The 213,213-nt window shown below is 50.9% G+C and carries 171 protein-coding genes, 3 tRNA genes and 2 pseudogenes; 84 read left to right on the top strand and 92 right to left on the bottom strand.

Features of this window, described 5'->3' with window-relative positions:
* Nucleotides 1-252: 252 nt before the first annotated feature.
* Entirely contained in the window at nucleotides 253-1,359 is a 1,107-nt protein-coding gene (locus H6F91_RS03745) for a glycosyltransferase (protein ID WP_190774385.1), read from the bottom strand.
* A gap of 627 nt (nucleotides 1,360-1,986) precedes the next feature.
* Nucleotides 1,987-2,289, bottom strand: a complete 303-nt coding sequence (locus H6F91_RS03740) for a hypothetical protein (RefSeq protein ID WP_190774386.1) — start codon at nucleotides 2,287-2,289, stop codon at nucleotides 1,987-1,989.
* Between the two features lie 263 nt (nucleotides 2,290-2,552).
* Between H6F91_RS03740 and trpS the strand changes: the two genes are divergently transcribed.
* The 5 genes and pseudogenes from trpS (at nucleotide 2,553) to H6F91_RS03720 (ending at nucleotide 7,358) form a co-directional block, all read left to right on the top strand.
* Complete coding sequence (gene trpS / locus H6F91_RS03735) at nucleotides 2,553-3,563, top strand: tryptophan--tRNA ligase (protein ID WP_190774387.1); 1,011 nt, start codon at nucleotides 2,553-2,555, stop codon at nucleotides 3,561-3,563.
* A gap of 230 nt (nucleotides 3,564-3,793) precedes the next feature.
* Nucleotides 3,794-4,765, top strand: coding sequence for a methylenetetrahydrofolate reductase (locus H6F91_RS03730; RefSeq protein WP_190774388.1), 972 nt, complete (start codon nucleotides 3,794-3,796; stop codon nucleotides 4,763-4,765).
* Nucleotides 4,766-4,953: 188 nt separating this feature from the next.
* Nucleotides 4,954-5,379 (top strand): annotated as a pseudogene (locus H6F91_RS28515) (peptidylprolyl isomerase); the annotation flags it as partial.
* A gap of 159 nt (nucleotides 5,380-5,538) precedes the next feature.
* Nucleotides 5,539-6,291: a calcium-binding protein gene (locus H6F91_RS28510; protein WP_347280007.1), complete on the top strand. Its 753-nt coding sequence runs from the start codon at nucleotides 5,539-5,541 to the stop codon at nucleotides 6,289-6,291.
* Nucleotides 6,292-6,371: 80 nt separating this feature from the next.
* Nucleotides 6,372-7,358: a M48 family metallopeptidase gene (locus H6F91_RS03720; protein ID WP_190774390.1), complete on the top strand. Its 987-nt coding sequence runs from the start codon at nucleotides 6,372-6,374 to the stop codon at nucleotides 7,356-7,358.
* A gap of 377 nt (nucleotides 7,359-7,735) precedes the next feature.
* On the opposite strand, the gene H6F91_RS03715 is transcribed toward H6F91_RS03720, so the two are convergent.
* From H6F91_RS03715 to H6F91_RS03700, 4 genes are all read right to left on the bottom strand, one after another.
* Entirely contained in the window at nucleotides 7,736-9,079 is a 1,344-nt protein-coding gene (locus tag H6F91_RS03715) for a glycosyltransferase family 2 protein (protein WP_206754895.1), read from the bottom strand.
* A gap of 1,053 nt (nucleotides 9,080-10,132) precedes the next feature.
* Nucleotides 10,133-11,179: a hemerythrin domain-containing protein gene (locus tag H6F91_RS03710; RefSeq protein WP_190774392.1), complete on the bottom strand. Its 1,047-nt coding sequence runs from the start codon at nucleotides 11,177-11,179 to the stop codon at nucleotides 10,133-10,135.
* A gap of 505 nt (nucleotides 11,180-11,684) precedes the next feature.
* Nucleotides 11,685-12,791 carry a phosphatase domain-containing protein gene (locus H6F91_RS03705; protein ID WP_190774393.1) on the bottom strand — a complete coding sequence of 369 codons (1,107 nt, stop codon included), beginning with the start codon at nucleotides 12,789-12,791 and terminating at the stop codon, nucleotides 11,685-11,687.
* A gap of 605 nt (nucleotides 12,792-13,396) precedes the next feature.
* The gene (locus H6F91_RS03700) at nucleotides 13,397-13,798 is read right to left on the bottom strand and encodes a PPC domain-containing protein (RefSeq protein ID WP_190774394.1); all 402 of its coding nucleotides are present in this window, start codon (nucleotides 13,796-13,798) and stop codon (nucleotides 13,397-13,399) included.
* 517 nt (nucleotides 13,799-14,315) lie between these two features.
* Between H6F91_RS03700 and H6F91_RS03695 the strand changes: the two genes are divergently transcribed.
* Both H6F91_RS03695 and H6F91_RS03690 read left to right on the top strand, forming a co-directional pair.
* Nucleotides 14,316-17,726 carry a GAF domain-containing protein gene (locus H6F91_RS03695; RefSeq protein ID WP_190789226.1) on the top strand — a complete coding sequence of 1,137 codons (3,411 nt, stop codon included), beginning with the start codon at nucleotides 14,316-14,318 and terminating at the stop codon, nucleotides 17,724-17,726.
* A gap of 11 nt (nucleotides 17,727-17,737) precedes the next feature.
* Nucleotides 17,738-18,895 carry an ATP-binding protein gene (locus tag H6F91_RS03690; RefSeq protein WP_190774396.1) on the top strand — a complete coding sequence of 386 codons (1,158 nt, stop codon included), beginning with the start codon at nucleotides 17,738-17,740 and terminating at the stop codon, nucleotides 18,893-18,895.
* A gap of 183 nt (nucleotides 18,896-19,078) precedes the next feature.
* Here H6F91_RS03690 and H6F91_RS03685 read toward each other — a convergent pair whose 3' ends face one another.
* Both H6F91_RS03685 and H6F91_RS03680 read right to left on the bottom strand, forming a co-directional pair.
* A complete protein-coding gene (locus H6F91_RS03685) occupies nucleotides 19,079-20,236 on the bottom strand; it encodes a PAS domain-containing protein (RefSeq protein WP_190774397.1) in 1,158 nt (385 codons plus the stop codon).
* A gap of 818 nt (nucleotides 20,237-21,054) precedes the next feature.
* Nucleotides 21,055-25,935 (bottom strand): PAS domain S-box protein, encoded by a 4,881-nt coding sequence (locus H6F91_RS03680; protein WP_190774398.1) that lies wholly within the window; start codon nucleotides 25,933-25,935, stop codon nucleotides 21,055-21,057.
* A gap of 1,484 nt (nucleotides 25,936-27,419) precedes the next feature.
* Between H6F91_RS03680 and H6F91_RS03675 the strand changes: the two genes are divergently transcribed.
* The 3 genes from H6F91_RS03675 (at nucleotide 27,420) to H6F91_RS03665 (ending at nucleotide 30,350) form a co-directional block, all read left to right on the top strand.
* Complete coding sequence (locus tag H6F91_RS03675; RefSeq protein WP_190774400.1) at nucleotides 27,420-27,779, top strand: hypothetical protein; 360 nt, start codon at nucleotides 27,420-27,422, stop codon at nucleotides 27,777-27,779.
* A gap of 462 nt (nucleotides 27,780-28,241) precedes the next feature.
* On the top strand, nucleotides 28,242-29,465 hold the full coding sequence (locus H6F91_RS03670) for a sulfite exporter TauE/SafE family protein (protein WP_190774401.1): 1,224 nt from the start codon (nucleotides 28,242-28,244) through the stop codon (nucleotides 29,463-29,465).
* Nucleotides 29,466-29,729: 264 nt separating this feature from the next.
* The gene (locus tag H6F91_RS03665) at nucleotides 29,730-30,350 is read left to right on the top strand and encodes a hypothetical protein (protein ID WP_190789225.1); all 621 of its coding nucleotides are present in this window, start codon (nucleotides 29,730-29,732) and stop codon (nucleotides 30,348-30,350) included.
* A gap of 109 nt (nucleotides 30,351-30,459) precedes the next feature.
* On the opposite strand, the gene H6F91_RS03660 is transcribed toward H6F91_RS03665, so the two are convergent.
* The gene (locus H6F91_RS03660) at nucleotides 30,460-31,617 is read right to left on the bottom strand and encodes a hypothetical protein (protein ID WP_190774403.1); all 1,158 of its coding nucleotides are present in this window, start codon (nucleotides 31,615-31,617) and stop codon (nucleotides 30,460-30,462) included.
* Between the two features lie 665 nt (nucleotides 31,618-32,282).
* Between H6F91_RS03660 and dprA the strand changes: the two genes are divergently transcribed.
* Nucleotides 32,283-33,392: a DNA-processing protein DprA gene (gene dprA, locus H6F91_RS03655; RefSeq protein ID WP_190774404.1), complete on the top strand. Its 1,110-nt coding sequence runs from the start codon at nucleotides 32,283-32,285 to the stop codon at nucleotides 33,390-33,392.
* 213 nt (nucleotides 33,393-33,605) lie between these two features.
* On the opposite strand, the gene H6F91_RS03650 is transcribed toward dprA, so the two are convergent.
* The gene (locus tag H6F91_RS03650) at nucleotides 33,606-34,874 is read right to left on the bottom strand and encodes a hypothetical protein (RefSeq protein WP_190774405.1); all 1,269 of its coding nucleotides are present in this window, start codon (nucleotides 34,872-34,874) and stop codon (nucleotides 33,606-33,608) included.
* Between the two features lie 71 nt (nucleotides 34,875-34,945).
* On the opposite strand from H6F91_RS03650, the gene H6F91_RS03645 reads away from it, so the two are divergent.
* Both H6F91_RS03645 and panB read left to right on the top strand, forming a co-directional pair.
* Nucleotides 34,946-36,124 carry a metallophosphoesterase gene (locus tag H6F91_RS03645; protein WP_242035612.1) on the top strand — a complete coding sequence of 393 codons (1,179 nt, stop codon included), beginning with the start codon at nucleotides 34,946-34,948 and terminating at the stop codon, nucleotides 36,122-36,124.
* 166 nt (nucleotides 36,125-36,290) lie between these two features.
* Nucleotides 36,291-37,067 carry a 3-methyl-2-oxobutanoate hydroxymethyltransferase gene (gene panB / locus H6F91_RS03640; RefSeq protein WP_190774406.1) on the top strand — a complete coding sequence of 259 codons (777 nt, stop codon included), beginning with the start codon at nucleotides 36,291-36,293 and terminating at the stop codon, nucleotides 37,065-37,067.
* A gap of 464 nt (nucleotides 37,068-37,531) precedes the next feature.
* Here panB and H6F91_RS03635 read toward each other — a convergent pair whose 3' ends face one another.
* Nucleotides 37,532-38,782, bottom strand: coding sequence for a TetR family transcriptional regulator (locus H6F91_RS03635; RefSeq protein ID WP_190774407.1), 1,251 nt, complete (start codon nucleotides 38,780-38,782; stop codon nucleotides 37,532-37,534).
* Between the two features lie 275 nt (nucleotides 38,783-39,057).
* Between H6F91_RS03635 and H6F91_RS03630 the strand changes: the two genes are divergently transcribed.
* Entirely contained in the window at nucleotides 39,058-39,915 is an 858-nt protein-coding gene (locus H6F91_RS03630; protein WP_190774408.1) for a fatty acid desaturase, read from the top strand.
* Between the two features lie 283 nt (nucleotides 39,916-40,198).
* Here H6F91_RS03630 and H6F91_RS03625 read toward each other — a convergent pair whose 3' ends face one another.
* Entirely contained in the window at nucleotides 40,199-41,125 is a 927-nt protein-coding gene (locus H6F91_RS03625) for a DNA adenine methylase (RefSeq protein WP_190774409.1), read from the bottom strand.
* A gap of 24 nt (nucleotides 41,126-41,149) precedes the next feature.
* Between H6F91_RS03625 and H6F91_RS03620 the strand changes: the two genes are divergently transcribed.
* The 4 genes from H6F91_RS03620 (at nucleotide 41,150) to H6F91_RS03605 (ending at nucleotide 44,340) form a co-directional block, all read left to right on the top strand.
* Nucleotides 41,150-41,353, top strand: a complete 204-nt coding sequence (locus H6F91_RS03620; protein ID WP_190774410.1) for a DUF751 family protein — start codon at nucleotides 41,150-41,152, stop codon at nucleotides 41,351-41,353.
* Nucleotides 41,354-41,446: 93 nt separating this feature from the next.
* Complete coding sequence (rbfA, locus tag H6F91_RS03615) at nucleotides 41,447-41,854, top strand: 30S ribosome-binding factor RbfA (RefSeq protein WP_190774411.1); 408 nt, start codon at nucleotides 41,447-41,449, stop codon at nucleotides 41,852-41,854.
* 135 nt (nucleotides 41,855-41,989) lie between these two features.
* Nucleotides 41,990-42,523, top strand: coding sequence for a pentapeptide repeat-containing protein (locus H6F91_RS03610; RefSeq protein ID WP_190774412.1), 534 nt, complete (start codon nucleotides 41,990-41,992; stop codon nucleotides 42,521-42,523).
* A gap of 137 nt (nucleotides 42,524-42,660) precedes the next feature.
* Nucleotides 42,661-44,340 carry a glycoside hydrolase family 3 N-terminal domain-containing protein gene (locus tag H6F91_RS03605; RefSeq protein WP_190774413.1) on the top strand — a complete coding sequence of 560 codons (1,680 nt, stop codon included), beginning with the start codon at nucleotides 42,661-42,663 and terminating at the stop codon, nucleotides 44,338-44,340.
* Here H6F91_RS03605 and H6F91_RS03600 read toward each other — a convergent pair.
* Nucleotides 44,274-44,927, bottom strand: coding sequence for a metalloregulator ArsR/SmtB family transcription factor (locus tag H6F91_RS03600; protein WP_242035611.1), 654 nt, complete (start codon nucleotides 44,925-44,927; stop codon nucleotides 44,274-44,276). The genes H6F91_RS03605 and H6F91_RS03600 overlap by 67 nt on opposite strands.
* Before the next feature lie 537 nt (nucleotides 44,928-45,464).
* On the opposite strand from H6F91_RS03600, the gene H6F91_RS03595 reads away from it, so the two are divergent.
* A complete protein-coding gene (locus H6F91_RS03595; protein WP_190774415.1) occupies nucleotides 45,465-46,142 on the top strand; it encodes an META domain-containing protein in 678 nt (225 codons plus the stop codon).
* Between the two features lie 249 nt (nucleotides 46,143-46,391).
* Here H6F91_RS03595 and H6F91_RS03590 read toward each other — a convergent pair whose 3' ends face one another.
* Together H6F91_RS03590 and clpB are read right to left on the bottom strand one after the other, a co-directional pair.
* On the bottom strand, nucleotides 46,392-46,676 hold the full coding sequence (locus H6F91_RS03590; RefSeq protein ID WP_206754894.1) for a hypothetical protein: 285 nt from the start codon (nucleotides 46,674-46,676) through the stop codon (nucleotides 46,392-46,394).
* Between the two features lie 325 nt (nucleotides 46,677-47,001).
* Entirely contained in the window at nucleotides 47,002-49,623 is a 2,622-nt protein-coding gene (clpB, locus tag H6F91_RS03585) for an ATP-dependent chaperone ClpB (RefSeq protein WP_190774417.1), read from the bottom strand.
* Nucleotides 49,624-50,014: 391 nt separating this feature from the next.
* Here clpB and H6F91_RS03580 point away from each other — a divergent pair, with 391 nt between their 5' ends.
* Together H6F91_RS03580 and H6F91_RS03575 are read left to right on the top strand one after the other, a co-directional pair.
* Nucleotides 50,015-50,617 (top strand): hypothetical protein, encoded by a 603-nt coding sequence (locus H6F91_RS03580; RefSeq protein WP_190774418.1) that lies wholly within the window; start codon nucleotides 50,015-50,017, stop codon nucleotides 50,615-50,617.
* Between the two features lie 5 nt (nucleotides 50,618-50,622).
* Nucleotides 50,623-50,796 carry a hypothetical protein gene (locus H6F91_RS03575; RefSeq protein WP_190774419.1) on the top strand — a complete coding sequence of 58 codons (174 nt, stop codon included), beginning with the start codon at nucleotides 50,623-50,625 and terminating at the stop codon, nucleotides 50,794-50,796.
* A 30-nt stretch (nucleotides 50,797-50,826) separates the two neighbouring features.
* On the opposite strand, the gene H6F91_RS03570 is transcribed toward H6F91_RS03575, so the two are convergent.
* Both H6F91_RS03570 and H6F91_RS03565 read right to left on the bottom strand, forming a co-directional pair.
* Complete coding sequence (locus H6F91_RS03570) at nucleotides 50,827-51,159, bottom strand: DUF5615 family PIN-like protein (RefSeq protein WP_190774420.1); 333 nt, start codon at nucleotides 51,157-51,159, stop codon at nucleotides 50,827-50,829.
* A complete protein-coding gene (locus H6F91_RS03565) occupies nucleotides 51,156-51,386 on the bottom strand; it encodes a DUF433 domain-containing protein (RefSeq protein ID WP_190774421.1) in 231 nt (76 codons plus the stop codon). Before H6F91_RS03565 ends, H6F91_RS03570 begins: the two co-directional genes overlap by 4 nt.
* Nucleotides 51,387-51,404: 18 nt before the next feature.
* Between H6F91_RS03565 and H6F91_RS03560 the strand changes: the two genes are divergently transcribed.
* From H6F91_RS03560 to H6F91_RS03550, 3 genes are read left to right on the top strand one after another with little or no spacing between them, the layout of a single operon-like run.
* Complete coding sequence (locus tag H6F91_RS03560) at nucleotides 51,405-51,566, top strand: hypothetical protein (protein ID WP_190774422.1); 162 nt, start codon at nucleotides 51,405-51,407, stop codon at nucleotides 51,564-51,566.
* 30 nt (nucleotides 51,567-51,596) lie between these two features.
* The gene (locus tag H6F91_RS03555; protein ID WP_190774423.1) at nucleotides 51,597-51,833 is read left to right on the top strand and encodes a DUF4160 domain-containing protein; all 237 of its coding nucleotides are present in this window, start codon (nucleotides 51,597-51,599) and stop codon (nucleotides 51,831-51,833) included.
* Nucleotides 51,814-52,122 carry a DUF2442 domain-containing protein gene (locus tag H6F91_RS03550; RefSeq protein WP_190774424.1) on the top strand — a complete coding sequence of 103 codons (309 nt, stop codon included), beginning with the start codon at nucleotides 51,814-51,816 and terminating at the stop codon, nucleotides 52,120-52,122. The genes H6F91_RS03555 and H6F91_RS03550 overlap by 20 nt, the downstream gene beginning before the upstream one ends.
* Before the next feature lie 286 nt (nucleotides 52,123-52,408).
* Here H6F91_RS03550 and H6F91_RS28505 read toward each other — a convergent pair whose 3' ends face one another.
* A complete protein-coding gene (locus H6F91_RS28505; RefSeq protein ID WP_206754893.1) occupies nucleotides 52,409-53,791 on the bottom strand; it encodes an ATP-binding protein in 1,383 nt (460 codons plus the stop codon).
* A gap of 727 nt (nucleotides 53,792-54,518) precedes the next feature.
* On the opposite strand from H6F91_RS28505, the gene H6F91_RS03540 reads away from it, so the two are divergent.
* Nucleotides 54,519-55,247, top strand: a complete 729-nt coding sequence (locus H6F91_RS03540) for a hypothetical protein (RefSeq protein ID WP_190774426.1) — start codon at nucleotides 54,519-54,521, stop codon at nucleotides 55,245-55,247.
* Between the two features lie 73 nt (nucleotides 55,248-55,320).
* Here H6F91_RS03540 and H6F91_RS03535 read toward each other — a convergent pair whose 3' ends face one another.
* The gene (locus tag H6F91_RS03535) at nucleotides 55,321-56,568 is read right to left on the bottom strand and encodes a URC4/urg3 family protein (RefSeq protein ID WP_190774427.1); all 1,248 of its coding nucleotides are present in this window, start codon (nucleotides 56,566-56,568) and stop codon (nucleotides 55,321-55,323) included.
* A 458-nt stretch (nucleotides 56,569-57,026) separates the two neighbouring features.
* Nucleotides 57,027-57,620, bottom strand: coding sequence for a 2OG-Fe(II) oxygenase (locus tag H6F91_RS03530; protein ID WP_190774428.1), 594 nt, complete (start codon nucleotides 57,618-57,620; stop codon nucleotides 57,027-57,029).
* A 326-nt stretch (nucleotides 57,621-57,946) separates the two neighbouring features.
* On the opposite strand from H6F91_RS03530, the gene H6F91_RS03520 reads away from it, so the two are divergent.
* The 4 genes from H6F91_RS03520 to H6F91_RS03505 all read left to right on the top strand — a co-directional run bounded on the left by H6F91_RS03520 (nucleotide 57,947) and on the right by H6F91_RS03505 (nucleotide 62,266).
* A complete protein-coding gene (locus H6F91_RS03520) occupies nucleotides 57,947-59,476 on the top strand; it encodes a hypothetical protein (RefSeq protein ID WP_190774430.1) in 1,530 nt (509 codons plus the stop codon).
* A gap of 157 nt (nucleotides 59,477-59,633) precedes the next feature.
* The gene (locus H6F91_RS03515; RefSeq protein ID WP_190774431.1) at nucleotides 59,634-60,557 is read left to right on the top strand and encodes a glycine betaine ABC transporter substrate-binding protein; all 924 of its coding nucleotides are present in this window, start codon (nucleotides 59,634-59,636) and stop codon (nucleotides 60,555-60,557) included.
* A 66-nt stretch (nucleotides 60,558-60,623) separates the two neighbouring features.
* Nucleotides 60,624-61,592, top strand: a complete 969-nt coding sequence (locus H6F91_RS03510; protein WP_190774432.1) for an ATP-binding cassette domain-containing protein — start codon at nucleotides 60,624-60,626, stop codon at nucleotides 61,590-61,592.
* Nucleotides 61,592-62,266 (top strand): ABC transporter permease, encoded by a 675-nt coding sequence (locus H6F91_RS03505; protein WP_190774433.1) that lies wholly within the window; start codon nucleotides 61,592-61,594, stop codon nucleotides 62,264-62,266. Before H6F91_RS03510 ends, H6F91_RS03505 begins: the two co-directional genes overlap by 1 nt.
* Before the next feature lie 269 nt (nucleotides 62,267-62,535).
* Here H6F91_RS03505 and H6F91_RS03500 read toward each other — a convergent pair whose 3' ends face one another.
* The 3 genes from H6F91_RS03500 to cbiB all read right to left on the bottom strand — a co-directional run bounded on the left by H6F91_RS03500 (nucleotide 62,536) and on the right by cbiB (nucleotide 64,195).
* On the bottom strand, nucleotides 62,536-62,715 hold the full coding sequence (locus H6F91_RS03500) for a DUF4278 domain-containing protein (protein WP_190774434.1): 180 nt from the start codon (nucleotides 62,713-62,715) through the stop codon (nucleotides 62,536-62,538).
* A 59-nt stretch (nucleotides 62,716-62,774) separates the two neighbouring features.
* Complete coding sequence (locus H6F91_RS03495) at nucleotides 62,775-62,951, bottom strand: DUF4278 domain-containing protein (RefSeq protein WP_190774435.1); 177 nt, start codon at nucleotides 62,949-62,951, stop codon at nucleotides 62,775-62,777.
* Nucleotides 62,952-63,208: 257 nt separating this feature from the next.
* Nucleotides 63,209-64,195, bottom strand: a complete 987-nt coding sequence (gene cbiB / locus H6F91_RS03490) for an adenosylcobinamide-phosphate synthase CbiB (RefSeq protein WP_190774445.1) — start codon at nucleotides 64,193-64,195, stop codon at nucleotides 63,209-63,211.
* A 718-nt stretch (nucleotides 64,196-64,913) separates the two neighbouring features.
* Here cbiB and bchL point away from each other — a divergent pair.
* The 3 genes from bchL to H6F91_RS03475 all read left to right on the top strand — a co-directional run bounded on the left by bchL (nucleotide 64,914) and on the right by H6F91_RS03475 (nucleotide 67,899).
* Entirely contained in the window at nucleotides 64,914-65,780 is an 867-nt protein-coding gene (bchL, locus tag H6F91_RS03485; RefSeq protein WP_190774436.1) for a ferredoxin:protochlorophyllide reductase (ATP-dependent) iron-sulfur ATP-binding protein, read from the top strand.
* A 172-nt stretch (nucleotides 65,781-65,952) separates the two neighbouring features.
* Nucleotides 65,953-66,396, top strand: a complete 444-nt coding sequence (locus tag H6F91_RS03480; protein ID WP_190774437.1) for a DUF5331 domain-containing protein — start codon at nucleotides 65,953-65,955, stop codon at nucleotides 66,394-66,396.
* Between the two features lie 96 nt (nucleotides 66,397-66,492).
* Entirely contained in the window at nucleotides 66,493-67,899 is a 1,407-nt protein-coding gene (locus H6F91_RS03475) for a ferredoxin:protochlorophyllide reductase (ATP-dependent) subunit N (protein WP_190774438.1), read from the top strand.
* A gap of 167 nt (nucleotides 67,900-68,066) precedes the next feature.
* Here the strand turns inward: H6F91_RS03475 and H6F91_RS03470 are convergent, their stop codons facing one another.
* The gene (locus H6F91_RS03470) at nucleotides 68,067-70,118 is read right to left on the bottom strand and encodes a hypothetical protein (RefSeq protein ID WP_190789224.1); all 2,052 of its coding nucleotides are present in this window, start codon (nucleotides 70,116-70,118) and stop codon (nucleotides 68,067-68,069) included.
* Nucleotides 70,119-70,326: 208 nt separating this feature from the next.
* On the opposite strand from H6F91_RS03470, the gene H6F91_RS03465 reads away from it, so the two are divergent.
* Nucleotides 70,327-70,875 carry a DUF2243 domain-containing protein gene (locus H6F91_RS03465; protein WP_190774440.1) on the top strand — a complete coding sequence of 183 codons (549 nt, stop codon included), beginning with the start codon at nucleotides 70,327-70,329 and terminating at the stop codon, nucleotides 70,873-70,875.
* 10 nt (nucleotides 70,876-70,885) lie between these two features.
* Nucleotides 70,886-71,107 carry a hypothetical protein gene (locus H6F91_RS03460; protein ID WP_190774441.1) on the top strand — a complete coding sequence of 74 codons (222 nt, stop codon included), beginning with the start codon at nucleotides 70,886-70,888 and terminating at the stop codon, nucleotides 71,105-71,107.
* A 242-nt stretch (nucleotides 71,108-71,349) separates the two neighbouring features.
* Here the strand turns inward: H6F91_RS03460 and H6F91_RS03455 are convergent, their stop codons facing one another.
* The gene (locus tag H6F91_RS03455; RefSeq protein WP_190774442.1) at nucleotides 71,350-71,490 is read right to left on the bottom strand and encodes a hypothetical protein; all 141 of its coding nucleotides are present in this window, start codon (nucleotides 71,488-71,490) and stop codon (nucleotides 71,350-71,352) included.
* Between the two features lie 58 nt (nucleotides 71,491-71,548).
* Here H6F91_RS03455 and H6F91_RS03450 point away from each other — a divergent pair, with 58 nt between their 5' ends.
* Entirely contained in the window at nucleotides 71,549-72,310 is a 762-nt protein-coding gene (locus tag H6F91_RS03450; protein ID WP_190774443.1) for a class II aldolase/adducin family protein, read from the top strand.
* 691 nt (nucleotides 72,311-73,001) lie between these two features.
* On the opposite strand, the gene H6F91_RS03445 is transcribed toward H6F91_RS03450, so the two are convergent.
* Nucleotides 73,002-74,348: a DEAD/DEAH box helicase gene (locus H6F91_RS03445; protein WP_190771035.1), complete on the bottom strand. Its 1,347-nt coding sequence runs from the start codon at nucleotides 74,346-74,348 to the stop codon at nucleotides 73,002-73,004.
* A 663-nt stretch (nucleotides 74,349-75,011) separates the two neighbouring features.
* Here H6F91_RS03445 and H6F91_RS03440 point away from each other — a divergent pair.
* Complete coding sequence (locus H6F91_RS03440) at nucleotides 75,012-75,167, top strand: hypothetical protein (protein ID WP_190771034.1); 156 nt, start codon at nucleotides 75,012-75,014, stop codon at nucleotides 75,165-75,167.
* 703 nt (nucleotides 75,168-75,870) lie between these two features.
* Here H6F91_RS03440 and H6F91_RS27780 read toward each other — a convergent pair.
* A pseudogene (locus tag H6F91_RS27780) lies at nucleotides 75,871-76,674 on the bottom strand (AAA family ATPase); the annotation flags it as partial.
* A 1,124-nt stretch (nucleotides 76,675-77,798) separates the two neighbouring features.
* Here H6F91_RS27780 and H6F91_RS03430 point away from each other — a divergent pair.
* The 4 genes from H6F91_RS03430 (at nucleotide 77,799) to H6F91_RS03415 (ending at nucleotide 82,965) form a co-directional block, all read left to right on the top strand.
* Nucleotides 77,799-78,053, top strand: coding sequence for a hypothetical protein (locus tag H6F91_RS03430; RefSeq protein WP_190771033.1), 255 nt, complete (start codon nucleotides 77,799-77,801; stop codon nucleotides 78,051-78,053).
* Nucleotides 78,054-78,233: 180 nt separating this feature from the next.
* A complete protein-coding gene (locus H6F91_RS03425) occupies nucleotides 78,234-79,520 on the top strand; it encodes an exonuclease SbcCD subunit D (RefSeq protein ID WP_190771032.1) in 1,287 nt (428 codons plus the stop codon).
* A 172-nt stretch (nucleotides 79,521-79,692) separates the two neighbouring features.
* Nucleotides 79,693-81,762 (top strand): FAD-dependent oxidoreductase, encoded by a 2,070-nt coding sequence (locus H6F91_RS03420; protein ID WP_190789223.1) that lies wholly within the window; start codon nucleotides 79,693-79,695, stop codon nucleotides 81,760-81,762.
* Nucleotides 81,763-82,128: 366 nt separating this feature from the next.
* A complete protein-coding gene (locus H6F91_RS03415) occupies nucleotides 82,129-82,965 on the top strand; it encodes a Tab2/Atab2 family RNA-binding protein (protein WP_190771030.1) in 837 nt (278 codons plus the stop codon).
* Nucleotides 82,966-83,153: 188 nt separating this feature from the next.
* On the opposite strand, the gene H6F91_RS03410 is transcribed toward H6F91_RS03415, so the two are convergent.
* The 5 genes from H6F91_RS03410 to H6F91_RS03390 all read right to left on the bottom strand — a co-directional run bounded on the left by H6F91_RS03410 (nucleotide 83,154) and on the right by H6F91_RS03390 (nucleotide 90,820).
* Entirely contained in the window at nucleotides 83,154-85,493 is a 2,340-nt protein-coding gene (locus H6F91_RS03410; protein ID WP_190771029.1) for a zinc metalloprotease HtpX, read from the bottom strand.
* A gap of 341 nt (nucleotides 85,494-85,834) precedes the next feature.
* Nucleotides 85,835-87,463, bottom strand: coding sequence for a peptide chain release factor 3 (gene prfC, locus H6F91_RS03405; RefSeq protein WP_190771028.1), 1,629 nt, complete (start codon nucleotides 87,461-87,463; stop codon nucleotides 85,835-85,837).
* Nucleotides 87,464-87,720: 257 nt separating this feature from the next.
* Entirely contained in the window at nucleotides 87,721-88,623 is a 903-nt protein-coding gene (locus H6F91_RS03400; RefSeq protein WP_190771027.1) for a sulfotransferase family 2 domain-containing protein, read from the bottom strand.
* A 343-nt stretch (nucleotides 88,624-88,966) separates the two neighbouring features.
* Entirely contained in the window at nucleotides 88,967-89,182 is a 216-nt protein-coding gene (locus H6F91_RS03395; protein WP_190771026.1) for a photosystem I reaction center subunit IV, read from the bottom strand.
* A gap of 207 nt (nucleotides 89,183-89,389) precedes the next feature.
* Complete coding sequence (locus H6F91_RS03390; protein ID WP_190771025.1) at nucleotides 89,390-90,820, bottom strand: 1-acyl-sn-glycerol-3-phosphate acyltransferase; 1,431 nt, start codon at nucleotides 90,818-90,820, stop codon at nucleotides 89,390-89,392.
* 458 nt (nucleotides 90,821-91,278) lie between these two features.
* Between H6F91_RS03390 and H6F91_RS03385 the strand changes: the two genes are divergently transcribed.
* Together H6F91_RS03385 and H6F91_RS03380 are read left to right on the top strand one after the other, a co-directional pair.
* A complete protein-coding gene (locus H6F91_RS03385; RefSeq protein ID WP_199330813.1) occupies nucleotides 91,279-92,529 on the top strand; it encodes an FkbM family methyltransferase in 1,251 nt (416 codons plus the stop codon).
* A 429-nt stretch (nucleotides 92,530-92,958) separates the two neighbouring features.
* Nucleotides 92,959-94,521, top strand: a complete 1,563-nt coding sequence (locus H6F91_RS03380) for a polysaccharide biosynthesis protein (protein WP_190771023.1) — start codon at nucleotides 92,959-92,961, stop codon at nucleotides 94,519-94,521.
* A gap of 178 nt (nucleotides 94,522-94,699) precedes the next feature.
* On the opposite strand, the gene H6F91_RS03375 is transcribed toward H6F91_RS03380, so the two are convergent.
* Together H6F91_RS03375 and topA are read right to left on the bottom strand one after the other, a co-directional pair.
* Entirely contained in the window at nucleotides 94,700-95,674 is a 975-nt protein-coding gene (locus tag H6F91_RS03375) for a cysteine synthase A (RefSeq protein WP_190771022.1), read from the bottom strand.
* A gap of 330 nt (nucleotides 95,675-96,004) precedes the next feature.
* On the bottom strand, nucleotides 96,005-98,719 hold the full coding sequence (gene topA / locus H6F91_RS03370; protein WP_190771021.1) for a type I DNA topoisomerase: 2,715 nt from the start codon (nucleotides 98,717-98,719) through the stop codon (nucleotides 96,005-96,007).
* A 445-nt stretch (nucleotides 98,720-99,164) separates the two neighbouring features.
* On the opposite strand from topA, the gene H6F91_RS03365 reads away from it, so the two are divergent.
* Nucleotides 99,165-100,733, top strand: a complete 1,569-nt coding sequence (locus tag H6F91_RS03365; protein ID WP_190771020.1) for an NAD(P)H-quinone oxidoreductase subunit N — start codon at nucleotides 99,165-99,167, stop codon at nucleotides 100,731-100,733.
* Between the two features lie 222 nt (nucleotides 100,734-100,955).
* Here the strand turns inward: H6F91_RS03365 and H6F91_RS03360 are convergent, their stop codons facing one another.
* Nucleotides 100,956-102,317 (bottom strand): aminopeptidase P family protein, encoded by a 1,362-nt coding sequence (locus tag H6F91_RS03360; protein WP_190771019.1) that lies wholly within the window; start codon nucleotides 102,315-102,317, stop codon nucleotides 100,956-100,958.
* Between the two features lie 553 nt (nucleotides 102,318-102,870).
* On the opposite strand from H6F91_RS03360, the gene H6F91_RS03355 reads away from it, so the two are divergent.
* Entirely contained in the window at nucleotides 102,871-103,440 is a 570-nt protein-coding gene (locus H6F91_RS03355; protein ID WP_190771018.1) for a GNAT family N-acetyltransferase, read from the top strand.
* Between the two features lie 360 nt (nucleotides 103,441-103,800).
* Here the strand turns inward: H6F91_RS03355 and H6F91_RS03350 are convergent, their stop codons facing one another.
* Complete coding sequence (locus H6F91_RS03350) at nucleotides 103,801-104,217, bottom strand: hypothetical protein (RefSeq protein WP_242035609.1); 417 nt, start codon at nucleotides 104,215-104,217, stop codon at nucleotides 103,801-103,803.
* 645 nt (nucleotides 104,218-104,862) lie between these two features.
* Here H6F91_RS03350 and H6F91_RS03345 point away from each other — a divergent pair.
* Nucleotides 104,863-105,519: an alpha/beta fold hydrolase gene (locus H6F91_RS03345; RefSeq protein ID WP_190789222.1), complete on the top strand. Its 657-nt coding sequence runs from the start codon at nucleotides 104,863-104,865 to the stop codon at nucleotides 105,517-105,519.
* A gap of 82 nt (nucleotides 105,520-105,601) precedes the next feature.
* Here H6F91_RS03345 and H6F91_RS03340 read toward each other — a convergent pair whose 3' ends face one another.
* A complete protein-coding gene (locus H6F91_RS03340) occupies nucleotides 105,602-106,039 on the bottom strand; it encodes a VOC family protein (protein WP_190771016.1) in 438 nt (145 codons plus the stop codon).
* A gap of 143 nt (nucleotides 106,040-106,182) precedes the next feature.
* Between H6F91_RS03340 and H6F91_RS03335 the strand changes: the two genes are divergently transcribed.
* The gene (locus H6F91_RS03335) at nucleotides 106,183-106,941 is read left to right on the top strand and encodes a TIGR00297 family protein (RefSeq protein WP_190771015.1); all 759 of its coding nucleotides are present in this window, start codon (nucleotides 106,183-106,185) and stop codon (nucleotides 106,939-106,941) included.
* Between the two features lie 244 nt (nucleotides 106,942-107,185).
* On the opposite strand, the gene prfA is transcribed toward H6F91_RS03335, so the two are convergent.
* From prfA to rplC, 31 genes are all read right to left on the bottom strand, one after another.
* Complete coding sequence (gene prfA / locus H6F91_RS03330) at nucleotides 107,186-108,289, bottom strand: peptide chain release factor 1 (protein ID WP_190771014.1); 1,104 nt, start codon at nucleotides 108,287-108,289, stop codon at nucleotides 107,186-107,188.
* A gap of 87 nt (nucleotides 108,290-108,376) precedes the next feature.
* Nucleotides 108,377-108,625 carry a 50S ribosomal protein L31 gene (gene rpmE / locus H6F91_RS03325; protein WP_190771013.1) on the bottom strand — a complete coding sequence of 83 codons (249 nt, stop codon included), beginning with the start codon at nucleotides 108,623-108,625 and terminating at the stop codon, nucleotides 108,377-108,379.
* 90 nt (nucleotides 108,626-108,715) lie between these two features.
* On the bottom strand, nucleotides 108,716-109,129 hold the full coding sequence (gene rpsI / locus H6F91_RS03320) for a 30S ribosomal protein S9 (RefSeq protein WP_190771012.1): 414 nt from the start codon (nucleotides 109,127-109,129) through the stop codon (nucleotides 108,716-108,718).
* Nucleotides 109,129-109,581: a 50S ribosomal protein L13 gene (gene rplM, locus H6F91_RS03315; protein WP_190771011.1), complete on the bottom strand. Its 453-nt coding sequence runs from the start codon at nucleotides 109,579-109,581 to the stop codon at nucleotides 109,129-109,131. Before rplM ends, rpsI begins: the two co-directional genes overlap by 1 nt.
* A gap of 44 nt (nucleotides 109,582-109,625) precedes the next feature.
* Nucleotides 109,626-110,537, bottom strand: a complete 912-nt coding sequence (gene truA / locus H6F91_RS03310) for a tRNA pseudouridine(38-40) synthase TruA (RefSeq protein ID WP_190771010.1) — start codon at nucleotides 110,535-110,537, stop codon at nucleotides 109,626-109,628.
* A gap of 20 nt (nucleotides 110,538-110,557) precedes the next feature.
* Nucleotides 110,558-110,908 carry a 50S ribosomal protein L17 gene (rplQ, locus tag H6F91_RS03305; protein WP_190771009.1) on the bottom strand — a complete coding sequence of 117 codons (351 nt, stop codon included), beginning with the start codon at nucleotides 110,906-110,908 and terminating at the stop codon, nucleotides 110,558-110,560.
* A 90-nt stretch (nucleotides 110,909-110,998) separates the two neighbouring features.
* Complete coding sequence (locus H6F91_RS03300) at nucleotides 110,999-111,949, bottom strand: DNA-directed RNA polymerase subunit alpha (protein WP_190771008.1); 951 nt, start codon at nucleotides 111,947-111,949, stop codon at nucleotides 110,999-111,001.
* 159 nt (nucleotides 111,950-112,108) lie between these two features.
* Nucleotides 112,109-112,504 (bottom strand): 30S ribosomal protein S11, encoded by a 396-nt coding sequence (gene rpsK, locus H6F91_RS03295; RefSeq protein WP_190771007.1) that lies wholly within the window; start codon nucleotides 112,502-112,504, stop codon nucleotides 112,109-112,111.
* 151 nt (nucleotides 112,505-112,655) lie between these two features.
* A complete protein-coding gene (gene rpsM / locus H6F91_RS03290) occupies nucleotides 112,656-113,039 on the bottom strand; it encodes a 30S ribosomal protein S13 (RefSeq protein WP_190771006.1) in 384 nt (127 codons plus the stop codon).
* An 88-nt stretch (nucleotides 113,040-113,127) separates the two neighbouring features.
* Nucleotides 113,128-113,241, bottom strand: a complete 114-nt coding sequence (gene rpmJ / locus H6F91_RS03285; RefSeq protein WP_190771005.1) for a 50S ribosomal protein L36 — start codon at nucleotides 113,239-113,241, stop codon at nucleotides 113,128-113,130.
* 112 nt (nucleotides 113,242-113,353) lie between these two features.
* Nucleotides 113,354-113,578, bottom strand: coding sequence for a translation initiation factor IF-1 (gene infA, locus H6F91_RS03280; protein WP_036002386.1), 225 nt, complete (start codon nucleotides 113,576-113,578; stop codon nucleotides 113,354-113,356).
* A gap of 187 nt (nucleotides 113,579-113,765) precedes the next feature.
* Nucleotides 113,766-114,320: an adenylate kinase gene (locus tag H6F91_RS03275; protein ID WP_190771004.1), complete on the bottom strand. Its 555-nt coding sequence runs from the start codon at nucleotides 114,318-114,320 to the stop codon at nucleotides 113,766-113,768.
* Nucleotides 114,320-115,624, bottom strand: a complete 1,305-nt coding sequence (secY, locus tag H6F91_RS03270) for a preprotein translocase subunit SecY (RefSeq protein ID WP_190771003.1) — start codon at nucleotides 115,622-115,624, stop codon at nucleotides 114,320-114,322. Before secY ends, H6F91_RS03275 begins: the two co-directional genes overlap by 1 nt.
* 98 nt (nucleotides 115,625-115,722) lie before the next feature.
* Nucleotides 115,723-116,169, bottom strand: coding sequence for a 50S ribosomal protein L15 (rplO, locus tag H6F91_RS03265; RefSeq protein ID WP_190771002.1), 447 nt, complete (start codon nucleotides 116,167-116,169; stop codon nucleotides 115,723-115,725).
* Nucleotides 116,170-116,236: 67 nt separating this feature from the next.
* Entirely contained in the window at nucleotides 116,237-116,752 is a 516-nt protein-coding gene (gene rpsE / locus H6F91_RS03260; protein ID WP_190771001.1) for a 30S ribosomal protein S5, read from the bottom strand.
* Between the two features lie 69 nt (nucleotides 116,753-116,821).
* A complete protein-coding gene (gene rplR / locus H6F91_RS03255) occupies nucleotides 116,822-117,184 on the bottom strand; it encodes a 50S ribosomal protein L18 (RefSeq protein ID WP_190771000.1) in 363 nt (120 codons plus the stop codon).
* A gap of 2 nt (nucleotides 117,185-117,186) precedes the next feature.
* Nucleotides 117,187-117,726 (bottom strand): 50S ribosomal protein L6, encoded by a 540-nt coding sequence (gene rplF, locus H6F91_RS03250; RefSeq protein WP_190770999.1) that lies wholly within the window; start codon nucleotides 117,724-117,726, stop codon nucleotides 117,187-117,189.
* An 85-nt stretch (nucleotides 117,727-117,811) separates the two neighbouring features.
* Nucleotides 117,812-118,213, bottom strand: a complete 402-nt coding sequence (rpsH, locus tag H6F91_RS03245) for a 30S ribosomal protein S8 (RefSeq protein ID WP_190770998.1) — start codon at nucleotides 118,211-118,213, stop codon at nucleotides 117,812-117,814.
* A gap of 23 nt (nucleotides 118,214-118,236) precedes the next feature.
* Nucleotides 118,237-118,779: a 50S ribosomal protein L5 gene (gene rplE, locus H6F91_RS03240; protein WP_190770997.1), complete on the bottom strand. Its 543-nt coding sequence runs from the start codon at nucleotides 118,777-118,779 to the stop codon at nucleotides 118,237-118,239.
* Nucleotides 118,780-118,825: 46 nt separating this feature from the next.
* Nucleotides 118,826-119,173, bottom strand: coding sequence for a 50S ribosomal protein L24 (gene rplX, locus H6F91_RS03235; protein ID WP_190770996.1), 348 nt, complete (start codon nucleotides 119,171-119,173; stop codon nucleotides 118,826-118,828).
* Nucleotides 119,173-119,538, bottom strand: a complete 366-nt coding sequence (rplN, locus tag H6F91_RS03230) for a 50S ribosomal protein L14 (protein ID WP_190770995.1) — start codon at nucleotides 119,536-119,538, stop codon at nucleotides 119,173-119,175. Before rplN ends, rplX begins: the two co-directional genes overlap by 1 nt.
* An 18-nt stretch (nucleotides 119,539-119,556) precedes the next feature.
* Nucleotides 119,557-119,808: a 30S ribosomal protein S17 gene (rpsQ, locus tag H6F91_RS03225; protein WP_190770994.1), complete on the bottom strand. Its 252-nt coding sequence runs from the start codon at nucleotides 119,806-119,808 to the stop codon at nucleotides 119,557-119,559.
* Nucleotides 119,809-119,814: 6 nt separating this feature from the next.
* Complete coding sequence (gene rpmC, locus H6F91_RS03220; protein ID WP_190770993.1) at nucleotides 119,815-120,042, bottom strand: 50S ribosomal protein L29; 228 nt, start codon at nucleotides 120,040-120,042, stop codon at nucleotides 119,815-119,817.
* 3 nt (nucleotides 120,043-120,045) lie between these two features.
* Nucleotides 120,046-120,465 (bottom strand): 50S ribosomal protein L16, encoded by a 420-nt coding sequence (gene rplP, locus H6F91_RS03215; RefSeq protein ID WP_190770992.1) that lies wholly within the window; start codon nucleotides 120,463-120,465, stop codon nucleotides 120,046-120,048.
* Nucleotides 120,466-120,511: 46 nt separating this feature from the next.
* Complete coding sequence (gene rpsC / locus H6F91_RS03210) at nucleotides 120,512-121,267, bottom strand: 30S ribosomal protein S3 (RefSeq protein ID WP_190770991.1); 756 nt, start codon at nucleotides 121,265-121,267, stop codon at nucleotides 120,512-120,514.
* 51 nt (nucleotides 121,268-121,318) lie between these two features.
* Entirely contained in the window at nucleotides 121,319-121,684 is a 366-nt protein-coding gene (gene rplV / locus H6F91_RS03205) for a 50S ribosomal protein L22 (RefSeq protein ID WP_190770990.1), read from the bottom strand.
* Between the two features lie 19 nt (nucleotides 121,685-121,703).
* Nucleotides 121,704-121,982, bottom strand: a complete 279-nt coding sequence (rpsS, locus tag H6F91_RS03200) for a 30S ribosomal protein S19 (protein WP_190770989.1) — start codon at nucleotides 121,980-121,982, stop codon at nucleotides 121,704-121,706.
* A 75-nt stretch (nucleotides 121,983-122,057) separates the two neighbouring features.
* Entirely contained in the window at nucleotides 122,058-122,921 is an 864-nt protein-coding gene (gene rplB / locus H6F91_RS03195; protein WP_190770988.1) for a 50S ribosomal protein L2, read from the bottom strand.
* A gap of 78 nt (nucleotides 122,922-122,999) precedes the next feature.
* Nucleotides 123,000-123,302 (bottom strand): 50S ribosomal protein L23, encoded by a 303-nt coding sequence (locus H6F91_RS03190; RefSeq protein WP_190770987.1) that lies wholly within the window; start codon nucleotides 123,300-123,302, stop codon nucleotides 123,000-123,002.
* A complete protein-coding gene (gene rplD / locus H6F91_RS03185) occupies nucleotides 123,289-123,927 on the bottom strand; it encodes a 50S ribosomal protein L4 (protein ID WP_190770986.1) in 639 nt (212 codons plus the stop codon). Before rplD ends, H6F91_RS03190 begins: the two co-directional genes overlap by 14 nt.
* A 71-nt stretch (nucleotides 123,928-123,998) precedes the next feature.
* The gene (gene rplC, locus H6F91_RS03180) at nucleotides 123,999-124,640 is read right to left on the bottom strand and encodes a 50S ribosomal protein L3 (RefSeq protein ID WP_190770985.1); all 642 of its coding nucleotides are present in this window, start codon (nucleotides 124,638-124,640) and stop codon (nucleotides 123,999-124,001) included.
* A 578-nt stretch (nucleotides 124,641-125,218) separates the two neighbouring features.
* Here rplC and H6F91_RS03175 point away from each other — a divergent pair.
* The 6 genes from H6F91_RS03175 (at nucleotide 125,219) to lptC (ending at nucleotide 133,201) form a co-directional block, all read left to right on the top strand.
* Nucleotides 125,219-125,695, top strand: a complete 477-nt coding sequence (locus tag H6F91_RS03175) for an NAD(P)H-quinone oxidoreductase subunit N (protein ID WP_190770984.1) — start codon at nucleotides 125,219-125,221, stop codon at nucleotides 125,693-125,695.
* Nucleotides 125,696-125,779: 84 nt separating this feature from the next.
* Nucleotides 125,780-127,144, top strand: coding sequence for an LdpA C-terminal domain-containing domain (locus H6F91_RS03170; RefSeq protein ID WP_190770983.1), 1,365 nt, complete (start codon nucleotides 125,780-125,782; stop codon nucleotides 127,142-127,144).
* 159 nt (nucleotides 127,145-127,303) lie between these two features.
* The gene (locus H6F91_RS03165; protein ID WP_190771039.1) at nucleotides 127,304-129,139 is read left to right on the top strand and encodes a R3H domain-containing nucleic acid-binding protein; all 1,836 of its coding nucleotides are present in this window, start codon (nucleotides 127,304-127,306) and stop codon (nucleotides 129,137-129,139) included.
* A gap of 307 nt (nucleotides 129,140-129,446) precedes the next feature.
* Nucleotides 129,447-131,045, top strand: coding sequence for a methionine--tRNA ligase (metG, locus tag H6F91_RS03160; protein WP_190770982.1), 1,599 nt, complete (start codon nucleotides 129,447-129,449; stop codon nucleotides 131,043-131,045).
* Between the two features lie 103 nt (nucleotides 131,046-131,148).
* Nucleotides 131,149-131,751: an NYN domain-containing protein gene (locus H6F91_RS03155; RefSeq protein ID WP_190770981.1), complete on the top strand. Its 603-nt coding sequence runs from the start codon at nucleotides 131,149-131,151 to the stop codon at nucleotides 131,749-131,751.
* A 340-nt stretch (nucleotides 131,752-132,091) separates the two neighbouring features.
* A complete protein-coding gene (gene lptC, locus H6F91_RS03150) occupies nucleotides 132,092-133,201 on the top strand; it encodes an LPS export ABC transporter periplasmic protein LptC (protein WP_206754892.1) in 1,110 nt (369 codons plus the stop codon).
* 118 nt (nucleotides 133,202-133,319) lie between these two features.
* Here the strand turns inward: lptC and H6F91_RS03145 are convergent, their stop codons facing one another.
* Nucleotides 133,320-134,633, bottom strand: coding sequence for a D-alanyl-D-alanine carboxypeptidase (locus tag H6F91_RS03145; RefSeq protein WP_190770979.1), 1,314 nt, complete (start codon nucleotides 134,631-134,633; stop codon nucleotides 133,320-133,322).
* 295 nt (nucleotides 134,634-134,928) lie between these two features.
* Here H6F91_RS03145 and H6F91_RS03140 point away from each other — a divergent pair, with 295 nt between their 5' ends.
* The 3 genes from H6F91_RS03140 (at nucleotide 134,929) to H6F91_RS03130 (ending at nucleotide 137,255) form a co-directional block, all read left to right on the top strand.
* Entirely contained in the window at nucleotides 134,929-135,606 is a 678-nt protein-coding gene (locus H6F91_RS03140) for a cofactor assembly of complex C subunit B (protein ID WP_190771038.1), read from the top strand.
* A gap of 83 nt (nucleotides 135,607-135,689) precedes the next feature.
* On the top strand, nucleotides 135,690-136,199 hold the full coding sequence (locus H6F91_RS03135; protein WP_190770978.1) for a DUF456 family protein: 510 nt from the start codon (nucleotides 135,690-135,692) through the stop codon (nucleotides 136,197-136,199).
* Between the two features lie 354 nt (nucleotides 136,200-136,553).
* Nucleotides 136,554-137,255, top strand: a complete 702-nt coding sequence (locus H6F91_RS03130) for an HAD family hydrolase (protein WP_190770977.1) — start codon at nucleotides 136,554-136,556, stop codon at nucleotides 137,253-137,255.
* 151 nt (nucleotides 137,256-137,406) lie between these two features.
* On the opposite strand, the gene H6F91_RS03125 is transcribed toward H6F91_RS03130, so the two are convergent.
* Nucleotides 137,407-138,012 (bottom strand): CPP1-like family protein, encoded by a 606-nt coding sequence (locus H6F91_RS03125; protein WP_190770976.1) that lies wholly within the window; start codon nucleotides 138,010-138,012, stop codon nucleotides 137,407-137,409.
* A gap of 388 nt (nucleotides 138,013-138,400) precedes the next feature.
* Here H6F91_RS03125 and H6F91_RS03120 point away from each other — a divergent pair, with 388 nt between their 5' ends.
* Nucleotides 138,401-139,120: a response regulator transcription factor gene (locus tag H6F91_RS03120; protein WP_190770975.1), complete on the top strand. Its 720-nt coding sequence runs from the start codon at nucleotides 138,401-138,403 to the stop codon at nucleotides 139,118-139,120.
* Nucleotides 139,121-139,844: 724 nt separating this feature from the next.
* Here H6F91_RS03120 and H6F91_RS03115 read toward each other — a convergent pair.
* From H6F91_RS03115 to H6F91_RS03095, 5 genes are all read right to left on the bottom strand, one after another.
* The gene (locus tag H6F91_RS03115; protein WP_190770974.1) at nucleotides 139,845-140,270 is read right to left on the bottom strand and encodes a hypothetical protein; all 426 of its coding nucleotides are present in this window, start codon (nucleotides 140,268-140,270) and stop codon (nucleotides 139,845-139,847) included.
* A 380-nt stretch (nucleotides 140,271-140,650) separates the two neighbouring features.
* On the bottom strand, nucleotides 140,651-141,934 hold the full coding sequence (locus H6F91_RS03110; RefSeq protein ID WP_190770973.1) for a hypothetical protein: 1,284 nt from the start codon (nucleotides 141,932-141,934) through the stop codon (nucleotides 140,651-140,653).
* Nucleotides 141,935-142,517: 583 nt separating this feature from the next.
* Entirely contained in the window at nucleotides 142,518-143,330 is an 813-nt protein-coding gene (locus tag H6F91_RS03105; protein ID WP_190770972.1) for a DUF2382 domain-containing protein, read from the bottom strand.
* A 355-nt stretch (nucleotides 143,331-143,685) separates the two neighbouring features.
* Entirely contained in the window at nucleotides 143,686-144,666 is a 981-nt protein-coding gene (locus H6F91_RS03100; protein WP_190770971.1) for a DUF2382 domain-containing protein, read from the bottom strand.
* A gap of 999 nt (nucleotides 144,667-145,665) precedes the next feature.
* Complete coding sequence (locus H6F91_RS03095) at nucleotides 145,666-148,422, bottom strand: CBS domain-containing protein (protein ID WP_190770970.1); 2,757 nt, start codon at nucleotides 148,420-148,422, stop codon at nucleotides 145,666-145,668.
* A gap of 892 nt (nucleotides 148,423-149,314) precedes the next feature.
* Here H6F91_RS03095 and psbZ point away from each other — a divergent pair.
* The 7 genes from psbZ to H6F91_RS03060 all read left to right on the top strand — a co-directional run bounded on the left by psbZ (nucleotide 149,315) and on the right by H6F91_RS03060 (nucleotide 152,568).
* Nucleotides 149,315-149,506, top strand: a complete 192-nt coding sequence (gene psbZ, locus H6F91_RS03090) for a photosystem II reaction center protein PsbZ (RefSeq protein ID WP_190770969.1) — start codon at nucleotides 149,315-149,317, stop codon at nucleotides 149,504-149,506.
* A 166-nt stretch (nucleotides 149,507-149,672) separates the two neighbouring features.
* Nucleotides 149,673-150,233, top strand: coding sequence for a 6,7-dimethyl-8-ribityllumazine synthase (gene ribH / locus H6F91_RS03085; RefSeq protein WP_190770968.1), 561 nt, complete (start codon nucleotides 149,673-149,675; stop codon nucleotides 150,231-150,233).
* Nucleotides 150,234-150,286: 53 nt separating this feature from the next.
* Nucleotides 150,287-150,358, top strand: a tRNA-Gly gene (locus H6F91_RS03080).
* 79 nt (nucleotides 150,359-150,437) lie between these two features.
* Nucleotides 150,438-150,509 (top strand) — tRNA-Gly (locus H6F91_RS03075).
* 79 nt (nucleotides 150,510-150,588) lie between these two features.
* Nucleotides 150,589-150,660 (top strand) — tRNA-Gly (locus H6F91_RS03070).
* A gap of 233 nt (nucleotides 150,661-150,893) precedes the next feature.
* Nucleotides 150,894-151,301, top strand: a complete 408-nt coding sequence (locus tag H6F91_RS03065; protein WP_190770967.1) for a hypothetical protein — start codon at nucleotides 150,894-150,896, stop codon at nucleotides 151,299-151,301.
* Between the two features lie 16 nt (nucleotides 151,302-151,317).
* Nucleotides 151,318-152,568, top strand: coding sequence for a glutamate-5-semialdehyde dehydrogenase (locus H6F91_RS03060; protein WP_199307607.1), 1,251 nt, complete (start codon nucleotides 151,318-151,320; stop codon nucleotides 152,566-152,568).
* A 368-nt stretch (nucleotides 152,569-152,936) separates the two neighbouring features.
* Here the strand turns inward: H6F91_RS03060 and H6F91_RS03055 are convergent, their stop codons facing one another.
* The 4 genes from H6F91_RS03055 to lepA all read right to left on the bottom strand — a co-directional run bounded on the left by H6F91_RS03055 (nucleotide 152,937) and on the right by lepA (nucleotide 161,578).
* Nucleotides 152,937-156,146 carry a PAS domain S-box protein gene (locus H6F91_RS03055; protein ID WP_277874357.1) on the bottom strand — a complete coding sequence of 1,070 codons (3,210 nt, stop codon included), beginning with the start codon at nucleotides 156,144-156,146 and terminating at the stop codon, nucleotides 152,937-152,939.
* Between the two features lie 645 nt (nucleotides 156,147-156,791).
* Nucleotides 156,792-158,174 (bottom strand): UDP-glucose/GDP-mannose dehydrogenase family protein, encoded by a 1,383-nt coding sequence (locus H6F91_RS03050; protein WP_190770965.1) that lies wholly within the window; start codon nucleotides 158,172-158,174, stop codon nucleotides 156,792-156,794.
* 83 nt (nucleotides 158,175-158,257) lie between these two features.
* Nucleotides 158,258-159,223 carry a UDP-glucuronic acid decarboxylase family protein gene (locus H6F91_RS03045; protein ID WP_190770964.1) on the bottom strand — a complete coding sequence of 322 codons (966 nt, stop codon included), beginning with the start codon at nucleotides 159,221-159,223 and terminating at the stop codon, nucleotides 158,258-158,260.
* Between the two features lie 549 nt (nucleotides 159,224-159,772).
* On the bottom strand, nucleotides 159,773-161,578 hold the full coding sequence (gene lepA / locus H6F91_RS03040; protein WP_190770963.1) for a translation elongation factor 4: 1,806 nt from the start codon (nucleotides 161,576-161,578) through the stop codon (nucleotides 159,773-159,775).
* Between the two features lie 385 nt (nucleotides 161,579-161,963).
* Between lepA and H6F91_RS03035 the strand changes: the two genes are divergently transcribed.
* The 8 genes from H6F91_RS03035 (at nucleotide 161,964) to H6F91_RS03000 (ending at nucleotide 172,517) form a co-directional block, all read left to right on the top strand.
* Nucleotides 161,964-162,212 (top strand): hypothetical protein, encoded by a 249-nt coding sequence (locus tag H6F91_RS03035; protein ID WP_190770962.1) that lies wholly within the window; start codon nucleotides 161,964-161,966, stop codon nucleotides 162,210-162,212.
* A gap of 225 nt (nucleotides 162,213-162,437) precedes the next feature.
* Nucleotides 162,438-164,327: an ATP-binding protein gene (locus tag H6F91_RS03030; protein WP_242035608.1), complete on the top strand. Its 1,890-nt coding sequence runs from the start codon at nucleotides 162,438-162,440 to the stop codon at nucleotides 164,325-164,327.
* A gap of 509 nt (nucleotides 164,328-164,836) precedes the next feature.
* The gene (locus tag H6F91_RS03025) at nucleotides 164,837-165,838 is read left to right on the top strand and encodes a hypothetical protein (RefSeq protein ID WP_190770961.1); all 1,002 of its coding nucleotides are present in this window, start codon (nucleotides 164,837-164,839) and stop codon (nucleotides 165,836-165,838) included.
* Nucleotides 165,839-165,899: 61 nt separating this feature from the next.
* Entirely contained in the window at nucleotides 165,900-166,292 is a 393-nt protein-coding gene (locus H6F91_RS03020) for a hypothetical protein (RefSeq protein WP_190770960.1), read from the top strand.
* Nucleotides 166,264-166,755 (top strand): hypothetical protein, encoded by a 492-nt coding sequence (locus H6F91_RS03015; RefSeq protein ID WP_206754891.1) that lies wholly within the window; start codon nucleotides 166,264-166,266, stop codon nucleotides 166,753-166,755. The genes H6F91_RS03020 and H6F91_RS03015 overlap by 29 nt, the downstream gene beginning before the upstream one ends.
* Nucleotides 166,756-166,912: 157 nt before the next feature.
* Nucleotides 166,913-168,004, top strand: coding sequence for a hypothetical protein (locus tag H6F91_RS03010; protein ID WP_190770958.1), 1,092 nt, complete (start codon nucleotides 166,913-166,915; stop codon nucleotides 168,002-168,004).
* Between the two features lie 395 nt (nucleotides 168,005-168,399).
* Nucleotides 168,400-170,397 carry a S8 family serine peptidase gene (locus H6F91_RS03005; RefSeq protein ID WP_190770957.1) on the top strand — a complete coding sequence of 666 codons (1,998 nt, stop codon included), beginning with the start codon at nucleotides 168,400-168,402 and terminating at the stop codon, nucleotides 170,395-170,397.
* 110 nt (nucleotides 170,398-170,507) lie between these two features.
* The gene (locus tag H6F91_RS03000; protein ID WP_190770956.1) at nucleotides 170,508-172,517 is read left to right on the top strand and encodes a S8 family serine peptidase; all 2,010 of its coding nucleotides are present in this window, start codon (nucleotides 170,508-170,510) and stop codon (nucleotides 172,515-172,517) included.
* Nucleotides 172,518-172,665: 148 nt separating this feature from the next.
* Here H6F91_RS03000 and H6F91_RS02995 read toward each other — a convergent pair whose 3' ends face one another.
* The 3 genes from H6F91_RS02995 to H6F91_RS02985 all read right to left on the bottom strand — a co-directional run bounded on the left by H6F91_RS02995 (nucleotide 172,666) and on the right by H6F91_RS02985 (nucleotide 175,583).
* A complete protein-coding gene (locus H6F91_RS02995; protein ID WP_190770955.1) occupies nucleotides 172,666-173,073 on the bottom strand; it encodes a peptide chain release factor 1 in 408 nt (135 codons plus the stop codon).
* A 24-nt stretch (nucleotides 173,074-173,097) separates the two neighbouring features.
* The gene (gene dxr / locus H6F91_RS02990; protein ID WP_190770954.1) at nucleotides 173,098-174,279 is read right to left on the bottom strand and encodes a 1-deoxy-D-xylulose-5-phosphate reductoisomerase; all 1,182 of its coding nucleotides are present in this window, start codon (nucleotides 174,277-174,279) and stop codon (nucleotides 173,098-173,100) included.
* Nucleotides 174,280-174,392: 113 nt separating this feature from the next.
* On the bottom strand, nucleotides 174,393-175,583 hold the full coding sequence (locus H6F91_RS02985; protein WP_190770953.1) for a DUF3095 domain-containing protein: 1,191 nt from the start codon (nucleotides 175,581-175,583) through the stop codon (nucleotides 174,393-174,395).
* Between the two features lie 675 nt (nucleotides 175,584-176,258).
* Between H6F91_RS02985 and pabB the strand changes: the two genes are divergently transcribed.
* A complete protein-coding gene (gene pabB / locus H6F91_RS02980; protein WP_190771479.1) occupies nucleotides 176,259-178,052 on the top strand; it encodes an aminodeoxychorismate synthase component I in 1,794 nt (597 codons plus the stop codon).
* A 152-nt stretch (nucleotides 178,053-178,204) separates the two neighbouring features.
* Here the strand turns inward: pabB and H6F91_RS02975 are convergent, their stop codons facing one another.
* From H6F91_RS02975 to H6F91_RS02960, 4 genes are all read right to left on the bottom strand, one after another.
* On the bottom strand, nucleotides 178,205-179,044 hold the full coding sequence (locus H6F91_RS02975; protein WP_190771480.1) for an alpha/beta hydrolase: 840 nt from the start codon (nucleotides 179,042-179,044) through the stop codon (nucleotides 178,205-178,207).
* 361 nt (nucleotides 179,045-179,405) lie between these two features.
* Nucleotides 179,406-180,608 carry a hypothetical protein gene (locus H6F91_RS02970; RefSeq protein WP_190771481.1) on the bottom strand — a complete coding sequence of 401 codons (1,203 nt, stop codon included), beginning with the start codon at nucleotides 180,606-180,608 and terminating at the stop codon, nucleotides 179,406-179,408.
* Between the two features lie 139 nt (nucleotides 180,609-180,747).
* Entirely contained in the window at nucleotides 180,748-182,016 is a 1,269-nt protein-coding gene (locus H6F91_RS02965; RefSeq protein WP_190771482.1) for a DNA double-strand break repair nuclease NurA, read from the bottom strand.
* A 426-nt stretch (nucleotides 182,017-182,442) separates the two neighbouring features.
* A complete protein-coding gene (locus H6F91_RS02960; RefSeq protein WP_190771483.1) occupies nucleotides 182,443-183,918 on the bottom strand; it encodes a carotenoid oxygenase family protein in 1,476 nt (491 codons plus the stop codon).
* Here H6F91_RS02960 and H6F91_RS28210 point away from each other — a divergent pair.
* Entirely contained in the window at nucleotides 183,917-184,042 is a 126-nt protein-coding gene (locus H6F91_RS28210; RefSeq protein WP_277874356.1) for a hypothetical protein, read from the top strand. The genes H6F91_RS02960 and H6F91_RS28210 overlap by 2 nt on opposite strands.
* Here the strand turns inward: H6F91_RS28210 and H6F91_RS02955 are convergent.
* The gene (locus H6F91_RS02955) at nucleotides 184,039-185,484 is read right to left on the bottom strand and encodes a folate/biopterin family MFS transporter (RefSeq protein ID WP_190771484.1); all 1,446 of its coding nucleotides are present in this window, start codon (nucleotides 185,482-185,484) and stop codon (nucleotides 184,039-184,041) included. The genes H6F91_RS28210 and H6F91_RS02955 overlap by 4 nt on opposite strands.
* A 243-nt stretch (nucleotides 185,485-185,727) precedes the next feature.
* On the opposite strand from H6F91_RS02955, the gene H6F91_RS02950 reads away from it, so the two are divergent.
* Nucleotides 185,728-186,429: a hypothetical protein gene (locus H6F91_RS02950; protein WP_199307606.1), complete on the top strand. Its 702-nt coding sequence runs from the start codon at nucleotides 185,728-185,730 to the stop codon at nucleotides 186,427-186,429.
* 134 nt (nucleotides 186,430-186,563) lie between these two features.
* On the opposite strand, the gene H6F91_RS02945 is transcribed toward H6F91_RS02950, so the two are convergent.
* Complete coding sequence (locus H6F91_RS02945; protein WP_206754890.1) at nucleotides 186,564-187,073, bottom strand: hypothetical protein; 510 nt, start codon at nucleotides 187,071-187,073, stop codon at nucleotides 186,564-186,566.
* A 757-nt stretch (nucleotides 187,074-187,830) separates the two neighbouring features.
* On the opposite strand from H6F91_RS02945, the gene H6F91_RS02940 reads away from it, so the two are divergent.
* The 3 genes from H6F91_RS02940 to H6F91_RS02930 all read left to right on the top strand — a co-directional run bounded on the left by H6F91_RS02940 (nucleotide 187,831) and on the right by H6F91_RS02930 (nucleotide 191,892).
* Nucleotides 187,831-188,346 carry a 2TM domain-containing protein gene (locus H6F91_RS02940; protein ID WP_190771486.1) on the top strand — a complete coding sequence of 172 codons (516 nt, stop codon included), beginning with the start codon at nucleotides 187,831-187,833 and terminating at the stop codon, nucleotides 188,344-188,346.
* 350 nt (nucleotides 188,347-188,696) lie between these two features.
* Complete coding sequence (locus H6F91_RS02935) at nucleotides 188,697-189,095, top strand: (2Fe-2S) ferredoxin domain-containing protein (RefSeq protein ID WP_242035607.1); 399 nt, start codon at nucleotides 188,697-188,699, stop codon at nucleotides 189,093-189,095.
* A gap of 31 nt (nucleotides 189,096-189,126) precedes the next feature.
* Nucleotides 189,127-191,892: an SMC family ATPase gene (locus tag H6F91_RS02930; protein ID WP_190771487.1), complete on the top strand. Its 2,766-nt coding sequence runs from the start codon at nucleotides 189,127-189,129 to the stop codon at nucleotides 191,890-191,892.
* 256 nt (nucleotides 191,893-192,148) lie between these two features.
* Here the strand turns inward: H6F91_RS02930 and H6F91_RS02925 are convergent, their stop codons facing one another.
* From H6F91_RS02925 to H6F91_RS02910, 4 genes are all read right to left on the bottom strand, one after another.
* On the bottom strand, nucleotides 192,149-192,994 hold the full coding sequence (locus H6F91_RS02925) for a hypothetical protein (RefSeq protein WP_242035606.1): 846 nt from the start codon (nucleotides 192,992-192,994) through the stop codon (nucleotides 192,149-192,151).
* 63 nt (nucleotides 192,995-193,057) lie between these two features.
* Nucleotides 193,058-193,645 (bottom strand): DUF1517 domain-containing protein, encoded by a 588-nt coding sequence (locus H6F91_RS02920; protein WP_190771499.1) that lies wholly within the window; start codon nucleotides 193,643-193,645, stop codon nucleotides 193,058-193,060.
* 187 nt (nucleotides 193,646-193,832) lie between these two features.
* Complete coding sequence (locus H6F91_RS02915) at nucleotides 193,833-195,413, bottom strand: ATP-binding protein (RefSeq protein WP_347280006.1); 1,581 nt, start codon at nucleotides 195,411-195,413, stop codon at nucleotides 193,833-193,835.
* Between the two features lie 543 nt (nucleotides 195,414-195,956).
* Complete coding sequence (locus tag H6F91_RS02910) at nucleotides 195,957-197,009, bottom strand: oxidoreductase (RefSeq protein WP_190771490.1); 1,053 nt, start codon at nucleotides 197,007-197,009, stop codon at nucleotides 195,957-195,959.
* Nucleotides 197,010-197,553: 544 nt separating this feature from the next.
* On the opposite strand from H6F91_RS02910, the gene H6F91_RS02905 reads away from it, so the two are divergent.
* The 7 genes from H6F91_RS02905 to H6F91_RS02875 form a co-directional block, all read left to right on the top strand.
* Nucleotides 197,554-200,337, top strand: a complete 2,784-nt coding sequence (locus H6F91_RS02905; RefSeq protein WP_190771491.1) for an S-layer homology domain-containing protein — start codon at nucleotides 197,554-197,556, stop codon at nucleotides 200,335-200,337.
* A 1,343-nt stretch (nucleotides 200,338-201,680) separates the two neighbouring features.
* Nucleotides 201,681-205,679, top strand: a complete 3,999-nt coding sequence (locus tag H6F91_RS02900) for an Ig-like domain-containing protein (protein WP_190771492.1) — start codon at nucleotides 201,681-201,683, stop codon at nucleotides 205,677-205,679.
* 177 nt (nucleotides 205,680-205,856) lie between these two features.
* The gene (locus H6F91_RS02895) at nucleotides 205,857-207,209 is read left to right on the top strand and encodes a P-loop NTPase fold protein (protein ID WP_190771493.1); all 1,353 of its coding nucleotides are present in this window, start codon (nucleotides 205,857-205,859) and stop codon (nucleotides 207,207-207,209) included.
* Complete coding sequence (locus H6F91_RS02890; protein ID WP_190771494.1) at nucleotides 207,206-210,274, top strand: tetratricopeptide repeat protein; 3,069 nt, start codon at nucleotides 207,206-207,208, stop codon at nucleotides 210,272-210,274. The genes H6F91_RS02895 and H6F91_RS02890 overlap by 4 nt, the downstream gene beginning before the upstream one ends.
* Nucleotides 210,275-210,545: 271 nt before the next feature.
* On the top strand, nucleotides 210,546-211,436 hold the full coding sequence (locus H6F91_RS02885) for an LD-carboxypeptidase (protein WP_190771495.1): 891 nt from the start codon (nucleotides 210,546-210,548) through the stop codon (nucleotides 211,434-211,436).
* A gap of 434 nt (nucleotides 211,437-211,870) precedes the next feature.
* Nucleotides 211,871-212,674, top strand: a complete 804-nt coding sequence (gene larB / locus H6F91_RS02880) for a nickel pincer cofactor biosynthesis protein LarB (RefSeq protein ID WP_190771496.1) — start codon at nucleotides 211,871-211,873, stop codon at nucleotides 212,672-212,674.
* Between the two features lie 80 nt (nucleotides 212,675-212,754).
* A partial coding sequence (locus H6F91_RS02875) for a helix-turn-helix domain-containing protein (protein ID WP_190789219.1) occupies nucleotides 212,755-213,213 on the top strand: 459 nt, incomplete at its 3' end.

Below are 213,213 nucleotides of genomic sequence, written 5' to 3'. Positions count from 1 at the left end.
AAAAAGAAAGTTCCAAAACCCGAACGGCAAAAAGACAAACCTCATGTCTCCACTGCTCGATTGCTGAGTGAATCGAAATCTAAAAAAGATAAAAAAGCACCTTGAAAGGGCTGGTACCAAATACCCGACACTGAAAATTGAAAGATTACTAGACTCGACGGGTCATGCTTGTCCATGTTTGAAAGTGGAGAGTGCATTCCCCACTTCTATGGATGATTTCCGTCGCTGGCTTCTTCTAACGATATGAGAAGCTCACACCACTTCCGATTGCCGAGGCTCTGCTCCCATGGATAAGGGTGTTTCCCTCGCTCCGACGGGTTGGGTAATCGCCTGTAATTGCGTAATATCCGCTGCAAGCTTCTCAGGAATGGGAAGATTGAACTGCTGAAATATAGACTGCAAACGATAACGCCAATCATGCCGCAAACGACACTCTAACGTGTTTCGCGCCGAAACTTTTGCCAATAAGCTGTCATTAGCAAGTAATTCTTCAAAAAACGGTATCCAGTCTTCTGGCGAATCTGGAATCTCAAACGTACTATCTGGCCAGTCGAGCAGTTGATCGGTTCCCTTACCAAACGGACGTTTACCCACGATCGCCGCTCCCGCGGCCCAACCCTCAAGCCAGCGATATACTAGAGGCGATTGGCCCTGAAAACGTGGCACATCACTCACTTCAAAACACAGGCTCACCTTTGAGCGGCTGAGTAATCGATTGTGTAATGTGATGTGTTCTTGCGGATCAGTAACCGTTCCGTGATCAAATGTGGAATGGAAATAGAGGCGATCGCTATAAGACTGATTAAAATGTTTCTGTAGACATTGGTGAACAGCCTTGTTGGTCCGACCATAACCCATAACATCGATAGAGCGCTGAGCTTGTTGCTCAAATCGGAAAGTGTTTACCCCTAAAGGCAGAAAAGAAGTATCAATGGAATGGATAGCTTGTACAGCATCAACCATCTCTGCCGAAACAACGAAAAGATGATTAATGTGGGATAAAGCTTGTGATCTTAATGCTTTCGGATCAAATCCATCCAGTAGATAGGCAATTCGCAAGTCAAATTGATCTAATAAAGAACCCAACGTGAATATAGATGATAGAAAGTGGGAGGAATGCCCAATCATCAATAGAACATTGGGTGCATTGCCTAATGTCGGTAGTCGATCTAAGGTATACCAGGTTTTGGAGATACGCTGCCAGAGTCGACGGAGCTTGTTACGGCGAATTCTATGAACTTGGGGATGGAGAAAATATGGATCGCACGTAGTTGCCAGCGTATCCTGAAAAGCGTAACAGACAGACCAGCCTATGTGGCGGTTCTGTGGGGGCAATTCTGTTAGAGCGTAGATGTTCATAGCTCACCTGTATCGTGTCACCAGGCATACAATTGCCACTGTAGTTCACCACCTCTACCATTTTTGTGCAATAGAAGGGGATGAAGCCCAAGTTGAAACCTTCTCGCACCTGAAAAATCTTTTATAGAATTGGCGAACAACAAGCTTATGAGCAAAAGTGTTGCACGGTTTTGCCTAACCTTTTATCGCACTAGATAAATGTGCTACGTAAATACTCGTATGGACTTTGTGAATCAAAAATACATTTCATCTAAAATTCATTCGTATTTTATATCCCGCCACAGATCAAATAGGCTTTATTAAGAGCACATAAAGCTAAGTTCCCCAGGATACAGAAAACATACGGTTTTCATTTCAAATTTTTTCCATTTCAAATTTATGGTCAGGATGCAGCTTTTCTATCGCCATCCTCGCTTCGGTACTGTGAGGAACACATAAAAATAAACCCCAGAACGTTGTGAGAGAAGCACAGCTCTGCCGTGCTTTCTACATCCAGTTCCAGGGTTTAATTTTACAAATCTATAGCCGTTTCAAAGCCAGTGAGGTGCGAGATGCATACGACACCACACACCCATTTCGCACCTCACTGGCTTTGAAAGAAGTGTGAGTTAACGAGCAACTACTCGTTTACTGTTCCTGCACCAGACGCAAGTAATTTTGCTGGAGTTGAATGTGGTCAGCAGCCAAGCGCTCGGTCATGGAACGCTCAACATTGCTCATCTCTTCCCAAAAGGCAGCAGAACGACGGGCGAGCAGAAGCTCCTTCCAAAGTCGCTCAACAACTTGCATCGCTTCAGGGGGAGCGCTCGTCAAGTCATGCTTAAATTCGGCAAATACGCGTTCTGCATCCAGGTGAGCCTTTGGATCCCTGGCTAACTCGAAACACTCGGCTAGAGGCTCGGAAGGCAAGCTCGCGGTAGGCTGAGACATAATGACGTCTTTCCATTTACATTTCTTAATTATGACAGAGCAATTCCCAGGTTGACAAGGGCAACATCTATTCATCATGGTTGAAACTTCTCAGTTTTTGTGACTGACCAAAGACCAGCCCCACTGAAAATTTGCTGTCTCTGCAAAAATCCTCCCGCCAGATGCCCTCGCCAGAGGCGATAATCAGGATAATTTCCGTAACTGTTTGTCACGGTTAATCTACGTGCCTTTTGTCAAAAGATTTATCAAGAGAGTTGGGTCACATGGGTAAGCAACGGGTTCTCTCTGGCATTCAGCCCACGGGCGATTTGCACCTGGGCAACTATCTGGGAGCCATCCGCAATTGGGTCGAAATGCAGCATGACTATGATAGCTATTTGTTCATGGCAGATTTGCATGCCATTACTGTGCCCCACGACCCTGCCACCCTGGCCAACAACACCCGCCAGGTAGCAGCGTTATACCTGGCAAGCGGCATTAGTCTGGAGCATGCCACCATCTTTGTGCAATCTCATGTTTCTGCCCATAGTGAACTTGCCTGGCTGTTTACTTGTATCACCCCTGTCAATTGGCTGGAAGACATGATCCAGTTCAAGGAGAAATCCATCAAGCAAGGGGAGAATGTAGGTGCAGGGTTGCTCACCTACCCGGCTCTGATGGCAGCCGACATCCTTCTGTATGAGCCCGACAAAGTACCCGTCGGAGAAGATCAGAAGCAACACCTAGAACTCACCCGTGACATTGCAGCCCGCCTCAATTATCAATTTGGGAGCGAGGAAAAGCCTATTTTGAAGCTGCCTGATCCACTCATCCGCCCTGAGGGGGCACGAGTTATGAGCCTGACAGATGGCACCCGAAAAATGTCCAAGTCTGACCCATCCGATCTCAGCCGCATTAATCTGCTGGATACGCCTGAGCAAATTCAGCATAAGATCAAACGCTGCAAAACTGATTCCACCCGCGGCCTCTGGTTTAATGACGCCGATCGCCCAGAATGTAACAACCTGTTAACCCTCTATATGGTGTTATCAGGTCAAACCAAAGAAGCAGTCGAAGCTGAGTGCCGAGAAATGGGTTGGGGTCAGTTCAAACCTCTGTTTACAGAAACTGTGATCACAGCTCTGAAACCCATTCAGGACAAGTACCAGGAGATTATGGAGGAGCCAGGGTATCTGGATTCTGTGCTTCGCCAGGGTGCAGAAAAGGCTACCGAAGTAGCGAGTCAAACCTTACTGAAGGTAAAACAGTCCCTCGGCTACTACTTACCTACGTAGACCTAAACGAGTTCAACTGGGCGTAAGTTCGCTTACGTCCCAGGATACTAGAGAAAGTATTTTTACCTCTCACAAACGAAAAAATCTATCCTTTTTGGAGGTTTACGAACATCCTCTGCTAGAGGGTTTGATATATCCACTACCAGGGTTCAAAATCCGAAAAAGACCAGGGGCTGGTATCCTATTGATTCCAAAGCTCCCAATGTTCATCACCCTTAGGTATAGCTTGCATGGATTTTTCATCCCCTTTCCCGTCCAGTTCTCTTTCCCGCTTCCGGGCTGCCGCTCAGGCCGGAGAGTTTCTGGTGACGGCGGAGGTGATGCCCCCCAAGGGCGGTGACCCGAGCCACATGCTGGAAATGGGCTGTTTGCTGAAGGACTGGGTACACGGGGTCAACGTAACCGACGGTAGCCGTGCTGTCATGCGCATGTCATCACTGGTAGCTTCCGCACTCCTACTGCAAAACGGGATTGAGCCAATCTTTCAGATTGCGTGTCGCGATCGCAACCGCATTGCCCTTCAGGCAGATCTCATAGGCGCTCAGGCTCTCGGTATCCGCAACGTCCTTGCCCTAACGGGCGACCCTGTGGCGGCTGGCGATCATCCTGAGGCCAAGCCTGTCTTTGATTTAGAGTCGGTTCGCTTAATTCGCCTGATCCATAGGTTAAATGCTGGCGAAGACTGTAACGGTAAGCCCTTAACGAACCAGGCCACTACGCTGTTTCCTGGAGCAGCCGTTGATCCCCAATGTAATAGTTTGTCGGGTTTACAACGGCGTTTTGAGCGGAAAGTAGAAGCTGGAGCCCAGTTTTTCCAGAGTCAGCTCATTTCAGACTTTGAACGGTTCGAAAAATTCATGGATAAGATTGCGGCCCCCTATAATGTACCGGTGCTCGCAGGAATTTTTCTGCTAAAGTCTGCTAAAAATGCACTCTTTATCAATAAGAATGTCCCTGGAGTCACTATCCCTGACCATATTATTGAGCGGTTAGAAAAAGCGCAGGATCCGCTGGCAGAGGGGGTGGCGATCGCCGCGGAGCAAGTTCAATCTGCCCGCGATCTCTGCCAGGGTGTACATCTCATGGCCGTTCGCCGAGAAGATTTAATTCCTGCCATTTTAGAAAAGGCAGGAATTAAACCTATAGCTGAGCCGTCCGCTACTAATGGTCACTCTGCTAAGGCAAGCCACGTTTACGAGTGAATTTAACTGTCCAGATATAAATCAATACTGTTATGGCAATTGCGGTCAATCCTATCGCTAACGTTGTAGATCGAGAAGCCGAAACCACAACGATCAATCTGTTCAATAACTTTGACGATACCCTGACAACCGGCTTGGTAGCCAGGTTTGAGCTCTACAATACGGCTTTGAATGGTGGGGTCACAAACGTTGTTTTGTTTGATCAGCCTGGGGCTGGAGCTCCACTGACCGTTCAAAACTTCCGAAATTACGTTAACAGCGGCGCTTACACCAACTCAATTATTCACCGCTCTGTACCGGGATTCGTAGTGCAGGGCGGTGGTTTTACTGTAAATGGATTAGACGCCGTACTGGAGGCAACCCCGAACAACGGTGCAGCAGCAGTTGGGGTTATTCCCGCTAATGCACCTGTTCAGAATGAGTTTAGTGCTGGACGGTCCAACCTGCGCGGTACGATCGCCATGGCTAAATTAGGGGGAGACCCCAACAGTGCAACCAACCAGTGGTTCTTTAACTTAGCCAACAACTCGGCCAACTTGGATGCCCAGAACGGCGGGTTTACAGTCTTTGGCCAGGTTTTACCCGCTGATCTGGATGTTATCGATGCGATCGCCACTGTTCCCCGCTTTAATGGCACAGGCTTCTTCGGCCAGGGAGCCTTTGATACCCTGCCTTTACAGATTGATCCCGCCAATCCATCCGTAACCGGAGACGAGGATCTGGTACGCTATCGCAGCATTACCGTTTCACAGTTGAGCGAGTTGCGGTTTAACGTGGTCCGAAACTCAAACTCTGCTCTGGTCAACGCCCGTATCCAGAACAATAACCTGGTGCTCAGTTATCGTCCTGCTCCCATTAAAACTGCCACCATCACCGTCCGTGCGACCAACCTGCTTGGGCAGTTTATCCAAGACACCTTCCTGGTAACAGTCCAGCAAAATCCCGCTACTGTAGGCAATGATGTTCTTTCCGGAACAAACGCTGATAATCGGATTGATGGCTTAAGGGGCAATGACCGTATTTTCGGTTTTGGCGGCAACGACCAGCTCATCGGGCGGTTGGGTCGCGATCGCATCAATGGCGGTGCCGAGAATGACAGACTCGATGGGGGCGCGGATGCTGATTCTCTTCTGGGGGCTGGGGGGCGCGATCGCCTCATCGGTGGGCTCGGTAGCGACACGTTAACGGGCGGAACCGAGGCAGATCAGTTTGTGTTTGATATAGGTCGTACCTTTCAAACATCCTCAATCGGTATTGATGTCGTCACTGATTTCCAGAGACCCGATAAACTGATTCTCGATCGCACGACATTTACAGCCCTCAGCAGCAATCAGGTTAGCTTTCAGGCCGTAGGTACGCTTGCTCAAGCTCAGTCTAGCAGGGCCCTCTTCACCTACATTCGAGCCACAGGGGCCTTGTATTACAATCAAAACCGTCAGGCTGCTGGGTTTGGGAGCGGTGGGCAATTTGCTGATTTCAGCAATGGTTTAAGTGTGGCCGCTTCAGACTTTTTGATTCAAGCGTAGGATCTTCTGAAGTGATGGACGTCAGCGATTCAAACATCAGCGATTAAACTAGATGCAGCCAATTCCTGCCCTCTTCCCTTATGCCCTCCTACCCTGGAATTTCAGCCGCAGCATTTCGCCATCCCCTGGATTCCCAGGCTGAGCAAGCCTTGCGCAGTGTGCCCGGTTTTGACCTTGTAGCTCGCCGCTTCGTCGAGTTCACGTTTGATCGGCCCCGCTTCGTGTACCTCATGGGGAACAGCATCGAAGTAGGCCCTCGCCAGTACTCCACCATTTATCAAATATTTCGAGAATGCCTCCGAGATCTAGATATCTCTCCCGAGCCAGTTCTCTTTGTGTCTCAATCTCCAATGGTAAACGCTTATGCCATTGGGCAAGAGCGCCCTTCCGTCGTCCTCAGTACAGGTCTGTTAGAGATTAGCGGCTCTCAGGAACTACGGGCTGTTATTGCTCATGAGTTGGGGCACCTGAAGTGTGGCCATAATACCCTGACCCAGATGGCAAGTTGGGCCATTACCGTTGCTTCGGGGCTGGCAGAGATGACCTTCGGCCTCAGCACCTTGGTTAGTACCGGGATGATTCTGGCATTTTATGAGTGGCTTCGCAAAGCAGAGTTGTCCGCTGATCGGGCCGCTCTGTTGGTCATGGATGACCTCAATCCTGTTTTACAAAACATGATGCATCTGGCGGGAGGCAGTAACCGCTATGCTAATGAACTGAATTTACAGGAGTTCATGCGCCAATCCCAACGCTATCAGGATCTAGATCAGGATGGCTTGAACCAGGTTTACAAATTCTTCCTCTACAACAATCTCTCCCAAAACGTTTTTCAAACCCATCCGTTTACAGTCGAGCGGGTTTCCTTTCTACAGGAATGGGCGAATTCGGAGGAATTCCGCCAGATTCGAGCTGGGAATTATCGTCGTGGCACCCAGGGAGCGGTGGATGTAGAACCGGCACCTCCTTCTACTTCTAACACCAGCGATGACGTAGAACGGTTACGCCGCGAGCTAGCTGACCTTCAGGCCGAGATCGACCGGATTAAGCGATCGCGCCCCAATAGCTGATAATAAATTCTCAAGCAGCCATTAAAGCTGTAGCTACAGCCGCCTGGTACAAGGAGAGCGTCGGGGTTAAACCCCAACGCTCTCCTTATCCGATTCATGATGATGTGTATTCGGCAGTTTTTTCTTTGAATTGAGGCTATCGATAGCTACAGCTAATCACTCTCTTGAAGGCGTTTATTAGAAGACCAAAACTTATTGGCCTAAAAACATCATTGTCGTCACCACGAGAACAAAAGGCATCTATAGCAGCCAAGAAATAACAGCGAGTCAGAGGAGGGCTCAACAAATGCTTCTGGAGTTTCCCCCCCTATTTCTAGCAGCCCTGATTAATGCAGAACTAATCCCTGATGAAGGGTCAAGTTCTGCATCGCTAAACCTTATCGACTGCGCACAGGATAGGGTTCTTCGGGTTGGGGATGGATCGTAAGACGAGCCGCTTTACGGCGAGTACGCCGGGTGACATGCCAGGTGCGACTTCCACAGATGTGATTGTAGAACGCGACCAGGGCTACCACACTACGGAACCAGAAGTAGAAAGGAGACAGCAAACAGTAGAGCGCTCCATGCCAGAGGGACAGGGGCGAATTCGAGAACTTTGGACGAATGGCAACTACCACCTGAGCCACAATACTCAGGGTTAGAATACCCATCATGCTCCAATTCCAGGTTTCCATCGCATCGGTCAAGTTATGGCCCGGATCAATCAGCGCCAAACTCAGAGAGATCGGAATGGCCTGCCAGATAATGGGATGGAAGTATTGACTATAGAGCAGGATAATGACCCAACCCACTTTTTGGAAGGGATCAAGATAGGGCGATCGCAATACCCCGCCCAGGTATTGCCGCGCCACCTCAATCCACCCCTGGCTCCAGCGCTGCCGCTGCAACCACAATGACTTCAGATTATCCGGTGCCAGCTCCGTTGTCAGAATAGCGGGGTCATGGACGATACGGTACCCCTGTAGCAAGGCCCGCAGTGTTGCGTCAATATCCTCTGTTAAACGAGCGGCACAAAAGCCAACAGAACGGATTGCGGAGGTACGCCAGTAACCATTAGACCCTCCAAATAATGCCGTATCTGTTAGCAGCGATCGCCCATAATGGCTGACCCCATAAATACACTCAAATTCTACGGCCACCAGCGTTGTTAACCAGTTGTCGTCGTAGTTCCGGATGATATTGCGGCCCTGAACACCGTCATAGTGACCGTTTTTCAGCCATGCCCAGCCACGCATTAAACAGTCTCGGGCAGGAAGGTGATCCGCGTCAAAGATACACGTCATCTCCCCTTTAACCCGTTGTAGCGCTGCATTCAGGTTCTCGGCTTTGGAGGTACTGCCATGCACCGGGAACAGGATTAATTCTGGAAACTGGCGAGCCAGTTGCTCTAATTGCGCCTCTACCGGAAGACGGGTTGGGGTGTTGTAGGCCAGCACCACTTCCCAGCCAACCGACGGAGTCTCAACCTGAGTGAGCCAGTGTTCCAGGGTTTCCAGAATAATGTCTTGCTCATTGGGCAGGTAGGCCACCACGATCACCGAGACAAACGGAAGCTGCTGGGGAGGAACAACCGTGACCATCGGTTCGACTACAGGAGCCGAACCCGGAAGGAACTTTTGGAGTAACCCCCTGACCCGCTCAAACGATTGCGATCGCCCTCGCTGAAGAACAGCAACGGTCTCGCTGTTGACGACCACCAAACCCAACAGGGAGATCGCCATTAATGCAATTTGCAGGGGTAGTAACGAGTGGCCACGATAAAGCCAAAGACTATACAGCCCAGTGGGGATGACTAGTGACCAAAAACCCAACCATAGTAAGCGTCTGATAAGTATCCAAATATTATTAGTAGACCAGCCCAGGCTAAGCTTCATACCCGTTGGACCCCTCCTTTTCATGTGTTGTGTTCGTTAGACCTGCGATTGAATAACCATAGGAGTGATGCTTTTTCCAGGGGATTAGATTCTTTTGGCAACTCATGAAAAAGAGACTGCTGAAGCAACGCGGCCCATACCAATACGGTAGAGGGCGATCGCACAGCAGCCACCAAAAAGTAAACTTTCTAGAGTCTGATTATTAAGCCAGAAGAGGCCAATCGAATAGGGTACCTGTGCTTCTTTTCGAGACTGTCTACTCAAATCTACTGGTACACATCCTTGCAACTCAATCGGGCAGCGTCAGTATCTTAGGGAGGAGTGGATGCCCAAGTGTAACCCGAATGGCTGGACAGCCTTCAAGGTCTATCTAAGGCAATAAAAGTCTAGCATTTTGTCGAAGCGGCCACGGAAAGGGGAAGTCTCCAGATTACAAAAAACTTTGCAACCACCATAGGAGCAGAGGAACCGCAACTTTGCAAGCCCTCCAGAATCAAGGCCAACCACCATCCCCAGAGAGCAGCCTCGACAAAACATAAAATAACCTTATAGAAGTCATTAGTTAATCGATACAGTTCGACCGTATTTCCAATCCGTTGCCATAGCAAGGAGCTGTAGGACACTCCATGGGCTGTAACTTAGACCTTAGAAAAAGAAATCCCCCACATCAGTTGTAAAAGCTATTGAAGCAAGCCCAACAAGCAAAGACAGGAGACACATAGGCCCCCTGTCTTACATAAAATCCTTTCCCTACCTCCAATAGCAATTTCCTGAATTTCCTTGAGCGGTATTTTTTGCAGAAGCAAAAGCCCACTTACCAGAACAAGAAGCTATGGGAAACGAGTGAAAGGCGAATTAGTCATGACTTACTCCACGCTAATCCTGAATTTCAAACAGCTACTAGGAAAGATTTGCAGCCATTCCCTGTTGAATCCGGCTCTTAGCCGCTTTGAATTCCGTAGCCATTTGTTCTTTCTGCTCGGTGCTGCAATGTTGGTCGATCGCCGCAAACATCGTGCTCTCTTCCTGGCGGATATGGTCACCTACCATGTCCATCAGCTGCTTCACCTTGTGGCGGAACTCATCAACCTGATTAGGATCAGTAGAACGGATGTCTTCCAGCATCGACTTCATCTGGGCCTGCTCATCGTAGAGTTCCTGGGTATCGCTATCACCATAGAAGCCACGAATGCGGGGATAGACTATCTCTTCCTCAGCCAGGGCATGAGCCGACAGATCCTTATAGAGTTGCCCGAAGTACTCCTGCAACTTCTGTGGGTCGCGGGTTGCCCCGATTTCCGTAAAGATGGTGTTGGTCTTGTTGTGATCCAGACGAATGAGAGTCTGGATGTTCATGTCCTGTTTGTTCGTATTCTGGGTGATGACGCTACCAGCCATACCGGAGAGGGCGGCGATCGCATCCTGAACCCGAGCCCACAGCCCCTGGTCAGCATCCTGACCAGTCATTTCGCGCACACCCACTTGTTCGAGCACGCCTTTCAGTTGCTCCTGGTGGGCACGACCTTCGAAGTTCACGGTATTGAGAGGGGCGATCGCCGTTTCAATATCTGCACCAACCTTCTGGGCAGCCTTGTGGATGACAATGCCGCTCATGGCCTGCCCATGCTTGAGCAATTCATGTTGAATTAGCTTTTGGTAAAAGGTCAGTTCACCATCCGACATCATTTCCCGGAATCGTTCGATGAACTTATGCGTTGCGGCATTGGGTTCTGCCGGAACACCATATTGCACAATTACTGTTTCGATGATGCCCAGATTCTTCTGGTCATCCTCAAGCATGTTCTGCAACCGCTCGCGAACATCATTATAAGAGCACGCTTCTAGCAGTTTTTGATCGTTGGAAATAATGAGGTTCTGGAATGCTTTCAAGTCGGCTAATCGCTCACCGATCATCATCCGCTTTGTATCATCCAATGTAGTAACCATGGCGGTTATTCTCCTACAAAAATAGTGTTCAATCGCTCAGTCACTTGTTGACCGTTTATCTCACTTAAAAACCCATACTTGGACAGGCCATTTGATAGGAATACTGCCTGTACAGGTTTTGAACCCGGTTATTCCCCTGGAATTCCTCAGTAGCCTCTACCGTTGACAGGGTTATTCGGTAACAGGCTCAGCTGCCTTCAAATTACGAGTATTGAAGGGAATACGCACCCCTACTTTGAGGTAAATTATCGTTAATTTGACCTAACCTTAGTTATATAGCGATGTGCAAGTGCGTTAAGTACAGCAACGGTGGTGTGGGGCACTTCGTGCCCCACACCACCGTACTTAATCAACGTGCACAGGGCTATATAGTTCTCACCAGAGAGGCTTAGCGAACTCAACAGTTCTAGGCAGGTCATTCATTTATGAGAAGGGCGTTCAGTACCCCTCTTACAAAATGAATTACACAGTTAAAATACGACCATGAAAGATATGAGCTGAACGACTACTTCACAAGAGTCTTCTCAGGTTCAAGCCAACCCTGCCGGGCAGCATGTTCGATCGCATCTTGAGTATTCTGAAAGACGAGAAATGAACAACTTAAATCACGAATTGTTTGTTCGATCGTCTTCAATATCTCATGCCGTGCTGTGTTATTAGGAGTAACATCTCGAAGGTAGACTCCAAGGATGCGATCGGGATAAGTTTGCACCAGGTTCTGATAGATTTCAGCATCCCGTTGGCCCGTATCCCCAATCAAAATAAATGGTAGGTGAGGAAATCGTTCAAAAATCGGTCGAATTTGTTCAATCTTATGAATCTCATGCTTGAATGACAGCAAATTTTCGAGCGATAATTCAATATCTCGTAGCAAGATTGGACCTGGAGGAATGCGTTTGATATCCATAAATTGTTCAAACACGTCATACATGTTCCAGGCACTGCTAGAAACATAAAAGATAGGGTTTCCTTCCTTTCCACTTACCCCCCGTTGCAACCCATGGTAAAACTCAGGAACCCCATCAAACGGCTTACGGGTTTGAGCGTTGCCCAGATAAGCAATGCGAATCATCTTTAACAAATCGGTTGCAGCAGTCTCTACGATGGTGTCATCGATATCACTAATAACGCCAAAACGAGCCTGTTCTCGCACAATGAGAACCTGCCCTCGATCGCGTACAGCTCCATACCGCTTCGAGAGCGGATGCAGCAATTCCAGATCAATTCGTTCCCAAAGACGATCGCTCTCCAAAGGGGACGAGGGACGTAACTCCGTCTCAAAAAATCCTTCTCGATCGGTTACAACTTCTTGATAAATATCTCCCAAAGAAACCCTTAATCGGGCTTTTGGCACTTCATCCGTGGCAAAGCGCCGATACATATTCACCACGTTTTCTAGGAGACGCGCCTTTGTCTCACGGATTTTAATCCCCTGGTCTTGCAAAACTCGCCCCTTCACAAACAGCCATTCTGGGGTGCCATAACCCCGATACGCCATAATTTGAATCGGGTCTTCAAGACGCAACAACCGAGTAATTTTTCCCTTAACCGCATCGTAGGCATCGTTAAGGGTAGCGGTGCCCTGGGAAATGGCGCGTATCCAATCTGTCATACATTACCCCCTGGCGATCGCTTTTACGAATACGGTTATAAATTTCATTATTGCGAACAGTTTTTCCATGAATGTTGACGTCACAACGACAACACCAACACTCCCGGAAAAATAGCTCAGGATCTTTAGCTTTATTCACTAAAATAAATCAATGCTTTCGTGTTGCCATGCCCCTCAAGATATACTCGCGTTGACCAACGTTAGAGATGAAGGTAGGCTAAAGCACCTATACACAGAGCTAGAGTCAGTTTTATAAAAGGTATTTTTCGTGCACCTGACGCACAAGAAATAGCCCTATCAGGTATCTTCAAAACACACTTTAAAGTTTTTCACTGAGTCGAACTGTTCTACAGTCTGGCTCAGTGAGGAGAACCCATCTTGCACTTATTTAAGACCACCTATTGGTAAATGGAGTTATGAAACGGGATGTTGAACAGCAGCCCCACATTCCTCATAGCTCCATTCGCAACATCAGAACTAGAACTCTGAATTCTGGTGAAAGCTCCTCTATATTTAGATATTGAAAGATGGGAGGTTGCGAAGCACCCCCCATCCCTCAATAAAGGCAAACTTAAGTTGTCGAATACTAGTTAGAAACGCAACGACTACTCAGCCTGCTCAGAAACTGTCAGCACATACTGCCCCACACTGGAGCTATCATATCCATTCACAATGAAGGTATACGTTCCCGATTCTGCCAGAGTCAGAGTAATGGATGAGTTAGTGCTGCCTTCAGCGTCGTCATTTTCAGCCAGCACTTCATCACTGGGACCCAACACAGCCAGATAGGTATCAAACTCACTGCTGGCCAGGTCGATTTTAATAGCTTGCCCCTCTTCCCCATCAAAGGTGTAGACATCGTACAGGCTATTGTCAGAGGACAACATCTCATCGCCCTGCTCGAGAGCACCGTTCTCTTCCATCAAAACTGATTGGGCCTGGGCAGGCAGTGCTAGAGCGCTGAGACAGGTGGTAGCAAGAGCGATCGCAAAAGGAAGAAGCTTCATAGCAGTCCTTAACACTAAAGTAAATCCGGGTATAGAAGAGTTGGCTCACCCGTGTTATTTCCTAGATTGCCCATAAGGCCAAAAAATCACGCGGGTTCTATCTTTTGTTACACGTCCTACCCGGGTGACTCCGCAAAACCGGAGTATTTTTTTTAACATGGCACGCCCAGTCCAACCCGGCGGAAATACGCCTACGTTAGCTGGTGCGGGGTACGAAGCACCTAAACCACCCAACATAGGCGTATTCCGCTGAGCACTGGGGGTTGGATTAGAAGCCATTTTTTGTCACTTCACACCTGAAGCCTCCTACGTGAATCGTTGTACAACGAGGCCATACAACGTACACCCTCAAGAACCGATTCAATACAGGAGGTTCCTGCAAACCACCCTTAACCCGAACCTAAGCCACGTAGGTGTAATAGAAAACCCGTATTGTTCTATGACAAAACTAGAATATCCAATCCTTCGACCTGTTATACAGAAATATGAGTTCCAGCATGGCATTGTGCAAATCTAGATGACTACCGGTGTTCCAACCCTACAACAAGCCATTGATCGACATCCCCTCCTCGTCGCCCCTAATACTCCCTTATTAGATGTATTGGCATGGCTGAAAGAGCACCCCGGCTCTCCTGAATGCGCATTGGTGGTCGACAATGAGCAGCTGGTAGGAGTGTTCACCGCTCAGGAGCTTATCTCTCTCACCGTAGCTCACCAGGATCTGGCTGCGATCGCCATCGGTGACGTCATGGCACCACCGCTATTGACCTTACAGGACAGCGATCTCCTGGAAGCCACTGAGCTTCTCGCTCTGATGCAACAGCATCAAATTCAGCAAATACCTGTCCTGAATCACTTGCGCCAGGTCATTGGAATTGTCACTCCTCTGAGCTTACTGCACGCTCTAAGTAGCCCTCCCTGCCCCAGCCCTGACAGCTTAGATGTAGCTCTCAATGAAGCCTCCGGCTGGCTAGAGGTACAACAGGCCGAAGCAGCACTACAGCAATCGCAGCAACGTTATCAAACCCTGGTTGGCTTTTTGAATGGCATTGTCTGGGAAGCAGACCCCAAATCCTTGCAATTTACGTTTGTCAGCCCTCAAGTCGAAGCGATTCTGGGCTACCCGGCAGAAGCCTGGTTACAGCCTAATTTTTGGGAAGAGCACCTGCATCCCGATGATCGCCTTCCCACCCTCAAAGCATGCCATCAGGCTAGAGCATTGCGGCAGATGCACAACGTGCATTACATGGAATACCGCATGGTGGCTGCGGACGGTCATGTCGTCTGGCTCTATGACACCGTTCGGCTCGTTCAGGCTCCTGATCAGTCGGTCAGGTTAGTCGGGTTCATGTTGGAAACGACCTATCAAAAACAGGTTCAGAGTCAGCTTCAAGAACAGGAGCAGGTCTATCGAGTGTTGGTGGAAAACTCTCCTGATATTATTGAGCGCTTTGATACCCAGCTCCGGCATCTCTACATCAGCCCAGCCTTAACAGCCATTACAGGTTTGCCTGCAGACGTATTTCTGGGCAAGACCTGTCGTGACTTGAATATGGCGGAGGAAATGGTTTGTGCTTGGGAAGCGGCTGCCGCCCGGCTGCTGGCAACGGGTGAGAAGCAAATCATTGAGTTTGAGACCGCAACCCTCATGGGGGTTCGCTCCTTTGAGATGGCGATCGCCCCCGAACTAACCCATGATCAGGTCATACAGTCTATTCTGTGCATTTCCCGAGATGTCACCGATCGCAAACGGACAGAAGCCGCTCTACGCCAGCAACAACACTACACCGAGCAGATTGCCGAATCGACCCTGGCGATCCTCTATATCTATGATCTGGAGGAAAATCGTAATGTTTATGTCAACCACCAGATTGAGGCAGTTCTTGGTTATTCCCCCGCAGAGATTCAGTCCCTGGGGAGCGGCTTATTTCCAACCTTATTACATCCCGAGGATAGACCTCGGATGGCCGGAAACTTTCAGCGTTGCTCCACTCTACAAGATGGGGATGTTTTGGAAATTGAGTATCGGATGCGCCACAAGGCAGGCGAATACCGCTGGCTCTTAGGTCGCGATCGCGTTCTCAACCGTACTGAGGATGGGTCGCCCCGGCAAATGTTGGGTGTCGCGACCGATATCACCATCCTTAAAGAAACCCAGGCAGCACTACAACAACAAGCCGAGCGTGAACGGCTGGTAGCAGCGATCGCCCAACGGGTCCGCCAATCCCTCAATTTGGAAACAATTCTGAGCACAACGGTAGCGGAGGTGCGGCAATTTCTCCAGAGCGATCGCGTCATCATTTACCGCTTTGAGCAGGACTGGAGTGGCATCGTGGTTGCCGAATCCGTTACGAAGCCCTGGCAATCCATTCTCAATATGGAAATTAGGGACAGCTATTTTGTTGAGACACGAGGCCAAACTTACCAGCAAGGTACCATTCGCGCCATTGCAGATGTTTTTAACGCGGGTTTTAGCCCCTGCCATATGGAGCTGATGGAGCAGCTCCAGGTAAGAGCCAAGTTGATTGTTCCCATCCTCCAGGGTGATCATCTGTGGGGCCTATTGGTTGCCAATCATTGTTCCAAACCCCGAACCTGGCAACCATGGGAGGGAGAACTCTTGTCCCAACTGGCAACTCAGGTCGGCATTGCGATCCAACAAGCCAATCTGTATGAGCAGGCTCAGCTGGAACTAGCCGAGCGTCAACGGGCCGAAACAGCCCTGCAACACCTCAATCGAGAGCTAGAACAACGAGTGCAGGAACGGACGGAAGCTTTGCTGCAGCAAGCGGAACAGGAACGGTTGCTACGGTTCGTCACCCAACACATCCACCAATCCTTCAACTTTGATACGATCCTGACTACGGTGCTCCTTGAAACCCGCCAGACCCTGAAAGCCGATCGCGTTGCCCTCTATCGATTTAATCCGGATTGGAGTGGTAGCTTTGTAGCCGAGTCTGTGGAAGAGGGTTGGGTACCCCTGGTGGGACCGAATATTCAGAAGGTTTGGGAAGACACTCACCTGCAAGTCAGCCAGGGTGGCCGTTATCAGAAGCATGAGACCTTTGCCTTATCGGATATCTACCAGGCCAACCTGAGCCATTGTCACCTGGAACTATTGGAGCAGTTTCAAGCCAAAGCTTTTGCGATCGCCCCAATTTTTGTCCACGACACCCTGTGGGGGTTGCTGGCCGCTTACCAGAACACTGGCCCCCGTACATGGCAAAGTTGGGAAATAGACCTGTTGCAACAAATCAGTTTACAAACGGCGATCGCCATTCAGCAATCAGAATTGTACAGCCAATTAAAGAATGAGCTACGCCAAAAGGAAGTGCTGATCAAGGAAGTGCATCATCGGGTAAAGAACAACTTACAGGTAGTTTCTAGCCTACTAAATTTACAATCTGCATCGATTGAAAATCCTGACATTCTACAACCTTTTATCGAAAGCCAACGCCGTATTAGCGTCATGGCAATGATTCATGAACGGCTCTACCGTTCGGGAAATTTAGCCCGCCTAAACTTTGCAGACTATATTCGTGATTTAGTAGACGATGTTTTTCAGTCTTACCTTCCCGTTGGGTTAATGGTGAACTGGTCTGTTGAAGTTGCCAACCTCGACCTTGAATTAGATCTAGCCATTCCCTGTGGTTTAATTGTTAACGAACTGGTGTCCAATGCCATCAAATATGCATTTTCTGATGATCTTGGAGGAGAAATTTTAATTCTTTTTGAGAATAATCTCTCTCAATATAATTTGATTATTCAGGATAATGGAATAGGTTTTCCAGAACATCTGGATTTTCGGCAAACTGAGTCTCTAGGTATGCAAATTGTGTGTGCCTTGACTCGGCAATTGGGGGGCACAATTGAATTAAGCCGTAGCTCAGGTACAACTTTCACTATTATTTTTGACGCTGCATCTTAGCAGCTCTCACTATGGGCTTTAGCATTTTAATTGTAGAAGATGAGCAATTAGTTGCCCTTGATATTCAGCGGCGATTGACCCAGTTAGGCCATCAGGTTGTTGCCATTTGCGATCGCGCAGAAACCGCTCTGGAGGCGGCTGAGAACTTCCACCCTGAGTTGATCCTGATGGACATTCACCTCAAGGGGGATACGGATGGGATTGCCATTGCAGCCCGAATCCGCGAGCGATACCAGTTGCCCATTATTTTTTTAACAGCCCATGCCGATGATGCTACCGTAGCCCAGGCCAAAGCCACCCATCCCTTCGGATATTTGATTAAGCCTGTTCAAACAAAACATCTCAATACTGCGCTCGAAATTGCAGTCTCATGGCATCAGGCTGAAATGATGATGCAAAAGGCCTTAGCTAAGGAGCGTGACCTCAGTGAGGCACTGCAACGAGCCTTAATTAAAGAAAAGCAATTAAATGAGCTAAAGTCGCAGTTTGTTTCGATTGTTTCCCATGAGTTTCGCAACCCATTAAGTTCTATCATGGCGACTCTCAGTCTCCTGGAGCGACAGGATTTACAGCTTACGGTAGAACAACGTTTAGCTTATTTGAAGCAGGCGAAAGGAACAACTGGCAGTTTGCTGGAACTCTTTGAAGATGTTTTAACCCTGAGCGACACGGAGACTTCTCAGTTTTACTGCCATCCAGTACCGATGGATGTTCTCTGGTTCTGTCGCGAATTAGTCCACGAATATCAAACTCAAGCTACAACCCATGCTCTTCATTTCGAGGTTGAGGGATGTGATAAAGCGAGCCCACTTTTTTACAATTTAGATCCAAAGTTACTGCGCCATATTCTCTGCAATTTATTATCCAATGCCATCAAATACTCCCCTGAAGGAGGCACAATTGATTTTCAACTAAACTGTGCCATGGAAACCTTAAATTTCTGCATTCAAGATCAGGGTATTGGCATTTTGCCCGAAGAACAAAGCCGTTTATTCGAGCCGTTCTGCCGAGGTTCCAATGTCAAAAAGATATCGGGTACAGGGCTGGGCTTATTTATTGTTAAAAAGTGCGTGGAAGCCCATGGAGGGGAAATTACCGTTCATAGTACCGTTGGCAGAGGTACAACATTTACCGTTACCTTACCCATCCATTGCTGCGCCAGTTCGTAGTGTGATATCAACTCGAGTGCATCCCACTTTTGTAAGTGAGGCGGGCTTCGCCCGCCTCACTTACAAAAGTGGGTTCCCAAATCTGCAAAAGTGGGATGCACCCTATCAACTCTGATTCACCTGGGTGTGAGATGTTCGCTATAGCGAACATCTCACACCCAGGTGAACCATTCCTTTATGCGTTCATGAGACGGCATCCGTTAGCTTCTGTCGTTCGCTGACGTCACGGGCAAAACTTTGATAAGCCAGGCGATCGCCATACTCAATCAACCGAATGCTGACTTCTACCGTAATCGTCGTTGCATCTTTACGGCGCAGCTGATGCACAAAAATATGGCTACCGGCTTTCTCCAATTGAGGAATTACATAGACTTGAAAATAGTCTGTGGCCTCTGTCGTTTCAATGTCTTCCAGTTTTAACTGGGTCAGCTCTTTGCGCGTATAACGAAGTCGGCGGGATGCTTTCTGATTGGCATCAATAATGCGATGAGTCTCGACATCAATGATGAAAATCATGTCATTTGCCAGTTCAAACAGATTCTTGTACTTTTCCAGAGATTCTTGCAGGGCTAACTCTGTTTCTTTGCGATGGGTAATGTCGCTAGCAATCCCAACGGTACCAATGATTTCTCCGGTTTCCGAACGAATTGGACTAAGCGTGTATTCAAAATAGCGAGGTCCCCCAGTTGTAAACACGCGCAGTTCGGCAAAGCTCTGCTTCCCAAAGGAGAGGGTGGTATCCATTTGGGAAAGGTAGAACTCTGTAAACTCAGAGGGCAGTTCGGCTTCGTAGCAAAGATGACCCAGCACTTGTGTACGGTCAAGCCCCCAGACACGCCCACCGATGGGGCTGACATACGTAAAGTGGCCAAAGCGATCGCAAATAAAGACTAGATCTGGAATGGCCGAAAAGATCTGATCGAAAATTTGCATTTGATATTCGACCTGGAGCGCAATCTGCTCTGCGCTATGGGCCATATCCATATCCAGTAATCGAATGGCTGCCGGGGGTTGATAGGGCTCCAACTGAGCCGTGTGAACTATGCTGAAATCAGGTTGCCCGTTATCGGGAAGCGGAGGTACCTGAAAAACTTGTAATACCTCTTGAATGGCTGACGTCACCTTGATAATTCCATCGCGCGCCAGGGTCTGCTGAGTGCCAGCATCTCCCGTAAGTTCGCTCATTTGTTGCCGCAATGCATCGAGTTGTTGCTGGATAGAATCCAGGCTTGTCTCGGAGTCAGGCACAGGCAAATCATAAACCTGTGCTAGCGCTTCTATCACCAAGTCTGTTTTTGTCTTTCCCAGCGCTTTGGCTTGCTTCTCAATAGCCTGAAGCATTTCCTCTGGGATCCTGAACGAAACTGTTTTACTTCCCATAAAGCCTTTTAAACTTCTTCGGCTCCTGTCCGGTAAAGCAGACCGGCATGATATAGCACCGATGAGATTCAGACACTACACGAAAGGAAACTGAATGTTAGAGAGGAAACGTTGAACACAATATCCCTCTTTCAAAGATATATCTTAACCGCTATATAGTGATGCTAGCCGTCAAGCTAGTTCAACTACTATGCCTTCATTTTTATAATTTATAAAGATTTTGATTCATTTCTTTACTAAAGCATCAAAATCTTTCACGACAAATCTCATCGATGCTCCAGAACCAGAAAAAAGCTTCTATTAAGAACCAAACTGGAGAGCAAATTGAAACAGAAACTCCCAATTTTTATACGCTTATTGATCCCTATATAGCAACGGACTAAAAATAGTGTCACTTTTCTTTATAGAAAAGCAACTCATTCATCTATACAGCGCTTTGCGCTTGAATAAAATGCAGTTATTTTTGTGAGAGCCTCGCGGAGCGAGGCTCTCACAAAAATAACTTGTACCTCATAGGCTTGAAAAGTGCTGTATGTAAGTTTGGTTACCGTATGAGAAAGATAAGAAGGTGAGCCTTAAAAACTCACATTTTCATCAGATAGCCATCATGATAACGGTTTGCAAGTCGGTCTGTTTTGACGTAGTGCACGACATCTTGCATATCGATACACTTGCTGTCTCAATCAGTTCTGAAGGCGTGAGGCATGGAGAGGCTTCGCCATGCAATGACTCATTGAGGAAGCAGAAAGCCCAGGGTTTGTTTTCAACTCATCAGGTTTTCAGCAGGCATCCGTCACGGGCGTATTGAGGGTCGTAATAATCCAGGCAGCTTGAGGGATGTCGTAACGTGCGATCGCCCTTCCCTCAATCCACATCAGACCGTCAATCCGACGGAAGCGGTACACTACAGAATCCGCCTGACCTTCTAACAGGCGAACCCACGCTGGCAGGATCGCTGCATCAATATCATCGGGCTCAATATACAAACTCCATAGAGTTGCGTCTTCCATTAAATCTTGGGGCAGAGAGCCAAAAATCTGCTCACATTTTCCGGAAGCAAGTTCTAGTCTAAAATCCTCTATACTGTGCCAACGAAATTGGGCGATCGCTCCCCCAAATTGCATCACAATGTCGTGGAGAATGTCTTGATATTGGGCGAGGGCTCTTTCCAGGAGCTTGCGTTCTGTAATATCAGAGCTAACGCATTGAAACTCCATGGGTTTTCCCTCGTCATCCAACAAAACCCGATCAGACCATCGATACCAGCGTAGGTCGCCAGAAGGCCCAATCACAGCATGCTCATATTCACCCGTAGGTTTGTCAGTACCTAGAGATGCCAGATAGTCTTGGAGGGCAGAACGAGACTCAGCAGGGACAAATTCTAACCAGTTTCTGCCGAGAAGTTCCTCAGCAGATTTTTTAAAGAAGGCACAATAGGCTTCGTTGACAAAGGTCAGCGTACCATCTGGACGAAAGCGGCAGACCAAGTTTGTCTGAAGTTCGACCATTGCCCGGTAAGAAGCTTCACTCTGCCGCAAGGCTTCGCCAAGCCGCTTGAATTCTGTAATATCGGCCCACGTACCAATCATCCGAACGGGTTGACCAGCCGCATTCCAGATCGCTTGAGCGCGATCGCGAATCCAGATATAGTGCCCCAATTGATGCCGCACTCGATATTCCGTATTGAAGGGTTCTCGGTGTTCGAGGTGCTGGCGGGTCACCAGTTCCACATGACAGCGATCCTCTGGGTGCAGCATTGCCAGAAAATCGGCTGTGGAATAGCTTTCTTGAGCGTTGACAGGGTAGCCCATCATGTCCCAAAACCGAGCGGACACATAGGTTCTGTCTTGAATAATATCCCAATCCCAAATAGCTTCACCGATACCTGTAATCGCTAGTTCGTAACGCTCTCGCATCTCCTGAAGCTGGCGTTCGGCGCGTTTGTGATCGCTAATGTCCCGTATCATCAACAAAGCGGTCTGGTCATCCCCCCGGCTCACACGAACTTCCTCATATTGGAGCTGGTTACCGAATGAGAGTTCTTGCTCGTAGTGTTGAGTAATGCCGGTGGCGATCGCCTCCTCAATAGCAGCTTGTTGACGGTTGCTGATAGTAGTCGGGAGTAACTCATCCATGTAGCGGCCCTGAACATTCTCACCTGCTGGCAGGAAATTTAGCATCCCATCTCGGCCAATCACTTCTAGATACATCCCGTCCCGACGTATCCAAAACAGCATGTCGGGAATCGCTTGTAGAATCGCTCGCTGTCGTGCCTCAGAGCGTTGCAGTGCCAGTTCGGACTGGAGCTGAGCCGCTTCGTTGAGTTTTCGGGTGGTAATATCCTCCACTAAACCAATCGCAAATCGAATTTGCTGATGACTATCCCGCACAATGGTGGACATCAAATTTACCCACACCACGTCACCATTCTTATGCACATAGCGCTTCTCTAGCTGGTAGCGATCAAGGCCACCCGCCAGACATGCTTCCACCAAGGCCGTCTCATGGGAAAGATCGTCTGGATAGGTCAGCTCAGCAAAGGTTATTTCGGCCAGTTCCTCGGCGCTGAAGCCAACCAGCGATTGGAATGCCGCATTACAAAACCGGAGGTCATAACTGGGAGGTTCGGCAACTACAATGCCAAAACCTGCGTTATTAAATATCGTACGGAATCGGGCCTCACTATCTTGTAGAGCCAATTCGGCCTGCTTGCGATCGCTCAAGTCATCGACGATGATGCAGTAACGTTCAAGGCTGTCCACCCCATCGGATGCCACAGAAATTGTACTTTTGCTCCATAGTAAGGACCCATCCTTCCGAATGCAGCGCTGCTCAATTGAGCAGTTAGGCACAATACCCTGCACGAGCTGATTAAATGCCGCCTCGAAAATCGGGAGATCGTCTGGGTCTGTGCAATCGCGGAAATTGAGCGATCGCAACTCCGCTTCGGTGTACCCTAACAGGGCACACAGTTTTTGGTTCACCTGCAGAATACGATAGTCGCGATCGGTCAGGACAATGCCGACCGCGGCGGTTTCAAATAGAGAGCGGAATAGGGCTTCACTCTGTCGCAACGCTAACTCAGCCTGCTTGCGCTCTGTAATATCGATCACGACTCCCATCAACCCATAGCGGCCATCAAAATCTGGAAAGGGACAGACAAGCCGTAAAAGATAGCGGTCTTCTCCATTCCAGACCTCGACGGTTTCATATTCCAGCACCCGATCGGGCTGACACAAGTCACAAAGCTGTTGATAAAGCGCAATCACTTCCGCTTCACAATCCAGTTCACCGGGCAGCGTTCCCAGCATGTTACCGAACCGCTGCATATCTACCGGATTCTGCAAAATCAACCGTTCTTCTGCATCCCTGGCCCAAATCCCAAAGGGAAGCGCATCAATCAGGGTTTGAAGACGTTCCTGGCTCGTGCGTGATTCTTCTTCAATGCGCTTTAATTCAGTAATATCTGTGATGGTGCTGACGAATCCAAGAATCTGACCACCTGTCCCTAATTCAGGATGTCCCTGAATAATGGCCCAAATACTGTCCCCCTTAGGCTTGATGAAACGGCATTCTACCCGGTAGGGCACCCCCCGTGCGAGGGCATCCATCCAGGTTTGGGACACCCACGCCTGATCTTCGGGGTAGAGGTAATGCTCCTGGATGTGCTGGAAAGAGGCGAGATGCGATCGCTCCAAAATTTCACAGCAACACTGGTTGTAATAAATGCAGCGTCCACTCGCATCGGTACGAAAAATCCCAACAGGAGCCAGCGCTGCCAGCGTTTCATAGCGTTGATTACTTTCCCGTAAGGCCACCTCCACCCGCAACCGTTCCGCTACCTCGTCGGCTAGTTCTACATTCGTCCGCCGTAGTTGCTCCGTCCGTTGTAAAACGCGCTGTTCCAGTTCTGCATTCAGCACTCGAATTTCTGCTTCAACCCGCCGCCGTTCCTGTAGCTCGACCTGCAGTTGTCGATAGAGTTCTGCCTGATAAATACCAATGCCTGCCTGGGTTGCAAGCTTCTGCAATAAATCGACCTCAAAATCCTGCCATTCCCGAATATCGGAGCAGTGATGCACCATCAAAATTCCCCAGAGCCTTACCACAGGGCTACCTGCAGGATCCTGATCCGTATCCCCCTCCTGTTGAACCATGATGGGCACGGTTAACATGGCCCGCACCTGGGCCTGGTGAAACAATAGGTCCGTGTAAGACTGTTGCAGATCTGAATGGTGAATGTCGGATGCAAAGAGTGCATTACCACTCAGAAAGCTATCAAGATCCGGGTGGGGCAACCTTACTCCCCAGTCGGCCACCGATAAGCTGGGATCACTTACGGCCTCCACAACAATTTCCCCCGTCCAATCGCTGTTGAACCGGAAGATCAGAACGCGGTCCGTCTGAAGATACTGGCGCACATCCTCAACAATCAGTTGTAGAGTGCTGTCCAGATTTAGCGATTGATGAATATGTTCGACCACCTGGCGTAACAGCCGCTCCTGGTCTAACTGTCGCTGGAGCGCAATTTGCGCTTCCTTCCGATCAGTGACATCAATAATCACCCCATCGGCGATCGTGTTACCGTCTTCGTCGCGGAAGAACCGGGCCACTTCACGCACCCAACGGGTCTGATTCCCCATAGGGCAAATGCGATACTCCTGGTCAAGCGATTGCAGAGTTTGACGGGAGTCTTGCAATTGTTCGATGAAAAGTGGGCGATCGCCCGGATGAATTGACTGCGGCAGAAGAGTTGGATCGGCCATCAATTGATCGGATGGATATCCACAGACATCCTGAATTCCTTCACTCACAAACGGCAAGGTTACCTGCCCAGACGAGGAGAGCACTTCTCGATAAATTGCACCGGGGAAGTTGGCGGCAATGCTGGCCAGTTGTTGCTGCTGTTGCCGCAAGGAATCTTCGGCCTGTTTTCGCTGACTAATATCACGCACGAAGCATTGAATTGCCAGTTGCTCTTCGTACTCGATTAGTTGCGCATTAATTTCGACGGGGATCTCAGCGCCATCTTTACGCCGATAGCGATGCTCATAAATAATGCTCCCTTCCGCCTCCAATTGTTCTAAAATTCCATCCTGAAGCTCCGGTTCTAGCGGTATGGCAATATCGTCAATGGTCAATTGCAGCAATTCTCGCCGAGAGTACCCTAGGCGGCGGGCGGCGCTCCAGTTCGCATTCAGAATATGGAAGGTGGCGCGATCCATGATAAAGATGGCGTCATTTGCCGACTCAAAAAGAAGCCGATACTTCTTTTCAGACTCTTGCAGGGCAATTTCGGCCTGTTTTCGCTGAGTAATATCTTTTCCAATAAAAACAGCCGCCTCGATCTGACCATTCTGCCCTAGCACAGGGCTGAAGGTATATTCGTAGTCCCTGAGCTGATCGGAATAAAACGCTGGAAAACGAACTTCCCCCGTCAGGGCCTGACCAGTCGTGAAAATAGCATGGTGATTAACCTGAAGCTGTTCAACAACAGCAGGAGGCAAATTCAACTCGGCAAGGATTCGCCCGACCAGGCGATCGCGGCTTGCACCAAACGCCCGGGCCGTCATCGAGCTAATGTAAACAAATCGCCCTTCTACATCTTGTGCAAATACAAGATCAAGAGAGGCCAATAAAGCCTGGTCAATACTAGCCAATCTAATGTCCTACTTCCCGACGTCAACTAAGAGTGCTCATAATATTCTTGAGCCAGAGTTTTAGATGCTAGCCTAGCCTGATACGAGCATTATCTTTCTTTAAGCTCATATAGCTATCCCAAAAACTACTGTTCTCTAGAGAGCTCAGGAAAGAAACCCAGCATTGAGTTTTATCTTTGAATAATTATATATCTACAGTAATACAGAGACATGTGTGCCTATATTACGGCGTTTACAAAATGTCAAATATTACAAGGCACTGCCTCCAACTCTGACCTATTGTTCACTGTAAGAGTTTTGATAGATTACCAATTTTGACAGGGTAGATGGGGCAGACAGAACTTGTTCCATCTACCCGTCAAAATCGGCGTGATGCAATATTTAGTTATTTCAATAGCTGCACAAAAGTGAGGCTAATCCTGATTAGGCCACTATGGTCTACTCAAGCGCCTTCATAAGCTTGTGTGCCTACGTTTGGGAAGATCACCGTATTGTTCTGTAATGGCTCTCCAACGCACGGGGTGCCACTTTGTAGATCAACCCAAACTCGATATCCCTGAGGTGACACCGTAATGAAAGTTTCTAAGCCTTTGTCACAAAGGTCGCAACCTAACCGAAAGGCTTGATCTCGATGAGCGCGCTGAAAATTGTCAACCATTTTGTAGAGCTTATTCCCAGCCCGCAAACCTTTGCAAAGCTTTCCGTTCCAATAAAAAACAAACACCTGAGCGAATGCCTCATCCAAAAGCATTGGAAGCATGGTGAACTCCTGGGGGGATTGCAATACGCGCAATACGGTCATTGTATGAGATTCGCCTCAAAAATGTATACGTTTGTGAAACTTATTTAGGTGCTCTCTACAGATTCAAGTAAATATACTGAGCTCAACCGTCGGTACTATCACGTGTTATCTACAGAAAGCTTAACATTTCTTAAGACAACTCGCTGTCTCAATGAAGATAAACCTATCAACCTCAATATCTGTATTTTGGGATACACCAGGCTGTATCTATCGGAGGAAGCATATTAAATATTTTTTTGGTAATAAAGTAACTACTTAAAAAGCTTCCGTAGAGTATTAAAGTATGTATAAAGTTTTTCCTTATATCCCGTATTGCAAGCATGAAAGGATAAAATCATATTTATCGCCATACCCGTAATACAACCGTTATTCAGATTGAAATACGGGAGGCGATTGTCACTTTCGCGCAAACTTTGGCTCCCTGCGGTTTTATTAGTGTCCTTGAAGCATTGCTGGGTCAGTTAATGACTGGGCTGTTTTATCGCTAAGCAGTTAAAGAGTGCTTCTAGACTCGTTAAATACCTCGTTTTTCAATTTTTTATTTCTTGGTCAGAGCAAGCCGTACACAGTAGTAGGTACGTCAGGTTCAGATATTAACGTACTTCAGGGTGTTGCCTCCCATCGGTGCTTCTATAAGCTGTACCGATGATGTCCATCTAGCTGACTTTATGGACTATCGCTGATGCAATCGTTCATCGTTGTCACTGAATCACCCATGTCGCTCTCCCCAACCACGAGTTACTACGTCCGGCAAATTCTCACCCGCAACCGTCCGTGTTTACGCTTTATCGTTGCACCGAAAGCAGCTCTAGAAGCAGACAGCATGGCTGATATTAATGCTGTCGTCCATAGTTTATACCCCGACGCGGATGAGGCTATGGCTGTAGTCAAGAAGCTTGAACGACTGATTTCAGTCCATCAAATTCTCAAGCTCCAGGGTGCAATGTATGTAGATAACTTGAAAGTTGTGGAGCAAGAAATTTGTTGGTTGTTAGGCTTTAAGCTAACCGACCCACAATCTCCTGCAAAAACGAAGTCTTGAATACGAGTTCAAACTCAGAGCCCCTTTTTTGCCGTGACATCCTCAGGACAAAAAAGGGGCTCTGAATTTGCTGTTTTAGACCCTAGATCGAATGTCCCTTGCTTCTACATCTCATCTCTTTCTATCGGCAGATTAATAACAAGTAAGGTTAAATGCACACAACAAAAAGCAAGGTGACGCTTTGCGTCACCTTGCTTTTTGTTGTGTGCATTTAACACGACATGATATAAGGATTCTTTCGAGGGGTGCACAAAGTATGTCTCTCAAAAAAATTCTTCTTGGGTGCGGTCTGCACACACCAAAATGAGTACTTGGCTCATGTCCAATTGAGGGTTAATTAACCCAACACGGGCTATAGAGGCTTAAAACATAACTTTCGTTACTTGACACAAAGCGACCATCCCGGCCGAGAATGGGAATCTGTGCAACAGAGGATTTCGTTGCTGGGAGCCGCTTCGGGAAATGGTGGATTTATGGTTAATAGCGGCATTGGGTTTTGTGGGCAGCTTTGGCCACTGTGCTGGAATGTGCGGGCCACTGGCGATCGCTTTCTCCCTCTCCCAAGCCGATAACACCGCTGAGAAGACACCCTCTCTTTGGTTTCATGTAGTACTCAATCTCGGCCGTATTATCAGCTATATCGCGGTTGGGGCTCTGTTGGGAGGGGTCGGCTCGCTCCTGGTAGCCGGTGGGCAATTTGCGGGTGTTGGTAGTGTCTTGCGTCAAGGCATTGCTATTTTCACGGGGTTGTTGCTGATCTGGTTAGGTGTGCGACATATCCAACCGGACTTTCTCCCCCCCCTGCCCTTCATCCATCCCCTCAGCCAGGGAGCAACCCATCAACGGTTTAGCTCTGCAATGGCACGGCTCTCCCTTCATAGCCGCTGGTGGACTCCCGCCCTGCTGGGCAGTCTGTGGGGATTCATTCCCTGTGGTTTTCTCTACACAGCCCAACTAAAGGCGGCAGAAGCTAGCAGCCCGTTCTTAGGTGCCGCAACCATGGCCATGTTCGGTCTGGGTACCCTGCCAACCATGCTGGGCGTTGGTGTGTTGATGGAGCGGATGGGGAGCGATCGCCGGAGCCAATTGTTTCGGATGGGCGGTTGGATCACGCTTACGATTGGAATTCTGACGCTGCTACGCAGCGATGCCATGATCGATTACACCGGTCATAGTTCCATTGCATTGCTCATGTTGGCGCTGGCCGCCCGCCCCTTAAGTGGCGTATGGCCGGGGCTACTGCGGTATCGCCGGGCGATCGGGGTTGGCTCTTTTCTGCTGGCTCTAGCCCATACCGGGTTTATGCTCGACCATAGTCTCAACTGGAATTTAGATGCCATCAGCTTTATGCTTCCGGCTCATCGGTTGGGGATCTGGGTGGGGATCATCGCACTATTGCTGATGGCTCCGGCAGCAGTCACCAGTTTCGATCGCGCTGTGCAGGCGTTGGGGAAGCGCTGGCGATCGCTCCATCTGCTCACAGTTCCCTCTCTCCTCCTGGCTACTCTACACACCCTCTGCTTGGGTTCAAATTACCTGGGAGCCTTGCAATGGAGTTATGGAAATTTTCTATGCGCTGGGCTGCTGGTCAGCCTGACCCTGTCCGTGTTGGCCCTTCGCCAAAAGGCCTTCTGGTTCCTGCTGTTCCTGGAGCGCTATTATATCCCTCCCAGCCGATCTCGCTGAGGCTGCTGAAACCATTTATTTCTCCTACCCGTTCCGGACAAAAAACAAATGGTTCAAAGGGCTCTTAAGATGTTGGATTGAATGGGAGTAGGACAAAGCTCTCCTCCTTCAATTTCTACTTCAATCATTTCTATTTCAATAGACCTCCTGCGTGAATCGTTGCGCAGCTGCGCAACGATTCACGCTCTCAGAAGCCGATTTATGCAGGAGGTCTAATATCGAGGAATTGAGGAATCAACACCCCTTCTTGGTTTAATGGTTGAAATGATTCAGTCTATTTCCCACCGCTCTCTATACGGGTTTGCCTGCCTGATGGTTCTCGGTTTACTGGCTTCAGCTCCGGCCCAAGCCCATAAAACCCTGGTCGATGGCGACATTGCAGGAACCTGGCACATAGACCCTGACCATAATCCCAAAGCTGGAGAACCTGCTACCGCCTGGGTTGCGCTAACCCGCAAGGGAGGTACATTACTGCCCCTCAATGAGGCAAATTGCCAAATGCAGGTGTACACCCTACCCCGTCAACCAGAGGCGATCCCCATCCTGGAGCCACCTGTAAAGGCGATCGCTGCCGAGCAGTATTCGGGCATCCCCGGTTCTGACATTGTGTTCCCTGCCGTGGGTCAGTACCAGTTGCAACTGAACTGCACGCCTATTCAAGAGAATGCTTTCGCACCCTTTCAGCTGCAATACGATGTTACCGTTGCTGCGGGAAACCCTACCCCTGCACCTTCTACGGTAACTGGCAGCCCTCTCCCGCCACCGCCAGGGGCAGAGGCACCCAGGGGATCATCGGGTGGTGTGAGCGCGGGGGGGGCGATCGCTCTCATCAGTGTGGCAGGCGTTGGTGGCTGGCTCTGGTTTACTCGCCGCAAACAAGGTTAGGTGATGTTTCAAAGCTGTGGATGGAATGCGGAGAGCTGGGAGCTCTCCGCATTCCATCCACAGCTCTAGAGCAGTAAGCCAAGGTTGGATACCAGGCTAACAACGGGGATCAAAGAGACTTTTCGTAAATCCGATAGGTCTTGTAAATCTTGCCCCCAGAGGCTTCAATCAGCTTACGAGAGGGCATATTGTCCTCAAATACCCAGGACAGCTCCGCCCGTTTGTACGGCTTACCCTTCTTCTTGCCCCCCTGCATCCCCAGGTGAATCAACCCCAGGGGCACCATTTTGCGGCGGTACTCGGGTAGAGAGCAGATCGCGATCACACGCCCCTGATCAATCTGACGGCGGTACCAGAGAAACTTGAGCGTTCCAATCAGATCCAGCTTGCCATTGATGTGCTTGAGCGCGATGTTGTAATCGGGCAATCCCATCCAGAAGCCCACCATCTTGCCATTGTGTTCGGCAATGGGAAACACATCAGGATCCACCAGTTGTTGCAGAGACTTCGCCTCTTCAATAAATTCTTCCTGGGTACGGGGAGTCGAACTCCAATTGGCCGAAAATGCCTCTGTGAAAAGGTTGTATAACCCAATACAATCCTGCTCAAAACCCTCGCCTTTGGTGTGAATAGGCCGGAAGGTGATGCCTGACTTTAGGGCAATGTCATAGCCCTTCTTGAACTGTTCACCCAGTTTCTCATCCAATTCCATCGTATAAGCATAGGCATCCTTAGCCTTATGCCAGCCATCCCGCTCCATAAACTCTAAGTAATAGGCGGGGTTGTAGGGCATCATGATCATCGGCGGCGAGTCAAACCCATCCGCCAGAAAAAGGCAGTTGTTGTGGGTCGCCAGGTCAATGGGGCCACGCACCATCGTCATTCCCTGTTGCCGCAGCCAGTCGGCCGCAGCGTTAAAGAGCCCCTGCGCCACTTCAAACTCGTTGATACACTCGAAAAAACCAAACAAGCCAACGGGTTGACCTTCTCGCTCAACCAGGCGATCGTTGACAGCCGCCACAACGCGCCCAACCGCTTCGGTGCCGCTCTGCCCCATTCGGGTAGCGATGAACTGCTGCAACCGTCCATATTGGAAAAAGGGATTTTCTGGCTTGAAGGATTTGGCAACGCTACTCCGCAGTGGCGGCACCCAATTAGGATCATTGGCATATACCAATTTGGGCACGTCCAGAAATAATTCCTGGTCACCGGGAGAAAGCACAGGACGAATCTGAACGTTACCGATCTGAACGGGGGCACTAATCATGGTTTTAACAAAATAGTTTTGAAGAAGGAAAACCTGTGGCTAGGCTAACAGGGATCGAAGACGTTTGAAACAATCTTTTGATTCTATAGCAGTGGGCAAGTGGGTTCAGTAGGCGTGTGCCGCTTCGCTTTAGACCCCCATTGAAGCAGGCAAAGCAAATAGCAGAGTTAGCCTATAAAGTAGACCGGGAATACTATTTAGTAGCTTCAAAGCAAATTTAGTTTTGTTCATATAAACCAAAAATGCATCAGCTCTGTGGGTGTTAACACTGTGGAGTTTTGGTGTTGCTGAATGGAGCTATGAAGCCGAATGGAAAACCGAGATTGACCATTCGGCTTCTAGTACTGCACGGCGGAAATCAACTTATGTTGGGTTGTGTGTGAGGTACTTACCCCACACACAACCCAACATAGGCAAACCTAAACCGCCAAGGACTAGGGCACGCTTTAAAGCTCCCCGGAGAGTTTGTTTTTTCGTGTGCCAAGCACACGAAAAAACAACCTTTAAAACAGCCCCTAGCTCTATTCAACAACGGGTTCTTCGCCTACTTGTGAAGGCCCATAGCCTCAGGTACTCACACCTCAGACGTGATGTATTGCAATTCCCTAATTGAGGGATAGCAGGCATTATGACCAATCAGCACGGGTGTCATCGGGGTTCAGGACGTGGTAGAGGAACAAGCATATTGGTTGGCATGGTCACAGGTGGCGGGGGCTGGGCCCAACCGCATAATTCGGCTCTATCAACATTTCGGTAGTCTAAAACTAGCCTGGGAGGCCAGTTTTAGTGGCCTCTGTGAAGTGGATGGATTAGGAGAACTGACTTCCGCAGCGTTTCAAACTGCCCGATCCCAGATTGATCCGATCGCCCTTTTTGAGCAACATACCCAGAAAAATCCACACTTCTGGACTCCTGCTGATGCCGACTATCCACGGCTGCTACTAGAAATCCCCGATCCACCTCCGATTTTGTATTACCGGGGCGAAGTGGACCGGCAGGAAAACCAGGGGCTGCGCTCGGCCATTGCGTTGGTGGGGACGCGATCGCCCACCAGCTATGGCAAACGCTGGACAGAGCGGCTCACTGAAGTTCTCGTGAAAGCGGGGTTCACGATTGTTTCAGGACTAGCCCAGGGTATCGATACCATCGCCCACCAAACTTGCCTGGAATTTGGAGGCCGCACCATCGGTGTTATGGGCACGGGCGTCAACAGGATCTATCCGTCGAGTAATCGTGATCTCGCTCGCCGTATCCTCGCGTCTGGATTGGTGCTGAGTGAATATCCGGCGGATACCCCGCCGAATCGCACCCACTTTCCGAGCCGCAATCGCATTATTGCGGGTCTCTGCCGAGCGACCCTGGTTCTAGAAGCCGGGGAGAAATCAGGAGCCCTGATTACCGCTCGCGTGGCTAACGATTATGGGCGCGATGTCTATGCCCTTCCAGGCTCGCTGGACTATCCCGAGAGCGCGGGTTGCCTCAATCTAATCAACCGAGGCGCACAGATTATCTTGAGTGAAAATCATTTGCTGGATTTGTTAGGCCAGCTTCCTCAAATGGATGAACCTGCTGCTCAACTGAGCTTACTGCCGCCGGAATTACCACCTGACCTGCAACACGTCTTTCAGGCAGTACCGCGAGAAGCATCCTCCCTCGACTGGCTGGTGGAGACGACAGGTATGGCCACCTCCAATGTACTCAGTGCCCTTGTCCAACTAGAGATTATGGGGTTGGTGACTCAAATACCGGGTATGCGCTACCAGCGGGCCTGCTAAACTTTCTCAGCTATAGGCCAGCGGTATTTACAGCGCTTTGCGCTTGAATCAGCCACAGTTGTTTTTGTGAGAGCCGCGCTCCATGCGGCTCTCACAAAAACAACCAGATTTTAGGCGCTTAAAAAGCGCTGTAAGTTGATCAAGGATCCCGCATAGCGTTGTAAGGTTGATGCCCTGTAGCCGAACGATCGCCCTCAACACACTCAAGGGGTTCTAAGGAACAAAATTTGCTTTCTCGCGGCGCAGAATCACCATGGCATCACCCACCACAGGGTTGCGGGCCAGGCGATAACCAATGCGATCGCCCAATTCCACCTTACTGAAGTCCAGGCGATTCGCTTGTTTTAGCAAATCTGCTGCCAGCTTGTCTTGCTGGGCATAAGGCAGGTCGTACCATGCATCGCTGAGGCGAATTGTTAGCGTGGTTTGGCGGAAATTGGCACGAACGCCAAGCACCAGGCCGTTGGTGTAGCGATCGCCCACCTCAGCCACCCGCTTTTCGATGGATGCCACCAGGCTTTGTTCAGGGGTTAGCACTGCTGGAGGCGAGGGTTGGGGGATGGGAGTCGCCGACGGAACTGGAGAAGGCGTTGGGGTAACCTCTGGTTCCGGTTCGACTTCGGGCTCGGGTTCAACTTCGGGTTCCGGTTCTAGCTCAGGCTCGGGTTCAACTGCGGGCTCGGTGTCAACGTCAGTCTCCGGTTCAACTTCGGGTTCTGGCTCTGGGGCTTCTGAGGTAGGCGACTCCTGCGGAGAGGGTTGGGGCACTGGATTCTCTTCAGCGGGCTGCTCGATGGTAGGTGGAGCTTCGCTAATTTGGGTTTCGGGCTGAGGGCCACGGGGAGCGAAGTTAGGCAGCACCACAAAAATAGCAATCAGAGCTCCAGCCAAAATTCCGGTCAGGGCGCGATCGGATAGGCTTTCGCTCAAACCGCGAGGCAGTATGGCTCGGATTTGCGGAATGACTCGGTTTGTCCATCCCTCCCAGGCCCCTTCGGCAACCGGTTGCCCATCGGCCGAGGCCCGCTGAAACAGACGGATGATGGGATTGGCCGATTCATCAGGCAGGGGATCTGTTTCCAGGACAACTGCCGTCCATTCCAGGCCACGACTGAGGGTTCGCAGCAGGCGCACGACCAGCCGCGTCAGGACAGACTTCTCCGCTAGTCGGGATGGTTGCTCGATGGCTGGAGAAGCGGTGGGGGAAGGTGTTGGGCGACGTCGCTGTCGCGGCTCGGGTAGGGGCGGTGGTGCTGGCTCGGGTTCAGGCTCAAGTTCCCAAATCTCTGCCCACTCATCTTCATCCTCATCCTCGCCAGCGTTGTCCGGTGGTGCATCCCCATCCGATGCGTCCATATCATCTACTGATTCGCCTGGTGGCTCTGCATCCCCACTCGGCTCCGATACAGAAGAGTCACCATCCGTATCGAGTGGTGTAGGCTCTGGTAAATCGGATTCGGGCGGTTCGGGGGGCTGGGTCATTGTATCGGTTACAATACCGCACCACCGGAAAACACGATAAGTCGGCGCTGCGGTAGAGTGATCAGGGAAGCATGCCACTTCAACCCCTCAATCTATCACTTCGCGATCGCATGAATCTGAACCGTCGGCAGTTCTTGCAACTGGGAGCGGGGGGCCTCCTGGGGAGCGCCCTGGCAATCACCGCTTCCCGCACCCTCGGCCAGCAGAATCGCTTCGCTCAAAGCCGCTCCTACGAGAACCGTACACCCCCATCTCCCTCACCCCAAACGACCCTACGGATCGCCGTCATCAGCGATCTGAACGAGGCTTATGGGGCGACACAGTACAGTGATGAGGTGAAGCAGGCGATCGCCCGCCTCCCCCAGTGGAATCCCGACCTGGTGTTATGTAGTGGGGACATGGTAGCCGGCCAGAATCGCTCCTTAAGCCGGGCTCAGATCCAGGCGATGTGGGCGGCGTTCGATCGCGACATCACCCAGCCCTTACGACAGGCCCGTCTGCCCTTTGGCTTTACCCTGGGTAATCACGATGCCTCACGGGCTACCCGTGGCACCACCTTCAGCTTTGCGGAGGAGCGCAACCTGGCGGCCGCCTACTGGAATGATCCGGCCCATGACCCTGGCCTAAATTTTGTTGATCGCTACAAATTTCCGTTCTATTACACCTTTCAACACAATCGGGTGTTTTTTCTGGTGTGGGATGCCTCTAGTGGTTCGCGTATGCCCGCTGACGATATTGCTTGGGTAGAGCGGAGCCTGGGCAGTGCGGCTGCTCAGCAAGCTGATATGCGGATTGTGATTGGGCATTTGCCGTTATATGGAGTGGCGGTGGGGCGCGATCGCCCCGGTGAAGTCCTCGACGATGCGGCTAGTCTGCACGCCCTACTGGAACGGTATAGCGTTCACACCTACATTAGCGGCCATCAGCATGCCTACTTTCCCGGCCATCTAGGAAATTTGGAAATGCTTCACACTGGAGCGATGGGTGCTGGCCCTCGACAGTTGATTGTGGGGAACCTGCCTCCCCGTAAAACCCTGACATTGGTGGATGTTAACTGGGCCAGCCAGGATACCACTTACACCACCTTTGAATTGCCAAGCCTGCGGCAGATTGACCAGGCTATGTTGCCCCGGGTCATCCCCAGTCACAATGGCAGCGTCATTCGCCGTGACCTTGACTGGGAGCAGCTAACAACGACCGAGCAGGCATCCTGTCGAGTTCACCTACCCTCATCTCTCTGCCATACCTAACGGCATGACATCCAGCTAACATCTTCGCTTATGCCACCTCATGACCCAGCGACCTCTACAATAGTTCTGCTGATCCCACCTTCACAAATAGGACAGAAACTTATCCTAGAGTAGGGATGAGGCCTTATCGTCATCTGTCCTCCCTCTACACCTGCACCTTCCCTCCATGCCCATCACCACCCATCAACTCATTCGCTTCAAAAAAGAGGGGCGGCCCATCATTGCCCTTACCGCATGGGATTATTTGATCGCGCAAACCCTTGATCAGGCAGGCGTCGATCTGTTGCTCGTAGGCGATTCCCTGGCGATGGTCGCGCTGGGTTATGAAACGACGCTACCCGTGACCCTGGATGAAATGTTGCACCATGCTCGGGCCGTACGCCGGGGTGTCAAACAAGCCCTCGTTGTCTTTGATCTACCGTTTCTGACCTATCAAGAAAGCCCGCAGCAGGCCATCCATTCTGCTGGGCGCGCGCTTAAAGAAGCCGGAGCTCAGGCGGTTAAGGTAGAAGGAGGCCATCCTGCCATGCTGGAAACAGTAGAACGGTTAGTACAGGTCGGTATTCCAGTTATGGCCCATGTAGGGCTGACACCACAATCAGTGCATCAGTTTGGCGGATTCCGTAAGCAGGGCAAAACCGCAGAAGATGCTGCGCGGATTATGCAGGAGGCGATCGCCCTCGAACAGGCAGGTGCCTTCTCCATCGTGTTAGAACACATTCCCAATGAACTTGCCGCCGAAATCACCCAGAAGCTCACTATCCCTACCATTGGGATTGGGGCTGGCCCTCACTGTGACGGGCAGGTGATGGTCACTGCCGATCTCCTCGGTCTGTCGGACTGGCAGCCGCCCTTTGCGAAGTCCTATGGGAACTTACGGGAGGCGATCGCCCAAGCCGTGGAGGCTTACAGCCAGGAAGTTCGAACTCATCAGTTCCCCTGAATCCGCAAATTTGTAGCGCTATAGCGATTCTGGCATCAAGCCCGAAAGCCGTTCGCCTGAAGCAGCGACTTTCGGACTTCAAAGCCGAGAGGTCGTGCCCGTGGGGCACGACCTCTCGGCTTTGAAGCTCACCATGAGAATTGCTGATAGCGCTACGTGTTTGGAATCACTTATGTTGTGTGTGATTTGCCTCACATACCACACACAACATAAAGGCTCTAAGTAACCTGAGTTTGGGTTAAGGGCGTTTTCGAGTGCCGCGCGTTGCGCGGCACTCGAAAACGCTCATTTTGGCGTGCGCTTTGCGCACGCCAAAATGAGTATTTCGGCTTATCCCGAACTGAGGTTAAGTATGGCTAGTTTGCTTAAACCTTCAGCGTGGTAGAGGCGAGTCCCATCCATATACAGCAGCACAGTGACTGCGTGACGGCTTCGCACCCCACACAGTCACTGCACTCGATAGATCAGACTGGATATTGCTGATCCAGATGAGCGGCCGTGTGCACGGCACGCCGTTGTTGAACACGTTGCACAAAAGGTTCCAGAACTGAGAGTTCTTTTCCTGTAAGCACCCGCAGATCTTCCAGGCTGAGGCCACGCATGAGCATGTCAACGCACCAGGTTGCCCAACACTGCTCGATCTGAGGAAGATATCCGAGGGGCGTCATTAAGCCAGTAACCCATTGATGCCACTGGCTGGTAATCGTCTCTGCCGTTGCTGCATGGCCATCTTCATCCAGGAAGAGGGCGGGAGAGCCATCAGTACGGCTTCTTAGCCATTGAGATAGTGGATTGTCAGGGTGAGAGCCATAGCGTTGCCCACAGATCCACTGGTTCAGAGGAACCTGGCGTCCGGGTTCTCGAGAGATTTGGAGCCAGTAGTGGCGTTCATCACTGTAGACGTGCGATCGCTCTAACCCCGCCACCTCTGCCGCACTCAATCCGGCACCCAGGAGCACATAGGCCAGAGCATAATCCTGCCCCCCCTGTTCCATTGCCCGAGCCAAGACTTGATGCACCAGACTGGTGGGCAGATCGATATAGCGAGACGATGCCGACAAAGTCGTCGGTCCTGACTCAAGGGTTAGAGACAGCTCATAGAGTGGATCCGCTGGAACCAGCGCTCCATACAGAAACAGCTGCACCAAACCATCCACAAAATTCTCGCGATCTTGCCAGACTTCGTGAAACTCGCTGCTAAATTCCAGCACCGCATAGCCCAGCAACAGGCTATTCAGCAGGCTGGCTAATTTTTCCGGAGGCATCCGGATCGCCAGCCCTTCGCGGGTCAGAACATTGGTCAGATACTGAGCCGTGTAACGATTCGCCTGAGCTACCCCTTGCCCCAGAGCCCGGCGGTTCTCGATGGAGTAATGACCCGATTCGCCAATGAGCGATCGCACAAACTCCTGAAGTTGCGCCAGGGCTTGCAAATGCACGTTGGCATAGCTTTTAATAGCCTGGGGAATATTACTGATTTGTCGTGTTTGTTGCCCCAGGGCCATGCCAAGTTGTGCTAGCACCTGCGGGTCTTCCATCATGGCGAGCAACAAGCCATGCTTACTGCCGAAATGGCGGAACAGCGTGACCTCGTTGACCTCTGCCGCGTCTGCAATTTGTCGCGTCGTTGTCTCTGCAATCCCCTGGGCAATGAAAAGTTGAGTTGCCGCCTGGATTAGCCGCTGACGCGTGGGAGTTCTTCGGTGAGGAGGCATACCAGAAATGCAAGTGAGACTTGCAACAAAAATCAAAGGACTGTTATGCTCAAGGTGTAAGTAACACTTGCATCACCTCTACTGTAGCGAGCTTTTTTGGGGAAGGCAGAAGAAAAACGTTCCTTAGGCGTCCCGCTCAAGGCGTTTTGAAGAGTTTTAAACTCCTTTGATGATTGTAGTTTTCAGACAAGCCGTTCTGCTCGACGCGGGGCCAATGTCTGTTTGCTCAGCAGAGGCATCCGGTCATGCAAGTTTTTTAGAGGAAAGTTTTTTCTATGTCTTTGAGTTCTGTTGAGCCTAAGCAGAAAGGTGAGGAAAAGCTCGCCATTAGCTGGTGGCATGTTGGCTTTTTTGGTGCCTATCATGCCCTGGCCCTACTGGCTCTCTTTTTCTTTTCCTGGTCTGCGTTGGGTGTCGCTATCTTTGGTCACTGGCTGACCGGTAGCATTGGCATCTGCCTAGCCTACCATCGGATGCTGACCCACCGTAGTTTCCAGGTTCCCAAATGGCTGGAGTATGTTCTCGCAACTGTTGGTGCTATGGCGCTTCAAGGCGGCCCCATCTTCTGGGTTGCCAGCCATCGTCAACACCATGCATTCACCGAGCACGTTGATAAAGACCCCTACTCTTCCACCCGTGGTTTCTGGTGGAGCCACATTCTGTGGATGGTTTATCCCCGCGCTGATTACTTTGAGCGCGACCTATATGTCCGCTATGCACCTGATTTGGCCCGCGATCCCTACTACCAGTGGTTAGATCGCTACTGCATCGCCCTGCAATTGCCCCTGGCTGTTGTGCTTTACTTCATTGGCGGTTGGTCCTTTGTACTCTGGGGCATTTTCGTCAGAACCCTGATGCTGTGGCACTCCACCTGGTTCATCAATTCTGCTACCCACATGTGGGGTTACCGCAACTTCGAGTCTGAAGATAACTCCCGCAACCTTTGGTGGGCCGCCATCCTGGCCTATGGCGAAGGCTGGCACAACAACCATCATACCTACCCCAACATGGCACCTGCTGGTCTCCGTTGGTGGGAATTTGACCCAACCTGGTTGGTAATTCGCGGTCTGCAAATTGTAGGTCTGGCGAAGAAGGTTGTGATGCCGCCACCTCAGGCGATCGCAAAGCTTTAATCATTCTCATTGAGTCATTGGCTCACATAGGCGCGAGGGTTCACACTGTGTTTCCCTCGCGTTTTTTAGGGCTTCATTGGGTGCATCCCCTTTTGGAGGTGAAGCGGGATCAAAAGCCTAGGGGCTGGTGTTTCTAGAAACACCAGCCCCTAGGCTTTTGGGCTTCCAATGATTTGCTTAAGGAACGCTATTAATAGAAAATTTTGAAGCGTTAGCCACCATCCATTTGAATGCTAGATTTCAAGATCTTTTAAGGTAGCGACCTAAAAAAATCCCCTGTTGATCAATACGACGTCACAAGCACTTCGGTAATCTTTCCACGTCGTTGAGTATTCGAATTAATCGCTCGAATGGCAGAGATTGTGTAAATCTTGAAACCATCGTATAGATCGCGTACAAACGGACAATCAGAGTTGGAAAGCATGACCAGCACCCCCCGCTCAGCCAGTTGCACAAAAACATCCCTCAGACGGATATGGTCTGCTTCTGAGAAACTATAGCGGTTGTAGCCCGTGAACTTGCTCGTTGCACTGATTGGGTAGTACGGCGGGTCAAAGTACACAAAATCTCGTGGCCCCATTGCCTTGTCTAGCACGGCATCAAAGGGTTGCTCGGCAAGGTAAGCAGATCTCAACTGCATCGATGCCACTCGCAACAGTTCGGGATGGCAAATTCTGGGATTCTTATAGCTACCCATCGGCACATTGAATTGTCCCCGACGGTTTTCCCGGTAGAGGCCATTAAAGCAGGTGCGATTCAGGTAGATAAATCGCGCAGCTCGTTCAGCGGGGCTACCTTCGGCTTGCGATCGCACAGCATAATAATGTTCTTTGTCATGCTTCGTCTCATGCTTCCGCAGCAAGGTAATCACCCGCTCTACCTGAGTCCGGATGCATTGGTACACATTCACCAACTCGGGGTTGATGTCCATCAAGTACGCGCGGGGGGGCTGGAGGTGAAAGTAGATGGCACCACCGCCCAAAAACGGCTCGTAATAGGTGTCATACAGACTGGGATCGGGTAGATACGGCTGATATTGGGAAATCAATTGCCCCTTTCCACCGGCCCACTTAAGGAAGGGACGCGGTGTAATGTCAGCTAGAACCGGGGCAAGGGCAAGGCTATGCAAAGCGTAATCTCGTACAATACCTAAGGGAACGGTGAACAATAAATAGCTTGTACTAAGGCCTGTACTAACGCCCGTAGTCATTAAGAATACGTCAGACTTTGCTTTATGGAAGACTTTTTTCAGAACGTTTCGCGCTATCCCCAGTATTTAATCAGTTTTAGCCTGGGGGTTCTCTATACCTTTGCCCAGCCTCTGATCCCGCTGTTCAAGAAACCGTCTACGGCGATCGCCACCAGCATCTTGCTCCTGGCGGGTTTTGCCTTCATTGCCTTCACCCTGCGCGCTATGCTGGGATTTAGTGGCGTCTAATTAGGACGAATTTGTTAAGGCTGCTAATCATCACCGTTTCAGCAGCCTTAACCTGCAACACCAACGGGTATCTGGTTACCCCGGAGATAAATTATGGCTACAGATCGGCGGGTTGCCCGTGTCTCGGAATTAATTAAGCGTGAAGTCAGTCAGATGCTTTTGAGTGGCATCAAAGACGATCGCGTGCAGGTCGGAATGGTCAGCGTGACTGACGTGGACGTGTCGGGTGACCTGCAACACGCCAAAATTTTTGTCAGCATCTACGGCACCGATGAAGCTCGTGCCGAAACAATGGCCGGGCTGAAGTCGGCCACGGGCTATGTTCGTAGCAACCTGGGGCGTCTGCGCCTGCGCCGCACCCCTGAGGTGGTGTTTTTAGAAGATCGTTCTATTGAGCGCGGCACCCGTGTTTTGTCACTCATCAACCAGCTCAATGCCAATCGTCCTGCTGAACCCATTCCACATTCTGAAGGCATTGAGGATGACGAGGACGAGGAGTAGTTTTGGTCTGACAACGCAGATCGGTGTTGCCTGGAGCTCGACTATCCATTAATCAACAGCTGAATGGCGAGTCTCATGTGAGGGGTGTATCTGCATAGCTGTCTGTAGCCAGCGATCGCCTGAAGGAATGACACCATGAAATACGTTGCACCCTTGTTGATCGTCCTGGCAGGGTTTGGCCTCGCCTCGCCTGCGATCGCCCAAATCGGCATTGGTATCGGCGTTTGGGGCGGAGACGATGACGGCTTCGATATCTTCAATACCCCTCGCCGCCAACTGATTGAAACCGGGCAATGTCCTCGTTGCCACCTCCGACACGTACAGTTACCTGAAGCCAATCTGCCCTACGCTGACCTGACTGCAGCTCGGCTGCAAGAGGCCAACTTGAGTGGCTCTAATCTGCGAAACGCGAGTTTTCGCCAGGCTCGCATGGAAAATATCAACCTGGAGAATGCTGACTTGCAGGGAGCCAGCTTCCGCAATGCAGATTTAGAGGATGCCAACCTGCAAGGGGCTAATATGCGATCGGTTTATCTGGCTGGCGCGAACCTTGCCGGAGCCAATCTCAGTGGAGCTGACTTGAGTCTGGTGAACCTGGAGACAGCATCTTTCTGCCAAACCACTATGCCTGATGATTCCATTCGTAATGACGATTGCGAGTCTGAATAGATTGAGGCAGTGCTTTAGGCTGACAACTTTCATCGGAGTAGTGGGCGAAGTACACTACTCCGATGAAAGTTGTCAGCCCTGATTTGATCGTTTGATGGCATGATGGGCTGTGGATCCTACTCGACCCAGGTGCCCGTATGGTACTGCTGCCTCCCGTTGATTCCTTAACCCTGGCCGAACAGGTAGCCCAGATGGTCGTCGTGCGAGCCTCTGGACATCTGTTTGATCATCAAATTCAATATCCAGCCTGGGAACCCCCTCTGGCGACCCTTCAGCATTGGATTAAGGATTTGGGAGTGGGCGGTGTCATTTTTCTGGGTGGCAGTGTAGCAGAACTGGCTTTACGAACTCAGCAATTACAGGATTGGGCAGCCGTTCCTCTGCTTATGGCGGCTGATGTGGAAGAAGGCGTCGGCCAACGGTTCTCAGGTGCGACCTGGTTCCCGCCACCCATGGCTTTGGGTGCGATCGCCCACACCAACCTTCCACTAGCCCAACAGTACGCAGCAGACATGGGAGCGGCGATCGCCCGCGAATCCCTCGCTGTGGGCTTAAACTGGGTGCTAGCTCCTGTCGTAGATGTCAACAACAATCCCAAAAATCCTGTCATCAATGTACGGGCCTTGGGTGAGAATCCAGAGGTTGTTGGAGCCCTCGCCAAAGCCTTCATCCAGGGTGCGCAGCCCTACCCCGTATTAACCTGCGCCAAGCATTTCCCCGGTCATGGTGATACGGCGACCGACTCCCATTTAGAGTTGCCGCTGATTCCTCATGGGCGCGATCGCCTCAACCGCCTGGAATGGCCTCCTTTTCGAGATGCGATCGCAGCACACGTAGACTCAGTGATGAGCGCACACTTGCTGCTGCCCACACTGGACGAGCATTACCCCGCCACCCTATCCCCCCGCATCCTGACGGGAGAATTGCGTCAGGGCATGGGGTTCGAGGGGCTGATTGTAACCGACGCCCTGGTAATGGGGGCCATTACCAACCGCTATGGTGCCAACGAAGCCCCGGTTCTCGCGGTGGAAGCGGGAGTCGATATTTTGCTGATGCCTGTTGACCCTGAAGGGGCCATTAACGCCGTTATCGAGGCGGTGGAATGTGGCCGCATTACGCCAGAGCGTATTCGCGAATCGGTTGAGCGCATCTGGCAGGCCAAGCACAAGATCGCTCAGACGCGAGTCAGTGGAGATGCAGGGCATGCATGGGAGAACCTGGCTCCTCCGGGGCTGGAAGCACAGGCCCTGACGGAGCAACTGTATCAACCCGAGGCGATCGCCACTGCCCAAAACATTTTGCACGCCTCGATGCAGGTTCACCAACCTCAATCAAGCTTCCAGATGGCTCCGGGCAGCCGTAACTTAATCGTGATGGACGATGCCCTGCGAGGTGACGGGCTGACGCACCAGAGCCCGGCGATCGCGCTGCCCCGGCAGTGGGGTTGTAGCTTGCAGATTTGCGATCGCTACAATGCCAACTCGCCCGGTAGCGACCATCCACCCACCCTTCTCCAACTCTTCATCCGTGGTAATCCATTTCGCGGCAGCGCAGGGCTCAGCGAGACGGCACAGACGTGGCTGGAGGCGTTACTCCAGGCGGAGCGACTCGAAGGCTTGATGATTTACGGCAGTCCCTACATCCTGCACGCATTTCGCGCTCGATTACCAGAATCGGTGCCCTACGTGTTTACCTTTGGGCAAACGGACGTAGCTCAGGCGATCGCCCTACAAGCCCTCACTGGGGACGCTCAGACCGATGCTTCATCCTGGGGAGTAACCGTAGAGGGGCAACTGGGGCGCTTCTCCACCCGGTAGGCACAACGGCGATCGCCCTGCAAAATATGCTCGACTCGTTCGACGGTAACCTCTGGCCCCAACAAGGTCTGGAATACCTCCAGTTCAGCGTGGCATAGGCTCTGGCAGCTTTGAGCAGCGACGCAGATAGGGCAGTGGTTTTCTATAAGCAGCAGGCTATCTTCGGTTTCGGGTAAGACTTCAGCCATGTAGCCTTCTTGGTGGCGGAAGCGGGCGATCGCCTCTGCTGTGGCTTTCCAGTCTTTCCCTACGCCAGATTCTGCCAACTGTTGCCGGTAGTTCTGCACCTGGCGTTCTTGGCGCTCAGCAATAATTCGGCTCACCCCTTCCTCACCAAACACTCGTTCGGTGCTGCGCAGTAAATCTAGCACCAGGTCACTATGGCTATCGGGAAACCGGCTCCGCGAATGATCCGTCAGGTGCCAAAGTTTGACTGGGCGACCCATGGGCCTGCGGTCTTCCCGGTAGCTCACCCAGGCCTCCGCCTTCAGCGATTGCAGGTGTTGCCGAATCGCCATCGGCGAGACTCCCAACTCTTCGGCTAAATCCGCAGCGGTCTGCGCTCCTCGCAGTTTTAAGAGCGTCATGATCTGGTCACGGACAGTCGGCCTGGACATTACTAAGGGGTAGAGCGTTTCCGAAAGGGTGATGTTTCCAGTCTAATCGTTCCCTCTAGTGGTCTGTCACCCTCAACGTTGTGTTTATGTGTGGTGAAGCATACGTTGTCTGTTCCACTCCACGGGAGCGACCCAGTCGTTAGATCTATAGCAATGTGCTAGTGCACTAAGTAACCTCAGTTCGGGATAAGCTGAAGTGCTCATTTTGGCGTGCGCTTCGCGCACGCCAAAATGAGCGTTTTCAAGTGCCGCGCGTTGCGCGGCACTTGAAAACGCCCTTAACCCGAACTCAGGTTAAGTACAGCAACGGTGGTGTGGGGCACTTCGTACTCCACACCACCGTACTTAATCGACGTACACAGCGCTATATAGGACTGACGCAGTCCTGATCAATTTATGAAACCGGACAAGGTAGCTCATAAGCCCTCTATATGATTGAGCTTAGCCATCAGAAATAAGCTGTAGAACAAACGATTAACCGTATTGAGGCATGAGCTGGAGAAAGCGATGACAAACAAATGGATGGTAGGACTACTCGGAATTGGTATGGGATTGGGCACCTTGGGGCCTGCCATTAGTGCCGTCCCTAAGGGATTCACGATCTCCCTTTCACCTTTCTATAACTGCTTCACCCGTGAAGTTTGGAGCCCCGAAAAGCAAGCCTGGTGTCAGCAGAATTCCCCTGTTTCAAACCCTGTAGCGACTGAGATGGAACCTGTGTTAGTTGCCGCTGATCCTGCTTTAGCAGATGAGTTACTAAATACAGAATGGTTGCTGGAAGACTTGAACGGGACAGGGGTAATCGATCGAGTTCAGACAACCCTTCGGTTTGAGGGGGATGGCGATCGCATCAACGGTTCTGGTGGTTGCAACCGCTACTTCTCTAACATTCTGTTCAATAGCGAGAACGCAACGGCAACCCGTCAAACTGTCGCGATAGGTGCCGTGGGTGCTACCGAGATGGCCTGCCCTCCAGCGGTCATGGATCAGGAAAGTCGTTTCCTCCAATCACTACAAACAGCCCAGCGAATTGAGTTGGATGGCCCTTACCTCTATGTCTACAGTGAAGACCAAGAGCAGCCCATGCGCTTTACTCAGACCAACGAACTCGTTGATCCAATGCCGATAAGCACCCCTGAACCCGTGCCGATGGATACGGTTGGGCCAATTCCAGGGTTGTGGTAGGCCGGGAGCGATCGCCCTGTAGAGTAGTCGCAAACGTAGAGCGTAGGGCTAAGCTGAGCAGCATCTTTCTACAGAAGTTTCAACAAAAAAGGTGAGCATTTGCCCACCTTTTCAACATACATCTCATATTGTTAGTGTCGCTTCAAAAAAGCCTATTTTGACATGTGCTCTGCGCACGCCAAAACGGGCACTTGGGCTTATCCCGAATTGAAATTAACTAACGCGACAAGAGCTATAAATAGCAACAGTTTAAGTTTCGACAGTCAGGGCAGTTGGTTTTAAGTAGAGTTTTGCCAAGTAGGCCTGCGTAGGCTTCGTGGGATTTACAAAGGCCGTGAGGCGATCGCCCACTTTCATACCATACAAATTCCAGCCGATCACAACATTCACCGATTCGTACAGACTGCCGTCGAAGACATATTGATACCGCACAATCCACTCACCTTTCTTCCATCGTTTGAAGGTGAGAACAGCATCGACAGGCGTACCATCCGCAATCACTTTACGTATCATTCCAACACGGCGAAATGTCAAAAAGAGCCCCAAAGGAACTGTTATCAAGCAAAACGGAATAAAAACAATGCTAGCCAGGGAGACACTAAACAGAATCGCGGACCAATAATCGCGAAAGATGACACTAAAGCGACCTGGTTTTGTACTCATAGTAAATGCGTGGGGGAAGGAATCTAGTTCTATAGTTCCCGTTCGAGAAAGCAAAATCACTATCAGCCTCAAAAGATTTAGGCAATCTTCTTGAGAAGATCTCAGCGAACCTCCTTATCGCAATGAATGAACTGGCGATCGCTATCTCAATTACCCAATAAAAAAGGTGGGCCGTAGCCCACCTTTTAAAGGAATGTTATTGAGTGGTCAACACCTCAGAAGGAAGGCGTTTGAACGCTAACCGCTCGTTCTCCACATCGACATAGATGGTGTCGCCATCGGTGAACTCGCCCCGCAGGATAGCCTTGGCGATCGCCGTTTCCAACTCCCGCTGAATCGCCCGCTTTAGTGGACGTGCCCCATATACGGGGTCGTAACCCACATCGGCAAGGAAGTCGAGAGCGCTATCGGAGATGCGGAGGGCCATCTTGCGATCGGTCAGCCGCTCCTCTAGCCGCTTCACTTGCAGCTTAACGATGTTGCGTAGCTCGGACTTCTTCAGGCTATGGAAGATGATGAATTCGTCCACCCGGTTGAGGAATTCTGGTCGGAAGTTGGCCCGCATCGCGTCAATCACACGGCTGCGCATTTCGTCGTAGCGATCGTCATCGCCAGCCAGGTCGAGGATGAACTGCGACCCGATGTTGCTGGTCATGATGATGATGGTGTTCTTAAAGTCCACCGTGCGCCCCTGAGAGTCGGTGATACGTCCGTCATCCAAAATTTGCAAGAAGACGTTAAACACGTCGGGGTGAGCTTTCTCGATTTCATCGAACAGCACCACGGCATAGGGCCGGCGACGAATCGCCTCCGTCAGTTGGCCCCCTTCCTCGTAACCCACATATCCCGGAGGTGCACCAATCAAGCGGGATACGGCGTGTTTCTCCATGTATTCCGACATATCGATCCGTACCATCGCATCCTCTGTGTCGAACAGGTAGGAGGCCAGAGCTTTCGCAAGCTCGGTCTTACCAACCCCCGTGGGGCCAAGGAAGATGAAGCTGGCGATCGGACGGTTGGGGTCAGAGAGACCTGCACGGGAACGCTGGATTGCATCCGAAACTGCCGTCACCGCTTCGTCCTGACCAATCACTCGATGGTGCAGCTCGTCCTCCAGGTGCAGGAGTTTTTGCATTTCCGATTCCACCAGCTTGCTGATGGGGATGCCCGTCCACTTGGAGATGATTTCCGCGATGTCGGACTCGGTGACTTCTTCCCGCAGCAGGGATTTACCGCTGGTCTGGGTCTGGTTCAGACGGGTTTCGGCTTCATCCAGTTGTTTCTGGAGCTGGGCCAGTTTGCCGTACTTTAACTCGGCGGCACGGTTCAGGTCATAGTCACGTTCGGCCTGCTCGATCTCGATGTTGACGTGGTCGATTTCTTCCTTCAGGTTTTTACGGACATCCAGGACATCCTTTTCTGCCTGCCACTGGGCGTTAAAGGCGGATTGAGTTTCCTTCAGGTCGGCCAGTTCTCGGTCGAGTTTTTCGAGGCGATCGCGCGACGCAGCATCCGTTTCTTTCTGAAGCGACAACCGCTCCATTTCCAGTTGCAGAATCTTACGATCCACTTCGTCCAGTTCCTCTGGCTTGGAAGTGACTTCCATCTTCAGCTTGGCGGCGGCTTCGTCCACCAGGTCAATGGCCTTGTCGGGGAGGAAGCGATCGCTAATGTAACGATTCGAAAGCACCGCCGCTGCCACCAGGGAGTTGTCAGCGATTTTGACGTTGTGGTGCGTCTCGTAGCGATCTTTCAGACCGCGCAGAATGGAGATGGTATCAGACACGGAGGGCTGATCCACATACACCTGCTGGAATCGCCGCTCCAGGGCTGCATCCTTTTCCAGATACTTGCGGTACTCATCCAGGGTGGTAGCACCAATACAGCGCAGCTCGCCTCGGGCCAGCATGGGCTTCAGCAGGTTCCCGGCATCCATCGCGCCCTGGGTCGCACCCGCGCCCACAACAGTATGGATCTCATCGATGAACAGAATGATCGTGCCGCTGGAGTCCATAACTTCCTTCAGCACCGCTTTCAAGCGCTCTTCGAATTCGCCACGATACTTAGCCCCGGCAATCAACGCACCCATATCGAGGGCAATCAGCTTGCGGTCCTTAAGGGATTCGGGTACGTCACCTTTGACGATACGTTGGGCTAAGCCTTCGGCGATCGCCGTTTTACCTACCCCAGGTTCCCCAATCAGCACCGGGTTGTTCTTCGTCCGGCGGGAGAGGATCTGGATGGTGCGCCGAATTTCATCGTCTCGACCAATCACCGGGTCGAGTTTACCCTGACGCGCCATTTCGGTGAGGTCGCGGCCAAATTTCTCCAGGGCTTCGTATTTGTTTTCAGGATTTTGATCGGTCACTTTTTGGCTGCCTCGTACTTGTTCGATAAACCGTCTGAGAGAGGCTTCGTCCAGCCGCAGCTCGCGGAATAAGGGTTTCCCAAAGCGATCGTCCTGGGCGTATCCCAACAAGATGTGCTCGACGGAAATGAAGTCGTCGCCGAAGGATTTGCGGTGGTTCTCGGCGCGATCGAGCAACGCATCGGCAGAACGGCCCCAGTATAAAGAGGAACCACTGCCGCTGACTTTGGGTTGCTTGGCAATAAAGCTATCGGTGTAGTCGCGCACGCGCTGCACGTTGGTACCTGCTTTGTTGAACACGCTAACGGCCAGCCCCTCTTGCTCTAACAGGGCTTTCATCAGGTGCTCAGTCTCAATCTGTTGCTGCTGGGCCTGCCGCGCCAGGTCTTGACTGGACACAAAGGCTTCCCAGACTTTCTCGGTGAATTTTTCCTGGCTCGTAGGTTGCATAGGACTCGGGATCCGTTTCAATAGGGACTTTCTCGGGGGCGATGCCGGATGGTGTCATTATCCACCTCACTACGCTCCGGCAAGGACTTTTCCGCCCTCTTTAACGATGTCTTTATTGTAAGGATCTCAACCCTACCCACAGGATCGGCTCTCCCTCCCCCCTCAGTAGCAGTTGCCGCCCAAACAGACCCTCTCATTTTGCTGAGCTAATATGTTTTTAATCATAATAATTCTTAGACCAGCCCTAAACTTGGCATCCCTTCAATGATTGAGCAAATTTTAAAGTTTATATCTTCTCTTAACTCCAAGAAGATTGCTGCTCAAGTGACTGTCGGATGTCTTATTGCACTTCTCATGATTTTCTTCCTATATCCAGAGCTAAAGCCAGTAATTGATACGAAAAAGTTATCCGAAGAAGCAGTTTTATCTTTTTTTAGTTCTTTTAGCTTTTAGTTCAGGCCTTCTGCTTACTGAATTATTGCTTTGGTTTTTGATAAATGTTTCAAGGCTTACAAAAATATTGACAGCACAATACAGACAAAATAAGGATCTTGAAAAGAAGAAAGAATATATACGCAATCTTCTTCCAGACCTGCCAGATGACCACATTGAGATTTTACAAATGGTGGGGAATCAGACACTAGAAATTAATAGACATCAACGACCTGTTAATTCCCTAGTTAAAATCGGTTTATTGAAGGAGATTCATAGAATTGATCAAATCCATAGCCTGTATCAAATTCCTGATTCAATGAAGTCTGTGTTTGACGACTACAAGAAATCTGTGGACCACCATTATTTCGAGGCGTTAAGCAAGGAATTGCAAGACAGTGAAGTAGAAATTTTGAAGCTATTTCTTGATCAACAGCTAGCCAATCCTTCTGATCCTCAACACCCTTGGCTTGAATGGAAGGTGTACTTGGCTGTTGATTCTCTAGTGCAGAAAGGGTTTCTGCTAGAGATGGAGAAAACAAAGCCAGATACTCAATTTTAGGGCGAATGCAAGAAGCCGATACACGGCATATTGAACTGGCTCCTAATACTATTCCTGTCCTAGAAGAGTTTTTCAAAGAAAAAATGAAACGCAATGCTGTGAAATTCAATCCTCATAATATTAGCGGCAATTCAATAGGAGGAGTTGGCCTATTTTATGGTGCTGAGAAAGAGGAATGAAACGCATTTAACTCGATATTTCTATTATTATTAATGCAACTCAAGACAGTGCAAATTAGAGTCATTTAATAGGGCTTGGATTGCCACAAAGCCAGAACGAATCAAGGCTTCAACCTGGCTTGTAGGTGTATTGCCACATCTGAGCCATACAACTTTTGGAGGCGAACCATATAAACGGCTTCGTTCAGGAAAGTCTGCATCTTGCGTCACAATACAAAAGTCGTTAACCTTGGCAAATTCCCATATTTCTGTATCCGTTTTCTGGTCTAGCCCCTGAAATTGAACATGACTAGATTCAGGAAAAACATCCGCCAATCGAGCTACTAATTTCCGGCTTAAATTCTGGTCAAATAGAAGCCTCAACTTGCACCTACCGAAGCGACTAACCGATGGTCACGATCTGCTGCGAATTCTAAACACGCGCGAATATCTTGCTCAGTTAATTCAGGAAAGTCATCCAGAATCTCAGCGTGAGACATTCCTGCTGCCAGCCAGCCTAGAACATCGTAAACCGTGATTCGCATCCGTCGAATACAAGGTTTTCCTCCCCGTTTGTCGGGTTCAATCGTGATGATTTCGCGGTAGCTCATGGGATTGTGGGCTGTTGGATGGGTTCTTTAAGTGTAGATGAGTGGATGAGTGGATGGGTAGATGAGTGGAGTGGAGGGGCGATCGCAACTGCAAACGGGAGGGGCGATCGCACTCCTTCTAATGGGGTGAGTGGGGGGCGATCGCCTCTATTCCTTAGCTGTCAAGTATTGGCAGGTTAAACTAAGGTCAGATCAGCGAACATCTAGCTCATGCCCACAGTTCTTCAGGTTGGCCCCTACAGCTTTATCTTCTTTAGTTCTGATAGGGCTGAACCTGCTCATATTCATGTAAAGCGTGACCGTCAACTTGCAAAATTTTGGCTCATCCCGATCGCCCTTGAAAAGAATCGAGGCTTCAAAGAGCATGAGTTAAACGATATTAAGAAAGTTGTGGAGGAGTACCATCAAACCTTACTGGAGGCATGGCATGACTACTTTGACGCTTGAAACAGAACCCCTTGCTGCTCAAGTCACCATAACGGATGAAAAACTCATCATTGATCTGGTTGATGGGCGGAGCCTAATTGTTCCTCTTTCCTGGTACCCCCGTTTATTGCATGGTTCTCTGGCAGAACGGCAGAACTGGCAATTGCTCGCTGATGGTTACGCTATTGAATGGGTTGATCTAGATGAACACATTGGTATTGAAGGCTTACTAGCAGGTCGTCAAAGCAGTGAAAGCCAGAAATCCTTAGAACGGTGGTTAGCAAGCCGCAATCCTATTACCAATTTTTAATTGGCTCAAACGTAAACGTTGATCTATTCGGGCTAAGGCGTGTTTTAAAACTCGCTGCAAAGTTGTTTTCCGTACCCTTCGTGTACGGAAAACAACCTTTAAAACAGCCCCTAAGACAGCTTGGAGAGATGGGGTAGCTGTATGGCGAATGTGATAGTTGATGAGCTTCAGCGTGCTCCTCTAAAGTACCTGCGATAGGTTGAGGCAGAGTAGCCTTTGCGATTATTGACACTGAGTTGAAAAGCCAGATTAGGCATGTGACGACTGCCCAAGTAGACTACTCAGATTATTTATAGGCTGGGGAACTATGGTGAATTGGAAGAAAGATTTCAAATTCTGTTCCTACACCTAATTCAGATTTCAGATTGAGTTGCCCCAGATGACGTTCTGTCACAATTTGATAGCTGATCGCTAAGCCTAAACCTGTCCCCTGACCTTCGGGTTTTGTTGTGAAAAACTCTTCGAAGATGTGTTGTTGAATTTTTTTGGGGATGCCTGTGCCATTGTCGGAAATGGCGATCGCCACTTCTTCATCGCCCTTCATCCAGGTTCGAATGGTAATAACAGGACGCCAAGGTTTAGATGACAGCTCAGAACCTTCACCATTCTGGTAAGAAGCAACTGAGGCACTCACCATTTTTTGATTGGCTCGTTCCAGTAGAGCATCAATACCATTACTGAGAATGTTCATAAAGACTTGAGACAGTTGATTGGGATAACAATCAATGGCTACCAAATCCCCGTAGTCTTTCTCAATTTCTACTGTATTTTTAGTACGGCTATTGAGGATGAGAAGTGCATGATCAATACACTGATGAACATCCGTTTTTTGAAGCTGACCATCATCCATCCGCGAAAATTTTCTGAGGCTTTCGGCAATACCCTTTAAGCGAACAGCACCAACCTTCAGGCTTTCGAGAATTTTACCAACATCTGATCGCACAAAATCAATTCCAATTTCATCCCGAGCTTTTAGCACTGGTGAGGGAGGATTTGGAAGGCTGACTTCATACAACTCCAATAGTTTTAATAAGTTCTCAACATAGCTTTTGAGATAGCCCAAGTTCCCTGAAATAAAGTTCACCGGGTTTAGAATTTCGTGGGCTACATTGGCAACTACACGCCCAAGGCTCACCATCTTTTCGGCCTGGATCATCTGGTTCCGGGATTGCTCTCGAATCACCTGCTGCGCCAATTCATGAATGGTTGATTGGGCTACGAGCAGTTGATGCACGTCCAGTAGCCGATGCTCTTTTTCGCTGAGCTGAACTACTACAGGATCGTAGAGGTAATCGAGCGATCGCTTTACTGACTGCTGAGCGGCATCGACAATGCGATCGCCCCCCGAAAATAAGAGAAATCGAGTATCCGTTGAGCTGCAAAATGATTGGAGCGATCGCTTCAAATAAAGTTCTAATGCATAGGGACGGCTCATCTTTGTAAGAAATCGCCGTCGGGATAGTAAGCCTACAGTTTTGCCTCGCTCCGTAACAAGAATACCGGGTAATTCAGGCCGTTGATCTAGCAACTGCACAACTTCAGATACCCTTTCAAAGGACTCAACCTGACACTCATAGAGTGTTAACTCTTGCAGGGTTGATTCCAGGGTCAAATTAGAGAAAGAAAACACAGTAGTTAAGGGAAAATCGGAGGCAGGGAGAATTGACACAACTTCAATCTACACACACAACATTAACAACTCCTTATGTGTAGATGCCACCGTAATAGCGAAAATAGATTGAAAGACTTCAGCCTAAGTATTCCTTAAACCATTCTTAACAAGAAGGTCTTTCACATGATTATGGTACCCCACCCTAGTACTAAACGGTTCACGTTTGCCTGTATTTGGAAATGAGAGGTGTGAAGCACCCCCATATCCAAATATGGGCTAATACTGACTAGTTAGTATTAGGGCGTTCTCTAAAGCTGACTAAAAGGCTCGCCTTTTATGCGATTTGCACACGAAAAATAACTTTCAAAATAGATTCTCGCTATTTTTATAAAAACTAATTCCACAAGAAGAATGACAGATTAGTAAATACAAGATCCTTAAAATTCGATCGCAACCATCGAATAGAAATAAGTTTAGAAACTGACATTAAAGGAACATTAAGCCTCGTCAAAACTATAAGCCCATTGCATCAGGCAAATTCATACCTCATATCTCTAAATCCAAGAACGTTATAAAACTCGATAAGTTACAATGATGCGCTGAAATCCCTGGCCCACAAGAGTTGCCTCGTATAGCCTGCAAATTCAATAAAAATGTTAGCAATAGCAGGATAGGGGAGGTTAGGGTATCCTGGAAACGTTTGTTTCGTTGAGTACCCCTAACTCAACGTTCACGTTTCGAAGCCTCGTCAGACAAATCGCCGTTTATTAAAGGAGACTTTCTGATGGCTACATTTAGCATCTCTGACTCAATCAATCTGGTTGCCCCCGATGGCTTTCAAGAAGATATCCAAGCGCTCATTGATGCCATTGAGAGCAGTATCGATATACCTCTATCGGATGTTGACTTATCCCCGTTAATTGATAGCGCTTTAACAGCTTTAGGAGATGGTGAGCTGAGTCAAGAAGAACTGACATCGCTCTCCACAACCGCAAGTGAGTTAGGTGAATCGCTTGGCATTACCGACGCTGAAGGGCTCACGATTCTTTCAGCGTTTGAGGATGTAATCGCTACCAACAACACCCTTATCACCGACGACAATCTCACGGGCACTGCCGCTAATGACATTGTTTATGGCGGCCAGGGCAACGATACCTTAACGGGAACTGCGGCTACAACGACTGGCGTGGGCGAGGTTGATGTGTTGATTGGCGGAAGTGGCAGCGACACGTTTGGGCTGGGAAATACAGCTTCGGCCTTCTACAACGATGGGGATGCCAGCACCGATGGAGCATTAGATTTTGCGGCGATCGCCGACTTCACCACCGGTAACGACGTTATCCAACTTCAGGGCCAGGCCAGTGATTATGTTCTGGCAGAACTTCCCGCATCCCTGGGTGTCACAGGAACCAGCATTTCCTACAGCCCAGAAGGGGCTACAACCCCAGAGTTGATTGGGGTCGTTTATGGCGTCAGTCTAACCAGTTTTGACACGAGTTTCGTGTTTGTTTAATGGATGTGCGCAGGTAGAACCTGCGCACATTTTTCCAATAAAACTCAGAGCCCTAATTTTGTCATAGCGATCGTTAAAACACGGTGCCATCACTCTCGATTTGAATGGGGGGACCACCGCCCATCCGCTTTTCAGCGGCAATTTGACGACCTGCGGCCCATGTTCCCCCCTCCAAGACCTTCACCAGGGGCAGGTCTATTTCGCTAAGGTTTAGCGATTGGCGAATCGCATCTGCAATTTTGTCGAGCAGAATCACGGTTACGGCACGCCATTCCACAATGATTTCCGAAGAAGGCAGGTGAGCCTCTTTCGTGACCGCTTCGTGCTTCGGTTCTAGCAGTCCTGTATCAATACATAGGCCACCATTACGGTACTCGGCCAGGCCGGTGAGCTGATCCAGCTGAGTAATCGTTATCCCTAGAGTTTGCAGGGGTTCAAGCAAAGAATAGGTGAGCCATTGGGAAAGCTTGTGAAAGGGAACCAGTCCTCCATCAGCCAGTTGATCACCCGTTAGCGCAGAATGTGACCAGACATCCCCCAGGTTAATTCCAGACAGTTGAATGCGACCCGGCCAGATATTACCCAGGCTTTGCAAGACAGCACTTAACACTTTAGGAGCCGGAAGTTGCTGATCGACAGACTGCTTTAAGAGGTAGTCAACCAGGTAACCTGGACGGGGATTTTCAGCACCAAAGTATTGGGGATGATCGCGCAAGACTTGCCCCAAACGACACATCAACTGGAGTCGTCCTTCCAGGCCCACCAGGGGGTTTGCGTCCGTTACTTGAAACCCGTCTCGTAAGGCAGAAGCATCCAGATTCAGCAGCGCCTCAGAATCTGTTTGCAGGGGAGCCGCTGGCACGCTGGAGAAAGCACCCGCGCAGAACATACGAAAGCTCGCGATCGCCAACCCCTCAGAGCGTTGAGACACCTGCCCCGTCTCAGCTTCCTGATAACGCCAGTTCGCGCCTGCGCCTGCATCCAGCAACACACTCGGAATGACGAGATCGAAACGGGCACGGGCCTGCTCCAGGGGATTGAGAGACGCTAGCCGTTGATCCAGCTCGGCGAGGCGATCGCTCCCTCCTGCATTAAAGTGTCGCCATCGGCTATGGAATGGCACTTGTAGGTCGGGATAATTTTGTCGCATAACCGCCAGCACATAATCAGCCGCAAAGGGCAGTTGGGACAGATTTAACCGAAAATGTGCCAGCTTATCCTTTCGTGCCAGTTCAAATAATTGGCCGCAGCGGTCGCGAACCGACTGAGGGGAGAGGAGATAGGCGATCGCCTGCCGTTCCGCTTCCGAAATAGTAGACATTACAAAGATCCCTCCCTGACGGCTTAATGTTCAGGAGCATACTCTCTCAAGGCTAATCCTGTAACCCTGATTATGCTCATCATTGAAAGATTTATAGGATTTTTCCGGGTGAGTCGTCGCTTAAAGGCAATGTTTTGTGCGTTGCCCGCCAAGACATTGCCTTCGGGTGTTCTAACCCCACATAGCCTTACGCGATCGGGTTTAGACAGTTTGTTTTTGACAAGCGTTACTGAGTGCAGCTTGTCAAAAAACTGCGTATTGAATTGGTATTAGAATCCATCCAAAAACCTAATTTGGGAAGGGTGGTATGCATACACACCCCCAACATTAGTTTTTTGGATAAACTCTTAATTCGGTCTCCAACAAAACCCATTCGTCAATAGACCTCCTGCATGAATCGGGTTTTGAGGGCGTGAGTCGTTGCGTAGCGAAGCCACGCAACGACTCACGCAGGAGGTCTAATGAAATAACCAGGTCGTGAACACGTACTGGGTACCTGTAGTCACAGGAAGGGATTGGTGGGGATGGGTGAAATAAGCCGGAAAAATTAGCACACTGCCAGCCTCCGGCCTAACTTTAATATCCTGGCGATCAAAATAGGTCTCTCCTCCCTGGAAGCCGTCATTCAGGTAACCCACCACACTGATGTCGCGGGTTGGGATGCCCCGTCGCACCTCCTGGAAGCGGTTTGCTAAAAGGATGTTGTCTACATGGCGTTGGTAAAACTGCCCTGTCTGGTACCGCAAAATTGAGAAGTTTTCCGCAACAGGAAATTTCATCCCGTAGTGTTCGTACAGCAAACGCTGCACCACAACCACCTGACTCATCAACAGCTTGTTCGTTGATTGCGCGAGTGGTGCCGGGTCTCCCAAACGCCATATATCACCGCCGCGCACTGTTAGATCGATGTCATCGCCTAACGTTCGAGACGCCTCAAATTGTTGAGAATCCGCGACCTGAATGACATGCTCGCAAACTGAAGGAGCCAGCAAGTTACGGACAAGATAGATTTCGTGGCCCAAATCCGTCAGCGTGTGAGAGAGGGTCGTCATAGTAATATCCACAACATTGATTCAGTTTTGCTAAGGCCAAAGGAGAGCCAGGGCTTTTCTTAGGCCGCAGCGAAACGGAACACGAGTACAAGCCGTATCAAAAAAATGTGTGGTAAACGCCCCTGCCCCGATTATGCCCACCTTTTTGGGGAAGCTGCTAGTCTTCCATCATCTTCAAAAGGCCGTCATCCGCTCCCTGAGAATTCACTATTTAGAGCATTCCGCCTCTGAAGAAATTAGACACCGCCTCTCTGTTACAGCCAATGGCCTGCTCTGCCCCTTACAATTTAATCTTCCTCACTCTTCCACCCTTGATCCGCTAAAGTATGACGTCTCGGCCCTCAAAACCTTCTAAGCGCTGGCAACCGATTGATCGCATTGCTCTCATACTCATCATGATTTTTAGCCTTTTGATCGGAGGTTTGTCCCTATCAGGGGATCACACCGCGCCACGGGTGCGGGATTTTAGTTGGGGCGATCGCCAAATCGGAGCCGAAGACCGTGCCTTTTTGCTCACCTTTAGCCGTCCTATGGATCATGAAAGCGTGGAGCGAAATCTCAAGATTGATCCTCCCCTGGCGGGCAAGATGAGCTGGGCCGGTCGCCGTATGGCTTACACTCTGGAAAACCCTGCCCCTTATGGCACCCAGTTCAAGCTGCAATTGCAGGGAGCGCGAGATCTCTACAGCAAAAACAGGGATGGCCGGGAAATGTTGCTGTACGAAAGCACGTTTCAGGGCCGCGATCGCGCTCTGGTTTACCTGGGGGTGGAAGGCGATCGCGCTGGACGTCTCATCCTTAATAACTTCACTCGCAAAGAAGAGATAATATTGACCCCGCCGGATCTGGTCGTGATGGACTATGAGCCCTATCCAGCAGGCGATCGCATCCTTTTCTCTGCCACACAACGCAACTCCAACGATCCCTTTGGGTTGGATCAGAAGGTTTACACCGTCACAACAGGCATCCACATCAGCGCGCCAACCATAGGGCCGGGTGTGGAGGGCGATCGCCCCAAACCCAAAAGCAGCCCTCAACCGGCCGGTGTGATTGAACTCGTGCTGGATAACCGCGAGTATCAGAACTTGAAGTTTGACCTGGCCCCCAGTGGAGAATTTGTCGTCGCTCAACGAGCCAACCGCCAGAACCCTTCCGAATTTGGCCTCTGGGTGATCTATCCCGGCAAGGAACCCGAACGGGTTGAAACGGAACCCGGTGGCGATTTCCTGGTTGCTCCTGACAGTACCTCTGTTGCCATGGCCCAGGGGGAAGGGATGGCAATTCTGCCACTCCAGTCTGGAGCAGACCCGCTGGACTTTTTGCCTAAATTTGGCATGGTGCTAAGCTTCTCCTCCGATGGCTCAGCCGCCACCATGGTGAAATTCAACCGTGACCCTGAGAACCCTACCGAGTCGCTATTCCTGGTCACCAGCCAGGGTACCGAGAAGGATTTGCTCACCACCGATGGTTCCATCCTGACGGCTCAGTTTGATCCCAGCAAAACCTGGCTTTACTGCCTGGTTACCAAGTTATTGCCAGGTGATCAGTTTATTGAACAGCCTATTCTGACCACGGTGAATACAAAGAGTGGTGAACGGATCGATCTGCTCAAGCTACCCCTTCAGCGAGATATTCAAATGAGCCTTGCCCCTGACGGCTTGGGCTTACTATTCGACCAGACTGTCACGGCGGATAGCCCCGACAACCAGGAGGCCCTGCGGGGTTCTGATGGCTCGGCGATCGCCACCAGCCGCCTCTGGTTCTTCCCCATCCTCAAAGACAAGGACGGAAAGCCTACCGCTGTTGAACCCCAGCAATTACCCCTGGTTGGATTACGCCCTCAGTGGTTGCCCTGAACCAGGCCTGTCCGTATGATGAATAAGACTTGAGGGTAGGAATACGTCTGTCCCCTGTTTTGCGTTTCCAGCGTAGAGGCGATCGCCCAAACTGTCCGTCGTTCTGATTCCTGACCCCATCTGTAATTCCCCCTTCCCATTGCTCCAGGAGTTCGATATGCGATTTTTTCGGCGCTTTTTGATCCTGCCTCTGCTGGCGCTTATGACCGCTACCTTCATCGTGGCCTGCACCGGAGGTAGTTCTAATACCAGCAATAATGCCGCCTCATCCGGGCCTATCCGCGTAGGGTCTAAAGACTTTACTGAACAGTTCATTATTGGCGAAATGTACGCCCTGGCACTGGAGAAAGCCGGGTTCCAGGTCGAACGTAAGCTAAATCTGGGCGGAACCCCAGTCGCTCAAGCGGGTTTAGTCAACGACGAAATTGATCTGTATCCTGAGTACACCGGAACGGGGTTACTCACCGTTCTAAAACGCCCTGCCAACAGCGATCAACAACAGGTCTTTGATACCGTCTCGAAAGCCTACAAAGAGCAGTTCAATTTGGTGTGGCTAGACCCTGCTCCAATGAACAACACCCAGGCATTGGCCATGACCCGCGAGAAAGCCGATGAGCTGGGCATCAAAACCATTTCCGATATGGCGGCCAAGGCGAGCTCCTTAACCCTTGTCGGCCCACCCGAATTTCAGGCTCGAGAGGATGGTCTTCCCGGCATCCAGAAAGCGTATGGCGATTTTCAACTGAAGGAATACAAGGCCGTTGATCCTGGGCTGCGCTATAAGGCGATCGTTGATGGCGAAGCGGATGTGGCAGTTGCTTTTGCCACCGATGGAGAAATTAGCGCCTTCAATCTGGTTCTCCTGGAAGACGACAAGAAGCTGTTCCCTCCTTACCAGGTTGCTCCCGTTGTTCGGCAGTCTGCCATTGATGCCAACCCTCAGCTGGCCGATACGCTGAACGCTCTCGCTCCTAAGCTCACCGATGAAGTGATGCAACGCCTTAACTACGAAGTAAGCGGCAACCAAAAAGAGCCTGCGGATGTCGCGAAAACGTTTTTAACAGAAGAGGGGTTGCTTTAGCGTTTGATTTTTCGCGCGCCAGTACGAAAAATCAAACTTGAGTACACACGTTGAGGTCAACCTACTGTGAGCGCAATTCAGTTTAATCAAGTCTCACTGCGGTTTCCGGGGGCATCTCGACTGGCCGTCAATGAAGTGACCTGCGAAATTGAAGCCGGCAAACTCGTCGTGTTGCTGGGGCCGAGTGGTTGCGGCAAAACCACTCTGCTCAAGATGGTGAACCGGCTCTATGAGCCCACCTCTGGCACGATTTACCTGGATGGGCAGGATATCCGGCGAATGAAAGCCACAAGCCTGCGGAAACAAATTGGTTACGTCATCCAGCAATCGGGTCTCTTCCCCCACATGACGGTGGCCCAAAATATTGCCGTGGTGCCCAAGTTATTGGGTTGGTCACGTCCCAAAATTCAAGAGCGGGTGGATGAGTTACTCACGCTCGTAGCATTGGATCCAGGGGATTTTCGCGATCGCTATCCCGCTCAACTCTCAGGTGGTCAGCAGCAGCGGGTGGGTGTGGCCCGTGCTCTGGCCGGTGATCCGCAGGTCATTTTGATGGACGAACCGTTTGGGGCGATCGATGCCATTACCCGCACCGCATTGCAGGATGAGATTTTGCGATTGCAACGACAACTCAAGAAGACGATTCTATTTGTCTCTCACGATGTTGAAGAAGCGTTGCGCCTGGCTGACAACATTCTGATTATGCGGACCGGGCAGGTCGTGCAATATGACACCCCGTTCCACATCCTGACGCAACCAGCAGATTACTTTGTCCACGAGCTGATGGGAGCTGATGACATGGTGCGGCAACTCAGCCTGCTGCGTGTGGAGACGGCCATGATGGATATGCCCCCCAACTACGCCCACACCGATGCCGAACCCACCATTACCCGCGACGACAGCCTGCGCCATGCGCTTTCCCTCATCCTCCGGACGGGGGCCCGTCGTTTGACTGTGCTAGAAGACGGCAATGCCGTTGGGTTCCTGACTCTGGAGCACATTCGCGATTCAGCCAGTGTCGGGGCAGGTGCTTGATGGGTTACATTCTCCAAAATCCCGCCGTGGTCTGGAAGTTGGTGCTGGAGCACCTGAGCATGACGCTGTTGACGTTGGCGATCGCCGTCCTCGTCGCCCTCCCCCTGGCCCTGCTCATCTACCGCTACCGCTGGCTCAATGTACCCGTTCTCGGCACCCTGGGCATCCTCTATACGGTTCCCAGCCTGGCCCTGATCATTCTGCTGGTGCCCTTTTTTGGGTTGAATGATCGCTCAGTGATTGCAGCGATGGTGATCTACACCCAGGTCATTCTGGTGCGAAATTTGGTGGTAGGCTTGCAGGCCATTTCCCCATCCGTCATTGAGGCAGCACGGGGGATGGGGATGAGTGTGTGGCAGCGCTGGTGGCAGGTGCAGGTACCGCTAATTCTGCCCATTTTCTTAGCAGGACTGCGGTTGTCGGCAGTGGTGGCGATCGCGATCGCCACCATCGGAGCCAAGTTTGGTGCGGGGGGGCTGGGCACGCTACTCTTCGATGGCATTGCTCAAGCCGGACGCTATGACAAGATCTGGGCAGGGGCGATCGCTGTCTCGGTTCTAGCCTTTGCCCTCAATGGCGCATTGCTCTCACTAGAATGGGCCACTAACCCAACCCGGAAGCTTTACAAAGGCTCCCGTCGCTCCCAACAACACCTCGCCTCCGCAACAGAATAAGAACGGAATTGTCATAGACCCGTGGATGGGATGTGGTGAGAGGAGCGCTTCGTATCCCTCTCACCACATCCCATCCACATAGCCATACACTACGAAGCGATCAAAAAAGAGCGCAGCTTTTCTCCTAATTGACCCAAGAAAAAAGCCTGAGATACCTCTCAGGCTCGTGTGTGTTCAGAGTAGGAGCAGTTGATTGTAGACGCACAGCGCACTTGCCTTAGCGGATGCCGATTGGATGGGGGTTCTTTGCATCAGCATCGCAGGCAATATCAGGTACTCGGTTCAACACCGCGATACTTCAGATTGGATACAACCCCAGTCCGTTGGGCAACCGTTGTTTGCTGGACCTTAAAGCGGTTACTCACGGAGAGAGCAGTCTGATCCGTTTCGGTGAGCTCAATGGCAGGGGTCGTGATTCTGTAGGAAATCGCTCGGTAGGAAAGGTGCATGGTGAGAACTCCGAGATTGAGGGGGGCAAAGCGGAAACTGGAGAACGCGGAGAATGGGGTTAGGCGTTGTAGTCGATACCACGATATTTGAGAGGAGCGGAATTTTGGTGCTGGACGACTCTGGCTTGTAAGACTTTGTAGGGGTTACCCAGGAAGCGGGCCGTTTGAGTCGTCTCACCCGGTTCGACTACAGGAGATTTAGATTGGTATGAAATGCCACGGTAGGAAAGGTTCATGAGGGCTTCTGGTGTTTGATGGGGGGTGTTTTAAGGCGTTGGGTTTAGCTGGCGGGGGTTGCCGTTCTCTGACCATGACGTTAGTTTGCCGCTTAAGCCCGGTTTGAACCACCGGCGTTTAGGAAGTTAAGCCAGAAGTTAAGAGAATTTTGAATACCTCAATTTGGGATAAGACCAAGAGCTCATTTTGTCGTGCGCTATGCGTACGACAAAATGTTTTTTTTGGGGCGCGCCTCGCGCGCCTCCCGAAAAAGCCCTTAACCCAAACTCAGATTGAATAAGGCGTTTCCGGAGATAAGGGCGATCGCCCCACTCAGCCATCCCAGAAATGCCCACCGTGTCAATCTCATTGCCTGATGAATAATCTGCGTTGTAATGGGCTGTGTGCCATCACCTAACAGTGGCTTCTGTTTAACGATCCCTCGATAGACATTCGTGCCACCCACCTGCACTCCCAACGCTGCGGCATAAGCACACTCACTCCAACCTGCATTGGGACTTGGATCTTGAGGTGCATCGCGGCGGCAAATGCGAAGTACATGCCCCGGTCGGCCAGAGAGTAGTGCAATGGTCAGAACCGCGAGACGACAGGGAATCCAGGTCAGTCCATCTTCAAAGCGGGCGCTACTCCACCCCAAATAGGTGTAGGGGGCTTCTCGGTACCCCACCATAGAATCGAGAGTACTGGCGGCTTTATAGGCCAAAGCTAAAGGTGCCGGGCCTGTGGGCAGGAAAAGCCCAGCGATCGCCCAAAATAACGGCCCCATCACTCCATCCGTTGCGTTTTCCGTCACGGTTTCCAGCACCGCCCGCCGCACTTCTGTTTCTGATAGCTGAGCGGTATCTCGGCCCACATAGCGGCTCAACGTCAACCGCGCTGTTTCCAAATCACCTGCATCAAGGGGCCGCAAAACGTCTTCTGCGGCTGCTCTTAAGCTGCGTCCAGCAAAGCAACTGGCGAGTAACACGCTTTGCACAGCCAGGCCAAAGAAGGGATGCAGTTGGTGAGCAGCGATGATGATCAGCCAGGCGATCGCGCCACTCCCCACCACCAGCAACAGGGTTAAACCGACACCAGCTATTCGTTGGGCTGCTGGATTATCGAAGGTTTTCAGCACCCATCGGCTGTATTGGCCAATTACCCAGCCCATCACCTGCACTGGATGCAACCATCCCCATGGGTCGCCAATCAGGTAATCCAACAAAGCGGCAATGCCCAAGGAAAAGACAGCGCCTTGTGCCAAATTACTCTGGGCAGGCTGTAGAAAAGCCTCTATTCCAGCAAAACCAGTCAAAATACTCAACGCGTCTCCTTCTCCAGACCCTGCATCTCAAAAAATTCATCATAATTTACAGGGAATTCTGAAATGCCCATTTTTCGTCGTTTTTAAGGACAGGTTGACCGACGATCCTCAGCAAAGTTAAGGATGATTTTTGCGGTTCATCCCTCTGGTTCGAAGCTATAGGGAAAGGGCTGTCTCCTTGAATAGGAAGGGATCCAGGGCGATCTGAAGTGGGGGGCGATCGCTTCATTCAAAGACTGGCTCAGCCGCTTGAAGCTCTTCGAGAGCATGGCAGCTAGGCTCTAGACGAAAATCAATCGTAATTCTAAAGATTTGAAGCTTTAATCTATTTGTCTATTGTTCCTCTTTCTACAAAAGGAAGACACAAAGAGATTCTGTTTATCGCTTAAGCTCTAATAAACTCTCTTGCACCTTTAATGAGCTTCAATGTACTTGATGCTGCTTTTTGCTTCCATTTGCTCGCATTTCCAAATTTCAGTACCCTTCCCACAGCCCATTCTTCCGTGAATAATGCAAAGTGTGACCGGAAGGTTAAAGGACTAAATGGTTTTTCCATTTACACCCGCAGGCTTTCCCGATTGCTTCCGGGAAAGTCTGCACTCTCTCCTCTCTCTAATCCCCTCAATCGCCCTCTACACGTACTACGGAGAACCCGCTCGTGAAACTAGCCGTCTATGGAAAAGGTGGAATCGGTAAATCCACGACCAGTTGCAATATCTCCGTTGCACTGGCACGGCGAGGCAAGAAGGTTCTACAAATCGGATGCGACCCGAAGCACGATAGCACCTTCACCCTGACAGGCTTTTTGATTCCCACCATCATCGACACCTTGCAGGAAAAGAATTTCCACTACGAAGATATTTGGCCCGAAGATGTGATCTACAAGGGCTATGGCGGTGTGGATTGTGTTGAGGCCGGTGGCCCTCCTGCTGGGGCTGGTTGTGGCGGTTATGTAGTCGGTGAGACAGTGAAGCTCCTGAAAGAGCTCAACGCCTTTGACGAGTACGATGTCATTCTGTTCGATGTGTTGGGTGACGTGGTGTGCGGTGGTTTTGCGGCACCTCTCAACTACGCTGACTACTGCATGATCGTGACTGATAATGGCTTTGATGCGCTATTTGCCGCCAACCGGATTGCAGCCTCTGTCCGAGAAAAAGCCCGCACGCATCCATTGCGTTTGGCCGGGTTGATCGGTAACCGTACTGCCAAGCGCGACCTGATCGACAAATACATCGAAACCGTTCCCATGCCAGTGCTGGAAGTGTTGCCGCTGATTGAAGACATTCGCGTATCGCGGGTCAAAGGCAAAACTTTGTTTGAAATGGCAGAATCTGATCCCTCGCTCAACTATGTCTGTGACTTCTATCTGAACATTGCAGACCAAATTTTGGCTTCCCCAGAAGGAGTTGTTCCTAACGATTCTCCCGATCGCGAGCTGTTCAGTTTGCTATCTGATTTCTATCTCAATCCAGAAAAGCACGCTCCAAAAAGCGAGAGTGAAGACATGGATTTGATGATGGTTTAATCCTTACGATTGGTTGCGGTTATGTTCAAGCCTGAAACCAATTCAATGCAAAATCTTAGAGGTGTTTGAGAAGCGATTTTTTTCGTACTTCCAGTGCATAAAAATCAATTCCTTACGGAACTTCTCAAACATAATCTTAGATAGTTCCTTTGCTTGTTAATGGTTCAGGTGCGTGAATATTCAATACTTGCGTCAATCTCTAAAACGTCGTTGGCTAAGCTACTACCAGGAAAATCGTGAATGGATTGATCAGCTGGGGGTTTGGGTCGATTGCGGAGGCCAACGCCGTCCCTCCTCCAGTTTCATTTTGGGAACTCTGGCATCCCTCGAACCCCAACTCACTCAACTCCTTCCCCTGGTCGTTAGCCTTAGCAATAATCCCGATCGCATCATCCTGGCCCTGGGTCTAAACTTCAACCCTAACGAGGAATTACAAACCCTCCAGGCCGTTGAGGAAGAAAACAAACCCGTTAAGATGCTTCCGTCCCAATCCCCTCCCGCCCTCGAACCTCTCGAATCTGCAAAATCCCAAAAGCTACCCTCTCTGATCGATGAATCTTGCGAAGGTGCCCGGTATAGCGGAGCAGCTCGCGATCGCGAATCCAGCAAAAAGTAGGGGACAGAAGGAGCAGGAGGCAAGGAAGCGAAAGGTAGAAGAAAAAGAATTTACTCATCCACGCATTGACTCATCCACCCCAAGGATTCCAACACTATGACCCTTGCTGACGCTCAACCCCAAGCTCTCAACTTTGACTGTGAAACCGGGAACTATCACACCTTCTGCCCGATTAGCTGTGTAGCGTGGCTTTACCAGAAGATTGAGGATAGCTTCTTCCTGGTAATTGGGACTAAAACCTGCGGCTACTTCCTGCAAAACGCGATGGGGGTGATGATTTTCGCAGAGCCTCGTTATGCAATGGCGGAGCTGGAAGAGGGTGATATTTCCGCACAGTTGAATGATTACGACGAGCTGAAGCGGTTGTGTGACCAGATTAAGCGCGATCGCAACCCCTCCGTTATCGTCTGGATCGGCACCTGCACCACCGAAATTATCAAGATGGATTTAGAAGGGCTGGCTCCCAAGCTGGAGGCAGAAATTGGCATCCCCATCGTGGTTGCCCGTGCCAATGGGTTGGATTACGCCTTCACCCAGGGCGAAGATACGGTGCTGGCTGCGATGGCGGCCCGTTGTCCCAGTCAGGCTCCCGCCTCTGAGGAAGAGAAGGAGGAACGGGGTGGTTTGCAAAAGCTGCTGAACTTTGGCCGCAAGAAAGAAGACGTCGCGGCTGAAGCCTCCGAATATGTGGATCATCCATCTCTGGTCTTGTTTGGCTCTCTGCCCGATCCCGTCGTCACCCAGTTGACGTTGGAATTGAAGCGGCAAGGTATCAAGGTTTCTGGTTGGCTCCCGGCCAAGCGCTACACAGAGCTACCGGTATTGGAAGAAGGCTCCTACGTGTGCGGCGTCAATCCCTTCCTGTCGCGCACAGCAACCACCCTCATGCGTCGCCGTAAGTGTAAGCTCATCGGTGCGCCGTTCCCCATCGGCCCGGATGGTACTCGCGCCTGGGTGGAGAAAATCTGCTCCGTGTTTGGGGTTGAACCGAAGGGCCTGGATGAGCGGGAAGCTCAGATTTGGGACAACCTGGAAGATTACCTGCAACTGATTCGCGGCAAATCCGTGTTCTTCATGGGCGATAATCTGCTAGAAATTTCTCTGGCCCGCTTCCTCATTCGCTGCGGTATGACGGTGCCCGAAATTGGCATTCCCTACATGGATAAGCGCTATCAGGCTGCGGAACTGGCTCTACTCGAGCAAACCTGCCGCGATATGGGCGTGCCCTTCCCCCGGATTGTGGAGAAGCCCGACAACTACAATCAGGTGCAACGCATCCATGACCTGAAGCCGGATCTCGTGATTACGGGCATGGCCCACGCCAACCCCCTGGAAGCCCGTGGTATCAATACCAAGTGGTCGGTAGAATTCACCTTCGCCCAAATTCATGGCTTCGGCAACGCCCGAGACATTCTGGAGTTGGTAACACGTCCCCTACGCCGTAACACCGCTCTCAAAGATTTGGGTTGGGACAAGCTGGTGAAAGAAGACGCAACCGTTTAATCGCATCCAAAATCTGAGAAGCCGTAGTTCTGTGAGAGCTGCGGCTTCTTTTTGTCGCCCCCTAGTACTCTGTCAAGAAGTTTTTGAGGGGTCTGCGACCCCTCAAAAAATCCTCAAGTTTCATGTTCAAGTGTGGGATAACCCCACACTTGAACATTGACAGACCACTAGCCTAAACGTTGCAATTGCTGGCGAATGCGCTGTTGCAGTGCAGGAACTTGTTGTTGCAGTTCGGCAATCTCGCGCAGGAGGCGATCGCACTCATCTTCCAATTCTTGAATTTTCGCCACAAACCGTCGCCGTAAATTGCCTTCCTCTCCATCACGGCCTAAGGGATTAAGTTTGTCAGCCGCTTCCTGTTGTTGTTGAGCGAAGCGTTCTTGCTGTTGAGTCCGATGTTTCACTTCTCGTTCAATTTGGCGTACTTGTTGGTAGAGATCGAGAATATCGTGCAGTCGCTCGTAGAAGTTTTTATCGATAAATTTTTCATCCAAATACCGTTGCAAAGTTTCATAGCTGAGATCGCTAACACGTTCCTGCCGGGCAATCTGTTGCCGTTCTTTTACAATGAACGTTTGTGAGCTGCGAGCTGGGACAGTCATGCGCCAGCGTTGAAATTCTGCCGTTATTTCAACAGGCTCAGGAGTATCAAATAATGTGTTCTGGGGATGAATCCGCTGTTCGATCACCAACTTGATGGGATAGGGATTGCGGTTTTCGATGGTGTAAGTGGTTTGCGTGATGCGATACCAATCGTGGATCAGGTAGTCATTCTGGCCGAAGGCGATCGCCGCTGTCTCTTCCTGGCTACTCACATCGGGCGTTATTTGGACCCCCAAATCCACTGCATAGGGCACAAAAAATTCTCCCTGATCTGACGTAAATGCCAGTACCGCTTCTCCTACATAATTATCGGCTTCCAAAACGGTGGCAGGGCCACGCTCCAGAATGAGCCCTGTCGTGTTGGTCGCAGAAATCGTGACAACCGGATGATCGGGCAGTTTTTCAGAGTTGAACAAATGCTGTTTCCGTCCTGCCAGTGTCGCCCCGAGGATCGGCACCATAGCGCTTTGACCTCGCTTGATGGTGACTGGAATGCCTACGTCGTACTGAAATAACTCGCCTCGGGCAACACCTGTTGCCTGCACTTGCGTAGCATTCTCCAAACTACGTCGCATGGGAGCTGCTGGCGCTGACGACGCCTTACCCATGAAAGAACGGCTCATCTCAAAGTCGATACTGGGTTCCTCAAAAGCATAAAAAGCATCAGGAGCATCAGGAGCCATTGATGCGGGAGCCATCAAAGCTTCCTGAAACATCACAGGACCAGGAACCGTACGCTCCTCGTCCTGTATTTGAGGGCGATCGATAAAGCGTGGTGTGTAGAGGTCGTAGACGAAGCTGATGGGTTGCCCAGCAATCAGTGTCAACGAGACGTTTTCCAAATCTTCGTCCAGCTGGTTATCAACAATGCCCCAACCTTGAATCAACAGTTGCCCCGTTTCGGCATTGCCTGCGCCACCTTCAGGAGCTTGATCAGGGGTATAGACCAGACGATAGCTAACGCGCCAGGTTGGCGTGGGAGCGACGTAGGTTACCAGCAGATTTTCATTGGGGCGATCGAGCAGCACCGTCACACTACGCTTGTCTTCACGGGCCTGGCTCAGTTCCAGCACATAGCGCAAGTCATTGCCGCTCTGGGGGTCGAGAATATCTAACCCTCGCACTTGGGACAAGGGGTAGGTGCGCAAGTTCGGGGTACTATCCGCTTCAGCACCCACCGTCATGATCGAAATTAGCGTGCTCTCCGGCTGCGCCTCCAGTTGGTCCACACCGACCAGGCAACCACTCACGACAAACTCGGAGCCTGGTGTTGTAAGGGATTGCGGGCGGCTCGCTTCATCGCCATTTTCCGCCAGGTGAAAGCGAACAGCACGACCTCGGAGCGATCGCACCAGATCCAGCAACGCCTCATTCTCACTCAATACAATTGGCGCTTTCGCCAAGGCTGCCTGCTTCTCCTCCGGCGTCTCATAAGACACATTCACCACGTGCCCTTCCCCCTGAGGAAACGCTGCCAGGCTTTTGAGGATGTCATTCATCTCCTCTTTCTTGAAGGTGAGCGTCACCGCCGCACTGCTCCCCACCGAGCCATAACGCTCAAAGAAACCCACCCCATGCTTGTAAAGCACCATCCGTTTCACAGGCAAGTTGGGCATCGTCGTCTCCTCTCCATCATTGGGTCGTTCTATCCACACTATCCAGCAGGATTAGGCATTGTCCATAACTTCTGTACGTTGAGGAGGGGCGCACTGTGCCCCTCCTCGGCCAAACGATATCTCCTACCATCGACAGTTCCAGCGATCGCCTCGCACCTCCTACCGTAAGCACAGACGGGAATTCTCCTATATACTTCAAATCTCCACCATGACTGTTCCCAACCCCATGGCTTCCGACTCTGAAGCAGTCAAAGAAACTGCTTTAGTCAAAGGCGATCGCCGTCCTCTGATCTTCGCTGGCATCCTGTTGGGAGCCAGCCATGCTGGCTTCTTTGATGGGATTGTGTTGCATCAACTGTTGCAATGGCATCACATGTTTTCTAACGTTGATGCCACCAACACCATTGCCGGAATGGATCTCAATACTTTAGGTGATGGCCTATTTCATCTGTGGAATTGGACGGTGGAGATCACAGGCCTGATTATCCTTTGGCAGGCCTTGAAGCAGCCGGATGCTAACCGATCCGGAGCGATTTTTTGGGGAGCTTTAATGCTGGGATTTGGGCTCTTTAACGTGACAGAAGGGATTATCGACCACCATCTCTTACAAATTCATCACGTTAAGTCAGGTCCCTATCAATCCCTGTATGACATCGGCTTCTTGTTGATTAACACGCTAATTGCTGGACTGGGGTGGATGCGGGTGCGGCCCAATTCCATTCCCGTAGGAGAATCTTCCGCTCGTACATCAAGTTGAGGACTGTATTATGCCCGGTGGACAAGCTAGCCATAAAGGCCATTCTGCAAAACCCAATGTAAACGCCCCCGGCGTTATTGGTGAAGCATCTGACATGTCGCAAGACCCCATGGATGAATTGCCCGAAGAGCTGACCAATAATGCAGCCCATCGCGCCGAAGTGGAAACTCTTCACTATCCCCCTGCGATGGAACGGCCCAAAACAGGCGATGAAAATACTCCATCTGAGTAATATCAAATCTGGTTGAAGAACCCAAATATAGAAGTGCGCGGGGCTTTGCCCCGCGCACTTCTATATTTGGGTTTTATAGTTGATACCGTTTTTATATAAAGCTGCCGGAAGGGTGTGATCTACTTCATGAGAATTGCTGGAGTCTTAACAGAAGATAGCCGAAGCTTGGGAAACCTCCTATCATCTGACAACATAATGGTCTCTTACATAGGTTCTGGTCGAATGGTGTCTACAACCAAAATTTAAGTTTGAGAACTGTCTGCAACCGCCGCCACGCTAACCCAGACTTTCATGCCCTTGCTGGGTAGCTCCAGGCTCTCTGGGGTTGATGGGATGGAGCGACCGCCGTCTGGAAACGTACCCAAAAACTTGACCCTAGGCATCCTCTAGCTCATAACTGCTTGAGCGCATTGCAAAAACTCGCCACCCCTTAATCTCACCATGATTCAACCCAATCTGCCCCAACCTCCCGTCTTCGGTTCGGTCCAGGAAGAACGCTTACATCGGCAACAGCGCTTGGCAGCAGCCTTTCGATTATTTGCCCGCTATGGCTTTGATGAAGGGGTAGCCGGTCACATTACAGCCCGCGACCCAGAGCTAATTGACCACTTCTGGGTAAACCCATTTGGAATGTATTTCGGGCACATCCGCGTATCCGATCTGCTACTGGTGAACCATAAGGGAGAAGTGGTGAAGGGCGATCGCCCCGTCAACGCCGCAGCCTTTGCCATTCACTCTCAGATCCACCAGGCCCGCCCAGATGTTGTCGCCGCTGCCCATGCCCACTCACTCTACGGCAAAACCTGGGCTTCCCTGGGGCGTTTACTCGATCCCATCACCCAGGACGCCTGCTCCTTCTACGAAGACCACGCCCTATTCGACGACTACACCGGAGTCGTGCTAGACACCTCCGAAGGGCAACGCATCGGCACCATCTTGGGCGAGCGCAAAGCCGCCATTCTCCGCAACCACGGCCTGCTAACAGTGGGCCACTCCGTTGACGAAGCCGCCTGGTGGTTCATCACCATGGATCGCTCCTGCCAAACCCAACTTGCTGCCGAGGCCGCCGGAAAACCCGTCGTCATTCCCCATGAAGTTGCACAACTCACCTTCAGCCAGGTAGGTTCCCACTACATGGGCTGGTTCTCTTTCCAATCCTTGTACGACAAAATCGTCCGAGAAGAACCCGATCTCCTGGAGTAAGGAGATTTCTGAGAAACAATATCCCCATTATTTGGAAAAAAGGCGCGGCTTCGCCGCGCCTTTTTTCCAAATAATGGGGAAGTTCTTATCTGGAAATCTCCTAAGTCTTTATAGAACTTAACAAGCCACTGTACTTGATGCATATTTGTTGTTGTGGTGTGCAAAGCACATCACAACAAACGAAAGCTCTGTTTTTGCGTGATGCAGTATGCAGTAGTGCGACGCGTTATGCGTCGCACTACTGCATACTAGGGTTCTTCAACCAGATTTGATAGAAGGATCCAGTTGCCCCTATAACTGCACAGGCCACCATCACCCCAGCCTGAATCCAACCCCCACAAATGCGAAGCGGCCTAACGCATCTCCTGCAAAATCCCTTTAACCGAAGGGGGACTGGGGGAACGGGCTGCCGTTTCCCCAGTCGGGGGGTTTGGGGGGCGACGCGCCCCCAAGCCAAACCTCATACTACAACCCAATTGATTCAGAGCTCAAGCAAATCCACAACACCTCAAGTATTCTTGTTAACCTCAGTTCGGGACAAGCTGAAGTGCTCATTTTGGCGTGCGTTTCGCGCACACCAAAATGAGCTTTTTCGAGTGCCGGGCAATGCCAGCACTCGAAAAAGCCCTTAACTTGAACTCCGATTTGTTACCTGTGGTGCACAAAATGCACCACCCACAACACCGTAGTTCTAATGAGCCTTCCGCCGCTCAGAAACAGAACGAGACGAGGGCACAGGCTTAGCATGAGCCTGCCCCGATCGCGCAGATTTCCGGGGAGATGAATCTTGAGAACGAAGCTTTGGCTTATGAGAGGATGACTGGTTGGGTTGCGATCGCCCCTGCCGTCCAGCATGACCAGACTGCCTACCTAAATTTGCTGCCACAGCAGAGGAATCCGGCTCAAATCCTTCAACCACCTCCTGAGGCACCGAGCGTTTCATCAGTTTCTCAATGTCTGACAAATACTTATATTCATCAGCACAAACCAGAGACAGCGCTTCTCCCTCAGACCCAGCGCGCCCCGTTCGCCCAATGCGGTGCACGTAGTCCTCCGGCACATTGGGTAACTCGTAGTTAATCACCATCGGCAGCTCCGTGATATCAATACCCCGAGCTGCAATATCTGTAGCCACCAGCACCTGTACATTACCGCCCTTAAATTGAGCCAGGCTGCGGGTCCGTGCGGCCTGGCTCTTATTTCCATGGATTGCCAGAGAGGTAATGCCTGCCTGAGCTAGCTTCTTAGAAAGGCGATCGGCACCGTGTTTAGTACGGGTAAAGACCAATACCTGATACCAGTTGTTTTGCTTAATCAGATGGGTGAGGAGGTCAGATTTGCGATCGCTCGCCACCCGATATACCTTCTGAGTAATCAACTCCGCTTTTGGATGCACGGGCGGCACCTCAATCAATACCGGCTCATGCAACAACGATTGAGCTAAAGATTTGATTTCCGGAGAGAAAGTAGCCGAGAACAGAAGATTTTGGCGCTGTTTTGGCAGAAGGTTGAGAACACGGCGAATATCGCGGATAAAGCCCATGTCTAACATGCGGTCAGCTTCATCTAGCACCAGGATCTCTACCTGAGACAAATCCACAGTGCCTTGCTGCACGTGATCTAGCAAGCGGCCCGGTGTCGCCACTAAAATATCAACCCGCCCTTTCAACTGGCGTACTTGGGGATTCATATTGACTCCACCAAATACCGTAATGGACTTCAGGCCGAGATGGACACCATAGGCTTTAACGCTCTCCTCTACCTGAGCAGCCAGTTCGCGAGTGGGAGTTAGAATCAGGGTTCGAATGGGAGGACGGCGATGCCCCAAGTTCGAGACAGGTTGAGTCGAAAGCCGTTGCAAAATTGGCAGAGTAAACCCAGCGGTTTTTCCCGTTCCTGTTTGAGCCCCAGCCAGCACATCGCGGCCCGACAAAATAGCTGGAATGGCCTGAGCCTGAATGGGTGTTGGCTCCGTGTAGCCCCGTGCAGTAACCGCACGGACAATCCCATCGGATAGACCGAGGTTAGAAAAGGTCATGAAACTCCAGAAGTAAAATCGGTCTGTCGCCGCAAACGGCACCAGTCTTAGGCAGACGGATAGGAACTTGAAACGCAATCGGTCGTAGTACGAAGACTGGTAGCGAACACCGACACTTTATTCTACCGCACTAGCCTTGGAGCTCGCGATATTCAGCCCAGTTCGCCAGTAATTCTCAGCTTTGAAGCCCGAAAATAGCCCGCCTTCGGCGGACTATTTTCGGCTAGATTCCAAAATGAGAATTGCTGCCAGTTCGCCAGCCAGATACTGTTCTAAGCGTATGGCTGGTTCAAGACTTAGGCATTCTTGTGGCGCGCAAAAGCACAAGAATGCTTAAGCTATATGTTACTGCGAAGGCATTTGCAACCCTTTCACCACACTCCATCCAAATGTTTAGAACACCACCCCAATGAGTTGCTTCTATCCTTCATTTCAAGATGAAACGGATAGTCTATCGACTGGAAGAGGAGCAAAAAGCCTCAAGGTAGCCCATTAGGGTGAACTTTCCTATTTTCATTTCTCATCTTAGCCATTAAAATAGCTGAAGTTATTGTGTAGCAAGGGCTACGAATTTTATTTATTTTTTGTATAGATGGTTACAGAAAAATCTAGAAAATGATAATCTGAGAAATGAAGACACTATATCGTTCATCCCCGCGTCCTATGTTGAGAAATCCCAAGCAATCCCGGAACGAAATCGCTCAGGCTCACCGCGAAAACCTGCGCCAAAATCTGCAACGCCGCATGGAAGCAGCTCAAGCACGGGGTGATGAAGATCTTCTGCGTCAACTGCAAGCCGAAGCTCAGTACATCGGCTAGAAACTTTCAGCTCCTAAAGAGGTGGGTGCGGTACTGAGTGCCGCACCCACCTCTTTAGGTAATCCTAACTAGCCCAAGTTTGGGTTAAGGGCTTTTTTGAGGGGTGCGCGAGGCGCACCCCTCAAAAAAGCCTATTTTTCCATACACTCTGCGTATGACTCAATAGGCTCTTGGGCTTATCCCGAATTATGGTTAATTAGCCCTAAACTAACATTGTTTAACCTCAGTTCGGGATAAGCTGAAGTGCTCATTTGGGGTGCGCTTTGCGCACCCCAAATGAGCGTTTTCGAGTGCTGCGCGTTACGCAGCACTCGAAAACGCCCTTAACCCGAACTCAGGTTATTTATAACGGAAAGTCAGTAGACCAGGTAGGCACATCATCCTGGAGCGATCGCCCATATACGACCACCTGCTGCATCCCATCCGGCAGCACCGTTGCCAGGTAAGGTTGTAGGGCTGCCATCACCGCATCGGACGCGGGAGTTTCCGGCGCACTCACCAGCACGCTGAGGGTCGATTCCCGTTGGCGTACCTGTACCTGAAGTTGGGAAGCATTGAGGGTTTCCTGAAGCCGGGTTGTGAGGGCTGCTTCCAGTTGAGCGATCGCCTTCTCACCATCATCCCCACTAACCGAACCCGACGATCCGGGACTAGAAGCCTGCGTTCGCCAATGCAACGTACCACTAGCCGATGCGGGTGCAGGAATATCGTCCTCGGTCAGGGTTGTCAGCTCCTCGTCAGTCAGATTCATGGGAGAGACCGCTAACCGATTGGCCTGCTTTTCCAGAGTTTTCTCAAACAGATTACGGACAAGGCGGCCGTTGCCAAAGGTGCGATCGCGCTCGTCATACAGCGCATTCAACACGGCCAGTAACCGCTGCCGGGCACCATCCGTCAGGTGGAAATGGCTCTTACTGGCCATCTTCTCGTAAATTTGCAATAACTCCTGGGGTTCGTAATCATTGAAGAAGTAGTAGCGATTAAAGCGCGACTTCAGGCCAGGGTTAGATTCGACAAAATTCTCCATCTCGTCGGTGTAGCCTGCAACGATCACGACGAGGCGATCGCGATAATCCTCCATCCGCTTCAGTAACGTATCTACCGCTTCCTGACCAAAATCTCGGCTACCGCTTGAATCACGAGGCACCAAGGCATAAGCTTCGTCAATGAACAGCACCCCATCCAAAGCCGTCTGTACCAGGTCATCAACCTTCTTTGCCGTTTGTCCGATGTACCCGGCCACCAGTCCGGAGCGATCGGTTTCGATCAGATGCCCCTTCTTCAAAAAGCCCAGTCCCTTGAAGATACGGCTTATCAGCCGAGCAACCGTCGTCTTCCCGGTTCCGGGTGGCCCTCCAAATACAGAATGCAAGGAAACAGGGGTTTGCGCTAATCCCCGTTCTGCCCGAATCTTTTGTACTTTGAGGAAGTTCGTCAGGGTTTTGACTTCCTCCTTAATGTTCTCCATACCCACCAGCTCGTTCAGTTCTGCCAGGGCTTTTTCGAGAATTTCCTCTGGCTTTTCATCAGTAGTGGGGGGGGCTGGAGAAGCCGCATTGGGGGGAGCTGATGTTGTGCCTGCCGTGGCAGCAGCGGGTTGTTTGGGGGCGATCGCCGTCATCAGCTCTGTCAGTTTCTTGTCGTAGCTCTCAATGGGCTGAAACTGGTGCAGTAGTTGCCAAATTTGCGACAGGGCCTCCATTTCCTGCATGGTGATAGTACCATCAGCTTTCACCAGCACCTGGGCAAACTTGTAAATGCCATTGACCGCAGCTTCCCGATAACGGCTGCCCGTCTCAGTATCCAACTTGTTGAGCAGTGTAGGCAGATTGAGCACGTCGCCGGGTTGCGTCTGGTTCAACTCCAGCAGGGTTTGCAGCGTCACTTTTTGGTACTTCAGTCGATCTGCTGCTGAAAACTCCCAGGTTTGCACAGCGTTGAGTTTGTCAGCATCCTGCTTAATCTGAGCATAGATGGTCAGGAAGGCCAGCAATTCTGTGGCGCTGATTTCCTTATTGCTGCGTCCACAAATCTGGACAATCTTGGCCAGATCGACCGTCATCAAGTCGGCATAGCGCGAATCCAACTTGAGGATGGGTTCCAGAGTTTTGTACAGCAGGTTTGCTTCATCTTTAACCTGCCGAAAGCCAACAATTTGTCGAAAATCCACGGGCTGCTCCTGAACGGTGGACGACGGGCCGCATCGTCATCATACCGAACCTCCCCCCATTGGATGTATCCCACTTTGGAGCATCCATCGGTCATTCCTTTAAAGTTTCTGGTTTTACGGGTATGTTGCAGGCGTAGAACCAGGACTTTCAGAAGAATAGATCTCCTGCATGAATCGACTTCTGAGGGTGTGAATCGCCACGTGGCTTCGTCGCGCAGCGATTTACGTAACCTCAGTTCGGGATAAGCTGAAGTGCTCATTTTGGCGTGCGCGAAACGCACGCCAAAATGAGCGTTTTCGAGTGCCGCGCGACGCGCGGCACTCGAAAACGCCCTTAACCCGAACTCAGGTTACGTAGAAGGTCTGAGGGCCTTGCTGGTGGAGGTCCATTCAGCAACGGAAATCATTGGGCTAGTTTTAAGGCAAAATCCAAGTAGAAACATAGTGCTGTGGGTGGAAGGATGAAAGATAAATTGCTCGGGTGGCTAAATGCTGCTCTGATGTGGAACTTGTTTTTTGTGTTTGTAGCCTTTGGTTGGTTTGCGATCGCCGTCCTTGGCCGCTACACCGATACACCCTTAGGGTTGGAACTCTGGTACAAGCTCTGGCAGCCCTTGTTTCAGCCAGCCATTGGCATTCTGATGCTGGGGTCGATCGTCAGTGGAGTTGCCAGCTGGGTAAATAAACGGCTGTCACAACGAGCCTCTAATTCATAAAAGGAACTCTTCGCGCTACACACTCATTAAACGTGAATTTAATAAAACCCCGTTTTTTTGGAAAGCTTGATGTAGTCGAGCTTTCCAAAAAAATCAGGGTTGTATTTTGGACGATACACCCTAGCAAAGGCCTGTGTTTCTGGACTACAATGCGTTCATTTGTTCGGGTGGATAACCACGATGGCTCGATTTCTCCATGTGGCGGACGTGCATTTGGGCTTTGACCGCTACGACAGCAAGGAGCGCACGCGAGACTTCTATGAGGCGTTTCAGGATGCCCTGTATCGCTATGCGATCGCTGATCCGGTAGACTTCGTCCTCATCGTCGGAGATCTGTTTGAGCATCGCACCATCCAACCCAATATCCTGAACCAGGCTCAGCTTTGCATTCAAGAACTAGAGGAAGCAGGCATTCCAGTTCTAGCCATTGAGGGCAACCATGATAATCGGCCCTATGGTACGCGTACGAGCTGGTTACGTTATCTGGCAGAGTGGGGCAATTTGATTTTATTGGAACCGGGAGACGTATCTGGGGGAGAACCCTTCTACGCACCCTGGGATCCTGAGGAGAAACGGGGCGGTTACATTGACCTACCCTGTGGTGTGCGGGTATTGGGTTCTCACTGGTACGGTGCGACAGCGTCTCAGGCGATCGTGCAAATTGCTGGAGCCATTCGGGAACTGCCTCCGGGCCCCCCAAATACTGTGATGATGTTCCACCATGGTCTTGAGGGGCAGATTGCACGGTATCAGGGAGCTTTACGTTACAACGAGTTACTGCCCCTAAAAGAAGCCGGGGTAGATTATCTGGCTCTGGGGCACATTCACAAGAGTTATAGCGAGGGCGGTTGGGTTTTTAACCCCGGCTCGATCGAGGCGAATAGCGTCGAGGAAACAAACTTCGATCGAGGAGTTTATCTGGTTGAGATTGATACTGAAGGTGTTCGAGCCGAGCTAAAGCAGGATTATCAGCAGCGACCGATTGTGCGGCTACGGCATCGAGTGACCGAGAAGGAGACGATGGAGGAGGTGGAGCAAGGGGCGATCGCCATCCTAGAACACGCCACCCACTCCGGCTACCTCCGCCCCGACACAGCTCCCATTGTGGAATTGCGAATTGAAGGAAACATCGGTTTTAACCGGCTAGATTTAGATGTTCGCCAACTCAAGTCCGACCTGCAAGAAAAGTCCAATGCTCTGATCTTCTTGCTGAAGTTTGAAGCGGAGCAAACGGAGTTTGAATCCTATGTGCCAGATGGAGCCGATCGCCAGCACATTGAACGAGAAGTATTTTTAGACTTCCTATCTGCCAGTGCTGCCTATAAAAAACGGGCTACAGAACTGGCTCAAGGTCTGATCCATTTGAAGGGGTACCAGTTAGATCAGCGGCCTGAATCAGAGCTTTATACCTTTGTGGAAAACCTACTCACATCGGAAGGAAGACAAGATCCGGATGGGGGGCGCTAAACTCTAAGCAACCAAATAGTTCGCACTTTCGTCGCCTGTATCCACGGGGGATCGTTTGTGTACGTTTGGTTTCAGAAAAAGATATCCGGCTGCCGCCCCCACAAGCCTGAATTAAGATTTCTGGTGGAATCGCTATCTACCGCTGCTTTCCCATAAGCCCCAGGTGAATTTCATGTTCAAGAAACGCTTTACATCGTCCCTTTCAGCCGTACTGGGATCGATACTGACTGCGTCCGGATTAAGTATTTGGCCTGTGGCGATCGCCCAGGCCCAGCCCCGTTCCACTACTACCACCGCTACCCCGGATCAAACCGTTGAGTGTGAAATCTTGATCGTCGGTGGTGGAATTTCTGGAGTGAGTGCAGCCATTGAATCTTTAAAGATGGGACGAACGGTCTGTATGACCGAACTGACCGACTGGGTTGGCGGGCAGTTGACCTCGCAGGGCACGTCAGCCCTGGACGAATCCCGGAAGCAGCGGGAGCTGCTGTATTTTCCGCAAGGATATCTGGAGTTTCGTCGCCGCATTGAGAAAAACTATGGGATTCGTAACCCGGGGGATTGCTGGGTGAGCCTGTCCTGCTTCTTGCCCCACGATGCCCAAGACATCCTGCGGGACATGTTAGAGGAAGCTGAGGATGAGGGGGATGGAGAACTCAAGTTATTTCCCTCAACCGTTATTAAAGAGCTGCAATATAACGCGGCAGGTAATCTCATTACGGCGGCAACGGCTATTCAGCACTCCCCTGCCCCTGGGACACCACCGCTGAACACAGAAACGTTGTCCTCTATGATTCAGGACGCGTATCGGTATGAGGATAGCGATCGCCTTTCCAAATCCGTTATTCGCTTCGTTCCCAAACCACCCGACGACGATGAGACAGCGCCTCAACCTGCGCCCTGGTACGTCATTGAAGCTACTGAGACTGGGGAACTGGTCGCTCTCACCGATGTACCCTATCGCGTTGGGATTGATCCACGCTCCTCAGTCAACCCATCTTCTCCAACAACGACTGCAGATCCCTACTGCACCCAGGGCTTTACCTACACCTTTGCCATGGAGCGTACGGAGGAGCCACAGCAGTACGAAGAGCCTAGCTTCTACCAGCGTTATCGCCCCTACTATGGTTTCGATCCAAACCCACGCTTAGCAGATGTGGATGTGATCTTCACCTATCGCCGTATCTGGAGCCCAGAGCCGCGCTCTACAGAGAAAGTGTTTGGGGTATCCCGGCCCAAACCCGGGGATATTTCTATGCAGAATTGGGTGTGGGGAAATGATTATCGCCCCGGTACTTCCGAAGATAACTTAATTCTGACCCACGATCAGCTTCAAGCCCAGGGCCAACTAGAACCGGGTGGTTGGCAGGGTGGATTACGGACAGAAACCTTGCGCTCTGGGGAAGAACTGGCCCTCGGCTTCTTTTATTGGATCGTGGCAGACAACACGGATTCTCAACTGGGAGACGGCGTGAAACAACCCGCTCCGAACCACCGCTTTCTGTCAGGCTTTGGCTCACCGATGGGGACGGCACATGGGTTATCCAAATATCCCTATATTCGAGAGTCGCGCCGCATCATTGGTCGTCCGTCCTATGGCTATGATCAGGGTTTTGCCATTAACGAGATCGACATTTCCTGGGCAAACTTTCAGGATGAGTACTACCGCAACACGCTATCGCCCCAGGAGTACCAGAGCCTATGGGTTGGATTAGCAGGGTTAGAGACGACCTCGGCTATTCTTAATCAAACTCCCCCAGAGCAAATTCAGCGACGCACTCGGGCTACTATTTATCCGGATTCTGTCGGCATTGCCCAATACGCGATCGACTTCCACCCCTGTATGGCCTATGGGCCGCCAGAAGCACCCGGCAACATTGAGCGGCCTGGTGTTCGGCAAGCGCATGGGGCATCGTATCCAGCTCAAATTCCATTGTCTGCACTGATTCCTCAAAAAATCGACAACATGTTGGTAGCCGGAAAGAACATTGCCACGAGCTACAGTGCAGCAGCGGCCTATCGCGTTCATTCTTTTGAGTGGTCGTCAGGCGTAGCAGCGGGAACAACGGCATCCTTTGCGCTTTCCGAAGGTATCTTGCCCTACGAATTGGTCGATAATTTGCCCCGCCCAGAGCCGAAGCTGGCCGAACTGCAAGCCATGTTGCAGCGGAATGGCAACCCGACAGCGTTCCCCAATACCTCCATCTTTAATCTGAATTGGGACGAATGGCGTCCCTGGTAGGTTGAGACGATGGGTGCATCCCACTTTTGTAAGTGAAGCGGGCTTCGCCCGCTTCACTTACAAAAGTGGGATGCACCCCAGACAATTGGTGATTCCAGAGCCGGTTCTACAACGTTGTTTTCAGACGCTTCGCGCTTAAAAACAACGCTTCACGCAACTAGCAAGCATGGCCTAGTAGACATCTAAATTCTTCTAAAACGGGAGGGTGAATCTTCATCCTCCCGTTCCCTTGAGATAATTTATCGGGTAATACCAATTAAAGTTAAATGTTTATGATGAAAAGTGGCGCGGCGCTTTGCGCCGCGCCATTTTTCATCATAAACATTTAACCCGACATGATATAAACTCCCCTGGATGGAAGCAGCTATGACCGTTTGGCAAGTGGATTTTTATCGACGACCGTTGCAGGATGAAGCTGGGCAATCTCTTTGGGAACTGGTAGTTTGCGAAGCGACAGGGGCGGATTTTGGAGGACTATCCCTATGCCCCCAACAAGAAGCAAATGCGGCCTGGATCGCCCAACAGTTGCAATATATGGCAGGGGGTAAACTGCCTGAAAAATTACAAGTATTTCGCCCCCAAGCATTGAGTTTGGTGACTGAAGCAGCTCAGCGCTTGGGTATTGAGGTTGAGGCGACTCGCCATGTACCCGTTCTAAAGCAGCTTCTACAAAGGCGAGCAGCAGATTATGTACAGATGCCAGGATATACAGGGCAGGCATATGATCCCTTAGCTCTTGAGATGCCGCCGCCAGTGCCGGTACCTGAAACCTTGTGGGGCGATCGCTGGCGTTTTGGGTCGATCGCTGCGGCCGATCTCGAACCCGCTTTTGCAGCCAAGCCCATTCCCATCTTCTCCATGCCAAAGGATTTGATGCCAGCCAATCTGGGTCTTGCTTCGACGCTGGCTATCCCTGGAGTCATTATTGATGGGGGACGGGTTTCAATGCGGTTGGCGCAATGGCTCGGTTCTATCAAACCAGCATTTTTGTCTTACATTCCTGGATCTCCAGATGGTCTGATTCTGGATGCTGGGTTAGCCGATCGCTGGGTCTTGGCCACGTTCGAGGATCCCGATGTACAAGCTGCTGCTAAAAGTTTTCAAGAGCGACAGACAAAAGCTCAAGGATTACACTTCTTACTGGTACAACCCGATGACTCGGGAGTAACCTATAGCGGTTTGTGGCTGTTGCAGAAGGTTTAGATATAGCGCTGTGCGCGTTGATTCAGTACAGTGATGTGGGGCACGAAGTGCCCCACATCACCATTTCTAGACTTAACGCATTCGCACATAGGTACTACAGAGCGGGTGAATCCCAGTTTTGTTAATATGGTGGACTTCGCTCGCCATATTAACAAAATTGGGTTTTCAGCCTGGGAGTAGGATTACCTCTACAGATCACCATGAACGATGGTGTAGCAGCTCCACAGGATAAGTAAACCGGCCAAAACAGTAGACCAGAGTGGGTGCCCGGCCCGAAGTGGCTTGCTGCTCTGGGACTGTAGGACATCCAGATCTAACCAGGGAGTAACACCCCGACGAAACCAGCCGGTTGCCATCACAGAGCAATGTAGAAAATCCTGCAACTGGCGCCAACCTGCCAGTGGGTTTTGCTTAGACGTAATAGCAGGCAAAAAGTGCAGCCGCAGTAAACCTGCATCAGTTTTTAGAATTAAATCCTGGCCTATAGCATTAGCAACGCCACGACGCCCCAGCAACGTTCCCTGAAAGCGCACAGCCTTAGCATTGGCTGGAAGGGCTCCAGGAGGAGAAAGCAGCTCAGGCAGATTGCCCAGTGGTACGTCGTTCGGACGTTTGATTTCAGGGAAAAAGGGATTAATTCGCAGGAATGTGGTGATGCCAAAGCCAATGCACAGGCTAACCATATGGATAAAATCACTGCGGAACCAGTCAAAGGAAAGCCAACCCATGCGGTCCGCCATCAAACCAAACCACCACAGCCCCTGTCCCACCATGAGCCCTATCAACAGACCCAACGCAGGCAGGGCTTGAAGTGCCATCGGTTGCCATTCTTGAGGGGTAGGCCGGGACGGACGTGTTAGTGGAGAAAACTCCACTTCAGCATCAATCCCCCAGCGCTGAGCATAGCGAGCCAAGATGTAGAGACGATCGCCCAAAGGTGGGTGGGAATCCCGCATTGCAAGCCAGCGACGGAAAGGATTGCTGCGATCCCACTCCAGGAGTGCAGCGCCTGGATAGGTTGGATACAGGCTCCCAAGGGTCAGGGCTGACTGAACACCAATGGGGGAAAGCAGATCAAATTGCTCTAGGAATGCCGGGGTTTGACCCTGATGTTCGACCTCCTTGGCAGTACCAATTGCCATTTTCAGCAGAGCCCGCGTGAGGGCATTGGGGTTACTTGTCATCTCAGAAGCAATGCGATCGCTATAGAACAACCGCATTCGAGATAGCCACAGGCCGGTCAAGCGAATGCTCCAAAAAATGCCATAGCTCACAACCGAAATGACAACAGCCAGCCCCTTCAAAATTACATTGCTACGTCGATTGCCCCATTGCGCCACTATCCAGTAAATACCAAAAGGAATCTGGGCCAGGGTAACCAGCGCTGACAACACGGCTGCATCTCGAAATCGCAAATGAGCCAGTTCCGCTGCCACTACAGCCGCAATTTCTTCCTCACTTAACTGCTCAAGTAGCCCCCGACTGAGCACTAACTGAGCTTTTTTCGACCAAAAGCCGCCATAGGTAAAACTAACGGGTACAGAATCCGTAAGATAGCCAAGAGTGGGAGTTAAAGACCGTCGTTGTCTGGCAAACGTCTGCAATACCTGGCCAGCTTCCGGGCTGTACTGCTTCAGCTCCTCGAACGTCAAAGGTTTGAGCCCCTTTGTTTGTCTCAACTGGAACCGGAGAGCCCAGAAGGACGAGAGGAGAGCGATCGCCACCAGGGGAAATACGACCCAGCGTGGATCGGTATCATTGACCCATCCTCGGAGGCTAAAGTCGCCAAAGGCCATACGGTTGATGATGCCGTTATAAATGCTCTGGAGGAAATGAACCAGCGCAATGAGCCAGACGACAAGCCCCACTAAAGTAACCGCTTCCAATACCCATAACTTTGCCTGGTCAATATTCCCTAAAGAACTCTTCTGCTGAGCGCGGCCTGCTTGCCGCCAGAAGGAATCGGATGATGTAGAGCCGGGATACCGAGGGGGGATGGTTGGGGTTGAGGTAGTGACACTTGCAACCTTGGCATGCACCGTCTTGGGCACCGAGGTTGGTACTCTGGTTTGTTGCACCGTCTTGGGCACCGAAGTCGGTATACCCGTTGGTTGCACAGTTTTAGGTGAGGAGGTTGAACGCCGTATTGTTAACCCTGCGGCCAAGTCGTCATCTAGTGCGGTATTGGAAGTAGTAGCAGTTCCCTTATCTCGTGCAGTACCCTGAAGTTGCCGGAGCATCTGGTTTGCCCACTGGTACACCGAGGGGTTGGGATGCGCCGTCAATTGTTCGCAAAGTGTAACGGCCTCCTGTGTACGCCCCAGACCGGCGTAGGCTTTCACTAAACCCACTTGTGCTTTGACCTGGCTGTCGGGGTCCCGTGCTCCCTGGGCGACCCCTTGCAGTAGAGCGATCGCTTCGCGGTATTCCTTCTTCTGAACAGCTACAAGCCCTGCTTTAAGAGCTGACGGTCGGCGATGTGGCCGAGAAGACCGACGTTTGGCAGATGAATCAGACGGATCGACCATATCCCCTAAGTGGCGTACCTCAAAAAGCCAGTATAGTTCAGCGATCGCCGATCGTCAGTACGCCCTAAGAATACTCCAGAGCGATAAAAAATCTATTTGTAGAGGCTGGTCAACGCATTCAAAAACAGCCAAGAGTTTGCATAGCAGGGTTTATCAAGCCCGCATCAAGAAGGGAGAGATGAGGCTTTGCTTTACCTCTCCCCTTTTGGCAAGTAGGTGGTTGTCGTTAAACATAGGTCTCAAAAGGTTGTGCCGTACGCTGCAAGCACTCAAAGCTCTGTTTTGACGTACGCCTCGCGTACATCAAAACAGGGCACTTCAGCGTTTGCAAGAAACCTGTCTCAAACTTGAACAGGTTCTTGTCCCGATACCACAGGCGCGACCCGTCGCAAGTCTAGGATTGGGTGCTCGCCTTCCACTTGTTGGCAGTTCCATTCATTTTTGAATAGAAGCACTGGGCGACCCCAGCTATCCTTCACCGTCGCGGTGTTGAATAGACGCCCTACTTTCTCCATAGCGGCCCAACCACCGCCGACCCAACGGGCCACACTGAAGGGCAACGGGTCAAGCAGTGTCTCGACGCCGTACTCATTTTGTAGACGAAACTGGACAACTTCAAATTGCAGTTGCCCAACGGCCGCAAGAATGGGTTCTCGTTTGGCCTCATCCGTAGAGTACATAATTTGAACCGCACCCTCTTCGCGCAGCTCTGTAACGCCCTTTTGGAATTGCTTGAATTTCGAGGGGTTGGGGTTACGCAGGTACGCAAAGAGTTCCGGGGAGAAAGAGGGAATACCTTCAAATTCCAGCTTGGAACCGACGTAAATGGTATCGCCAATAGCAAACATCCCTGGGTTGTTTAAACCAATTACATCACCGGGATAGGCTTCATCTAGAGATTGCCGCCCCTGGCCAAAGAGCTTTTGCGGGTGAGACAATCGTACGGTCTTGCCCGTACGAGCGTGTTTAACCACCATGTCTTTCTCAAACTTGCCAGAGCAGACTCGAATAAAGGCGATGCGATCGCGATGTTTCGGATCCATGTTGGCTTGCAACTTGAACACAAACCCCGAAAAGTCTGGCTCCGTGGGTTCGACATCTCCTCGGGTACTGCGCCGTGGCGCCGGTTTCAAAGCATAGTCCAGGAAGGATTCCAGGAATAGCTCTACCCCAAAGTTGGTCATGGCACTACCAAAGAAGATAGGAGTAAGTTCCCCAGCGTGAATCTTTTCTAGATCAAACTCAGTTCCGACCCCTTCCAGTAACTCCAATTCCTCTTTGAACTGGTGATAAAGCTCCTTCTCCAGCAGGTCCTCAATCCGGGGGTCGCCCAGATCAATAACCGTGTCAAGAGCTTCGCGGCTACCATGCGCGCTGCGTTCAAACAGGTGGATCTGACGTTTGCGGCGATCGAAGACGCCTTTGAAGCGATCGCCCATCCCAATCGGCCAGTTGACGGCGTAGGTCGCCAGCCCCAACTCCTGCTCAATCTCATCCATCAGCTCAAAGGGGTCACGCCCCGGACGGTCGAGCTTGTTGAAGAAGGTGAAGATGGGGATACCCCGCATACGACACACTTCAAACAGTTTGCGGGTTTGAGGTTCTAAACCTTTGGCGGCGTCTTCCAGCATCACCGCGTTATCGGCGGCGGCCAGGGTACGGTAAGTGTCTTCGCTAAAATCTTGGTGACCGGGAGTATCGAGCAGGTTAATGTTGTAACCGCCATACTCAAACTGCAACACGGTAGAGGTAATCGAAATACCCCGTTGCTGCTCCATCTCCATCCAGTCGGAAGTGGCATGACGTTGTGCCCGACGAGCTTTCACCGCTCCGGCTTCGTGAATGGCCCCTCCGTATAGCAGCAGTTTTTCCGTAAGGGTTGTTTTACCAGCGTCTGGGTGAGAGATGATGGCAAAATTCCGACGCTGCTCAACGGCGGAGGCAATCTCAGTCTGGAGTTCGGTGGTCATGGTAACGACAGTGAAAAAGTAAGGAGACGCTAAGACTCCACCCTACATTATAGGAAGTGGCTGAATTTGCTGACAGTTATGGACTTTATCTGCCATTAATTTATTAGACAGAGCCTCTTGCAGAAATTTTTCTACAAGAGGCTCTGTCACAAGCAATTAAGGCTAGTAGGCTGCGGCCTAAGTTCGCAACCTATGTTTTGCGTGGGGTGCGAAGCACCCCACGCAAAACATAGGTGATGGATTTCTGCCTCAGCGTACTAGTCTTCCCAAACGAGTTTGAAGAAATTGCGATCGAGTTTTTCCTGCCAGTCTTTTGGAAAGGAGCGACTGAACTTGAAGAATCGAGTATACAGCCAATTCAAGCTGCGAAACCAGGCGAGTTTGAGCTTGAAGAAAGGCACATGCTTAGCAATCAACTCATCCAACAACTCATCGACGTAGCGGTAAAGTTCCACATCCATGGAATTGTGCTTATAGATGGCCTCCGCCACATCCAGTGGCACATCTTCCCGTTTCATGCGGTTATGGCTGACGTTCCAGCTCATGTAGAGGGGCATCGACCATCCCATAATTTCTTTGGCAACAATGAGGGTTTCGTCAAACCGCTCAGAGGTACCCACCACAGCGAAGTGTTCTCGCAGGTTTTGCTTGGCCCGCTCTAAAAACTCAGGAGGGCATTGTCCAAAAGGCGTTGTATCGCCTTCCGGCCCAACCAGCATACGAGTTTGACCGTTGTCCATCTCCAGAGAAATGCCATTAACGACATACTCTTTGAGCCCGAGATTCTGGGACATGATCTGCTTGTGCAGGTAGTGATCCTTCCGCTTTCGCGCGTAATGATAATGCGACACGGCGCGGTCAAGAGGATCACGTAGTACGGTCACATAGATGGCAGGCTCACCAATGGTTTCATGCATGCCATAGCCAAAATGCCCCCGTACGACCCGGTACCGCAGGCGTTCCTCAGCAGGCATTTGCTTGAAATCTTCAGGGGTTTTCCCAACAACGCTAGGGTCCGGATGGCAGGCAAAGATATTTTTTCGACCATACTGCCGAACCATAATGGATCCGAGCGTAGTTCCGGCCGTTTTAGGAATGTGCACAAAAAAAATGATGGGTTCTGTGCGTTGGCCGGACGGCGGCGCTGAGGAATCGTGCATGAAAAACCGTGGAAAGCTATTAGATCACATGGATTAGCCAACTGGCCCCAATGTTCCCCAAACTATATCACACCGCCGTTAACCCTAATTCCAACCGTAGACTTCCCAGCAATTCTCATTATGAGCTTCAAAGCCAAGATTGCGCGCCTGTCGGGCGCGCAATCTTGGCTTTGAAGCCCGAAAACTGCTTGCCGAAGGCAAGCAGTTTTCGGGTCTGATTCCATACCGAGAATTGCTGGGTTCTAACGCTAGGATAAGCACATTTCAAAAACAAAGGGGCACAGAAGTGGTTAGCCCAGCTCTGTCCCCCTTGGTTAGTTGTATTGAAAAAACAACGAGCCGATTAGCTCTTGGCAGGAGCTTTCTTAGGTGCTTCCACTTCAACAACTTCACTGAGGGCAAAGTTGTTGGTGTTCACACCGGCATAATTGACTTTTTCAAAACGAACGATCACGGGGTACTTAATGCCGCTTTGGTCAATGGAGGCCACAACACCTGTGTCCTGGAACCAGTAGGATTCGGGACGCAGGATGCGTACTTTAGAACCACGTTGAACCATGAGTGCTCTTCCTTAATGTATGAATCTAAGGTTTCCAAAACCAGCGGAGCGATCGCCCTCTGCGAGGTCGCCGGGTTCCGGTGGACTATCTCAAAGAAGTAACCCCATTATGGGGGGAAAGGGCGCAGCCGAAAAGGATTCCAGCGTTTCCGGGTATTAAGTTTTATTGCCGAGTATGTCTAGAGAGATGGGTGCAAGCGGATGTTTCTATGCCTGAATCATGGCTTCTAGAGCAGTTTGAAGGTCTTGAGTGAGGGCTGCAACAGCTTGGCGACGGTTAGCGTGGTAGTCGGGCATGCGATCGCTCACCGACAAGGGCTCCCCAATACTAAGACGGGCCCGACGCTGCCCCAGCATAGGATAAGGAAAGGAGTGCTGTCCCTTTAAGCGGGACACCATATCCCAGAGGAGAGTTAGAGTTTCTCCGAAACGCTCGGCCGAGGGCTTTTCTCGCACATAGTTGCCTGTCACGCTGACAAAAGTTTCCACCAGTCGCATGTGCCAGATGTGAAAGTCAGATTCCTCGGCAATGCGATCAGCCAACCCGCGCTCAACAGCAGGTAAGGCATCCAGGTCCTTAATATCTTCACGAAAGATACGATCCCAAGCGGCCTGCTCAAGCCGACGGCAACGGTCTGCGAGTGACCCTTTGGGTTGTAATCCAAAAAACTGTTCAGCAACTCCCAAGGCGCTATTGAGTAGGGCTTGAAGCCGCTCGGCCAGAGCCTCGTTGGAAATATTTTCAGGAACTCTCAAGCGTGTGCCAGCCGAGGCTTGCAAGGTCGCTACCGGTTGTCGATAAAACCGGGAGTAATACTCTTCCATCAGGCCCAGCAAATAAACTCCCAGACGGAAAAGCCGTTGATAGAGTTGGGTTTGCTGTTCGGAAGTAGGCGTTACACCATCCTGCACAGCAGAAACCGAGAGGAAATCAGATTCTGGAACTAGACCACTATCCACCTCTAGCTGATGAAGAAGTTGGGCCATGCGGTGCCAGGGAGGACTGATGAAGTCATACTGCAATCCCACAGGCAAGATATAGACCAATTCAGAGCGATCGCCCTTCTTCAAATCCTCAGCGCACCAGAATCCAAATTGGGCAATTCCTGGTTCAATAGGGCTGACCAGCTCGTTATGTCCATTCGTCGCCCCTTCAGGAGCGGCGGCGATCGGAAAGCGGCCCTCTACAAACAACTGCCGAATCGTCCGTAACCCTGTGGTATCAACCTTTCCTCGTCGGATGGGAATTCCTCCTAGCCGTGAATAAAGCCAACCCACATACTGCCCGGCCCAGAGAGGAATGCCACGGTCGTAAATGAAGTGAAAATGGGTCGGATTCGATAAGGACACACCCTGTTGTCGAGCAGCAGCGGGTAATACGTAAGAGCTCAAGTGCAGCAGGCACTCAGGATCGCTCGTGCTGGGATGGCGAAAGGCCAGGAGAAAGCGTGCTTTGCCCTGTTCAAACTGGTGATACAGATCCACCAACCGCTCAATATGCTGAACCTGGACGTCGGCAATGTTATGGCTGTAGCGCAGGCGGTAGGGGAGGAGCGATCGCGCCCCCCACCAAACCCAGGTTTGAAAGTTGGGAGGAATGAACTCCAGCGGGGGCTGCACAGAAAGAGGCTTGGCCATAGAAAAAGGAGTGAATGATAGAAAATTGGCGGGCTGTCAGTAGAACTTGAACCGTAATTTCTGAATCGGCTACATACTTTTGCGGGAGCTGCTCCATTTCACCATTCAAGGCCGAAAACTACATTGTGAAGGAGCAAAATCTTAGTCCTGATTCGTCAAAAGAGCTTAAAAAGCTATTAGAAAAGGTTGATGTTTCCTATCTAAATAGTGTGGAGCATGAGCCTTTTCAATAGCTTTTCAAAGAGTTTTCAAAGAGCTTCTAAGTTGGTCTGAACCATTTGCAGTCAAATCTGATCTGTGTTTTCAGTCATAGCGTATCTAGCTCATGTTGTCAGGACAGCACCTGCAAACTTTCGTAGCATTACAAGCTATAAAACAGAGCGAATTTTTCGTTTTTTGGGCAACCTATTTTTGTTCAGTGATGCAGTCCTGCCAGCAGAGCCATGAATAACTCAACGATGTCAAGATCCAGAATATTCAGCGGATTGCTGCATCTTAAACAAAACAAAGGCTTTGAACCCAAAACGGTGATTGATGTTGGTGCAGCCCTGGGAACCTTTGAGCTATATGATGCTTTTCCCCGCGCCAGACATTTCATGATTGAGCCAGTCAGTGAAAACGAACCCTATCTGGCAACGCTCTGTTCCAAATTACCCAATGCAGAATATATTATTGCGGCCGCGGCAAGTCAGTCAGGCATAGCAGAATTGCACATCAGCCCCGAGCTTGCTCACTCCTCTGTTACCAACGTACATCAAACTCAAAGCCAAACTTCGCCTCCAGAACCTGTTGCTGATCCTTATCTTCGTAAGGTTCCAGCCATTACCGTGGATGAAATTTGCCAGCAGTATGAGTTAGAACCGCCCTACCTAATAAAGCTAGACGTAGATGGTAATGAACCCGATGTACTACTAGGAGCAACTCAAGCGCTAAAAGATACGGAGTATCTGATTATTGAGGTTAGCCTCTTTGGGCAAATTCATGACGTGATAGATGTGATGCGATCGCAAGGATTTGTTATCTATGACATTGTCGACTTAGTATACCGGCCTACTGATGGGGCCCTCTGGCAAGCTGACATGGCATTCGTTAAAGAAGAAGGACTGTTTAGGCAGAGTAAAAGCTTCGTCCCTGAGGCGCATCAAGAAAACTTGAATGTCCACCTTAGAGCGTGGCGCGACGAATACATTAAAGCCATTGAGGAACTTTCGCTCGACGAGTATTGCTCTCCATCTGGCTTAGAAACAGAAGCGTTTGAACAAATCAAATCTGATTGTGGAGAACTATTCAACTTAAGAGCAATTAATTTGCTGGTTCGGCCAAATTGGGAGATAGATGAAACCGTATTGAATCAAAAACTTATCCAGCTGTTAAAGACTGTGCTGACGCACCCTCAAAAGCACATGATGACCATGCTAATTACAGCAGAAGATGTAGAGTCTGAAGCTGCCAACCTACTCCTGGCAAGCCTCATGATGTCGGTTTTAGAGGAAACTGAGGTGGATGAATCGGAAGGCGAACCAGATTTTATCCTGCTCACCCCCGAGCAAATGTCACAACTAGAATCAATCACTCCTCGTATTACCGCCCAAGTTCTATTGGAGTGCGATCGCCCACTTCACGAAGGCGTTGAAGCTGTTCCGTTTACCTCCTTAAAGGATTTAGAGAATGCTCAATATCCCATTTCTTCGGAGCCCAGAGCTAATTGATAAAGAAAACCCAATGGTCTTCATTTAATCAGCTGGGATGGATACACTCACTCCATTCCTAAAAGCACTGCCCAAGCTGCTTAGAAATGGCCTAGTTTAACAGCGGGTTTTATAAGTTTTGTTAAGGATGTAATTCTCTTTACCGCCCCAAGAAGCTGAGTCTGCTGTTTATCAAGTCTTTAAAGTAGCAATGAATTTTTTAAAGAGATTGCACGGTTGAAGATTTACCCATAAGGGATTTTTTCGTGCTTCTGCTAAATTTCAAGTGGCTTAGGCAACTCCTGGAAACAGGCTTTATGAAGCCTTTACAATTCCTGGGGTTGGTTCAGTAAAAGAATCATGTATTTATTTTCATTCTCAAATCACAGTGAACTTTAAACGCACTTAGTAAGGCTTGAGATTTACTGTCCTTATAACTGGGAGCTGAGCATGTATAGTCCAGACCTTGACCGCTCTAGCACGGCATCTAATTTTCAGTCCTCCTCTTCAAATGGGCTAGCGGTTGGTGCTTCCGACCCAATAGAGCGGAAGGCGGATGTAATCGCCAAAATTCAGGCATTGGTTCCCATTGGGGCTCCCGAACCAACTGACCCCGATCTATTGCAACAATTACGAGATTTGACCCAACGGCTGATTCGTGCCTACAAGAATGAGGGGTGTCTTCAAGGCGATCCCTTCTACGATGCTTGGACACGTAACATTCACCTCTATGAAGACGATGCCCGTTTGGAACTGAAAGACAAGCGGGTACTAATTACGGGAGGAGAGGGATATGTTGGGCGTCATTTGTTGGAAGCCGTAGCCCGGTTGGGTGCTGCCCGCATTGTCTCCGTCGATAAAGAACGATGTAGTGATGCGACTACTGAGGTAAAACCTCTAGATGAAGGGGTCATGGGGGATACAGCGATCGCCCACTACGCCGTCGATATGCGTGACGCTACATCTCTCGAACAGGTGTTTGCGGCAGAAAAGCCCGAAGTGGTTTTTCATTTGGCAGCTCAACGCCTACCCGGGTTGGCCGAGGTACAGATCCACGAGACTGTTACCAGCAATATCTTTGGTACGCGCAATCTGATTCGCATGTGTGAGGCCTATGGCGTCAAGAAGTGCGTCTTCTCCTCCACGGGTAAAGCGTCTCGCTATTACACCGCAGAGGTTTATGCGGCATCCAAGAAGCTCTGTGAATGGCAGTTTGCCCACGCTTCTGAGCATGGTACCGTCACCTATGCCATGGTCCGCTTCACTCACATGCTGAACAACAGTTCCTTCTGTGAACAGTTCGACACTAAAATCTCTCAGAATCGGCCCATCAATGTCCATGCCCCGAATCGTTTTATTGTGGGCCAGAACATTGGGGAGGCCGTTCATCTGCTACTGAACGCTCTGGTCTTTGCCGAGCCGAAAAAACTGAAGTTTGTCCTGTGCCGCAACCTGGGATGGCCAACAGAAACCCTTGAAGTGGCCCTTCACAAGATTCTGGAGTCGGGCAAGGATCTATGCATTTACTTTCAGGGAATTTTGCCAGGTTATGAGGAACCCCTCTTCCGGGGACAAATCGACTGGGACAATCCCTCCGAACTCAACACCTTGATTAATGCTGCTGAGATCCTGTCTCGCCATTATGATCCGGTCGGTCACATGCTGGTCGCTGAGCTGACGCCCTTCTGCTACGACACGCTGTTCGATCAGTTGGCGCAGATTGAAGCGTCTACCCTGGATCCAGCACTGCCCCAAGCAGAAATTAAAAAGGTAACGGGAGAGGCTGTGTTGGCGATCGCCACCACTTCCTTTGCCAATGTTCCCCCTGAAGTCATTATCAAAATCCTCAAGTGGGGCATGAATCCCCAGTACTTCCAGGAGGAAAAGATTCCGCCTGACGTGCTGCAAAATATTGTTAATGCGATGATTCAGGGTCTCAATCAAGGATTGAACAACACGTTGAATCGTTGCGTTGACTTGGTGTCTCGTCACTACGCTCCCAAGGCAATCTAATAAACTTGAGTTCGGGTTGGGGCATTTTCGAGTGGTATGCGTTGCGCAGCACTCAAAAATGCCCCTTTTGGCATGCGCGAAGCGCGTGGCTATCATTGCTTGGCACTCTTCAAGAAAAAGAAGTAGAGACACACGGTCTCTACTTCTTTCTCTTGGAATGCTATTTCTCAAACGTTCGCTAAGCAGGTGTCAGCCCCTTCTCAGCAAGCCACTGGGAGTTATACAGGCGCGATTGGTAGCGAGTACCCCCATCGCATAGGACAGTCACGATGGTATGCCCCGGTCCCATTTGTTTTGCCAGGGCCACCGCCGCTCCCACATTAATTCCCACAGAGCCACCCATAAACAAGCCTTCCTTTCGGAGTAGTTGGTAAATGACGCGGATAGCCTCCGGGTCCTCTACCTGAATTGCATCGTCTACAGGCGCTCCCTCCAAATTAGCCGTAATGCGGCTACTGCCAATGCCTTCGGTAACAGAACTGCCCTGCACCTGAATTTCCCCAGTTTTGAAGTGGCTGTAGATACCACTCCCCATTGGATCGGCTACAACACAACGAATGTGTGGGTTCTTCTCTTTAAGGAACATGGCAACCCCGGCGTAGGTACCACCTGTACCTGTAGCTGTAACCCAAGCATCCACTTTGCCTTCCGTTTGAGCCCAAATTTCGGGGCCTGTTGTCTCATAGTGGGATCGCCGATTAGCCAGATTATCAAACTGGTTAGCCCAGATAGCGTTCTCCATTTCCCCGGCGATCCGGCCCGACAATCTCACGTAGTTGTTGGGATCCTTGTAGGGCACTGCAGGTACAGGACGTACTTCGGCTCCCAGAGTCCGCAGCAGATCCATCTTTTCCTGAGACTGGGTTTCCGGAATGACGATCAGACAACGGTAGCCCTTGGCATTACAAATGTGGGCCAACCCGATCCCAGTATTGCCCGCCGTACCCTCAACGACAGTACCCCCAGGCTTCAGCAGCCCCCTCTTTTCGGCATCTTCAATAATATAAAGGGCCGCACGATCCTTCACGGAACCGCCAGGATTGAGGAACTCGGCCTTGCCCAAAATTTCACAACCCGTTTCTTCACAAAAGCTTGTAAGCCGGATTAAAGGCGTATTTCCGACGGTGCTCACAAAGCCGTCTTTAATGTCCATGCTGCTTTCTCACGTTCTGCACTCTTGCCATTCTGACACGGCTGACTCAGACTACGACGGGCTAACGGGGGTCTACTAGCCTTTCGGATGGTTTAACGTGCGAAGTATACACACCACACAAACACTACAATTGACCAACCACGAGGGCTCCGTCAAGAAATTAAAAACATTTCCAATCTTTTCAGTTTCAGAATTCTATTTCAAAGCTATATAAGGTTGCTGCAGGGGCCAGGGTGACCTTTCTACAACAACCCTACACCGGTCTATTTCGCGTATCCCTTCACGCAAAGATAAACACCAAACAACAGCAGGCCCTTATAAAGTAAGCCACTATGTTGTCTGTTTACGGTTGCTGGTGCGGGTGCTTTTACCCGTACTTGTAGATTTCGCCGCTGCACGGGTGCTCTTCGTCGTGCTCTTCTTTGTGGTGGTTTTACCGGTACTACCTTTTGCTGTGGTGGTTTTACCAGCTGCGGCCCGAGATGTACGACCACTCGACTTCTTAGTGCCTGCTTTAGCGTTAATTAGCTCCAGTGCTTTCTCCATCGTGATAGATTCCACTGTTTCCCCTTCAGGTAAGGTCGCGTTAACCTTACCGTGTTTGACATAGATCCCGTAAGGTCCCTTGTACACGTTTACGGACTCTCCATCCGCCGGGTGCGGGCCTAATTCCCGTAGAGGTGTAGAAGAACGGCCACGGGTTCCTTTTGGCTCGGCTAATAATTCGAGTGCCCGATCTAGAGTTACAGTCAGGACATCATCCCCAGCTTTGAGGGAACGGTATTCTGGCTTGCCCTCCGCCCCTTTAGAATGCATAACGTAAGGGCCAAACCGCCCCAAGTTTGCCTGAATTTTGGCCCCGGTCTCAGGATGGGTACCCAGATTGCGTGGCAGCGAGAGGAGACCAACAGCCATCTCCAACGTCACGTTCTCAGGCTTGACCCCTTTCGGGAGAGACGTACGCTTCGGCTTGGGATTAGCCTCCGACTCATCCCCCAGCTGGACATAGGGGCCATAGGGACCAATGCGCATGTAAATCGGTTCGCCTGTTTCCGGATAGAGGCCAACTTTGTCTGGTCCTTCGGTTTTCTGCCGCAGGATCACCTCGACCTGTTGGGGATCCAAGTCCGCCGGGGTCAGGTCTTGGGGAATAGAAGCTTTGACGGCCTCTTCGCCATTCTCAGTTTCTAAATAGGCTCCGTAACGGCCAATTCGAACTCTGGCCTCCAGCCCTTCAAGATCAATAGTGCGAGCTTCGCTGGGGTCGATCTGGTTTTCCCGCTCTTTGACCAGAGTTTCTAATCCTGTTTGTCCCAGGTAGAATTCCCGCAGGTAGGGCAACCACTCAGCTTCCCCCGTAGAAATTTCATCAAGGGTGCGCTCCATACGAGCGGTGAAACTGGTATCCACCAGATCGGGGAAGTGCTGCTCCAGTAAGTTCGTCACCGCGAAGGCTGTGAATGTGGGGATCAGGCTATTGTTCACCATCTGGGCATAGCCCCGATCCTGAATGGTCCCAATAATGCTGGCGTAGGTACTGGGACGACCAATACCTTCACTTTCCAGGGTTTTCACCAAAGTTGCTTCAGTGTAGCGGGCAGGGGGTTGGGTTTCGTGGGCGATCGCCTCCAATTCCCGACACTCTGGGTGATCCCCCTGCCGCAGAGTCGGCAAAATGACCTCTTGACTCTCGATCGCTGCATCAGGATCATCTGATCCCTCCACATAGGCCCGGAAGAAGCCGGGGAAGTCAATCCGCTTACCAGAGGCGCGGAATCCAGCGTCTTCGACTTCAATCTGAACGGTAATATGCGTTTGACGCACTTCGGCCATCTGGGTTGCGACGGTACGCTTCCAGATCAGGTCGTAGAGTTGCAGGTCGCGGCCACTTAGCCCTGTTTGCTGGGGAGTACGGAAGGTGGTTCCAGCCGGACGGATGGCTTCGTGAGCTTCCTGAGCGCCTTTGCTCTTGGTGGTGTACTGACGCTCTTGGGGGCTGAGGTACTCAGCACCGTACATAGCTTCAACACAGGAACGGGCAGCAGCGATCGCCTGTTGCGATAGGTGTACCGAATCCGTACGCATATAGGTAATGTAGCCCTGCTCGTACAAGCTCTGAGCGGTACGCATCGTGTCCCGAGCAGAGAGCCGCAGCTTTCGGTTAGCCTCCTGTTGCAAAGTGGAGGTGGTAAAGGGAGGAGCGGGTTTACGGGTGGAGGGGCGTTCCTCCAGGTTTGTGACCGTCCAAGTGCTTGTTTGTAAGCGCTCCTGAAGGGCGTAGGCAGCAGCTTCATCTAATAAAAGGACGTTGCGGCCTTCAATGACGTGGCCGGTGGCTTCATCAAAGTCAGCACCGGTGGCAACCCGGGTCCCACCTACCGAAACGAGCTTCGCTTCAAAGGGAACTTTTTCCTGAGCCAGTAGAGCTTTTAAGTCCCAATAGCTACCTTTCCGGAAGGCACGCCGCTCCCGCTCCCGTTGTACCAGTAGGCGCACCGCGACGGACTGTACCCGGCCAGCGGACAGGCCCCAGGCAATCTTTTTCCAAAGCAGGGGCGACAGTGTGTAACCTACCAAGCGATCGAGAATTCGTCGGGTTTCCTGAGCCCGAACCAATTGCTCATCAACGTTGCGACAATTTTCTAGAGCGCCTTGAATGGCCTCTTCAGTAATCTCGTGGAAGACCATTCGCTTGATAGGCACCTTAGGCTGTAGCACCTGTAGCAGGTGCCAGCTAATGCTCTCTCCCTCGCGGTCTTCGTCAGTTGCCAGTACCAACTCATCCGCCTCTTTCAGGGCGTCTTTCAGGCTCTTAACAACCTTCTTTTTGTCTTGTGGAATGATATAGAGGGGGTCGAAATCATCCCCTACATTGACGCCAATCTTTGCCCACTCTTCGCCTTTGAGGTTGGTGGGAATGTCGCTTGCCGACTGGGGCAAGTCTCGTACGTGCCCCATAGAAGCTTCCACCCGGTACCCCGGCGGTAAGTAGTTGCGGATGGTTTTTGCTTTTGTGGGAGATTCAACAATAACGAGCTTAGACATGAGCTTGGATGCAGTTCAAAGATACGAGGCAGGGGTTAAGAAGCAGCGGGGCAGGGCCCGGGGGCTGGCTTTGGGTGAGGCAAGAAAGGTTAGGGATGAAGCGAGTGCCTTCTGAAGCCTAACCCAGGTTGCTTCCAACCTAGCCATGAATCGTGCCAGAGTGCAACAACACGGCGATTGTTTTTTCCATAATAGACATGTCCTTATGGAACGTATGTGAATAACAAAAGTTCATCACAATTCAAAACCCCTTTTCTACCGATATAGCAAGGTATGATGCACTTGTGACGGTATTGCCGTTGTGAGACGAGGGGACAAGGACACGGTGCCAGCTCGATTCTGACCTGATCTGTCGGAGTTCTGGTCTGGGTTCTCAGATAATACGTCTGATCCGTCTTCCTCAACTGCCTAATTCTGTGCTCACCCGTTTGATCCCGCAACCTGTATGGATTTCGCAAACCTTTCAGCCCAACTCAACGCAGGAGCTATCCTGCCCGAGGGCATCGTCATCATTACTCTGATGGTGACCCTTGTGGGTGATTTAATTGTTGGTCGCAGTTCGACGAAATGGACGCCCTATGTGGCGATCGCCGGCCTTTTGGCAGCGGTCGGTTCCCTCTACTATCAGTGGGATACCACCGCCCCCATCTCCTTCCTGGGCAGTTTCAACGGCGATGCTATCAGCGTAGTTTTCCGGGGAATCGTGGCGCTCTCTGCGGCAGTCACCATCCCCATGTCGATTCGTTACGTCGAACAATCTGGCACCTCCCTTGCGGAATTCATCACGATTCTGCTTACGGCCACTATCGGCGGCATGTTCCTCTCGGGAGCCGATGAGTTGGTGATGGTCTTCGTTTCACTGGAGACTCTCAGTATCTCCTCCTATTTACTGACGGGCTACATGAAGCGAGATCCCCGCTCGAATGAGGCAGCCCTGAAGTATTTGTTGATTGGTGCTGCCAGCTCGGCGATCTTCCTGTACGGTATCTCCTTGCTGTATGGCTTGTCTGGTGGTGAAACCCGTCTGAGCTCTATTACGGCCAGCATTGTTGAGAACGGCGTCCAAGATTCTCTGGGTCTAGTAGTCGCGCTAGTTTTTGTAATTGCTGGGATCGCCTTTAAAATCGCAGCAGTGCCTTTCCATCAGTGGACTCCTGACGTTTACGAAGGGTCTCCTACCCCAGTAGTAGCTTTCTTATCTGTAGGTTCTAAAGCGGCAGGTTTTGCTCTGGCGATCCGGCTGTTGGTAAACGCCTTCCCGCTGGTTGCGGAACAATGGCATTTTGTATTGACGGCGCTGGCTATCCTCAGCATGGTGTTGGGGAATGTGGTGGCACTGGCTCAAACCAGCATGAAACGTCTGTTGGCCTACTCCTCAATTGCCCAGGCCGGATTCGTAATGATTGGATTGGTGCTGGGAACCGAGGCTGGCTACTCCAGCATGGTGTTCTACCTGCTGGTGTACCTGTTCATGAACCTGGGCGGCTTTGCTTGTGTGATTCTGTTCAGTCTGCGAACTGGAACAGATGAAATTAATGAGTACAGCGGCCTTTATCAGAAAGACCCTCTGTTGACTTTGGCACTGAGCCTCTGTCTACTATCTCTGGGGGGTATTCCTCCCCTGGCTGGTTTCTTTGGAAAGCTGTACCTGTTCTGGGCGGGTTGGCAATCGGGTGCCTATGGTCTCGTCCTAGTGGGTCTAATTACCAGCGTGGTTTCTATCTACTACTACATCCGTGTGGTGAAGATGATGGTGGTGAAAGAACCGGATGAAATGTCCGAAGCCGTTAAGAACTACCCACCAATCCGCTGGAACTTGACAGGGATGCGGCCTTTGCAAATCACCATTGTGATTGCTCTGATTTTTACGTCTTTAGCAGGAATTCTATCCAATCCACTCTTTACCCTGGCAGATGGTTCCGTAGCAAAGACTCCGATGCTGAATGCATCAACTACATCAATTCCCGTTGTTAGCCGTCCGGTGGATGTTAATCCAACAGATATGGCGCTGTAATAACAGTAGACCGGTCTTGTTTGTAACCTCGAATATTATGTAGGGCTGGCAAATGCCAGCCCTTTTCGTTATGAGGCTTGTTCAGCACTTTTGATAACCTGAGTTCGGGTTAAGGGCGTTTTCGAGTGCCGCGCGTTGCGCAGCACTCGAAAACGCTCATTTTGGCGTGCGCAAAGCGCACGCCAAAATGAGCACTTCAGCTTATCCTGAACTGAGGTTATTTCAGGCTCCACTTTGCACCAGCGCTTCGATGGCGTGGGCATCGGTAGGCAAAGCATCGGTCAGTACATCGTGCCCTGTTTCTGTGACGAGAACATCGTCTTCAATACGGATGCCACGAACGTCCGAGAAGGTAGACAGGCGCTCCCAGTTCACGACCTCATGGTAGCGATCGCGCCGCTCAGGGTCCTCCAAAATAGCACTAACTTGGTAAAAGCCTGGTTCAATCGTAACGGCCATACCCTGCTGGAGGGGGCGGTTGAGGCGTAAGTAACCAAGGCCAAAGCGATCGCTCCGTTTGCGCCCAGGAGCATATCCTGCCAGATCTCCGAAGTCCTCCATGTCATGGACATCCAGACCCAACAAGTGCCCTAAACCATGAGGGAAGAAGAGAGCATGGGCATCCTGCTCCACCAGGCTGGAGGGATTGCCGCGTAAGATGCCAAGATCGACTAGGCCTTCGGCTATGGTTAGAGCACCCAGTAGATGTAGGTCTTGATACTCCACACCCGGGCGGATTTGGGCAATGCAGCGATCATGGGCAGCAAGCACCAGGTCGTATATGTCGCGCTGTGTAGGGGAAAAGTGGCCCGAGACGGGCCAGGTACGAGTTACATCAGAAGCCCATCCGGTGTTGGTCTCGGCCCCTGCATCAACAAGCATCAGGTCACCAGCCTGTAAAGGGTGGGGAGAGCGATCGTTGTGGAGTACCTCCCCATGCACAGAAACAATACTCGTGTAGGCTGGAACTGCTTCATGAGCAGTCATCACCGCCTCAATAGCAGCTCGCACCTGGGCTTCACGCTTGGCACAAGCGGTGCTGACCATACCTGCTTTGTGAGCTTCCACTGTGATCGCAGCCGCCCGACGCATTTCTGTTACAGCTAATTCGTCATGGCAGAGCCGTAGTTGAACCAGGGCTAAGGCCAGTTCCCGATCAACCCCTTGAGATTGATGAGCAGGAGTTAACTCCCGCTGTAAGAGATGGGTTTGTGTATGGCGGGTAGCAGCATCCTGCACAGCTACACTTGCTGCACCTGCGACATTGGAAGGGAGCTGCTCTAAAGGATAGGCCGCATCGGCTCCGATAGTCTCAGCAATTTGCGATCGCGTTGGCATCGGCCCATGCCACAAAATATCTGCTGGAGTCGGATTGTCCATGAACAACTCCAGACGTCCCTGTTCCATCCGAACAGCAGCATTAGCCAAAGGCATTCCTACAAAGTATAAGAAATGGCTACTGGCCCGGAAGGGATAGGTATTGGCCGGATAGTTACGGGATACACTTAGCCCTGACCACAGCACTACGGGGAACGCAACCCGTTCCGCCAGTTTCTGCCGTCGCTGTAACAGGATATCTTTCATAACTCGGCGTTTTTACAAAAGAGCCACTATTTCAACCATAAGGCATGAGGTTTATGCCGGCTGCTCCACCATAAAGGCTATTACAAAATCAAGCTTGAGTCCCTTCATCTACTGCTCTTACATTGCAGCAGCTCGGAGATTTGGATTGATGGAAGAAGTGGTAGCAAAACTCGTATCTAATTGAGCAGCATTGACCTTAATTTATCTTTCTCCAAATGGAGAAGTTACCGTTTCACTTTAACTCTTAAAAACCACTAAAAAGCTTATGCTCTGTACATTCCAGAACAATATGCCAAGCTCTTCAATACTCTTTCAAATAGTTTCTTAGACTCAAAACATAAAACTCATAGCTTCTATCGATACAAAGCCTAAAAAATGAGAGATCTTAAGGCACTCCCCATACTGCAGTAGCTATGCAAATAAGGTTTGTATAATGCTTTGGAAAGAATAGAGCAAGTTTATTTAGCACCAAGATAGTATTGTCATCTCTCTTTAGTGTGAAATAGTGCACAGAATTGGGCATGATAAGTAGGCTGTGAGAGAACACCTGATTATGGCACTCACCTACTGGATTGACCGCGCAACCCGACGTGATATCAGGAGTTTGATTGGCCAGGGGCTTCTGCTGAGCTCGGTCTTTCTGTTAATTCCAATCGTTGGAAATATGGTTGCGATCGCCTTCAGTGGCTTAAAGGATCTGCTATTACTGACCGTCGCCATGGTTCCATTTTGGCTCATTGGTATTGCCGGAACCACGTACAATCTGGGTCGCTTATGGGGTTTCTTTCCAAGTCAGCCCAGCGATATGCAAACTTGGGTTGCAAAGCGCCAAGGTAAAATTATTGCCCGAGCAGATATTCGTCAGAAGCGAGGCTATTCTCTTCTAGAAACGTTATACGTTGCTCCTGATTTTCGTAGACAGAAAATTGGCTCCTCCTTAGTTCGTAGGCTTTCCCGAGAAGAGCGAACCCCTATCTATGTGCAATCTCCTCGCAGAACTGTCGAATTTTATAGAAACCTGGACTTTATGATGGTTCCTATGGAAGATTTGCCCTCTGAGCTCAGAAGCCAAGCGAACCGAGGACCAAATCGTTATATGGTTCTGTTACAAGAGCAGAATTAAGAAGATATAGCGATCGCCAGCAGCTTCCATTAGAAGAGGGTAGGGAAACATCCCCACCCTCTTCTAATGGTGTAGGTCACGTCTCGACACAAACTTTGAATCCAAAAGACTTAGAACAGGTGCATTCTCCCTAAGAGAAATGTAGCGATCGTTGAATAGCCTATATAAAGGCTATAAGCAAGGCTCATACAAAAAAAGGAGAAAGGCAGTGCTCTACCACGCCACTCTCCTTCACCTTCAACGAAAATGCACTGAACTGAACTTGATGTGCGAGCTTCTATAAGAACTCAAATCATTAGGCTACGAGATGTTCCCATTTCCAGAAGGACACATTGCAGCTCAAATATCAGTTTGAGTTACTTATACAGCACTAAACCGAGGGTGTGTGCGGAGAATAGAGGGTTCAAAATCTAGAGACCAGGCCAGGAAACCCTCAGAGATTACTTGCAGTTCCTCCTTCCGCACCAGAAGGGCCATGTATCGAACCCGTTGCCGCACTACAACTGCTAGATAGTCTTGACCATGGATAACAGCGTGCCGAAACCCTTCTAAACGAAGGGAGGAAATGAGGAGCGATTGTAAGCCCAAAGCTTGAAAGATTGTCTGTACCCAACTCACATCACTACTTTCGCTCGTAGTGAAGTACTCCTTGGGTAAACCACTCAAATCAAAAATGGCAGCACCCACAATGGAATTGGAATAAGACACGCGAGCATCCTGTTCAGGTAGGGTTGCCATTACAGTGGGACTTGATTGAGAGTCTACAGGGGAAGGCATAGTGGCAGTAAATCCTGAGCGGTCGTGCCAAGGTAAGGTTACCCAAGTTCTGAATGGCATTACACCTGTTAAGGGTAGCGAGCAAGTGTACCGTCAGGAAGAGGGGTAAGGTACAGCATTGCATATCCTCATTCTCTTACGGGGGTGAGAGCAATAGATAGACCTAGCTTAGTAATCCGTGCTAGCAGGAACGACCGTGAATTTGCCTGTTCTCGTAGAACACTAACCTAGTATCTGATAAAAATGTGTATGGAAGAATCAGGGAAATTCCTGAGGATTTAAGAGTCTTATAGATAAGTAAAGATTTAATGGAAGATTGCTCAAACTTGTTTATTATTAAGCAACTTTTTTTAAAGCTTCATTCGAGAAAATTGTGTTCTATTCCTTCTTAACAGAAATGAGAAGCCAAATAAATTCTTGAGGAGTTCGGATTCACTAAAGTTTGCTAGAAATTTTTTATTTCGAATGCTTTTGACTTATAAAATCAAGCCTTTCAGGAGCAATGTTCTGTTCGCTTATTCCACTGTTCACTTACCTCAAGATATGGGATTTATAGCACTGGACATTTGATAAAGCGGCCCACGCTTAAGAGTAACTGGCAAACTCATCCAATATTTTAGGAAAAACTTCCCACAAATACTCTCTATGCAGACTCGAAATCCCGTCCTCCTGATCCATGGCATTGATGATACCGCTACTTTGTTTTCGACCATGGCTCCTTACCTTGAAGCACGAGGCTGGCAAACACACAGTCTTGACCTAATACCCAACGATGGAACCTATGGTCTTGAGGTACTGGCGCAACAGGTTGCAAACTATGTGAACTGTACCTTTACTCCTGATCAGCCGTTCGATTTAGTGGGGTTTAGCATGGGAGGCATTATCAGCCGTTACTATTTGCAACGGTTAGGAGGACATCAGCGAGTAGAGCGTTTTGTGACGATCGCCTCCCCCAATCAGGGAACCTGGACCGCTTACCTGCGTTGGAATCGTGGAGCCAGCCAGATGCGGCCTGACTCTGCGTTCCTCAACGATCTGAACCAAGATGTAGCTGAGACATTAGGTTGCATCAACGTCACTTCGATCTGGACACCATTAGATGCCATGATCCTGCCACCCCAAAGTTCTCAGCTGCCTGTTGGGAATGAAGTTGTAGTCAATGTAGCCGCGCATGCCTGGATGGTCACGGACCTGCGGGTGATGAATCAGGTGGCTATTGCCCTCAGTGACGCCGGTTTCAGTTCCAGACATACAGCAGCGACCGCTGGATCTGATCTGACTGCCATCCACTCAGCTCAATAGCTTATTTCCTCAAACAGTTTTGCATTGAAGCCATTGGATTCGGCGTTCGCTTCACCCATGCAATGAGTCGTTCCAGTAGAGCTTATGCGTGCGTGCGATCGCCCACTTGAGCAAACTCGGCCTCTCCAAAAATAGCGGCTGGGTAGCGGTAGAACTTGAATTCCAGCAAGTTGTGAAATGGGTCTTCCAGGAAAAAGGTTCGGTGCTCCAGGGGCGAGCCGACGAATCGTTCCTTAGAGGTTTCGTAAAAGGTTAGGTTCTGTTGCTGAGATCGCTCTAATAGTGCTTCCCAGTCTTCTTCAACAGTAAAAATTAGGCCAAAGTGGCGGGGATAAATTCCTCGTTGCGGGGTTAGAGGATCTTTGGTCATGTGGCCAACAATCTGATGCCCCCGGAGGTTGAGGATGATGGAGTGGGAGTTTTCACGTCCCACTTGGCATCCCAGGCCTAATACATAGAATTGTTTAGCTTTAGCAATGTTGTTAATCGGAAAAGCCAGATGAAAAATCGTAGGTTGCATAGTCAGAGCACATGAAGAGACGAAGAAAAAAGCGAGAGGTGTTAACGTAAAGGTCAGGTGAAGGCAAAATGATTAATCTGCTTTCTACCATAGGGCGTGTTACTCAGCCTGTGCGCTTTTGTACTTCATAGAGATTTTTCGGCATGGAAACGTTAATGCCCTGGTTGGTGGCAATTGCCCTCAATACGGTGCTGCTGGCGATCGCCTGGTTTTCTCCCAAAAAACTTCTTACACCGGCTGGACTAATCCATGCTTGGTTCCTGGGGGTGATCATTTGGGGTACTTTGGGCTGGAGGGGATACAGCGTTATGCTGTTCTACTTCCTGGTAGGAACATTGGTAACACGGCTGGGCATGGCTCGTAAGGAAGCAGCAGGGATCGCTGAAAAGCGCTCAGGTGTTCGTGGGCCGGAGAACGTGTGGGGCTCGGCCCTGACGGGAGCCCTCTGTGCTTTAGGAGCTTATCTCTTTAGCAGTCCCGGCATGGAGCCTCCCATTGCGCAGCTCTTAGTTTTGGGATATGTAGCAAGTCTCAGCACCAAGTTAGCAGACACGTCCGCCAGTGAAGTGGGTAAAGCTTATGGTAAGCGTACATTCCTCATCACAAACCTGAGTCCGGTGCCACCTGGAACGGAAGGGGCAGTCAGTTTGGAAGGAACGCTGGCAGGCTTGGTAGGTGGAGCAGCGATCGCCACAGTGGCCTGGGCCTTAGGCATCATTCCCCCTATCCATATTCTCACTTCTGTCATCGCAGCATTTATCGCCACTAACCTGGAAAGCCTTATTGGAGCTACTCTTCAATCCAGATATCGATGGTTAACGAATGAGATGGTCAATATTATCAACACGATGTTAGGGGCGATCGCAGCAATTTTAATTGCTGCGATTTTTATGCTCAAGTAACCAGATACAGTACTACCATATCCCTCTTACCCTACTAATCCGGTTACCTATAGCGCTGTGCACGTTGGTTAAGTACGGTGATGTGGGGCACTTCGTGCCCCACATCACCGTTGCTGCACTTAACGCACTTGCACATTGCTATATGCCTATATCTTTAAGGGCACTCTAAAAATTTTGCATAAAAATAAGCGTGCTGGACAATTCCTAGCACGCTTATTTTTATGCAAATTCAAGGGAGTCAATATTAAATCGAAACTGTAGTCGAAGCGGCCAGTTCCTCCAATCGCTCCTGCTGATCCTGAGTAATACAGGACTGAATCATGGTTTCAATATCCCCTTCCAAAGCAGGCGCTAGGGAGAAGTTCTGCCCCAGACGATGGTCCGTCACCCGATTGTCCTTGTAGTTGTAAGTGCGGATTTTCTCAGAACGTTCGCCGGAACCCACTTGCGATCGCCGCCTAGAAGATACTTCTTCCTGCTGCTCCCGCAACTTAATCTCATAAAGCTTCGCCCGCAAGATTTGCATAGCCCGCTCACGGTTCTGGAGCTGCGATCGCTCCTCTGTGCAGAACACACGAATCCCAGTAGGCTTGTGCAGCAAATCTACGGCCGTCTCCACCTTGTTTACGTTCTGACCACCAGCACCGCCAGATCGAGCTGTCTTTAGCTCAATATCTTTCGGGTCAATCTCAATTTCCACATCATCCACTTCGGGCATCACCGCCACTGTTGCAGTCGAAGTATGGACTCGGCCACCCGCCTCCGTAGCAGGCACCCGCTGGACTCGGTGGACCCCAGCTTCGTACTTCAGTTTGCTGTAGACCTGACCGCCCTGAATTTCTAAAATGGCTTCCTTAAAGCCTCCCATATCTGCCGGAGACTCACTCACCATCTTGACTCGCCACCCCTGCGTCTCTGCATAGCGCGAGTACATCCGCAACAAATCACCCGCCCAGATGCCGGCTTCATCACCACCAGCACCCGCCCGGATTTCCAACATGATGTTCTTATCATCGTTGGGGTCACGAGGCAGCAACAGAATCTTCAGCCGTTGCTCCAGTTCCTCAATACGGGTGTCCAGCTCCTCAATCTCCAGAGCAGCCATCTCCCGCAGCTCATCATCACCACCTGCCTCCTTAAGGACTTGGCGGGCTTCGGCTAAATCAGACTGCGCTTTTTTCCAATCTCCATAGGTTGCGACCGTCTCTTCTAGGGAGGAGCGAGCCTTCGCCACTCTCTGAAACTCACCCGGATCCTTCGCAATGTCAGGATCAGCCAAGCGTCGCGTCAGTTCATCAAAGGTCTGTTCAACGGACTTCAACTTATTAAGCAGGTAGGCTTCCGCCATGGAACTTTACCAGGTAAAAAACAAAAACGGACAGAGACAACACATCTGGCTACCCCAATGGGATAACCAGATGAATCACTCTATCCGCTAGTTGTCTGCTTTCCCAGAGTCGGCTGCACCCTGCCGCGTATCGGTCATACCGTACTTCCGCAAGAAGCGTTCCACACGACCTTCGGTATCAATAATCTTCTGAGTTCCAGTGTAGAAAGGGTGGTTACCAGACCACACGTCAACGTGTAGCTCAGGCTTTGTAGAGCCTACAATCGCTACAACTTCTCCGTTGCAATAGACCTTAGCTTCGGGATACCACTCCGGATGAATACCAGGCTTCGCCATAGGTTTGTCTCAACTGCAAAATGTCATTATTACTATTCTAGACAATTGGGATAAAAAGCCCATTGCCTAAATCAAGGTAGCAACCAAGAATTAACGCTTGGAGTACTGAGGTGCCTTACGAGCTTTATGCAAACCGTACTTCTTACGCTCTTTAGCGCGAGCATCCCGACGCAGATAACCTTCAACTTTAAGGGGCTTACGGTTCTCAGGATCCAGTTCGCACAACGCACGAGCCACACCCATACGGATGGAATCTGCTTGCCCAGTCAAACCACCACCGTGAGCATTAACCAGAATGTCATACTCATTTTCCAGGCCCAGAGCTTCTAAAGGAGCCTTAGCAGCTACAAGGTAGGAGGGGTTGAACTGAAGATACTCTTCTCCAGGCTTACCGTTGATCGTCAATTTGCCAGAACCTGGCACTAGACGAACTCGAGCAACGGCAGTCTTGCGGCGACCCGTTCCCCAATAAACTGCACGACCCGATTTCTCAGTAGCTTGCATTACTTACCTCCAGGAATGGTTTGAATAGTCAGAACTTCAGGTTGTTGAGCCTGATGGGGATGCTCAGTACCTGCGTATACCTTCAGCTTGGTAAACTGTTGGCGACCCAAAGAATTCTTGGGCAGCATACCTTTCACAGCAGTCTCAATGATCCGCTCAGGAATCCGAGCCTGTAGCTTGTCAAAGGTTTCTACCTTCATCCCACCGGGACGACCGGAGTGGCGACGGTAGAGCTTCTGAGTACGTTTGCGCCCCGTCACTTCAATCTTTTCGGCATTGATCACAATGACGAAATCTCCAGCATCCAGGTGAGGAGTAAAAATTGGCTTATTCTTGCCCCGCAGGATGGAAGCAACTTCGGAAGCCAAACGGCCCAGGCGTTGGCCTTCAGCATCAACCACATACCATTTGCGGTCAGCTGTTTCTTGCGTTGGGAGGTAGGTCTTAGTCATGACAGCGTTAATGGAAACAAAATTGTAAGGATAGGAAAAGAGCACTATCCCAAGACGGGAATGGCCTGAGAATCCACTGAACCGGAATCGAACATTGAAGGCAAAAGGAACTGAGGCTGGCTATCAAACCAGAGACTGCGGGAAAAGGGAAAATCGTCTTCATACCCAATCCGCAACAGGCACAACCCCTGGGGAGGAGCAGCGTATTGTACCTCATTACGCCGTTGCTCCTGCCAAAGGCGCGTAAAGTCGTCAGGCGATCGCACGCCTCGACCTACTTCCACCAGCATCCCGACCAATAACCGTACCATTCCATACAGAAAGCCACTGGCCTGAATCTCGATCTGAACAAAAGGCCCACGCTGAATGCATTCAGCCTCATGTACATCGACCCATGAATGAGCACGACGAGAACCAGCCCGATGGAATGCCGCCAAATGATGCCGCCCAACTAAGGGGGATAAGGCAGCCTGCATCCGTACTGTATCCAGGGGAGCATAGTAATAATGCCAGGAGAAGGGACGGACAAACAGATTCGGGCGAGGGTCTGTATACAGGGTGTAGCGGTAGCGCCGCCACAATGCCGAGAACCGGGCATGCCAACTGGAGGGCACTGCCGCCGAACCACGAATCACAATGCCGTCAGGAAGACGATGGTTAAGGATATCCGCCCAGCGATGGGGAGGAATACGAGTTACCACATCGAAGTGTGCTACCTGAGCCGCTGCGTGAACACCAGCATCCGTTCGGCCAGCTGCATGCACAACCACGGGATAACCCACCACATCCCGGATCACACTTTCTATCACTTCCTGAACACTGCGATGATTCGCCTGACGCTGCCAACCATGGTAGTCCGTGCCCAGATATTGAATCACCAGAACTACCCGCGTCGATGTTATCGATACGGGAGCCGCGTCAGAGGGATCAGATGAGCTGGGCACGATAACGGTCATGGTTAACAGGAGGAATCCGATCAGGTCAATTCGATAATGGCCATTTCGGCATTATCACCACGACGGCTTACCGTGCGTACCACACGGGTATAGCCACCATTACGATTGCCATAACGCTCTTGAGCCTGCTCAAACAGCGCATGAACCAGTTGCTTGTCGTAAATAAAACCCATCGCTTGACGACGGGCAGCCAGAGACCCATCCTTAGCCAGAGTAATCATCCGATCCGCTTCAGAACGAACCGCTTTGGCCCGTACTTTAGTGGTGGTGATGCGGCCATAGCGAATCAACTCTGTGGTTAACGCTCTGAGGAGAGCGCGCCGCTGATCCGCTGGCTTGCCTAATTGGGGGACACGACACCGATGACGCATAACTCTACTCTCTACGGTCAGGAATAAAACGACACTCAAGACATTGCAAGCGTGAGAGACTTGCTCGATAGACTCAAGACTGAAACAAACCTACGGGGTTGGCTTAGCAGACTTCTCACGAGGCAAGGTAATTCCCAAACGGGTTTGCAACGCTTCAATTACCTCTTCTGCAGACTTCTGCCCGAAATTCTTTATCTCAAGCAGATCTTCTTCGCTGAAGTCCAAGAGGTCAGCCACCGTATTGATCTGAGCGCGCTTCAAGCAGTTATAAGCACGAACAGACAGATTGAGTTCTTCAATCGGAATCTGGCTATGGGGATCTTCCTCTTCAGGGAAGATACTCTTCAGATCCTCAATGGTGATGTCCTTCAAGGGATTAAAGAGATCCACTAGGATTGCAGCAGCTTGGCTCAAGGCATCTTGAGGAGTCAAGCTACCATTTGTCCAGATCTCCATAATCAAGCGATCACGCTCTAGTGAACCACCTACCCGAGCATCCTCAATGGTGTAGTTCACCTTACGAACCGGCATGAAAATTGCATCAATCTGAAGAAAATCGAGAGCAGAGGTATCATCACGACCCCGCTCAATCGCCCGATAACCTACCCCTTTCTCAACCCGGAATTCCATCTCCAGGACAGAGCCTGCCGATACCGTAGCAATATAGTGGTCTTCATCAATTACGGCCACTTCCGAAGGTAAATCGAAGTCAGCGGCTGTAACGACTGCCGGACCTTCTACCCGCAACCGACCAATCTGAGGATGAGAGGTATAGCTCTTGAGAACCACTTCTTTCATGTTCAAGAGAATGTCCAAGACATCCTCCTTCACACCCGGCACGGTCATAAATTCGTGGGTTACCCCCGCGAGCCGTACAGCAGTTACAGCGGCTCCTTCCAGGTTCGACAGCAAAACCCGACGCAAGGCGTTACCAACGGTGATCCCTTGGCCCCGTTCTAAGGGTTCCAGAACAAAGCGACTATAGACGCCATGTTCATTTTCTGAATCTGTTTCAATGCACTCAACCTTGAACTGTGCCATACCAGCCTCCCTTCTCCTTGGCTTCAGATCATTCCAGCTCTCTGAGGCAATTCTCTAGAACTGGCAATTCGTCAGGAACAAAACCCATGCCTTGCCAAATGATTGTTTCTGCCTATCAACAATTTCCAATCTGGCTAGCAGGGCCAGAAATTGCCCAGACTAAACGCGACGACGCTTGGGAGGGCGGCAACCGTTGTGGGGAATGGGTGTAACGTCACGAATCAGAGTAATTTCCAGACCCGAAGCTTGAAGTGCCCGGATGGCAGTTTCCCGGCCAGAGCCAGGACCGCTTACCATAACTTCCAGTTGTCGCATGCCTTGATCCATTGCCCGACGCGCAGCATTATCTGCCGCCGTTTGAGCCGCATAAGGGGTTCCTTTTTTGGCACCTTTAAAGCCGCTTGAACCCGCTGAGGCCCAGGAAATCGCTTCACCATTTACATCAGTAATAGTGACGATGGTGTTATTGAAAGTTGACTGGATATGAGCAACCCCGCTGGGAACATTTTTCTTTTGCTTCTTCGGTCCAGTCTTTTTTCCAGTCTGCCGCGCCATGTTTAATAGTCCAACTTACTTTTGAGATCAACGATGTAGTGCTACGGATCCAGGGAAGGCGGGTTCTAATTTAAGAACGACTGACCTGGCTAGAAGTAAACGCCAAAAATCGAGGCCAGACGAGCCGTCACAACCTCGAATGGCGTACTCCCTACTTCTTACCAGGAGCCTTCTTCTTACCAGCAACGGTGCGACGAGCGCCTCGACGTGTCCGTGCATTAGTGCGGGTACGTTGCCCACGAACAGGGAGTCCCATCCGGTGGCGCCGACCACGGTAGGTGCCAATGTCCATCAAGCGCTTAATATTGAGCGCTTCAAGACGACGCAGATCCCCTTCAACTTCGAAATTCGTCTCAACAGCTTCACGCAGGGATGCCACATCCGAATCATTCAGATCTTTGACACGGATATCGGGATTGACACCCGTAGAGGCCAAGATTTGCTTGGACCGCGTCAAGCCAATTCCATAGATATAGGTCAGACCAATCTCAATCCGCTTATCGCGCGGTAGGTCCACTCCGGCAATTCGTGCCACGCTCTATGCTCCTAAATAACCCACTCTTCAACCTGATTTCGTTACCCAACCAACGTTCTGACGAGCAATCTCTCCAGAAACTTGGCAATTAACCCTGACGCTGCTTATGCTTGGGATTAGAACAAATCACCATTACTTTGCCATGACGGCGGATGACACTGCATTTATCGCAGATTTTCTTGACGGATGCCCGGACTTTCATCCTAAAATACCTAGCTATTACAAACTCAACATAGTATCAACTCAGAAGCGCCTTTGTCAAGGAATATCTAAAGCTTTCCTAAACATCGGCTCATCATCGCCCCGATACTGAATTACTTCTTACGCAGGCGATAGGTAATGCGTCCCTTTGTAAGGTCGTAGGGTGTTAGCTCCACTTTGACGCGATCGCCTGGCAAGATTTTGATGTAGTTCCGACGAATCTTCCCAGAGATGTGGGCTAGCACATTGAAGCCATTATCCAAATCAACTCGGAACATAGCGTTAGGAAGGGAATCGGTGACCGTTCCTTCCATCTCAATCAAGTCCTGCTTAGACAAACCAATATCCTCCTAAGGATGTTCAACAACAAAATAGTTAAGCGAAACTAGAAAATCCGGACACCTAAGAATGAAGCTATAAGTTTTTACAAATGCTCCATTCTTAAGCGTAGCAAATCTCTCATAGATCAGGTTGTGACATAAAAATCAAGCTTCCTGGCTGGGATTTGCAAATCCGAATCATCAATCACGCTGCCACAATTTGTTCTAAGGCTGCTGAAACATCATCAATCGGTTGATTGCCATCCACAGAAACCAGAAGCTGGCGTTCCCGATAAAAATCAATGAGGGGGGAAGTTTGTTCGCGGTATACCGACAAACGATGACGAATCACCTCTTCATTATCATCAGAACGCCCACGTTCTAGAAGGCGCGTAACGATGATGTCGTCAGGCACATCCAGATTAACCACACAGTCATACTGATGATTAATTTGTTCCAACAGGACATCCAGGAACTTAGCCTGAGATACGTTGCGGGGGAAACCATCCAAGATCCAGCCAGACTTTGCGTCATCGTTATCGAGACGGCTTCCTACGAGGTCAAGAATCAGGTCATCGGGAACAAGTTCCCCTCTGTCCATGAAGCCTTTTGCCTTCAGGCCTAATTCCGTCTCGGCGGAAACAGCTCCCCGCAAAATATCACCGGTTGAGATGTGGGGAACTGAACACCGATCAGCCAGAACTTTAGCCTGTGTGCCTTTGCCTGCACCAGGCGGCCCCAAGAAGATTAGACGTACCACTATTGCTTGACCATCCCTTCGTAACGTTGAGAAATAACGTAGGTCTGAATTTGCTTTGCCGTGTCAATTGCCACACCTACCAGAATCAGCAGTGACGTTGCACCTAATCCCTGGAAAGTACGCACCTGCGTCGCCCCTTCAACAGCAGTTGGAACAATCGCAACCAGGCCCAAGAAAATAGCACCCAGGAATGTTAGACGATTCAAAACCCGTTCAATGTAGTCGCTGGTGGCTTTACCTGGACGAATACCCGGAATACTAGCTCCCATTTTCTTCAGGTTCTGCGACATATCAACGGGGTTCACGATGATAGAAGCGTAGAAATAGCTGAAGAACAAAATGAGTAAGAAATAAACCAGAATATAAGACCAGGTACCCGGACGCAGATAGGTAGACACCGCAATCAAAACACCGTTACCCGGCAGCAAATTGCTCAGGAAAACTGGAAGCAGAAATACAGTCGAGGCAAAAATGATTGGCATTACCCCGCCTTGGTTCAGGCGGAGGGGTAAGTAACTACTCTTTTCCAGATAGAGCCGACGCCCAACCTGGCGACGAGCCGAAATAATAGGAATCCGGCGCTGACCTTCTTGAACGAAGACGATACCAACAATCATCACCAGGAAAACCAGAGTTAACATGATGACGCCAGCAACAAAGCTGCGATCGCCACTCTGAGCTTGTTGGATCGTCAGGTTTAAGTCCCGAGGAAGAACAGATACGATGCTAAGGAAAATTAACAACGATGCGCCGTTTCCTACACCACGCTCTGTAATCAGTTCACCAGCCCACATTACAAAAAGAGAACCAGCCGTTAGAGCTAAAGCTGTTTGAGCAATGAACCAAGGGCCAGGACTCAATGCATAGTTGTTAACCAGAATTGAGATACCTGTGCTCTGCAGCAAAGCCAAACCAAGGGTGACGTACCGCGTGATCTGAGCCAGCTTACGGCGGCCAACTTCGCCTTCATTTTTTTGAAGGTTTTCCAAGCTGGGCAGCGCAGCTGTAAGCAACTGGATAATAATGGACGCGTTAATATACGGCACGATGCCTAACGCAAAAATGCCCAGGGTTGATAAACCCCGACCTGTAAAGTAGTCCAGAAAACCAATTAGATTTGACAGTCCCGCGGAGGCAATCCCGGCCTGAAATGCGGCCCGGTCAATCCCCGGCACTGGAATGAAAATGCCCAGGCGCACCAGAATCAACATTCCTAAGGTGACCAGCAAGCGCTGCCGCAAACCAGCAGCCTGGGCCATTTGGATAAATGTTTCCTGGGCCGTTGGAGTCTTATCTCGAACCATTCAGAAAACCTCGCTGTCAGACCATCATGATTGCCCCAGCGATCGCCTCCCTGGGGCAAAAGAAACAAGAAGTGAAGGTTAAGTCACCCCTCTTCAGTTTAATCTAGCAGTTCACAGGTGCCGCCAGCAGCCTCGATTTTGGTACGGGCACCAGAGGTGAATGCAGCAGCCTTTACATTCAAAGCCACCGGCAATTCGCCATTACCCAGCACTTTCAAAGGACCATCATCTTGGGTCAGAATGCCTGCTTCCAACAAAGAAGCCAGAGTTACCTCAGAGTTAGCGGAAAGATCTTTCAGATCTTCTACATTAACAATGGTGTACTGAATCCGATTGACCAGTGGGAAGTGCTTTAACTTGGGTAATCGACGGTACAGGGGCATTTGGCCCCCTTCAAAACCAGGCCGGGTAGGACGGCCCGAACGGGACTTCTGACCCCGCATCCCGAAACCACCGCTCGCCCCTTGGCCAGCCGCGATACCCCGGCCGATACGGCGTTTGCGCTTTTTAGAGCCTTTTTTAGGGGCTACATCTTCAAGTCTCATAATGCTTTAGAGGTAATAGAGAACTCGTGGGAATAAACTCAATTCCAGAAGCAGAACTTACAAGGAATTAAGAATAAATACGCTCAAGGGGAACGCCACGCTCTTCCGCAACATCGGAAAAGGTCCGCAGAACAGACAGCGCTTCCGTTGCCGCACGCGCATTGTTCAAGGGGTTACCCGAGCCCAAACGCTTCGCCAGAATATTCTTAACTCCGGCCAGTTCCAGCACGGTTCGTACTGCACCCCCAGCAATTACCCCAGTACCAGGAGCCGCGGGACGCATGAACACCCGTGCACCGCCACTGTCACCCTGGGTGGGATGGGGGATCGAGTTCGCTTTGGTCAGAGGCACCTCGATCAGGTGCTTCTTGCCATCAGCAACGCCTTTTTTCACAGCGCCGATTACGTCGCTAGCTTTGCCAACACCAACGCCAACCTGCCCTCGCTCGTTACCCACAATAACGATCGCCCGGAAGCTCAGTTTTTTACCTCCCTTGACGACCTTGGTTACCCGGCGGATTTGTACAACCCGCTCTTTCCAATCGGTTTCTTTTTCTTTAACCCGACCGCCTTTTCTCGCCATGGTCCAGTCCTTGAGATGATCTCCTTTGAAATTATCGAAAGCGGTGACCCCACATGGAGGGCGTTCACCTTAGAATTCCAGACCCGCCTCCCGAGCGGCATCAGCCAGAGCCTGAACACGACCATGGTAGAGGTTACCACCGCGATCGAATACGACCTGTTGAATTCCTTGAGCGATCGAGCGCTGGGCAATTAACTTACCGACTTCCGTAGAAGCTTCACAGTTAGACCCAGTGCTCAGCTTTTCGCGAACTTCTGGCTCCAATGTAGAGGCAGAGACCAGCGTGCGATGCTGGGTATCGTCAATCAGCTGCACATAAATATGCTGATTGGAACGAAAAACACTGAGTCTGGGACGTTCGGAAGTTCCAAAAACCTGGCGGCGAATTCGCTTGTGGCGACGACGTACCGATTCCTTGCGCGAAAGTTTCATCGTTATTTCTTCCCTGCTTTACCAGCCTTGCGTCGTACAAACTCGCCAGAATACCGAATACCCTTACCTTTGTAAGGCTCAGGAGGACGGGTCGCCCGGATCTTGGCAGAAATGTTACCCACTTCTTCCTTATCGATGCCGCTGACGATGATGTTGGTGTTGTTCTCCACCGCAAATTGAATCCCTTTGGGCGCTGCAATTTGCACGGGGTTGCTATACCCGACGTTCAGAGTCAGGTTAGTACCTTGAGCCTGAGCCCGGTAACCAACTCCCTGAATTTCAAGGCGGCGCGTAAAGCCCTGAGAAACGCCTTCAACCATGTTGGCAACGAGGGTCCGGCAAAGACCGTGACGCTCACGGGCAGGGCGGGAATCATCCCGGCGCTTCACCAGGAGAGTTTCATCTTCCTGGACGATTTCAACCTCAGGCGGTAATGTGCGGGAGAGCTCACCCTTTGGTCCCTTTACCGTAATGTCCTGCCCGGAAATAGCGACAGTGACTTTCTGTGGCAGGCTAATGGGACGTTTACCAATCCGAGACATTGCTCATTGCTCCTACTGAAAAGACCGTTAAACGGTTCAAAGTAATGATTTATAGCCAACAGAACCCGAAGTCAGAGGCTCTGCACTACCAGACGTAACAAAGGACTTCGCCACCAATCTTCTGCTGCCGAGCATCGCGATCTGTCATGATGCCCTTCGAGGTGGAGAGGATGGCGATGCCAATGCCGCCCAGGACGCGGGGGAGTTCTCGAGAGTTCGAATAAACCCGCAGACCCGGCTTGCTGACACGCTGCAACTGATTGATGATCGGCTGGCGACCTTTGCCCTTGTACTTCAGCGAGAGAACCAGGGTCTTCTTGGGATCTTCGCCCGTTTCACTGATATCGCTAATGAAACCTTCCTCCAGAAGTACACGGGCAATACTCCGCGTCATCTTTGTGGAGGGAATCTCAGTTGTCTGATGGCGCGCCAAATTCGCGTTCCGAATGCGCGTCAGCATATCTGCAATTGTGTCATTTACCGCCATAGTTTCCTCTTTGTCGAAATGCCTCAGTTATCGCGGAAGGGCATCCCCAGTTCCTTGAGCAGCGCGCGACCTTCCTCATCGGTGGTTGCGGTGGTGATGATGGAAATATCCATGCCTCGAATCTGGTCAATGCTGTCGTACTCGATTTCCGGGAAGATGAGTTGTTCCCGCAGCCCCAGGGTGTAGTTACCACGACCATCAAAGCTCTTGGGGCTAATACCACGGAAATCTCGAATACGCGGCAGAACCAGATTCACCAGACGATCCAAGAATGCATACATGCGATCGGAACGCAGGGTGACCATGATACCAACAGGCATTCCCTGGCGAATTTTGAAACCGGCGATCGCCTTCTTTGCCCGAGTCACCACAGGGCGTTGACCCGTAATCACAGCTATCTCATTAAGAGAAGCTTCCAGCGCCTTCGCGTTCTGAGCCGCTTCTCCAAGACCCCGGTTTACGGTGATTTTGATAACCTTGGGGACCTGGTGAATATTGGTGTACTGAAACTGTTCCATCAGTTTCGGCACTACCGTCTCTTGATATGTTTCTTTCAGCTTTGCCATCTCTGTCTCCTGTTAGGGTTCTGGGCTTGGTCAGAACCACTGAAGTCTATTTATCGAGCACTTCGCCAGTCTTTTTCAGCATCCGTACTTTGCGACCTTCAGAGTTGAAGGTGTAACAAACCCGGCTGGCAACCTTCTGCTTGGTCGAGTACAGCATCACTTTGGAGCTGTGGATGGGCCCTTCAAAGGTTTGAATCTGACCTGACTCGCCTTCTTGCTGAGGCTTGACGTGGCGGGTTTTCACATTTACGCCCTGGACGACTACTTTGCTCGTTTCGGGATAAACCTTGGTAACTTCGCCGATTTTGCCTTTCTCTTTACCGGAGATGACCTGAACGGTGTCTCCCTTCTTGACATGCATTTTGAATTTCCGCTTGGGAGTCGCTAAGGACATCAGAGCACCTCCGGAGCCAGTGAAACGATCTTGGTAAAGTTCTTGTCACGCAGTTCCCGAGCAACTGGCCCGAATACGCGTGTGCCTTTGGGGTTACCGTCGGCATTGATGATAACGGCGGCGTTGTCATCGAAGCGAATGCTCATACCGCTATCTCGACGGAGCCCTTTGCGGGTGCGCACGACAACAGCACGAACCACATCAGACTTCTTCACACCCATGTTGGGCAGGGCATCTTTTACAACGGCGATGATGACATCACCGACCCCGGCGTAACGGCGGTTACCACCCAGAACCCGAATGCACATCAGCTTACGGGCACCGCTGTTATCAGCCACATTGAGGTAAGTTTCTTGTTGAATCACGGTTCACCTCGTGTTGCGTTAGGATTCTGCGGTTTGGGTCAAAATATCAACCACCGTCCAGCGCTTCGTGCGGCTCAGGGGACGGGTTTCACGAATACGGACGCGATCGCCCGATTTGCATTGATTTTCCTCGTCATGCACCTTATATCGCTTGGTTCGCACCATAATCTTGCGATATTTTGGGTGAGGAGCTCGGTTTTCGACCGCTACGACAACCGTCTTGTCCATTTTGTCGCTGACAACGACACCAACCCTCTCTTTTACTGCCATTGCACCTTACTCCTTGCCTGACTCAGTGGCCTGTGCTGCCAACTGGCGCTCCCGCTCAACCGTCATCAACTGGGCCAGACGATGGCGCGTTTGCTTGAACAGGTGGGGTTTCTCAAGGCGACGGGTCGCCTTTTGGAAGCGCAAGTCGAACAGTGTCTTTTTAGCTTCCAGAACCTGATCGCTCAGTTCCTGATCGCTCAAATCTCGAATATCTGCAATCTTAGGAAGAGGCATTGTTTAGGACTCCTCCGCTTCACGCGTAATGAACTTGGTCTTAATCGGCAGCTTGTAAGATGCTAAGCGCATCGCTTCCCGTGCAGTCGCTTCCGGTACCCCGCCGATCTCAAACAAGATTCGACCAGGTTTTACAACAGCAACCCAAAACTCAGGGTTACCTTTACCAGAACCCATCCGGGTTTCCGCAGGGCGCATAGTAACAGGCTTGTCAGGGAAAATACGAATCCAGATTTTTCCACCCCGACGAATGTAACGGGTCATCGCACGACGACTAGCTTCAATTTGTCGGGAGGTAATCCAGGAGGGTTCTAATGCTTGTAGTGCAAAATCACCGAAGTTCAGGTCACTACCACGGGTTGCCTGTCCCCGCATCCGGCCCCGATGTTGTTTGCGAAATTTTGTTCTTCTTGGACTTAACATCTCTCACTACCTTGACTTGGGATCGATATCCAATGGATTCAGGGCCTTAACCTTCGTTGGAACGGTCTTCAAACTGCTGACGACGGCGCTGTTGCTGACGGCGGCGGGGTTGAGTACTGGGAGCAGACTGAGTCGTGTCTTCCTGACCGGGGATAATTTCACCCTTGAAGACCCAAACTTTAATCCCCAGAATTCCGTAGATAGTTTGAGCGGTGCGATAGTGATAATCAATATCCGCGCGCAGGGTGTGGAGAGGTACTTTACCTTCGCGGGTGTACTCCGTCCGAGCAATTTCAGCACCGTTCAAACGACCGCTGACCTGAATCTTGATTCCCTGAACACCAGCACGCTGTGCCCGTTGAATTGCCTGACGAACCACACGACGGAAGGAAACCCGACGCTCCAGCTGCTGCTGCACATACTCGGCAATCAGAGCAGCGTCCGCGTCAACTTTCTGCACTTCGACCACGTTGACACGAATCTTACGCTCGCTGTTACCCAGGGATTTTTGAAGCCCTTCACGGAGCTTTTCAATCCCTTCACCACCACGGCCTACGACCACACCGGGACGGGCTGTATGAACTTCCAGATCCACTTGATCGGCTTTGCGCTCAATCCGAATCTGAGAGATGCTGGGGTTTTCCAGGCTCTTGAGTTTTAGAGGGTTGCTCTGGAAGAACTTGCGGATTTCATGGTCTTCCTGAAGCAGTTTTGAATAGGTATTGGAATCGGCAAACCAGCGAGAGCGGTGCTCTTGCGTGATGCCAAGGCGAAAGCCAACTGGATGTATCTTCTGTCCCACGGTGCGTCCCCTAGTTGATTGTCAGAGATAGCGAGTGATGAATGAGGCTCATTATTCGTCGTCAGCAGCAGGTGCAACAGCGATCGTAATGTGGCAAGTCGGCTTGCGGATTTGGTAAGCCCGACCTTGAGCACGAGGGCGGAAGCGCTTCAGCACCGGACCCATATCGGCATAAGCCTGAGTGATCACCAGATCTGCTGGGGTATAACCCTCGTTGTGCTCAGCATTGGCGACCGCAGAACGGAGCACTTTCAGAATGGGTTCGCACGCACGGTAGGGCATGAACTCCAGAATGATCAGTGCTTCCCGGTAGGAGCGACCGCGAATTTGATCCAGCACGCGCCGCACTTTGAACGGGGACATGCGGATGTAACGGGCGATCGCCTTAACATCTTTACCAGTGGTTGTGACAGCCATCGTTTTCTCCTAGATCCCCTTATCGGCGTGCTTTTTTATCGCTCTTGGCGTGTCCCCGGAAAGTACGGGTCGGGGCGAATTCGCCCAACTTGTGACCCACCATTTGTTCTGTCACATACACTGGCACATGCTGACGACCGTTATGAACAGCGATGGTGTGGCCAATCATTTGAGGCAGGATGGTAGAGGCCCGAGACCAGGTCTTGATTACCTGCTTTTCGTTCTTGGCATTCAGCACTTCGACTTTTTTCAGCAGGTGATCGGCAACAAATGGGCCTTTCTTGAGAGAGCGAGCCATAGGTCTAAACCTTGAAATTTTGAATTCTTGAGGGTCGTAGTCTTAAACGTGAGCGAACAATGAGAAGCCGAAGCCTTAGGCCTCCCGTCCACCCCGTCCCCGCTTCGATGCGCGACGACGGCGACGAACAATGAGGGAATTGGAAGCTTTTTTCTTCTTGCGGGTCTTCATACCCAGCGCTGGCTTACCCCAGGGAGTTACAGGGCCAGAGCGACCGATGGGTGCCCGTCCCTCACCACCACCATGGGGGTGATCCACAGGGTTCATTACGCTACCACGTACTTCTGGACGACGGCCCTTCCAACGGGTACGGCCCGCTTTACCCAGGCTGATGTTACGAGCATCAGCGTTGCCCACCTGACCGATTGTGGCGTAGCAATCCTTACGAATCATGCGAACTTCCGTAGAAGGCAGACGCAAGGTTACATAGTTACCCTCTTTCGCCACAATTTGAGCGGAAGTACCCGCCGCGCGCACAATTTGACCACCCCGACCGGGAACCAATTCAACATTATGAACCTGGGTACCCAGAGGCATGTTGCCCAAAGGCAGTGCATTACCGACTTCAAAGGGAGCATCAGGACCAGCGGTGACAATGGTGCCGATAGCCAAGTTGGCGGGGTGAAGGATATAACGCTTCTCACCATCCTGATAAAAGAGCAGGGCAATCCGGGCGTTACGGTTGGGGTCGTACTCAACTGCAACAACTTTGGCGGGGATGTTGCGCTTGTCGCGGCGGAAATCAATGATGCGATAGAGCCGCTTGTGGCCACCGCCCCGGTGACGGGTAGTAATTACCCCACGATTATTGCGACCCTTGACCCGGTGAATAGAAACAACCAGGGACTTCTCAGGCTCAGACTTCGTAATCTCCGCGAAGTCAGATACTGAGCGTTCGCGAGTTGCCGGTGTATATGGTCGGTAAGAACGAATACCCATGATTTACTCTCGGTTACGGTTCCAAACGGCGATCGCCATCAAATGTACAAATACTCAATCAACGCAAATCTCGAAGCCTTAAACCTCGGGGAAGAGACCGATGGAATTGCCCTCAGCCAAAGTAATGATGGCACGCTTATAGGTTGGCTTATGCCCCTGGAAGCGACCTACCCGCCGTTGCTTACGAGGAGGGTTTTGGGTATTGACATCGGTTACCTTCACATCAAAGAGTGCTTCAATCGCAGCTTTGATTTCAGGCTTGGTGGCTTTAGGAGCAACTTCAAAGATGTACTTGTTCTGCTCCAGTAGCATGGTGGCCTTTTCGTTGATGAGAGGACGGCGCACCAAATCAATCAGATCGCGGGTATCAAGCTTCGTCACCGTACACCTCCTTAACCATTTCGAGAGCGGAGGCCGTCACGACAACGCGGTCAGCCGCCAGCAAATCATAGACATTCAAGTTGTTGGCCGAGATCAGACGCAGGTTTTCGACGTTACGAGCGGAGAGATAAACGGTATCGCTCCGTTCTGAGACAATCAGCAACACCTTCTCGTCCTTTTCGACACCCCAGCGGGACAGAGCTGTCGTCAACTCTTTGGTCTTAGGACGAGACAGCTCAGAGGTGAAGTCCTGCACCACAATCATGTCTTCAGAGCGACCCTGAAACGCGGTACGGAGAGCCAGACGACGCTCCTTGCGGTTCATCTTGACGGAGTAATCCCGAGGCTTAGGGCCAAAGATGACACCGCCACCCCGCCACAGGGGAGAACGAATCGAACCGGCACGAGCACGACCCGTACCCTTTTGTCTCCAAGGCTTGCGGCCACCCCCACTGACTTCAGCACGGGTCTTGGTGCTGGCATTTCCCTGACGTGCATTGGCCAATTGGCGAACCATGGCGCGGTGCACGATGTGAGCAGCGTTTTCTTCTTTAGCAACTTTCAGGTCAAGGGTGGCGGTTCCAGACTCTTCACCCTGCCAGTTTTTGACTTTGCATTCAACCATGATCTTTATTCCTAACCCCTCCAAACCGGCGGCAACGGAGCGGCCACCTCAGGACTAATGCTCAACAACCCTTACTTCGACCGTCCAACCACTTTGGCGGGGACAATACTGACCAGAGCACCCGGCTTACCCGGCACTGCTCCTTTTACGAGCAACAGATTGCGCTCACTATCTACCCGCACAATGGTCAACTTGCGAACTGTGGTACGAGTACCGCCCAAACGACCTGCCATCCGCTTACCGGGATAAACACGTCCGGGGGTTGTCCCAGCGCCCGTCGAACCGGGGAGGCGGTGGTTCTTAGAACCGTGAGCCATCGGACCTCGCTTGAAGTTGTGGCGCTTTTGATAACCTGCAAAGCCCCGACCGATGCTGGTGCCAACGACATCCACCACCTGATTGGGAGAAAACATCTCAACATTAATCTCCTGACCCAGCGTGTAATCACCTGTAGCATCGAGGCGATACTCTTGCAGGTGCCGCACGGGCTCAGACTCGGACTTAGCCAAATGCCCCAGTTCGGGCTTGCTCAGAGCTTTTTGAGCTACAGCGCCAAAGCCCACCTGAATCGCAGAATAGCCATCTGTTTCCACGGTCTTGACCTGAGTCACCCGGCAGGGGCCAGCCTGCACAATCGTGACCGGAACCGCTTTTCCGGACTCATCAAAAATCTGGGTCATACCCAGCTTGGTGCCTAGTATTCCGACTGACACGGTGACACGTCTCCCTTAGTCAACACACCGAAAAAAGCTGAACCGACGATTCAGCTCATGAAATGCTAGCAGCACAATGTCTGCCAACAAACTCGAAACCAATCTATCCAACGAACCAGTGGACAAATGGACGCAGAGCAACTCTGCAAAACCTCAGGCAAACCGAGACAGAATCCTAACTCTGAGGACTCTGTAACAGCGGATGGTCGAACTCTGCCTGCTTTTCACCAGGACTTGAGCAGATCGCCCACTCAGTATCCTTACGGACTTATCACCCTTCTACCGAAGTCTCGGAGTCGTCCCGAGAAGTTCGGAAGTCCGTTTGGCGACAATATAACAGTGTAGCTGAACGGTAAGTGCTTGTCTACTAAAAATTTGTTTTTTGCTAGACAGCCGTTGATACGAGAATTGGATACGTCATGTACCCGTTTCTTACGATAGCAGCAATAAAGGACTTCTATATATAAAGTGGGTTGATGCAGCCGTCAGGAATGATAGGATGCGATCGCAAGTGCAAAGCGCAGAGAGCGCCACACTAGGCCCAGGTATTAAGGACGCAGCTTACTCGGGAGATCGCTATGGCTCTGATTGTGACGGGAAAAACGTTTATCCGAGACTTAGAACAGAACGGGGCTCTGGGAGTCTATGTTCCTCTGGAGGGTGGCTATGAAGGCCGCTACCAGCGTCGGGTTCGGGCCGCAGGTTATAAGGTTGAGACGCTATCATCTCGTGGATTAGGAGATTTAGCCTCGTATTTATTGCAAGTACACGGTGTACGTCCGCCCCATCTGGGTAAGAAGAATTTGGAGCGGGAAGGTGCTGTGGGTTATCGCTACTATGTTCCGCCCATTGCGACTTATCACATAGATACTCTACCGGCAAAATCGAAAGGGCTGGTATTGTGGCTGCTCGAGGGTAACATCTTATCTCAGCAAGAGTTGGAGTTTTTGACTTCGCTGCCTACTACCGATTCCCGGATTAAGGTGATTGTGGAGATGGGGGGCGATCGCCAAGTGAGTTGGAAGCCACTGAAAACTCTACTTGCTGCTGCCTGACCTGATCCCACGCCGGATTAGGGAGGAATGCGGTACACTAGCGGTAGATTACGATCCCACCCAGCTAATTAATTCCGTAACGGAGTGAGTCTACTCGACGCCAGGGTATCTGATTCTATTCACCCCCTCCGATCCCTAGATGAAGGGCATTGGTTTAAGCTGATCTGCGGTGCTAGCTTTCAATCTCTTCCGGATGTGCGGAATCTTGCGCTGGCTTATGCGCTGGTAGGTGCAGATTGTGTGGATGTTGCCGCTGACCCAGCAGTGGTGGCGGCAGCCCGAGAAGGATTACAGGTGGCGCGTGCCTGGAAACAGAAGTTAGGCGTGGAGCCCTGGGTTCAGGGCTCCCCTTGGCTTATGGTGAGTTTGAATGATGGGGAGGATCCCCATTTTCGAAAAGCAGCCTTTGACCCAGCTTTTTGCCCGTCGGATTGCAATCGTCCTTGTGAAACAATTTGTCCTGCTCACGCAATCGTATTTGAGGGGCAGGCAGATGGGTTTCAGGGGGTTTTGAATGAGCGCTGTTACGGCTGCGGTCGGTGCTTACCCATATGCCCAGTTCAGCACATTGGAGCACATTCCTACGTGTCTTCGCCAGATACCATAGCGGCCCAGGTGTTGCCGCTGGTTGATGCGGTGGAGATTCACACGCAGGTAGGGCGGTTGGAAGATTTTGAGCGGTTATGGCGGGCGATCGAACCATTCAGTCAGGGATTGCGGGCGATCGCCGTCAGTTGTCCTGACGGTGGGGGGCTTGTTGATTATCTATGGGCTATTCACACATTAATCTCACCGTCGGGCTGCCCGATAATTTGGCAGACGGACGGTAGACCGATGAGCGGTGATATTGGAAAAGGAGTTACCCATGCCGCCATCAAATTGGGTCAAAAAGTTCTAGCCATAGGCCTACCCGGATATGTGCAATTGGCGGGAGGGACAAACCTCTACACAGTTCCGAAACTAAAGGAATTAGGGTTGCTGCGAGCCAGACGGGTGCCAGAAGCACAACACCAGACGCACACAGACCAGTTCTATCAACCACGTGACACGATTAGCGGGGTTGCCTACGGTAGTGCAGCGCGAGTATTACTGACCCCGGTATTGGAGCAACTTGAAGAGCGAGCCAAGGCTGTCCCACAGTCTGCTTCTATTTCGTTAGCATCAAACAGTGTGGCTAGCGAAGGAAGCCAGCACTCCTCTCTGTCATCCAAGAACCACGAATCTTTAATTGAGGCTGCTGTTGTTGGGAGTACAACGGTGAAGGTCTCCAACCCTGAATTTCCATCTCAGCAGCTTGAGGCCTTTCCCGAGCTGCTTCAGCAAGCAATACAACTGGCCTCATCCCTTGTGAGGCCACTGAAAGAGGTTTCTCCTCTTCCTTCTACGTCTCATCAGAGCCATGATTGCTACAATCCTGCCGCCCACGTTATCCGGACTGGGCCTGATTGATCTGACCGTTACCCCGTGGCCCGGTTCCCTGCCGTCAGGGGTTTCACCGCACTCTACCGTGGACATCCATTAGCTGAATTACTCATGACGTTTCAACCTCGTCCGTTAGTTCATCAGCCCGATCAATCCAAGTCTTCCAGCGAAGTACAAGCAGCTGAAATGGCTGTTCAGCCACTGCAGATTACTGACGATCTCGACAAATTATTAGCGATTCTGCCAGAGCCGATTCGTCAGCGTCTCGACGAGCATCCGCAGCGCAGCATTTTAGTGGAAGTGGTCATGGATTTAGGACGGCTTCCCGAAGCTCGGTTCCCCGACAAAAGCGAGTATTTGTCTGAGGTGCCGATCACGCGGGAGGATTTGCAATTTAGCGTTGACAAAGTCGGGCTCTTTAGTGGCGATAATCGGGCGGGTATTGAGCGTACCCTGCATCGAATTAGCGCGATGCGGAACCGCAGCGGAGATATTATCGGCCTGACCTGCCGGGTCGGGCGCGCAGTATTTGGCACCATCGGGATGATCCGCGACCTGGTGGAGACTGGAAAATCGATCTTAATGCTGGGCCGTCCGGGGGTTGGGAAAACGACGGCTCTACGGGAAATCGCTCGAATTCTGGCCGACGAGCTGGGCAAGCGAGTCGTTATTATTGACACCTCCAATGAGATTGCGGGGGATGGAGATATTCCTCACCCAGCGATCGGTCGGGCCCGACGGATGCAGGTGGCGCGACCCGAGTTGCAGCATCAGGTGATGATTGAGGCCGTGGAAAACCATATGCCAGAGGTCATCATTATTGACGAGATTGGAACCGAGTTGGAGGCACAGGCCGCCCGCACGATCGCCGAACGAGGTGTGCAACTGGTAGGTACTGCTCACGGAAACCGCATCGAAAACCTGATGAAGAACCCAACCCTCTCGGATTTAGTGGGGGGTATTCAGTCCGTGACGCTAGGTGACGAGGAAGCACGCCGTCGGGGCAGCCAGAAGAGCGTGCTGGAGAGAAAGGCCCCACCTACGTTCGATATTGCAATCGAAATGCTAGAACGGCAGAGCTGGGTCGTGCATGAGGATGTCTCAGTCACCATCGATATGCTGCTGCGGGGACGGCAACCTGGATTCCAAGTACGGACCGTGATGGATTCAGGTGAGGTTCGCATTACTCAGGAGAATCCAGAGACGGATCGCAATCGGATTCGTAGTTTGCCATTAGGTTCTGGGGCATTAACCGGGCGACCAGAACCGTCGAGGCCAGGACCGAGCGGTTGGCGGTCTTCAGGACAAATGACTCCGGCTCCTTTAACATCCCAGCCTCGGTTGGATGGGGAGTCCCGCTGGGAGAGTCGGACAGAGCGTACAGAACGTGTACCATTGAGTCCGGTTCACTCGGACTTTGAGATGCTGCTGGATGAATCCATGCAGGACAACACTGTGATGTTCAACCCCGATAGTGCGTTCGGTCAGATTCCGACCACCGGGCCGAATGGAGAGGAGTTGCCACTGCATGTGTATCCTTACGCAGTAAGCCGATACCAGTTGGAGCAGGTGATTCAGACAATGAATTTGCCTGTGGTGGTGACAAAGGATCTGGATGAAGCGGATGTGGTGTTGGCATTGCGATCGCACATCAAAAACCACTCCAAATTGCGTCACCTGGCTAAAACTCGGCAGCTCTCCATCTACACCATCAAAGCCAACACGGTACCCCAAATCATTCGTGGGCTTCAGCGCATGTTGCGGATGGATGAAGAGGAAGAGAGCGATGCCCTGAACCTGAACCTGTTTTCGCGAACTGGAGATGAGGATGAGCTAGAAGCGTTGGAAGAAGCGCGTCTGGCCGTTGAGCAGATTGTAATTCCGAAAGGACAACCGGTAGAATTGCTGCCGCGCTCGGCCAAGGTGCGGAAAATGCAGCATGAGTTGGTTGAACACTACCGACTTAAGTCGTCCAGCTTTGGGGAAGAGCCCAACCGCCGCCTTCGGATTTATCCAGCGTAGGTCTGGCAAGCCCAAATCCCAATCATCGAGTGTAACGGCTTCGTTACATTCTTCTTTTCAAACCCCGCAGTCTTTTGGCTGTGGGGTTTTCAGTTGAAGCATTGTAAACCCCTTGTATTACGCAATAATCAGGCTTTTCTTCATGTTTAGACTGAGAAGCACCGTAAACGCACGGAGAGCGTTCTAGAACACACTCCGTGACTTTGCTGTCATGAATTTCTGCAATGCAGTTAGATTAGTAAAATAATTGAGCCCATTTTGCACAGCGATCGCCCTTTTGGCGGATTGCACGCCTATCGAGTGCTCCATGAATCCTTCTTTAGAAAATATCTCTGCATCCACTCCCTTCGCCATTACGACGCCCCTGTACTACGTCAATGACGTACCCCATATTGGCAGCGCGTACACGACTATCGCTGCCGATGTTGCGGCACGCTATCAACGACTTCAAGGACGCCCAACCCTGATGATTACAGGGACAGATGAACACGGGCAGAAGATTCAGCGTACAGCGGAAGAGAAGGGGCGATCGCCCCAAGAGCACTGTGATCTGATTGTGGAAGGGTTTGAATCCCTTTGGAAAATCCTTGATATTCGCTTGGATCGCTTTATTCGTACTACCAGCTCACGACATGAGGCCATCGTCAAGGAATTTTTCCAGCGGTGTTGGGAACGGGGTGATATCTACCTGGGCCAACAGCAGGGTTGGTATTGTGTCGCCTGTGAAGAGTACAAGGAAGAGCGTGACTTAATCGAAGGCCACCGCTGCGCAATTCACACCAATCGGGAAGCCGAGTGGCGAGATGAAGCCAACTACTTTTTCAAGCTGTCGGCTTACCAAGAGAAATTAGAAACCCTGTACCGGGAGCGGCCTGATTTCATTCAGCCCGAGATTCGCCGCAACGAAGTCTTGAGCTTTGTCGGACAGGGGCTGCAAGATTTTTCCATTTCGCGGGTGAACTTGAATTGGGGTATTCCGTTACCAACCGATCCGAAACATACACTTTATGTTTGGTTTGACGCGTTGCTGGGCTATGTGACAGCCCTGCTAGAGCCTGACGACGAGCCAACGTTAGAGAATGCGTTGGCACGGTGGTGGCCGATTAATACCCACTTGATTGGCAAAGATATTCTGCGCTTTCATGCCGTGTACTGGCCTGCCATGCTGATGTCGGCAGGTGTGTCTGTACCCAATCGCGTCTTCGGCCACGGATTCCTCACAAAGGACGGGCAAAAGATGGGGAAGAGCCTCGGAAATACAATCGACCCCATTGATTTGGTGAAACGTTATGGTTCTGATGCCGTACGGTATTACTTCATGAAAGAGATTGAGCTGGGGCGAGATGGTGACTTTAACGAGACCCGGTTCATCAATATCTTGAATGCTGATCTGGCAAATGATCTGGGGAACTTGCTGAACCGAACGTTGAAATTGGCCCATAAGTATTGCGATCGCGCTGTTCCTCCGGTTGAGGGAGAGGCGATCGCTGCAAATGATGGGCTAAAATCTCTAGGTATCAGTCTTGTGGCAGATGTCCACCGCCACTATGGTCAGTTGGCTTTTAGTCAAGCCTGCGAACCGATTCTTGCCATGGTGCGAGCGGGCAATAAGTATGTTGACGAACAGGCTCCCTGGTCTCTCTACAAACAGGGCCAAACTGAAAAGGCTGCGACAGTTTTGTATAGCGTGCTGGAAACTGTCCGACTAGCCGCTTACTTGCTCTCCCCAATCGTTCCGAATTTAAGTACCCGTATCTACCAACAACTAGGTTACGACGTTGATTTTAACGGTTCTTCAGATTCCTTAGCATCCTTGCAACATCATGCAAACTGGGGAGTTTTGGCCGGGAGTCAACCCTTACGAGATCCTGAACCTGTTTTTCAGCGCTTAGAGCTTCCAGCCTGAGCTTTTGCCATTGTTTCGTCTCCTAAATCCCACTCCAAACACTGTTTTGCCCATGCGACGATGGAGACAATAATTCCTTACTTCATAACAAACGAGGATAATAATGTTCAATCACATAGATAGTGACGCGGTGTTCACGCCCGAGCAGGTTTTAGAGAACCGAGGGCGTGTCGCCATCTTTATCGATGGATCGAATTTGTTCTATGCAGCATTGCAACTGGGGATCGAAATTGATTACACCAAACTGCTCTGCCGCTTAACCGCTGGTTCTCGATTACTACGGTCCTTCTTCTATACAGGGGTCGATCGTACCAATGAAAAGCAACAAGGCTTTTTACTCTGGATGCGACGCAACGGGTATCGGGTCATTTCCAAAGACCTGGTGCAGTTGCCGGATGGTTCGAAGAAAGCCAATCTGGATGTAGAAATTGCCGTCGATATGATGGCTCTGGTGGGGGCGTACGATACGGCTGTTTTAGTAAGCGGGGATGGAGACCTGGCTTATGCTGTTGACGCCGTCAGCTACCGTGGTGTTCGGGTCGAGGTTGTCAGCTTACGCTCTATGACAAGTGACAGCCTCATCAATGTTGCGGATCGCTACATTGACCTGGAAAACATCAAGGAAGACATCATGAAGACTCCACGACAGAGCTATACCTATCGACCCCTGTCGGGGATCACGGTAGAAGATCCTGAGACTCCATGAGTTATGGCTGTGTTCAGTTTCATTGCGACAAAAGAGGAGTGGGGGGCAGCCCCCATACTCCTCTTTTACCGCAATGAAACTGAACATAATCTCTTCTTAAAATTATTGCGCTTAATGTTCAACGGCTCGCCCAGGCGGGCATTGAACATTAGGCGCATCTCCATATTAAACTGCACTCACATCCAGCAGAACTAATTGGTCTGGCTTTCGTCTAAGCTAGGTAGTGCCCATGGCTCCTGTCGCTCACTTCGATAGCGGGTAAGAGGGAGTGTTCTCGTTTACTGGGGATGTAATGCGATCTAGATTTCAACCGTGGCACCATTGCGTTCGACCGGGAATCTTGGCTTTGTTTCTCCTGAGCCTGATGACACTTCCTGCTTGTCGATCCAGTAGTCGAGGCTCTGATCGGTTGGCAGAAGATAGCTCAGCCATTGAACAGATCGACAATAGCCTTAGCTTCAACAACATCACCTTGGAGCAAGCTGACGAGAAAGGTCAAGTTGTATGGCAGGTTTTCGCTCGACAGGCCGCGTACAACGAGAGCAAGCAGTATGCAATCGTCCGTGTGCCCAATGGGCAACTGTTTCAGGATGGCAAAGCCATTTATCGAGTGAGATCTCAAACAGGACAGGTGTTTGAGGATGGCGAAAAAATTCTTTTGAAGGGCCAAGTGGAAGCCACCGATCTCCGCACGAAGGCTGTTTTACGAGGTGAAGAAGCAGAGTGGCGACCTCAAGAAGGAATTCTAACCATTCGCAATAATGTTCGAGGTAACCATCCTCAAATACAAATAACTGCACAGGAAGGACGGCTCTATGACCGGGAGCAGCGGATGGAGTTGAAGGGCCAGGTGCTTGCCGTGACGGCCCAAAATCCGGTTCTGGCAGTTCGTACAGATGCGTTGACCTGGTTTATGAAGGAGGAACGAGTCAGTAGCGATCGCCCCACCCAAATTCGCCGCCTCATTCAAAACCGCGTCACCGACATCGCGACTGGACAGAAAGCCGAGGTCAACCTGAAAACTCAGCTGGTAACCCTGCGGCAAAATGCCCAGATTGCTACGTCAGATCCTCTCATGCAAGTCACCAGCAACGAACTATTTTGGGAAGCAGCACAAGGGCTGTTGCGGTCAGAGGTGCCTTTGACTGTGCTGCAACCACAACAACAGATTGCGTTAAGAGCCAATCGGGGTGTCATGAATTTGAACACGCGCCTGGTAGATTTAGCAGGCAATGTGCAAGCTCTGGCTCAGCGCGATCAGTCCTCCTTAAAGTCCGACACTCTAAACTGGAACCTTAATACTCGAGTGTTTCGGGCTAATGGCAATGTAAATTTGCGGCAGACGAACCCGCCGATGGTTGCAAATGGCCCACAGGCTGTTGGCCGTCTTGAGAATCAGACCATTGTGATGAGTGGTGGACGAGTCGTGTCAGAGTTTATTCCCCAATAAACTAATCTCAGTGCCCATTTTGGCGGGCGCGAAGCGCCTGCCAAAATGGGTGTTTTCGAGCGCCGCACGTTGTGCGGCACCCGAAAACACCCTCACAAAAAGTGTTTTATTTGTGATTTTAAGGTGCTTCATTACGGGCAGGATTGCCTAATTCTGCCTGGTAGCTGGGGAGGCGATCGCTCGGCCGAATCTCTGCTGGGAGGGTATCAGGAATTCCCCACTGTCCCGATAGAGTTTGCAACACGCGATCTTGCTGTTGATGCAAGATCGCCAAATCCCCGGCACCAATGTCGATCAAGGTGAACCAGACGAGAGAGCGATCACGCGTTGGCACGACCCCCGCCAGGGAACTGACTCGATCCAGTGTCCCCGTCTTTACGGCTGAGCCCGGAGTCAGTTGACGACGACCAATCGTACCTCGCTCTCGTCCTACCACGGGGAGGAAATCGGCCACCGTCAGTTCATGGGATCGCAACTGCTCCTGCAATGCAATCAGCATCGCTGTTACCCCACGGGGTGAAATGCGGTTTTCTTCTCCTAAGCCTGAACCGTTGATCAATTGCACCTCAGCGACGGGAATGTTGGCGGCAGTCGCAGCCAGTTGAGCGACGGCTGGCCCACCGCCCAATTTCCGTGCCATATCATCCGCAATAAAGTTATTGCTATAGATGTTCATGGCCTTAAGGATTTGAGTCAAGGATAGGGATCGATGGCGCAAGAAAGGCGTCGCCTCAGCTTCAGGCGCAACTTGAATATTTCCGGTAATCGAGAGGCGGGGCCGTGGTGTACCCGTGGGCATTTTGGCAAACTGCTCAGAAATTTCTGACGTCCATAAGTCAGTATTAAAACTTTGCCGCAGCAGTTCACCCGATCGCTGGGGATCACCCTGGAAATTCATGGCAAAATCACCTGTGATGATCAAATTGCCCGTCACTTGGCGAATTCCCCTTTGTTGAAGGGCATTGGCGAGGGCGATCGCCTCCTCCCACACAAACAGGGGATCGCCTCCTCCCTTGACCACCAAATTACCCTGCAAGATTCCACCCGGTTGCAAAGAGCCTTGAATTCCGACTAACGTATCAAACTGGTGGTCTGGCCCCCACGTGCTGAAGGCAGCCAGAGTAGTCGCAATCTTCGTGAGGGATGCAGCAGGAATTGGTACTGTTCCCCGGTGGCTAGCCAGAATCTCATTGCCAGATTGAATCCAGATGCCTTGATTAGCAGCAGGCATTCCCATTGCGGCTAGCGCTTGCAGATGGTAATTGCGAGCAGCGATCGCGATTGTATCGGGCGCATCGACAGGTTCCGGTCCGGGCAGCACCCAGCGGCTCTCAGACCAGGGAGACCAATCCACCGCACGCATTCCTGTGAAACCCTCGCTTTTGGTATTCAGTAATGTCGTTAAAAAGCCAATGGCTAGCAAGTCGAACACGGGGTCTATCTCCCTCAGAGGATTCGCTCCATCGCTATGGTACACAAAAGGTTTGAGATTTTTGGGAAATCGGGAACGGAGATGGAGCGAGGCAGTCGGGGAGCAAGAAGGGCCATTGGAAAAAGGGGTTAGAGGGACTTTAGACTAGTAATGGAGAGGGAGCAGGAGAAGGCGGAGTAGCCCTTCCTTTACTCCCATCTCCTCAACCTCGTGTTTAAGATTTGCGATGACGGGACTCTCTACCGTCATGTTCTCGCCTTTCATATTCCCCCTGCCCGCTGCGTTCCTTTCTCCTATGGCCAGTGCTGATCCCAATCGAGTTTTGCGCCAGATGCCCATTGTTGTCGGCATCCTGGCAGGTACGTTGCTCCTGGTTAACCGTTTAATGACAGCAGATTTAACAGGGTCACAGTCTCGCTCGGATGCGCTGGGTGTGATTTTGAGTGCGTTGCTGATTCTGACGGGGTTGCTGTGGCAGCGAATTCAGCCGCGATCGCCTGACGCTGTTGTTCTGACGGGTACCGAAGGCTTTGAGCTGGATGAAGCATTACCCGATGATGTGCGGACTGAATTGGCATGGGCTTCCCACTTGTTATTGACAAATACAGCAACGCGATCGCTCCTTGTCTGGTACGACAATCGTATTCTGTTACGTCGTGGCATTCTGGGGCCGAAATCGCTCACTCAACCTGGGGCGATAGTACAACGGGCTTTAAAGACACAGAAACCTATTTATCTGGTGAAGTTGCAACTCTATCCCGGCAAAATTGAATTCGACTATTTGCCTGAGAATACTCAGGGGATCATTTGTCAGCCCTTAGGCGATCGCGGCATTCTCATTCTGGGAGCCAATGCCCCACGCAGTTACACCCGGCAGGATGAGATTTGGATTGAGGGTATTGCCGATAAGTTGGATAACTCATTGCGATCGCACCTGTCATTAAACCCAAAAGAAGTCAGCGCTGAACCCTGACTCCTGACACATCCCAATTACGGTTCTGCACGAGATAATGCGAAGAGTAGGTACAAACCCCGCTGCTTCGTAGAAGGGACGCCATGATAGCGCTGTATTGGATTCTCATATTAGTCATGCTGGTTGGAATTATCGGGGCCGTGGTGCCTGGAATTCCAGGCCTGGGGTTGATTGCAATTGCGATCGCAATTTGGGGTTTTACAGCGGGTTTCTCGGGCCTATGGATTCCCCTTACCGTTGCGATCGTTGCTCTAGTCTTCACGACCGGCTTAGACTTTCTGGCGACCTATTGGGGTGCCAAAAAGGCGGGAGCGAGCCGCTGGGGTGTCATTGGTTCGATGGTAGGGCTAGTTTTAGGAGTCCTGGGTTTACTCCCTGCTTTACCCGTCGGTGGCCCACTGTTGGGGCTCCTGATTGGCCCGTTATTAGGAGCTATGGTCGGTGAGTTTCTTTATCGACGTGACTTGATGCTGGCAATGAAAGCAGCCGTTGGTATTTTGGTTGGCAACTTGGTAGGGGTTGTGATTCATGTGCTGTTGGCGATCGCCACGGTCATTGTCTTCCTCGCCACAACACTACCAACTGTTCACTAATTTCAAACAACACACTTCACTAACCTCTAAGCCTCAAAGCATGTGAGAGCGGCAGGTATACCTGCCGCTCTCACATGCTTTGAGGCTTAGGCTCATTCAGTTCTCTTATGAGATACATATCTTGTGTCTTTTGGGCGGACAAGATGCCTATTTCACTACCTGTTCCTGCTAGATGGCGTAACCCTATAAAGCCACCTCTCAGCCCAAAGAAGAACCACCATAAAGCCTATTCTTACCTCAGGATGAACTTCCTGCAAGAAGTCTCATTATTGAGCATTAATGCTTATTTTACAGTCAAAATTAAAAGTCAATGTGTTATAAAAGTTTATAAAAGCATTCCTTTGCAATCGCCAAATGATAAGACTTATTACAGATTTTGATGGCCCTATCATGGACGTCTCTGAACGTTACTATCGGGTCTACCAGTATTGTCTAGCAGCAACTCGGCAACCCGATCAGGCCGTACAAACTTTAAGTAAGAAAGATTTTTGGCGGTTAAAGCGATCACAAGTTCCCGAAGTCGAGATTGGGGTCTTCTCTGGCTTAGAGCGGGAACAGGCCAAAGCCTTCGCCAAACTGCGGAAGGAAACAGTACACACAATCCCCTACCTACGCTACGATATGCCGGTTCCTGGAGCTGTTGAAACGCTAGAGCGCGCACAGAGGCTAGGATTTGAACTAACCGTGATGACTATGCGTCGGGTGCGAGAGTTGGATGAGGCGTTTGAGCGGTGTAATCTGGGCCGCTTTTTCAAACCCGAGCGGCGGTTTTGCCTGAGCGATACCTACGTTAAAACTGTCGACGTGAAAGATAAGCCCTTACTGATGCAAAAAGCTCAAGCAGAGCTTCCCCCAGCGCCAACGTGGATGGTTGGAGATACGGAAGCAGATATTGCAGCCGCCAAGAGCGCGGGGATTCCGGTAATTGGCGTACTCTCAGGGATTCGCGATCGCCAGAAGTTACTTGATTACGAGCCCGACTGGATTGCCAGCAACCTGGTAGAAGCTCTGGACATTATTTTGGAGAACATGGGCCTGGGCCAGGTATCGGCATAATATCAAGCTTGCCAAGTATGCTTTAAAACTCCCTCAAAGCCCATTCGCTCGTACGAGCGAATGGGCTTTGAGGGAGTTTTAAAGCAGAACCTAATAGAGGTAAAAGGGGCCTGATACACCAGTCCCCTTTTACCTCTATTTACAAGTGTCGTTAGCGCAGGAAGCTTGAGATGAGCCAGAGCAGCACAAAAGTCACGATCGCTGCAAAGGTATCTTGTGTAAGCCCAAGGCCCAACAATTGCGCTGAAAACAGACCCGCAATCCACAAGCCAACCGTAATACCCACTGTTAGCCCTACCAGGGTTAACAGAAAAGCCCGCGCGAACTTATTCTCTTTACGGTTCAGGAAGTAGAAGCAAAGCCCTGTGCCTAATGCAAGAGCCCCAGCGGGCGATGCTAAACTGATGAATGCTGCCGCCAGAAGCAATCCACCTGGTAACAAGATGTCGTTACGGCTGGGTGTGTCAATCATACGTTGCAACCAATTGGGCGAGGTTGTCGCCGGCTTCGGCACAAAATCTGGGGGTGGTTCTGCCGCCCGCTCAGGGAAACGAATTCGATCAGGTACTTTAATCTTGCCTTCCTGTCGGAGACGCAGCCGATCCATCAGGATCGAATCGTAGGCTGATTCAATAGCCTCGATCCGGCGGCGATCGCCCGCATGCTCCTGCAATAGTTGATTCCGGGCTTCCTGAATAGCCTCAAAGGAAGCTCCTTCCTCAACCCCTAGTTGTTCATAGTGACTTAGATCGCTCATGTGCCGCCTCCAAAAGAACCCCCGCCCTACTCTGGAGCAACGTCCTTATGATTTATACCGAGATACGCAAGCCAGAAAATTTCTGCGATCGCAGGAAATATTTCATCAAAACCGACTAGCCTTTAGTGTAACCGTCCCAACGGGTTTCGCAAAATAAGATCCCCTAAAGATTTCTGGCAAATGCAAGATGGTTTACGTAATTTATGAGGCTAAGACTATTTGCAATGGGATTTATTGTGAAGATAATTGATTTAATGCCTAGCAAAACTTAAGGGTGCACCCTGTTGTCGAGATCGAGCGAAATCAATCGTGATTTTGCAGCAAAGCTAGAATGTGTGTTGGCTGAATTAGAGAATCTGCTCGTTTCTGATTGAGGTAAGTCTTAACTATGGCTACAGCCAAAATCCTCGTAGTTGATGACGACCCCGCCATCCGTACTCTGATCCACCGCTTCCTCACCCGCCATGAATATCAGGTAGAGTCAGCAGAGGATGGGAAGGCTGCCATGGCAAGCTTTGACCAGTTCAACCCCGATCTGGTCATTTTGGACGTCAATCTACCTGATGCCACAGGATACAACCTGTGTCAGGAGATGCAAAACCGCACTGGGGTATTTGTTCTTATGCTCACAAGTCGGGCTGATGAGGCCGACAAAATCCGGGGGTTCTCCCAGGGAGCTGACGACTATCTCACCAAGCCCTTCAGTTTAGGGGAATTGGAAGTGCGCGTTCAAGCTATCCTGAAGCGACAACGTCCCGTTACGGCCGCAGAACAGCAATGTTTGCGGTTTAACGATCTATCCATAGATCCGGTACGTCGCGAGGTGATGTTGAAGGAAGACCCCGTTGTCTTGACGGCACTGGAGTTTGATCTGCTTTACTTCCTGGCGAGCCACCCCGGAAGAGTATGGCGGCGGGCCGAATTGATTCAGAAAGTTTGGGATTATGAATACGTAGGAGACCAGCGTGTTGTAGATGTTCACATCGGCCAGATCCGTAAAAAGATTGAGATTGACACAAGCCAGCCAGCCTTGATCCAGACGGTGCGCGGCGTCGGCTACAAATTTGAAGCCCCCGATGAAGCTGGAGCCGTTGAGGCTGTTCGCTAAGGTAAAGACATCATAGCCCCGTTATTTCCCCTGGCATTTTCACAACCCATTAGACTGACAGCAGCTGCCTCATCAGGATGGAACCTAAGATTTCAAGCCATAGCGGTTAACCTGCTTATATTGAAACCTAGGTGTGGTGCGGTTGCTAATCATAGCCGCGATCGCTGTAGCCATAAAGCTTAAATAAAAGGAGGGCATGAAAACCAAGCCCCATTCTCTCCTTTTATACGTGTGTTCACATCTTGCGCTTGTCTAAAGCATCAGCTCAGAACTCTTATTTTTGTCGTAGTCAAGCAACGATAAAAATAAGAGTTCGCTATTTACGGCGCTTTTCAAACGCTTAAAATCCGGTTGTTTTTGTGGGAGCGCGGCTCCCACAAAAACAACCGTGACTAATTCAAGCGCAAAGCGCTGTATAGCCTTAGCCCGATAGGTTAGGACTTTAGAAGTTATTGAACGTCAGTTCGGGAGAAGCCGAACCGCCCATTATTGCGTGCGCGACGCGCACGCAATAATGTTTTTTTCGAGTGCCGCGCGAAGCGCGCGGCACTCGAAAAAGCCCTTAACCCGAACTGAGGTTATTGAAGGCATTGCTTTCAATAACTTCTGATGTCCTAACCCATCGGGCGATCGCAGCAATCTATAACCATAGAAGAAGGGCTGGTGTTCGCACCAGCCCTTCTTATGGCCCAACAAAAAGGCCACGACTATAAGCCAGTCAACACTATTCAGGCAAGACGGAGAGGGTAAACGGATTACGAACACCCTGATTACGCTCACCAACGAACAAGGAGTAGGTACCCTGCTCCCACACACCTGTCACTTCAATGGCGCCACCGGAAAAATCACTAGCTCGGGCACATTGGCTACGACCACCAGGACCAGTAATCAGCAGAGTACTGGTATTTTGGCTCTGCACCTCAAAACGTAAGGCAGCAAATTGTTCGGACACACGTACGGTCTGTACGGGAGCACCGGGAATGAAACCACAGGAACTTGATTGGGAGCCACCTGAGTTGCCCCGCACGACCACTGTAGAGTTGATGGGAGTCTGCACCTGAGCATAAACGGCACCCGCCAAGGTTAACATCATGGCTAAAGATGCCGGAACACTAACCCATTTCTTCGATAGAAGCTGCTTCCATTTCATGACCTCACCACTCCGTCCGTATACTGGGACACTCCTTAATAGTTGAATCCTAACGAGCCAAAATCGATACCACAGAATTTATATGACAGTTCCTCGAGCGGCTGAATTTTCTATAGTTCAGTGCACTTCGATGACTTGAAGCAAAATGAACATTGAGGCAACTCTGGGTGAGCTGCGTTAGCTCCTCAGCCTACAAATCCTAATCAAGGCTAAAGCCCAAAGGTATACAGAGCATCCATCATCCCGGACTAGTAGGCCACAGCCTAAGTTCGTCACCTATTTTTTGTGTGGGGTGCTTCGCACCCCACACAAAAAATAGGTGATCCATTTACGCCTCAGCGTACTAAGCTCTGGTCCCATGACTCGAGGGGACTCGAAAATTATGGTTGTTGGGGAGCCTCAGGCTCAGCAGGAGCGTTATCAACACTGGGCGCTACAACTGAAGGGCGGGGGTTTGTACGGAACGAGCGAGGAGCTGCCGTTTCAGGAGGTGGAGCCGGGATATCGACGGGTGGAGACATGGGTTTCGTTATTGGAGCAGGTTCAGTCTCAACGACCGCTGCAGAAGAATTAGCGCTTCCTTCATCCTGGATAGGTTCTGGATCAGAAACGGCAGCAGGCTCAGAGACGACCACTGGTGCTTCTTCCCGAGCATTCCTGACAGGTGCAGGTTCATCTAAAGAACTATAGCTATAGTCGGGTTCTGGAAGAGGCTCAGATCGGACAGCAGTACCTGACCCATAATCAATCCGGCGGGGTTCGATAGGTGGCTCTTCTACAGCACGACGTCGTCGTTCTTGCCGATTGGTAGTGGTACGTTGCTGCAATACCTTATCCAAATCCGTTCCTGAGCCGGGAATATCAGAGGCTTTAGAAGCAGGCCATCCATCAATCGGCGGGAATGACTGATCGACATCAACTTTAGGCCCGACAACCGGAACGACTTCAGATAGCGATTTGCCCTGCCGAAGCTGCCAACCAAAGACAGCTCCGGCACAGCCTCCAATTAGAGCAGTAAGCCCCAGAGAAATCGGCAACCAGGAGGGCGATCGCCGCAGTGGAGTAGATACAACCACACGAGTAGTGGACAGTTTACTGCCATTTTTAGTAGAAGTCGGAGATACAACCTGAGTCACTGTTGTCACACTATCCTTCTGAGTCTTTGAGGAGGCGTTGCCATTAGTAGGAACGCCTAAAGGTGTTTCCAGAACGGGAGGTATAGTCACCAGCTGCGGTTGTTTAGGTGGAGCTGTAGCAGCCTCAGTTACAGGGTGATCTTGAATAGGAGTTTCCTGAATAGGAGTTTCCTGAATAGGAGTTTCCTTTAGATCTGGAAGCCACGTTAGGGCAACACTGGGAGGTTTTGCATCAGCGACCATGTCCAGCACGACGAAGGGCTGGCCGAATTCCATGAAGCAATCTAAAACACGAAATGGACCGTCAGAAGGGGCAAGGCTCTGGCGGCGTACCTCAACCATAAAGGACTGCAAGATTTGGGCAGCATCAGGGCGATCGCCTAGGGCTGGCGCTATAGTTTGAATGACAACAGAGATATCCAGGTTACGGTGCTGGGCACGATAGCTGATCCCCGTTTCATCCTGCTCTAGGATGCCCTCAACCCAATAGCGTCCCTCTTGGAGAAAGGTGCCTGCGGTTAACAGCATAAGCCCATATCCAATCCTAAAATTCCCATTAATCCTACCGTGTTTGTGATGGAACAGCTCGGTACAGTAGACAGTCAACCCACAGTCCTAAATCCATACAAAGGGTGTTTATTACCATCCGAAGGCTTTTGAATAAAGTTAATTTTGTGGCAGTTTTTCCATACACGATTAACTCTATCCAAAAGAATATCGAGACGCTATCTTACGCCCCCTTCCGGATCTAATGAGGTACGAGAGAGGGGCTGGGGCTTCATCCTACACTCCTCTCTCCTACACCACTAGAGTTTAGTTTTGAAAAGAGCCGCTTCGTGAGTCCCTTTAAAACTAAACCTCCCAGTTCAAACAGCATGAGGCTATAGAATCCCGCATTCTGTATACGTTTCATAGCCCAGGACTGTGTGAATTGATTCAGTACAGAAGGGTTAGGGGGTAGCGTGTTTCTACACCCCATTCCTTTTGTACTGAACGTACTTACATGCGTTATAGAAACAAGGATTTTAGAACGGAGAAGTAGTTATACAAAAAAGTTGCTGCTCATGACGTATTGGGTCATGAGCAGCAACTTTTTTAAGAGAGCGTAGAATTAACGGGTGATGACGCGCGAGTACTCGTCAAACCATCGTTGGTAGCGGCTCTGAGCAGTCTCGTCTTCTAACACCAAGTCTAACGTCACAGGCTGATCATCTTGAACACTTTGAGGAGCGATCGCCCCCAGAATACTGGCGGCTGTTCCGGGGGTTTCAAACTCCAGATGAACGGTTTCACCAGATGGGCGATCGATAGGCTTTAAGAACAAAGTAGCCCGAATTCGGCGACAGCCTGCACTGGCACTGCGAGCCAGCACCGTGAGGCACCGCACTGCATCCTGTATGGTTTGCAACTGGCCTCGAGCTATATAAGGATCGACCGAGGATTGCCGTTGAAGCGCTGATTCTTGACCATGCAGGTTTGTTTCACCCAAGGGCAACTCAAACAGTGACTGGTTCTCCCCTATCTTTTGCACTACCAGTTTTTCACGCTGCACCGGAATCTCAACCATCTGGGTTTCAATCACCTTACGAATGACTACTTCCCCCAGCTTTACTCGTTTCCGGTTGACAACTAGCTGTTCCTCAAGCAACTGAAAACATTGTTCCCTGGGTGAAACCAGCTCATTGTAATCAAAGTTGGTACGGACTTCCCGTGTTGCAGAATCAACCTGGGATAGTAGGCTGCCATCAATAGAAATTTGGCCTCGCCCCGGGTCTGTATGAGGAGGATCTACGATAAGAGAAAACTGATCCGCGGTTGTCTCGTTAACACCAACAACTTCACCCACGAGATAACCATTGCGGTCATAGACCAGGTTCCCTGTCAAATCCGATCTTGAATTTAAGCGGCCATCCTTCGCTTGCATAGTTCCTCCTTGTAGCTGCGATCGCCCATCTAAAAACAATTTAGAACTTACACATTTCCACCTATTGAACGCGACGAAAAACGCCAAATTCAGTAAACAGAAACGGTTTTAATCTAGAGAAGTTGCATATTCTTTAACTGGGAGGAAACCAATTCTTCATGTAAGTTATGCATGAAAATTGTCTTCTCCAACGACTTATCTAAATGAGATTTGAAAAGCCCTGGAACGTAAACAACCTCCATGCATGAGATGCATGAAAAAATGCTTCAAATCTTGTTATTTTCTGAGGGGGTTAACCCCCTCAGAAAATTTACTTTCTTAAGGGTTAGTAATCAAACCCTTAAGAGTCAGCATCCTACTGGCGCAGGATATCGGGATTACCGTGGGTATCCACATCCAGTTCTTCGCGGCGAACCTGATCCTGTACGTGAACGGTATCCTGCTCTTTTTCCTTACGGAGCGATACTTCTTCCCGTACGACAGCTTGCTTTTCAACGTTGACTTCTTCACCGTATACGTCAACGCGAGCAATTTCCTGATCACGGAAGTCTACATCAGCAGCAGCAACGGGTTGAGAGCCCACGTCACGGCGCTCAATTACAACGCGCTCCCGCTCAACAGGAACATCAGTTTGCACGGCTTTGGTTTCAACGTGCTTACCGAGGCTAACTTCCCCAGCCTTAAACCGATTGCGGTGGGTGATCAAGCGCTCTTCGTACAACCGCAGCGGACCATGGTTGTCTTCTTCGCTCAGACCATAGAAGCCAGGTTCACGATCGTAATCGTATGCCTTAGCATTTACGTTAGCACCGGCATTTACGTTAGCGCCAGCATTCACGTTTGTATTACGCTGCTGTTCCAGCCCTTGCATTGCAGTACTGGAGCTGCCCAGAGTAGCAGATTGATCCTCTAGAGGCTGCATGGGCATGTCTTGACGGCTGATAAACTGCCGACTGGAACGCTGAGATGCTATCGGCTGGTACTGGTTCCGAACATTGGTTTCGTATTTTTCGTCAATGCTCTTGTAGTCTTTGTATTCAGGCAGGTTTTCTACCTGTTCTTTAGACAAACCATTAACGTAAATACGCTCATTGTTGTAATCAAAATTGGCAAGACCAATGGGCAGCAAAACAGTTTTGCCGAAGATCCAAGGACCAGTGTCAACTACAACATATCGAAAACGACCGGACTCATCGACTAACAAATCTTTAACTGACCCAACTTTCTCTTGACCGGGTTCAGTGTAAACAGAGAAGGAATCGATTTTATCCAGCCTGTTATCCCCAGTAGATTCACTGTAGTTGGGATAATATTCTTTAAGTCTGTAGAGAGCCATAATGTTCTTCTACCTCTTGGCATCAACAACTCCCATTCTTCAAAAAAGCCTTTAATTCTTCATCGCTCAATAGATGGATCAGTCTGTTTTCCAAATGCTTACTTATTGATATGAAGCTATAAAACTATAGGGTTAGGCTCTAGAAAACTTATAATCAGAGGTAAAAAACTGTTAAGAAAGCGAGCTTATCCGCTAGATGCTTTGCCTCAAAATGCTATTCAGCATTTCATCCCATAAAGCTCTGGAAAAATTGAATCTTGTACACTCCAAGGTTATAAAAATTGTGTTTTAGGGAACCCATAAATCTACTCCTTTCATAAGGAGTTTTGGCAGCAAAATCTTTTCCTTTCTCTTCCGATCAGAGCGCTTCATCCACAGGGTTTATGAAGCTTTTCTATCAAAACAATAGAAACATTCGCACAACCCTACTGAATATAGATCTAAATAGACCTATGTACGCTGAGGCGGAAATCCATCACCTATGTTTTTGTGTAGGGTGCTTCGCACCCTACACAAAAACATAGGTTGCAAACTTAGGCCGCAGCCTACTAGTTAGGATAAATTGTTTTGACAAGTTGAGTAGGATGCAGCCTTTCAAAACAATCATTTTGGCTCTCATATCTTTTAATATGAAGATGCGCTCTACATTAGAACGTTATTGATTCAATCAGGTTTTCTAAAGTCTTTTTACATGGACAAAGCTCATACAAAAGCAGGGGCTTCAGTAAACCTAGATCAGAGTAAGGGTTGAGGAAATAAGACTCAGAACTTTAGAAACGTTATAGATAGTAGGACTCACACAAACTCATCATGTTTAGTTCATTCTTGTTGTATGTGTTTCGCACACTACACACAACAAGAATACGTAAGCTCTGAAGATTCCATCTATCTTGCCCAGCGATGTTCTAGGCATGTGATTGGGTGTCGTGGAGGAAACACGAAGCGCCCCTTCCATAACCTCCAATCACATGCCTTTTTTCTCAACATCAGGTCCTTGCCTCACTTTTCTTGAGGAAAACGCGATCGCACCAATACCTCAGCCTCATCTGTAGTGGCGATCGCCCCATCTAAAGCCGCCTCTCGCACAGTATCGAGAATGGTTTTGAAGTCCTTTCCGGGCTTATATCCCATACGCTTCAAGTCATTACCATCCAAAAGAGGCTTCATCGGTAGCCACTCGACCAGATAGTGCCAGAGGGTTTGCCGGATGCTACGGCTGCTTCGGGCTGCCACCAACACTAATGAATGGGCGTCGTAGGGGCTGAGCGTATGGAAGATTTGGCTGGGGCGATCGCACTCCGGCAAAGCCTGGGTAATCGTAGCTTCTGTGTCAGCTAAGCTGCGCAGACGTTCAATACTATCAGTAGGAAGTTGCAGTCCTTCAGCGACCATAGCCCGATCAGCCGACTCCAGAGCAGCAATGAGAATTTCGAGTAATACCTGCCAGTGTTCAGCAATTTCTGGGTCTGGAAATTCAGGGCTGGCAAACCGTTTGAGCCAGCGCTCAGCCCGTCGCAGTTGTCGCCACAGATCAGGGGTCATTTGAAGACTGTCATGCAGGCAACGCAATGCGTCTAAATCCGCTAAAGATCGCAAAGCAGCCCGCCAGTAAGGAGCCTCCAGCACCAGCTTCAGTTCCCGTTTGAGCCGGGTTTGCAGGGCAGGGGTATGCTCCATTTCAGCCTGAATGCGCCGATAGATACCGCTGGCGATCGCATGGTGAATATAGCTCTCTGTCTGAGGCTCCAGAGAAAAGCCCAGCCGCACGGCGAAGCGCACAGCCCGATAAATCCGGGTTGGATCTTCAATAAAGCTGTTGGCATGAAGCACCCGAATGCGCCGTTCCCGTAGATCGAGCACCCCACCAAAATAATCCAGCAATTCGCCTCGTCGGGGAGTCGTTAGCCTGACTGCTAAAGCATTGATGGTGAAGTCGCGACGGTACAAATCCTGACGAATTGAGCTGGCTTCCACTTCCGGGTTAGCGGCTGGGTAAGGGTAAAATTCTGTGCGGGCTGTGGCAATGTCTACCCACAGGGAATCTAGCTCGGGGTCTTGATGCCAAAGCAGGGCAGCCGTCTGAAATTTCCCGTGCACCTGAAGTTTTGCATTGGGGTAAAACTCTTGAAGTGCCCGAGCCAATTCCACGCCTGCAGCCTGATCGGCAGAACGATGGAACCCATCCACGACCAGATCAATGTCGTCGAAGAGTAGGGGTTGACTAGCGTTGATGCGTTCTTGATCCATCAACAGCAAGTCGCGGACGGAACCACCCACCAGATACAGCTGCCAGCCTCGCTGCTCGGCCAGTTGGGCTGCCTTCATCAACACCATCCAGAGATTTGGGTTGAGGCGATCGCGCACCATCCCCCACATCACCACTGGCATAGGGCAATCTGCTGGGGCACTCGTCCAATTCCCCGGCTCTCGATCGGAGAGTTCCTGATGCAACTGCCGCAGCACATCCGTGCGGGTCACAATCCCAACCAGTTCCCCCTGCTCTAATACTGGAAATCGTCCAATGTCATAGGTCACCATCAGAGACTCAATCTCGGGCAGCGTCGTGTCGGGGGTAATCGTCTTCAGATTACTGGTCATGTAGCCTTTGACAGGCGCATGGCTAAAACCATGATGCAGAGCAATATCCAGATCCCGCCGGGAAATAATTCCCAACAACTCACCGTGGGCATCCACCACAGACAGACCTGAGTGCCCGTAACGTAGCAAAATCCGCTGAGCTTCTTCAATAGTGGTGTCGGGACGAATTGTGCGCACCGGAGACGACATCAATTCACGTGCCGTCGGGGGGTGGGGAACCTGCTCCCGTACGCCTTTGATCAGTTGGCTCAAGATTTCGCCAGGATTAACCGTGCGCAAGGTCAGCGAGGCCGCTCTTGGATGCCCTCCGCCTCCCAGAGGGCTGAACAGGTCGTGAAGGTTGATGTCAGGGTTCAGGGCAGAACCGCGCGATCGCCCGATTACCGTCATCCGTTCCTCACCATTCTCCATTCGCCCATATCGCGCGCCCAACAGCAGCACATCGCTCTCTGTCAGGTTCGCAACATAGCTGGCCAAGCTCGATAGACCAGGGACGAACTCCGACAACGACAACATGACATAAGACAGGGTAAAGCCGTGAATCGTTTCACTTTGCAGATCCTCCAGCACAGTGCTGAGGATGTCCTGCATATCCAGCGGCAATCCCGGTTCTACGTACTCAGCGATGGCTCGCAGGTTTGCGCCTTGTTCCATCAACCAGGTCAGAGCAGCTGCATCCCGAACCGTTGTGTGGTCATAGGTCAGGGAGCCCGTGTCTACATGGATCCCCAGAGCCATGACGGTTGCTTCAATCGGTGTGATCGTTAGCTCAGCCTGACGCAATTCCTCCACCACAAGCGTGGTCGTGGCTCCCACCGTATCTACGCAAGACTCGGCAGCAACAATATCTCCTGGCTCTTCCAAGTGGTGATCATAGAGGGTGATGGGCACATCGGGCAGTTGCAGCCACTCAGCGGCGACACCCAGGCGTTCACCCCACTGGGTATCCACCACCGTGATGGAATGAATCTGATCCGGATTCACGGCCCGCCGCTCAATCAAGGGATATTCATCCCGGTGCAGCGCCAAAAAGTTTTTTACTCCCGGATGGGAGCCCCCAGTCAGCACAATACGTGCCCCTGGTCGCAGGCGGGACAGGCCCACAGCAGCCCCCAGGGTGTCAAAGTCAGCGGTCGTGTGGCACAGAATCAGATCCATATATCCAGATCTACAGCAAGTTTTAGAACCGACCTAGGCCCGGGCGATCGCGCTCCCATGTCCCACACCCTAAACTCTGTCCAGGATTGCGGGGGCGATCGCAACAAAAATCCAAGCCTTCTTTCACGGGAGAATTGCCCCCAGGGTACCTTTCTTCTTCGACCCGGTAAAACCCACTATTGTTAGAGCTGTATTCATTTTCCTGAGAATCTCATACCGAATCAGAACCAAAATTCTCTGTAGGGGTGCAGTTTAGCCACACCTTCCACAAAAAATCCGGCTCTTATTCAACCTCAGTTCGGGATAAGCTGAAGTGCTCATTTTGGCGTGCGCTTTGCGCACGCCAAAATGAGCGTTTTCGAGTGCCGCGCAACGCGCGGCACTCGAAAACGTCCTTAACCCGAACTGAGGTTATTCAATTGCATTCTTCAGCAGATGGACGCCACGCTGTGCTGCCCATCTCCTTTCTTCAATACCTGACCCTTTAAGTTAGGAGGTTTCTGCATAAGAATTTACCCAGAATGTTGGTGCTTTGCCCGCGAAGCGGGCAAAGCACCAACATTCTGGGGGTAATTTCATTACTGGAAATCTCCTTAACGTAGCCCGAATTTACGCAAGCTCACCCTAACGGCTGCATTTTTGGAGCCTGTTTTACCCATCGTAAAAATGCCCCCACCATCATGGCCAAAATAGAGGTTCCACTCAGGGGAACCCTCATGCCTTAGCTGCGTTTACTGGGGACAATCTATTTAACGAAAATGAATGTGAGTATAGAGGCCAGTTTTTTGATAGCTTAACTAGTGGAGCGATGGACGGTGAGCAGAGATAGGCTTTGCCTCTATTCGGATCCGACTAAATTTGCTTTGTTGGGAAACTGCTGGGAGAACCGCTGATGTTTACAATCCTGTTTCAACTTGCCTTGGCGGCACTGGTTGCCATGTCCTTCATTATGATCGTGGGTGTGCCAGTGGCCTATGCCAGCCCCCGGAACTGGGAACAATCCAAGCGCTTGCTTTATCTTGGCTCTGGAATTTGGGTGGTGCTGGTGTTGCTAGTGGGCGCGTTGAATTATCTGGTAGTGTAATCATCGGCCCAGTTTGGCAGGGAAGGGTTAAATTCCTGACTAGGCTTCCAACCCTTTCTCTGCCAAGCTTGCGACCCTGCGTGTGAGCCTCCCACCAAGTGGAGCCGCAGTGCAGTTTCACTGAGTGTCACAAGAAACAACTATGTTTCTGGAGGAGTAACGATTCATGGCGGTTTTTGAAGGTAATTTTTCCTCGACTGAGCCTCTGCGGTTCGCGATGGTCATTGGTCGTTTTAATGACCTGATCACCAACAAATTGCTGGAGGGTTGTCAGGACTGCCTGAAACGACATGGAGTTGACCCTGATCCCCAGGGACAACAGGTCGATTATGCCTGGGTGCCTGGATGTTTCGAAATTCCGCTAGTGGCCCGGCAGCTGGCTCTGAGCGCTCGTTATGATGCCATCATCTGCCTGGGTGCTGTGATTAAAGGACAAACGCCCCACTTTGATTTTGTGGCGGCCGAAGTTTCTAAAGGTATCGCAGCAGCCTCCTTTCAGACAGGTGTACCCGTCGTGTTTGGCGTTCTAACGACCGATACAATGCAGCAGGCTTTGGAACGGGCTGGCATCAAGAGCAATAAGGGTTGGGATTACGCCATGAATGCTCTAGAAATGGCTAGCCTGATGCGACAGATGCGCTCGCTTCCTGGGTATGACCCTGCGATCGCCGCATCTAGCAACCCTGTTGCGAGTTTGAAGAGTGCTGTCGCCCCCGATTCTCCTTAAAAAAACCTTGACAAGTGCACGGTCAGTTTGGGAGGATAGTAAAGCTGAAGTTTGCGGGTATAGCTCAGCGGTAGAGCGTCACCTTGCCAAGGTGAATGTCGCGCGTTCGAATCGCGTTACCCGCTTGGTTCCCCCAAAACGGGGTTAGAGATGTATGTCATGCATCTTTCACTCCAGGAACCGCTTGAAAACTAAAGAATAAATGCGGGTATAGCTCAGCGGTAGAGCGTCACCTTGCCAAGGTGAATGTCGCGCGTTCGAATCGCGTTACCCGCTTGGTTCCCCAAAGTGGGATTACAAGTGTGTCAAGCATATTTGTATCTCCAGGAGCCTACCGGTGAAAGTTGAAATAGATGCGGGTATAGCTCAGCGGTAGAGCGTCACCTTGCCAAGGTGAATGTCGCGCGTTCGAATCGCGTTACCCGCTTAGGGAAAAGGGATGAGCCTTGCTCATCCCTTTTCTTTTAATTCGTTGAGGTAGCAGGAGAGCGTGAACTCCAGGGATAAATGTAACGGCTTTGTCCAGTTTTTCTCTATCCCCTTGAGCCTTTCGATGGGAATCGTTAGAATCGAACTGACTTAAAGCTGACCGCGTTCGTTTTTTCATCGATAGTTTTCATCTATCCGTTATTAACCCCTTATTTGCTGAAGTGGCTGCCTGTGCAAGCGCAAAAACCTCAGAAGATTGATCTCAACGAAGAATACCCCTGTCCCTGTCGGCGGCGGGGTCAGCTGACTCCAATTGCGCTGACTGAAGCCTTTGGGTGTAACCGCTGTCAGCAGATATTTGTCGTCCAAGACAACGGCCATAGTATTGAGCAACTGTCCACCAACTACCCCTACAAGCGGGTATGGCGCTGGAACGGCTATCAGTGGAATGTGGTAAACCCATCTCTGGGCAAAGGGTACATTCCCCTGACGCTATTGATTATTTTCGGCCTGGTTTTCCTACTCCTGGTCACTACCCTCCAATCGCCGCTGATTTCCAGCGTGACATTTCGGGTGATTGCAGCGCTGGCACTATCGCTTATGCTGGTGTTTATGTTGTGGTTGGCCTGTAGGCGTTAGTCATTGGTATCGGCTCTTGGACTCTGCGCCCGATTTGCTGGAAGTTGTACAACGTGCCCGTGAGGCCGCTAGTGAGCTTGCCCTGGAGAAAGGGGTCAAGCGCAGTGCGGCATTACAGAGCATGGCAAAAGCCTTACTGGAATATCAAGATCACATTCTGGAAGCTAACACCCTCGACCTGGAAGCGAGCCGGGAGATGGCTATCCCAGAGTTGATTTTGGAGTGGTTGCGCTTAACTCCGGAGCGCCTGCACAGTGCAGTTCAAATCTTGCAGCGTCTGGCCGAAACCCCCGATCCCTTTCAACAATTAATCAACGTGTCGCAGCCCCTGTCCCTTGGACAGACTTATGGCCGGCTCATGCCCTTGGGGGTGATTGCCCTCGTATATGAGTCATTTCCGGAGCTTGGGGCGATCGCTGCTGGGATGTGTCTTCGCACGGGTAACAGTCTGGTGCTACGGGGCGGGAGTGAGGCCAGCCAATCGAATCTGGCGATCGCTGAAATCCTACGAACTGCCCTGGAGAATGTGGGCCTACCCACAGGATGCCTGGAACTGCTTCCCCCAGATCAGAAGGACTCCATACGGGAACTGATTACCCAGGACGACAGTATTGACCTGGTTATTCCCTATGGTCGGGCCAGCCTGGTACAGCAGGTTGTAAGGCAAGCAAGTGTACCTGTGCTCAAAACCTCTCTGGGCAACTGCTATCTGTACTGGGCTCCTTCGGGTTCCCTAGACGTCGTGCGTTGGATGATTTTAGACAGCCATCGCAGTGAGCCTGATCCCGTCAATGCCATTGAGAAGGTACTGGTTCACCATCGTCACGACCCCACTACGCTGCAAAGCCTGTGGCGCAGTTTGCGAGAAGAAGGATTTCAGCTGCGGGGGGATGGCGATCTGGTGGCTGACTTTCCTGATCTCGTGATTGCTGAGTCAGAGGATTGGGGCCGTCCCTACCTGAATCAAACTATCGCCTTCCGAGTGGTTGATAGTCCTGAGCAAGGGATTGCCTGGATGAACCGATATAGCAGTGGTCATGCAGATGCCCTGGCCACCGAATCCTATAGCGAAAGCCAACAATTTGCCACTCACCTGAACAGCGCTACGCTGTTTATCAATGCGTCCTCGCGGTTTTATCGCAATCCCCGCCAGGCAACACCAGTCGCGTTGGGGATGTCAAATCAAAAGGGACACCACCGAGGCTTCATTACACTCAATAGTCTGATGACAGTAAAACATGTTGTTCAGGGTTCTGGCATGATTTAGTAGGCTGAGGCCTCAGTTCGCGACCTATGCTTTTGTGTGGGGTGCGAAGCACTCCACACAAAAACATAGGTGATGAATTTCCGCCGCAGCGTACTAGTTACTTTTTGGACAATCGGCTAGTACTTGAGCACACGAACTTTGACAGGTAGGATGTGGCGGGTAAAGCCCGCCACATCCTACCTGTCAAAGTTCGTAACTTAACCTCAGTTCAGGATAAGCTGAAGTGCTCATTTTGGCGTGCGCAAAGCGCACGCCAAAATGAGCGTTTTCGAGTGCCGCGCAACGCGCGGCACTCGAAAACACCCTTAACCCGAACTCAGGTTAACTTATCAAAATCGGTGGGATGAACTACTCGTTGGATGGTGGCCTTAAGCAAGGTACTCAGAGATGAGAGCGACCAGACGCTTTAGACTAACAGGTTTGGTGAGGTAATCAACGGCTCCAGCTTCGATGCAGCGTTCGCGATCGCCCGGCATTGCCAAGGCCGTCAATGCCAGGATAGGAATGCTCCGCAAATCCGCTTCTGCCCGGATTTGGCGAGTCGCTTCTAAACCATCCATCTCCGGCATTTGAATATCCATCAAAATCAAATTGGGCCGATATTGATGAGCCATCTGCACAGCTTCGATCCCATTACGGGCTAATACAACCTCAAACCCATGGGCCTGCAAGTACCCACTCAAGGTGATAATATTCGCTTCGCTATCCTCAGCTAGCAAAATTGTTGGAGCTGTGCTTACCGGCGGAGAAGTTAGCGTTGCAGCCAACTCGTTTGCTTGAGCCGTACCCAAAGCCTGGCTGAGGGTTAGCTGAAACTGTTGGCGCACAATGGGTTTGAGCAAGTAAGCTGCGGCTCCCAATTCCAATGCACAAGAGCGCTCATCCACAACGGAGACAACAATAACTGGGATGTTCTGGGTAGCTGGATTTGTTTTTAATTCTGTCAATACGTCCCAACCCGAACGATCCGGCAGCAAAATATCCAGAATAATGATGTCAGGGCGTAGTTGTATAGCGGCTTCTACGGCTCCGCTGCCTATCGGGTGAATGAGCGTGGCTGCCCCTAATTCTGTTAAGTAGCGAGCAACTTGACTAGCAGCGGCTTCCGAGTCCTCTACGATAAGGACTTGCCGAACATGCTGCGCTAATTCTCCTAAAGGAACCGCTTCCGCTGGCAATTCTGAAGTAGCTGTTCGCGATTGCCACGGCAATGTAACCGTAAAACGGCTGCCTTTTCCTTCTTGGCTTTCCAACGTCACGCTTCCTCCATGCAGTTCTGAAATGCGGCGTACTAGAGCCAGACCCAGGCCTGTCCCGGCATATCGCCTAGAGAGAGAACTGTCCAACTGCACAAAGGGTTGAAAGAGCCGGGGGATATTTTCCTGGGAAATTCCAATACCTGTATCGGTGATGCTAAAGTCAACAGTTTCGCGGAAGGCATCGGCCCGCACTTGCAGTTGGATACTGCCCCCTTCTGGGGTAAATTTGACCGCATTACTTAATAGATTGACGAGCAACTGCCGGATGCGACGTTCATCCACCTCGATCTCAGTTAATTCATCGTCAATTCGACAATGAACCTTGATGCGTTTGTGGTGGGCCTGTTGCTTGACGAAATTCAGGCTGGAATCGCATAGTGCCTGCACACTGACAGGAGCGATCGCCAACTCCATCTTGCCAGATTCGACCTTCGACAAATCGAGGATGTCATTAATCAATTCCAATAAGTGCTTGCCACTTTGCTCAATCGTAGTCAGGTGTTCTCGTTGAGCCGGGGTGAGGGTTCCAAAAATCTCTTCGAGTAAGGCTTCCGAAAGCCCCAAAATAGCGTTGAGAGGGGTTCGCAGCTCATGGCTCATACCGGCCAAAAACTCATCTTTTAAGCGGGCAGCGCGAGCTAATTCTGCATTCGCCAGACTGATGCGTTCGCTACTCAAGCGCACCTGTTCTTCGGCTTGTTTGCGCCGCTTAATATCTCGCGCAATTTTTGACATTCCAATCAGCTCACCCTTCCGATTGCGAATCGGGGAAATCGTCAGGGAAATGTCGATGAGATGGCCCTTCTTGTGCTGTCGTACGGTCTCGAAATGGTCAATGCGATCGCCGTGTTTTAACCGTTCCAAAATTTGCACTTCTTCATGGGAACGATCGGCAGGCAGCAGTTTGGTAATGGATTGGCCTATGATTTCCTGGGCGGAGTAACCATAAATTTCTTCTGCCCCACGGTTCCAGCTATTGATGGTGCCATCTAAAGTCGTACTCAGGATGCCATCACCAGATGATTCAATAATCGCAGCCAACCGGGCATGGCTCTCCTCGGCTCTCTTCCGTTCAGTAATATCATTATTGATCTCTAGAACCTTGAGGGGTTGCCCCTCATCATTGCGCTGTAGAACCCAACGGCTCGCAACCCTAATCAGACCTCCATCCCGGCGTTTATGGGTAAGCTCACCTTCCCAATAGCCATTTGCCAATAGTTCTGCCTCAACCTCGGGCTGAGGTTGAGGAAACTGAGTCTGGAGTAATTGATGAGTCAGCTGCCCCAAAGCTTCTGTCCGAGTCCACCCATACATAAGCTCAGCCCCACGATTCCAAAAGGTAATCACCCCATCAAAATCACGGGCCATGATCGTGTCATGGGCCAGGTCTAATAGATGGGTTTGTTCTTCTAGAATCTGCTGAGTGCGTTGTCGCTCCGTCAGTTCCTGCTGCAACTGATGATTCATTTGGGACAGCTCAGTGGTGCGTTCCAAAACTCGCTTTTCCAACTCCTGGTTGGCTTCCCGCAGGGCAGCTTCAGTTTGGCGCAGAATGTCTTCGGCTCGTTTGCGATCGCTAATATCCGTTAGGAAGGTCAACACAAAGCGCTCGTCTCCAACTTGCACAGCGCTTAATCCTGCTTCGATGGGGAATTCTGATCCATCCTTGCGTTGTGCAAACAGGTTGCCGGCGTGGCCCATGGAACGCCGCATGGGCTGGTTGTAGTATTCAGCTCGAAAATGCTGATGTCCCTGACGAAAACGTTCCGGCATTAAGGATTCAATAGGTTGGCCCAATACCTCGTTGAACGCATAGCCAAAGATTTCTTCGGCCTTCGCATTGAAAATAACAATCTCCCCTTGGGCATTGGAAATAATGACAGCTTCCGAGGCCATTTCAAGGAACGTACGAAATTTGGTTTCGTTCTCTTGCAGTGCAAGGTTAAGATGCTCTTGATACTGGTCCGATTGCTTACGCTCGGTAACATCCTCTGCCAAGACAACGATTTGTTCGGGTACTCCAGTCGGGCCGTTGAGAGAAGCAGAGCGAGCATAGATCCAGCGTAGGGAGCCGTCCGGGCGGATAATGCGGTACTCCTGACGATAGGAGTTTCCCTGCCCTTGGGAGGCGATCGCCTCCATCACCCTATCCCTATCCTCAGGATGCAATGCCTCCATCCACGACAGAGGATTTTCATAAAGACTGGCACACGAACGGCCCCAAACCTGTTCATAGGTTGGGCTAACCTGAAGCAACTGATTACGATTTCCAGAGTAAATAAAAAAAATGTCTTGAACGCTCTCCACCATTCGTGTCAGCCTTTCCTGTTTGGCGATCGTTCCTGCATTAGTCTAACGACAGTCTAAAGCTTGTTGTAAAAGGAAATAATTACAAGTGGCGACGGTGTAATAGGTTCTTATATTTCAACCTGATGATTTCTAGTGGTGCGATATGTTTCACATACCGTACTGAATAAGATGCGTAATTTCTGTAAATATAGCAGTTCTCAACTGAAGGCATTATGGGCCAGTTCATGGGAGAATTGCATACTACCCATAAGCCAATTCTTCATAACTACATCCTCACTATTTTTCTCAAGCCCTTGATTTTGTATATGCGTCGCACAAAATCAAGGGCTTGAGAAAAATAGCGAAAGTATTGTGATAGCAAACATCATTGAAACTCGTTGAAAGGAGAGAAAAAGAAGCAGCCGTAGGTTGCCTCTTTTTACATGGAGTTCTTGACATTCAAACCCATCACAAGAAGACAGGACTGACGCATTTGTGCTGTGGGTGGAATGCTTCACATCCCCACCTACAACACAAATGCGCCAAGCCCAAGAGGAGAAAAAGAGGCAACCTATGGTTGCCTCTTTTTACATGGAGTTCTTGACGCTGATGCAGATGACAAAGGTTAGTAGTCGGCCGAGTTCAGATTTTCTGAACTCGGCCAACCTGATAAGTTTAACGGCCTACGCCAACATATAGGAACCCAGCACTTTCTAGGGTTTCCCGGTTGAGGAAGTTACGGCCATCAATTATCACAGGATTGTTCATCAGCTTAGCCATCTTGGTGTAATCCAGGGTATTAAACTGAGCCCAATCCGTTACCAACACCAGGGCGTCGCAGCCATCGGCCAGACGCTCAGGGTCAGTTTCAACTAGTACATTAGACAGACCATGACGCAGTCCGGTTTGAGAAACCAGGGGGTCATAGGCTTTCACTTTGGTACCAAGACGGGTCAGGTGCTCAATCAAATCCAACGCAGGTGCGTCCCGCATATCATCGGTGTCAGGCTTAAAGGTGAGACCCAGTAAACCGACAGTTTTGCCCTTCAGGATCTTCAGCACTTGCTGGAGTTTCTCCAGAGCAATCAACCGCTGACGCTTGTTGACCGTAACGGCTGCATTTAGCAACTGAGTTTCATAGCCGTAGTCGCTCGCTGTATGAATCAACGCTGCTACGTCTTTGGGGAAGCAAGAACCACCCCAGCCAATTCCGGCTTGCAGGAACTTGCTGCCGATACGGGAATCCAAGCCAATCCCCTTGGCAACCTGCGTGACATCCGCACCAACGCGATCGCAAATATTCGCAATCTCGTTAATAAAGCTAATCTTGGTGGCTAGAAAAGCATTGGACGCGTACTTCACCATCTCTGCCGAACTGAGGTCGGTCACGACCACAGGAACAGTGGGAGCACTCTTGTCTTCAGCAAATTGGCGCGACACGATAGGGGCATACAGCTCCTTCATCATGGCGATCGCCTTCGGGTTGTTGCTACCCAGTACGATGCGATCGGGGTTGAAGGTGTCATACACCGCCGAACCTTCCCGCAGAAACTCAGGGTTACTCACCACGTCAAATTCCGCTTGAGGCTCAGCCAGTGCAGTACCACCACCAGCGCTTACCAGTTCAGCCTGGCGTTCCCGCACGCCATCCAGCACCAGCATCCGTACCCAGTCGCCAGAACCGATGGGTACTGTGGACTTGTTCACAATCACCTTGTAACCACCATTGAGATGGCTACCAATGCCCCGAGCTACAGCTTCCACATAGCGGGTGTCGCTTTCTCCGGTAGGGAGTGGAGGTGTGCCAACGGCGATGAACAGAACTTCACCATGCTCTACACCAGCGGCCAAATCCGTCGAGAATTCAATAGTGCCGCTCTGAATGCAGGAGGTCATCAACTCGGAGAGACCCGGCTCATAAATGGGCGATTGGCCCGACTTCATCAGCTTGACCTTCTCTTCGTTGTTGTCGATGCAGATCACATGATGACCAATGTTGGCCAAGCAAACTCCTGTGACCAAACCTACATACCCAGTTCCGATGACACAAACGCGCATTAGACTGACCTCCTTAACAACAATTAGGACGTAGCGAAGAGGCTTGCGATAGGTTCACAAGCCGGATGAAAACCTTCCCCAAATTAGAGGGCAGATACCGAGCGAGCCGGTACGACCACGCGATCGCCCAACCGCTCCCGGAAATCGTCAATCGTCAGCTTCAGACCTTCCCTTAGGGGAATGGTGGGTTCCCAGCCAAGCCAGGTTCTAGCGCGGGTGATGTCGGGTTGACGACGGCGCGGGTCATCCTGGGGCAGGGGTTCGTACTTAAGAGCGACATCAGGGTTGATCATGTCCTGAATGGTCTGCGCCAATTGCAGAATGGTGTACTCATCGGGGTTACCCAGATTCACAGGGCCCATGTGTTCACCATTCATCAACCGCATCAGTCCTTCCACCAGGTCAGATACATAACAGAAGCTTCGGGTTTGAGAACCATCTCCATACACGGTCAGAGGCTTGCCCTGGAGCGCCTGCACCACCAGATTGCTCACAACCCGACCGTCATTCTCAAGCATCCGAGAGCCATAAGTGTTAAAAATCCGGGCGACACGGATTTCCACATCGTTTTGACGATGGTAGTCAAACGCTAGCGTTTCAGCCACCCGTTTGCCTTCGTCATAACAACTGCGAATACCGATGGTATTGACATTTCCCCGATATTCTTCAGATTGGGGATGAACCTCTGGATCGCCATACACTTCTGAGGTAGACGCCAGCAGAAACCGTGCTTTAACCCGTTTGGCTAACCCCAACATGTTCAGGGTTCCCATAACGTTGGTTTTAATCGTCTTTACTGGGTTGTATTGGTAATGAACGGGGGAGGCCGGGCAAGCCAAATGGTAGATCTGATCGACTTCTAACCGAATGGGTTCCGTAATGTCATGGCGGATCAGCTCAAAGTAGGGGTGCCCTATCCATTTCAGAATGTTGCGCTTATCCCCAGTGTAGAAATTATCCAGGCAGATCACCTCATGGCCTTGTTGCATTAATCGATCGATGAGGTGCGACCCGATGAAGCCTGCGCCGCCAGTAACGAGAATTCGCATAGACCTTCCTAACTAAAGATGTTTCAGGTGCAAGAACCGAAAAGTGCCCCGCCACCGATTGAGGTAGAACGCCCTTCCCATGCATTTGGATTCGGGGCAACGATAGGTGCTGACGTTTTTTTAATAACTTTCGTCTAGCAACTTAACAGAATATAAAAAGAAGGCGAAATCAGAAAATCGAGAGTTTACGGAATCTTTACTTCTGAATGAACCGTTGCTGAAGTTCGAAGAACAATCACAAAGTTTAGAGAGGAATTCTTGATAACAAGCTATTGATAACCAAGCTAAGTTTTGATGAGCATTTTGTCAGAAAAAACTCTAAGCTTTCCACCTAAAAACCTTACAGGACAAAGCTTCTAGAACATCTCAAACAGCAGCACAAGTCGATCAAAAAAGCTTCTCTACCTAAAGACAGAGAAGCTTTTATGTCTAGAAGTATTTGCAATGACCTCAACAATAGAACTGCAATTTCCTTGCGAAATTAGCACCGTAATCTGCGTGTGTGGGAGGTCTAAAACACTACTTCAAGAAAACATTTTTCAAGTAGAGCTACTGAAGTTTTAGAACTGCCATGAACGCTTCTTGGGGCACATCTACGGTGCCAATTGCCTTCAAACGCTTCTTACCCTTGGCTTGTTTCTGGAGCAGTTTTTTCTTCCGAGAAATATCGCCACCGTAGCATTTTGCTAATACATCCTTCCGTAGGGCTGGGATATTTTCGCTAGCGATAACTCGACTCCCAATGGAGGCTTGAATGGGAATCTTAAACTGGTGACGAGGAATCAATTCCTTCAGCTTCTCCACCAGAGCTTTACCCACGTAATAGGCTTTATCCCGATGCACGATGGTAGCCAGGGGGTCAACCGGATCGCCGTTGATCAGAATATCCAGTTTCACTAGAGGGTTTTCTCGGTAACCGATGAGCTGGTACTCCATGCTGGCATAACCGCGCGATCGCGACTTCATCTGGTCAAAGAAGTCTGTCACAACCTCAGCCAATGGCAGCTCATAAGTAATCGTGGTACGGCCCTGAGCCAGGTAACGCATGTCTTTGAAGACACCCCGGCGGCTTTGCCCCAGCTCCATTAAGGTACCGACAAAGCTTTCTGGCGCGATCATCTCGACCTTGACGTAAGGCTCCTCAATTTTTTCGCGATGCTGTGGGTCAGGCAAGTGACTGGGATTGTCAATCATCAGAATTTCCCCGTCAATCTTCGTCACCCGATAAATTACCGATGGAGCTGTTGTGATCAGATCCAGGTTATATTCCCGCTCCAGTCGCTCCTGCACAATTTCCATGTGCAGCAGTCCCAAGAAGCCGCATCGGAAACCAAAGCCCATAGCGCTGGAGGTTTCAGGCTCAAATTGCAGAGCCGCGTCGTTGAGGCGCAGCTTTTCCAGGGCCTCCCGCAGGTCTTCGAACTGCTCCGAGTCCGTTGGAAAGAGGCCACAGAACACCATCGGCTTAGCTTCGGTGTAACCCGGTAGGGGTTCCGCTGCCGGAGTTTTTGCCAGTGTAATGGTATCCCCCACACGGGCGTCTTCCACCGCTTTAATTGAGGCGGCCAGGTAACCCACCTCTCCTGCATGGAGCGAGTCCACTTGGATTTGGGTAGGAGATAGTACGCCTAATTCGTCAATTTCGTACTCCTTGCCGGAGGCCATTAGACGAACACGATCGCCCTTCTGCAACGTTCCATCCATCACCCGGAAGTACACTACTACACCCCGATACGGATCGTAGTAGCTGTCAAAAATCAGCGCCCGCAACGGTTGGCTTACCGTATCCTGAGGCGGTGGCACCAAATGCACAATGGATTCGAGAATGTCTTGAATCCCAATACCTTCTTTAGCAGACGCCAGAATGGCGCCACTGCAGTCAAGGCCAACAATTTCTTCGATTTCTTCTTTGACGCGATCGGGCTCAGCCCCTGGCAGGTCAATTTTGTTCAGAACAGGGATAATCTCGAGGTCATGCTCCAGGGCCAGATAGACATTAGCCAGGGTCTGCGCTTCGACCCCCTGGGAGGCATCCACCACGAGCAACGCCCCTTCGCAGGCCGCGAGAGAGCGGGATACCTCATAGGAGAAATCGACGTGGCCCGGAGTGTCGATCAGGTTGAGGACATACTCTTCGCCATCCAGGCTGCGATAGTTCATGCGAGCAGCCTGAAGCTTGATGGTGATGCCGCGCTCCCGCTCCAGTTCCATATTGTCGAGGAACTGTTCCTTCATATCGCGATCGCTCACGGTACCCGTATATTGCAGCAAGCGATCGGCTAGGGTGGATTTCCCGTGGTCAATGTGAGCGATGATGGAGAAATTGCGAATACGTGAGACAGGTACGTCAGTCATAGTGTTTGGGAGCCAGCCCGGTGGTCATTAAGTCTCTTGGAGCTAGGATGCCGTTTGTTTTTCCCAGCTTAAGATATTGTAATGCCTTCCCCTCTTCCTGATGGAGGGTGGATGGGCTTCCATAAGCCGGAGCAATCAGCCTTTCAAGTCTTAATTCACCCTAACAGTTGGCGCGGGGCATCTCACAATGAAGGGAATAATACGGTTAGGCATGCTTCGGAAAACTCTGGGTGCACGGTCAGGCTCCGAGCTCATCAGGAGAGATGCCTTAATCGGAACTCCATCCCTTGTGGGTCTCTGTTTTCGTTGCTTTAACGACAGCATATTCATGGGATTTGATTTTAGTTAGCCATTAACCATTGATTCTGAGCCAGGAGAAACCTCAATGACCGAGTCCACCGTGCAATCTGAACCCCCGTCCGAGAAAGAATCGCCAACCACCAAAGTCGAAATCTCGGTGCAAATCGATCCCGAATTGCTGGATCAAATCAATCACCTTACCTCTGACCCGAGCAAGGTTATCGAAGTCGCTGTTCGGCAATGGCTTAAGGGGGGTAACCGCCGCGATGACGACCTGACCCGTAGCCTCCGCCGGAACCCACCCGTGCCGCCCCGAGGTGAATGGAACGATTAATCTCCTGATTCTTAAACTGTAGGCTTGAAGAACTGCTTTGATCTGCATCTTCTCAGCACAAGGTGGGAACCCTAAGCTCGTTACTGGAGCAGCAGATTTAGTCAAGTTCTGGCACGTTCTGGGTTGCCTCTCCAGTTTCAATAAACCTCGGTGGTTGATAGCCTCGGTTCCTGCCTGAAGGGGCGAATGGCTGTTCGGCATCCGTTTAGTTTTTGCGGTAGATTGATGGCTGTTCCCAATGAGTTTCTGCCCACCTTCGAGCGATCGCCCCGTATGGTAGCCACCCCCGATGTGGATATATCAGCCTCTTTCACCGACCGATTTCATGTAGCGTTGACGGTCGATGATCGGGGCGTTTACCATTCCTTCTGCTGTACAGGTGCGGAATCTCCTGAGGCAGGTCAGGGTTTTGAACCGTGGCAAGCCTTAATTGGCATGTCCGTCACGGAAGCGCAACAGGCCTTTGTGCCGATGGCAATTGCCCCCTTTCTGGAACGGATTCAGCAATCTCTCAACTTCCTGATTCCCCAGGAATTTTCCTACCCGTTCCGGTACGGTGACAAGTTGCTGTTGTTTCGCCTTAACCTCAGCCCTATTCTGATGCCGGGTATTCCACCCACATTGGTGACGCTGTTAGGGCGATCGCTCTATGAGTGCAGCCGCAGCGAAGCCTGTGAGGCGATCGAACATCTGCCACCCATCACCCCGGGCCAGTTTGCACCCTACTCCAGCCGCTACGAAAAACTCCTCACCCAAATCGCCTGGAATACACGCCGCACCCTTGACCTTGACACCATTCTGGAACAGACTGTCAAAGGGTTGGGGCAATCCCTCAACCTGCATCGCTGCTTGATCTGTCTGTACACTCCGGGGAACGATAGCGTGCGTGTGGTTGCTGAACACAGCCGCCAACCCATCGAATCGTGGCTCAATACCGAACTCCATCTTTCAGAACAAGCTCACCTGACGGAGGCGTTGGAGAACCTCAAGCCCATTCAGGTCACCCCAGTAGAGGTGGAGGAACAGGTGCGATCGCTGCTCGTGGTTGCGACCTGTTATCAGGGCCAGCCGAATGGCTTGATTCTGATGTATACCTCCGATGACTCACCCCGGTTGACCTTGGGAGAAATTGACCTGATTCGTGAGCTATCAGATCAGGTTGGAACTGGGGTAGGACATGCCAAACTATTCGCTGCCAGCCGGAAGTTAGCCACAGATCTTCAGGAAGCAAACGACAGCTTGATGCAACAGCGGCAAGAGTTAGAAACTGCTCGCCGTCAAGCAGAAGAAGCGTCTCGGTTGAAATCCGAGTTTTTGGCCAACACGTCCCACGAACTGAGAACCCCATTAAACGGGATGATCGGATTTCTTAAGCTCGTGCTGGATGGCATGGCAGACACCCCTGAAGAACAACACGAATTTATCAATGAAGCCTACCGCTCAGCCGTTCACCTCCTCAGCATCATCAACGATATCCTCGACATCGCGAAGATTGAGGCGGGCAAGATGCAGTTGGAGCTCAACCCCGTCAGACTTGAGGAACTCCTGACGGATGTGGAGAACTTCACCCGCACCCAGGCTGAACAAAAGCTATTGAAATTTGAAATTCGTATTCCAGCAACTCGCGACCCGGTAATCCTCTATGGCAACTACCAGCGGCTTCTACAAGTCATGCTCAACCTGGTCGGCAACGCAATTAAATTTACCCACGAAGGCGGTATTACGATCGCAGCCGATGTCATTCCCAAGAAGATGGTGGATCAAGAAATGACCACCAAAAAACCCGGTGATACGACTGAAGAGAAAAATGCAGGCATCGTCAAAATTAGCGTGGCCGATACCGGCATTGGAGTTTCCCTGGAGAAGCAAGATCGCCTCTTCCAATCCTTCAGCCAAGTAGACGGCTCCAGGACACGCCAGTACGGCGGCACAGGTCTTGGGCTGACTATCTCCCAGCGTCTAGTCGAAACCATGGGTGGAGTTGTTAACTTCTACAGTATGGGTGAAGGGCTCGGCTCAACGGTTACCTTCACCATCCCCCTCTACCAAGAACCTGTCATTCTTGCAGACCAGGTTGCCGAAGACGCAGACCTACCGCTGGAATTAAGCACTTAAGCTTCTCTAACGGGCTCTAGGAGAGCAGCTTAATTGACTGTAATGTCTAGGTGTGGGGTTATCCCACACTTAAACATTAGACCTTTTACATGAATCAGTTTTTGAGGGCGTGAATCGTTGTGCGGCGAAGTTGCGCAACGATTCACGCTGGAAGTCTATTCAAACCTCAATTCGGGATGAGCCTAAAAGCCCATTGTTGCGTGCGCGAAGCGCACGCAACAATGGGTTTTTTCGAGTGCCACACAACGCGCGGCACTCGAAAAGGCCCTTAACCCGAACTGAGGTTAGCTTATGCAAACAAGAAGTGCCGTAAAGCAATTCTGGCAGCAAATTGTGGTACTTAAGTACTATTAATGGTACACTTGCATTCATTCCCTGGTCGCACTTCATATTCCTGAACATTGAGCGCTGCAAGCGCGAACTCCCCTCAGGTTGAAGCTCTGCCAGTAGTTTTTGGCGTAAGGGCGGTCGGGTTGTTTGTTCCATTTTCTGTCTTTCAGGAGTTGGCTATGCAAGGAACTCAAGAAGAGATACAAGCTATTCAGGCCAGGTTGCAGGCGATTAGTGCTCGCGAGAAATCCTATCGTCCCGCTACGGCCGCTCAAATGGTCGAAATGTTTCCCGCCAGTCGTCCTACCTCTGTGCCAGGGGCATCGGCTCCTCAGGCAGCGACTACCACCGGACTGACCCAGGAACAGCCAACCCTGCAATGGCCGAGTTCGATTCCTACTCCTCCCTTCAAGCCTTCCACCCTTGGAGTTCCTGATCGCTCTACTTCTCCCGTAACCGAGCGAGCCGCCCTCACCCAAATCGATGAAACGTGGCAACAGCTCACAGCTAAAGCAGAACATATCAATCAACTCGCCTCAGCTCAGGAAAATGCTCTGTTGGAGTTGCGGGCGATCGCCCAACGCCTAGAACGTGACTGGCGCGCCACCGGACTGGAGCAATTCCCTTACGCAGACAATACCGGAGACTTTTCGCCTCTCTACCGACAAAGTTCTGCGACCTTGACTTGCGTTGAACGAGACGACGATGGCAACTTCCTCCTCGCCAGCCGCACCTTAGACCTACTCAAAGCAGAACGGGAAGCCCTGCAGATGGCTCAAGTCCTGCGTAAAAAACGGCGGCATCAGTCTACTGACTTTTTGACCCCTGTTGGAGGAATCATCTTAGGTTGGCTCAAGAGCTTGTTCTCCGGTTTCTCTCGGCACCCTTCCCGCAACGGACGCCGGGTGGCTAGCGCAACCGCCACTACCGCTCCTGAAGGATCAGGGACAATATCACTGCCCATTGCAGTCCTTTGGCTTATGGGTTCTACGGTAGCCCGTATGGCTATTGATATTGTGCTGGCATCTCATCCAGGGCTATACCTCCCCGCAGTGCTTCTGATTGCGGCTCCAGCGGCGATCGCCATGTATCGCACAACTGTAGCTCCTGAAACCAGTATCGAATGGGGTTATCGCCTACTGCTCATCATGGTTGGACTATTGCTGGGGGGCCGTTTCTAGAACCGATAAGGCAGCAATTTGCAGTTACCCAGCAGTTTTCAGCAGTTAGGAGGGCTCATCTATGAAGCGCCATACCATTGACACCCCCGGAATGCATCCTTTACTCATGGGCGGCTTGATATTTGCATTTGTGGGTTTGGTGTTTGATTTTCGGGGATTGCTGCCCGGTCGGGCAACACACACCTCCTACGAAGCTTGCCAGGGAGAGGTTAATGCCCAGGTTGCATTATCTCGAGAGCAACTCGCTCAATTGCTGGCAATTCCAGAACGCGATACAAAGGAACGGGTTACGGCGGCCATTGGAACCCCTTATTGCCAGCTTCAGACCCTACAAGTGCGGGCCGGAGTTACAGCGGAGCGGCAGGTTTATCCCCTGGCATTTGATCCAGACACCCGACTGGTAGTTCTTTTCGAAGGCAACGAGTATGCGGGGTATCGGTTCAATTTCCAGTAAGATAATCGCCTGCCTGGTCGGTCTAGCACTTCTTCTGGGAGGATGTACCAACTCCGGTACGGTGTCTGTACGCACTGTGCCAATTCAACAAAACTGGGAACTGCAACCGGGGAAGCAAATTGCCGGGTACCGTGTCGCCAGCGGGCTGGGAGATATTTCCATCGAGGTGAAGGGGGAGCCTGTCTACGCTCCCTTCGATGGGCTACTGCAACCCAATGACATAGAGGGGTGCTATGTGTACACAAGCCCAGATGTACCAGCCTATCTGTTTCGGCTATGCGGGCTAGAACGGCCCCGGGTAGGCGACGTTCAGCAGGGGCAGCCCATGGGAAGAGCACAATTTCTCTCGTTTGCGACCCTGCGACGACAACCAGACGGCAAGTGGACGATGGTAGAACCCGCTAGCGATGTTCTAAACCGGATTCTTAACCCTAACGGTATGACGATGGGAAACGCAGGGTAGCACTTCACAACATGTAGGCTTGCGATCGCCACAATGGGTTTTCAACAAGCCTAAATTTTACTATGCAAATTCATCGTGTTCCTTAGCCGGGGTTTCTTCTCTAGACCGAAGGGATACTTCAATGTTTTTAGTCATTGCCCTGTGGCACCGATAGCCGATGAAACGCCTATCCTTATATCTAGTCAGCTCTCTGGCCGTTGTCCTCTATCCTAATCTGGCTCGGGGCGATGATTTAACCACAGCTTTTCAACTGCCTCCCGTTCCTACACCGCAGCCATCACCTTCTGCAAGGGAGACGGCTGGCAGTCTTCCAATTCCACCGACCGCAGCGGAGGCTCCCATTCAGGGAATCGTGCCTCAGAAACCGTTGCCTCCGCCTCCCCCTCGGCCAGAAGCTGAGGCACCAACTATCACAGCAACCGAATCCACGGCTCCACCAATTTCCCATAATGAGGCATCTAGCCCGCCGGAACCACCACCGACCGATCCAAACGTTGTTAAACCTGTAGAACTATCCTTTGGCCTGGAGGAGGGAGGGCCAACGGTTGCAGTCGCCTCTATTGCGGCACCCGCCCCTGGGGCAGCGATCGTCCAGGGCAGCAATTCAGATCCGCTAGAGCCACTGTTTGAAGGAGGAGCCAACTCTCTAGTTGCACGAGTGGTCGGCAGTGCAGAAGGAACACGTACGGCGGAGGGCCAGCGTACCCCTGCCTTCTACGGCCACCGTGACCCCGGCAACGGAGTTTGGAATTTGGGTAGTTTCTCTTATCAGCATGGAGCCGCGTCCCCTGAAGAAGCCGATGAAAAGCAGTTGAAACGCCTCCGAAAACAAGCGGCGACCCTTCAGGAAAAGGCGGTTCGGGCCGGGATTGACATGTCTCTTGCTGAGCAGCTGAACGGTATTGATCTGGCGAACCAGTCTCCCCGAGCGGCTCTCCACCGAGGGGGATATATTGACCGGCTAGCGGAGTCCCGCCAATTTCAGATGCAAGGGGACGAAGCTATCCTCTGGTCAAGAACCCGTGCATTCTTAGATCCAGATACCCAGAAGTGGAACGCCCCTGGTTTAGGGAATACGGCCCATGGTGTTACCCGCGACCAGGAACGACGGATGCGGGCGATCGCCCGAGCTCTCAACACCTATCAACAACAAGTAACGGCTCAGGCTAACACGAGTAGTTCCCCATACAATCCATCATCTGAAGAACTGGCCACCTTACGCCTACTTAGTTTTGATATATCTCACTGAGACATTGCTATTCCTATACTCCTAGGACTTACACAATAAGAATGCGTAAGTTCTGATTCTCAACACAAACCGATTTCTTAGTGTTTGTAATGTTGATTTAGTCAGAAACCGTAATTTTTCAGCTTGGATTGGTATAAAGTCTTGCACCAGTCAGTTGAAATACGAAGCTTAATAACTGCTTTTTCAATAAATTTTGATTCATTCTTTCCGGATTTTCTAAAATCCAAAAAAGTCAGTTTTTTCCCTTAAGCGGAAGTACCGCCCTACCCAGTTGCAGCTAAGTCCGCCTTGAGGATTCCGCCGTTGAGCGGTTTATTTAGCTGTGATGAAGTGAAGGTGGATTGCCACCTTTGGAGTTCCTGGGCAATCCGGTTTTATTGAGGGAAAAGACCGGTATGAGATTTTGGCCGGATGATCTATTGTTTGATGATCAATGGTACTTGCATAACACGGAAGAGCGCAGAGCTGGGCGATCGCTACAGTCCTCCTGTGACCTTAATGTTTTAGCCAGTTGGCAGCAAGCAATCACGGGTACGGGCGTCATTATCGGCATTGTTGATGATGGAGTCGATTACCTTCACCCCGATCTCAGGGCTAACTATCGGGCAGATTTAGGCATCGATTTAGTTGATGGAGACAATAACCCCATGGCAGAGTCTGACCACGGTGACCTTCATGGCACCAGTGTTGCAGGCATCGCAGCAGGACGAGGCAACAATGGCATGGGGATTACAGGGGTCGCACCCACGGCATCCTTTACAGCTATCCGTTTAACTTCAGGCTGTGTGAGCGATCGCCAGGAAGCTCAGGTCATGAACCATCGGTTTCAATCCATTGCTATTTACAACAACAGTTGGGGCCCAATGGACGGGTACGGCCTCACGGCACCAGGTCCACTATTTCAGGCAGCTTTGGCTCGGGGAGTTCAGCAGGGGCGGAATGGCCTGGGCAGCCTCTACGTTTGGGCCGGGGGCAATGGTCGTCGAGAAGGCGACAATGTCAACTACGATGGCTACGCCAATTCTCGCTATGTGATTGCAGTCGCCGCCATTAATGCGCAGGGGCAGCAGACCGAGTACAGCGAGTCCGGAGCTTGCCTCCTCGTCTCAGCCTTTGGGGATGATGGATATGATCAGGGCATCACCTCAACGGATTTACGACGCTCAGAAGGCTATAACTTTAACGGCCTGGGCATATATGGTGCAAACTATAGCGATTTAAACTACACCAACGATTTTGGTGGCACTTCGGCAGCAGCTCCTATGGTGTCGGGGGTACTGGCACTCATGTTACAGGCCAACCCCAACCTATCCTGGCGGGATGCCCAACACATTCTGGTAGAGACAGCCCGACACAATGACCCTAGCAATACTGATTGGCAACGCAACGGTGCAGGGCGCTGGGTAAATCATAGCTATGGCTTTGGAGCCGTGAATGCAACAGCAGCAGTTAACCTCGCGCGTACCTGGCAACCTGTGGCTTCAGAGCGCTCTAGCGTGGTCTCCCCCGTGCAAGTCAGAGCCTCCATTCCCGAACAACGACAGGGAGCACGCTCAACCATACTCATGGAAGACAACTTGCAAATCGAGCGAGTTGAAGTTGTTTTTAACGCCACCCACACCCGAAGCTCAGATCTGCGTATTGTTCTTACGTCTCCCGATGGTACAGCTTCGGTGTTGGCTAAGACCAACCGTATGGCTCACTTCGGCAGTTACCGCAACTGGGTCTTTACTTCGACTCGCCTGTGGGATGAATGGTCTGCGGGAAACTGGACTCTAACCGTGAGCGATGGTCGCACCGGGCAAAGTGGTGTCTGGAATTCCTGGCAATTGCGGGTGTATGGCATTGGGCAGGGAGAAAGTACAGTCGTGGATAACCGACAGGCAACCTATCGTCAAGATACGCTCACCAGCCGAGGCGATCATCACGTACTAAAAGGGTTTGGGGGCGATGACCGGCTATTGGGGGGTGCAGGCTCTGATTACCTGATGGGAGGAAATGGTGCAGATTTACTGCGGGGCGATTACGGCAGCGATCGCTTAGTGGGCAGCTACGGCAACGATGTTTTGTTGGGTGGCAATGGAACGGATCATCTGCGAGGACAGCAGGGACAGGACTGGCTCCGAGGCGGCAAAGACCGGGACCAACTCTGGGGCGGCGCAGGAGTCGATACCTTTGTCCTGGATGCTGGCAACATGGGCACTGTCGATCGCATTTGGGACTTTCAGGCCGGTGTGGATTGTATCAAAGTGGGTTCAACGCTACAGGGTGGACCTTTGAGCTGGCAACAGAAGGGCAACAACACCCTTCTCAAAGTAGGCCAGCAAGCCCTGGCATGGTTAATGGATGTCAATGCCTCTCAGCTTTCAGGTACAGAGCTCGCATTAGCTTGAGGCAAGTAAAGCGATCGCCCCATTCTAATAAAGTCGTGTGCATTATCAATTCGTTATCAGGATTTGGGTAGTCTTCTGGAAGCCATCCCCGCCCTTCTGCTTCCACACCTATGGCATTCTTTCCCAACGATCCCCTATTTCCCGATCAGTGGTACCTGCGTAATCGAGGTCAGGCTCTCAGTACTGGGCAACCGGGAGGACGAGTGGGTGAGGACATTAACGTCTTACCGGCCTGGAATTTGGGGCTAACAGGGCAGGGCGTGTTAATGGCATTTGTGGATGACGGCGTAGAGATAGGGCACCCCGATTTAGCTCCTAACTACCGCGCTGCCTTTAGTTATGACTTTAATGACGAGGATAGTACCCCCCAAGCTAGACAGGCCAACGAAGATTGGCACGGTACCAGCGTGGCCGGTATCGCGGCCGGTCGAGGGGGCAATGGGGGCGGTATAACGGGTATTGCCCCTTACGCTTCCTTTGCTGCGCTGCGTTTAACAGCGGCGGATACCACCGACGAGCAGGAAGCTCGTGCCCTGAATTACCGTTTCCAGGCGATCGCCATCTACAACAATAGCTGGGGTCCCCCCGATAGGGCGCAGCTTCAGGCTCCAGGACCCCTACTAAGAGCAGCTCTCAGCAGGGGCGTCACCTACGGTCGGGGTGGGCTTGGCAGTATCTACGTATGGGCCGCGGGCAATGGGCGCGAACAGGAGGACAACGCCAACTTTGACGGTTATACCAACTCTCGATATGTCATTTCAGTCGCAGCCCTTGACCATAAGGGTCAGTTTTCTCCCTATAGCGAGCCAGGAGCCTGCATTTTAGTTTCGGCCTACGGGGACGACTATATTACAGGAATTGCCACAACCGACCTGCTGGGCAACTCCGGCTATAACCCCGATATCGGCTTCAGCACGGCTCCAAATTACAGCAATCACAATTACACCAATAATTTCAATGGCACCTCAGCGGCCACCCCTATGGTGTCAGGGGTGGTAGCCCTCATGTTGCAAGCAAACCCTAACCTGACCTGGCGGGATGTGCAGCACATTCTGGTACAAACAGCCCGGCAAAATGACCCGGCCAACGAAGATTGGCAGTTGAATGGAGCCGGTCATTTGATCAACCACAATTACGGCTTTGGGGTTGTAAATGCAGGAGCCGCAGTGCAACGGGCTCAAACCTGGCAGCGAGTTGCCCGTGAAGTTTCCTTCCGTTCTCCTGTTCTCCTGGAAAACCGCTCGATCTTCGATAATGGCACCGCCCTTAGCTCGACCTTTACCCTGGAGGACAATGTGCGGATCGAGCGGGTCGAACTGGTGTTTGATGCCGATCACGCTCAATCGAGTGATCTTCAAATCGAGCTATTTAGCCCAGATGGGACACCGTCAATTTTGGCGCCAGCGGGGTTTCGTCCTAACCAAGGAACTTATAATAACTGGGCGTTTACCTCCACCCGCCACTGGGATGAGCAGGCCGCAGGCACCTGGACGCTACAGGTCAGAGATCAAATGTCTCTGAATGAAGGGGTTTGGAATTCCTGGCAACTGCGGGTATATGGCACACGAACATTTCTAGCTACCGATCGCGCCGATACGCTCCGAGGAAGTGCCCGCATTGATGCGATCGCCGGCAAAGAGGGCAACGATATCTTGTACGGATTGGCAGGCCGCGATCGCCTGCTAGGCGGAACAGGGGCGGATACCCTGTCAGGGGGACTGGGGGGTGATCGGCTCTACGGTAGCTTTAGCACGGATATCCTCAGTGGAGGAGACGGTAACGATTCGCTTTATGGCGAACAAGGCAACGATAAATTGCGGGGAGGGAACGGGCACGACCTGCTCGTTGGAAGTACGGGCGCAGATACCCTGGTGGGTGGCGCTGGGGCTGACATCTTTAAGTTAGAGCGCTTCCTGAGCCCAGATCGAATTCTGGACTTTGCCGATGGCATTGATCGTCTGGGCATCTCCCCTACCCTGCAAACTGCCAATTTTAGCTTTACAGACCAGAGCAACGGCACGATGATCCGGCTCGGTGGCCAAAAGCTAGCGTTTTTAGTTGGGATCCAGAGCAGTCAAATCAGTGGGGCAGACTTCACTGCTTATTCCCCTTCAACGTGAAGGCTTACGCATGTGGGTGGTGTACGTCGCACACCACCCACATGCGTAAGCCCTAATGAAAATGTGTCTAATGTTCTACATCCTGCTGAGGGGAGGGCCTCAACTCACGCACCCTACCAACTGGGTGGGCTATGTCGAACTTTGAGTCTTACCGCCAGTAGCGGCGACCCGTCAGAAACACCCCGACAATCATGCCCATGAGAGTGGACTCGTCAAGGGTCACCAGGGAAAACCCAGGCAGGAGCTGACGAATAAACGTGACCAGAATCAGGCAGCCGATCAGAGCCCATAGCACACCGCTATTGATGATAATTTCGGGACGGAGGGTTTCTAAAAGCCAGACGGCGATCGCCCCAACTCCTACCCCAATCGCAACAATCATCAATAGACCCAGGGGAGGCGTGAACAACAGTTGCAAGACCTGCTCGAAATTAGAAACCTGAATCAAAATGCCGAGCAGCATCTCAATACCGAAGATGATGACCAGCGTCATGGCGGCGATCAGCAGCAACGGGACCCAGGGCAAAGAGCGCAAGCGTTGAAAGGGATTTCGCATCGATTCTGCAACCGAAGATTCAGATTATGCCACCACTCTAACGGACTGCTGGCTTACCGTCAGCACCTCCTGGCGAGCCCAACGATCGGCTGCGAGAATATCATCCAGGCTGGGCTGGGAGTGGTTGTCGGCCTGGTGGCGATCGCACACCGTCTCAATCAAGCGGGGAATATCAAGAAACGCAATCTTTTCCTGCAAGAACAGCTCAACGGCCTGCTCATTCGCAGCGTTCAACACGGCTGGCATGGAGCCACCGGCACGCCCTGCGGCATATGCCAGGCGCATACAGGGATATTTCTGATGGTCAGGCTCCCGGAACGTGAGTTGGCCACACTTCACCAGATCCAGCCGTTCCCATTGAGTAGGAATGCGATCGGGGTAAGACATCGCGTAGAGCAGGGGCAGGCGCATGTCGGGCAGACCCAACTGAGCTAACACTGAAGTATCTTCTAGCTCAATCAGAGAATGGATGATGCTTTGAGGATGGATGACAATTTCGATATGGTCGTAGTCCAACCCGAATAAAAAGTGAGCTTCAATCACCTCTAACCCTTTGTTCATCAGGGTGGCTGAGTCGATAGTGATTTTGCGGCCCATGCTCCAGTTGGGGTGCTTCAGGGCGTCAGCTACAGTAACACTGGCCAACTTCTCGACCGGCAGATCACGGAACGCTCCACCCGAGGCTGTGAGGAGAATGCGGCGCAACCCACCTTCAGGTACCCCCTGCAAACATTGGAAGATGGCGGAATGCTCAGAGTCAGCAGGCAGTAACTTTACACCATGCTTTTGAATCAGCGGTAGCACGACAGGGCCACCGGCAATCAGCGTCTCTTTGTTAGCCAGCGCGATGTGCTTGCCTGCTTCGATGGCTGCAATGGTGGGAAGCAGCCCTGCGCAACCAACAATGCCGGTAACGACGGCTTCTGAGTCGCCATAGCGGGCAACTTCGACAATCCCCTCTTCCCCAACTAAGAGCGTGGGGGAATGATCGAGGCCAGCGATCGCCTCGCGCACTGTCTCTAACTGCGTCTCATCGCAGATTGCCACAATCTCGGGGCGAAACTCCCGCACCTGTTGGGCTAATAACTCGGCATTGCGCCCGGCTGCCAACCCAACGACCCGAAACTGATCGGGATACTCGCGCACAATGTCCAGGGTTTGTGTTCCAATTGACCCCGTCGAACCCAACAGTGTAATGGCTTTCACAGTGGCTTTAGAATTCAGCAACCCTAATATAGAACGCCATGGGGATCAGAAACACCCCAAGTTTTTTCAAGTGATATGGAAAGGAGCCATGCAATCCCCTCCCTTGGGGGAAATTAGGCCACTCCAGCCATCACTCTCTTTTGAAGACGCCGCTTCATTGCTTTAGCTGCCAGGGTATAGCCACCATCGGCCCCATCAATGAAATGCACCTGCCGACCGTTACGCTCAAACACGACGCAGGTCATCAAAGCCCGATCGGAAATGTGCAAGCCGTAGACGAGATTGCCGGCCTGAAATTCCCGTTCCAGGTACTCGGTAAGAGCCTGGGTTTGAGCAGCGGTACTGACCAGAACCATGCGTAACATATCGTCAAATTTTTGAAAGTCTGTCGTCGCAATAACTCCTTCCTTGTAGATACCCCAACTTACCGCTCCAACGTTCAATTTGAGGGTCATGAATACCCAGCCCAGCACGTTCTGAGCCCAACTGTTGGCAAGGTAAAGCAAGCGATCGAGAAACGAGAGCGATCGCACCCGTAACTGTGTTTCAACTGCCAACTGCCGAATGTTAAATGTTAAACGCAGACGCTTCGGATGAATCGGGTTGTACTCAGTATCCGTTCCATAAATGCGCCGTAGAGCTTGGATGACACCACCATAGACTTGCTGATGGGAATGAGAACTGTGAGCCGTTGCACCAACCATCAAACTGATAGTTTGACCTGTAGCACTGAAAATGTCTTGCCAACGACATTCAAGCCCTGAAAAATTGGGATCCTTACGACTAATGGCTGAAACTTGATACGGATTGTCGGGAGAATCATCTTTGACCAAATCCGTCGCATAAGTGAGACCTTTGCCGGAAAAATTAGCCTGGGTGTAGTGTTTCGATACAGCAACCTTCGCCACTTTCACGTCGTAGTTTTTAGCCGTTACCACCGATACAGGCACAACACCCACCCGCAAGTCCAATTCAAACCGAGAGCGGGCCAAGCGGCGCAATCCAAGTAAGGCTTCGCGGGCGGCAGCTAACAAGGATGGGGGTACCACAAGGGTCATACCATCTCCCCCAAACACAAAGGGAATATCTAATCCCTTCACTTCATTCAACACAACAGCGATAGAACTGGCCCCCAAAAACGTCACCATTTTGTATTTGCCCTGGGCGATCGCTGGAGTGGAGTTTGTAATATCAGTAATCAGGATGTACCAATCATCCGGAATGGACGTAAAGTTATCGGGATTCACAATATCCCAAAAGCTTTTAAGCGTGGGTAACTCTGCATAAAAGAAATCTGTGACCATTGGATTTGCAGTCTCGTCGAAGGGAGATTGTTTCTTTCAGCAATCCGTAAAACACCCTGATTTCTATCGAAACCACGGACAGAAAGTTATTATCAGCACAAACTCTCTAAATCAGTACAGTTTTGTCAATAGAGATAGTAATCTCTCGTGCAGCGAGCCTTTGAAATTGCGACCTACAGACGACTGATAGCACCCCAAAACTGATAGATTAGTATCCTATCAGAGCAAATCGTATAGTAATCTTGCCTGACATCAATCTTGATTGATATTTTAGCGAACTCATCCCTTCATTTACTTCTGGCCGTAAAGATCTCTACAAAGACAGATTCTGACCCTGCATCAGGCACTAGATGGAGGAGTGTAACTAAAACACTCAAGCCAGTACCTATTTAAGCTATTGGGGGATGAAATTCCTGACAGATCACTGCCTTGTATATTTAGTACGTCCAGATTTCATAGATAGATGTTCCATCATTAAGCAATTTAAGGCGATGAATGTCTCTATAGAGAGGTATTAAAAAATTAGTTATTTAAGCGCTAGCCGAAGGCTTAGAAGGTGTTTGAGGAAGTTGTTGCTTCGTGCCCTTAACCCTAGGACAACAACGGGCAGGTTGCTATTCCTGACAGGATTGTAGAGAATTTTTAAGTTCAGCCATATCAGGAAACCAGAACTCTGTGAAATTCGGTGAGTCTCTTAACAGCGTCATCTTGCACGATGCTCAAACTCAGCAGTGGTTATGGTTCCACGAGCCTGTTCAACTCCATGTAGCGTCTGACATTGAGTCTGTCTCTACAGTTTTAGAAACCGTTGAACGAGAAGCGCACGCTCACCATCTCTATGCCGCTGGCTTTGTTGCTTACGAAGCGGCACCTGCCTTTGATTCTGCATTTGTCACAAAGCCTGCGGGTAACTTTCCCCTTGTATGGTTTGGCTTGTATCGGCAACCTGAAATTATTACCCTGCCAGCCATAACCGACGCTGTTATTCCCGAGTTCTCCTGGCAACGCTCCATCTCTGAGGCGGATTATCGCTCAGCACTCGACCACGTTAAGGAGTGCATTCGTCGAGGAGAAACCTATCAGGTCAACTATTCGTTTCGGTTACAGGCACCCGCAGCGTTTGGCTCCGCTACCTCAACAGACCTTACCCCTTGGGCCTTCTTCTTGCACATGATTCGTGCTCAGGGCAGTGGATACGGAGCCTTTGTACAGACGGAGGGCTGGGCGATTGCCTCTGCCTCCCCCGAACTCTTCTTCCAACGAACAGGGCGAGAGTTAATCTCCAAACCGATGAAGGGAACAGCGCCCCGAGGCCTTTGGTTTGAGGATGACCAGGCCCAGGCCGAGGGACTGCGCCACTCCGAGAAAAATCAGGCCGAAAACCTGATGATTGTCGATATGGTACGCAATGACATGGGGCAGATTGCCGACATCGGCAGTGTCACCGTACCCCACTTGTTTGAGGTGGAACAGTACCCAACACTCTGGCAAATGACCAGCACTGTCCGCTGCACCACGGATGCCAGCTTAACAGAGATTTTTCGGGCGCTTTTCCCTGCCGCCTCCATTACAGGTGCTCCCAAGGCCCGAACGATGCAAATTATTGCGGAGCTGGAGACGTCGCCACGCCACATTTACACGGGCACGATTGGGTACATTCGTCCGAATGGCGATGCTCAGTTCAATGTGGCCATTCGGACGGTGTTAAGCGATCGCCCCCAACCTCCCCAGCTCCCTCACGCTGAATACGGCGTCGGCGGTGGCATAGTCTGGGACTCTGAAAAAGCATCCGAGTTCCAAGAATGCTTCACCAAGGCCCGCATCCTTACCCACTGCCCACCCGATTTTGATTTACTGGAGTCCCTGCTTTGGACACCTCAAGACGGATATTTCTTGCTAGAGCAACATCTGCAACGGCTGCTCAAGTCTGCTCGTTATTTTGGTCGTCACGTCGATATTGCCCAGTTGCATCAAGACTGCGCAGCTTTCGTGAAGACCATGCTGCCCCAACCCCATAAAGTGCGCCTGCAGGTTCAACAATCCGGTGAAATTCTGTTACAGGCCCAACCATTAGAACCGTTTAATACCCCTTACAGCCTTCCCCTGGCCCGCTATCCTGTTAATCCAAATCATCCATTTCTCTATCACAAAACAACATATCGGCAGGTTTATCAGCAGGCGATCGCAGCAGCTCGCGCCCAGGATGTGCTGCTATGGAACGATCGCCACGAACTGACTGAATCCTGCATTGCCAACTTGGTTGTGGAATGGGATGGGCAACTCGTGACTCCGCCCCTTTCCTGCGGATTGCTTCCTGGCGTGTATCGATCCTATCTACTGGAGCAAGGAAAGATTGTTGAGCGTGTCGTTCGGGTCGAGGACTTGCCGAAGTGTTCGCGTGTATTTCTGATTAATTCCGTAAGGGGATTGTGGGAAGTTGATTTAGAGCCGTGGAAAAAGGCTCTGTAACACTACCGTTTTTCAAAGGCGCATCGGGCAATTGTTAAACGCTGCATAGCGTTGGTCATGTTTCAAACATGTGGATAGAGTGTGATGAAAGGGGCACTTCATGCCCCTTTCATCACACTCTATCCACATATCTAGAACATTACCAATAGCATTTAATGACGGCTTTGCAAAAATGCGTCAATAGCCGCGTTGCAAGAATCTGGCTCCACCAAATGAGGCCAGTGGTTACCCGGCACAGAGGTAATTTGCAATTGCGTCAGATATTGTCGGTAGGGTCTAATTTGCCATGCCTGGCGATTGAGCCCTTGTTCAGGCAGGATGAGCAGCGTAGGAATATTGACCTTCTCTATCAGTCCGGCCCGTTGTAGAGTGTCTTCAAAGACGCCATTACGAGCCGCGATCGCAAACTTACTGCCCCAAGTGCCATCCGGCTTCTGCTCCATCCCTGCCTTGAATACGTCCTGCTGACAAGTGTTCCAGTTGCGATACTGCTTGAGGGTACGAGCGATCGCCTCCGCCTCGTCGTAGTTCTTAAACGGCCCTGTCACCTTCAAAAAGGGCAACGTGCGATAGAACAGTGGGAAAGTTGGACGCAGTAAACTCGGTAGCCGATTCACAAAAAATGGATCAACCAACACTAAACTCTTAATACGTTCTGGATGCTGCCGGGCCCAGATCAACGCGATCTTAGCAGCCCAAGAATGGGCAACCACATGAGCAGCAGGAAGGTGACATTCCGTGACCAACGCTTCGAGGTCAGCGGCGATCGCATCTGAACGGTACTCCGATTCGGGCGGCTTGCTACTTTCGCCATGCCCTCGTAGATCAGGCGCAATACAGTAGAAGCGTTGGCTCAGTTGTTCTGCCAGACGACACCACACCAACGCATGATCCGCCAGGCCATGCAGCAAAAGCACAGGTTCCCCAGTTCCCCATTCCAGATAAGACAAATCCAGCCCAGGAAAATTCAAGCTTTTGCGGTTGGGTTCCATTCGCTCTAGTGCTCTTTGTGCTCACGCTTTACCCTATCCGTTATACCTGGACTGTGGACTAAATCAACGTCAGTTCGCGATAAGCCGAACCGCCCATTATTGCGTGCGCGACGCGCACGCAATAATGGGCTTTTTCGAGTGCCGCGCGAAGCGCGGCACTCGAAAAAGCCCTTAACCCGAACTGAGGTTAAATCAGGTTTTACTGAGCTGAGAAGCTTGCTACGCAAGCTTCTCAGCTCAGTAAAACCCAGAAAGCCCGCCATACAGGGAAGTGCGCTCGCAGAGCGCACTTCCCTGTATGGCGGGCAGAATGAGCCCAAACTCCAGTTATACAGCACTGTGCGGATTGGTTAAGCGTAATTCACGCATCTTCATTGCTGGATTTGGGTTGAATCTGAGCATAGAAAATGCCCAGAAAAACTGCAAATGCATAAATCAACGTGCCAATGCCGTAAGCTGTATTGCCGATCGCATCATCATTTTTGAGTTGCCACAGCATGACGAGGATAAAGTGCCAGTCGTGCAAAACATTTTCACCGCCGAGAAGGGGCAAAGCCTGTTCTTGAGCATCTTTGATGTAAATTGACACATCCCAAAAGTTCTCACCAACCCAACATAAAGCAACGGCTCCGGCATACGATTGGCGCGTGAAGAAGAAGTAACCACTCATGAATGCAGGAACAGCAATTTGCATGGCGGAACCCGCCAGCAGATGAATCAACTGTCCAAACATGCTAAATATCGTATGCCCGGCTTCATGAAAGATGAGATTCACCCCATGAATGAACCCCATCAAGGGGTTCGTACCATTCACAAAATCATCGAAATTGTAATCACGCGCACAAAACAGCCCGTAAAATGCCAGCAAACTAATCAGCGCTAGTTTTGGATAATTAAATTTGAATGTCCATACGGCAGGCGATTTTGGAGCACGAGTTTTTTGGACATTCGCACCCGGTGTCCTTTTTACAGCGGCCACAGCAACGGCCTGGGGTGTAAAAGATGTCATCCACTCAGGTTGGCTAGATTTGGACCTCTGCCCCCGCACTTCAATAACCTGAAAGCGCTGAGTTGACCAGGATGCCAGTTCCCGTTGTAGCAACGTGAGCGCTATCCGCTGATCGGGAAGTGGATCAGCGTGCAAGGTCAAAATCAGGTGCTCATCTTTGAGTTGAACCTGGGTGGTAATTTGCTTGTGGGCAAGCGCTTTGTTGAGAAGTTGGGCGATCGCCCCTTCATCTCCCCATTCGGCCAATCCCTTCAAAAGCCCCCGCTGATGACCGGTAAAGTTCACAATCCAGTCAGGTTCCGCCCCACCCAATTCGCGGGCCATGAGGGTAACCGTCCGAACTCCGGGTATTTGTAGCTTCAACAAACCCCGTACCACAAGCGGCACAAGTTCCTCCTGAGCAGGTGTTGTTGCACTTTCTAGCCCCAGTTTCAGATACCCGTCATCGAACACGACGGTAGTATCGATATGCTGAGCTTGGAGTGCATGATTGAGGAGTTGGGCGATCGCCTCCTCATCCCCCTGCCGGGCCAGTTCCACCAGAGCCGAGGTCATAGCCGTGCCAATTTCTTCAGGAGTTTGCTACTCCCAGCATTCCCCACTCAAAAAGAAATCTTTCGTTTTAACTGGTGCGGCCAAATGGATTGGAAATAAAGGCAGTGCCCTTATCTCCAATCCATGTGGCTCGATTAGCTCAGGCAATACTGCCGCGCTTACGGGCTTCCTTGTAAGAAATGGCCACATTTTTAAGCCCTGCACGAATCATCTGTTGCTCTAACAGGGCGAAGAAACGGGCGCGATCGCCCCCCCGGACTACTGCCTGGTTATGGGCCTCTGCCAGAGCCACAGGATATCCCTGCCCCTTATCGACCTGAGTCATTGTCAGGCTGAGGGCTGCATTGAGCAGTTCTGCATCCTCTGCGACCCAGGCAGGAAACTCAACCCGAGCAATCTCTGAGCCCATGTGGACGTAGCAGAAGTAGGTACGATGGTGATCGTAGTAATCCAAAATTCGAGCGGAACTACGCCAAATTGCACTTCGTTGGCCTGGTTTTAGCACGATGCCCCAGAGGGCTGTGTCGCGCAGAGGTGCAAAGACCTGACAGGGAGCAATGTCCGTTTGACCCGGGCAGTAACTCTGGCAATCCGGCTGATCCTTCGGACAGGTATGAAGCCGCAAAAAGTTAAGCGATTCGCCACTACGAGCTGCACTGAGATAGCCCACCAGAGGCACCCGCAACAGCCGCAATGTTTCCCAGGCATCCAGGATAGGCAGCAAAATGCGATCGCGTGCCTCCGCCGGCAACGGATCAAGAAACCAGTGGGTGAGGGAACCGTCAACCATGGCGAGGGTGGGAGACAGGGAGGCAGGGGGCGGGGGCGATGGCATTGCTTCTGTCTTCTGCCCTCCAGCCCTCTCTTCTACTCTTAGGCTCTCCTGTCTCAGCTCTCTACCTTCCATCTCCGCTGCGGCAAGCTCCGCCAACACCGTTGCTTCAGAAGCCGTCCGACGATAGCCCATCCACTCCTCTGTACTGATGCCCCATTGGCGAGAGCTGTAGAGATCTTCGGGGCGATAGAAAATTTCGGGCAGGCTATCGAGGAGAGGGTGGCGATTTTGACCATAGTGCAGCACAATACGCCCGACATTAATCAGGTAACAGTAGGCGATTTCGTGGTGACTGGGAGCAATTTGTGAACCATCGGTGGCCAGGACAGTATGGTTGGGTGGTGCTGGAGCAAGGGGAATGCAGGTATCCAGAGGTTCTTGAGGAATAGCGGCACTGAAGCCGAGGCGATCGCCCCACATTTGCCGCAGGTTCACCAGTTCGGCCTGCCGTCCTCGGGCTTCTTGTAAAAACTGTTGGGCTCGATCTAGCCGCTGACGGGTAGCCGCGGCTTCATCGTTGAGGTGTTGCCCAATATCTTGCATCTGCCGGGCCAGCTTGACGAGATCCAGCATGGTTCATCCGTATTACTCGCTGTTCAGCAGCATAGCTCAGTTTACGGGTGAAGTACTAGCAATCCCTTCGCCATTTTCTCAAGCCCTTATCGCGCTTTGCGCTTGAATCAGCCACGGTTGTTTTTGTGAGAGCTGCGCGAAGCACGGCTCTCACAAAAACAACCAAGTTCAGGACTTGCGCATTTGTGTTGTAGGTGGGGTGCTTCTCACCCCACCTACAACACAAATACACTACAGATAGCGGGCTTGCGTAAGTCCTGCAAGTTTTAAGCGGTTGAAAAGCGCTGTCAGAATAACAGTAATTCTCCATGGTGAGCTTTAAAGCCTGAAAACCGCTCACCTGGGACGAGCGGTTTTCAGGCTAGATTTGAAGATGAGAATTGCTGGAACAATAGCGAGCCGGTTGATCGGCAACAGCTATTGTATTTACCCGAAGTACTCAGGAGTGAAATTACCATGCAACCCATAAGGAACATGGTGTTTCAGCTTCAGTTTTGCCACGGGCTCTGATAGGTCGCGGGCATCCAAAATCACCAGTTCCGATCGCTCACTATGACCGTTATAAACCAGGGTCAGCAGCCAGCCTTCATCCTCAGCCTTGCTATCGGGGAAGGGAACAAAGACAGGTTCGCTGACATAACCCCAGGGGGCAGCGCTCCAGAGTTGGCGATCGCCCGTCTCAAAGTCAATCTTCAAAATCGCTTGCAGAGGTGCATTTCCCGTAGGGGCATGGGCAGCGCCCATGTAAAGCATTCGGTAAGAACGCCCAACCCGATCGGGGTGGGTCGCGGGAAACTCGCAACAACGCTCTTCCAACAGCTGTCGATTGACAGCACCCGTTTTGGGGTTGATGCGGGAGCGCCACAACTGACCAGGAGCCAGCTCATCAAAGTCCACATCCACAAAGTCCTGATCGGGCTTCAGCTCAGGGAAAAAGCCGTAGCAGATAGAATCCACCACAATTTCTTCACCATCCTCAAAGGCATTGGCGTGATGGAAAACAAAGCCCGCTTCTGTCGGGAAGATCTGCATCGGGCTACCATCCCGAGGTACCACGAGAATATTCGTGGGTTTATCGAGTTGGAAGGTAAGGCATTCTCCAGCACCCTTCATACCTACAGCAAAAGGAAGGGGGTTGAACAGGATGGATGCCTGGAAGAAGATTGCGTGGTTAGGGGTAATGGCGAAGTCGTGCATGAATGCGAAACCGGGGACAGCATGGCGGTGCTGTTCAACAACGGTTCCGGCTTCATCGAGTTCAAACAGGGTGAGAGTAGTGGAAAGCCCAGCTTTGATGGAGAAGTTCACCAAGCGGGGAGCACCCCCAGCGCGATCGCAGACTGGATCAATCCAGGGATGCGCCGAGAAAGAATCTCCCGGCTTTAAGACGCCATCCAGGTACTCCATGCCCAGCGTGTCCAGGGTAGCGGGGTCAAGGCGATGGGGCTCAGCGGCTTCCCAAAGAGCCAGTAGCTTATCGCCCCAATGAATGACGTTGGTATTCGCGATATTCTTCAGGCGGAAGTCGAAAGCGTTAGCCAACCATCCGCCAGGCTTTTGGGTGCCAAACACACCCCGATAAAGAATTTTTTGAGCCTTTTCTTCGGCAATAAACCCTTCTGTACGCACAAAGCGGTTGCGGAAATGAGCTTTGCCGTCCTTAAAGGCGATCGCACAGATCATCCCATCCCCATCGAAGGGATGACGGTAGCGCTGACCGCCTCTCTCTAGCAAACCTGGGCCATTGCGAAACAGCGTACCGTGGAGTTGCAGAGGAATTTCCCCTTCCACTTCATCAATGGTGTAATCAAGCTCCTCGGTGAGGGAGCGATAGCCCGTGCGCCATTCATCGCGGGTATAAGGGTTCTTAGGGGCACTCAGAAAGGGAGTTACGGTTTCCATGGATGTAGCAAGGTTAGGGAGTAAACAGCCGTGTTATGAGGATGGAAAAGTTGCGCTCGTCACAGGGGCGATCGCCGTTAAACGGCAGGCTAAACGTCAAGGGGTTGTCAATCGAAGGACTTAACCTTCGTCACGTTGGCCAACACCTGTCGGAATGCCAGGGCCAAAAGCCAGAGAATTAGCTTCCACCGGGCCATCCGGGTGCAGAGGTGCTACGCCCGACCCCGCCAGCTTCATTTCGTCACCTGAATGAATGGTGTAATTCTCCGAATCCTGTGCTGGAATTAGCCCCAGGAAGGGAAAGGGCAGCAGGGTGGAAAGGTTGGTGAGCACGACCAGCAACCAAAGGTTCGTGAAATTGGATTCGCTGATGTGCAACCAGTGCATCATGCCAGCGCCCAGTTCGTAGGACAGCAACCCAGCCAGGTTTGTTACTGACATTAGCAGGGCAAACAAGGTAGCTTCTACTCCCGGAGGGCAGAGCCGCGCCGCTAATACCAACACCGGCATGTAAGCAATCTGCCCCATGACCGTCAGAATTAAGCTGTCGCCCAGACTGAACCAGTGGTCATCAATACCGAGGGCTCGATTCGCATGGGTCACCAGCAGCAGCATGGTCATTCCCAGAGCCGAAGAAATCACCATCGTCCAGGCAAAGAGCTTGCGGAACGAAACGGCTCGGAAGAACCGTTGGAACGTCCAAATTCCAACCAGCGAGGCGAGGCTGGTGACCAGCCGCACCCGTCCTAAAAACTCCGAGGAGAAGCCGAGCTCGTTGGTAGTGAAGTAGAAGAAGGCTGATTCCGCCGTAGGGGTGGCTTGCCACAGAAAGAGAAAAGTGGTGGGCATCCAGATAGACTTTTGCCGCACAGCTCCCCACAGGCTCTTCACCTGCTCGCGCACAGCCCCCCAATCGCTCCCCCGATCAACCCGTGGCTCTTGGATGGCCCAGGCCACCATGGAAACCAGCAACGGAAAGCTAGCGGTGATCGCAAATAGGGTATTCGGGCTGAACCTTTCTAGTAGAGAGCCGCTGAAATAGGCTGTAATCAGACCGCCCAGGGCAGAGGTTCCCCAGCACAAAGCTTGCAGCGAGCCAGCGTCACTGACGGATTCGGTGCGGGCCCGCTCAACGACGAGGGAATCGACAATGACGTCACTGACGGCGATCGCCAGAGAGCTGAGGGCGATCGCTAACCCAGCCGCCCAGGCAGAATGCACGACCGTTGCCATGGCAATCCAGGCGGCGGAACCCAACAACCCTGACAAGATGAGGTAGGGGCGACGTCGATACCCAAACAGTGGCAAGCCATCCGACAGGAAACCAAACAGCGGCTTCACCATCCAGGGAATTGCGGCTACCCCTAGCAGGGCTGACATCTGGGCCGGTGTTAACCCCAGGTCATCTTTCAAGAAGAAGCTGACGGCCAACCGGGCCAGCCCAAGAATCCCCTGTACGAAGTAGACCAGAAGAATGGCCATCAACTCAGGGGTAGGTTCATTACCGAAGAAAACCCGATTGGTCAGGGAAGTCTTCAGATCCGACAAGCGGAGTGAAGCTGTCATAGAGAGAAGCGACGAAAATGGACAGGCAGTTTCAAAAAGTTTTATTAAGAAATGTAAGACTTTTCACTATGATAGCGCTCTCCCTTAATTGAGCAAGAAAGCCCAGCAGAATGAATTGTTTCAATCAGGACTTACGTATTTGTGTTGTAGGTGGGGACTTTGCACCTTACCTACAACACAAATACGCTAGCTATAGCGGACTTGCGTAAGTCCTGCCGAATTAAGCCCGGTTGAATCAGGTAGATGGAAGTCATCTATTGTGCTTCCTCCCTCCATCGGACAAAACGGGCCAACATCAGGGCTGTCATAGGTGCATTGAAATTATTCGAGAGAATTCGCTACGACTATAGGGAGAAACACCGCAAAGACAACGAAACAAGCAACGATCGCCTTATTGCTAAGCCTATGATGCCCCGATTCTTTTCGAACCCTCTTCCTGGCACTGCCATTGTGGCTCTGAGCAGTCTTGCGTTCCTGATGGGCGGCTGTGATACCACGACCACTGACCAGTATCAGGCATCTGCCATTGTGACGTACACCTGGCAGGTGGACTACATACGCCAGGGTGGAGGGAGCGATCGCCCACCCCGTATCGAAAAATTTGCCTCCACATCCCTGGAGAATAAGAATGGGCAGCGGCCTGAGAATGCCGTCACTGGCCCCGATGACAAAGGGCTCTGGTGGCCCGACTCACCCCCACGGCCTACGGTGGACGAGATGGAAGATCGGAAAAAGAATCAAGAAATCATTGGCGATCCGCGTCTACAGAAGAACGTGGAATATCAAATCACCTACCGAGTGCCAGGAGAAGCCAACCGTACTTTGCCCACTCGCTACGATGTCTACCGCCAAGTGGTCAAGGCTTACGAAGAGCGCGTTCCCCTGGAATTTGTCACGGATGCGAACGAATCAATCGTGACTCAAGCGAAACGAATCTCGAAGTAATATGACCTCCCGTTGAAGAACCCTAATATGCAGGGGTGTGGCTCATCACTGCGTATTGATATGACGGCTCAAAAGCCAAGACACCCGGTGTTTTTCGAAACACCGGGTGTCTATCAAACGAAGCACCAAATTGCTTAGTCGATATAGCCCATCAGCAATTCGCCGTCTTCCAGTTCATTGTCTGCAATGGGGCGACCACCGGGTAGCAGGGGGGCATCCATTAGACGAGCATCGCTGGCGAAGATGGGGCGACCGCCAGGCAGGGTTAGATCATCCCGAATCACGATTTCGCTGGTGAAGATAGGACGGCCACCGGGGATGGTGGTGTCAGCAACCTGAATGTGGCTAGCCTGAATGGGGCGATCGTTGAGGATGGTTCCGAAAATTTCCATATGGCTAGCAGCAATAGGACGAACACCCGCAACAGAAATGCTTTCCGCTACTTCAATCTGGCCAGGGCCAACAGGACGGTTCCAGATTGAACCGGACGGTTGCATTTCAGCATTTTTAGCGACGGCTAGAGCCGATGTTTCCTTCGCTTCAGTCTTGGTCACGGTTTCCTCCGGAGTGGGTGATGGTGCTTTGGTTGCAGGTGCTCCTGATGAGCCATTTGAATGATTAGCTTCTGTTTTTGTCTCGGCCACAGTCTCCTCCTTTGCAGCAGTTTTCGAGCTGCGCGCCCGTCGTCTGCTGGTTTCAGCGCCTTCCATGGGTCGCTCCCTCGTGCGTTTTCAAAACGGAACCTCCGGCGCACTTACACGAGCACCGAGAAGTCAGAATATCCCAACTGCCAGTTATCACAAGCGCTTATAAATCAGCCGGATGGCTTTTGATTAAATACAGGCCCAACAAGGGCCAGAGTGATCTGATTATACGGGCAAACTGGCTAGCGTAAATTTCGGGCAGGGGTTGAATTTACCTGATTTTTTTAATAACTAATTCCAATATCTTGAATCAGTTCAAGGTATCTAACCTCGATTCGGGATAAAACCAAGTGCCCATTTTGGCAGACGATCTGTGCAATCAAAATAGGCTTTTTCGAGGGGCGTTCAAGGCATGCCCCTCGAAAAAGCCCTGAACTCGACTCAGGTTATCTAGGAGGCTTATGAAATCTGTTAGGATAGCGCACTCATGCGATGTGCAGCAGTTTTTAACCCGCTACATATTGCATCAGCACGCAAAGCTAGCCTCTTAAAGCTTCCTTAAAATAAATTTATTCTTGATTGCATTTTGTAACTTTTATGCCGTGGGAATTTTGTTAAGACACAGGTATACCGCGTCTGTGCCCTAACAGAATGAATATATTGGCTGCCTAATTAGTACAGGAATCCGCACTCAACCGCTCTGTCGGGTCGGGCAGACTTTGCGTATAACAGAGGATAAGGATAAGAGTGGATAGCCATGCAAAAGGTCGAACAGGAAGTGATTGTGGAACCCTCGCGTCAGTTCTACAGCCAGGAGGAAGTGCACGAGATTTTGGAATTGGCGATCGCCCGTCAGGCAGAGAATGCCAATCAGACCGAACTGACCCGTGCCCAACTGCTCGAAATTGCTGAAGATATGGGCATTCCCATCACCGAACTGACCGTGGCTGAGCGTGACTGGGAGATTAACAAAGGGGAATCTCGCGAACGGCAAGCATTTGACCAGTTTCGGCGCGATCGCTTCCGCCACCGCTTTGTCCGTTATTTAATTGTGAATGGAGCACTTGGAGGCATTGCCCTGCTCAGTACAGGTAGCCCGCTGGGAGTGCCGTTGATCGCCTTGTTCTGGGGTATGTTCGTGGCCCTGGATGCATGGAATACGTTTTGGTCTCAGGGGAGCGATCGCTACGAGCGCGCTTTTGAGAAATGGCGGCGGCGCAAGCTCTGGCGGCGCACAATCAACAATTTTATGGAACGGCTGATGCCTCGTTAAGGCAGTTTGACGTGAGAACCGCTTGTGATAGCACAGCATTAGCAGGGCTTGATGCAGTGTGAAAACTTTTTGCTGCCTGCTGAGCTCAAACAGAGCAGATGAGAAGCAGCTCGCGCATTTGAAATGAGACCCTCCTGTGTGAATCGTTGCGCGGCTTCGCCGCGCAACGATTCACACCCTCAAAAACTGATTCATGCACGAGATCTAGTGAACTTGTTAAGCTGAAGGTTGTCCAATTCCTTTACAAACCGGACACTCATTTTTGCGCGCCGTTGCCCGGTGGGTCTACTCTACACCTCCTGGAACGCCCCGTTGAAAGGTTTGCTCAACCGACAGGGTGTCTGAATTGAATGATGATCCGGCCCGACGCTGGTCTGCTGGGGCGACATTCAACTCATCGTGTTCCACCTTATTCCTCCACACTTGTGCCTGAGTCTTCTTCCCCAAAACGACGCTTAGTCGTTGTTTGCCAAAACCGTTCCTGCCTCCGCAGTGGCTCCGATGCTGTGCTGGCCGCCTTGCAAGCTGCGGCCCCGTCTGGTACATTTGTTCAGGCGACGGGTTGTTTGGGGCAATGTGGTGCTGGGCCAATGGTGCTGGTCAATCCCGATGGCATCTGGTATTGCCAGGTGGATGTCGCCGATGTGCCCGAGATCGTATCGGAGCATTTTGAGGGCGATCGCCCTGTTCAACGGCGATTGCACCCCCGATTTCACCCGCGTTTCGATGCCTCCAGCTATAATTCCTGAGCCTGCCTTCTGACCCTTTCCTGCCGCGTCCATGCAGATTCTCTCCGTCACGCTTCAGAACTTCAAGGCGCACCGCGATCGCTTCATTGCGTTCCAGCCCGGAACGAATGCTATTTGTGGAGAAAATGGAGCCGGAAAGACCAGCATTTTGGAGGCAATCGCCTGGACGCTGTTCAATCATCGGGGCAATTATCGAACCGAAGATCTGATTCGCAACGGAACGGGTAGCGCGCAGGCCCGCGTTGCCTTCATCTCCAGCCGTGATGGTCGGACCTATGAGGTAGAACGTTGCACCTCCAAGGGGTACACCCTGTATGACCCGCAATTGGGTCAGCGATTGGAGTATCACAAGATCGAAGAGGACGTGTTGCCCTGGCTGCGAGAGCACATGGGTGTTGCACCGGGTACTGACCTGGCGCGGCTGTTTGCCAACACGATTGGCGTTCCTCAAGGAACTTTTACAGCAGACTTTTTGAAAGCTCCCGAAGACCGCAAAAAGGTGTTTGACAGCATCCTCAAGGTAGAGGAGTACAAGCAAGTCAACCAGGAAATGTTGAGCCTGGAAAAGTATGCCAGAGCCCGGGTCGATGAACTGGAGCAGGCGATCGCCCGCTATGACACCGAGCTTCAAGCGCTGGAACCGATCCAGACCCGTGTAACAACTCTGCGCGAAGAGTTAGCGGCAAATGAAGCAACCCTGGCTCAGTTGCAGGCAGAATTGGCCGGGTTACGTCAACAGCACGACCATCTGAGTGCACAAGCAGCACAGGTGCAAGCACTCGTGGCTCAGCAGCAGCAAATGGCGGCGCAGATGGAAGGGAAACGCCAGGCGATCGCTCTCTTAGAAACGGCTGTCAAAGACACGAAACTTCGCATTCAGCAATGTGAGGCAAGCCGTGCTGACTACTTAGCCTACGGGGAGCTGCAACAGACTATCCAGCACCTCGACCAGCAGTTGCAGGAACGCAGCAAGATCCAGCGACAACGAGATTCCTTCCAAAAGCAGTTGGCTACACAAAATGCCGAGATTGCACGGCTTGCCTCCCGTATGGAGCAACTTGCCCGCTACGCCGAAGAACTGGAAACCTTACAACCCTACGTAGCCCAGCAAACCCGTCTGGAGCAACAGCAGGAAGCCCTGGCAGTTGCCCTGCAAGAAGTGGGCGCTGCTCGAGCAGAAATGGATGCCCTCACCCGCCAGTTGACCAAACTCCAGAACCAGCAGAAACGGCTGAGCCAGGATGTAGGGCGGCTACAAACCCTGGCTCCCCAGGTACAACGGATTGCCGGGTTGGAACAACGGCGCGATCGCCTGCAATCCCAACTCAGCCGCATTGAGGCAGCCCGACAATTTGAAGCCGAACTACGACAACTCGTAATGGAAGGGGAGGGGCGGCGCGATCGCCATCAAATTCAGGTCAAGCAAGCCCAGGCAATTCTAAAGCAGATTCAGCAGTCAGTGCCACTACTGTCTTCCGCGTCTGTCGAGTCAGCTCTAGAGGCGGTGCAGGCGGGTGTTGAGTTAAATACTGAATTGCTAGATACCCTGCACGAAATTCTAGTGGACCTGGCTCAGCAGATTAATGTGGAACACCTCAACCACGAGTTGCACAGCCTGGGGCAACAGATCACGATCGCTCGTCAGCAGGCTGCCGATTACAGCACTCTTCCCCAAAAATCCTCCGATTTAGTTCAACTAACCCAGGAAGTCGGCCACCTCAAAAATCAATTGGAGGGGTTACAAGCCTCCTTAGAGGAGGAAAAGATGCTGCAGGGGCAACAGGCGCAACTGGTGGCGAACCTTAAGCAGTTAAATAACCCGAGAGGCCGCTGTAGCTTGTTGGCCGATGAATTGAAGCAGCAGTCAATGCTGAAAACCCAGCAGGCAATCGCCACGGAAAAAATCACATCCCTCTCCACCGCATTAACAGAGCTAGAATCCCAACTCCAACGCTTCACAGATCTGGAACAGCATCTCACCCAACAGCGGGCCAAGCTCCAGAAACACCAGGAGGGTTATCTGGCCTATCGGCAGAATGAACCTGCGATCGCCCAACTGCCTCACCAAGAGGCCGATCTGCAAAACGCCATTGCCACCCTGCAAACCTTAGAAGTGCACTATGCCGAGTTAAAGCAGGAGAGCGATCGCCTCGCGGTTGGCTTCGACCCTCTGGCCCTCAAGACTGTGGAGGCTCTCTACGCTGAAACCCAACGAAAGGCTGACCAGATCAGCGGAGCCTTGCCGCCCCAACGCACCCTGATTGCCGAGTTAGAAGATCAACTCAAAAAGCTTCAGGAGATCCAGGCAAGACGGGATTTGACTCGCAAAGACCTGAAGCAACGGGAGCAGAACCACAAGTTCATTCGATTCGCCCGCAAAGCTTATAAGGAAGCTGGCCCTCGCATTACCGAACGCTACTTGCAAAGTATTTCCCGGGAAGCCGATCGCCTGTTCCGCGAGTTGCTAAATCGCCCTAATGTAGCTCTGGAATGGACACGTGAGTATGAGATTCGCGTACAGGAAGCTCAACATACCCGCCGATTTACAAATCTCTCCGGTGGCGAGCAGATGTGTGCAGCCCTGGCAGTGCGGCTCGCTCTACTGCGGGTATTAGCAGACATTGATGTAGCGTTCTTTGATGAGCCGACGACGAATATGGACCGACAGAGACGAGTGAGTCTGGCAGAGGCGATCGCTAATATCAAATCCTTCCAACAAATTTTCGTCATCAGCCACGACGACACCTTCGAAAGCGTCACCGAAAACGTCATTGTTCTGAAACGAGAAGCATCCTAATCGTTACTCGATCTTAAAAGCTAAAACGCCCTTATTAAGGGCGTTTTAGCTTTATCAGGACTTACGCGTGTATGTTGTGAATGGTGTACGAAGCACGCCGCTCACAACACAATGCACTAGTACGCTGAGGCGGAAATCCATCACCCATGTTTTTGTGTAGGGTGCTTCCCACCCTACACAAAAACATGGGTTGCGAACTTAGGCCGCAGCCTGCTAGGTACAGTAGACGCGCGTGAACCCCAGTTATGTAAAGAGCTTAGCGGCGTCTTCTACCACCACGGAAGCTAGGACGCGGAGCCGATCGGCGGGAACCGGAACCGGAGCCGAAGGAGGGCCGATTCCGCTCGGCCTGGCGGTTGTTACGACGCAAGTTGCTGTTGCCAACACCACTACCTGAAGGACGGTTACGGTTAGTCCGCGAGCCAGTACCCACGCTGGGAGTGCGGGAGGTGCCAACAGTCGAGCGCAGTCGCCCACTTGTACGCAATTGGCGGTTCCGATATTCAGCAGGGGGTGCCTGGTAGCGGGACTGATAACGCGAAACGGCTTCGTTGTAGTTGCGGCCATAACCGCCATAACCCACCAGGGCTACACCCGGCCGATAAACCGGCGGCATGTAGTACTGTGGCCGGAAAAGTAAGCTGCCGATCGCCTGTCCTGCTAGTGCTCCAGCAAACGGAGACCAGAAGCTTGGCTCTCGGCGAACAATGACAACTTCTTCCTGCCCAGTTTGAGAATTAGTTTGGGTTTCGGTGACGTTGTGAACGTATTCAATCCGAAAATCTGATGTTAGATACAGCGCAGGTTGCCCATTCTCGACCCGCAGTTCACTGGATTTGCCAGCGGAAATTTCTTCATCTGTCAGCCGGGCCAAGGGTAAGTTTTCGCTACGAAACATGGACTGTCCAGGCTGCGTATTCAGTAACACCAGAGTATACTCACCGGTGCTGTCATCATAGGTGGCCTGCTGCAAAGGGTAAGTACCATCCGCAATAGAGTTAGTAGGAGCAGGTGCTGTTGTTTGCTCCTGCGGCGGTTGTGCCGTGGGATAAGTATCAACGGTCGAGCAGGCGACAGAAGTCCATAGGAGAGACAGCGCCATTAAGGAAGCAGAGAGTTTACGTATCATCATGGTTAGGGGGAAAAGCGTGATGAATCAGAAAAATTAGAGTGGAATGAGCTCAGGGAAGTTTTCAATCAGTTGATCAGATGTCAGTTCATCCCCTAATTGCGCTGGAGAAAAATGGATCTGAATTGCCCTTAAAACTCCCCGGTAGTGCAGATTGATGAGAGCTTTCAAACCAGCCTTTAGAGCGGTGATGTCGGCCAGATTGTCTTCTAATTCAGGGACTTCGCCCTCTAAAGCGACGGCAATCATAACAACTACATTCTGCGTCACCGGAATTGCGAAATCTTCCTGGCCATCGGAGAGGAAATCTGTCGCACTACCATACCGTGTGGCCGAATCAGTAAAGAGTTCTTCCACATAATCTCCGGCTTCGCCCTCGTCCCAAAGAACGTCGCCTTCGTTGGCGGCTGAGCGCCAAAAGGTCTCATATTCCAGCAGGCTTTCACAAACTCGCACGAGTTGCTCACCCAACACGCGCATATCGCCTTCTGCGTCGATCGCCTCCTGCCCCGCCTGATTGAGCACGCCCAACAGAGGTGCAACTTCTCGACCCGCAAGATGTATAAAAATACGACACACGACAAAACGTGTCTGCCCTGTGAACTGATTGAAGCGATCGCGCAAACTCATAGCGATTCAAGTTGCCTAAATAAAGCGCACAACTTTAAATTTTAAAGAGTGGAGTGGGCGATCGCCTTAAGCTAAAGGGCGATTAATGGTGTGATTTCCGTAATGGTTTAGGTAGAGATTTATTCTCTTCCTCCGGGCTTGGAAGTTCGACGTCTTTGAAACACGCCTTGAGAAGTAATTCCTAGCTTTTTACTGGAACCTTTTGCAGCTTGGGAATCTGGATAATGAACTCCGTGCCTCCACCTTGTGTAGCGGCACACTCTAGTTTGCCATTATGTTTTTCAGTAATGATTTGATGGCTGATAGACATCCCGATACCAGTTCCCTTTCCTACAGGTTTTGTAGTGAAGAATGGATCGAAAATGTATTTGCGCACCGATTCAGTCATTCCTATTCCATTGTCAGCAACCGCGATTTGAATCCCTTCTGAACCATTCATTGAAGTGCGAATGGTAATGCATCCGGGGTTTTCTTTATTTTCCTGGTGTGTCCGTTTAGCACTTAGTTCTTCCAATGCATCAATAGCATTTGCCAGGATATTCATAAACACCTGGTTGAGCTGTCCGGCGTAACACTCAACTAAAGGTAAATGTGCATAGTCTCGAATCACTTCAATCTCTGGACGTTCGGGTTTTGCTTTCAAACGATGTTGCAGAATTAGCAAAGTACTGTCGATGCCTTGATGAACATCAACTGCTTTGAACTCCGATTCATCCATCCGGGAAAAGTTACGCAGCGATAAAACGATATGACGGATGCGATCGGTACCTACCTTCATGGAATCTAGCATTCTGGGTAAATCGTCCTGTAAGAATTCCAGATCTAGTTCTTCTTCAGTAGCTTGAATTTCAGCAGAAGGATTGGGATAGGCGGCCTGATAACATTCCACCAAACGCATCAAATCACAGGCGTACTCCTGCACATAGATTAGATTACCGTGGATGAAATTTACGGGGTTATTGATCTCATGGGCAACTCCAGCCACCAGTTGGCCCAGGCTAGACATTTTTTCTGCTTGAATGAGCTGAGACTGGGTTTGCTCTAACTCCTTAAAGCTCTGAATGATTTCGACTTGAGCCTGTTGAAGTTGTTGGTTCTTCTGAGCTAATTCCTGAGATTGGCCTTCTATTCGATGCGCTTGCTTAAAACGCTTACCAATGAGTGAAGCAATGATGCCTGCGAACGTAATTCCCAGCAAAGTACTGATGATGACCAGTACTTTTAAGTTAAACAATGCGCTTCTTAAAGCTTGAGAATGGTTGTCTAATAATTGCTCTTGACGAGAGTTAAAGTCACTATAGTTACGATCTACCTCATTCATGCGGACAAGAGGTATCTGGGCAGTTGCCTCTTCAATACGTTGCTGTTTAAGTAGTTCAAAAACCTCTCGGGCAAGCTGATCATGCAGCTCTCCCTCAGCGATAATATGCAGCAAACGCTCTCGCTGTTGAGGCTCTTCCACGGTAGTTTTCAGGAAATCAGCTTCTTCCTGAAAAGCCACAAACCCTTCATTATAAGATTGTAAATAGCTTGAATCTTGAGGGAAGAGTACTTGCCCCCGAACATTTCTCACCATCCTTGAGAGACCATAGATCATCTCGTTCATGGCTTGTATAGTCGATTGCTCCGATTGAGCTGCCTCCGATAGCTTTGTTACCCGCTCAACCGTTGTGTAAACGGCGATCGCCGATATACCTGACAAAAGAACCGGAATTGCATAGAAGGTCAACAATTTATAACCGAACTTAAACCGCCGTGCCACGCTCTAGCCTGTCTACAAGTTGTAATAATGTTGATTTTCCTTGAGTATTCCCGTGAATCCAGCACGAATCACTACCAGATAATATTTAGTATTTTCAGTTTCGAATATTAATATCACGGCGTGTTAACTATTGATCATTACTTATACCGTTTTTATATGAAGCTGCACAGAATGAGAGTTGCGGCGGGTACCCGCCGCAACTCTCATTCTGTGCAGCTTCACATTGATTTGGTATTACAGTAAAAAGTAGTGTAATACTTTGCGTCACTTTTCAGCACAATTATTTAACCTTGCTTGATACAGAAGTATATTTCTCAACAGAAGCCTCAAGGAAACTAATAATTCATCTCAAATTATTTAAGTAGTTAAAATTGGGTTGTGCAACAGCGTTTTGCGTCATCGTTTACTGTAGTAATTCAAAGGATTTCACATCGTATGGCGATGGCTAGTCGAGGATTACTGTACATAAAGCGAACATAGCCAAAGCTCATTTCTGATACTTCTCGTTGTAGCGTATAACGGTTAGCAGTCACAAAGATTCTGTTACCAGGTGCAGGGAACGGTGCGTTTTTCCTCATTGCTCTGGACCGCAAGTTCGATAATACGAATAGTATCTCTTGCTTCTTCAGGTTCAACAGCCAGTTCAGCTCTCCCACTCATAGCATGCACCAGGTTTTCATAGTAGGCCTGATAGCATCCAGGAAGGGTTTCGATATGTCCTTCAAAGTGCAGGCCCTGAATCTGAGTGATGAGGTTTCCCCAGTGCTCCTTCGGTTCTGTACCCCAATCGACTTCTAAAGGGGTATGGCCTTGTTTCAACGCGTTTTCTTGAGGGTCATAGCCATATTTAATAAATGACCCCTCTGTACCATGCAGAATAAACCGTGGACAAGGCTCTCGCACGAGCATTCCCGCCTTCAGGGTGACCTTTAGCTGGTCATAATGCAGGATTAACTCAAAATTATCATCTGCACTCCCTCCATCCCGCTGTACACGAATGTCTGCAGTAACCATGCTGGGCAAACCAAACAACACTTGAGCCTGATCAATTAGGTGGGAGCCAAGGTCAAACAGGATGCCGCTTCCTTCCCCGCTCTTTTCCTTCCAGGCGTTAGGTCTTATATAATTTCTAAAACGATCAAAGTGAGATTCATACTCGACTAAACGGCCTAAGAGTTTATTCTCTAACAACCTCTTGACAGTTAGGAAATCCCCATCCCATCGTCGATTGTGATTAACGCTGATAATTTTGCCTTGCTGACGAGCTAGTTTAATGAGCACCTGTGCCTGCTTTGAGCTAGCTGTGAAAGGCTTTTCAACAACCACATGTTTCCCGGCTAGTAAGGATTTTTGAGCTAGATCAAAATGTGATGCATTGGGCGTTGTAATTACTACCACATCGATCGCGCTATCTTCTAGAAGAGTTTCAATGTGGCGAACGACCTCAACATCGGGATAGCGAGTTTGAGATTCATTACTGTGCCTTTCAACAACGGTTTTCAGACGAAGCTCTGGCACCGCTTGAATCAGAGGCGCATGAAAGACACGAGCCGCACTCCCATAGCCAACCAAACCTACATTGATTTCCTTGCCCATGGTGCACCGACCTAAAAAATCATTCTTTCCCCACAGTAGAGTGAGTCATTAAAAATTGAATCTCCGTTTTGACAGGAAATTCCATACTCACACCTTGTACTTTACTAAAAACCAAAAACCGGGTTTTCCCATTGTGATGGCGACGCGCCACAACGGGAGAATCTCATTTTTAGAGAGTTTCATTTTTTGCCCTGTACTAAGAGTATTTCTACAGGATCAGGACTTACGCAAGTCCGCTATATCTAGAGCATTTATGTTGTAGCTGGGGTGCTTCGCACCCCAGCTACAACATAAATGCATAAGTCCTGATGATTTGTGAAATGTTTTTGAGAGGGGTCGGTATACCCACTCCTCTCAAAAAACATTTCGGATGCCTAGTATTGCCTCAAAACCAGCCCCTGATTTTGCGACCCCAACCCTATATCGCAATTCAGACCTGAGTTCTGAGGGCACGATGTGAAGAAAGCTATATGAAGTAACCGCCCCATTCTGAAAGTCCTGTGGCATCATGCCAGAGGAACGGAGTCATCATTTTTGGATTGCTATGGTTCAGGCTACTGTTACCCAAACTCTGTACGTTAACCCGGTCAGCGGCGATGATCGCGGCAGTGGAAGCCAGTCAGCTCCCTACAAGACCCTCACCCGAGCGTTACGGCGGGCAACTTCAGGCACGTTGATTCGACTGGTGCCGGGACGCTATGGGGCAGCTAACGGTGAAACGTTTCCTCTGGAACTTGGAGCGGGAGTGCAAATCTTTGGCGAACTTGCCAACCGGGGCCAGAGCGTCGTGTTTGAAGGCGGCGGCGACTTCCTCAGCCCCATCTTTGCACGGCAGAATACTGCCCTCCGGATGGGAAATGGGGCAACAGTGCAGGGAATTACAGTGACAAATCGCAATCCTCGTGGCACTGGAATTTGGGTAGAAGACGGGGCGGGGGCGATCGCCAACTGCACCTTCCTTAACTGCGGTCGCGAAGGCATCCTCACTACAGGCAACGCCAACGTAAGCATCACTGACAGTACCTTTCAAGGGAATGCAGCCAGTGGGATTTCCCTCACCCGCAACAGCAAAGGAGAACTTCGCCGCAACCTGTTTCAGCAGACCGGCTATGGCATTGCCATTAGTGACACTGCAGCTCCGCTACTAACAGAAAACCGTGTTATCAACAACCGGGCTGGCATCGTCATTTCTGGCTCAGCTCGACCCGTATTGCGGAATAATCAGGTAGAGGGAAACCAGGCTGATGGCCTCGTTGTCATGAACAACGCGGTCCCAGATTTAGGACAACCTCAAGATCCCGCAGGCAATATTTTCCGTCGGAATGGCGAATCAGATGTTCGTAATGCCAGTGCGGCTCCATTGCTATCGGTCGGAAACGACCTCAGCCCTACTCGCGTTAACGTTAACATCAGTGGCAGTAGCCAGGGAGTTGAATTTCAGGCTAGCGAAGTCAACGAGCAAATCCGTACCGTGATTCCCCGCCCGGTTCCGGCTCCCCCGACCGAACAACCACCCGTAACGCCACCCCCACCGACCACCCCTCCACCTACCCAGCCTTCTCCAGGTACCCTGCCTGACGTCGTTGGGCACTGGGCTGAGCCCTTCATCCGAGCCCTGGTAGAACGGAGCCTGATTGGGGGTTACCCCGATGGCACCTTTAAACCCGAAATCAGCATCAACCGAGCACAGTATGCCGCTCTGATTGCACGTGCTTTCACCTTACCCGATCGCCGTTCCAGCTCCAGTTTTGTGGATGTGCCTGCCAACTTCTGGGCGGCGGAGGCGATCGCTAAGGCCGAGGCCATGGGTTTCATTGTTGGATTTCCCGATGGCACCTTCCGGCCCACCCAAAATCTCACCCGTGTGCAAGCCACCGTTTCCCTGGTCGGCGGATTAGAGCTGAGCGGTAGCACTCCCGAAACTCTGAATGTATATCGCGATCGCGCCGAAATTCCGACTTACGCGACAGTACCTGTGGCGATCGCCACGCAAAAACGTCTGGTCGTGAATCATCCTGACCCCAGCCGCTTTGAACCGCTAATCGACATCACTCGCGCGGAAATTGCAGTGATGATTTACCAGGCTTTGGTGGCAACGGGAAAGGCCCGGGCAATCGGTTCACCCTACATAGTCATGCCGAGCGCCGCCGCTGTTTCCTTTTCAGATGTTCGCAGCCACTGGGGCGAAGACTTCGTGCGGGGTTTGGCCAGCCAGGGTTTCATTAGCGGCTTTGAAGATGGTCGCTTTCAGCCGGATGGCCCAATTACGAGGGCACAGTATGCAGCCATCATGGTCAATGCTTTCAATCCGGTCCCAGAACGGGCTGTGATGCCATTCAGCGATGTCCCCGAAAATCACTGGGCGGCGACAGCAATTCAACGAGCCTACCGAGGACGGCTACTTTCAGGCAACGCCGATGGCACCTTCCGGCCTGACCAAAACATCCTCCGAATTGAGGTCATCCTATCTCTGGTGAATGGCTTGAAGCTGCCTACCGGCGCTCCTACACTGGTCGAGCGATATCGCGATCGCGACACCATTCCTTCCGTTGCCCATACCTCCGTTGCCAGCGCCACTGCCAACAACCTGGTGGTTAGCTACCCTGATGTGACACAGCTCAATCCCACAAGGGCAGCCACCCGCGCCGAGGTTTCAGCCATGGTATATCAAGCCCTGGTGTACTGGGGGCGATCGCCTGCCATCCCCTCACCTTACATCGTTACACCAACTACCACTCCGCCCGATTCGGGTACCCCGACCTCATCATCGGACACTACGCCGCTAATCGTGATCGATCCTGGCCATGGGGGTACGGATACAGGCTCCATCGGCCTGAACTATTTGCTTGAAAAAAACGTGAATCTAGCAATTGCGCTTGAAACCGCTCGCATTCTTCAAGAATTCAAATTCCGAGTGTTGCTAACCCGAAAGGATGATCGTGTGCTCGCATTGGAGGAGCGAGTAGCGATCGCAGAACAGGCTAAGGCTGATCTATTCATCAGCATTCATGCCAACTCAGCGGGCAGTGATCACCCCGAGGTCAATGGGACTGAAACCTATCACTATCCCAATTCTACCGAAGGTGCTGAGTTGGCCCAGTCGATTCACAACAATATTACACAGGCGATAGAGACAACGAATCGAGGTGTAAAGACAGCCAATTTTTTAGTGTTAAGGCAAACCACAATGCCAGCGGTGTTGGTAGAAACCGGGTTTGTGACGGGGGCAGCGGATGCCCCACGACTGGCAAATCCTACGTTTCAGAATACAGTGGCACGGGCGATCGCCGTCGGAGCGTTCCAATTTCTAGAAGACCCCGTTGGGTAGCACAGCCTTAGCAAACGGCTGTATCCCGATTGTATAAGTGCGTTTGGCATTACCTATCGGGCTCTCACAACTGGGGTGCAGCCTAATAATTGTGCGTAAAAATTCTGAATATTGGAATATTCAAGTTGATAGAATGCCAATTTCTACTGATAAATTCCTTATTTTTTTAGAGTAAGTGCTGCCATTTTTCTTAAAGTCTTTAACTCAAGATACTAGAGAAATATAAAATCCAAAATATTGCTTGAACAAGCTATGACACACTAAAGCAATAAATTAACGCCCGTAAAAACACATACTATTTGCATTTTCAAGTTACTAAAATGCCTGATTTTACCGAAAAATTCCTTGCTTCTTAAAGTAAGTATTGCTGAAATTTTTCAGCTTAAAATAGAAATAAAATTAAAGAAAAAGGATTGGTAAAGCTATCGAGTTTGACAGTGAGCGAGCTGTTTCATTGGGTATATTAATGAAGTGAGAAGTTCATGGGTAACTACACAAGCGTAGAGATTGCTCTGAAAGATCACTGCTGAAATTTAAGCGGCTCAGCGCTCCTCTCATCCTCCTGAGACATGAGAAAACTGAATCCTCAGCCTCATGTCACAGAAGCATAAGAGGTAAATACTGCTTATATCAGCAAAAAATTTAGAGCATTCTTCAATGCCTAATTCTATTTGGTTAAGCCATGCCCAACTCATTCACTTCATGCTCTGTAACGTACAGTTGCCCTATTTCCCAATGTGGCTCTCAAACCCTTACACAACTTCGGAAATTATTTGAAAAGTGCTGAGAAACATTCATTTTTTATTAGGTAATACCCATAAAAAATGAATGTTTCTTCATGCTCTCGCAAAGGTGCTCGTGGTGATCGTCCTCAGTAGTTCTTTAGATAGCGATCGCATATCGAATTCCTTCTCATCTGGATCTTCTAGATAGTGAACTCTCGGTTCACCTGGCTTTGCCACGAGACTTTCTATTTCAGTGTAGTTATTCAATAAATTCCAGCATGATTTGCTCGGCTCTGACTCCGTCCAGAAGCCGCTCACTGCAGCTGCCTTACGCTGTTTCTAACAATGCGTCATTGGCATTGCACCAGCGGCTTGATAGTAGGTCTCCTCCTAGGTGGAATGACTTATGCTTCCCTCCGCCTTGTGGCCAGAGGCAATGTAACTGAAGAATGGCTCAAAAGCTGATGACCTGACAAGAACATGTGCCTGCCTCAACAACATCTAACTGCAGTGCCACATTCAGTACAACTCACAGCTTGATGTAATAGCTCACCCGCCCATAAGTAACAGCATTTCTAGGGCGATCGCAAACTTTGCAACCCATAAAAGGATACTCTCATGGCATTACCTGGTGTTAGTACTCTCTTCAATTTCAACGGCACTGCTACCTCTCTAAGCACTAATGAAGTTCGGCTCACTGAGGATGTAGGAAGTCAAAGTGGCTCAGTCTTTTCTAAAACCCGTATTGACGTTACCACCAACTGGACCCTTTCATTTGAAGTCTACTTGGGCACCAATGATAGAGGTGCAGACGGCATTGGTTTCGTACTTCATAATGACCCGCGTGGTGCATCCGCAATTGGTTCTACTGGCGCAGGCTTAGGTATCGCAGGTGTTCAGAACGCTTTTGGGATTGAATTTGACACTTTTCAAAATACTGGCGATCCCGCTGCAGATCACACAACCTTTGTCGACCCAGACACCAATACCCAAAATTTATCCACCCTAAAGACATTAAGTAATATTGAAGATGGTCAATACCATACCGTTGTCGTCAATTGGACTGCTAGCACACAAACTCTGAGCTATACATTTGATGGCGTCGCAATGTCGTCGCAAAGTGGGCTAGGTAACCAATTTGGGACAAACCCCTCTTCAGTCTACTGGGGTTTTGGTGCTGGAACGGGAGGTTCCACAAATGAACACCGCGTTAGACTACTAGACTTTACGGGGACTTTGTATGACGGGTCTGGCAGTGTTATTGATACAACGCCTCCCAATGCACCTAGCATCACAGGTTCGCCGCTGACCAATGATACGACTCCTACCCTTAGCGGTACAGCAGAACCGGGGTCTACTGTCAGAATTTATGACGGTGGAGCACATATTGCCTCTGTCGTCGCTACGGATGGTAACTGGTCTTATACTCCGTTGGCCCCATTGTCCCAAAATCTCCATAGCTTTACCGTTCGAGCTGCCGATGCGGCTGGAAACATCTCTGCTGCATCCAATCCCCTGAATGTCAGCATTGATGCGACTCCTCCTGGAATCCCTGTCTTTACAGGTCAGGCTCATACCAACGACACCACTCCTGCTCTAAGCGGTCTAGCGGAACCCGATGCCGTAGTGGAAATCTTTGATGAGCAAGGTGGTTCGCTGGGTACTGTAACGGCAAGTGGAAGCGGTAGTTGGTCCTTCCCTATTACTACGACTTTGAGCGAGGGGGGGCATGTTTTTACGGCTCAAGCAAGAGATGCGGCTGGAAATCCTTCAAGCCCATCCAATCTATTCCTCCTCACTGTTGATCTAACAAACCCTAATGCGCCGACCATCCAAAGTTCTGCCGAGACGAATGATACAACTCCCGAACTCAGGGGGTTAACGGAACCCGGTGCAACGGTAGCAATTTTCGATGGTGATATGCCCTTGGGAACGACCACGGCTGATGAAGCTGGCCGCTGGTTCTTCAGCCCGAGTGAAAGGTTGAATGATGGCTCCTATCCCTTTAAAGCCAAAGTAACGGATCTTGCAGGTAACTCTTCAGGTTTCTCCGAATTTATAACCGTTTCCATTGATGGAACGGCTCCGGGTGCACCCACGCTCTCAGGGAATGCCAATACCAACGACACCACACCTGGACTTAGCGGCTTAGCAGAAGCCGGAGCTACAGTGAATGTTTTTGATGGTGATAACTGGATTGGCTCGACTGTTGCGGATGTGTCGGGTAACTGGTCCTTCTCTCCCACAGAGGCACTGTCTACTGGCCCGCATACCTTTAAGGTTAAGGCAACGGATGGCTTTAACAATACCTCAGATTTCTCTATCCCCCTCACAGTCACGGTCGACGTGTCTGCCCCCGCTGCCCCCACTCTCAAAGGCGCCACACGAACCAACGACAACATACCTACCCTCAGCGGTAACGCAGAATCTGGGGCTACGGTAGAAATCTTTGACGGAAATACCTCCCTTGGTACTGTGATTGCCGTTGATGGCCAATGGAGCTTTGCCCCTGATGCCGCTCTCAACGATGGAAACCATACCTTCACAGTGAAAGTCACGGATGCGGCTGGAAATATCTCAGAAGCATCCAATTCCTTAACAACGCAGATTGACAGTACTCGCCCTGCGACACCAACCTTGACGGGAGCAGCTCTAACCAATGACACGACTCCCGAACTGAGCGGCACTGCAGAGGCAGGAGCAGTAGTCGGTATTTTTGAGGGCGGCCTATCTGAGGACGGCACACTTCTTGGCACCGCGACAGCCGATAGCACGGGGCACTGGTCTTTCTCACCCACCGAATCACTGGCAGCAGGGCCGCATACCTTCATCGTCCTATCCAGGGATAGCTTCATAAATGTCTCAGAACCATCCTCTCCTCTAGAGATGATGATTGATGTAGCGGTTCCCAGTGTGCCAACCCTTACAGGGGCGGCCCGGACAAACGATACGACCCCTACCCTAAGCGGTGATGCAGAAAGCGGTGCAACGGTAGAAATCTTTGATGGAGATGTCTCTCTTGGTACGGTTGTAGCGGCTGATGGCCGCTGGTCATTTACCCCAGGCACAGCCTTAAACAATGGCTCCCATAGATTCACAGCTAAGGCGACTGATGCGGCTGGCAATACGTCTGAGGCATCTGCCCCGTTGACGGCAGAAATTGATGGAACAGCCCCCACAGCTCCCACCCTCACCGGAACTGCATTTACCAATGACACAACTCCCGACCTGAGTGGTGAAGCCGAAGCAGGCTCTAACTTGGAGATTTTTAACGGTTCAACCTCCCTGGGAACTGTTGTAGTCGGTGATGCAGGGCACTGGTCCTTCTCACCCAGCACGCCCCTCGACCAAGGTACCTATACGTTCACGGCACAGGCAACGGATACCTTTGGTAATATATCCGCCACCTCTATTCCTCTAGCGGTCACCATTGACACGATGGCCCCAGAGGTTCCTGCTTTCACAGGCGATCCATCCAGGTACAACAACTTGCCGACCTTCACGGGCACAGGAGAAGCCTCCGCCACCCTGCAAATCCTTCGTGGAACAACTGTCCTGGGTACAACAACTGTAGACGATACAGGCCATTGGACGTTTACGCCCGCAAACCCACTGGTTGCAGGACAGTACACACTGACCTGCCGAGCCATTGATGCAGCAGGCAACATGAGTGGTGAATCGGCTCCCCTATCATTCAACGTCTTCCCCTGGGGTGTGACACCATTTGACGACGTCGTTACTGGAACCGCAAACGCAGATGTGATCTCTTCCCTCGCTGGAGATGATGTCATTTACGGCCTGGGTGGTGATGATCAACTAGTTGGTGAGGAAAATAATGACCGTCTATACGGCGGTGAAGGCAACGATAGCTTGCTAGGCCGTTCAGGGGACGATCGCCTAGAGGGCGGCCTTGGTAACGACGTCCTCACGGGCGGAACGGGCTCTGACACCCTACTGGGTGATGAGGGACGCGATCGCCTGAGCGGTGACACGGAGAATGATCGCCTCGATGGTGGCAACAATGACGACACCCTTTTTGGCGGAACGGGCTCTGACACTCTGCTGGGCGGGGCCGGGAACGATCTGCTGGCAGGTAACCGAGATGACGATCGCCTGTACGGTGGAGATGGCACAGATACCCTCTTCGGTGGCTATGGTGCTGACAACCTATTCGGTGGAGCGGGTAACGACCACCTGCAAGGGAATGGCGATAACGACCTCCTGGATGGTGGAATTGATCACGATACCCTCTTCGGTGGCAACGGAGACGATACCCTGATCGGCGGTACCGGCAACGATAACCTATACGGTCAGATCGGCAATGACACTCTTCTAGGTGGTAACGGAAATGACGTGATGGATGGCGGTCCTGGTCTAGATGTGCTGACAACGGGTGCCGGTAGCGACACGATTATCGTTTATCCCAAGGAAGGTCTCAATCAAGTCACAGACTTTGCGGATGGGATGGACCGCATTAAACTGGGTGGCAGCCTGATCTTTGGTCAACTGTCAATTCAACAACGCCAGCGTGATGTGTTAATCTCCCGTGGTGATGAGCAGCTCTTGTTGCTGCAAAACATGACAGTCGGACAAATCACTCGGGCAGACTTCACCTAAATGCTCTCCAGGATTGAGCATTGAATGCAGCTCAATCCTTAGTAAACAAAGTTGCCATACCCAAAGAGACACTGGAAGTTTTTGCGAACTCCCAGTGTCTCTTTGGGTATGGCAGCTCAGTTCAATTTCTCAAATGCTATGATTCCCACAACAAAATGACACTGAGGTACCCTTCCAGTGCTGGATGTACGGGATTTTTTCAATGCAACAAACCCCAGCCGAACGTTGAATGTGGAGAATGCGGGCGATCGCGAACTCTACATCGATTTCTCCGCTGTGCGCGGTGGGCAAATCATCCAGGAACTGAAGGACAACATCAGCTTTTTCTCGCCCAATGCGCCAACCTGCACGTTATTCACCGGGCACATCGGTTGTGGCAAATCTACCGAACTACTGCGGCTGAAGAAAGAGCTAGAAGAAGAGGGCTTCCACGTCATTTACTTTGAGTCAGATGATGACCTGGAAATGGCGGATGTGGACATTGGCGATGTCTTGCTGGCGATCGCCCGCCGCGTTAGTCAGAGCCTGGAATCTCTGCAACTGGCAGAGCCAAAGGGACTCAAATCCATCCTTCAAGGGGCTGCAAAAATCCTGACGACGGAAATTGAATTTGTGGGTGCAGAGGCGGAAGTAGCTGGTATGGGAGCTTCCGTCAATGGGGATGGCGAGTTTTCCCTATCCCTGGGAATTGGTAAGCTCACGGCAAAGGCGAAGAATGATTCGACCTTACGCGATCGCCTCAACAACTACCTGGGGCCACAGAAGAACAAGCTGGTGGAAGCAATCAATACAGAATTGCTGGAGCCGGCGATCGCCCGTCTGAAGCAACTTGGGAAAGTTGGATTGGTGGTGATTGTAGATAACTTGGATCGCATCGACAATCGCCCCAAAGCTCACGGACGGCCTCAACAGGAATATTTGTTTATTGACCAGAGTGATTGCCTAAAGAATCTGCACTGCCATTTGGTCTACACGATGCCCTTGGCACTGAAGTTTTCCAACCAGTACGGGATGCTCACCCAACGTTTTCCTGAAGACCCGAAGGTACTGCCGATGGTACCTGTTCAGTTTCAGGATGGGCAGCCCTGCGAAGAGGGGTTGGGCCTATTGCGACGGATGGTACTAGCACGAGCTTTTCCGGGTATGACAGACAAAGATCGATTTGCCAATCTAACCCAAATATTTGATAGCCTCGAATCACTGGATTATCTGTGTTGCATGAGCGGAGGCCATGTACGGGATCTGTTGCGGATCTTGAATGCGTGGATTAAAAAGGGAGGGAAAACCCTGCCATTAAAGCGATCGCAACTAGACGATGTCATCCGTTCTTACCGCAATGAGATGACGATGCATATTTCTGATCCAGAATGGGAACTCTTGCGACGGGTGCGTCAACGTAAAAAGGTGAGCGGCGATGATGATTATCAGACGATGATTAGCAGTCGGCTGGTATTCGAGTATCGCGATCGCGGGGAGTCGTGGTTTGATGTGAATCCGATTTTGCTGAACTCTAAAGAGCTACAGGCATGAATGACGCGCCTTTGGATGAGATTGAGATTCGCAACCGCGAAGCCCTGGAGGAGTTAGCGCAGACAATCGAATGGTCTGTGGGGGAATTTCATCTACTGTTGGCGCGTTGCAATTATGGAAATGTGCGATCGCATCTGATCACCCGTTTGCAAGAAATCTGTCCGGTTCGCATCCAGGTCGTCACCCTTACCAACGAGGCCGAAAAGCTCTACACCACCATTCGGGAAGCAATGACTGACCAAGATCCTGAAGCGGTTTTGGTCATTGGTTTTGAGCATGTTCGTGATTTAGACAAACTATTTGCCGCCGCAGATTCAGCGCGGGAGGAGTTCCGCAAAAACTTTGCTTTTCCGCTGGTCTTCTGGTTGGACGACAGCCAGTTCAACGGCTTCAAAAACCGCGCCCCTAATTTTGAGAGTTGGGCTCCGGTGGATACCCCGGTGTTTGCGATCGCCCCCTTCGCCATTCTGCAATCTCTAGAACAGGGGTGTCATGCCATCTTCAAAGCTGCTTTCAACCCAGAGGAGAAGGATTTGCCCGATGCCATTGGCCGCATCACTCACCTGGGCGACTTGCAACGTTCAGAGCTCCCCAACGCACTGCAATTCCTCGAAGATCAGGGCATTGGCCTACGCGCCGATCTCCAGGCAGATCTGGACTTTATTCAGGGTTGCCACCTGTCCCGCCGTAACAGTGCAACTTTGGAAGCGCTTGAAGCGGCAATTGAATTTTTTCAAAACACCATCATCCACTACCGCACTTACCTCCCCACTATTCTTGTCGCTCCTAATGCGCCCGTCCCGCAGTCCCTGTCCAATTTGAAACTGGGTCTTGCCCTATTTTTTCTGGGCCGTTGCCAATTTCAACAGATTGATCTGGCTCGCCGCACTAGCTATCTGCCTTACAAGCAAGCGGATTGGGAAGTAGCGCGGGCCTCTCTGACAGAGGCAGTGTTGCTGTTTGACCAGTGCGATCGCCCTGACATGAGCGCCAAAATCATCCTGCGATTACTGCGTACCTTACGTCGACTGGAGGATTGGGGTGCCCTGGAGGAAATGTCGCGACGGGCAATTTCTCTGCATGCGACCTACGATATGCCCACAAGGGCTGGAGAACCCTATGGTTTTCTGGCCGAGGCTGCGCTAGATCGAAAGCAATGGGCTCAGGCTCGGGACTATGCGCAGCAGGCGTTACAGGTGATCGCCCCCCTCGGTTGGCCGTATCACTGGCCAGAAGGCTTGTACCTCTCCTTTCAGGCGCGAGCCGAGGCAGAAATGGGCAACGTGGAGGAGGCGATCGCCCTGTTAGAACAAGCACAGGAGCTGGGCGATCGCGGCCACCCCACCACCTACTGCCGCACCCTGGAAGCATTGCGGGAGTTGTATTGGCAACAAAAACGCTACCTGGATGCTTTTAAGCTAAAACAAGCTCGTCTGGAAGTAGAGAAAATCGCCGGGATCCGTGCCTTTGTGGGAGCAGGTCGCCTGGGTGCCCAGGCACGACTTCTGACAGAAGCCAACAATCCTGACGACTTGGCTCCAGAAATTCGTGTATCTGGGCGCCAGTTGGATTTACAACGGCTGTTGGAACGGATTGGACGTAATGATTTCAAGCTGACAGTGATTCACGGTTCATCCGGTGTCGGCAAAAGTTCGCTGATGAATGCAGGGTTGATTCCGACGCTGAAGGGCCGGGCGATCGGCACCCGTGAGAATCGCGTGGTACTGGTGCGAAAGTATACGGATTGGACTGGTGATTTATCTGTGCAAGCAGCAGAAGTTCTTGCTGTACGTTCTTCACAGTTACCAGAACCACTTACCTCAACTCTCAATCAAGCGTTCTTCACGGTTGTCTCTGCTAAATCCTCTAACCATGCTCAAGCAGATTCACAGCCTGAGCTTCAAAAGCGAATGTTAGATTATGTTCTCCAGCAGTTGAGAGAATGTGACAACCAGAATCTCCGGCCTATTCTCATCTTTGATCAATTTGAAGAATTCTTCTTTGCAAATCCGAATGCGATCGATCGCCGTCGTTTTTTCGAATTTTTAGGTGACTGTTTACAGATCCCATTCATTAATGTGATTCTTTCACTTCGCGAGGATTACATTCACTACTTACTAGAAGCGAATAAGGTTAAAGGTTTAGGGGCAATCGGCAGTGATATTCTCAGCAACAATGTGTTGTATGGTTTGGGCAACTTTTCCCCCACCGATGCAAAGGCCATTATTGAGGATTTGACAAGGCGATCGCGCCTCTACTTGGAACCCGAGCTCATCAACGCGTTAGTCAACGACCTCGCCGGAGAACTTCAAGAAGTTCGTCCCATCGAACTACAAGTCGTTGGAACCCAGCTGGAAACCGAAGGGATTCACACTCTGGCCGACTACCACGCTCTTGGCCCCAAACCCAAAGAAGAACTTGTCACCCGCTACCTTCAAGAAGTCGTACAAGACTGTGGCGAGGAATATGCCGCCCTGTCAGCCCGCGTCCTCTACGAACTCACCGACGAACGCGGCACCCGCCCGCTTAAAACCCGCCCAGAACTCCTACGAGAACTGGAAACCGCTGATTTCCCCTTACCGGCTCCACCAACTGACCTATCCACTCACCCAATCAAGCATTTTAAGGACTCCCTGGACTACGTGCTACGTATGCTTTCCGGCTCTGGTCTTGTGACGTACCTGCCAGAACAACCCGATGATCGCTACCAGCTCATCCATGACTACATCGCCGAAGCAATACGTAAAAAATATGCACCCGGCAGACAAGGGCTGTTGAAGCCATTCGAGCAATCTGAAACTCTGTCCCTAAAATCTGAAGTTCAACAGGCAACCTTAGCCGAACGTCAGGACCATGATGAGCAAACACAAAAAACGACCGAAACTCTTGAAGAAGCACATAAGCTACGTTTCAAGGCCGAACGACGGTTAAAGATAGCTTCTGGAGTATTGGGTCTATCTCTATTAAGCCTGCTTCTGGCTTTAGTCGTGTCAATGGCTATGGTTTCTAAAGAAAGGAAGCAAGAAGCTCAAGCAAACAATATCAGAAGCCAGCAGCGTTTCTGAAGCGGACTTCAGCAATTCTCATTATGAGCTTCAAAGCCGAGAGTTCGCGCCCGACGGGCGCGAACTCTCGGCTTTGAAGCCTGAAAACCACTCGCTACAGGCCCGCAGTTTTCGGGCTGGATTCCAAAATGAGAATTGCTGACAATTCCTGAAAAAACTTGATTCCCTCGTTTTTTGTCCATAAAGTAATAAGACCCATGTACGAAAGGTCACACTTTCTGCGATAGTTCATGGATGAATCCTCTCCTGCGGAGCGTTATCTGCATCGGCTATGCTACGTTGTTTGCCACCTGAGCCCTTGAAAGCGGGCGATCTGCTACGAGTCGTCATTCCCAGTGGGGCCGTGCGAGAGGTAGAAATGTTCAACAAAGGCGTGGAGATCTGGCGATCCCACGGCTTTCGAGTCGAGGTGCCCCACGGGTTTGACCGTCGTTGGGGATACTTGGGCGGTAAGGATGACGAGCGGCGGCGACAGCTTCAGGAAGCATGGGATGATCCTGCATGCCGGGGAGTGCTGTGTGCCCGAGGTGGCTACGGCAGTATGCGGTTATTAGAAGCCTGGGATTGGGGCGATCGCCCTAACAAATGGATGATTGGGTTTTCTGATATCACCAGCTTGCTGTGGAGCCTCAGTCTATGTGGTGTTTCTGGAGTACATGGGCCATTGCTCACCACTCTTGCGAAGGAACCGGGGTGGTCAATACAACGATTGTTTGACTGGGTGGAGGGGGGATCGCTTTTACCCATCCAGGGCAAAACCTGGGTGAACGGACAAGCTGAGGGGCGATTGCTCCCGGCTAACTTGACCGTAGCGACCCATCTGCTCCATACGCCCCTGCAACCTGATCTGGATGGCGTGATCCTCGCCATTGAAGATGTGACAGAAGCACCCTACCGCGTCGATCGAATGTTAACCCATTGGCGATTGACTGGCTTACTGAAACAGGTCAAGGGTATTGCTGTAGGGCGCTTTAGTCAGTGTGAGCCACCCCCTAATGTTCCCAGCTTTACGGTGGAGGGGGTATTGCGCGATCGCCTTGAAGACCTGGGTATCCCGGTAGTGGCGGAGTTGCCTTTTGGTCATGATGGCCCTAATGCGGCATTACCGGTGGGTGTTCCAGTGCGGATAGATGGGGATAGTGGCAAGTTAGTTTTTCTGTAATTTTTGAGGATAGGTATCCAGGGTTGGCGATTACCTGGGTAGGAAAAGGCTGGCTATGGTGGGTGAATGCCTAGTGTAGTAGGCTCGTTGCTCACTGAGCCTGAGCCTGAATAGGCAATCCCTTATACCTGTTACATTTCTGCTAATCGGGATTGAGGGTGAGGGCTTTCCTAAGGGCTGCGCGTTGCACAACCATTAGGAAAGCCCATTTTTGCGTACACAAGGCACGTAAAACAATAGGTGATCCAGCTTGTCCCGAAGATGTTTTAGAGAATTTGAGTGAACAGCTTATCTTAACTGAGGTAAAGGCACGCTCCCTTCCCATTCACCATTTCCTCTCACTCACGGCACAATAGACCTGAGACACCCGCCTTCACTCCGTGAACCCCTAAGCCCCTACTCCTTCAACCATCCACCCATCTACTCACTCACTCGTGACCCAACCCGAAGCCCTCCAAAACCTTCTCGAAGCCGTTGCATCTGGCGCAGTCAGTCCCGAAACGGCTTTCTCCAAGCTCAAGAATCTCGACTTTGAACCGGTATCAGATTTTGCCAACATCGACCACCATCGGGCTTTGCGAACGGGTTTTCCGGAGGTGATCTGGGGACCTGGGAAAACTCCGGAGCAGATTAGCCAGATTATTCACACCATGCGGCCCCGGACGCCGGTAATTATGGCAACACGGATAGAGCCGGAGGTCTATCAGCAGGTGCGATCGCAAATTCCCGACTTACTCTATTTCGCGACCGCCCGTATTTGTGCCCTAATCCAGTCACCAACGGATTCATCAGGGATGCCCAAACCCCAGCATTCTGGCACTATCACCTTGATTTCGGCGGGAACGGCTGATCTGCCCGTAGCGGAAGAAGCCGCTATCACGGCTGAATTGTCAGGATTCCGTGTGCAGCGGTTGTGGGATGTGGGGGTAGCTGGAATTCATCGTCTGCTCAGCAACCGTCACCGGCTGCAAGCGGCGGATGTCCTGATCGTGGTGGCCGGAATGGAAGGAGCGTTGCCCAGTGTAGTCGCAGGCTTAGCAAGCTGCCCAGTGATTGCAGTGCCCACTAGTGTGGGTTATGGAGCCAGTTTCGGAGGGTTGGCGCCATTGCTAACAATGCTGAATTCCTGCGCAGCAGGGATCGGTGTGGTGAATATTGACAATGGGTTTGGGGCAGCGGTGCTGGCAGGGCAAATTCTGCGGACGGCAGAGCGGATTGGGCGATCGCCCTCTGCTTAACCCACTTGTTTATTTAACCTGATACCAAACAAATATGAAGCTGCGCCAAACTAGAAGAGTCCTCTTTGAGGTGATGGGCGATGACAGGACGTCCTTTTCAAGTCACGGTGACGGAGAGCCTGGAGCAGTTAGAGAAATCGTTGCACCACGCTCGTAGCGTGAGCCAAAAAGAACGCTTACAGATGCTGGTGTGGTTGAAGCAGGGAGAGGTGAGCAACCGAAGTGAGCTAGCAGAGCGCTGCAACCGAGACAAGGCAACAATTACTCGCTGGATGAGCCGTTATCGGCAAGGGGGACTAAGCGCCTTGCTGACAAAGGGCACCGCCCCCGGTGCGGCTCGAAAAATTCAAGGAGAGGCCCTGGAGAAGCTGAAAGCTCGATTAGCCCAACCGGAGGGGTTTCACAGTTACATCGAGATCCAACAATGGTTACAGCAAAGCTGTCAGTTGACGGTGGAGTATGGCACGCTCTACCGGGTGGTGCGCTACGAACTGAAGGCGAAACTGAAAGTGCCTCGTCCTCGAGCCCTTCAACAAGAC

The organism is Leptolyngbya sp. FACHB-8 (genome assembly GCF_014695575.1).
Lineage (GTDB): Bacteria > Cyanobacteriota > Cyanobacteriia > Elainellales > Elainellaceae > Vacuolonema.
Note: the sequence above shows the minus strand (reverse complement) of the source record. Positions and strands in the feature narration are given on the sequence as shown.

Excerpts from the sequence above, each read along its gene's own strand:
- H6F91_RS03425 (WP_190771032.1), top strand. The coding sequence starts at position 78,234 with ATGGCTCGATTTCTCCATGTGGCGGACGTGCATTTGGGCTTTGACCGC.
- H6F91_RS03410 (WP_190771029.1), bottom strand. The coding sequence starts at position 85,493 with ATGGTCGATCCGTCTGATTCATCTGCCAAACGTCGGTCTTCTCGGCCA.
- H6F91_RS03555 (WP_190774423.1), top strand. The coding sequence starts at position 51,597 with ATGCCCACAGTTCTTCAGGTTGGCCCCTACAGCTTTATCTTCTTTAGT.
- H6F91_RS03530 (WP_190774428.1), bottom strand. The coding sequence starts at position 57,620 with ATGACGACCCTCTCTCACACGCTGACGGATTTGGGCCACGAAATCTAT.
- H6F91_RS03565 (WP_190774421.1), bottom strand. The coding sequence starts at position 51,386 with ATGAGCTACCGCGAAATCATCACGATTGAACCCGACAAACGGGGAGGA.
- H6F91_RS03020 (WP_190770960.1), top strand. The coding sequence starts at position 165,900 with ATGAAGCGCCATACCATTGACACCCCCGGAATGCATCCTTTACTCATG.
- H6F91_RS03620 (WP_190774410.1), top strand. The coding sequence starts at position 41,150 with ATGGAAGACTTTTTTCAGAACGTTTCGCGCTATCCCCAGTATTTAATC.
- H6F91_RS02965 (WP_190771482.1), bottom strand. The coding sequence starts at position 182,016 with ATGCTGGATCTCGTCAAGCTGGCCCGGCAGATGCAAGATATTGGGCAA.
- H6F91_RS03745 (WP_190774385.1), bottom strand. The coding sequence starts at position 1,359 with ATGAACATCTACGCTCTAACAGAATTGCCCCCACAGAACCGCCACATA.
- H6F91_RS02995 (WP_190770955.1), bottom strand. The coding sequence starts at position 173,073 with ATGCGAAATCCCTTTCAACGCTTGCGCTCTTTGCCCTGGGTCCCGTTG.
- H6F91_RS03675 (WP_190774400.1), top strand. The coding sequence starts at position 27,420 with ATGCAATCGTTCATCGTTGTCACTGAATCACCCATGTCGCTCTCCCCA.
- H6F91_RS03695 (WP_190789226.1), top strand. The coding sequence starts at position 14,316 with ATGACTACCGGTGTTCCAACCCTACAACAAGCCATTGATCGACATCCC.
- H6F91_RS03165 (WP_190771039.1), top strand. The coding sequence starts at position 127,304 with ATGGCTGTTCAGCCACTGCAGATTACTGACGATCTCGACAAATTATTA.
- rplE (WP_190770997.1), bottom strand. The coding sequence starts at position 118,779 with ATGGCAAAGCTGAAAGAAACATATCAAGAGACGGTAGTGCCGAAACTG.
- H6F91_RS03705 (WP_190774393.1), bottom strand. The coding sequence starts at position 12,791 with ATGACAGATTGGATACGCGCCATTTCCCAGGGCACCGCTACCCTTAAC.
- H6F91_RS03155 (WP_190770981.1), top strand. The coding sequence starts at position 131,149 with ATGTTCAATCACATAGATAGTGACGCGGTGTTCACGCCCGAGCAGGTT.
- H6F91_RS02985 (WP_190770953.1), bottom strand. The coding sequence starts at position 175,583 with ATGGTCACAGATTTCTTTTATGCAGAGTTACCCACGCTTAAAAGCTTT.
- H6F91_RS03050 (WP_190770965.1), bottom strand. The coding sequence starts at position 158,174 with ATGCGCGTTTGTGTCATCGGAACTGGGTATGTAGGTTTGGTCACAGGA.
- H6F91_RS03600 (WP_242035611.1), bottom strand. The coding sequence starts at position 44,927 with ATGACGCTCTTAAAACTGCGAGGAGCGCAGACCGCTGCGGATTTAGCC.
- H6F91_RS03365 (WP_190771020.1), top strand. The coding sequence starts at position 99,165 with ATGGATTTCGCAAACCTTTCAGCCCAACTCAACGCAGGAGCTATCCTG.
- H6F91_RS03130 (WP_190770977.1), top strand. The coding sequence starts at position 136,554 with ATGATAAGACTTATTACAGATTTTGATGGCCCTATCATGGACGTCTCT.
- ribH (WP_190770968.1), top strand. The coding sequence starts at position 149,673 with ATGGCGGTTTTTGAAGGTAATTTTTCCTCGACTGAGCCTCTGCGGTTC.
- H6F91_RS03015 (WP_206754891.1), top strand. The coding sequence starts at position 166,264 with ATGCGGGGTATCGGTTCAATTTCCAGTAAGATAATCGCCTGCCTGGTC.
- H6F91_RS03010 (WP_190770958.1), top strand. The coding sequence starts at position 166,913 with ATGAAACGCCTATCCTTATATCTAGTCAGCTCTCTGGCCGTTGTCCTC.
- H6F91_RS03645 (WP_242035612.1), top strand. The coding sequence starts at position 34,946 with ATGCCACTTCAACCCCTCAATCTATCACTTCGCGATCGCATGAATCTG.
- H6F91_RS03665 (WP_190789225.1), top strand. The coding sequence starts at position 29,730 with ATGATTCAGTCTATTTCCCACCGCTCTCTATACGGGTTTGCCTGCCTG.
- H6F91_RS03175 (WP_190770984.1), top strand. The coding sequence starts at position 125,219 with ATGGCTCTGATTGTGACGGGAAAAACGTTTATCCGAGACTTAGAACAG.
- H6F91_RS03635 (WP_190774407.1), bottom strand. The coding sequence starts at position 38,782 with ATGCCTCCTCACCGAAGAACTCCCACGCGTCAGCGGCTAATCCAGGCG.
- H6F91_RS02890 (WP_190771494.1), top strand. The coding sequence starts at position 207,206 with ATGAATGACGCGCCTTTGGATGAGATTGAGATTCGCAACCGCGAAGCC.
- H6F91_RS03345 (WP_190789222.1), top strand. The coding sequence starts at position 104,863 with ATGCAGACTCGAAATCCCGTCCTCCTGATCCATGGCATTGATGATACC.
- H6F91_RS03380 (WP_190771023.1), top strand. The coding sequence starts at position 92,959 with ATGTATAGTCCAGACCTTGACCGCTCTAGCACGGCATCTAATTTTCAG.
- H6F91_RS02975 (WP_190771480.1), bottom strand. The coding sequence starts at position 179,044 with ATGGAACCCAACCGCAAAAGCTTGAATTTTCCTGGGCTGGATTTGTCT.
- H6F91_RS03005 (WP_190770957.1), top strand. The coding sequence starts at position 168,400 with ATGAGATTTTGGCCGGATGATCTATTGTTTGATGATCAATGGTACTTG.
- truA (WP_190771010.1), bottom strand. The coding sequence starts at position 110,537 with ATGACCGTTATCGTGCCCAGCTCATCTGATCCCTCTGACGCGGCTCCC.
- prfA (WP_190771014.1), bottom strand. The coding sequence starts at position 108,289 with ATGGCGGAAGCCTACCTGCTTAATAAGTTGAAGTCCGTTGAACAGACC.
- H6F91_RS03350 (WP_242035609.1), bottom strand. The coding sequence starts at position 104,217 with ATGCCTTCCCCTGTAGACTCTCAATCAAGTCCCACTGTAATGGCAACC.
- H6F91_RS02955 (WP_190771484.1), bottom strand. The coding sequence starts at position 185,484 with ATGACAGCTTCACTCCGCTTGTCGGATCTGAAGACTTCCCTGACCAAT.
- H6F91_RS03700 (WP_190774394.1), bottom strand. The coding sequence starts at position 13,798 with ATGAAGCTTCTTCCTTTTGCGATCGCTCTTGCTACCACCTGTCTCAGC.
- H6F91_RS02930 (WP_190771487.1), top strand. The coding sequence starts at position 189,127 with ATGCAGATTCTCTCCGTCACGCTTCAGAACTTCAAGGCGCACCGCGAT.
- H6F91_RS03540 (WP_190774426.1), top strand. The coding sequence starts at position 54,519 with ATGGCTACATTTAGCATCTCTGACTCAATCAATCTGGTTGCCCCCGAT.
- H6F91_RS03740 (WP_190774386.1), bottom strand. The coding sequence starts at position 2,289 with ATGTCTCAGCCTACCGCGAGCTTGCCTTCCGAGCCTCTAGCCGAGTGT.
- secY (WP_190771003.1), bottom strand. The coding sequence starts at position 115,624 with ATGGTTCGAGATAAGACTCCAACGGCCCAGGAAACATTTATCCAAATG.
- rpsE (WP_190771001.1), bottom strand. The coding sequence starts at position 116,752 with ATGGCGAGAAAAGGCGGTCGGGTTAAAGAAAAAGAAACCGATTGGAAA.
- H6F91_RS03730 (WP_190774388.1), top strand. The coding sequence starts at position 3,794 with ATGGATTTTTCATCCCCTTTCCCGTCCAGTTCTCTTTCCCGCTTCCGG.
- H6F91_RS03120 (WP_190770975.1), top strand. The coding sequence starts at position 138,401 with ATGGCTACAGCCAAAATCCTCGTAGTTGATGACGACCCCGCCATCCGT.
- rplD (WP_190770986.1), bottom strand. The coding sequence starts at position 123,927 with ATGGTTGAATGCAAAGTCAAAAACTGGCAGGGTGAAGAGTCTGGAACC.
- rplM (WP_190771011.1), bottom strand. The coding sequence starts at position 109,581 with ATGACTAAGACCTACCTCCCAACGCAAGAAACAGCTGACCGCAAATGG.
- H6F91_RS03465 (WP_190774440.1), top strand. The coding sequence starts at position 70,327 with ATGACTGTTCCCAACCCCATGGCTTCCGACTCTGAAGCAGTCAAAGAA.
- H6F91_RS03515 (WP_190774431.1), top strand. The coding sequence starts at position 59,634 with ATGCGATTTTTTCGGCGCTTTTTGATCCTGCCTCTGCTGGCGCTTATG.
- H6F91_RS03520 (WP_190774430.1), top strand. The coding sequence starts at position 57,947 with ATGACGTCTCGGCCCTCAAAACCTTCTAAGCGCTGGCAACCGATTGAT.
- H6F91_RS03595 (WP_190774415.1), top strand. The coding sequence starts at position 45,465 with ATGACAAACAAATGGATGGTAGGACTACTCGGAATTGGTATGGGATTG.
- rpsI (WP_190771012.1), bottom strand. The coding sequence starts at position 109,129 with ATGCAAGCTACTGAGAAATCGGGTCGTGCAGTTTATTGGGGAACGGGT.
- lepA (WP_190770963.1), bottom strand. The coding sequence starts at position 161,578 with ATGACTGACGTACCTGTCTCACGTATTCGCAATTTCTCCATCATCGCT.
- H6F91_RS03415 (WP_190771030.1), top strand. The coding sequence starts at position 82,129 with ATGACCGTTTGGCAAGTGGATTTTTATCGACGACCGTTGCAGGATGAA.
- H6F91_RS03500 (WP_190774434.1), bottom strand. The coding sequence starts at position 62,715 with ATGCACCTTTCCTACCGAGCGATTTCCTACAGAATCACGACCCCTGCC.
- H6F91_RS03300 (WP_190771008.1), bottom strand. The coding sequence starts at position 111,949 with ATGGCACAGTTCAAGGTTGAGTGCATTGAAACAGATTCAGAAAATGAA.
- H6F91_RS28210 (WP_277874356.1), top strand. The coding sequence starts at position 183,917 with ATGGATGTAGCAAGGTTAGGGAGTAAACAGCCGTGTTATGAGGATGGA.
- H6F91_RS03710 (WP_190774392.1), bottom strand. The coding sequence starts at position 11,179 with ATGGTTACTACATTGGATGATACAAAGCGGATGATGATCGGTGAGCGA.
- rplF (WP_190770999.1), bottom strand. The coding sequence starts at position 117,726 with ATGTCTCGGATTGGTAAACGTCCCATTAGCCTGCCACAGAAAGTCACT.
- rpmC (WP_190770993.1), bottom strand. The coding sequence starts at position 120,042 with ATGCCTCTTCCTAAGATTGCAGATATTCGAGATTTGAGCGATCAGGAA.
- rplQ (WP_190771009.1), bottom strand. The coding sequence starts at position 110,908 with ATGCGTCATCGGTGTCGTGTCCCCCAATTAGGCAAGCCAGCGGATCAG.
- H6F91_RS03610 (WP_190774412.1), top strand. The coding sequence starts at position 41,990 with ATGAAATACGTTGCACCCTTGTTGATCGTCCTGGCAGGGTTTGGCCTC.
- H6F91_RS03430 (WP_190771033.1), top strand. The coding sequence starts at position 77,799 with ATGAAAGATAAATTGCTCGGGTGGCTAAATGCTGCTCTGATGTGGAAC.
- H6F91_RS02885 (WP_190771495.1), top strand. The coding sequence starts at position 210,546 with ATGCTACGTTGTTTGCCACCTGAGCCCTTGAAAGCGGGCGATCTGCTA.
- H6F91_RS03000 (WP_190770956.1), top strand. The coding sequence starts at position 170,508 with ATGGCATTCTTTCCCAACGATCCCCTATTTCCCGATCAGTGGTACCTG.
- H6F91_RS03505 (WP_190774433.1), top strand. The coding sequence starts at position 61,592 with ATGGGTTACATTCTCCAAAATCCCGCCGTGGTCTGGAAGTTGGTGCTG.
- rbfA (WP_190774411.1), top strand. The coding sequence starts at position 41,447 with ATGGCTACAGATCGGCGGGTTGCCCGTGTCTCGGAATTAATTAAGCGT.
- H6F91_RS03630 (WP_190774408.1), top strand. The coding sequence starts at position 39,058 with ATGTCTTTGAGTTCTGTTGAGCCTAAGCAGAAAGGTGAGGAAAAGCTC.
- H6F91_RS02900 (WP_190771492.1), top strand. The coding sequence starts at position 201,681 with ATGGCATTACCTGGTGTTAGTACTCTCTTCAATTTCAACGGCACTGCT.
- H6F91_RS03390 (WP_190771025.1), bottom strand. The coding sequence starts at position 90,820 with ATGGCCAAGCCTCTTTCTGTGCAGCCCCCGCTGGAGTTCATTCCTCCC.
- H6F91_RS03035 (WP_190770962.1), top strand. The coding sequence starts at position 161,964 with ATGACCGAGTCCACCGTGCAATCTGAACCCCCGTCCGAGAAAGAATCG.
- H6F91_RS03455 (WP_190774442.1), bottom strand. The coding sequence starts at position 71,490 with ATGCCTAGGGTCAAGTTTTTGGGTACGTTTCCAGACGGCGGTCGCTCC.
- H6F91_RS02935 (WP_242035607.1), top strand. The coding sequence starts at position 188,697 with ATGATGATCCGGCCCGACGCTGGTCTGCTGGGGCGACATTCAACTCAT.
- H6F91_RS03575 (WP_190774419.1), top strand. The coding sequence starts at position 50,623 with ATGCAAGAAGCCGATACACGGCATATTGAACTGGCTCCTAATACTATT.
- H6F91_RS02940 (WP_190771486.1), top strand. The coding sequence starts at position 187,831 with ATGCAAAAGGTCGAACAGGAAGTGATTGTGGAACCCTCGCGTCAGTTC.
- H6F91_RS03670 (WP_190774401.1), top strand. The coding sequence starts at position 28,242 with ATGGTGGATTTATGGTTAATAGCGGCATTGGGTTTTGTGGGCAGCTTT.
- H6F91_RS03045 (WP_190770964.1), bottom strand. The coding sequence starts at position 159,223 with ATGCGAATTCTCGTTACTGGCGGCGCAGGCTTCATCGGGTCGCACCTC.
- H6F91_RS03445 (WP_190771035.1), bottom strand. The coding sequence starts at position 74,348 with ATGACCTTTTCTAACCTCGGTCTATCCGATGGGATTGTCCGTGCGGTT.
- H6F91_RS03135 (WP_190770978.1), top strand. The coding sequence starts at position 135,690 with ATGATAGCGCTGTATTGGATTCTCATATTAGTCATGCTGGTTGGAATT.
- H6F91_RS03720 (WP_190774390.1), top strand. The coding sequence starts at position 6,372 with ATGCCCTCCTACCCTGGAATTTCAGCCGCAGCATTTCGCCATCCCCTG.
- rpsS (WP_190770989.1), bottom strand. The coding sequence starts at position 121,982 with ATGGCTCGCTCTCTCAAGAAAGGCCCATTTGTTGCCGATCACCTGCTG.
- H6F91_RS02970 (WP_190771481.1), bottom strand. The coding sequence starts at position 180,608 with ATGACCTCGGCTCTGGTGGAACTGGCCCGGCAGGGGGATGAGGAGGCG.
- rplV (WP_190770990.1), bottom strand. The coding sequence starts at position 121,684 with ATGGCTGTCACAACCACTGGTAAAGATGTTAAGGCGATCGCCCGTTAC.
- H6F91_RS03440 (WP_190771034.1), top strand. The coding sequence starts at position 75,012 with ATGTTGAGAAATCCCAAGCAATCCCGGAACGAAATCGCTCAGGCTCAC.
- H6F91_RS03335 (WP_190771015.1), top strand. The coding sequence starts at position 106,183 with ATGGAAACGTTAATGCCCTGGTTGGTGGCAATTGCCCTCAATACGGTG.
- H6F91_RS03340 (WP_190771016.1), bottom strand. The coding sequence starts at position 106,039 with ATGCAACCTACGATTTTTCATCTGGCTTTTCCGATTAACAACATTGCT.
- H6F91_RS03685 (WP_190774397.1), bottom strand. The coding sequence starts at position 20,236 with ATGCTTCAGGCTATTGAGAAGCAAGCCAAAGCGCTGGGAAAGACAAAA.
- H6F91_RS03495 (WP_190774435.1), bottom strand. The coding sequence starts at position 62,951 with ATGAACCTTTCCTACCGTGGCATTTCATACCAATCTAAATCTCCTGTA.
- H6F91_RS03560 (WP_190774422.1), top strand. The coding sequence starts at position 51,405 with ATGGGTTCTTTAAGTGTAGATGAGTGGATGAGTGGATGGGTAGATGAG.
- H6F91_RS03395 (WP_190771026.1), bottom strand. The coding sequence starts at position 89,182 with ATGGTTCAACGTGGTTCTAAAGTACGCATCCTGCGTCCCGAATCCTAC.
- rpmJ (WP_190771005.1), bottom strand. The coding sequence starts at position 113,241 with ATGAAAGTCCGGGCATCCGTCAAGAAAATCTGCGATAAATGCAGTGTC.
- prfC (WP_190771028.1), bottom strand. The coding sequence starts at position 87,463 with ATGACCACCGAACTCCAGACTGAGATTGCCTCCGCCGTTGAGCAGCGT.
- H6F91_RS03550 (WP_190774424.1), top strand. The coding sequence starts at position 51,814 with ATGACTACTTTGACGCTTGAAACAGAACCCCTTGCTGCTCAAGTCACC.
- H6F91_RS03115 (WP_190770974.1), bottom strand. The coding sequence starts at position 140,270 with ATGAAATGGAAGCAGCTTCTATCGAAGAAATGGGTTAGTGTTCCGGCA.
- rpsH (WP_190770998.1), bottom strand. The coding sequence starts at position 118,213 with ATGGCGGTAAATGACACAATTGCAGATATGCTGACGCGCATTCGGAAC.
- H6F91_RS03690 (WP_190774396.1), top strand. The coding sequence starts at position 17,738 with ATGGGCTTTAGCATTTTAATTGTAGAAGATGAGCAATTAGTTGCCCTT.
- topA (WP_190771021.1), bottom strand. The coding sequence starts at position 98,719 with ATGTCTAAGCTCGTTATTGTTGAATCTCCCACAAAAGCAAAAACCATC.
- H6F91_RS03385 (WP_199330813.1), top strand. The coding sequence starts at position 91,279 with ATGTCAAGATCCAGAATATTCAGCGGATTGCTGCATCTTAAACAAAAC.
- rpmE (WP_190771013.1), bottom strand. The coding sequence starts at position 108,625 with ATGGCGAAGCCTGGTATTCATCCGGAGTGGTATCCCGAAGCTAAGGTC.
- H6F91_RS03375 (WP_190771022.1), bottom strand. The coding sequence starts at position 95,674 with ATGGACATTAAAGACGGCTTTGTGAGCACCGTCGGAAATACGCCTTTA.
- H6F91_RS03660 (WP_190774403.1), bottom strand. The coding sequence starts at position 31,617 with ATGATTAGTGCCCCCGTTCAGATCGGTAACGTTCAGATTCGTCCTGTG.
- H6F91_RS03605 (WP_190774413.1), top strand. The coding sequence starts at position 42,661 with ATGGTACTGCTGCCTCCCGTTGATTCCTTAACCCTGGCCGAACAGGTA.
- H6F91_RS03125 (WP_190770976.1), bottom strand. The coding sequence starts at position 138,012 with ATGAGCGATCTAAGTCACTATGAACAACTAGGGGTTGAGGAAGGAGCT.
- H6F91_RS03140 (WP_190771038.1), top strand. The coding sequence starts at position 134,929 with ATGGCCAGTGCTGATCCCAATCGAGTTTTGCGCCAGATGCCCATTGTT.
- H6F91_RS03475 (WP_190774438.1), top strand. The coding sequence starts at position 66,493 with ATGACCCTTGCTGACGCTCAACCCCAAGCTCTCAACTTTGACTGTGAA.
- H6F91_RS03400 (WP_190771027.1), bottom strand. The coding sequence starts at position 88,623 with ATGCACGATTCCTCAGCGCCGCCGTCCGGCCAACGCACAGAACCCATC.
- H6F91_RS03650 (WP_190774405.1), bottom strand. The coding sequence starts at position 34,874 with ATGACCCAGCCCCCCGAACCGCCCGAATCCGATTTACCAGAGCCTACA.
- H6F91_RS03100 (WP_190770971.1), bottom strand. The coding sequence starts at position 144,666 with ATGGCTCTCTACAGACTTAAAGAATATTATCCCAACTACAGTGAATCT.
- rplO (WP_190771002.1), bottom strand. The coding sequence starts at position 116,169 with ATGAGACTTGAAGATGTAGCCCCTAAAAAAGGCTCTAAAAAGCGCAAA.
- H6F91_RS03360 (WP_190771019.1), bottom strand. The coding sequence starts at position 102,317 with ATGAAAGATATCCTGTTACAGCGACGGCAGAAACTGGCGGAACGGGTT.
- H6F91_RS02960 (WP_190771483.1), bottom strand. The coding sequence starts at position 183,918 with ATGGAAACCGTAACTCCCTTTCTGAGTGCCCCTAAGAACCCTTATACC.
- clpB (WP_190774417.1), bottom strand. The coding sequence starts at position 49,623 with ATGCAACCTACGAGCCAGGAAAAATTCACCGAGAAAGTCTGGGAAGCC.
- rplB (WP_190770988.1), bottom strand. The coding sequence starts at position 122,921 with ATGGGTATTCGTTCTTACCGACCATATACACCGGCAACTCGCGAACGC.
- rplP (WP_190770992.1), bottom strand. The coding sequence starts at position 120,465 with ATGTTAAGTCCAAGAAGAACAAAATTTCGCAAACAACATCGGGGCCGG.
- H6F91_RS03715 (WP_206754895.1), bottom strand. The coding sequence starts at position 9,079 with ATGGCGATCTCCCTGTTGGGTTTGGTGGTCGTCAACAGCGAGACCGTT.
- H6F91_RS02925 (WP_242035606.1), bottom strand. The coding sequence starts at position 192,994 with ATGGCGCTGTCTCTCCTATGGACTTCTGTCGCCTGCTCGACCGTTGAT.
- H6F91_RS02950 (WP_199307606.1), top strand. The coding sequence starts at position 185,728 with ATGGAAGTCATCTATTGTGCTTCCTCCCTCCATCGGACAAAACGGGCC.
- H6F91_RS03355 (WP_190771018.1), top strand. The coding sequence starts at position 102,871 with ATGGCACTCACCTACTGGATTGACCGCGCAACCCGACGTGATATCAGG.
- H6F91_RS03450 (WP_190774443.1), top strand. The coding sequence starts at position 71,549 with ATGATTCAACCCAATCTGCCCCAACCTCCCGTCTTCGGTTCGGTCCAG.
- H6F91_RS03470 (WP_190789224.1), bottom strand. The coding sequence starts at position 70,118 with ATGCCCAACTTGCCTGTGAAACGGATGGTGCTTTACAAGCATGGGGTG.
- H6F91_RS03030 (WP_242035608.1), top strand. The coding sequence starts at position 162,438 with ATGGCTGTTCCCAATGAGTTTCTGCCCACCTTCGAGCGATCGCCCCGT.
- H6F91_RS03625 (WP_190774409.1), bottom strand. The coding sequence starts at position 41,125 with ATGACTACGGGCGTTAGTACAGGCCTTAGTACAAGCTATTTATTGTTC.
- panB (WP_190774406.1), top strand. The coding sequence starts at position 36,291 with ATGCCCATCACCACCCATCAACTCATTCGCTTCAAAAAAGAGGGGCGG.
- H6F91_RS02910 (WP_190771490.1), bottom strand. The coding sequence starts at position 197,009 with ATGGGCAAGGAAATCAATGTAGGTTTGGTTGGCTATGGGAGTGCGGCT.
- H6F91_RS03420 (WP_190789223.1), top strand. The coding sequence starts at position 79,693 with ATGTTCAAGAAACGCTTTACATCGTCCCTTTCAGCCGTACTGGGATCG.
- rplX (WP_190770996.1), bottom strand. The coding sequence starts at position 119,173 with ATGTCCTTAGCGACTCCCAAGCGGAAATTCAAAATGCATGTCAAGAAG.
- H6F91_RS03110 (WP_190770973.1), bottom strand. The coding sequence starts at position 141,934 with ATGCTGTTAACCGCAGGCACCTTTCTCCAAGAGGGACGCTATTGGGTT.
- H6F91_RS02905 (WP_190771491.1), top strand. The coding sequence starts at position 197,554 with ATGGTTCAGGCTACTGTTACCCAAACTCTGTACGTTAACCCGGTCAGC.
- H6F91_RS03025 (WP_190770961.1), top strand. The coding sequence starts at position 164,837 with ATGCAAGGAACTCAAGAAGAGATACAAGCTATTCAGGCCAGGTTGCAG.
- H6F91_RS03535 (WP_190774427.1), bottom strand. The coding sequence starts at position 56,568 with ATGTCTACTATTTCGGAAGCGGAACGGCAGGCGATCGCCTATCTCCTC.
- trpS (WP_190774387.1), top strand. The coding sequence starts at position 2,553 with ATGGGTAAGCAACGGGTTCTCTCTGGCATTCAGCCCACGGGCGATTTG.
- rplR (WP_190771000.1), bottom strand. The coding sequence starts at position 117,184 with ATGAAACTTTCGCGCAAGGAATCGGTACGTCGTCGCCACAAGCGAATT.
- rpsQ (WP_190770994.1), bottom strand. The coding sequence starts at position 119,808 with ATGGCAGTAAAAGAGAGGGTTGGTGTCGTTGTCAGCGACAAAATGGAC.
- H6F91_RS03105 (WP_190770972.1), bottom strand. The coding sequence starts at position 143,330 with ATGCAAGCGAAGGATGGCCGCTTAAATTCAAGATCGGATTTGACAGGG.
- H6F91_RS03460 (WP_190774441.1), top strand. The coding sequence starts at position 70,886 with ATGCCCGGTGGACAAGCTAGCCATAAAGGCCATTCTGCAAAACCCAAT.
- rpsK (WP_190771007.1), bottom strand. The coding sequence starts at position 112,504 with ATGGCGCGGCAGACTGGAAAAAAGACTGGACCGAAGAAGCAAAAGAAA.
- metG (WP_190770982.1), top strand. The coding sequence starts at position 129,447 with ATGAATCCTTCTTTAGAAAATATCTCTGCATCCACTCCCTTCGCCATT.
- psbZ (WP_190770969.1), top strand. The coding sequence starts at position 149,315 with ATGTTTACAATCCTGTTTCAACTTGCCTTGGCGGCACTGGTTGCCATG.
- H6F91_RS03095 (WP_190770970.1), bottom strand. The coding sequence starts at position 148,422 with ATGGATCTGATTCTGTGCCACACGACCGCTGACTTTGACACCCTGGGG.